The sequence below is a fragment of the Micromonospora parva genome (assembly GCF_000718515.1).
GTDB lineage: Bacteria > Actinomycetota > Actinomycetes > Mycobacteriales > Micromonosporaceae > Micromonospora > Micromonospora parva.
The window spans coordinates 57,672-284,873 of sequence record NZ_JNZS01000001.1 but is presented as its reverse complement, the minus strand read 5'-3'; the positions used below and the strand labels follow the sequence as shown (position 1 = coordinate 284,873).

217 protein-coding genes, 2 pseudogenes and 1 riboswitch (2 of these 220 running past the window's edge) are annotated in these 227,202 nt (G+C 72.3%); of the genes and pseudogenes, 110 read left to right on the top strand and 109 right to left on the bottom strand.

What is annotated here, in order from left to right; all coding sequences use genetic code 11:
• Window positions 1–428 carry the 3' portion of a helix-turn-helix domain-containing protein gene (locus IF22_RS0101320; protein WP_030327672.1) on the top strand. The gene continues 16 nt to the left of window position 1, outside the view, so only the last 428 of its 444 coding nucleotides appear in the window; its start codon lies beyond the left edge, outside the window; its stop codon occupies window positions 426–428.
• A gap of 172 nt (window positions 429–600) precedes the next feature.
• Here the strand turns inward: IF22_RS0101320 and IF22_RS0101315 are convergent, their stop codons facing one another.
• The 3 genes from IF22_RS0101315 to IF22_RS0101305 all read right to left on the bottom strand — a co-directional run bounded on the left by IF22_RS0101315 (window position 601) and on the right by IF22_RS0101305 (window position 4,393).
• Window positions 601–1,794, bottom strand: coding sequence for a GNAT family N-acetyltransferase (locus IF22_RS0101315; RefSeq protein WP_030327671.1), 1,194 nt, complete (start codon window positions 1,792–1,794; stop codon window positions 601–603).
• A 169-nt stretch (window positions 1,795–1,963) separates the two neighbouring features.
• Window positions 1,964–2,962 (bottom strand): cytochrome d ubiquinol oxidase subunit II, encoded by a 999-nt coding sequence (gene cydB / locus IF22_RS0101310; RefSeq protein WP_030327670.1) that lies wholly within the window; start codon window positions 2,960–2,962, stop codon window positions 1,964–1,966.
• Window positions 2,963–2,977: 15 nt separating this feature from the next.
• Complete coding sequence (locus IF22_RS0101305) at window positions 2,978–4,393, bottom strand: cytochrome ubiquinol oxidase subunit I (RefSeq protein WP_030327669.1); 1,416 nt, start codon at window positions 4,391–4,393, stop codon at window positions 2,978–2,980.
• A gap of 174 nt (window positions 4,394–4,567) precedes the next feature.
• Between IF22_RS0101305 and IF22_RS0101300 the strand changes: the two genes are divergently transcribed.
• From IF22_RS0101300 to IF22_RS0101285, 4 genes and pseudogenes are all read left to right on the top strand, one after another.
• Window positions 4,568–5,329, top strand: a complete 762-nt coding sequence (locus IF22_RS0101300) for a lysophospholipid acyltransferase family protein (RefSeq protein WP_030327668.1) — start codon at window positions 4,568–4,570, stop codon at window positions 5,327–5,329.
• Between the two features lie 297 nt (window positions 5,330–5,626).
• Complete coding sequence (locus tag IF22_RS0101295) at window positions 5,627–6,394, top strand: glycerophosphodiester phosphodiesterase family protein (RefSeq protein ID WP_030327667.1); 768 nt, start codon at window positions 5,627–5,629, stop codon at window positions 6,392–6,394.
• 17 nt (window positions 6,395–6,411) lie between these two features.
• Window positions 6,412–7,801, top strand: a pseudogene (locus IF22_RS32760) (MFS transporter).
• 56 nt (window positions 7,802–7,857) lie between these two features.
• A complete protein-coding gene (locus IF22_RS0101285; protein ID WP_036410478.1) occupies window positions 7,858–8,574 on the top strand; it encodes a thymidine kinase in 717 nt (238 codons plus the stop codon).
• A gap of 24 nt (window positions 8,575–8,598) precedes the next feature.
• Here IF22_RS0101285 and IF22_RS0101280 read toward each other — a convergent pair whose 3' ends face one another.
• Both IF22_RS0101280 and IF22_RS0101275 read right to left on the bottom strand, forming a co-directional pair.
• On the bottom strand, window positions 8,599–9,792 hold the full coding sequence (locus IF22_RS0101280; RefSeq protein WP_167337260.1) for a low temperature requirement protein A: 1,194 nt from the start codon (window positions 9,790–9,792) through the stop codon (window positions 8,599–8,601).
• Window positions 9,779–10,237 carry an Rv0361 family membrane protein gene (locus tag IF22_RS0101275; protein ID WP_030327664.1) on the bottom strand — a complete coding sequence of 153 codons (459 nt, stop codon included), beginning with the start codon at window positions 10,235–10,237 and terminating at the stop codon, window positions 9,779–9,781. The genes IF22_RS0101280 and IF22_RS0101275 overlap by 14 nt, the downstream gene beginning before the upstream one ends.
• Before the next feature lie 137 nt (window positions 10,238–10,374).
• Between IF22_RS0101275 and IF22_RS0101270 the strand changes: the two genes are divergently transcribed.
• The 4 genes from IF22_RS0101270 (at window position 10,375) to IF22_RS0101255 (ending at window position 14,617) form a co-directional block, all read left to right on the top strand.
• Window positions 10,375–12,078 carry an acyl-CoA dehydrogenase family protein gene (locus tag IF22_RS0101270; RefSeq protein ID WP_030327663.1) on the top strand — a complete coding sequence of 568 codons (1,704 nt, stop codon included), beginning with the start codon at window positions 10,375–10,377 and terminating at the stop codon, window positions 12,076–12,078.
• A 500-nt stretch (window positions 12,079–12,578) separates the two neighbouring features.
• A complete protein-coding gene (locus IF22_RS0101265; protein WP_167337259.1) occupies window positions 12,579–13,274 on the top strand; it encodes an outer membrane protein assembly factor BamB family protein in 696 nt (231 codons plus the stop codon).
• 57 nt (window positions 13,275–13,331) lie between these two features.
• Window positions 13,332–13,703 carry a VOC family protein gene (locus IF22_RS0101260; protein ID WP_036410475.1) on the top strand — a complete coding sequence of 124 codons (372 nt, stop codon included), beginning with the start codon at window positions 13,332–13,334 and terminating at the stop codon, window positions 13,701–13,703.
• Between the two features lie 65 nt (window positions 13,704–13,768).
• The gene (locus IF22_RS0101255) at window positions 13,769–14,617 is read left to right on the top strand and encodes a helix-turn-helix domain-containing protein (RefSeq protein WP_030327660.1); all 849 of its coding nucleotides are present in this window, start codon (window positions 13,769–13,771) and stop codon (window positions 14,615–14,617) included.
• Here IF22_RS0101255 and IF22_RS33540 read toward each other — a convergent pair.
• The 9 genes from IF22_RS33540 to IF22_RS0101210 all read right to left on the bottom strand — a co-directional run bounded on the left by IF22_RS33540 (window position 14,589) and on the right by IF22_RS0101210 (window position 21,123).
• Entirely contained in the window at window positions 14,589–15,014 is a 426-nt protein-coding gene (locus tag IF22_RS33540; RefSeq protein WP_051708086.1) for a VOC family protein, read from the bottom strand. The genes IF22_RS0101255 and IF22_RS33540 overlap by 29 nt on opposite strands.
• Window positions 15,015–15,104: 90 nt before the next feature.
• Window positions 15,105–16,103 (bottom strand): tyrosine-type recombinase/integrase, encoded by a 999-nt coding sequence (locus tag IF22_RS0101245; protein ID WP_030327659.1) that lies wholly within the window; start codon window positions 16,101–16,103, stop codon window positions 15,105–15,107.
• Between the two features lie 71 nt (window positions 16,104–16,174).
• On the bottom strand, window positions 16,175–16,600 hold the full coding sequence (locus IF22_RS0101240) for an Hsp20/alpha crystallin family protein (RefSeq protein ID WP_030327658.1): 426 nt from the start codon (window positions 16,598–16,600) through the stop codon (window positions 16,175–16,177).
• Between the two features lie 102 nt (window positions 16,601–16,702).
• Window positions 16,703–17,197 carry a GNAT family N-acetyltransferase gene (locus tag IF22_RS0101235; protein WP_245233477.1) on the bottom strand — a complete coding sequence of 165 codons (495 nt, stop codon included), beginning with the start codon at window positions 17,195–17,197 and terminating at the stop codon, window positions 16,703–16,705.
• 29 nt (window positions 17,198–17,226) lie between these two features.
• Entirely contained in the window at window positions 17,227–18,909 is a 1,683-nt protein-coding gene (locus IF22_RS0101230; protein WP_081883639.1) for an ABC-F family ATP-binding cassette domain-containing protein, read from the bottom strand.
• Between the two features lie 246 nt (window positions 18,910–19,155).
• Entirely contained in the window at window positions 19,156–19,569 is a 414-nt protein-coding gene (locus IF22_RS0101225; protein WP_030327655.1) for a DUF6069 family protein, read from the bottom strand.
• Window positions 19,570–19,645: 76 nt separating this feature from the next.
• Complete coding sequence (locus IF22_RS0101220; protein ID WP_030327654.1) at window positions 19,646–20,122, bottom strand: MarR family winged helix-turn-helix transcriptional regulator; 477 nt, start codon at window positions 20,120–20,122, stop codon at window positions 19,646–19,648.
• A gap of 52 nt (window positions 20,123–20,174) precedes the next feature.
• Window positions 20,175–20,552 (bottom strand): DUF2087 domain-containing protein, encoded by a 378-nt coding sequence (locus IF22_RS0101215; protein WP_030327653.1) that lies wholly within the window; start codon window positions 20,550–20,552, stop codon window positions 20,175–20,177.
• A gap of 55 nt (window positions 20,553–20,607) precedes the next feature.
• Window positions 20,608–21,123, bottom strand: coding sequence for a MarR family winged helix-turn-helix transcriptional regulator (locus IF22_RS0101210; protein WP_030327652.1), 516 nt, complete (start codon window positions 21,121–21,123; stop codon window positions 20,608–20,610).
• A 69-nt stretch (window positions 21,124–21,192) separates the two neighbouring features.
• Between IF22_RS0101210 and IF22_RS0101205 the strand changes: the two genes are divergently transcribed.
• A complete protein-coding gene (locus IF22_RS0101205; protein ID WP_030327651.1) occupies window positions 21,193–22,425 on the top strand; it encodes an MFS transporter in 1,233 nt (410 codons plus the stop codon).
• A gap of 5 nt (window positions 22,426–22,430) precedes the next feature.
• Here IF22_RS0101205 and IF22_RS0101200 read toward each other — a convergent pair whose 3' ends face one another.
• A complete protein-coding gene (locus tag IF22_RS0101200) occupies window positions 22,431–22,622 on the bottom strand; it encodes a DUF397 domain-containing protein (RefSeq protein WP_030327650.1) in 192 nt (63 codons plus the stop codon).
• The gene (locus IF22_RS0101195; protein ID WP_030327649.1) at window positions 22,613–23,383 is read right to left on the bottom strand and encodes a DUF5753 domain-containing protein; all 771 of its coding nucleotides are present in this window, start codon (window positions 23,381–23,383) and stop codon (window positions 22,613–22,615) included. Before IF22_RS0101195 ends, IF22_RS0101200 begins: the two co-directional genes overlap by 10 nt.
• A gap of 206 nt (window positions 23,384–23,589) precedes the next feature.
• On the opposite strand from IF22_RS0101195, the gene IF22_RS0101190 reads away from it, so the two are divergent.
• Together IF22_RS0101190 and IF22_RS0101185 are read left to right on the top strand one after the other, a co-directional pair.
• Window positions 23,590–23,874 carry a hypothetical protein gene (locus IF22_RS0101190; protein WP_030327648.1) on the top strand — a complete coding sequence of 95 codons (285 nt, stop codon included), beginning with the start codon at window positions 23,590–23,592 and terminating at the stop codon, window positions 23,872–23,874.
• Window positions 23,874–24,119, top strand: a complete 246-nt coding sequence (locus IF22_RS0101185) for a hypothetical protein (protein WP_030327647.1) — start codon at window positions 23,874–23,876, stop codon at window positions 24,117–24,119. The genes IF22_RS0101190 and IF22_RS0101185 overlap by 1 nt, the downstream gene beginning before the upstream one ends.
• Here IF22_RS0101185 and IF22_RS0101180 read toward each other — a convergent pair.
• The 4 genes from IF22_RS0101180 to IF22_RS0101165 form a co-directional block, all read right to left on the bottom strand.
• Window positions 24,116–24,688 (bottom strand): GNAT family N-acetyltransferase, encoded by a 573-nt coding sequence (locus tag IF22_RS0101180; protein WP_030327646.1) that lies wholly within the window; start codon window positions 24,686–24,688, stop codon window positions 24,116–24,118. The two genes, IF22_RS0101185 and IF22_RS0101180, sit on opposite strands and share 4 nt — an antisense overlap.
• Before the next feature lie 99 nt (window positions 24,689–24,787).
• Window positions 24,788–25,474 carry a Type 1 glutamine amidotransferase-like domain-containing protein gene (locus IF22_RS0101175; RefSeq protein WP_030327645.1) on the bottom strand — a complete coding sequence of 229 codons (687 nt, stop codon included), beginning with the start codon at window positions 25,472–25,474 and terminating at the stop codon, window positions 24,788–24,790.
• A gap of 204 nt (window positions 25,475–25,678) precedes the next feature.
• Window positions 25,679–26,185: a mycothiol transferase gene (locus IF22_RS0101170; protein ID WP_030327644.1), complete on the bottom strand. Its 507-nt coding sequence runs from the start codon at window positions 26,183–26,185 to the stop codon at window positions 25,679–25,681.
• The gene (locus IF22_RS0101165) at window positions 26,182–27,213 is read right to left on the bottom strand and encodes an aldo/keto reductase (RefSeq protein WP_030327643.1); all 1,032 of its coding nucleotides are present in this window, start codon (window positions 27,211–27,213) and stop codon (window positions 26,182–26,184) included. Before IF22_RS0101165 ends, IF22_RS0101170 begins: the two co-directional genes overlap by 4 nt.
• A gap of 122 nt (window positions 27,214–27,335) precedes the next feature.
• Between IF22_RS0101165 and IF22_RS0101160 the strand changes: the two genes are divergently transcribed.
• Window positions 27,336–28,892: an ArnT family glycosyltransferase gene (locus IF22_RS0101160; RefSeq protein WP_030327642.1), complete on the top strand. Its 1,557-nt coding sequence runs from the start codon at window positions 27,336–27,338 to the stop codon at window positions 28,890–28,892.
• Between the two features lie 43 nt (window positions 28,893–28,935).
• On the opposite strand, the gene IF22_RS0101155 is transcribed toward IF22_RS0101160, so the two are convergent.
• Entirely contained in the window at window positions 28,936–29,418 is a 483-nt protein-coding gene (locus tag IF22_RS0101155; RefSeq protein WP_030327641.1) for an RrF2 family transcriptional regulator, read from the bottom strand.
• Between the two features lie 135 nt (window positions 29,419–29,553).
• Between IF22_RS0101155 and IF22_RS0101150 the strand changes: the two genes are divergently transcribed.
• Window positions 29,554–30,294, top strand: coding sequence for an SDR family oxidoreductase (locus IF22_RS0101150; protein WP_030327640.1), 741 nt, complete (start codon window positions 29,554–29,556; stop codon window positions 30,292–30,294).
• 38 nt (window positions 30,295–30,332) lie between these two features.
• Here IF22_RS0101150 and IF22_RS0101145 read toward each other — a convergent pair whose 3' ends face one another.
• Together IF22_RS0101145 and IF22_RS0101140 are read right to left on the bottom strand one after the other, a co-directional pair.
• A complete protein-coding gene (locus tag IF22_RS0101145; RefSeq protein WP_030327639.1) occupies window positions 30,333–30,905 on the bottom strand; it encodes a GNAT family N-acetyltransferase in 573 nt (190 codons plus the stop codon).
• Window positions 30,905–32,158: an MFS transporter gene (locus tag IF22_RS0101140; RefSeq protein WP_036410471.1), complete on the bottom strand. Its 1,254-nt coding sequence runs from the start codon at window positions 32,156–32,158 to the stop codon at window positions 30,905–30,907. Before IF22_RS0101140 ends, IF22_RS0101145 begins: the two co-directional genes overlap by 1 nt.
• Window positions 32,159–32,286: 128 nt before the next feature.
• Here IF22_RS0101140 and IF22_RS0101135 point away from each other — a divergent pair, with 128 nt between their 5' ends.
• The 3 genes from IF22_RS0101135 (at window position 32,287) to IF22_RS0101125 (ending at window position 34,473) form a co-directional block, all read left to right on the top strand.
• Window positions 32,287–33,216 carry a LysR family transcriptional regulator gene (locus IF22_RS0101135; RefSeq protein WP_030327637.1) on the top strand — a complete coding sequence of 310 codons (930 nt, stop codon included), beginning with the start codon at window positions 32,287–32,289 and terminating at the stop codon, window positions 33,214–33,216.
• A gap of 33 nt (window positions 33,217–33,249) precedes the next feature.
• Complete coding sequence (locus IF22_RS0101130) at window positions 33,250–33,711, top strand: hypothetical protein (protein ID WP_030327636.1); 462 nt, start codon at window positions 33,250–33,252, stop codon at window positions 33,709–33,711.
• 111 nt (window positions 33,712–33,822) lie between these two features.
• A complete protein-coding gene (locus IF22_RS0101125) occupies window positions 33,823–34,473 on the top strand; it encodes a DUF6518 family protein (protein WP_156057209.1) in 651 nt (216 codons plus the stop codon).
• Here IF22_RS0101125 and IF22_RS0101120 read toward each other — a convergent pair whose 3' ends face one another.
• Window positions 34,474–34,998 carry an NUDIX domain-containing protein gene (locus IF22_RS0101120; protein WP_209444451.1) on the bottom strand — a complete coding sequence of 175 codons (525 nt, stop codon included), beginning with the start codon at window positions 34,996–34,998 and terminating at the stop codon, window positions 34,474–34,476.
• A gap of 223 nt (window positions 34,999–35,221) precedes the next feature.
• Window positions 35,222–36,271, bottom strand: coding sequence for an aldo/keto reductase (locus IF22_RS0101115; RefSeq protein ID WP_030327633.1), 1,050 nt, complete (start codon window positions 36,269–36,271; stop codon window positions 35,222–35,224).
• Window positions 36,272–36,380: 109 nt separating this feature from the next.
• Here IF22_RS0101115 and IF22_RS0101110 point away from each other — a divergent pair, with 109 nt between their 5' ends.
• Both IF22_RS0101110 and IF22_RS0101105 read left to right on the top strand, forming a co-directional pair.
• The gene (locus IF22_RS0101110) at window positions 36,381–36,884 is read left to right on the top strand and encodes a MerR family transcriptional regulator (RefSeq protein ID WP_081883637.1); all 504 of its coding nucleotides are present in this window, start codon (window positions 36,381–36,383) and stop codon (window positions 36,882–36,884) included.
• Between the two features lie 100 nt (window positions 36,885–36,984).
• Complete coding sequence (locus IF22_RS0101105) at window positions 36,985–37,809, top strand: arginase family protein (RefSeq protein WP_209444450.1); 825 nt, start codon at window positions 36,985–36,987, stop codon at window positions 37,807–37,809.
• A 38-nt stretch (window positions 37,810–37,847) separates the two neighbouring features.
• Here the strand turns inward: IF22_RS0101105 and IF22_RS0101100 are convergent, their stop codons facing one another.
• Entirely contained in the window at window positions 37,848–39,782 is a 1,935-nt protein-coding gene (locus tag IF22_RS0101100; protein ID WP_051708083.1) for a S9 family peptidase, read from the bottom strand.
• Window positions 39,783–40,005: 223 nt separating this feature from the next.
• On the opposite strand from IF22_RS0101100, the gene IF22_RS0101095 reads away from it, so the two are divergent.
• Complete coding sequence (locus IF22_RS0101095) at window positions 40,006–40,746, top strand: nucleotidyltransferase domain-containing protein (RefSeq protein ID WP_036410549.1); 741 nt, start codon at window positions 40,006–40,008, stop codon at window positions 40,744–40,746.
• A 56-nt stretch (window positions 40,747–40,802) separates the two neighbouring features.
• Complete coding sequence (locus IF22_RS0101090; protein ID WP_156057229.1) at window positions 40,803–41,546, top strand: aminoglycoside phosphotransferase family protein; 744 nt, start codon at window positions 40,803–40,805, stop codon at window positions 41,544–41,546.
• 98 nt (window positions 41,547–41,644) lie between these two features.
• On the opposite strand, the gene IF22_RS0101085 is transcribed toward IF22_RS0101090, so the two are convergent.
• Both IF22_RS0101085 and IF22_RS0101080 read right to left on the bottom strand, forming a co-directional pair.
• Entirely contained in the window at window positions 41,645–43,027 is a 1,383-nt protein-coding gene (locus tag IF22_RS0101085; protein WP_209444456.1) for an FAD-dependent monooxygenase, read from the bottom strand.
• Window positions 43,028–43,384: 357 nt separating this feature from the next.
• A complete protein-coding gene (locus tag IF22_RS0101080; RefSeq protein WP_030327625.1) occupies window positions 43,385–44,104 on the bottom strand; it encodes a TetR/AcrR family transcriptional regulator in 720 nt (239 codons plus the stop codon).
• Between the two features lie 86 nt (window positions 44,105–44,190).
• Here IF22_RS0101080 and IF22_RS0101075 point away from each other — a divergent pair, with 86 nt between their 5' ends.
• Together IF22_RS0101075 and IF22_RS0101070 are read left to right on the top strand one after the other, a co-directional pair.
• On the top strand, window positions 44,191–45,054 hold the full coding sequence (locus IF22_RS0101075) for an NmrA family NAD(P)-binding protein (protein WP_030327624.1): 864 nt from the start codon (window positions 44,191–44,193) through the stop codon (window positions 45,052–45,054).
• 57 nt (window positions 45,055–45,111) lie between these two features.
• Window positions 45,112–45,591, top strand: a complete 480-nt coding sequence (locus tag IF22_RS0101070) for a hypothetical protein (RefSeq protein WP_030327623.1) — start codon at window positions 45,112–45,114, stop codon at window positions 45,589–45,591.
• A gap of 4 nt (window positions 45,592–45,595) precedes the next feature.
• On the opposite strand, the gene IF22_RS0101065 is transcribed toward IF22_RS0101070, so the two are convergent.
• Complete coding sequence (locus tag IF22_RS0101065; protein ID WP_030327622.1) at window positions 45,596–46,579, bottom strand: AraC-like ligand-binding domain-containing protein; 984 nt, start codon at window positions 46,577–46,579, stop codon at window positions 45,596–45,598.
• Window positions 46,580–46,681: 102 nt separating this feature from the next.
• Here IF22_RS0101065 and IF22_RS0101060 point away from each other — a divergent pair, with 102 nt between their 5' ends.
• The gene (locus IF22_RS0101060) at window positions 46,682–47,257 is read left to right on the top strand and encodes a maleylpyruvate isomerase N-terminal domain-containing protein (protein ID WP_030327621.1); all 576 of its coding nucleotides are present in this window, start codon (window positions 46,682–46,684) and stop codon (window positions 47,255–47,257) included.
• Between the two features lie 3 nt (window positions 47,258–47,260).
• On the opposite strand, the gene IF22_RS0101055 is transcribed toward IF22_RS0101060, so the two are convergent.
• Together IF22_RS0101055 and IF22_RS0101050 are read right to left on the bottom strand one after the other, a co-directional pair.
• A complete protein-coding gene (locus IF22_RS0101055) occupies window positions 47,261–47,803 on the bottom strand; it encodes a GNAT family N-acetyltransferase (RefSeq protein ID WP_030327619.1) in 543 nt (180 codons plus the stop codon).
• Window positions 47,804–47,835: 32 nt separating this feature from the next.
• On the bottom strand, window positions 47,836–48,318 hold the full coding sequence (locus tag IF22_RS0101050; protein WP_030327618.1) for a DnaJ family domain-containing protein: 483 nt from the start codon (window positions 48,316–48,318) through the stop codon (window positions 47,836–47,838).
• 230 nt (window positions 48,319–48,548) lie between these two features.
• Between IF22_RS0101050 and IF22_RS0101045 the strand changes: the two genes are divergently transcribed.
• Both IF22_RS0101045 and IF22_RS0101040 read left to right on the top strand, forming a co-directional pair.
• Entirely contained in the window at window positions 48,549–49,199 is a 651-nt protein-coding gene (locus IF22_RS0101045; RefSeq protein WP_030327617.1) for a LysE family translocator, read from the top strand.
• A gap of 141 nt (window positions 49,200–49,340) precedes the next feature.
• Window positions 49,341–49,904 carry a dihydrofolate reductase family protein gene (locus tag IF22_RS0101040; RefSeq protein WP_030327615.1) on the top strand — a complete coding sequence of 188 codons (564 nt, stop codon included), beginning with the start codon at window positions 49,341–49,343 and terminating at the stop codon, window positions 49,902–49,904.
• Window positions 49,905–49,942: 38 nt separating this feature from the next.
• Here IF22_RS0101040 and IF22_RS0101035 read toward each other — a convergent pair whose 3' ends face one another.
• The 4 genes from IF22_RS0101035 to IF22_RS0101020 all read right to left on the bottom strand — a co-directional run bounded on the left by IF22_RS0101035 (window position 49,943) and on the right by IF22_RS0101020 (window position 53,952).
• Window positions 49,943–50,950 carry an RNA polymerase subunit sigma-70 gene (locus IF22_RS0101035; RefSeq protein ID WP_030327614.1) on the bottom strand — a complete coding sequence of 336 codons (1,008 nt, stop codon included), beginning with the start codon at window positions 50,948–50,950 and terminating at the stop codon, window positions 49,943–49,945.
• A 104-nt stretch (window positions 50,951–51,054) separates the two neighbouring features.
• Window positions 51,055–51,909 (bottom strand): SDR family NAD(P)-dependent oxidoreductase, encoded by an 855-nt coding sequence (locus IF22_RS36105; RefSeq protein WP_051708081.1) that lies wholly within the window; start codon window positions 51,907–51,909, stop codon window positions 51,055–51,057.
• Window positions 51,906–53,246 (bottom strand): flavin-containing monooxygenase, encoded by a 1,341-nt coding sequence (locus IF22_RS0101025; protein WP_030327612.1) that lies wholly within the window; start codon window positions 53,244–53,246, stop codon window positions 51,906–51,908. The genes IF22_RS36105 and IF22_RS0101025 overlap by 4 nt, the downstream gene beginning before the upstream one ends.
• A 58-nt stretch (window positions 53,247–53,304) precedes the next feature.
• Window positions 53,305–53,952, bottom strand: coding sequence for a TetR/AcrR family transcriptional regulator (locus IF22_RS0101020; RefSeq protein ID WP_030327611.1), 648 nt, complete (start codon window positions 53,950–53,952; stop codon window positions 53,305–53,307).
• 56 nt (window positions 53,953–54,008) lie between these two features.
• On the opposite strand from IF22_RS0101020, the gene IF22_RS0101015 reads away from it, so the two are divergent.
• The 3 genes from IF22_RS0101015 to IF22_RS0101005 all read left to right on the top strand — a co-directional run bounded on the left by IF22_RS0101015 (window position 54,009) and on the right by IF22_RS0101005 (window position 57,124).
• Window positions 54,009–55,370: an MFS transporter gene (locus IF22_RS0101015; protein ID WP_030327610.1), complete on the top strand. Its 1,362-nt coding sequence runs from the start codon at window positions 54,009–54,011 to the stop codon at window positions 55,368–55,370.
• A 26-nt stretch (window positions 55,371–55,396) separates the two neighbouring features.
• Entirely contained in the window at window positions 55,397–56,551 is a 1,155-nt protein-coding gene (locus tag IF22_RS0101010) for a coiled-coil domain-containing protein (RefSeq protein ID WP_030327609.1), read from the top strand.
• Between the two features lie 231 nt (window positions 56,552–56,782).
• Window positions 56,783–57,124 (top strand): RNA polymerase-binding protein RbpA, encoded by a 342-nt coding sequence (locus IF22_RS0101005; protein WP_030327608.1) that lies wholly within the window; start codon window positions 56,783–56,785, stop codon window positions 57,122–57,124.
• Between the two features lie 70 nt (window positions 57,125–57,194).
• Here the strand turns inward: IF22_RS0101005 and IF22_RS0101000 are convergent, their stop codons facing one another.
• The 9 genes from IF22_RS0101000 to kdd form a co-directional block, all read right to left on the bottom strand.
• Complete coding sequence (locus IF22_RS0101000) at window positions 57,195–57,713, bottom strand: FxsA family protein (RefSeq protein ID WP_030327607.1); 519 nt, start codon at window positions 57,711–57,713, stop codon at window positions 57,195–57,197.
• 68 nt (window positions 57,714–57,781) lie between these two features.
• A complete protein-coding gene (locus tag IF22_RS0100995; protein ID WP_081883635.1) occupies window positions 57,782–58,591 on the bottom strand; it encodes a polyprenol monophosphomannose synthase in 810 nt (269 codons plus the stop codon).
• A 34-nt stretch (window positions 58,592–58,625) separates the two neighbouring features.
• Window positions 58,626–60,362 carry an apolipoprotein N-acyltransferase gene (gene lnt / locus IF22_RS32750; protein WP_051708104.1) on the bottom strand — a complete coding sequence of 579 codons (1,737 nt, stop codon included), beginning with the start codon at window positions 60,360–60,362 and terminating at the stop codon, window positions 58,626–58,628.
• 573 nt (window positions 60,363–60,935) lie between these two features.
• Window positions 60,936–62,318, bottom strand: coding sequence for a glutamate mutase L (locus IF22_RS0100985; RefSeq protein WP_051708080.1), 1,383 nt, complete (start codon window positions 62,316–62,318; stop codon window positions 60,936–60,938).
• Complete coding sequence (gene kal, locus IF22_RS0100980; protein ID WP_030327602.1) at window positions 62,315–62,719, bottom strand: 3-aminobutyryl-CoA ammonia lyase; 405 nt, start codon at window positions 62,717–62,719, stop codon at window positions 62,315–62,317. The genes IF22_RS0100985 and kal overlap by 4 nt, the downstream gene beginning before the upstream one ends.
• Window positions 62,716–63,465 (bottom strand): lysine 5,6-aminomutase subunit beta, encoded by a 750-nt coding sequence (gene kamE, locus IF22_RS0100975; RefSeq protein ID WP_030327600.1) that lies wholly within the window; start codon window positions 63,463–63,465, stop codon window positions 62,716–62,718. Before kamE ends, kal begins: the two co-directional genes overlap by 4 nt.
• A gap of 71 nt (window positions 63,466–63,536) precedes the next feature.
• Window positions 63,537–65,096: a lysine 5,6-aminomutase subunit alpha gene (kamD, locus tag IF22_RS0100970; RefSeq protein WP_030327599.1), complete on the bottom strand. Its 1,560-nt coding sequence runs from the start codon at window positions 65,094–65,096 to the stop codon at window positions 63,537–63,539.
• Between the two features lie 22 nt (window positions 65,097–65,118).
• Entirely contained in the window at window positions 65,119–66,684 is a 1,566-nt protein-coding gene (locus tag IF22_RS0100965) for an amidohydrolase (protein ID WP_030327598.1), read from the bottom strand.
• Window positions 66,685–66,688: 4 nt separating this feature from the next.
• The gene (gene kdd, locus IF22_RS0100960) at window positions 66,689–67,750 is read right to left on the bottom strand and encodes an L-erythro-3,5-diaminohexanoate dehydrogenase (protein ID WP_036410461.1); all 1,062 of its coding nucleotides are present in this window, start codon (window positions 67,748–67,750) and stop codon (window positions 66,689–66,691) included.
• Between the two features lie 142 nt (window positions 67,751–67,892).
• Here kdd and IF22_RS0100955 point away from each other — a divergent pair, with 142 nt between their 5' ends.
• Window positions 67,893–69,284 carry a KamA family radical SAM protein gene (locus tag IF22_RS0100955; protein WP_051708079.1) on the top strand — a complete coding sequence of 464 codons (1,392 nt, stop codon included), beginning with the start codon at window positions 67,893–67,895 and terminating at the stop codon, window positions 69,282–69,284.
• Window positions 69,285–69,337: 53 nt separating this feature from the next.
• Here IF22_RS0100955 and IF22_RS0100950 read toward each other — a convergent pair whose 3' ends face one another.
• Complete coding sequence (locus IF22_RS0100950) at window positions 69,338–70,402, bottom strand: hypothetical protein (RefSeq protein WP_030327595.1); 1,065 nt, start codon at window positions 70,400–70,402, stop codon at window positions 69,338–69,340.
• On the bottom strand, window positions 70,402–70,965 hold the full coding sequence (locus IF22_RS0100945) for an RNA polymerase sigma factor (protein WP_036410537.1): 564 nt from the start codon (window positions 70,963–70,965) through the stop codon (window positions 70,402–70,404). Before IF22_RS0100945 ends, IF22_RS0100950 begins: the two co-directional genes overlap by 1 nt.
• A 109-nt stretch (window positions 70,966–71,074) precedes the next feature.
• Between IF22_RS0100945 and IF22_RS0100940 the strand changes: the two genes are divergently transcribed.
• On the top strand, window positions 71,075–72,199 hold the full coding sequence (locus IF22_RS0100940) for a low temperature requirement protein A (RefSeq protein ID WP_081883634.1): 1,125 nt from the start codon (window positions 71,075–71,077) through the stop codon (window positions 72,197–72,199).
• Between the two features lie 19 nt (window positions 72,200–72,218).
• Here the strand turns inward: IF22_RS0100940 and IF22_RS0100935 are convergent, their stop codons facing one another.
• Window positions 72,219–72,917, bottom strand: a complete 699-nt coding sequence (locus IF22_RS0100935) for a polysaccharide deacetylase family protein (protein ID WP_245233476.1) — start codon at window positions 72,915–72,917, stop codon at window positions 72,219–72,221.
• A 355-nt stretch (window positions 72,918–73,272) separates the two neighbouring features.
• A complete protein-coding gene (locus IF22_RS0100930; RefSeq protein ID WP_030327589.1) occupies window positions 73,273–73,467 on the bottom strand; it encodes a CsbD family protein in 195 nt (64 codons plus the stop codon).
• 157 nt (window positions 73,468–73,624) lie between these two features.
• Here IF22_RS0100930 and IF22_RS0100925 point away from each other — a divergent pair, with 157 nt between their 5' ends.
• The gene (locus IF22_RS0100925) at window positions 73,625–74,236 is read left to right on the top strand and encodes a histidine phosphatase family protein (RefSeq protein WP_030327588.1); all 612 of its coding nucleotides are present in this window, start codon (window positions 73,625–73,627) and stop codon (window positions 74,234–74,236) included.
• Here the strand turns inward: IF22_RS0100925 and IF22_RS0100920 are convergent.
• From IF22_RS0100920 to IF22_RS0100910, 3 genes are all read right to left on the bottom strand, one after another.
• A complete protein-coding gene (locus tag IF22_RS0100920) occupies window positions 74,166–74,672 on the bottom strand; it encodes an Lrp/AsnC family transcriptional regulator (protein WP_030327586.1) in 507 nt (168 codons plus the stop codon). The two genes, IF22_RS0100925 and IF22_RS0100920, sit on opposite strands and share 71 nt — an antisense overlap.
• Window positions 74,673–74,779: 107 nt before the next feature.
• Complete coding sequence (locus IF22_RS0100915; protein ID WP_030327585.1) at window positions 74,780–75,922, bottom strand: acyl-CoA dehydrogenase family protein; 1,143 nt, start codon at window positions 75,920–75,922, stop codon at window positions 74,780–74,782.
• Complete coding sequence (locus IF22_RS0100910; protein ID WP_030327584.1) at window positions 75,919–77,028, bottom strand: M24 family metallopeptidase; 1,110 nt, start codon at window positions 77,026–77,028, stop codon at window positions 75,919–75,921. Before IF22_RS0100910 ends, IF22_RS0100915 begins: the two co-directional genes overlap by 4 nt.
• A 200-nt stretch (window positions 77,029–77,228) precedes the next feature.
• Here IF22_RS0100910 and IF22_RS0100905 point away from each other — a divergent pair, with 200 nt between their 5' ends.
• Window positions 77,229–78,599, top strand: coding sequence for a glycosyl hydrolase family 18 protein (locus tag IF22_RS0100905; protein ID WP_030327583.1), 1,371 nt, complete (start codon window positions 77,229–77,231; stop codon window positions 78,597–78,599).
• A gap of 50 nt (window positions 78,600–78,649) precedes the next feature.
• Here IF22_RS0100905 and IF22_RS0100900 read toward each other — a convergent pair whose 3' ends face one another.
• Window positions 78,650–79,537 (bottom strand): winged helix-turn-helix transcriptional regulator, encoded by an 888-nt coding sequence (locus IF22_RS0100900; protein ID WP_030327582.1) that lies wholly within the window; start codon window positions 79,535–79,537, stop codon window positions 78,650–78,652.
• 175 nt (window positions 79,538–79,712) lie between these two features.
• Between IF22_RS0100900 and IF22_RS0100895 the strand changes: the two genes are divergently transcribed.
• The 3 genes from IF22_RS0100895 to IF22_RS0100885 all read left to right on the top strand — a co-directional run bounded on the left by IF22_RS0100895 (window position 79,713) and on the right by IF22_RS0100885 (window position 82,290).
• Window positions 79,713–79,940, top strand: coding sequence for a hypothetical protein (locus IF22_RS0100895; RefSeq protein ID WP_030327581.1), 228 nt, complete (start codon window positions 79,713–79,715; stop codon window positions 79,938–79,940).
• 58 nt (window positions 79,941–79,998) lie between these two features.
• Window positions 79,999–80,955 (top strand): 5'-3' exonuclease, encoded by a 957-nt coding sequence (locus tag IF22_RS0100890; RefSeq protein ID WP_051708077.1) that lies wholly within the window; start codon window positions 79,999–80,001, stop codon window positions 80,953–80,955.
• Between the two features lie 177 nt (window positions 80,956–81,132).
• Window positions 81,133–82,290, top strand: coding sequence for a low temperature requirement protein A (locus tag IF22_RS0100885; RefSeq protein WP_030327579.1), 1,158 nt, complete (start codon window positions 81,133–81,135; stop codon window positions 82,288–82,290).
• Window positions 82,291–82,324: 34 nt separating this feature from the next.
• Here the strand turns inward: IF22_RS0100885 and IF22_RS0100880 are convergent, their stop codons facing one another.
• The gene (locus IF22_RS0100880; protein ID WP_030327577.1) at window positions 82,325–83,152 is read right to left on the bottom strand and encodes a hypothetical protein; all 828 of its coding nucleotides are present in this window, start codon (window positions 83,150–83,152) and stop codon (window positions 82,325–82,327) included.
• Between the two features lie 255 nt (window positions 83,153–83,407).
• On the opposite strand from IF22_RS0100880, the gene IF22_RS0100875 reads away from it, so the two are divergent.
• Window positions 83,408–83,614: a hypothetical protein gene (locus IF22_RS0100875; protein ID WP_030327576.1), complete on the top strand. Its 207-nt coding sequence runs from the start codon at window positions 83,408–83,410 to the stop codon at window positions 83,612–83,614.
• Between the two features lie 80 nt (window positions 83,615–83,694).
• Here the strand turns inward: IF22_RS0100875 and IF22_RS0100870 are convergent, their stop codons facing one another.
• The gene (locus IF22_RS0100870) at window positions 83,695–84,057 is read right to left on the bottom strand and encodes a winged helix-turn-helix transcriptional regulator (protein WP_030327575.1); all 363 of its coding nucleotides are present in this window, start codon (window positions 84,055–84,057) and stop codon (window positions 83,695–83,697) included.
• Between the two features lie 95 nt (window positions 84,058–84,152).
• Between IF22_RS0100870 and IF22_RS0100865 the strand changes: the two genes are divergently transcribed.
• The gene (locus tag IF22_RS0100865) at window positions 84,153–85,034 is read left to right on the top strand and encodes an NAD(P)-dependent oxidoreductase (RefSeq protein ID WP_030327574.1); all 882 of its coding nucleotides are present in this window, start codon (window positions 84,153–84,155) and stop codon (window positions 85,032–85,034) included.
• Window positions 85,035–85,195: 161 nt separating this feature from the next.
• The gene (locus IF22_RS0100860; protein WP_030327573.1) at window positions 85,196–86,155 is read left to right on the top strand and encodes a TIGR03557 family F420-dependent LLM class oxidoreductase; all 960 of its coding nucleotides are present in this window, start codon (window positions 85,196–85,198) and stop codon (window positions 86,153–86,155) included.
• A 126-nt stretch (window positions 86,156–86,281) separates the two neighbouring features.
• On the opposite strand, the gene IF22_RS0100855 is transcribed toward IF22_RS0100860, so the two are convergent.
• The 5 genes from IF22_RS0100855 to IF22_RS0100835 form a co-directional block, all read right to left on the bottom strand.
• Window positions 86,282–87,784, bottom strand: coding sequence for a right-handed parallel beta-helix repeat-containing protein (locus IF22_RS0100855; RefSeq protein WP_030327572.1), 1,503 nt, complete (start codon window positions 87,782–87,784; stop codon window positions 86,282–86,284).
• A gap of 172 nt (window positions 87,785–87,956) precedes the next feature.
• Entirely contained in the window at window positions 87,957–90,053 is a 2,097-nt protein-coding gene (locus IF22_RS0100850; RefSeq protein WP_167337258.1) for an APC family permease, read from the bottom strand.
• Window positions 90,054–90,140: 87 nt separating this feature from the next.
• Window positions 90,141–90,542: a hypothetical protein gene (locus IF22_RS0100845; protein WP_030327569.1), complete on the bottom strand. Its 402-nt coding sequence runs from the start codon at window positions 90,540–90,542 to the stop codon at window positions 90,141–90,143.
• Window positions 90,543–90,915: 373 nt separating this feature from the next.
• On the bottom strand, window positions 90,916–91,686 hold the full coding sequence (locus IF22_RS0100840) for a DUF5995 family protein (RefSeq protein ID WP_030327568.1): 771 nt from the start codon (window positions 91,684–91,686) through the stop codon (window positions 90,916–90,918).
• A gap of 140 nt (window positions 91,687–91,826) precedes the next feature.
• Window positions 91,827–94,724, bottom strand: a complete 2,898-nt coding sequence (locus tag IF22_RS0100835; protein ID WP_030327567.1) for a helix-turn-helix transcriptional regulator — start codon at window positions 94,722–94,724, stop codon at window positions 91,827–91,829.
• 194 nt (window positions 94,725–94,918) lie between these two features.
• Between IF22_RS0100835 and IF22_RS32745 the strand changes: the two genes are divergently transcribed.
• The 3 genes from IF22_RS32745 to IF22_RS0100820 all read left to right on the top strand — a co-directional run bounded on the left by IF22_RS32745 (window position 94,919) and on the right by IF22_RS0100820 (window position 101,329).
• The gene (locus IF22_RS32745; RefSeq protein ID WP_051708076.1) at window positions 94,919–97,156 is read left to right on the top strand and encodes an adenylate/guanylate cyclase domain-containing protein; all 2,238 of its coding nucleotides are present in this window, start codon (window positions 94,919–94,921) and stop codon (window positions 97,154–97,156) included.
• A 105-nt stretch (window positions 97,157–97,261) separates the two neighbouring features.
• Window positions 97,262–100,546: an ATP-binding protein gene (locus tag IF22_RS0100825; protein WP_030327565.1), complete on the top strand. Its 3,285-nt coding sequence runs from the start codon at window positions 97,262–97,264 to the stop codon at window positions 100,544–100,546.
• 90 nt (window positions 100,547–100,636) lie between these two features.
• Complete coding sequence (locus tag IF22_RS0100820; protein WP_030327564.1) at window positions 100,637–101,329, top strand: hemerythrin domain-containing protein; 693 nt, start codon at window positions 100,637–100,639, stop codon at window positions 101,327–101,329.
• 61 nt (window positions 101,330–101,390) lie between these two features.
• Here IF22_RS0100820 and IF22_RS0100815 read toward each other — a convergent pair whose 3' ends face one another.
• From IF22_RS0100815 to IF22_RS0100800, 4 genes are all read right to left on the bottom strand, one after another.
• The gene (locus tag IF22_RS0100815) at window positions 101,391–101,957 is read right to left on the bottom strand and encodes a dienelactone hydrolase family protein (protein ID WP_030327562.1); all 567 of its coding nucleotides are present in this window, start codon (window positions 101,955–101,957) and stop codon (window positions 101,391–101,393) included.
• Window positions 101,958–102,012: 55 nt separating this feature from the next.
• A complete protein-coding gene (locus IF22_RS0100810; protein ID WP_030327561.1) occupies window positions 102,013–103,119 on the bottom strand; it encodes a nucleotide disphospho-sugar-binding domain-containing protein in 1,107 nt (368 codons plus the stop codon).
• Between the two features lie 10 nt (window positions 103,120–103,129).
• Window positions 103,130–104,452, bottom strand: coding sequence for a phenylacetate--CoA ligase PaaK (gene paaK / locus IF22_RS0100805; RefSeq protein ID WP_030327560.1), 1,323 nt, complete (start codon window positions 104,450–104,452; stop codon window positions 103,130–103,132).
• A 78-nt stretch (window positions 104,453–104,530) separates the two neighbouring features.
• A complete protein-coding gene (locus IF22_RS0100800; RefSeq protein ID WP_030327558.1) occupies window positions 104,531–104,980 on the bottom strand; it encodes a MarR family winged helix-turn-helix transcriptional regulator in 450 nt (149 codons plus the stop codon).
• 135 nt (window positions 104,981–105,115) lie between these two features.
• On the opposite strand from IF22_RS0100800, the gene IF22_RS0100795 reads away from it, so the two are divergent.
• The 7 genes from IF22_RS0100795 to IF22_RS0100765 all read left to right on the top strand — a co-directional run bounded on the left by IF22_RS0100795 (window position 105,116) and on the right by IF22_RS0100765 (window position 111,605).
• Entirely contained in the window at window positions 105,116–106,336 is a 1,221-nt protein-coding gene (locus tag IF22_RS0100795; RefSeq protein WP_245233475.1) for an MFS transporter, read from the top strand.
• A 142-nt stretch (window positions 106,337–106,478) separates the two neighbouring features.
• The gene (locus IF22_RS0100790; RefSeq protein ID WP_030327556.1) at window positions 106,479–107,237 is read left to right on the top strand and encodes a class I SAM-dependent methyltransferase; all 759 of its coding nucleotides are present in this window, start codon (window positions 106,479–106,481) and stop codon (window positions 107,235–107,237) included.
• 76 nt (window positions 107,238–107,313) lie between these two features.
• On the top strand, window positions 107,314–107,787 hold the full coding sequence (locus IF22_RS0100785; RefSeq protein WP_030327554.1) for a fluoride efflux transporter FluC: 474 nt from the start codon (window positions 107,314–107,316) through the stop codon (window positions 107,785–107,787).
• Window positions 107,784–108,146 (top strand): fluoride efflux transporter CrcB, encoded by a 363-nt coding sequence (crcB, locus tag IF22_RS0100780; RefSeq protein WP_030327553.1) that lies wholly within the window; start codon window positions 107,784–107,786, stop codon window positions 108,144–108,146. Before IF22_RS0100785 ends, crcB begins: the two co-directional genes overlap by 4 nt.
• A gap of 104 nt (window positions 108,147–108,250) precedes the next feature.
• The gene (locus IF22_RS0100775; protein WP_030327552.1) at window positions 108,251–108,775 is read left to right on the top strand and encodes a PadR family transcriptional regulator; all 525 of its coding nucleotides are present in this window, start codon (window positions 108,251–108,253) and stop codon (window positions 108,773–108,775) included.
• Window positions 108,772–109,452 (top strand): ABC transporter ATP-binding protein, encoded by a 681-nt coding sequence (locus tag IF22_RS0100770; protein WP_030327550.1) that lies wholly within the window; start codon window positions 108,772–108,774, stop codon window positions 109,450–109,452. Before IF22_RS0100775 ends, IF22_RS0100770 begins: the two co-directional genes overlap by 4 nt.
• The gene (locus tag IF22_RS0100765; RefSeq protein ID WP_030327549.1) at window positions 109,449–111,605 is read left to right on the top strand and encodes an FtsX-like permease family protein; all 2,157 of its coding nucleotides are present in this window, start codon (window positions 109,449–109,451) and stop codon (window positions 111,603–111,605) included. Before IF22_RS0100770 ends, IF22_RS0100765 begins: the two co-directional genes overlap by 4 nt.
• A 3-nt stretch (window positions 111,606–111,608) precedes the next feature.
• Here IF22_RS0100765 and cobA read toward each other — a convergent pair whose 3' ends face one another.
• The 12 genes from cobA to cobN all read right to left on the bottom strand — a co-directional run bounded on the left by cobA (window position 111,609) and on the right by cobN (window position 127,819).
• Window positions 111,609–113,279 (bottom strand): uroporphyrinogen-III C-methyltransferase, encoded by a 1,671-nt coding sequence (gene cobA, locus IF22_RS0100760; RefSeq protein WP_030327547.1) that lies wholly within the window; start codon window positions 113,277–113,279, stop codon window positions 111,609–111,611.
• Window positions 113,276–113,872 (bottom strand): precorrin-8X methylmutase, encoded by a 597-nt coding sequence (locus tag IF22_RS0100755; protein ID WP_030327546.1) that lies wholly within the window; start codon window positions 113,870–113,872, stop codon window positions 113,276–113,278. Before IF22_RS0100755 ends, cobA begins: the two co-directional genes overlap by 4 nt.
• Window positions 113,869–114,060 carry a DUF362 domain-containing protein gene (locus tag IF22_RS0100750; protein ID WP_036410455.1) on the bottom strand — a complete coding sequence of 64 codons (192 nt, stop codon included), beginning with the start codon at window positions 114,058–114,060 and terminating at the stop codon, window positions 113,869–113,871. The genes IF22_RS0100755 and IF22_RS0100750 overlap by 4 nt, the downstream gene beginning before the upstream one ends.
• Window positions 114,048–115,775, bottom strand: coding sequence for a precorrin-3B C(17)-methyltransferase (gene cobJ, locus IF22_RS0100745; RefSeq protein ID WP_030327543.1), 1,728 nt, complete (start codon window positions 115,773–115,775; stop codon window positions 114,048–114,050). Before cobJ ends, IF22_RS0100750 begins: the two co-directional genes overlap by 13 nt.
• Window positions 115,772–117,031, bottom strand: a complete 1,260-nt coding sequence (locus tag IF22_RS32740; protein WP_051708102.1) for a bifunctional cobalt-precorrin-7 (C(5))-methyltransferase/cobalt-precorrin-6B (C(15))-methyltransferase — start codon at window positions 117,029–117,031, stop codon at window positions 115,772–115,774. The genes cobJ and IF22_RS32740 overlap by 4 nt, the downstream gene beginning before the upstream one ends.
• A gap of 32 nt (window positions 117,032–117,063) precedes the next feature.
• A complete protein-coding gene (locus IF22_RS0100735) occupies window positions 117,064–118,215 on the bottom strand; it encodes a cobalt-precorrin-5B (C(1))-methyltransferase (protein WP_030327542.1) in 1,152 nt (383 codons plus the stop codon).
• A complete protein-coding gene (cobM, locus tag IF22_RS0100730) occupies window positions 118,212–119,045 on the bottom strand; it encodes a precorrin-4 C(11)-methyltransferase (RefSeq protein ID WP_030327540.1) in 834 nt (277 codons plus the stop codon). Before cobM ends, IF22_RS0100735 begins: the two co-directional genes overlap by 4 nt.
• Entirely contained in the window at window positions 119,042–119,815 is a 774-nt protein-coding gene (gene cobI / locus IF22_RS0100725) for a precorrin-2 C(20)-methyltransferase (protein ID WP_030327539.1), read from the bottom strand. Before cobI ends, cobM begins: the two co-directional genes overlap by 4 nt.
• On the bottom strand, window positions 119,812–121,167 hold the full coding sequence (locus IF22_RS0100720; protein WP_030327537.1) for a cobyrinic acid a,c-diamide synthase CobB: 1,356 nt from the start codon (window positions 121,165–121,167) through the stop codon (window positions 119,812–119,814). Before IF22_RS0100720 ends, cobI begins: the two co-directional genes overlap by 4 nt.
• Window positions 121,161–121,772: a cob(I)yrinic acid a,c-diamide adenosyltransferase gene (gene cobO, locus IF22_RS0100715; RefSeq protein WP_030327536.1), complete on the bottom strand. Its 612-nt coding sequence runs from the start codon at window positions 121,770–121,772 to the stop codon at window positions 121,161–121,163. The genes IF22_RS0100720 and cobO overlap by 7 nt, the downstream gene beginning before the upstream one ends.
• Window positions 121,773–121,847: 75 nt before the next feature.
• Entirely contained in the window at window positions 121,848–124,154 is a 2,307-nt protein-coding gene (locus IF22_RS0100710) for a VWA domain-containing protein (RefSeq protein WP_051708075.1), read from the bottom strand.
• Window positions 124,151–127,819, bottom strand: a complete 3,669-nt coding sequence (gene cobN / locus IF22_RS0100705; protein ID WP_030327533.1) for a cobaltochelatase subunit CobN — start codon at window positions 127,817–127,819, stop codon at window positions 124,151–124,153. The genes IF22_RS0100710 and cobN overlap by 4 nt, the downstream gene beginning before the upstream one ends.
• Before the next feature lie 290 nt (window positions 127,820–128,109).
• Window positions 128,110–128,286: riboswitch (cobalamin riboswitch) on the bottom strand.
• Window positions 128,287–128,696: 410 nt separating this feature from the next.
• Between cobN and IF22_RS0100700 the strand changes: the two genes are divergently transcribed.
• A complete protein-coding gene (locus IF22_RS0100700) occupies window positions 128,697–129,320 on the top strand; it encodes an MBL fold metallo-hydrolase (protein ID WP_245233474.1) in 624 nt (207 codons plus the stop codon).
• Between the two features lie 2 nt (window positions 129,321–129,322).
• On the opposite strand, the gene IF22_RS0100695 is transcribed toward IF22_RS0100700, so the two are convergent.
• Window positions 129,323–129,658 (bottom strand): hypothetical protein, encoded by a 336-nt coding sequence (locus IF22_RS0100695; protein WP_030327530.1) that lies wholly within the window; start codon window positions 129,656–129,658, stop codon window positions 129,323–129,325.
• Between the two features lie 136 nt (window positions 129,659–129,794).
• Here IF22_RS0100695 and IF22_RS0100690 point away from each other — a divergent pair, with 136 nt between their 5' ends.
• The 5 genes from IF22_RS0100690 to ileS all read left to right on the top strand — a co-directional run bounded on the left by IF22_RS0100690 (window position 129,795) and on the right by ileS (window position 135,850).
• Window positions 129,795–130,367 carry an RNA polymerase sigma factor gene (locus IF22_RS0100690; protein ID WP_030327529.1) on the top strand — a complete coding sequence of 191 codons (573 nt, stop codon included), beginning with the start codon at window positions 129,795–129,797 and terminating at the stop codon, window positions 130,365–130,367.
• Window positions 130,360–131,079, top strand: coding sequence for a hypothetical protein (locus IF22_RS0100685; RefSeq protein WP_030327528.1), 720 nt, complete (start codon window positions 130,360–130,362; stop codon window positions 131,077–131,079). Before IF22_RS0100690 ends, IF22_RS0100685 begins: the two co-directional genes overlap by 8 nt.
• A gap of 129 nt (window positions 131,080–131,208) precedes the next feature.
• The gene (locus tag IF22_RS0100680) at window positions 131,209–131,730 is read left to right on the top strand and encodes a hypothetical protein (protein ID WP_245233473.1); all 522 of its coding nucleotides are present in this window, start codon (window positions 131,209–131,211) and stop codon (window positions 131,728–131,730) included.
• A gap of 29 nt (window positions 131,731–131,759) precedes the next feature.
• The gene (locus IF22_RS0100675) at window positions 131,760–132,425 is read left to right on the top strand and encodes a hypothetical protein (RefSeq protein ID WP_030327526.1); all 666 of its coding nucleotides are present in this window, start codon (window positions 131,760–131,762) and stop codon (window positions 132,423–132,425) included.
• Between the two features lie 278 nt (window positions 132,426–132,703).
• The gene (gene ileS / locus IF22_RS0100670) at window positions 132,704–135,850 is read left to right on the top strand and encodes an isoleucine--tRNA ligase (protein ID WP_030327525.1); all 3,147 of its coding nucleotides are present in this window, start codon (window positions 132,704–132,706) and stop codon (window positions 135,848–135,850) included.
• Window positions 135,851–135,869: 19 nt separating this feature from the next.
• Here the strand turns inward: ileS and IF22_RS0100665 are convergent, their stop codons facing one another.
• Together IF22_RS0100665 and IF22_RS0100660 are read right to left on the bottom strand one after the other, a co-directional pair.
• Window positions 135,870–136,766: an aldo/keto reductase gene (locus IF22_RS0100665; protein ID WP_030327523.1), complete on the bottom strand. Its 897-nt coding sequence runs from the start codon at window positions 136,764–136,766 to the stop codon at window positions 135,870–135,872.
• Between the two features lie 73 nt (window positions 136,767–136,839).
• Window positions 136,840–138,102: an MFS transporter gene (locus IF22_RS0100660; protein ID WP_081883632.1), complete on the bottom strand. Its 1,263-nt coding sequence runs from the start codon at window positions 138,100–138,102 to the stop codon at window positions 136,840–136,842.
• 160 nt (window positions 138,103–138,262) lie between these two features.
• Between IF22_RS0100660 and IF22_RS0100655 the strand changes: the two genes are divergently transcribed.
• Window positions 138,263–139,252 (top strand): LacI family DNA-binding transcriptional regulator, encoded by a 990-nt coding sequence (locus IF22_RS0100655; protein WP_030327521.1) that lies wholly within the window; start codon window positions 138,263–138,265, stop codon window positions 139,250–139,252.
• Between the two features lie 78 nt (window positions 139,253–139,330).
• The gene (locus IF22_RS0100650; RefSeq protein WP_036410452.1) at window positions 139,331–140,059 is read left to right on the top strand and encodes an alpha/beta hydrolase; all 729 of its coding nucleotides are present in this window, start codon (window positions 139,331–139,333) and stop codon (window positions 140,057–140,059) included.
• A gap of 45 nt (window positions 140,060–140,104) precedes the next feature.
• Here the strand turns inward: IF22_RS0100650 and IF22_RS0100645 are convergent, their stop codons facing one another.
• Together IF22_RS0100645 and IF22_RS0100640 are read right to left on the bottom strand one after the other, a co-directional pair.
• Window positions 140,105–141,229 carry an FUSC family protein gene (locus tag IF22_RS0100645; protein WP_030327518.1) on the bottom strand — a complete coding sequence of 375 codons (1,125 nt, stop codon included), beginning with the start codon at window positions 141,227–141,229 and terminating at the stop codon, window positions 140,105–140,107.
• A 726-nt stretch (window positions 141,230–141,955) separates the two neighbouring features.
• Complete coding sequence (locus tag IF22_RS0100640) at window positions 141,956–142,585, bottom strand: TetR/AcrR family transcriptional regulator (RefSeq protein WP_030327517.1); 630 nt, start codon at window positions 142,583–142,585, stop codon at window positions 141,956–141,958.
• 67 nt (window positions 142,586–142,652) lie between these two features.
• On the opposite strand from IF22_RS0100640, the gene IF22_RS0100635 reads away from it, so the two are divergent.
• The 17 genes from IF22_RS0100635 to IF22_RS0100555 all read left to right on the top strand — a co-directional run bounded on the left by IF22_RS0100635 (window position 142,653) and on the right by IF22_RS0100555 (window position 158,371).
• A complete protein-coding gene (locus IF22_RS0100635; RefSeq protein WP_030327516.1) occupies window positions 142,653–143,816 on the top strand; it encodes an FAD-dependent oxidoreductase in 1,164 nt (387 codons plus the stop codon).
• 215 nt (window positions 143,817–144,031) lie between these two features.
• Window positions 144,032–144,814 (top strand): LppM family (lipo)protein, encoded by a 783-nt coding sequence (locus IF22_RS0100630; RefSeq protein ID WP_030327515.1) that lies wholly within the window; start codon window positions 144,032–144,034, stop codon window positions 144,812–144,814.
• Window positions 144,815–144,962: 148 nt separating this feature from the next.
• The gene (locus IF22_RS0100625; RefSeq protein WP_030327513.1) at window positions 144,963–145,298 is read left to right on the top strand and encodes a hypothetical protein; all 336 of its coding nucleotides are present in this window, start codon (window positions 144,963–144,965) and stop codon (window positions 145,296–145,298) included.
• Between the two features lie 13 nt (window positions 145,299–145,311).
• A complete protein-coding gene (locus IF22_RS0100620; RefSeq protein WP_030327512.1) occupies window positions 145,312–145,920 on the top strand; it encodes a hypothetical protein in 609 nt (202 codons plus the stop codon).
• Window positions 145,917–146,615, top strand: a complete 699-nt coding sequence (locus IF22_RS0100615; RefSeq protein WP_030327511.1) for a carboxypeptidase-like regulatory domain-containing protein — start codon at window positions 145,917–145,919, stop codon at window positions 146,613–146,615. The genes IF22_RS0100620 and IF22_RS0100615 overlap by 4 nt, the downstream gene beginning before the upstream one ends.
• 23 nt (window positions 146,616–146,638) lie before the next feature.
• Window positions 146,639–147,889, top strand: a complete 1,251-nt coding sequence (locus tag IF22_RS0100610; RefSeq protein WP_030327510.1) for a phage tail sheath family protein — start codon at window positions 146,639–146,641, stop codon at window positions 147,887–147,889.
• Window position 147,890: 1 nt separating this feature from the next.
• Complete coding sequence (locus tag IF22_RS0100605) at window positions 147,891–148,373, top strand: phage tail protein (protein WP_030327509.1); 483 nt, start codon at window positions 147,891–147,893, stop codon at window positions 148,371–148,373.
• Complete coding sequence (locus IF22_RS0100600; RefSeq protein WP_030327507.1) at window positions 148,348–149,793, top strand: hypothetical protein; 1,446 nt, start codon at window positions 148,348–148,350, stop codon at window positions 149,791–149,793. Before IF22_RS0100605 ends, IF22_RS0100600 begins: the two co-directional genes overlap by 26 nt.
• Window positions 149,793–150,662: a CIS tube protein gene (locus tag IF22_RS0100595; protein ID WP_030327506.1), complete on the top strand. Its 870-nt coding sequence runs from the start codon at window positions 149,793–149,795 to the stop codon at window positions 150,660–150,662. Before IF22_RS0100600 ends, IF22_RS0100595 begins: the two co-directional genes overlap by 1 nt.
• Window positions 150,659–152,251 carry a contractile injection system protein, VgrG/Pvc8 family gene (locus IF22_RS0100590; protein ID WP_030327505.1) on the top strand — a complete coding sequence of 531 codons (1,593 nt, stop codon included), beginning with the start codon at window positions 150,659–150,661 and terminating at the stop codon, window positions 152,249–152,251. The genes IF22_RS0100595 and IF22_RS0100590 overlap by 4 nt, the downstream gene beginning before the upstream one ends.
• A complete protein-coding gene (locus tag IF22_RS0100585) occupies window positions 152,248–152,589 on the top strand; it encodes a hypothetical protein (protein WP_245233472.1) in 342 nt (113 codons plus the stop codon). Before IF22_RS0100590 ends, IF22_RS0100585 begins: the two co-directional genes overlap by 4 nt.
• A complete protein-coding gene (locus IF22_RS0100580; protein WP_030327502.1) occupies window positions 152,586–153,020 on the top strand; it encodes a GPW/gp25 family protein in 435 nt (144 codons plus the stop codon). The genes IF22_RS0100585 and IF22_RS0100580 overlap by 4 nt, the downstream gene beginning before the upstream one ends.
• Window positions 153,017–155,704: a putative baseplate assembly protein gene (locus IF22_RS0100575; RefSeq protein ID WP_030327501.1), complete on the top strand. Its 2,688-nt coding sequence runs from the start codon at window positions 153,017–153,019 to the stop codon at window positions 155,702–155,704. The genes IF22_RS0100580 and IF22_RS0100575 overlap by 4 nt, the downstream gene beginning before the upstream one ends.
• Window positions 155,685–156,200, top strand: coding sequence for a phage tail protein (locus IF22_RS0100570; RefSeq protein ID WP_030327500.1), 516 nt, complete (start codon window positions 155,685–155,687; stop codon window positions 156,198–156,200). Before IF22_RS0100575 ends, IF22_RS0100570 begins: the two co-directional genes overlap by 20 nt.
• Window positions 156,197–157,126 (top strand): hypothetical protein, encoded by a 930-nt coding sequence (locus IF22_RS0100565; RefSeq protein WP_030327499.1) that lies wholly within the window; start codon window positions 156,197–156,199, stop codon window positions 157,124–157,126. Before IF22_RS0100570 ends, IF22_RS0100565 begins: the two co-directional genes overlap by 4 nt.
• A complete protein-coding gene (locus IF22_RS0100560; RefSeq protein ID WP_030327498.1) occupies window positions 157,123–157,584 on the top strand; it encodes a hypothetical protein in 462 nt (153 codons plus the stop codon). Before IF22_RS0100565 ends, IF22_RS0100560 begins: the two co-directional genes overlap by 4 nt.
• Before the next feature lie 25 nt (window positions 157,585–157,609).
• Window positions 157,610–158,371, top strand: coding sequence for a hypothetical protein (locus tag IF22_RS0100555; RefSeq protein WP_030327496.1), 762 nt, complete (start codon window positions 157,610–157,612; stop codon window positions 158,369–158,371).
• On the opposite strand, the gene IF22_RS0100550 is transcribed toward IF22_RS0100555, so the two are convergent.
• From IF22_RS0100550 to IF22_RS0100525, 6 genes are read right to left on the bottom strand one after another with little or no spacing between them, the layout of a single operon-like run.
• Window positions 158,363–159,211, bottom strand: coding sequence for a DUF6807 domain-containing protein (locus IF22_RS0100550; protein ID WP_030327495.1), 849 nt, complete (start codon window positions 159,209–159,211; stop codon window positions 158,363–158,365). The genes IF22_RS0100555 and IF22_RS0100550 overlap by 9 nt on opposite strands.
• The gene (locus tag IF22_RS0100545) at window positions 159,208–159,912 is read right to left on the bottom strand and encodes a hypothetical protein (protein WP_209444448.1); all 705 of its coding nucleotides are present in this window, start codon (window positions 159,910–159,912) and stop codon (window positions 159,208–159,210) included. The genes IF22_RS0100550 and IF22_RS0100545 overlap by 4 nt, the downstream gene beginning before the upstream one ends.
• Window positions 159,896–160,783 (bottom strand): carbohydrate ABC transporter permease, encoded by an 888-nt coding sequence (locus IF22_RS0100540; protein WP_030327492.1) that lies wholly within the window; start codon window positions 160,781–160,783, stop codon window positions 159,896–159,898. The genes IF22_RS0100545 and IF22_RS0100540 overlap by 17 nt, the downstream gene beginning before the upstream one ends.
• The gene (locus IF22_RS0100535) at window positions 160,783–161,766 is read right to left on the bottom strand and encodes a carbohydrate ABC transporter permease (protein WP_030327490.1); all 984 of its coding nucleotides are present in this window, start codon (window positions 161,764–161,766) and stop codon (window positions 160,783–160,785) included. Before IF22_RS0100535 ends, IF22_RS0100540 begins: the two co-directional genes overlap by 1 nt.
• A 30-nt stretch (window positions 161,767–161,796) precedes the next feature.
• On the bottom strand, window positions 161,797–163,143 hold the full coding sequence (locus IF22_RS0100530) for an ABC transporter substrate-binding protein (protein ID WP_030327489.1): 1,347 nt from the start codon (window positions 163,141–163,143) through the stop codon (window positions 161,797–161,799).
• Between the two features lie 19 nt (window positions 163,144–163,162).
• Window positions 163,163–164,293 carry a LacI family DNA-binding transcriptional regulator gene (locus IF22_RS0100525; RefSeq protein WP_036410513.1) on the bottom strand — a complete coding sequence of 377 codons (1,131 nt, stop codon included), beginning with the start codon at window positions 164,291–164,293 and terminating at the stop codon, window positions 163,163–163,165.
• Window positions 164,294–164,528: 235 nt separating this feature from the next.
• Here IF22_RS0100525 and IF22_RS0100520 point away from each other — a divergent pair, with 235 nt between their 5' ends.
• The 8 genes from IF22_RS0100520 (at window position 164,529) to IF22_RS0100485 (ending at window position 175,140) form a co-directional block, all read left to right on the top strand.
• Window positions 164,529–165,857: a Gfo/Idh/MocA family protein gene (locus IF22_RS0100520; RefSeq protein WP_030327485.1), complete on the top strand. Its 1,329-nt coding sequence runs from the start codon at window positions 164,529–164,531 to the stop codon at window positions 165,855–165,857.
• A 25-nt stretch (window positions 165,858–165,882) separates the two neighbouring features.
• Window positions 165,883–167,316 (top strand): glucuronate isomerase, encoded by a 1,434-nt coding sequence (gene uxaC / locus IF22_RS0100515; RefSeq protein WP_030327484.1) that lies wholly within the window; start codon window positions 165,883–165,885, stop codon window positions 167,314–167,316.
• The gene (locus tag IF22_RS0100510; protein ID WP_030327483.1) at window positions 167,313–168,617 is read left to right on the top strand and encodes an enolase C-terminal domain-like protein; all 1,305 of its coding nucleotides are present in this window, start codon (window positions 167,313–167,315) and stop codon (window positions 168,615–168,617) included. The genes uxaC and IF22_RS0100510 overlap by 4 nt, the downstream gene beginning before the upstream one ends.
• Window positions 168,608–170,101, top strand: coding sequence for a mannitol dehydrogenase family protein (locus IF22_RS0100505; RefSeq protein ID WP_030327481.1), 1,494 nt, complete (start codon window positions 168,608–168,610; stop codon window positions 170,099–170,101). Before IF22_RS0100510 ends, IF22_RS0100505 begins: the two co-directional genes overlap by 10 nt.
• The gene (locus IF22_RS0100500) at window positions 170,091–171,302 is read left to right on the top strand and encodes a Gfo/Idh/MocA family protein (protein ID WP_245233471.1); all 1,212 of its coding nucleotides are present in this window, start codon (window positions 170,091–170,093) and stop codon (window positions 171,300–171,302) included. Before IF22_RS0100505 ends, IF22_RS0100500 begins: the two co-directional genes overlap by 11 nt.
• Window positions 171,303–171,331: 29 nt before the next feature.
• A complete protein-coding gene (locus IF22_RS0100495; protein ID WP_030327479.1) occupies window positions 171,332–172,687 on the top strand; it encodes a pectate lyase family protein in 1,356 nt (451 codons plus the stop codon).
• 83 nt (window positions 172,688–172,770) lie between these two features.
• On the top strand, window positions 172,771–173,496 hold the full coding sequence (locus IF22_RS0100490; RefSeq protein WP_030327477.1) for an HD domain-containing protein: 726 nt from the start codon (window positions 172,771–172,773) through the stop codon (window positions 173,494–173,496).
• 150 nt (window positions 173,497–173,646) lie between these two features.
• Window positions 173,647–175,140, top strand: coding sequence for an FAD-binding oxidoreductase (locus IF22_RS0100485; protein WP_030327476.1), 1,494 nt, complete (start codon window positions 173,647–173,649; stop codon window positions 175,138–175,140).
• 505 nt (window positions 175,141–175,645) lie between these two features.
• Here IF22_RS0100485 and IF22_RS0100480 read toward each other — a convergent pair.
• The gene (locus tag IF22_RS0100480; protein WP_051708073.1) at window positions 175,646–176,011 is read right to left on the bottom strand and encodes a barstar family protein; all 366 of its coding nucleotides are present in this window, start codon (window positions 176,009–176,011) and stop codon (window positions 175,646–175,648) included.
• Between the two features lie 82 nt (window positions 176,012–176,093).
• On the bottom strand, window positions 176,094–176,543 hold the full coding sequence (locus tag IF22_RS0100475) for a ribonuclease domain-containing protein (RefSeq protein ID WP_156057207.1): 450 nt from the start codon (window positions 176,541–176,543) through the stop codon (window positions 176,094–176,096).
• Window positions 176,544–176,825: 282 nt separating this feature from the next.
• On the opposite strand from IF22_RS0100475, the gene IF22_RS0100470 reads away from it, so the two are divergent.
• Complete coding sequence (locus IF22_RS0100470) at window positions 176,826–177,674, top strand: hypothetical protein (protein ID WP_051708072.1); 849 nt, start codon at window positions 176,826–176,828, stop codon at window positions 177,672–177,674.
• Window positions 177,675–177,696: 22 nt separating this feature from the next.
• On the opposite strand, the gene IF22_RS0100465 is transcribed toward IF22_RS0100470, so the two are convergent.
• Window positions 177,697–177,939 (bottom strand): winged helix-turn-helix domain-containing protein, encoded by a 243-nt coding sequence (locus IF22_RS0100465; protein WP_030327471.1) that lies wholly within the window; start codon window positions 177,937–177,939, stop codon window positions 177,697–177,699.
• Window positions 177,940–178,254: 315 nt separating this feature from the next.
• Here IF22_RS0100465 and IF22_RS0100460 point away from each other — a divergent pair, with 315 nt between their 5' ends.
• Window positions 178,255–178,548 carry a DivIVA domain-containing protein gene (locus IF22_RS0100460; RefSeq protein WP_245233470.1) on the top strand — a complete coding sequence of 98 codons (294 nt, stop codon included), beginning with the start codon at window positions 178,255–178,257 and terminating at the stop codon, window positions 178,546–178,548.
• Window positions 178,545–178,712 (top strand): hypothetical protein, encoded by a 168-nt coding sequence (locus tag IF22_RS32735; protein WP_245233469.1) that lies wholly within the window; start codon window positions 178,545–178,547, stop codon window positions 178,710–178,712. Before IF22_RS0100460 ends, IF22_RS32735 begins: the two co-directional genes overlap by 4 nt.
• A 98-nt stretch (window positions 178,713–178,810) precedes the next feature.
• Here the strand turns inward: IF22_RS32735 and IF22_RS0100450 are convergent, their stop codons facing one another.
• The 4 genes from IF22_RS0100450 to IF22_RS0100435 form a co-directional block, all read right to left on the bottom strand.
• Window positions 178,811–179,335 (bottom strand): carboxymuconolactone decarboxylase family protein, encoded by a 525-nt coding sequence (locus IF22_RS0100450; RefSeq protein WP_081883647.1) that lies wholly within the window; start codon window positions 179,333–179,335, stop codon window positions 178,811–178,813.
• A gap of 192 nt (window positions 179,336–179,527) precedes the next feature.
• Entirely contained in the window at window positions 179,528–180,400 is an 873-nt protein-coding gene (locus IF22_RS0100445; RefSeq protein ID WP_156057203.1) for a hypothetical protein, read from the bottom strand.
• Window positions 180,401–180,413: 13 nt separating this feature from the next.
• Window positions 180,414–182,108 carry a hypothetical protein gene (locus tag IF22_RS0100440; protein WP_030327464.1) on the bottom strand — a complete coding sequence of 565 codons (1,695 nt, stop codon included), beginning with the start codon at window positions 182,106–182,108 and terminating at the stop codon, window positions 180,414–180,416.
• 572 nt (window positions 182,109–182,680) lie between these two features.
• Complete coding sequence (locus IF22_RS0100435; protein ID WP_051708071.1) at window positions 182,681–183,469, bottom strand: nucleotidyl cyclase domain-containing protein; 789 nt, start codon at window positions 183,467–183,469, stop codon at window positions 182,681–182,683.
• A gap of 168 nt (window positions 183,470–183,637) precedes the next feature.
• On the opposite strand from IF22_RS0100435, the gene IF22_RS0100430 reads away from it, so the two are divergent.
• Window positions 183,638–184,162, top strand: a complete 525-nt coding sequence (locus tag IF22_RS0100430) for a Pycsar system effector family protein (RefSeq protein WP_156057201.1) — start codon at window positions 183,638–183,640, stop codon at window positions 184,160–184,162.
• Window positions 184,163–184,376: 214 nt separating this feature from the next.
• Window positions 184,377–185,018: a Crp/Fnr family transcriptional regulator gene (locus IF22_RS0100425; RefSeq protein ID WP_245233468.1), complete on the top strand. Its 642-nt coding sequence runs from the start codon at window positions 184,377–184,379 to the stop codon at window positions 185,016–185,018.
• A 147-nt stretch (window positions 185,019–185,165) separates the two neighbouring features.
• Here IF22_RS0100425 and IF22_RS0100420 read toward each other — a convergent pair whose 3' ends face one another.
• The 6 genes and pseudogenes from IF22_RS0100420 to IF22_RS0100395 form a co-directional block, all read right to left on the bottom strand.
• Window positions 185,166–185,504, bottom strand: coding sequence for a hypothetical protein (locus tag IF22_RS0100420; protein ID WP_030327458.1), 339 nt, complete (start codon window positions 185,502–185,504; stop codon window positions 185,166–185,168).
• A gap of 52 nt (window positions 185,505–185,556) precedes the next feature.
• Window positions 185,557–186,990, bottom strand: coding sequence for a hypothetical protein (locus IF22_RS0100415; protein WP_030327457.1), 1,434 nt, complete (start codon window positions 186,988–186,990; stop codon window positions 185,557–185,559).
• A gap of 114 nt (window positions 186,991–187,104) precedes the next feature.
• Window positions 187,105–187,737, bottom strand: a complete 633-nt coding sequence (locus tag IF22_RS0100410; protein ID WP_051708069.1) for a restriction endonuclease — start codon at window positions 187,735–187,737, stop codon at window positions 187,105–187,107.
• Between the two features lie 257 nt (window positions 187,738–187,994).
• Window positions 187,995–188,936: an endonuclease domain-containing protein gene (locus tag IF22_RS0100405; protein ID WP_051708068.1), complete on the bottom strand. Its 942-nt coding sequence runs from the start codon at window positions 188,934–188,936 to the stop codon at window positions 187,995–187,997.
• 189 nt (window positions 188,937–189,125) lie between these two features.
• Window positions 189,126–190,751 (bottom strand): ABC transporter permease, encoded by a 1,626-nt coding sequence (locus IF22_RS0100400; RefSeq protein ID WP_030327453.1) that lies wholly within the window; start codon window positions 190,749–190,751, stop codon window positions 189,126–189,128.
• Window positions 190,752–190,873: 122 nt separating this feature from the next.
• Window positions 190,874–191,797, bottom strand: a pseudogene (locus IF22_RS0100395) (ABC transporter ATP-binding protein); the annotation flags it as partial.
• Window positions 191,798–191,909: 112 nt separating this feature from the next.
• Between IF22_RS0100395 and IF22_RS0100390 the strand changes: the two are divergent.
• The gene (locus IF22_RS0100390) at window positions 191,910–192,737 is read left to right on the top strand and encodes a TetR family transcriptional regulator (protein ID WP_030327450.1); all 828 of its coding nucleotides are present in this window, start codon (window positions 191,910–191,912) and stop codon (window positions 192,735–192,737) included.
• Between the two features lie 58 nt (window positions 192,738–192,795).
• Here the strand turns inward: IF22_RS0100390 and IF22_RS0100385 are convergent, their stop codons facing one another.
• The gene (locus IF22_RS0100385) at window positions 192,796–194,574 is read right to left on the bottom strand and encodes an ABC transporter ATP-binding protein (RefSeq protein WP_209444454.1); all 1,779 of its coding nucleotides are present in this window, start codon (window positions 194,572–194,574) and stop codon (window positions 192,796–192,798) included.
• Between the two features lie 97 nt (window positions 194,575–194,671).
• Here IF22_RS0100385 and IF22_RS0100380 point away from each other — a divergent pair, with 97 nt between their 5' ends.
• Together IF22_RS0100380 and IF22_RS0100375 are read left to right on the top strand one after the other, a co-directional pair.
• Window positions 194,672–195,103 carry a MarR family winged helix-turn-helix transcriptional regulator gene (locus tag IF22_RS0100380; protein WP_030327447.1) on the top strand — a complete coding sequence of 144 codons (432 nt, stop codon included), beginning with the start codon at window positions 194,672–194,674 and terminating at the stop codon, window positions 195,101–195,103.
• A gap of 144 nt (window positions 195,104–195,247) precedes the next feature.
• The gene (locus IF22_RS0100375) at window positions 195,248–197,032 is read left to right on the top strand and encodes an N-acetylglutaminylglutamine amidotransferase (RefSeq protein WP_030327445.1); all 1,785 of its coding nucleotides are present in this window, start codon (window positions 195,248–195,250) and stop codon (window positions 197,030–197,032) included.
• Between the two features lie 27 nt (window positions 197,033–197,059).
• On the opposite strand, the gene IF22_RS0100370 is transcribed toward IF22_RS0100375, so the two are convergent.
• From IF22_RS0100370 to IF22_RS0100360, 3 genes are all read right to left on the bottom strand, one after another.
• Window positions 197,060–198,193 carry a carboxylate-amine ligase gene (locus tag IF22_RS0100370; protein ID WP_030327444.1) on the bottom strand — a complete coding sequence of 378 codons (1,134 nt, stop codon included), beginning with the start codon at window positions 198,191–198,193 and terminating at the stop codon, window positions 197,060–197,062.
• Window positions 198,194–198,266: 73 nt separating this feature from the next.
• Window positions 198,267–199,475 carry an RNA polymerase sigma factor gene (locus tag IF22_RS0100365; RefSeq protein ID WP_030327442.1) on the bottom strand — a complete coding sequence of 403 codons (1,209 nt, stop codon included), beginning with the start codon at window positions 199,473–199,475 and terminating at the stop codon, window positions 198,267–198,269.
• A 2-nt stretch (window positions 199,476–199,477) separates the two neighbouring features.
• Window positions 199,478–199,837 (bottom strand): YciI family protein, encoded by a 360-nt coding sequence (locus IF22_RS0100360; protein WP_030327441.1) that lies wholly within the window; start codon window positions 199,835–199,837, stop codon window positions 199,478–199,480.
• Window positions 199,838–200,114: 277 nt separating this feature from the next.
• Here IF22_RS0100360 and IF22_RS32730 point away from each other — a divergent pair, with 277 nt between their 5' ends.
• Entirely contained in the window at window positions 200,115–200,693 is a 579-nt protein-coding gene (locus IF22_RS32730) for an FAD-dependent oxidoreductase (RefSeq protein WP_245233467.1), read from the top strand.
• A gap of 115 nt (window positions 200,694–200,808) precedes the next feature.
• Here the strand turns inward: IF22_RS32730 and IF22_RS0100350 are convergent, their stop codons facing one another.
• Window positions 200,809–203,442: a discoidin domain-containing protein gene (locus IF22_RS0100350; protein ID WP_030327439.1), complete on the bottom strand. Its 2,634-nt coding sequence runs from the start codon at window positions 203,440–203,442 to the stop codon at window positions 200,809–200,811.
• Window positions 203,443–203,671: 229 nt separating this feature from the next.
• A complete protein-coding gene (locus IF22_RS0100345; RefSeq protein ID WP_030327438.1) occupies window positions 203,672–204,871 on the bottom strand; it encodes an ROK family transcriptional regulator in 1,200 nt (399 codons plus the stop codon).
• A gap of 236 nt (window positions 204,872–205,107) precedes the next feature.
• On the opposite strand from IF22_RS0100345, the gene IF22_RS0100340 reads away from it, so the two are divergent.
• The 5 genes from IF22_RS0100340 to IF22_RS0100320 all read left to right on the top strand — a co-directional run bounded on the left by IF22_RS0100340 (window position 205,108) and on the right by IF22_RS0100320 (window position 210,486).
• Window positions 205,108–206,406: an ABC transporter substrate-binding protein gene (locus tag IF22_RS0100340; protein ID WP_030327436.1), complete on the top strand. Its 1,299-nt coding sequence runs from the start codon at window positions 205,108–205,110 to the stop codon at window positions 206,404–206,406.
• A gap of 70 nt (window positions 206,407–206,476) precedes the next feature.
• Entirely contained in the window at window positions 206,477–207,469 is a 993-nt protein-coding gene (locus IF22_RS0100335) for a carbohydrate ABC transporter permease (RefSeq protein WP_030327434.1), read from the top strand.
• A complete protein-coding gene (locus IF22_RS0100330) occupies window positions 207,462–208,301 on the top strand; it encodes a carbohydrate ABC transporter permease (RefSeq protein ID WP_030327433.1) in 840 nt (279 codons plus the stop codon). Before IF22_RS0100335 ends, IF22_RS0100330 begins: the two co-directional genes overlap by 8 nt.
• A gap of 29 nt (window positions 208,302–208,330) precedes the next feature.
• On the top strand, window positions 208,331–209,707 hold the full coding sequence (locus tag IF22_RS0100325; RefSeq protein ID WP_030327432.1) for a GH1 family beta-glucosidase: 1,377 nt from the start codon (window positions 208,331–208,333) through the stop codon (window positions 209,705–209,707).
• A 110-nt stretch (window positions 209,708–209,817) separates the two neighbouring features.
• Window positions 209,818–210,486 (top strand): TMEM175 family protein, encoded by a 669-nt coding sequence (locus tag IF22_RS0100320; RefSeq protein ID WP_051708066.1) that lies wholly within the window; start codon window positions 209,818–209,820, stop codon window positions 210,484–210,486.
• Between the two features lie 52 nt (window positions 210,487–210,538).
• Here the strand turns inward: IF22_RS0100320 and IF22_RS0100315 are convergent, their stop codons facing one another.
• The gene (locus IF22_RS0100315) at window positions 210,539–211,126 is read right to left on the bottom strand and encodes a nucleotidyltransferase family protein (RefSeq protein WP_245233466.1); all 588 of its coding nucleotides are present in this window, start codon (window positions 211,124–211,126) and stop codon (window positions 210,539–210,541) included.
• Between the two features lie 126 nt (window positions 211,127–211,252).
• Between IF22_RS0100315 and IF22_RS0100310 the strand changes: the two genes are divergently transcribed.
• The 7 genes from IF22_RS0100310 to IF22_RS0100280 all read left to right on the top strand — a co-directional run bounded on the left by IF22_RS0100310 (window position 211,253) and on the right by IF22_RS0100280 (window position 217,381).
• Complete coding sequence (locus IF22_RS0100310) at window positions 211,253–211,747, top strand: 2Fe-2S iron-sulfur cluster-binding protein (protein WP_209444453.1); 495 nt, start codon at window positions 211,253–211,255, stop codon at window positions 211,745–211,747.
• Window positions 211,744–212,727, top strand: coding sequence for an FAD binding domain-containing protein (locus IF22_RS0100305; RefSeq protein ID WP_030327426.1), 984 nt, complete (start codon window positions 211,744–211,746; stop codon window positions 212,725–212,727). Before IF22_RS0100310 ends, IF22_RS0100305 begins: the two co-directional genes overlap by 4 nt.
• Window positions 212,724–214,808: a xanthine dehydrogenase family protein molybdopterin-binding subunit gene (locus IF22_RS0100300; protein WP_030327425.1), complete on the top strand. Its 2,085-nt coding sequence runs from the start codon at window positions 212,724–212,726 to the stop codon at window positions 214,806–214,808. The genes IF22_RS0100305 and IF22_RS0100300 overlap by 4 nt, the downstream gene beginning before the upstream one ends.
• 28 nt (window positions 214,809–214,836) lie before the next feature.
• On the top strand, window positions 214,837–215,202 hold the full coding sequence (locus IF22_RS0100295) for an ArsR/SmtB family transcription factor (protein ID WP_030327423.1): 366 nt from the start codon (window positions 214,837–214,839) through the stop codon (window positions 215,200–215,202).
• Window positions 215,202–215,843, top strand: coding sequence for an SRPBCC family protein (locus tag IF22_RS0100290; protein ID WP_030327422.1), 642 nt, complete (start codon window positions 215,202–215,204; stop codon window positions 215,841–215,843). Before IF22_RS0100295 ends, IF22_RS0100290 begins: the two co-directional genes overlap by 1 nt.
• Window positions 215,844–215,892: 49 nt before the next feature.
• On the top strand, window positions 215,893–216,402 hold the full coding sequence (locus IF22_RS0100285) for an NUDIX domain-containing protein (protein WP_030327421.1): 510 nt from the start codon (window positions 215,893–215,895) through the stop codon (window positions 216,400–216,402).
• Between the two features lie 169 nt (window positions 216,403–216,571).
• Window positions 216,572–217,381, top strand: a complete 810-nt coding sequence (locus IF22_RS0100280) for an SAM-dependent methyltransferase (RefSeq protein WP_030327419.1) — start codon at window positions 216,572–216,574, stop codon at window positions 217,379–217,381.
• 84 nt (window positions 217,382–217,465) lie between these two features.
• On the opposite strand, the gene IF22_RS0100275 is transcribed toward IF22_RS0100280, so the two are convergent.
• Together IF22_RS0100275 and IF22_RS0100270 are read right to left on the bottom strand one after the other, a co-directional pair.
• Window positions 217,466–218,923 (bottom strand): ATP-binding protein, encoded by a 1,458-nt coding sequence (locus IF22_RS0100275; protein WP_030327417.1) that lies wholly within the window; start codon window positions 218,921–218,923, stop codon window positions 217,466–217,468.
• Between the two features lie 110 nt (window positions 218,924–219,033).
• A complete protein-coding gene (locus IF22_RS0100270; RefSeq protein ID WP_030327416.1) occupies window positions 219,034–220,692 on the bottom strand; it encodes an NAD(P)/FAD-dependent oxidoreductase in 1,659 nt (552 codons plus the stop codon).
• A gap of 151 nt (window positions 220,693–220,843) precedes the next feature.
• Here IF22_RS0100270 and IF22_RS0100265 point away from each other — a divergent pair, with 151 nt between their 5' ends.
• From IF22_RS0100265 to IF22_RS0100255, 3 genes are all read left to right on the top strand, one after another.
• Window positions 220,844–223,081: a hypothetical protein gene (locus IF22_RS0100265; protein WP_030327415.1), complete on the top strand. Its 2,238-nt coding sequence runs from the start codon at window positions 220,844–220,846 to the stop codon at window positions 223,079–223,081.
• Between the two features lie 25 nt (window positions 223,082–223,106).
• A complete protein-coding gene (gene smpB, locus IF22_RS0100260; protein WP_030327414.1) occupies window positions 223,107–223,598 on the top strand; it encodes an SsrA-binding protein SmpB in 492 nt (163 codons plus the stop codon).
• Between the two features lie 169 nt (window positions 223,599–223,767).
• Window positions 223,768–224,160: an SCO5389 family protein gene (locus IF22_RS0100255; protein ID WP_030327413.1), complete on the top strand. Its 393-nt coding sequence runs from the start codon at window positions 223,768–223,770 to the stop codon at window positions 224,158–224,160.
• Between the two features lie 47 nt (window positions 224,161–224,207).
• Here the strand turns inward: IF22_RS0100255 and IF22_RS0100250 are convergent, their stop codons facing one another.
• Window positions 224,208–225,074, bottom strand: a complete 867-nt coding sequence (locus IF22_RS0100250; RefSeq protein ID WP_030327411.1) for an aldo/keto reductase family oxidoreductase — start codon at window positions 225,072–225,074, stop codon at window positions 224,208–224,210.
• A 137-nt stretch (window positions 225,075–225,211) separates the two neighbouring features.
• Between IF22_RS0100250 and IF22_RS0100245 the strand changes: the two genes are divergently transcribed.
• From IF22_RS0100245 to modB, 4 genes are all read left to right on the top strand, one after another.
• Complete coding sequence (locus tag IF22_RS0100245) at window positions 225,212–225,655, top strand: winged helix-turn-helix transcriptional regulator (RefSeq protein WP_030327410.1); 444 nt, start codon at window positions 225,212–225,214, stop codon at window positions 225,653–225,655.
• Window positions 225,656–225,788: 133 nt separating this feature from the next.
• Window positions 225,789–226,211: a TOBE domain-containing protein gene (locus IF22_RS0100240; RefSeq protein ID WP_030327408.1), complete on the top strand. Its 423-nt coding sequence runs from the start codon at window positions 225,789–225,791 to the stop codon at window positions 226,209–226,211.
• Window positions 226,208–226,987 (top strand): molybdate ABC transporter substrate-binding protein, encoded by a 780-nt coding sequence (modA, locus tag IF22_RS0100235; protein WP_030327407.1) that lies wholly within the window; start codon window positions 226,208–226,210, stop codon window positions 226,985–226,987. The genes IF22_RS0100240 and modA overlap by 4 nt, the downstream gene beginning before the upstream one ends.
• Before the next feature lie 17 nt (window positions 226,988–227,004).
• A protein-coding gene (modB, locus tag IF22_RS0100230; protein ID WP_030327406.1) for a molybdate ABC transporter permease subunit crosses the window boundary here: on the top strand, window positions 227,005–227,202 show its start. Its footprint extends 636 nt past the window's final position; only the first 198 of its 834 coding nucleotides appear in the window; the start codon lies at window positions 227,005–227,007; its stop codon lies beyond the right edge, outside the window.

Sequence of the window (227,202 nt, the reverse complement as noted above, 5' to 3'; positions counted from 1 at the left end):
CCCTCAACGGCCAGGTCATCGGCCAGGCCCACTACGCCACCCGCGCCCTGCTCGAACGGACCGTCGCTCCCCTCGGCGTCGAGTTCAACCAGCTGCTCGTTCTCAACGTCCTCGCCAACGGCCCGGTCGAGCAGGCCCAGCTCACCCAACGGATCACCAGCACCCTCAAGGTCGACGAGCGGGAGGTGCGGCGGGTGCTCACCACCCTCGTCGACGCGGACCTCGCCCAGAGCGACCCGGACAACGCGACCCGGCTACGGCTCACCGACGCCGGTCGCGCCGTGCAGGCCCGCATCGCCGACGCCGTCGCGGGCATCAGCGCCCGCCTGTACGCGGACATCGCACCCGCCGACGCCAGCGCCGCCGCCCAGGTGCTCACAGTGGTCACCCAGCGCGCGAACGCCGAACTGGCAGCGATCCCGACCTGACCGGGAACGAGTCCACCACCGTCGACCAGTGGGTAGCGCAGCGACCAGGGGGGCGTGCCCGTTCCGGTGACCGGCCCCCGCGCGGGGGCCGGCGCGTCAGCGTGAAACGCCGGCCAGCGACCCACGCGTCAGCGTGACGCCGGCCAGCGACCCGCCTGCCGGGCCCGGTCGGTCAGAAGTAGTCGAGCAGCTGCGCCGGGCCGCCCACCCCCAGCAGGTCCAGGGCGGCCGGGTCGGCGTCAGCGGCGCTGTGCAGCAGCCCGGCCTGCGCCACCGACCGGGCGTGCGCCGCCCCGGCGTACAACAGCGCGAAACCGCGCACGTCCAAGCGCAGGTCCGCCTCGGCGTCGACGCGGGTCAGCTCGGCGGCGCCGTCGGCGACAGCCAATCGCCAGGTGCCGGTGTTCCACTCGGCGAGCGGGTCGATGAGGTGGAAGTCGACAACGCCCCGGGCGTGAACGGGCCACCCCCGCGCGCCCACCGCGCGGGCCACCTCCACCGGTCGGTGCATCCACAGATCCCGCTCGTGCTCGCGGGCCGACTCCAGCGGCAGCTGAACGCTGACCGCGTCCCCGTCGAGCGGGCACAGCCGCACCGTCGGCGCGACGCTGGCCCAACTGCCGAGGACCCCGACGAGTTCCCGGGCCGCCTCGGCGGTGGTGGCCAGCGCCTCGTCGACGGTGAGCACCGAGTCGGCTCCGTAGCCCCGGCCCCGCTGCCAGGTGGCGTAACCGACCAGCTCGCCGTCGGCCTCGACGAGGGTCAGCCCGTCGCCGGGCAGGCCCCCGTCGGCGGCGAAGAAGTCGTACAGCGTCCCCCGGCGCGTGAGCATGCCGTTGCGGTGCCGGGCGACCTGCTCGTAGAGGTCGGCGACGGCGGCCAGGTCGGCGGGTGTGCCGGCCCGCACGCTCAGGTGCGCGGCGGGCCGGTGCCGGGGCAGCGCGGCGGTGGCCAGGTTGAGCGTGCGCAGCACCCCGGCTGCCTCCCACCCGCAGGCCCGGTACGGGGCGGCCACGGTCGGGTACAGGGCGCTGACCGCAGCTCCCCGCTCGCGGGCGCCGCGCAGCAGAGTGGTGAGCAGCGCTCGGGCCACACCCCGGCCCCGGGCCTCGGGCGCGACCGCCACCCCGGCCACGTCGGCCGCCGGCACCGCCCGGCCCGACCACCACTGGTCGTGGTGCAGGTCGACGGCCTTACCGACGAGCCGACCGGCGTCGTCGAACGCGCCGTAGCGGGTCAGGCCGGGCACGTCGACGCTCGTGCTGGCGGGGCGCTGCGGGTCGGAGCCGAACGCGAACCGACCCAACTCCCAGGCGGCGTCGAGGTCATCGGTGGTGAGTTCACGTACGTGCACAGTCGCGGGCATCGGGACAACCTAACCGGACGGCTCCGCAGCCACCGCTGATTTACCACCGCCATGATCACCCTGGCCCGCGATCTTGCACTTCCTGTCCCGGCGAAGGGGCTATGTCCCGCATATTGTCCACCGAAAGTGCAAGATCGGCGCGGGCCCGTGCGCGGGCCCGCCGGACCGGTCAGTGCTGCGGGATGTTGGCCACGCCGATGCGCTTGCGGAACACCCAGTACGTCCAGCCCTGGTAGGCCAGCACCACCGGGGTGAAGATCACCGCCACCCAGGTCATGATCTTCAGGGTGTACGGGGTGGACGCGGCGTTGGTGGCCGTCAGCGTGCCGGCCGCGTCCAGGGTGGAGGGCAGCACGTTCGGGAACAACGCCGCGAACAGGGTCGCCACAGCCAGGCCGATCGCCACGGCGGTGCCGGTGAACGCCCAACCCTCACGGCGTACCTTGGCGGCGGCCAGGCCACCGAGCAGGGCGAGGGCCGCGCCGACGGCGAGCACGACGGCGGCCGCGCTGGAGCGGATGGTCAACGTCCAGGTGAGGAAGCCGACCGCGAGCACGGCGGCGCCGACGCCCAGGCGCACCGCCAGGGCACCCGCGCGCTCGCGGATGTCGCCGGTGGTCTTCAGGGCGAGGAACACCGCGCCGTGGGTGAGGAACAACGCGAGGGTGGTCGCGCCGCCCAGCAGGGCGTACGGGTTGAGCAGGTCCAGCAGGCCGCCGACGTACTCGTGGTCGGCGTCCAGTGGCACACCGCGCAGGATGTTGGCGAAGGCGACGCCCCACAGGATCGCCGGCAACAGTGACCCGACGACGATCGCGGTGTCCCAGCGGCGCTTCCAGGACGCCTCGGGGCGCTTGTGCCGGTACTCGAAGGCGACGCCCCGGGCGATCAGGGCCAGCAGGATCAGCAGCAGCGGCAGGTAGAAGCCGGAGAAGAGGGTGGCGTACCACTCGGGGAACGCGGCGAACATGGCGCCACCGGCGGTGATCAGCCAGACCTCGTTGCCGTCCCAGACCGGGCCGATGGTGTTGATCAGGACGCGGCGTTCCCGGTCGTCGCGGCCGAGCACGGGCAGCAGCATGCCGACGCCGAAGTCGAAGCCCTCCAGGATGAAGTACCCGGTGAAGAGGACGGCGATGAGGAGAAACCAGATGGTGGTGAGGTCCACGGCGGGCTCCGGTGATCAGTAGGCGAAGGCGAGCGGGCGCTCGGCGTCGTCGTGGGTGTCGTCGATGGGGTGCTCTTCGCTGACGTCGGGCACACCCGCCTTGGCGTAGCGCAGCAGCAGCTTGACCTCGATCACCGCGAGGGTGGCGTAGATCAGCGTGAACGCGGTGAACGAGGTGAGCACCTCGGTCAGCGAGACGCTGCGGGAGACGCCGTTGCGGGTGAGCATCTCGCCGAAGACGATCCACGGCTGGCGGCCCATCTCGGTGAAGATCCAGCCGAAGGAGTTGGCCAGCAACGGCAGCACCGGCATGGCCAGCCCGGCGCGCAGCAGCCACTTGCTGCTCGGGGTGCGGCCCTTGCGCTGGCTCCAGAGGACCAGCAGGGCGATCGCGCCGGCCGCCATCCCGAAGGCGATCATGAAGCGGAAGCTCCAGTAGGTGACCGGGATGATCGGGGTGTAGCTGCCCGCGCCGTACTGCGTGGCGTACTGGGCCTGCAGGTCGTTGATGCCGTGCACGGTGCCGTTGGGGTCGCCGGTGCCCAGGTACGACAGCAGGTACGGGATCTTGAGGGCGAACACCTCACGGCTGCCGTCGAGGCTGCCGATGGTGAGCACGGAGAACGAGGCGGGGCTCTCGGTGGTGTAGAGGCCCTCGGCGGCGGCCATCTTCATCGGCTGCACATCCGTCATGATCTTGCCCTGGATGTCGCCGGTGAACAGCACGGCGGCGGAGGCGACCAGGACCACCCAGGAGCCGAACTTGGTGGCGAAGCGGTACGCGCCGGTGTCGGCCGAGTCGCGGTTGCGGATCACGTGGTAAAGGCCGACCGCGACGACCAGCGACCCGGCGACCAGGAACGAGCCGGCCAGGGTGTGCGGGAAGGTGATCAGGGCGACCTTGTTGGTCAGCACGGCCACGAAGTCGGTCAGCTCGGCGCGCCCGCTGTCGGGGTTGATCCGGTAGCCGACCGGGTTCTGCATGAACGAGTTCGCCGCGAGGATGAAGTACGCCGACAGGTTGGTGCCGATCGCGGCGGCCCAGATGCTGGCCAGGTGGGCCCGCTTGGGCAGCCGGTCCCACCCGAAGATCCACAGGCCGATGAAGGTGGATTCGAGGAAGAACGCGACGAGCGCCTCGATGGCCAGCGGTGCGCCGAAGATGTCGCCGACGAAGCGGGAGTAGTCGCTCCAGTTCATGCCGAACTGGAACTCCTGCACGATGCCGGTGACCACGCCCATGGCAAAGTTGATCAGGAACAGCTTGCCGTAGAACTTGGTGAGCTTGAGGTAGCGCTCGTTGCCGGTGCGGTGCCACATCGTCTGCAGGATGGCCACCAGCACGGACAGGCCGATGGTCAGTGGCACGAAGAGAAAGTGGTAGACGGTGGTGACACCGAACTGCCAGCGGGCAACGTCCAACGCGTCCACCTGAAAACCCCCAGCCATCCGTACTACGAGACGTAGTAAATACTACTGCTCGTCGTAGAGAAAAGAGCAGGGCCAGGCGGCCCGAAACGGCCCGGGACCAATGACCCTGATCACCCGGGCAACCCGCCGACCCGCCCTCGCGGCCCGGCCACCACGTGCGACGATGTCGCGCTGATGAACACCTCCACCTGGCAGCCGCCGCTGACCTGGCGCGCCGCCCTGCTGCTGGCCCGGGGCCTGGTCGGCCTGCTCGCCCGCCTCGAGGTCACCGGCGACGTCCCGGCGCACCTGCGTCGCGGCCCGCTGGTGCTGGCCGCCAACCACATCAGCCCGTTCGACCCGTTGGTCATGGCCGCCGCCTGCCAGACCCGCGGCATCGCCCCGCGGATCATGGCGACCGCCGGACTGTTCCGCGTCCCGCTCTTCGGCGCCGCCATGCGCCACGCCGGGCATATCCGGGTCGACCGGGGCACCAGCGCCGTGCACCGGGCCCTCGACGACGCCGCCACGGCCGTGGCCCGCGGCTCGGTGATCCTCATCTACCCCGAAGGGCGCATCGGCCTGGACCCGGGCCTGTGGCCCGAACGCGGCAAGACCGGCGCCGCCCGACTCGCCCTGGCCTGCGGCGCCCCCGTCATCCCGGTCGCCCAATGGGGCTCGCACGAGGTGCTGCCCTACCAGGCGCCCCGGGGGATGCTGCGGGGCATCGCCCGCGCCCTGCGCCGTCGACCGGTGATCAGGGTGCACTTCGGCACCCCCGTCGACCTGGGCGAGACAACGGCAACCAACCCCGGCGCGGCCCGCCGGGCCACCGACCGGATCATCGACGCGCTCACCGACACCCTCGCCCCGCTGCGCCCCGACGAGCCGGACCTTCCCCGCCACGTGGACCCGGGCCGCCCCGTCGACCCCAGTCGCGCCCACCGCCGCCGCTGACCCGGTCGGCCTCCTACCGCGATCTTGCTCGGCCTGCTGCCGCGATCTTGCACTTACTGTCCCCGCATAAGGGGCATTCAACGTGTTTCGGCAGCAGGAACTACAAGATCGCCTACCACCTGCGTCGGCGCGGTGCCTGCCGACACTGCGGTCACGGCCCCCGACCCGGCCCGGAACCGCGGAACCCGGTCGACCAACGCCAGGTGCGCGACGAGCCCGTCAGCGCACCGGGATCACGGGCGTGATCTTCGCCGGCAGGCCACCCACGCGCCACCGGCGGCGGGCATACTGCGTCGCGTGTTGACCCGATTCGGCTACCTCGACGCACCCGCGCCGCTGGCGTTCGCCCACCGTGGCGGCGCCGCCGAGGGCGACGAGAACACCACCGAGGCGTTCGCCCGGGCCATCGGGCTGGGTTACCGGTACGTGGAGACCGACGTGCACGCCACCGCCGACGGCGTGGCGGTGATCTTCCACGACCCGACGCTGCGGCGGGTCACCGGTGAGCCGGGGCGCATCGCCGAGATGAGCTGGGCGGATCTCGCCTCGGTACGCGTCGGCGGCGCCGCCGTCGTACCCCGGCTCGACGAGGTGTTGGCCGCCTGGCCGCAGGTCCGCTTCAACATCGACGTGAAGGCCGACGGCGGCGTCGAGCCGACGGTGGCGACGGTGTCCCGGGCCGGCGCCGGGGACCGGGTGCTGCTCGCCTCGTTCAGCGACGCCCGGTTGACCCGGCTGCGGGCGCTCACCCAGGGGCGGGTCGCCACCAGCCTGGGCATGCGCGGCGTCGCCCGGCTGCGGCTGGCCTCCCTGCACGGGCGGCCGTTGCGGCTGCCGCCGTCGGTGGTCGCCGCGCAGGTGCCGCCGCGCTACGGGCGGGTGCCGGTGGTGGACCGCCGGTTCCTCGACTACTGCCACCGCATCGGCCTGCAGGTGCACGTCTGGACGATCGACGAACCAGCCCAGATGCACGAGTTACTGGATCGTGGCGTGGATGGCATCATGACCGATCACGTCGGCGTGCTGCGCGACGTCTACCGCAGCCGCGGCCACTGGGCCGCCTGAGCGTCGAAGGACCACCGATGGCCGAGACCGTGACCCCCACGGTGGACGACACTCCGCCCCCGGCGAGCACTCGCCGGGAGCGGCGCGGCTGGTACATCTACGACTGGGCCAACTCCGCGTTCCAGACCACCGTCATCACGGTGTTCCTGGGCCCGTTCATCACCACCGTCGCCGAGCTGGCCGCCGGCTGCGAGTTGGGCGCGGACACCTGCGACGGGTACGTGTACCCGCTGGGCATCCGGGTGGCGGCCGGGTCCTACTACCCGTACCTGATCTCGCTGTCGGTCTTTCTCACCGTGTTCGTGCTGCCGGTGATCGGGGCGATCGCCGACCGGTCGGCGCACAAGAAGCGGCTGCTCGGCGGCGCCGCGTTCACCGGCGCCGGCGCCACCGTCGCGATGATCTTCGTGACCGGCGACCGTTACCTGCTTGGTGGGGCGCTCTTCCTGGTCGCGAACATCTCCTTCGGCGCGGCCCTGGTGGTCTACAACTCGTTCCTGCCGCAGCTCGGCGGCCCGGACGAACGCGACGGCATCTCCAGCCGCGGTTGGGCGCTGGGTTACCTGGGCGGCGGTCTGCTGCTGGCGTTCAACCTGGTGGCGGTCACCCTGTTCAGCGAGGACGACAACCCGCAGCGCACCCTGGACCTGGCCCGCTGGTCGATCGTCTCCGCCGGGGTGTGGTGGGCGGTGTTCACCCTCGTGCCGCTGCGCTGGCTGCGGGAACGCCCCGGCGCGGCGGCGGCGCTGACCCGGCAGGGCAACGTGCTCACCGACGGGTTCCGGCAGCTGGGCCGCACCCTGCGGGAGATCAAGGCGTACCCGTTGACGCTGTTCTTCCTACTGGCGTTTCTGGTCTACAGGCATCCAGACTGTCATCACCCTGGCCAGCCAGTACGGCACCGAGGAGCTGCGCCTGGAGCAGAGCACCCTGATCATCACCATCCTGCTGGTGCAGTTCCTCGCCTTCGGCGGCGCGTTGAGCCTCGGCGCGTTGGCCCGGCGCATCGGCGCCTGGAAGACGGTGCTGCTCAGCCTGATCCTCTGGATCGGTGTGATCATCGGCGCGTTCCGGCTGCCGGCCGAGGCGCCGGTGCCGTTCATGATCCTCGGCGCGGCCATCGGCCTGGTGCTCGGCGGCAGCCAGGCGCTGAGCCGGTCGCTGTTCAGCCAGCTCATCCCGGCCGGTAAGGAAGGCGAGTACTACGGCTTCTACGAGATCAGCGACAAGGGCACCAGTTGGCTCGGCCCGCTCGCCTTCGGGCTGGTGTTCCAGCTCACCGCCTCGTACCGGGTGGGCCTGGTCTCACTGCTGATCTTCTTCGTGGTCGGTTTCCTGCTCCTGGCCGCCGTGCCGATCCGCCGTGCCATCGTGGCCGTGGGCAACACCCCGCCCCGGGTGCTCTGAGCACGCGTCCCGGACCAGGCAGATCAGGGGCGGTCGATCGGCTAGGCTGCCCGACCGTGACTGACGACGCCGCCACCGTCCCGACCTGCCTGGCCCACCCGTTCCCCGGGCAGCCGCACGCCCCGGCCGGGTGTGCGGCCGCGCGTGGGCTCGACGGGCGTCCGGTGCACGCGGCGGCGTTGAAGTTCTTCTGGGGGCCGATGGACTGCGGCAAGTCCACGATGGCGTTGCAGATGAACTACAACCACGCCCGGCAGGGCCGGCGCGGGCTGGTCACCACCCGCATCGACCGTTCGCTGGGACCGCAGGTCACCACCCGTATCGGCCTGGCCCACGAGGCCATCGAGGTCACCGACGACTTGGACCTGCGGGCCCTGGTGCGCGGCCGGTGGGCCGACGGGGTACGCGTCGACTACCTGATCTGCGACGAGGCGTGCTTCTACACCGTCGAGCACGTCGAGCAGATGGCCGAGCTGGTGGACAGCTACGACGTCGACGTCTTCGCGTTCGGCCTGGCCACCGACTTCCGGTCGTGCCTGTTCCCCGCCGCGCAACGTCTGTTCGAGCTGGCCGACGAGGTGGCCCGCATCCAGGTCGAGGTGCTCTGCTGGTGCGGCCGCGAAGGGCTGCTCAACGCCCGGGTCGTCGACGGGCAGGTCGTCCGCGAGGGCGCCCAGGTCGTCATCGGCGACACCGTCGACACCGCCGAGGTGCGCTACCAGGTGCTCTGCCGCCGCCACTACCGCAGCGGGGACCTCGGTCCCCGAGACTGAACCACCGGCCGGCTCAGAACGCGGTCACCGCGCGAGCGTCAGGGAACGGCGCCGGTCGGTCAGGATCACCGCCACCGTCACCACCAACGCCGCCGCGGCGCACCCCGCGACCGGCGCACCCAGCGCCACACCCACCGGCATCAACGCCAACAGCACCACCACCGCCGTGACCCGGCTGATCGGCAGGGCCCGCCACAGCAGCGCCTTGTAGGCGGCGTGCCCGGCCAGGAACAGGGCCGGTCCGCCGAGGGTGAGCAGCACGTCGACCGTGGCAGCCGGGGCGCCGGGTTCCCGCAGCAACCGCTCGTCGGCCGCCGACGCCACGACGACACCGGCGACGATCACCGGGTGCAGAAAGTTGAAGGCGACCCGGCTCAACGCGCCGGTGCGCTCTCCGGCGTGGGCGATGACCTCCGTGGCGGCCGGCGCCGAGCGGGCGAAGTACACCCACCACAGCGCCACCGAACCGCCGAACGCCAACAGGAACGCCCCGGACGTCACCAGGTTGACGTGTGACGTGAGGGTGCTGCCGGTGACCAGGATCGACTCCCCCAGCGCGATCAGGACGAACGCCGCACACCGTTCGGCCAGGTGCCCACCCTCCACCATCCACCGCTCGGGTCGGCTGCGTCCCCGCTTCGGCAGCGGATAACCGAGCGAGAGGCCGACCACCTCGATCACGATCACCGCCGCCCACACCGCGTCCCGGGCGGCCCCGCCGACCAGGCCGCCGAGGACCACGAGCACCGACGTCCCGGTGATCCACGGCAGCGACTGCTGAAATCCGGCCACCAGCCACGGACTGCCCTGCACCGCCCACAACGCGAACAGTGTGCGGCCCACCTGCATGATCACGTAGACCAGCGCGAAGAGTGGACCGGTCCAGCCGAACGCGTCCGGGATCGCCGCCGACAACAGCAGGCTGCCCAGCGCCATTCCGATCAGCATCGTCCGCACCGGCCCCTGGTCCGGTTGCAACCAGTTGGTCAGCCAGGTGGTGTAGACCCAGACGAACCACACCAGCGCCAGCAACAGGCCGGTACGGGCGGCGCCCCGCCAGTCCAGGTGCGCGAGCAGGTAGTGCGACAGCTGGGTGATGGTGAAGATGAAGACGAGGTCGAAGAAGAGTTCCGTGGAGGTGGTCGGCTGCACCCCCTCCCGTGGTCGCAGCAGTTGCGGGCGTACCGGGGTGGCGACCGGGGGCTCAGAACGGGTCACCGCACACCCGCCAGCCGCCGTCCTCGCGGACCACCGGCAGGCGACGTTCCTCGCTGAGCCCACCGTCGCGGGTCACCTTCACGGTCACCGTGCCCTGCGGTCGCCCGCTGCGGGTGGCGACCGACACGTCGGTGATCTCGTAGTCGGTGACCATCGGTGGAGTCCGCACCCAACTGGTGAAACCGATCGCGCTCCACCGGCTGCGGGCGTCCGCGCAGAGCCGCTCGTACGCCCGGTCGCTGTCGCCCAGGGTCACCTCGTTGAGGAAGCCGTCGGCGGTCTCCCGGATCGGGCCGGCGGCCTGCCGGACGGTCTGCAGGTTCCAGGCGCCCAGCCCGGCCACCCCCACACAGCACAACGCCACGCCGAACCCGGCGAACGCCAACCCGGTGCGCATCGGGCGGTGACGCCGGGCCGGTCGACTCCACTGTTGGCCGGCACCCACGACTACCGACCGTAGAGAACACGGTCGCACCGGGGTACGACAAGTCGAAAAATCGGGTCCGGGGCTCGCCCTGTTCGCGGCGGCCCCGCATCGTCTACCGTCGGCGCACACCCCCGAGCAGTGCCAGGAGCCGATCGATGAGCCGCTTCGTGCAGCCGGTACCACCCCCCGTCGACCCGTACGCCGGCGATGGCCTGCTGCGCTCCTGGCTGGAGCGTCACCTCGGCCCGGGCGGGCACGCCGCCGCGAAGGGCCGCCTCGCGGACCTGGCCGCCGACGTCACCGGGCCGCTGCGCGCGGCGCACGCCGACGCCGAGGCGCACCCGCCGACGCTGGTCCGCTACGACCCGTGGGGCGCCCGCGTCGACCGCATCGACACCTCCGCCGGCTGGCAGGAGCAGCGCGCCGCCGCCGCCCGCCACGCCGTGGTCGCGCTGCCGTACCTGCCGGACGCCCGGGGCACCTGGGGTGCCGCCGCGCGGGTCGTGCAACACGCCCTGCTGCACCTGTACGGGCCGGAGTCGGCGACGTTCTCGTGCCCGGTGGCGATGGCCGACGGGGCGGCGGCGCTGCTCAGCATGCCCGACGTCGACGCCACGGTCCGTGCCGCGTGGCTGCCCCGGTTGATCTCGACGGACCCGGCGACGGCGATCACCAGCGGGCAGTGGATGACCGAGTCGCAGGGCGGCTCCGACCTGGGCCGCTCCAGCACGCTCGGTCGACCGGCGGCGGACGGTTCGTGGCGGCTGACCGGGGAAAAGTGGTTCTGCTCCGCTGCCGACGCGGCGATGGCGGTGGCGCTGGCCCGACCGGAGGGCGCCGGGCGGGGCAGCCGGGTGCTCGCCCCGTTCCTCGTTCCCCGGTACGCGGTCGACTCCCCGTTGGCCGACGGCGCGGCACCGGGCGCACCCGCACCGGGCGTCACGGTGCACCGGCTCAAGGACAAGCTCGGCACCCGGGCGCTGCCCACCGCCGAGATCGGTCTGCGCGACGCGTACGCCCTCCCGCTGGGTGACCCGGCGGTGCCCGGTCTGGTCCGGGCGATGACCCTGGTCGTGGTGACCCGGGTGCACAACGCGGCGGCGGCGGCCGGCGGGATGCGACGTGGCCTCGACTACGCCCGCGCGTACGCCGAGGTGCGGCACGTCGCCGGCGGCCCGCTGGTGTCCTCGCCGCTGCACCGGGCCACGCTGGGCACCCTCGCGGTCGACGCCGCGGGCGCGTTCGCCCTGGCCGGGCACGCCTTCGCCCTGCTGGGGCGGGTGGAGGTCGGCGCAGACCCGGAGGCCGCGGCGGAGCTGCGCATCGTGGCCCCGTTGGCGAAGCTGGCCACCGGCCGGCTCGCCGTCAGCTCCGCCAGCGAGTACGTGGAGAGCTTCGGCGGGGCCGGCTACGTGGAGGACACCGGCGTGCCCCGGCTGCTGCGCGACGCCCAGGTGCTGCCGATCTGGGAGGGCACCACCAACGTGCTGGCCCTGGACGTGCTGCGCGCGCTGACCCGGGAGGACGCCGGGGTGCCGCTGCTGAGCCGGCTCGCCGCCGCCGTCGACCTGGCGCGGCCGTTGTCGCCGGTGCTGGCCGACACGCTGGCCACCGCCGCCGCGCAGCTGACGGAAACCATCAGCGCGGTGACCGTCGACCCGGGTGCGTCGGCGGTGCTCGCGGGCGCCCGTGGTCTGGCGTTGCGCCTGGCGTACGCGCTGACCACCGCGTTGCTCGTCGAGCACGCCGCGTGGGGGGACGAGCAGGCGGAGCTGGCAGCCCGGTTGTGGGCGCGCCGCTGGCTGCGCCACGAGGAGATCGCCGAGGACGCCCACCACCACCTGGACCTGCTCTGCTGATCGGCCGGCGCGAGCGGACGGGTGGGCCCGCATGTCGGTGCTGATCGAGCTGGGCGACGACCGGGGCGCGCCGCTGGACGAGCGCCGGCCGCCGCCGCAGGTGTCGCGCCGGTGGCGGGTGGCGGCGCTGGTGGCGATCTGTGCCCTGCTGGGCGGTGCCGCCCCGGTCGGGCGCCTGTCGCCGCAGGTCGGGCCGGTGGTGCCCGCCGGGACGACAGTGCTGGGCGCGGGACCGCTGCTGCTGGTCGTCGGCCCCGACCAGAGCCCGCCGACGCTGAGCGCCTACGACTCGGCCGCGCCGGGCGGCCCGCCGCGGTGGCGGGTCACCGTGCCACCCGCCGCCGGGTGGTCCGCCGAGGTCGTCGGTGACCTGCTGCTGCTGGTGGAACGGGATCAGACGCGCGGGGCGCGGGTGACCACCGCGCGGTCGATGCGTACCGGACAGCCTGTGTGGCGGCGACCCGAGGCGGGTGTACGCGGCCGGGGACGCGGCGGTCGCGGTGAGCGAGGTACGCAGCGCCTCCGATCCGGGGCGGCGGGTCGAGGGCACGGTGCACGGCGTCGACCCGACCACCGGTGCGACCCGGTGGTCGGTTCCGCTGCCCTCCACGGCGGTGCTGCGGGCGCTGCCCGGGCGGGTGCTGCTGGTGCAGGACAACGGGTTGGTCCGGTTTCTCGACGCCCGCGACGGTGTCGAGCGCGGGCGGGGCCAGCTTCCGCCGGCCGACTACGGCCCGGACAACCCCCAGGTCGTCGGCGCGCACCTGGTGCTGCGCCACCCGGTCGCCGGCGCGGTGGCGCTGACCGGGTACGACCTACCGGGGCTGGCGTCGCGCTGGCGGGTGCCGGTGTCGTCGGGTGAGTTGACCCTGCGGCCCTGCCAGGGCCTGATCTGCGGGCAGGACGAGCAGGGCCGCTGGGCGATCGACGCGGGCACCGGGGCGCGGGTGTGGTCGTGGCCGGACGGCGCGCGCTGGCGCACGGTGGCGGGCCCCCGGGTGCCGGCGGAGCCGCTGGTGGTGCTGGGGTTGGCGGCGGACGGCAGGCGTGCGCTGGTGGCGACCGTGGGACGCGACGGTCATCGGGTGTCGGTGGTGCTTCCGGAGGGTCTGACCGACTGTCGACGGGTGGGCGCCGGGCTGATCTGCCGTGACAGCACCGCCCGGGTGACGTTCTGGCCGCTCGAGGCCCTCTGATGGGCGGCGGGTGTCGCAGGCCCGGAGTTTGTCGGACCCCGTCGGCATACTGCCGGCGTGACAGTTTCTGCCGACCTCGCGATGGTCAACCTCGACAGTTCCGATCCTGCCGGCCATGCCGCGTTCTACCACCAGGCGCTGGGCTGGGAGGTCACCCACAGCCAACCGGAGTACGCGATGATTAGCTCCGGTGGCGTCTCCATCGGCTTCGGTCTGGTCGAGGGTTACCGACCGCCCTCCTGGCCGGATCCGACCGGCGACAAGCGCTACCACCTGGATCTCTACGTCGACGACCTGGCGGCGGCGGAGGAGAAGTTCGTGGCGGCGGGCGCGTCCAAGCCGGATTTCCAGCCCGGCGGCGACAAGTGGGTCGTGCTCCTCGACCCGATCGGTCAGCCGTTCTGCATCTGCCCCCGCCCGCAGGGCTGACGCCGCACAGCCTGCTCAGCCGCACCAACGTCTCCTGACTCATGCGTGTCTGACACGATCGTCTGGTGGAACGAAACACCGCTCTGCGTGACTTCCTTCGCTCACGACGGGCGCAGGTAAGCCCGGCGCAAGCCGGTTTGATCGACGGCTCGGGACGCCGGGTGCCCGGGCTGCGGCGCGAAGAGGTGGCGGCCCTGGCCGGCGTGAGCGTCGACTACTACATGCGCCTGGAACAGGGCCGTAACGTCTCGCCGTCCGATTCAGTTCTCGATTCTCTGGCCACGGCGTTGCGCCTTTCGCCGGCGCAACGGGCACAGCTGTATCTGCTGGTTCGGGGCCGTTCGAAACACGAGGCAGACCGTGTTCCGGGCAATCATCCGAATATCACCGGGCTTCTGCGCGCCGTCGCTGTTCCGGCGATTGTGGTGGGGCGTGGTAGCGAGGTGATCGGCGCGAACGCACTGCATCGAGAACTGACGACGGACTTCGACACGTTCCCCCTTGAGCGCCGCTACTACGCGTACTGGCTGTTCGCCGATGCGGGTGCTCGTGAGGTGATGGTGACGTGGGAGCACTCCGCCCGCGAGACCGTCGGTGTCCTCCGGGCCGCCGTCACCCGGTTCCCGGAGGACCGCCGTCTCCACCGCCTGGTCGAGAATCTGAACGCGGGGAGTCCCGAGTTCCGCGAGCTATGGGACGAGCACGACGTCGCGACCCCGGCGCCCGGTGTCAAGGTGTACCGTCATCCGCTGATCGGTTTGCTGGCACTGCGGCAGGTGGCCGCGCAACTGGCCGACGACGTCTGGCTCTACCTTTACTGGGCCGATCCGGGTACCGACGCCGAGGCGGCCCTGCAGCGGCTGCGAGACGTGGTCGCCGATGCGCTCAGCCGGCCATCGGCACCGCATCGGTGATCTCGATGATGGTGCCGATGTTGTCCCGGATGAAGGCGAAACGCTGACCGCTCTTCTCGACCGTCATGGGGCCGGCGAACAGGGCCACACCGCGCCGGTCGAGTTCGGCGATGGCCGCGTCCAGGTCGGGAACCCGGAGGCAGATGTGGTGCAGACGCTCGACGTCGTGGCTGGCCGGTAGGCTTTCGGCGGCCGGGGCCGGGTTCACGGCGGCGCCAGCCGAGATGATCTCGATCTTGGTGTTGTCGGTGCCGATGAAGGTGAACACCGATTCGCCGACTTCGAATTGCTGGATCACCAAGAAGTCGAGGTGGTCGCGATACCACGCGATGGTCTGGTCGAGGTGCGCTGCAGAGGTAGTGATGCCGACGTGGTCGAACTGAAATCCGAAGGTCATGTCACAAGTACAGCAACGTGCGATGCTGCCGAAAAGCGGCCGGTTTCACCCTAGGTCTGCCGGTCCTAGGGCCGACGCGGCGGGCGCTGCTCAGCCGCGGCGGCGCGACCGGGCGGCCCACACCGCGTAGGCCGGGTCGCGGTCGAGGTTGTGCCGGTCCCGGTCGTAGCGGCGGGTGGTGCGCGGGTCGGCGTGCCCCATGGCGTCCTGCACGTCCTCCAACGGCACGCCCTCGGAGCGGGCGGTGGTGGCGAACGCGTGTCGCAGCGAGTGTGGCGACAGCTTCGCCCAGGCCGGGATGCCGGCGGCGCGGGCGAGCCGACGGACCATCCGGAACACCGAGTGCCGGTCCAGCCGGGCACCGCTGGCGGTGACCAGCAGTGGACCGGTCAGCTGCGCCACCGGCACGCCGGTGGCGGCGGCCCGCTGGGCCAGGTAGGCGTCCAGGGCGTGCCCGGCGCTGGGGGTGAGGGCGCGGCGGCGTTGTTTGCCGCCCTTGCCGACGAAGCGCACGCTGCGGTGGCCGCGTTCGGTGCCGAGGTCGGTCAGGTCCAGTGAGATCAGCTCCCCGACCCGCAGACCCAGATCGGCCAGCAGCGCGAGCGCTGCCCGGTTGCGGACGGCGGTCCCGCCGGTGTCGGCGTCGGCGGCGTTGAGGAGGGCGTCCACCTCCTCGGGGGTGAGCCCGACGGTGGCGGAGTGGTCCCGGTCGACGCGGGGGCGGTCGGCGCCGGCGACCGGGTTGGCCGGTACCGCACCGAGTTTGGCGAGGAAGTCGTACCAACTGGACAGCGCCGAGAGCCGGCGTGCGACGGTCGCCGGGGTCAGTGGGCGGCCGCTGCGGGCGCCGACGCTGTTCTCCAGGGCGCGGGCGTATTCGTTGACGTGCAGGAACGTGGCCCGCAGCGGGTCGAGGTCACGCTCGGCGCACCAACGCAGCCAGCCGGTGACGTCACGTCGGTAGGCGTCGCGGGTGTGTTCGGACAGCCGCCGGTTACGCAGCCACGCCTCGGTGACCTCGATCGGTCCGCTCGGCAGCGCCGGTGGTGCGGACGGACGGGCGAGTACCGGAGCGTCGGAGAACACCATGTGAAAAAGACTCTCAGCCTCGGGTGGGATCGGCGCGCAGGCGCGCCGGTCCCACCCGTCACCGTGGCGGATCAGGCGTTGATCTCCCGGCGGGCGTTGCCGTTGGCCTGGATGGTCACCCGGCGGGGCTTGGCGCGCTCGGCGACCGGGATGCGCAGTGTCAGCACCCCGTTCTCGTAGCCGGCCTCCAGCTTGTCGGTGTCCAGTGTGTCGCCGAGGAACAGTTGCCGGGTGAAGGTGCCCATCGGCCGTTCGGCGGCGACCAGTTCGACGCCGTCACCGGCGGGTCGGCGACGCTCGGCGCGGACGGTGAGCACGTTGCGTTCGACGGTGCAGTCGATGCTGTCCGGGTCGACGCCGGGCAGGTCGAACGCCGCGTAGAAGTGGTCGCCGTCGCGGTAGGCGTCAAGGTGCATCATCGCGGGGCGGGCCGCCGTACCGAAGAACTGCTCGGCGAGCCGGTCGATCTCGCGGAACGGGTCGGTACGCATCAACATGGTCATGCCTCCTCGGTTCTCCTGGCCGAAGGTGATGAGTTGAGTCGGGGTGACTCAACTTCCTCTTCTTATTTAGCGCGTCCGGATGCGAACGTCAACTGCTCAGGACAGCCGTTTTTCAAACCAGTGATCGGCGTAGGGCCCCTGCGAGTACGCCGGGATCTCCGCGTAGCCGTGCCGGGCGTACAGGGCGCGGGCCTCGACCAGATCGTGGCGGGTGTCGAGCCGAATCCGGTCCGCCCCGGCCGCGCGGGCCCGTTCCTCGACGGCGGCCAGCAGCGCGGCACCTCCACCGGCACCGCGATGGTCGGGCCGGACGAACACCCGGGTCAGCTCTGCCCAGCCCCGCTGCCAGCGCAGCCCGGCGCAACCGGCCAGCTGGTCGCCGTGGCGGGCGAGCAGGAGCAGTCCGCTCGGCGCGGTCAGGTCGTCGCTGGGCATTTCGGCCAGGGCCGCGTCAACCTCGCCGGGCAGGGCCGGGCGACGGTGGTAGCGAATCACCATCTCGGTCATGTACTCGCGCAGCAGCAGCACCGCGTCGGGGTGGTCGGGCCGAACGGCGGTGGTTGCCCAGGTGGGCCGGGCGGCAATGGTCACCTGTTGATCATCACCGCCCGGTCAACGGCTTATCCGGTCGCCCTGGTTCGCGCATCTTGTGTCGAAGACTCGCCGATCCGCAGGCGCGGCCAGTCGGCCAGGTCCCGCAGCAACTGCCGGTCGTGGGTGGCGATCACGACGGCGGCGCTGGTGGTGCGGATCGCGGCGGTCAGCTCCTCGGCCAGAGTGGACGACAGGTGGTTGGTCGGTTCGTCGAGCAGGATCAGCGTGGGCCGCCCGGCCAGCGTCAACGCCAGGTCGAGGCGGCGCTGCTGCCCCTGCGACATCCGCCCCACCGGTGTACGCGTCGCGGCGGAGTCCAGCAGCCCGAACCAGCCGAGCGCCACGGCCTCGGCGGCGGGCAGCAGCCCGTCGGACACCAGCCGGCCGACCTGGCGGGCGTACACCTCGTCGGCGGTGAGTTCCGGGGCCTGCCCGGCGGTCTCCTGGGTGAGCCGGGCGATGCGGGCCTCCCGCGCCGCCCAGGTGTGACCGTCGGTGGGTTCGAGCGCTCCGGCCAGGACCGCGAGCAGTGTGGACTTACCGGCGCCGTTGGGTCCGGTGACGAGCAGCCGGTCGCCGCCGTCGATGGTGAGATCGACCGGACCAGCGAGCCGCCCGCCGACGGCGACGCCCTGCGCGCGTACCTGCGGCGCGCCCGGTCGTACGCCACGGTCCGGCAGCCGCAGCGTCGGCGGTGGTGTCGGTACGTCGATCCGGTGTGCCCGCAGCGCGTCCTGCTGCCGGTTGAGGGCCTGCACGACGCCCGGCGCGCGGGACTGGCGCTGGTGCTTGCCGGTCCCCTTGTCCGGCCGCCAGCCGGTGGAGAGCCGGTCGCGGGCCCTCGACACCGCGTCCTGGAGCCGTCGATGCTCGGCCTGCTGCTCCTCGTACTCCTGCTCCCAGTGCTCCCGCTCGCGACGCCGCGCGTCCTGCCAGGCGTCGTAGCCGCCGGCGTAGAGGCGCGCCGTGCCGTCGTGGGTGGGGTCGAGGTCGAGGAACCGGTCCGCGACGTCGCGCAGCAGCGCGCGGTCGTGGCTGACGATCGCGAGACCGCCGTCGTGCTCGCGGAGCCGGCGGGTCAGGAAGTCCAGGCCGTCGGCGTCGAGGTGGTTGGTCGGCTCGTCGAGCAGCAGCACGTCGTGCCGCGCGCCGAGCAGGCACGCCAGCCGTACCCGGTAGCGCTGCCCGACCGACAGCGTCGACAACTGACGATCGCGGTCGGTGCAGGCGTGCAGGGCCTCCAGTGCCACGTCGACGCGGCGTTCGGCGTCCCACGCGTCGAGCCGGGTGGCGGCGTCGAGCGCGGCGGCGTAGCGGTCCCCGGCGCTCGGATCGCCCTCGGCCAGGGCTGCTGTCGCCTCGTCCAGCGCGTCGAGGGCCGCGAGCGACGCGGCCAGCGCCTCGGACGTCAGGGTGCCGACGGTCTCGCCGTCGCGGGCGGACAGCTCCTGGCGGGCCAGGCCGATCGTGCCGGCCCGCTGGACGGTGCCGTCGTCCGGCGTGATCAGCCCGGCGAGGACGTGCAGCAGTGTCGTCTTGCCGCGACCGTTCTCGCCCACGACCGCCACCCGTGACCGGGCCGAGACGGTGACCGAGACGTCGTTCAGCACGCGCCGGCACCCACGGGTCACTGTGACGTTCGCGGCGCGTAGGTGCGCGCTGCCGCCGGCCTCGACGGGCCGGTTCATGATGTCGGGGTTGAGGTTCACCTGTGCTCCGCAGCTCGCGATGGAGCCGGGCAGCAGCTGACGGCCGCCCGGCGGGACCCGGGACGGCGAGCGCGAATTCAGCAGAGGGAATCGCGCCGCCGTCAGCGGGCGGAGCGGACCTTCTGCGACCAGATACCTCGTGCCATGGCGGCGATGCTAGCAACGGGGACGCACCGGCTTCCACGGGTTTCGCCCACCCCGTGGCGAGCGCGACACGAGGTGGGCGTGGGGAATGCCAGCGGGTGGTTACCGGCGGGGACGGGGCAGCAGCGCGATCAGCGCGACCGCCACGGCCACGTGCGTGGCGCCCAGGGCGAGCTTGGCGCCGCTGGTGGCCTCGACGCCGAACAGCGGCACGAAGGACAGCACCGTCACCACGACGGCCAGCGAGATCCAGACCGGACGGGCGACCCGGGCGGCGAACCGTTCCAGCAGAGCCAGCGCCGCCCAGCCGAGCAGGGCGGCGCCCAGGGCGATCATGACGATGGCGCCGGCCCCGATGTTTGTGGCCGGCTGGCCCGGGCTCTCGATGGTGTAGTCGACTCCGGCCAGCGCGCCGATCGCCCAGATGGCAAGGGGTGCCACGACGGCGGCGACGACGCCGAGGGCGCGGCGGCGCAGTGGTGAGGGGGCGGGGGTCGTGACGGTGGCAGCACTCATGACGGCTCCTCGTTCAGGGGAAGCGAACAAGTGCGACCGTAACAGATAGTCTCGTTCGGAACTATCTTTCTCAGAACTAACAGCCGGAGCGGGCCCCCGGCGCGTACGGGGAGGTGCTGGCCAACGGTCCGCCCACCAACGCCAGGAGCGCACCGACGAACACCTCCCGCTCCTGCTCCGGCAAGGTCGCGAGCAGGTCGTCCTGGATGCGCCGGACCACCTGCTGCGCTTGCCGCAGGACCTGCTCCCCCGCCGGGGTCACCACGACCAGCCGGGCCCGCCGGTCCGTTGGCACCGGACGGCGCTCGGCCAGCCCGGCCCGCTCCAACTGGTCGAGCGTCACGACCATCGTGGTCTTGTCCACCCCGCACCGCTCGCCGATCTCCCGCTGGGTCAGGTCGCCGGTGCGGGCCTGCGCCAGCACGTAGTGCGCCCGCGGCGAGATGCCCAGCTCGGCCAGCCCCGCGGCGTGCTCGGTCTGCAACGCGTGACTCGCCCAGGAGAGCAGGAACAACAGGTCCGGTGGGCCGTCGGCGGGCGTGCAGGAGGTCATGCGCCGAGGCTAGCAAGATCCTCCGAGACGGGACGGTTCGCGCGGCGGACGATCAGAGCCGCTGGTGGATGCCGTGCTCGCGGGTGAGCAGCTGTTCGTCGATCAGGTAGCGGCGCAGTGTCACGTGATCGGACCCGCCCGCGGCGCACCACGGCTTGAGCGCGTCGTCGGCGGCGGGTTCAGCGTCATCGGGTGACCGGTTGTCGCGTACCACCGCCCGTAGCGACGCCTCGTCGACAGCGAGCGCGCCGTCGGCACCGGCGACCAGGCCCGCGTCGGTGAGCCGGCGAACCCCGGTGAGCACCACCCGCGCCGGCAGGTCGACCCGCTGTGCGACAGCGGTCGCGCTGGTCGCACCCAGCACGATCGCCGCGAAGATCCGTCGCCGTGCGTCGTCGGCCAGGGCGCCAGCCAGGGCATGCGCAGTCATGCCGGTCACCCTCGCGTCAGCGGTACGCGGGCCGCCAGGCGATTTTCCGGCCCGCTCAGTCGGTCTCCGGCGCGCTCGGCGGCTGCTCGGCGACCAGGAGCACCCGACGCAGCAGGTCGGAGAGGTGTCGGCGCTCGGTCGCGGTGAGCGCGCCGAGCAGGCGGTGCTCCTCCGCGCCCTGGACCTGCATCGCCCCCTGCCACGCCGCCCGGCCTGCCTCGGTGAGCTCCACGTCGACCCGCCGTCGGTCCACGGTGGACGGCATTCGGCGCACGAAGCCCCGCCGCAACAGAGTGTCCACCCGCGCGGTGATCGAGGCGGGGGCCATCGCGAGGTCCGCGGCGAGATCCGAGGGCGCTGCCCGTCCACCACGACCGGCCAGGGCGTGCAGGGTGTCGTACTCGTGGGCCGGCAGGTCGAGGTCGACCAGGACCCGCTCCTTGACCGCCCGCAGGTGCCGGGTCAGGCGGATCATCCTGGTCACCGCCCCCTCGACGTCCGCGTCGAGGTCGGGCACCACGGGCAGCCAGCGCTCGATGTGCTGGTCGACGGTGTCCGGGGTGGTGGTCACCGCGCCAGCTTACCTCAGCGACAAAATATTCGTTGCCGAAATATTCGGCGTCGAACTATGCTCCGGGTCATGGCTCACCCCCTGCGCAACCACTCCTTCCGGCTGCTGTTCCTGGGTCGCAGCATCTCCGCCATCGGCGACGCGGTGGTGCCCGCCGCGCTGGCGCTGGCCGTGCTGCGCGCCACCGGCTCCACCGGCGCGCTGGCCGTCGTCCTCGCCGCCGCCGTTGTCCCCCGGCTGCTCCTGCTGCCCTTCGGTGGTGTCGTGGCCGACCGGTTCGACGCCCGCCGGGTCGCCCTGCTGGCCGACCTGGTCCGCTGCGCGGCCCAGATCGCGGTCGGCGTTGAGCTGCTGGGCGGCGACCCGTCGCTGAGCACCGTCGTGGTGGCGTCGGCGCTGGGCGGCGTCGCCTCGGCCTTCGCCATTCCGACAGCGTCTCCGCTGGTCGCCGGCACCGTCGAACCGGCCGAACGGCAACGGGCCAACGCCCTGATGGGGATCACCGCCAACACCAGTCGCCTCGCCGGGCCGGCGCTGGCCGGCGCGCTGATCTGGGTCGCCGGGCCCGGATGGGCGTTCATCCTCGACGGTGCGTCGTTCGCGCTCAGCGCCGCGCTGCTCGCGCTGGTGCGGGTCCGCCACGTGCCGGTGCCCCGCCGTTCCGTCCTCGGCGACCTGCGGCACGGCTTCGGCGAGGTACGCGCCCGCGACTGGTTCTGGACCAGCCTGCTCGGGCACGGCGTGTGGAACGGCGCTGCCGCCGTGCTGATGACCCTCGGCCCGGCCGTCGCCATCGACCGACTCGGCGGCGAGGCGACCTGGGTGCTGCTGTTGCAGGCCGGCGCGATCGGCATGCTCACCGGGTCGCTGCTGGCCGGGCGGGTACGGCTGCACCGGCCGGTGCTGCTGGCCAACCTCGGCCTGGCCTGCTACGCCGCGCCACTGTTCCTGCTCGCCGTCGCCGCGCCCGCCCCCGTGGTGATCGCCGCCTACGCGGTGGCGCTGACCGCCCTCGGTTACCTCAACCCGGTGTGGGAGACCGTCGTGCAGCACCACTTCCCGCCGGACGTGCTGGCCCGGGTCACCTCGTACGACTGGCTGGTGTCGCTGGGCGCCATGCCGCTGGGCTACGCGCTGGCGCCGGTGGCCGCCGACGCGTTCGGCGCACCCGTCCCGCTGGCCGTCGCCGGCCTGCTGGTCCTCGCCTCCTGCGCGGGCACCGCGCTCGTCCCCGGCGTACGCCGCCTCACCTGGCCGGCGACCCCGCAACCGCAACCGGCCGAGCCCGCCGGTCTGCGCTAGCGAGGTCAGCCGGCGTGACGGGCCAGCGCGACGAAGCGCCGCCACGACTCGGGGCGGAACGCCAGCGTCGCGCCGTCGCGATCCTTCGTGTCCCGAACGAGCACCACACCCGGCAGGTTGTCGGCCACCTCGACACAGTTGCCGCCGTTGCCGCCGCTCCTCGTGCTCTTCCGCCACCGCGCGCCGGTCATGTCCATGCTGCTGCCGCTTCCCTGAGGAGTGCCAGGGAACGCCCGCGCGGCAGTGCTTCGCCGCGGATCCGCTCCCACCGTCGCTCCAGATTAACAAGGTCCGATGGCTGGTCCAGGATCTGCGCCTGGGCCGCGCTGTCGACGTGGGCGACCCGGGAACCGTCCGGCATGTCCGCGATGGTGAACGGTCCGTCGAGCCCGGGATAGCTGGGCGCGTCCGCCGGGACGATGTGCAACTGCACGGTGCCCGCCTCGGCGTGCCCGAGCAGGCACGCGAGTTGCGCGGCCATCAGGGCGCGGTCGTCGCCCACACGCCGTCGCAGCACCCCCTCGTCCAATACGGCCACCAGCAGAGGCCCGCCCTCTCCCGGGGCGAGGATCGCCTGCCGGGCGATGCGCGCCTCGGTGAACTCGTCGACCGCCTCCGCCGCCAGCATCCCGCCGGCCAGGGTCGCCCGCGCGTACGCCTCGGTCTGCAACAGCCCGGGCACCCACGCCAACTCGAACGACCGCAGCGTCACCGCCTCACGTTCCAGGTCGACCCACGGCCGGAACCACACCGGCTCACGACGCCGGCCGGCGTCCGGCCACAGTGTGTCGATCTCCTTGGCCAACAGCCCCGCGACGGTTGCCCGGTGCCTGCTCTGTGGAATGTGCCCCGGGTTCGCCCACCGGGCGACGGTCTTCGGGTGCACACCGATGCGATCGGCGAGGCTTTCCGCGGTGTGACCCGCGGCGGCGAGCGCTGCGACAAAGGCGTGGTTCATGCCGTCCTCTCCTGGTGCAAAGCGGCTGCGATGAAGACATAACGTAACGCTGTGTGCTTGTCCAGCGACTACCGGCAAAGTGCGTTGAAGACGGCGCGACCGGCAGGACCCCGAACCCGGCGGACGCGTTCGTAGCGGGGCCGCTTCCGGTGGGCGAGCACTCCCGGAAGCGGCCCCTTCCCAGACGCCGAGCAGAGGAAAGACCGGTGCCGGAGAGGAAAGAGTTCAAAGCCGGGGACGTCGTCCTCCTGACCGTCGCCGCGAGCGTGCAGTTCCGCGAACCGATCGTCGTCCGCGTCATCCGCGAGATACCCGACCGGCACACGTACGACGGTTGGCTCTGGCTCGACGCGTACCAACTGGACCCGAAGGGCGAGGCGGTGGCCCGGCGTGAACTGTTCGTGCTGCGCGCGGGCGTACGGCGGCAAACACCCGGCGACGCGCGGCGGCCCACCCCCGCGCGGCGCCGGACCGCTGCGCGGGCCGTCTGATGCCCCAGCGCCGCAAGCACCTGCCGTCGCGGCCGTCGTGGCGCTGCCCGACCTGCGGCATCCTGTGGCCGTGCTCGGCCGCGAAGCTGGGCCTGCTCGCCGAGTACCGCGAGGACCGACCGGGTTTGCGGACGTACCTGACGACGGTCCAGGAGGAGGCGACGGCCGATCTGACCACGCTCCACCCGGGCGTCGCGCTGCCCGACCTGACCCCGCGTTTCGTCGGCTGGGCCGAGGCCCGTTAAGCCAGTCGTGCGTGCAGGTGCATGTCGTGCCAGCCGTCGGCGTGGCGCACCGACCCTCGGGCCACGCCCTCGACGGTGAACCCGGCCCGGGTGGCTACCCGGCACGACGCCGCGTTGGCGGTGGAATGCTCCAACCCGAGCCGGTGAAACCCGCCCCGGGTGAAGGCCCATCGGGTCATGGCGAGCAGCGCCTCGGTGGCGAGCCCTCGACCGCGCGCGGCGGGCATCAGCCAGTACGACACCTGCGCCGACGCCTCGGTCAGCAGCACGTCGCGCAACCCCACCTGACCGACGGGCTGGTCGTCGGCGTCGACGAGCGCCCAACTGGCGGCGCTCTCGTCGCGCCAACGGCCGGCCCACTGCGCTGTCCACGACCGTGCCTCGTCGTCGCTGTCGAGACGACGCACGTGCCATCGCTGGATCACCGGACAGTCGAAGGCAGCCCGCACGGCCGGGGCGTCGTCGTCACGCCACGGCCGCAACGCCACCCCGGGGCGTACCGGAAGGTGGGGTTGCTCCTGGGTGGCGAGGCTGCCGGCGGGCAGCGCGGGTACGACGAGCAGCGGCATCCGCCCATTATCGAGCCGGCGGCCGCACGCTCCCGGCCGGGCCACCGACGAGCGCGGCGACCACGTCGAGGGGCCGGCTCGGCTGAAGGGACAACCCGGTCAGGGGTTGATCAGTTTCCAGTCGCCTTCGGAGATGACGTCGACATTGCCATCGACCACCGTGATGGCGGTGTTGTCGTCGATGGCGTAGGTCGGGACCGGGATTCCGGACGCCCACTTCTGGATGGAGGACAGCTCGGTGTCCTCCATCTCCGGATGATTGAGGTGGGGGTACAGGGTGAAGTCCACCAGCCCCAGCGCCCGGTCGGCGTCCTGCGCCCTGTCGCTGCCGTCAGGGACGAACGCGAGGTCGAACTCGGCGTCGCAGTTGTACGGGGTGACCGCGATGCTCCCGGCACTGACCCCCACATAGACCGTGTCAGTCAGCGACGGCAGCAGGTCCGCCAGGCCCGACTGGCGCAGCCAGTAGGTCAGGTACAGCACGTCGCCGCCCCAGACGAGGAGAGCGTCGGCCTCCCGGACCGCCGGGACCCAGTTCTCTTCTCGAATGGTCGGCAGCGCGGTGAGCTCCAGCAACCCCAGGGATTTCCAACCGAGCTGGCACAGCGGAATGTCGGCCCGACCGTGAATCGCCTTCCACGCCCTCTCAGCCCCGCCGGGGAATGGATAGACAGCGGTGGGAATGAACAGGGCCGTGGACTCGGCGATCGGCTTGCCCAACAGGTCGACGAGCGCGTCGGAGATGCTCGGGTTGCTGATGCCTCCCGACGTGAGAAGGAACTTCAACACATCCGCTCTCCTAAATCCATCGGATGACCGCGATCATGTTGCCCATGAGGGCCAGCGCCCCGGCTCGCCAACCCGGGCGACATCGCTGGATCATCCACCGGCGACCGTCCAACGTCAACGGCCTCCGCCCACCGCGCAGTTCGACTGGATCACCGCCGACTCAATTGAGCGAGGGAAACCGCGAACAGCGGCATCAGCCCATCACTCTCCGGTCGGGCCGCCGGCGAGTTCGGCGACCACATCGAGGTGGCCGAGGTGACGGGCGTACTCCTGCACCAGGTGGAACAGCACCCGCTCCAGCGACGCCGGGTCCGCGCCGTCCCACCGCGGGCCCGGCGCACCGATCTCGGCCAGGTCGTGTGCCGTCACCACGGCCGTGGTGTGCGCGCCCTGCGCCCGCAGCGCCGCCACCAGATCCGCGCGGGACTCGTCGGGGGCGACGTACCAACGGTCGTCGCGGCGGTCGCCCCACGGCTCGGCGACATCCCGACCCTGGAAGCCCCACTCGATCCAGCGCCGCTCCACGTGGCGCAGGTGGGTGAGCAGCTCCAGCGGGGTCCACCCGGACGGCAGCCGGCTGCGCCGCAGCTCCGGCTCAGCCAGCGCCGACACCCTGGCCACCATGGACTCGCGGAAGTAGTCCAGGTAGCGCAGGAAGACCTCGGCGCGGCTGCCGGCCGGGGCGGTGGGCTCGGGAAACGACGTCACGATCCGGCCGGCAGGTCGCGGGCGCGCTGGCGCACGCCTGCGGCGCCGTACGGGTAGTCGCCCACCGGTGGGGCGCTCACCTCGTCCAGCAGCCGCATCTGCTCGGCGTCGAGGACCAGGTCGGCGGCGGTCAGGTTGTCGTCGAGCTGCTCGGTGGTACGCGCACCGAGGATCACCGAGGTGACCGCCGGTCGGGCAGCCAGCCAGGCCAGCGACACCGCCGACATGGACACCCCCAGGTCCCCGGCGATCTGACGGACCGCGTCGAGCACCCGCCAGGTGCGCTCCTCGGCGTTGCGACCCGCGTACGCCTCGACGCCGCGCTGCGGGTTCTCGCCGAGCCGCGTCGCGCCGGTGGGCGTGTTGTCGCGCTGGTACTTGCCGGTCAGCCAACCGCCACCCAGCGGTGACCACGGCAGGATGCCGATGCCCTCGTTCTCGCAGACCGGCACCAACTCGAACTCGATCTCCCGGGCCAGCAGGTTGTACTGCGGTTGCAGGGTCACGATCGGGGTGAGGTTGAGGTGCTGGGTGAGCAGGGCGGCCTTCTGCAGCTGCCAGCCGGTGAAGTTGCTGACCCCCGCATAGCGGATCTTGCCAGCGCGCACCGCGTCGTCGAAGAACCGCAGCGTCTCCGGCAGCGGGGTCAGCGGGTCCCAGGCGTGCGCCTGGTACAGGTCGACGGCGTCGACGCCGAGGCGCCGCAGGCTCGCGTCCAGGGCGCGGGTGAGGTGCACCCGGGACAGGCCGGCGTCGTTCGTCCCCGGGCCCATCGGGAACCGCCCCTTGGTGGCGATCACCAGGCGGTCGCGCACGTCGGGTCGGCTGCGCAGCCAACGCCCGATGATGTCCTCCGAGACACCGGTGGAGTAGACGTCGGCGGTGTCGATGAAGGTGCCGCCGGCCTCGACGAACCGGTCCAGTTGGGCGAAGCTGCCGGCCTCGTCGGTCTCCGCGCCGAAGGTCATCGTGCCCAGGCACAGTGTCGACACCACGGTGCCGGTGCTGCCCAGAGTGCGGTAGCGCATATCGTCCTTTCGGTCCGAGTGACAAAGCCGATCTTCGCACCCGGCTGGGCCACCTGCACATGGAGGCCGCCGGGCCCCGGCACGGGCACCCACGCGGGCACCTCGCCGGTCATCATGAGCGGGTGAGTGAGCCCGCGACTGACATCGACCGGCCTCACCGGTCGGCCCAGTCACCACCACCGCCGGGGCGTCAGCCGGAGCCCGGCACGCGCACCCGCGGCCCGTGGCTGGTGGCCGCCGCCACCAGCGCGACGCTGCTGCTGCTCGCCGGCCGCTACGGCTATCACCGTGACGAGCTGTACTTCCTGCTCGCCGGTCGACACCTCGACTGGGGCTACGTCGATCAGGGTCCGCTGGTCCCGGCGCTGGCCCGGCTGCTCGACACGATCGCGCCGGGCAACCTGGTGGTGCTGCGGACCCCGTCCGCGCTGCTGGCCGGCGGTGCGGTGCTGCTGGTCGCCGCGATCGCCCGGGAGCTGGGCGCCGGTCGGGGCGCGCAGCTCGTCGCGGCGGTGCTCGCCGCGCTGTCCGGCATCGTGCTCGCCAGTGGTCACCTGCTCAGCACCACCACCGTCGACCTGCTGGTCTGGTTGCTCGCGGCGTGGTGTGCGGTGCGGTTGCTGCGTACCGGTGACAGCCGTTGGGCGCTGGGCATCGGGCTGGCGCTCGGTGTGGGCATGCTCAGCAAGCTGCTGCCGGCGCTGCTGGCGGTGGGCCTGATCGTCGGGGTGCTCATCGCCGGGCCGCGTCGGCTGCTGCGCGACAGGTGGGTGCTCGCCGCCGCCGGGGTCACCGTGCTGTTGGCCGCGCCGAACCTGATCTGGCAGGCGTCGCACGGCTTTCCGCAGCTCGGCGTGGCAGCGTCCATCTCCGGCGGTGACAGCTCCTACAGTGGTCGGCTCGACGCGTTCACCCTCCAGTTCGTCATCATCAGCCCGTACGCCGTACCGATCTGGATCGCCGGCCTGGTCGCGCTGCTGCGCCGGCCGGCGTGGCGGGCCTACCGGGCGGTGGGCTGGGCGTGGTTGGTGGTGGTGGGCATCGTGCTGGTCGCCGGCGGCAAGGGCTACTACGACGCGCCGCTGTTGCTGGTTCTGACCGCCGCCGGTGCGGTGGTCACGGTCGCCTGGGCGTCGCGCGGGTCGCTCTGGTGGCGTCGAGGGCTCCTCGCGCTGGGTGTGGTGCCGTTCCTGCTGCCCAACGTCGTGCTGCTGCTGCCGGTGCTGCCGGCCGACCGGTTGCCCGGTTTCGTGGTCGACGTCAACTACGACGCCGGTGAGACGATCGGCTGGCCCGCGTTCGCCGACTCCCTGGCCGCCGTCCACAACGGACTGCCGCCCGAGGAGCGTTCGCGGGCGGTCATCCTCACCGCCAACTACGGGGAGGCCGGTGCGGTGGCCCGGTACGGTCCGGACCGGGCCCTCCCCCGCGCGTACTCCGGGCACAACAGCATGGTCGACTTCGGGCGGCCGCCCGCCGACGCGGACGTGGTCATCGCCGTCGGCTGGGAGCGCCCCGACCAGCTGAGCACCTGGTTCGAGCAGTGCATCCTCGCCGGGCGGGTGGATCAGCGGGTCGAGGTGGACAACGACGAGAACGGCGGCCCGATCCACGTGTGCCGGGGGCTGCGGCGTCCGTGGGCGCAGATCTGGGACACCGAGGTACGCCACACCGGCTGAGCGCGGTCGGCCCGGGTCGGCCGGAGCCGCTGGTCAGCAGGGTTCAGCCGGTGCCGCTGGTCAGCCAGGCCTGGATGCCGACCAGGGCCTCCGGGCCGGAGGTGGCGTCGACGTCGCGGGCGAGGTCGGCGATGGTGACCGCGGCGAGCGCCTGCCGCCACGCGTCCTCGGCCGCCCACATCGCCCGGGCGACGGGGCACGGCGTGGTGCAGGCGTCGGCGGGGGTCGCGAAGGGGCCGCGCTGGCGGATCTCGGTGCAGACGAAGCTCGGGCCGGGACCGTCGACGGCCCGGACCACGTCGAGCACTGTGACGCTCTCCGGTGCGCGGGTCAGCACGTAGCCACCCGACTTGCCCTGCACGGAGTGGATCAGGCCGGCGCGGGCCAGCGCCTGGAGCTGCTTGGCGAGGTAGCTGCTGGAGACGTCGTGCAGTTCCGCCAGCTTGGCCGCCGGAACGGGCGTGTGGCTGGCGGTGAGCACCACGCAGCAGTGCAGCGCCCACTCGACCCCGCCGGACATCTTCATGACCTCACCCTAGCCACCCCGTTACTCGGACCTACTGTGTCCGAGTATAGTTCCCGGACAGAAGAAGTCCGAGTATCGGCGAGGTTTTCCGCAGCCGGACACCGGACCACACACGTCACTGGAAGGTGCATGGGCATGAAGATCGCCGTACTGGGCGGGACCGGTCTCATCGGGTCCCAGGTCGTCAAGATTCTGCAGGCCGCAGGGCACGAGGCGGTGCCGCTGTCGCCGTCCACCGGGGTGGACCTGCTCACCGGGCAGGGCCTGTCCGACGGGCTCGCCGGCGCCGAGGTCGTCGTCAACCTGACGAACTCACCGACCTTCGACGAGGCCTCACCCGCCTTCTTCCGCACGACCATGGACAACCTGCTGGCCGCCGCCGCCCGCGCGGGCGTGGGGCACGCGGTGATCCTCTCCATCGTCGGCGTCGACCAGGTGCCCGACCTGGACTACTACCGCGCCAAGACCCTCCAGGAGGACATCCTCACGGCCGGTCCGATTCCGTACTCCATCGTCCGCGCCACGCAGTTCTTCGAGTTCGTCGACGCGATCCTGTCCTGGACGGCCGACGACACCACCGTCCGCCTACCCAGCACCCCGGTGCAGCCGATGGCCGCCGCCGACGTGGCCCAGGCCGTCGCCGAGGTCAGCATGGGCGCGCCGTTGCAGGGCATCCGCAACGTCGCCGGGCCCGACGTCTTCGCCCTCGACGAGCTGGGGCGGATCACCCTCGCCGCCCGCGACGACCAGCGCACCGTGACCACCGACGACAGCGCCGGCATGTTCGCCGCCGCGCCCGGCGACGTCCTGATCGCCAAGGGCGACGCCGTCATCGCGCCCACCGCCTACCGGGAGTGGCTCGCGCGCCGGGCCTGAGGTTGTCAGCCCGATCCGCACGTCGCCGTGGCAGCCGGTCACGACGGCGACGTGCGGGTCCCGGCGCGCCACTCGTGCGCCAGGATCGCGAAGACGAGCTGGTCGGCCCACTCCCCCTTGAACAGGTAACTCTCGACGTGGCGGGCCTCCTGGCGCATGCCGAGTCGCGTCATCATCCGGGCCGACGCGGCGTTGCGGCCGTGGCACCTGCCGTAGACCCGGTGCAGCCCGAACTCGTCGAACCCCCAGGCCAGCACCGCGGCGGCGGCCTCCGTCGCCAACCCGCGACCGCCGTGATCGGGGTGAAAGACGAACCCGATCTCGGCGGTACGGTCCACCTGGCTGCGCCACACCAACTCCACGATCCCGATCACCCCGGCGTCGGTGACCGCGGCCACCGTCAGGCAGTCACCCTCCGCGCGCCAGGCGTCCTCACCCGCCATGGCCAACACCGACGCCCGGGACTCTTCACGGGTACGCGGCTCCGCCCCGAGCATCCACCGCACCACGTCGGGCCGGCGCTGATACGCGTACACGTCGTCGAGGTCGTCGATCGTGACCGGGCGCAGCGTGAGGCGGGTGGTGCGGATCGGGTACGTCGGCTGGAACATCACGCGATCGTAGAGATCCGCTCGGCGTGCTCGGGTGCCGGTCGATCGGTGTCCGGGCGTCGGGGCAGCAGCAGCGGGCTCGCGAGGATCACCAGCCCGGCGACCGTGATCGCCGTGCGCGCGCTGGTGGCCTCGGCGAGTAGCCCACCGAGCGCGCTGAGGGTGGCGATGGCCGCACTGCTGCCGATCGACCAGGCAGAGAGGGTGCGGACAACGCGCTCCTTCGGAGTCTGTTGAAGGCGGTAGGTGGCGAGCACCGGGTTGTACAGACTCATGCAGATGATGATCGCGAACTCGACGGCGATCACCGTGGCGAGACCGGCCACGCCCGGCTGCACGACGGCGAGGCCGATCAGCCAGATCGCGCGCAGCGCTCCCACGGTGCGGATGATCCGGTGTTGGCCGTAGCGCGCCACCACCCGACGGGCCAGGCGTGACCCGATGAGTCCGCCCACACAGGGCACGGCGAACGCGAGACCGTACTGCCAGGGCGGAAAGCCCAACTCGCCGAGCAGCAGCACGGCCAGCAACGGCTCCGTGGCCATGATCAGTCCACTGACGAGCAACTGGTTGAGGTAGAGCGCCCGCAGGCCGCTGTGGGTGAGCAGATGCCGCCAGCCGTCGAGCAGCTCGCCGGCCCGGACCCGGGCCGCTCCGGTGCGCCGAGGGTGATCCTCGTGGCCGCGAATGGCGGTGATGCCCAGCGCCGAGAGCAGGTAGCTGAGCGCGTCGGCCACGATGGTGACCACCGGCCCGAACAGGCCGACCGCCGCGCCGCCCAGCGGTGGTCCGAGCGCGATCGCGCTCCACGTCGTCGACTCGAACCGCGCGTTCGCCACCAGCAGGTCGTCCGGCCGCACCAGGGCCTTGAGGAACGCGCCGCTGGCCGCGTTGAAGGCGATCTTGGCGGTGGCGACCACGGCCGAGACGACCAGCAACTGCCCGAAGCTGAGCCGGCCCAACGCGTACGCGACGGGGATGGTCAGCAGCACCGCGAACCGGGCCAGGTCCATGGCGATCATCACCGGCCGCTTGCGGTGGAACTCCACCCACGGCCCCAGCGGCAACGCGATCAGCGCGCCCACCGCCGGCCCCAGCGCGGCCAACACCGACACCTGAGCCGGGCTGGCCTGCAACACGAGCACGGCGATCAACGGCAACGCCCCGAACCCCAGCCCCGACCCGTAGGCGCTGACCGCGTACGACGCCCACAACCACCCGAACCGCCGACCCAGGGATCGCCTCGCGGACAAGCCCGCACCTCCCGCTCCCGACAACTCGTCGTTGACCGCCGCGATCAAAGCAAGGCCACTGACCGTGGATCAAACAACCGGACGAGCGGCGCGGCACAACCAGAGGTTGTGTCAGTAGGGTTCGTCGGGTGAACCTCGACGCCGTCCGCACCTTCGTCGCCGCCGTGGACACCGGCCAGTTCCAGGACGCCGCCGCCGCGCTGTCGATCACCCAGCAGGCCGTCTCCAAGCGCGTCGCCGCACTGGAGAAGGACCTCGGCGTACGGCTGTTCACCCGCACGCCTCGCGGCATCGCCCTCACCGTCGACGGTCAGACCTTCCTGCCGCACGCCCGTGAACTGCTGCGGGCCGAGGCACGCGCCGACGCCTCCGTACGCCCCGGCCGGCGGGCACTGCGCGTCGACGTGCACAGCCGGCGGACCGCACCGGCGGTGCTGCTTCAGGATTTCCACCGCGCGCATCCGCGCATCGAGCTGGACGTGGTCACCCTCGACGCCGACGTGCACGCCGCGATGGCCGCCGTCGAGGCGGGGACTGTCGACGCCACCTTCCACGCCGTCACCGTCGCCGCGCGCCACCTGCCCGCAGCGATCAGTGCCACCCGCGTGATCGACGAGCACCACGACCTGCTCGTGGGGCCACGCCACGCGCTCGCCAACGCCCGTACCGTCACGCCCGTGCAACTCGCCGAGCACCGCATCTGGATGCCCGGCATGGCCCCCGGCACCGAATGGTCCGCCTACTACGACGAGCTCGCCGCCGCGTTCGGCCTCACCATCGACCTGGTCGGGCCGGTCTTCGGCAACGAGGCGCTGCTGGCCGAGATCGCCGACTCCGCGCAACTGGCGACGCTCGCCGGCGAACGCACCCGGTACCTGTGGCCGGACAGCTACGACCTGCGCCGGATACCGGTACGCGACCCGGCGCCGGTCTACCCCATGTCACTCATCTGGCGCGACGACAACCCGCACCCCGCGCTGCGCGCACTGCGTGAGCACCTCGACTCCCGCCGGGTCCCGGCCCCCGACGCCGAGGTCTGGCTACCTCCCTGGGGTTGAGACGACGCCGGGACAACTGGGTACGGTGGCCCCGTGCTCTCGGCCGTGAAGGGTTTGTCCCGCTACCACACCGAGGAGTCGCTGCGCGCGTACCTGCTCCAGCGCTCGCACCGCACCGAGAGCGGCTGCCTCATCGTCCACGGCTACGGGCCGCGACGCGGGGTGCACCAGAAGGTCGCCGGCCGCGCGTGGGCGCACATCGCCGCGTACGCGGTGCTCGTCGGTGACTACGACCCCGCCCTCGACGTCGACCAGGCCTGTGGGGCCGCCGACTGCATCGAACCAACCCACCTACGTCAGGTCAGCCGCTCGGAAACCTGCCGAACCCGGTCACAGTCAGCGCAGTGCCGCAACGGCCACGACCGTGAGCTCGATGACGCGACGGGTCGCTACCGGCGGGTCTGTCGGGCCTGCAACCGGGAGGCGCAGCGTCGGTGGCGTGAACGCGAGGCCGCCGAGGTGGCGCAGGCGCGCGCCTCGTACGGCCGCACGTAGCGCGCCCGACGCACAGAGCTGAACGAAGCCGGCCGTACGGCGGATGCGACCCGGCCGCAAACCCATCCTTAGGCAGATGTCCCGAGCGGCTCGGTGTGACAGTTTTGCCCCGTGACGACAGTTGATCGTGAAGTACAGCGCCGCCACCGGGTCCTGACGGTGGTGGCCGGTGGGGTTCTTCTCGGCGTGGTGGACCTGTTGCTACAGCTCAGTCTGCCGTACCCCTGGGCGAACCTGGCCAATTCCAGCGCCGTCTGGGCGGTCGGCGCGTTCGCCATCGGATGGTGGCTCCGCGCCGACTGGCGGCGGTCCGCGTTCGCCGGGATCGTGCTGCTGGTCATCGCCGTGGAGGCGTACTACGTCGCGGCGGTCGTCCTGTTGCACGACAGCGCGCAGAACCTGTGGTCGCCGACGACGTTGATGTGGCTGTTCTTCGGAGTCCTCGCCGGCGCACTCTTCGGGGTGGCGGGTCGGCTGAGCCGCTACGGGCAACCGTGGGTTCGAGCGATCGCCGTGGCCATGCCCGGTGCGGTCCTGCTCGCCGAGGCGGCCATGTTGTTCCACCGCAGCGCGCAACCCGGCCACGACTCGCACTACCGCACCGACAGCCTGCAGACCGCGGTGATCGAAGTGGTGCTCGGCGCCGCACTGATCCTGGTGGTCGCTCGGACCAACCGGGTACGTCTGCAGGCGCTCGCCGCGGCAACGGCACTCGCGGTGCTCGGCTTCGCCGCGTACACCATTGCCGGCTTCGGCAGCTGATCAGTGCCGCATCAGCCCCGTTCTGCCAATGGGCTCCCCGTGCCCCGTTGGCGGTGTGTGGCGATGCAGGTCAAGCCCGATGTCGACGACCACGGAACGCTCCAGGGTGGCGACCTGTTCCAGCGGCACCCATTGCGCCAGGTCGGTCGTGCCGCCCGTCTCGGATCGCAGCTCACCGCCCGCGATCCGAGCCCGGTAGAAGACAGCCAGCGTGTGCAGGTCGACAATCCCGCCGTCGTAGCTCTCGACGGTCCGGGTCCGCGAGTTCACACCGAGCAGCAGTTCGACCTGCGCCTCGTACCCCGTCTCCTCGGCCACCTCCCGCACGACGGCGTCGAACGGATCCTCGGCGTGCTCGACCCCTCCACCAGGTAGCGTCCAGTGCCGCCGCGCCCGGTCTGGTGAGACCCAGCGGGCGAGCAGCAGACGATCGTCTCGCAAACACACCGCGTACGCGGCGACCCTGAGCCGTTGTGCGATCACAGTGACAGGATCTCGCAGTTCGCGGGCCAGGCGCTGCCCCAACGACACCATCCTGATGCATTACGCACAAGAACTGTCATTATGATGCACGTACGGTATGCCCGCTTTGTGGCGGTGATTTATTGGATTACTGTTACCGGTAAGCCGTTAATTGCCGTAACGGGGTGGACGACGTCGCGTGTGGAGGGGCCCCGAAGGCGCGAGGGAGACGGGCACCTTCCCGTCTCCCTCGGTTCGAAGTCCTGGCCCAGCCCTATCTGCTCGATCAGGCTGCGGCGCGGTCGGCGAGTGGGCGGCGACGCAGCGCGGTGTCGGTCAGCGAACGCGGGGGCATGGGAGCGTTCGGGTTGTACAGGTTGGTCCCGGGCGGCACGATCTCGTCGATTCGGTCGAGGGCCGCGTCGTCCAGGGTCAGCGCGGCGCCCTTGAGGAGATCCTCCAGCTGCGGCATGGTCCGCGGTCCGATGATCGCCGAGGTGACGGCCGGGTGGGCCACTGTGAACGCAATGGCGAGCTGCGGGAGGGTGCAGCCGATGTTCTCCGCGAGGTCGACGAGCTGCTCGACGACGTCGAGCTTGGCGGCGTTTTCCGCGAGCGTGGGATCGAATCGTTCCGGCCGGATTGTGGGACGCCCGGTGGACAGGTCGATGGGCTGGTTCTTGCGGTACTTGCCGGTGAGGAACCCGAAGGCCAGCGGGCTCCAGACAAGCACGCCCATTCCGTAGCGCCGGCAGACGGGTAGGACCGAGGCCTCGATCCCACGGGCCAGGATCGAGTACGGCGGCTGCTCGGTGCGGAAGCGTCCGAGGCCACGACGCTCGGAGACGTGATGCGCCTCGACGATCTCCTCGGATGGGAACGTCGAGCAGCCGAAAGCACGGATCTTCCCCTGGCGCACGAGGTCGCTGAGCACCGAGAGCGTCTCCTCGACGTCGGTCGAGTCGTCGGGGCGGTGGACCTGGTAGAGGTCGATCCAGTCGGTGTTCAGGCGCCTGAGGCTGTCCTCAACCGCCCTGAGGATCCAACGCCGCGAGTTGCCACTGCGATTGCGGCCCTCGCCCATCTGGAAGTGCACCTTGGTGGCCAGGACAACGTCATCACGGCGCCCCCGCAGCGCCTTGCCGACGATCTCCTCGGACTCTCCCTGCCCGTACATGTCAGCGGTATCGACAAAGTTGATCCCCTGATCCACTGCGGCATGGATCATACGAACGCAATCGTCATGGTCGGAGTTGCAGCCATCCTGGAACATCATGGTCCCGAGGCAGTAGGCACTGACGTGAATGCCAGTTCCACCGAGGGTGCGATAGCGCATGGTGATGCTCCCTTGATTCAGCCGTGATCGCGGAGCGACAGAAGTGTCGACCGCACGGGAACCCTAGGATCTAGAGTTGACTCTAGGTCAAGCCGCTAGCCTGAACGGCATGGCTGAGGTCACCACAAATCTGAGCATCGGGCAGGTCGCCGAACGCACCGGCTTGAGCGTCCACGCGCTGCGCTTTTACGAGCACGAGGGCCTCTTCGTCAACCCTGTGCAACGTGGACCTGGCGGGCGTCGCGTCTACAGCCAGGATGACGTGGACTGGCTCACCGTCTGCATCATCTTGCGCGCCTCCGGCATGCCCCTGCCCGCGCTACGCCGATACGCCGACCTCGTCCGGCAGGGAGCCGGCAACGAGGAAGAACGACTCACGCTCATGCGCGAGCACCAAGCCCACGTCACCACCCAGATCGGCAAACTCGCCGAGTGCCTGGACCTGATCAGGTTCAAGGTCGGGGTGTACGAGGACCTCCTCGGCCCGGACAGCGGTGGCGACCGCCAATGCCACGCGGCATCTCCTTCGGCGAACGACGAAGACGCCAACAACATCGGGCTCATCAATGGCCCGCGAGGACCAGTGACGCCGGACCCGGCGCTGAGCCCGTAGTGGTCGTGCCATGGATAAGCTCCAGCGCTTACGGTCAGGTCGTCACTGTCAGCTCTTGCGAAAGCGAGAACCCGTGTCAGCGTCCCACCCCCCGTCGCCGGTGATCACGCATTTCGCGGCCCGCGCCGGCGACCACAACGACCGGGCCATGCAGGCGTCGGGAATGATCGCGGCCGAACTCGCCGCCCGGCTGGGTTCAGCACCGGTTGTCATCGGGTCACCCGAACCCGCGCTGTGTACCAACTGGGAAGAAGAGTTGGCCGCGGCTCGGCCGGCACTGCGCGCCATGGCAGAGCATTTCGACACGTTGTTGCGCGACGGCGCCTTTCCGGTCACGGCGCTGAGCCGCTGCGCGGTCGCTCTGGCGACGCTTCCCGTCGTCGCCAGGTATCGCCCGGACGCGGTGGTCGTCTGGTTCGACGCACACGCGGACCTCAACACTCCCCAGAGCAGCACGACCGGCTACCTCGGCGGCCTCGCCTTCAGCGGCCCGCTCGGTATGTGGGACTCCGGCCTGGGACAGGGGCTGAAGCCAGAGAACGCGATCCTTTGCGGGGCACGTGACATCGACCCGGGCGAGCAGCCCCTGATCGATGATGGCGTGATCACGCTGGTCGGGCCAGGACCGGACCTGGCGAAGAGGCTGCGGGCCGCGATCGCCGGCCGTCCGGTCTATGTGCACCTCGACTGCGACGTCCTCGAACCCGGCATCGTGCCCACCGACTACCTCGTTCCCGGCGGCCTCACACTCAGCGAACTCAGATCCGCCGCGCTCGCCATCGGCGAATCCGACCTCGTCGGCTTGGAGATCGGCGAGTTCGAGGCCGGGGAAGACGCCGATGGCCTCCCAGTTCACCCCGGTCCGCTCCTGGACGCTCTTCAGCCGCTACTCGACACGGCGGTGGACCTGCGTGCTGTTCCGTAAGGGGTTCGTCCGGGAGCCCTGTCCGGAGCAACCCGGGGTCACGAAGGCAGCCTGTCGACGGGGGCGCGCACGGCCGGCGGCTGGAGCCAGCGATCAAACCAGGCGCGCGTGCGGCGCAGGAGGTCGAGTTGGTGGTGGCGTTCCCGGATCGCGTGGCCCTCTCTCGGGTACGTCACGAACTCGTGCTCGACATCGAAGTGGCGCAACGCCCGGTGCAGATACACGGCCTGCCCGAGGGGGACGTTGGTGTCCTCGGCGCCGTGCACGATGAGCACCGGAGTGCGGATCTGACTGGCGAAGGAGATCGGGCTGACCGCGTCGTGCGGGTGTGGTCCGATGCCGGACCAGCCGGTGCTGCCACCCAGCGCCGCCTCGAACTGGCCGTTGTCGCCGGTCGCGGCGAGCATGCCCCAGTCGACGATGCCGGCGCCGACGAGCGCGGCGCGGAAACGGTCGGTCTGGCCGATGGCCCAGGCGGACATGAAGCCGCCGTGGCTCCAGCCGGCGATGCCCAGCCGGTCGGGGTCGGCGACGCCCTCGGCGATCAGTAGGTCGATGCCGGTCAGGATGTCGGTCCACTCCTGCTGACCGACCCGGCCGGCGACGCTGGCGGCGAACTCGTGACCATGGCCCTGGCCGCCGCGCGGGTTGGGCAGGAACACCGCGTAGCCGGCGGCTGCCAGCCACTGCGCGCTGGGGAACCAGAACAGCTGGCAACGATCGGCGTAGCGATCGTACGGGCCGCCGTGCACGATCGTGACCAGCGGGAACGGGCCTTCGGACGCGTTTCTTCCGACCGGGAGGACGAGCAGGCCGTCCAGGTCGAGGCCGTCGACGGCGCGGTAGGCCAGCGGCTGTTGGGTGCCGAAGGTGATGCCGTCGAGTTCCGGACGGGTGTGGGTGATGCGTCGCAGCGGCCCCGTTGGCGCTCCGATGTGCACGTTCGGCGGTTCGTAGCGGGCGCCGGTGCGTACCGCGATCGTGTCGCCGGTGGGGGTGGCGGTGAGGTTGTCGAGACGTCCGGGGTGATGCGACAGGGTGGTGAGGTCGGTGTGATCGAGCCTGGCCACTGTGGTGTTCAGGCCGTCGGCGAACACCGCCAGCGGGGCGGTGTCGGTCTGGCAGAGTTCGGTGGGGCACATCGAGAGGCCAGCGGTGCGGTTGCGGAGGACGCGGCTCTCCACTGCCAGGTCGAACACGGCGGTGCCGGCTTGCAGAAGCGGTGGGGTGAGCGCGACGTAACCGAGGTGCCAACCGTCATCACCCGGCCACCATGCCAGCGACCGTGCGTCGACCGCGACCGGTCCGAGGTTCTCCGCCGTTTCGCTGGTGGGGTCGAACAGGTGCAGCTGGTTGGTGCGTGGCCCGTGGTCGTTGTCGGCGCTGGCCCAGGTCAGCACGGCGAGTGGGCCGCCGTCGGGACGTTGCCGCACCTCCACGACGTGCCGGTCAGCGAACACCTGCGGGCTGACCACCTGGCCGGTACGCAGGTCGAGCAGGCGCAACCGGGTACGCGGCTCGCGCTCGCCGACCACGATGGCGTCGTCGCGGTCCCGGGCCCGGCGCGCGTCCCGCTCGGTGGGTTCGTCCTCGGCGAGCAGCGCGACCAGGTCGGGATCGCTGAGCGGCAGGTGGTCGATGACGCCGCCGCTCCAGCTGGTGCACGTGGTCACCGTGCCGTCGGCGAGGGTGAGGCGGTGCAGTTGCGGGGTCCCACGCTCGGTGCGGTCGGACAGGAAGAACAGCGTCTGGGAGTCCGCCGACCAGCGTGGCCGGGACTCGGTTGCGGTGTCGGCGGTCGCCCGGCGCGACGCGACACCATCGGTGTCGACGAGCCAGAGCTCGGTGTCGAGGTGGTCACCGGCCCGGCTGATGGGAGCGAGAACGTAGCCGAGCAGTCGCCCGTTCGGGGCGAGTGCCGGGGTCTGCGGCTCACGACCATCGACGACGAGGTCGGCGGTCAGCCCTGTCATTCGATCAGTCTGCCAGCACCGGCGTGGCACCACGAACCGGTGCGCCGCTGACACGTCCGCGCCGGACTCTTCCACGGCGACGTCGAGGCACCGGGATAGCATTCTCACGTCCCGCTGGTGACGGGTGCGAGGAGGAAGCCGGTGGCTTGGTGCCGATACAGCGTCGGGCCGTCAGCTCATCTCCGGCCGCCGGGCCACCTCGATGGTGGAGCAGCGTGATCACGTGTTCTCCGTGGAGGAACGCGACCTGATCCGGGAGCGGTTGTTGCGCCTCGCCGCGCAAGATCCCGCCGTGGTCGCCGCGGCTATCACCGGCTCGCATGCCAGCGGCGATGAGGATCGCTGGTCGGATGTCGACCTGGCCTTCGCGGTCAGCGACCCGCTCGACGCCGTCATGCGTCGGTGGACGCAACTCATGTACCGGGACTTCGCCGCTGTCCATCACTGGGACCTCCCTTCCGGGTCGATGCTCTACCGGGTGTTCCTGCTTCCCCACTGCCTGGAGGTCGACCTCGCCTTCGGCCCGGAAGCCGACTTCGGGCCGCGCGGCCCGGGTTGGCGTCTCATCTTCGGGCAAGCCACACCGTCCCAGGCGGTCATGGCGAGCGGCTACGACACGATCGCCGGCCTGGCGTGGCACCACGCCCTGCACGCGCGGATCAGCATCGAGCGAGGCAGATACTGGCAGGCGGAGCATTGGATCAGCGCGATGCGCACCCAGACGATGTCACTTGCCTGCCAGCGCCTGGGTCATGCCACCAGCTACGCCAAGGGCGCCCACCTCCTGCCCACCACCATCACCGGACCTCTCGAAACGACCCTGGTCCGTTCCCTGGACGAGGCCGAGTTACGTCGCGCGCTGTCGGCCGCCGTAGCCGTCCTGAGCACAGAACTCACTCGCACGGACGCGGCCCTGGCCGACCGACTGCGCCCGATTCTCGTCGAACTCGCCGCCAGCTCATGACGATCAACGCGATTGCGGTGATCGGGGCGTAGCAGGAGCATCGTCTCGTGGAGGAGATGATGCCCGGCGGCAACATGGGCGGCGCGATACGCGTCGGCGACACCGTTCGGCGTGCTGCCGCCGAATGGAACCCGACCGTGCAGCGCCTGCTGGGGCACCTTCGTGACCGCGGCCTCACCTGGGTGCCGCACCCGTTGGGCACCGACGAGTACGGGCGAGACACCGTCTCGTACCTGCCGGGTGTCGTGCCTCAGTACCCGCTGCCGGCCTGGGTCTGGAGTCGGGAGGTCCTCATCGACGCCGGCGCCCACCTCGCCCACCTTCACCAGGCCAGTCTGGGCTTCGATGTCTCCGGTGCCGTCTGGCAGTCCGCGGTACGGCAGCCGGCCGAGGTCATCTGTCACAACGACTTCGCGCCGTACAACATGGTCTTCGCCGATGGCCGACTGAGCGGTGTCATCGACTGGGACACGGCCTCGCCAGGCCCCCGGTTGTGGGACGTGGCGTACCTCGCCTACCGGCTGGTGCCGTTGGCGGACCCGAGCAACGGCGACGCCATTGACAGTGCCCTGGGCGAGCGGGCCCGACGCCTGCGGCTGCTCGCCGCCGCCTACGGCTCGCAGCTGGCGCCCGCGGACGTCCTCTCCGTCGCCGTTGCACGACTGCACGATCTCGCCGCCTTCACCGAGGCCCGCGCCGACCAGGGTCAGGAGACGGTTCGCAGTCACGTCGAGCTCTACCGCCGCGACGCGGCGTGGATCACGAGGCACGCCGATGAGCTGTGCCAGGAATCCGGCTGAACCACCGGTCGGTGTGACGCCGATTCCGGTGGGTGTCGTGGCGACGTCCTGGCAGACCGGGACGTCGCCACGGCTCGGCACCTGTTGGTGCGGCGGGATCAGTGGACGGGCCGGCCGAACCAGCGGGTGAGGTGGTGGTCCAGATCCCGCTGGTCGTCGCCGATCCAGGCGACGTGGCCGTCGGGGCGGAGCAGGACGCCGGGAGCGTCCAGTGCCGCGGTGGAATCCGCGAGGTGGTCGACCCGGTCGGACCAGCCGCCGACGGTCAGGCGTTCGGTGCGGTCCAGCAGCAGGCCACGGCCGCGGTGCAGCAGGCCGTAGAGGTGCCCGTGCTTCACGTCGATGTCGGGCAGCCGGCGACCGAGCAGGTCGGGGCCGTCGCCGAAGTCGTAGCGGATGCCGATGGCGGTGATCTTTTGGAGCAGGTGCAGGTTCACCTCGTCGAAGTCCATCAGCTCGATGAGCAGCCGGCGCACAGCCTGTGCGCCCGGTTCGGTGGACAGCAACTGCGCTTGGGCCCGGGTGTTGTCCAGCACGTCCTCGGCGACCGGACGCCGTTCGGCCTGGTAGGTGTCGAGCAGGGCCTCCGGCGCCCAGCCGCGGACCTGTGCGGCCAATTTCCAGCCGAGGTTGACGGCGTCCTGAACGCCGAGGTTGAGGCCCTGCCCGCCGATGGGGGGATGGATGTGCGCCGCGTCGCCGGCCAGCAGCACCCGTCCGACCCGATAACTGTCGGCCAACCGCATGGCGTCGCCGAAGCGGGACAGCCAGCGCGGGGAGTGAACGCCGAAGTCGGTCCCGGCTACGGCGCGCAACTGGCGCTTGAAATCGTCGAGGGTGGGCGGTTCGGCGCGGTCACTGACGCCGGCGGCGGGGACCAGGACGCTGTAGACGCCGACGCCTGCTGGCCGGAGCCAGAACCGTTGATGGGTCTCGCGGATCTCGGCCACCCTGACGGCGATCTCCTCCGGCGGGACCCCTACTGCCATCTCGCCCATCAGGCTCTCGGTCCGTGCCGGCTCGCCGGGAAAGCCGACGCCGAGCAGTTTGCGAACTGTGCTGCGCCCGCCGTCGCAGCCGACGAGGAATCGCGAGCGCAGCCGTTCCCCGTCGGCCAGCTCAACTGTCACCCAGTCGCCGTCCTGCTCGACAGCGGCGACCGCCCGACCGCGCCGGACCTGCGCGCCCAGTTCGACGGCGTGCACTTCGAGCAGACGTTCGATGACCGGCTGCGGAATGCCCAGCAGGTAGGCGTACCGGGGATCCAGGCCCGTGGGCGCGGGCTTGGGGATGGCGGCGAAGTAGGCGCTGGCCGGACGCCGCCGCCCGTGCGGGAGGATGCGTTCCAGCAGCCCGCGCATCGCCATCAGCTCCAGGCTGCGGATGTGCAGGCCGACGATGCGGACGGCCGATGGCGGCTCGGTCTCCTTCTCCACCACGAGTACCCGGACGTCGTGCAGCCGCAGCTCGGCGGCGAGCATCGCACCTGTCGGTCCGCACCCTGCGATGATCACGTCGTACGTGCGGGGGGCGTTGTCGGTGCTGCGGGTCGGAGATGACGGGCGGCCGCCGACGACGGAGTCGGGCTCGACGGGGGCGGTCGACGGGTTTTCGGCGGTGAAATGCGCAGGGTGCACAGGTGTCGCCTCTCGGGAGTGCCGTGTTGGCGGGGCGCTCCCGGCGACACCTATGTCAGTCGCCCGACCGTGACGGCAAGGGGGAGCACCCACATCGCTTGAACGTTCATGGGTCTCACCTCCTCGGGTGATGTCGCGGTCAGCGGCACGCTATCTCCCCCGGCCAGGTCGCGTCGAGCTCTTTTCCGCCGCCGGGGGTGATCACGACGTCGGGTGGGTCAGCGATCGGTGGAGCCACTCGGCCATCAGTGCGCGTTCGGCGTCGGTGAGCCCCGGCAGGTGGGGCAGCACCGTCGCGAAGGTCACCGCGACCGTGTTCGTGGTCGTGTCGGGTGTCGCCGGGGTTGTCGACAGGATGCTGGTGAGCACGGCGTCGAGCATGGCCTCGCTCAGGCCGGGGTCGCGCTGCTCGGGGGGCGTTCCGAGTAGCGCGAGGATGGTTCCGTGGCCCGCTGAGTGGATCATCATGAGTGCGCGTTGTTCGTCGACCCGCAGCAGACCGGCTGCGGCGAGTCGCCGGACGCGACGACGGAGCACGTCGAGGCCCGCGACGGTCGCCGGTGAGGGTGCGCCGCTCCCCCGGGCGGCCATCAGGGCGTACAGCTCGGGGTTTGTCAGGCCGAACTCCACGTGCGTGCGCCACCCGGTGCGCAGCTCCGCGACCGGGTCACCCGTCGCGGCGTGCGTGGCGACCGATTTGCCGCTGACGTAGCTGGCCATGACGTGCTCGGCGACGGCGTCGATGAGGCCGTCCTTGTCACCGAACAGGCGGTAGATGGTCGGCGCCTGCACACCTGCGGCCTGGGCGACGGCGCGCGTCGTCACCGCGTTAGCGCCCTTCTCGCGCAGCAGTTCGGTTGCTGCCGCGACGATGCCCGCGCGGACGTCGTCGCGGGATGCCATGTCCTGCGTCGTCACCATGAATCAATGCTAACAGCGACTTGTTAACCACGGATTATCGCTGCTAACGTATCGGTCGTAACGCCGATATCAAGGGAGTGTGCAACATGTTCGTCGTCACCGGTGCCACTGGTCAGCTCGGGTCCCAGATCGTCGACCGGCTGCTCGACCGGTTACCAGCCGAGGCGGTGGGCGTGAGCGTGCGCGACGTCGACCGGGCCGTGGGCCTCGCCGAGCGGGGCGTGCGGGTGCGCGCCGGCGACTTCACCGACCCGGCCACGCTGGAGCACGCCTTCGAGGGCGCCGACAAGGTGCTCGTCGTTTCCGCCGCCATCCGTGGGGCCGCCGCGGTCGCCGCGAACCGCGCCGCCATCGACGCCGCCCACGCCGCGGGAGCCAAACGAATCCTCTACACCAGCCACCAGGCCGCCTCCCGGGTCTCGCTGTTCGCCCCCCAGCCCACCCACGCCGCGACCGAGGAGCACCTGGCCGGGCTGGGGGTTCCCTTCACCGCCCTGCGCAACGGGTTCTACGCGAGCACGCTCAGCCTCTGCATCGGGGCGGCGTTGGAGACCGGTCAACTCGTGGCGCCGGCGGACGGCCCGGTGTCCTGGACCGCGCACGCCGACCTGGCCGAAGCCGCGGCCATCGCCCTGGCCGAGGAGGGCCTGCTCGACGGCATCACGCCGGCGCTGACCGCTGCGCAGGCGCTCGACCTCGAGGCGGTGGCCGCTATCCTGAGCGACATCACAGGCCGCACCGTCACCCGGGTGGTCGTCACCGACGACCAGTGGCGCTCGGCCGCCATCGCAGGTGGCATGCCCCCGGCGGCCGCCGACTTCACCCTCGGCATGTACCGCGCGGCGCGTCGCGGCGAGTTCGCCGTCACCGATCCGACGCTGGAGACCCTCATCGGTCGCCGTCCGACATCCGCTCGCGCAGCACTGGAGGCCATCGTCGCCCAGCGTTGACGGGCCGGGTCGGCGGAGGTTGACCCTCGACGTGGTTGAGGCTCGACCATCGGCGACATGACCGAGCAACCGACCGCCGATCCGACCATGACCCGCATCATCGAGGCCGTGCACCTCGGCCATGGTGGCGCGCCCGCCGAGGCCCGTGCGCTGCTCACGGCGCTGTGGGACGACATCGGCCCGACCGGGGACGCCCTGCACCGCTGCACCCTGGCGCATCACCTCGCCGACCTGCAGGACAGCACCGAGGCGGAGCTGAGCTGGGACGAACGTGCCCTGGCCGCGGTGTCCGAGCTGACCGACGAACGCGCCCAGCGATACCTGTCCGCACTGCAGGTTCAGGCGTTCCTGCCGTCGCTGCACCTCAACCTGGCCGACTGTCACCGGCGGCTGGGTAACGTCGCTGCGGCTCGGGAGCACCTCGCCCGAGCCCGGGAAAACCTGAGACTCCTACCGGACGACCCGTACGGCGAGAGCATCCGCGTCGCCGTCCGTGACTTCGTCGAGGACGATCCGACCGACCACCGGCGACGGTGACCGGTCACCGACCCTGGTGCGCGACGGTCGTCCGGTAGGCCTGCGGTGAACGTCCGTAGCGGGCCAGGAAGAGGCGACTGAAGTGGGCCTTGTCCCGGAAACCCCAACGGGCGGCGATGGCGTGGATCGGTTGCCGCACCAGCGGGTTGGCGAGGTCACGCCGGCACTGCTCCAGGCGTTTGGCGCGGATGAGTTCGGCGACTGTCGTCGAGTCACCTTCGAACAGGCGGTGCAGCGATCGCAGCGAGATGTGGTGGACGGCGGCGACGCTGCGGGGGCTGAGCTCGTCGTTGTCCAGGTGGCGGTCGATGAAATCGACGACGCGGGCCCGCAACGTGGTTTGCCGGGCCTCCGGCGACAGGGTGTCCTCGATGTCGAGGTACTGGGCGAACGCGGCGGCGAGCAGGTCCAGCGCCACGCTGCCCAGCACCTCGGCCTGGGCCGGCTGGTACTGCTCCGGGTGTGCGGCGATGCTGCGCAGGTGCTGGACCAACAGCCCGCCGACGCCGACGTGCGACGGCAGCGGCGTGGCCAGCAGCCGGCGGAGCCGGTCCGGCGCCACTGGTAGTGACGGGTGCGGTATCTGCACGGTGATCGTGTGGGCGAGGCCGGAGCCGTCAGCGCTGTGCCGGGCGACGTGCGGCCGCGCGGTGTCCAGGAGCGTGAAGTGGTTTCCGGCTTCCAATGGGGACTCGGTGCGGTCCTGGATCAGCGTGCTGCGGCCGGTGAGTGGGAGCGCGAGCTGGTACACGTCCCCCTCGGTTCTGCGGACCAGTTTCGCGGGCCGGACCGAGTCCAGCGACGGGTACCGCAGCGAGGCCATCCGAACGCGGCCCAGATCGATGGCCTGGGCGTAGGCAACGAAGTTGTCCAGGTGACCGCTGCTGATATGCGCAGGCGCCATCTCCTGAGCGATCAGTGCGTACCAGAACTCGAACCGGTCCGCCGGCGGTAACACCGTCGTGTCCACCACCAGGTTGGGCAACACTCTGCTCGCCTCCCCCGCATGCGAGGATGGATTCTTGCATGCTTCGATCCGTGGTGCCCATGACGGGATTCCCACACGCGGTGCGTCCCAGGGGGTTGCTGAGTGTCAGTGGTGACCGGTGCCGACCTGCACGAGGCGGCCGAGGAGATGACCCGGGTGCTGGAGCCACACCGCGAACGCGACTGGTCGGTGCCGGCCGGCTCGCTGAGCTGGAGCTGCTGGACCACCGCGGCGCACGTCGCGCACGACCTCATCGGGTACGCGGGCCAGGTCGCCGGCCGCCCGGATGACGGCTATCTGCCGTACGACCTGCGGGTCTCCCCCGACGCGAGCCCGACGCAGGTGCTCACCGTGGTGCGAGCCTGCGCCGGTCTGCTCGCCACCGCCGTCGACGCCGCGGGCCGGGACACGCGGGCCTGGCATTGGGGCCCGTGCGACCCGGCCGGTTTCGCCGCCATGGGCGTGGCCGAGACCGTGCTGCACACCCACGACATCACCCTCGGCCTCGGTGTGCCGTGGCAGCCACCGCAGCGACTGAGCGCGCTGGTGCTGCGGCGACTCTTCCCGGACGCCCCGGCCGGTGCGGCACCCGAGGTGCTGCTGTGGATGACCGGCCGGGGTGAGTTGCCCGGCCGGACCCGGCGCACCTCCTGGGTCTGGCGGGCCAGGGTGGACTGACGGCTAGGCGTGCAGGGCGTGCCGGTGACCGTCGAGCGGGAAGGGCGGCCGGGCCGGCAGCACCTCCTGGAACACGAAGCCGCACTTCTGCGCCACCCGGCAGGACGCCACGTTGTCCACCTGGTGCAGCAGGTCGAGACGCGTCACCTCGGGGAACCGGTCGAACGCCCAGCGGCTCAGCGCGGTCACCGCGCGGGGCGCGACCCCACGACCGCGTGCCCACGACGCCGTCCAGTAGCCCACCTCCGGCGCCGGGCGCTGCGGGGTGACCCCCTTGAGCACCACGTTGCCGACCAGCCGCGCGCCGTCGGCCTGCTCTTCGACGACGGCGAAGGTGTACCGGCGGCCGTCGGCCCGGTCCCGCTGGGTGCCCTTGAGCCACCGCCGGGCCTCGGCGGCGTTGGTCACCGGATGACTGGTCCAGTGCCGCAGGACCGGGTCCCGGTACGCGTCCACCAGGTCATCGAGGTCGTCGGCGCACCACTGACGCAGGGTGACATCCGGTGTCGAGGGTGGGCCGGGTGCCGGTGATGATCCGATGAGCATCGGCACATTCTGCCGTGTCCGTGGCCGTGGGGTCAGCCCCGACGGCGGCGCCACCGCTGCCACCAGCCCCGGCGCCACGGTCTCACGGCGGTCACCGCTTCGGTGACGGTGACGGTGACCTCGGGGCGGGCCCGTTCGGCGCGCCAACGGCGGATGACGTCCTCGGTGTTGACCGGGCGCACCGCGATCCGGGGCCCGTCGTCGGGGAAGCGCAGCCACGCCACGATCTGCACGTTCAGCTGCCCGACGAAGTCCCGGACGGACTGCTCGGTGGGCAGGTCACGGACCTCGTTGGGGACCTGCTCGATACGGCGGCGCAGTTGCAGCGACGTGGGCAGCAGCAGGTCACTGGGGAGTGCCTCGCGCTCCAGGAAGCTCTTGATCCACCAGGCCTCGTCGTACGGCGCCCCCCGACCGGGGATCGGCTTGCCCGTGCCGGGCAGGTCGTCGAACTCGCCGCGCTGAATGGCATCCTGGATCTTCGCCTCGACTGACGCTTCCCACGCCTCGGTCACCCTGCGGCACCTCCCCTGGCCACCGTAACGCGCCGCTTCCGGTTGGCGGCACGCGTGTGCCACTGATCAGCGCGCCCGTGACGGTGGGCATTCCCGCCGTGGCCGCGGGGCGCCGGCAGGCGCGAGTGGATCACCCCGGATCGCAGGCCACGGCTCGCCAGGTGGCTCTGGGCCGGGATGTTCGTCCCGATTACGGTCAGTGTGGGGGTCTACCGAACGGGGGAATCGTCGTGGTCGGTGCGGGCGCACTGCTGGGTATCGCGCTGGTGGCGTTGGGGCTGGTGCTCACCCCCGGCCCGAACATGGTCTACCTGGTGTCCCGCTCGGTGGCGCAGGGCCGCAGGGCCGGGCTGGTCTCGCTGCTCGGGGTGGCCGCCGGATTCGGCGTCTACCTGGCGGCGGCGGTCGCCGGACTGGCCACCGTCTTCGTCCTGGTGCCGACGCTGTACGCGGTGGTGAAGCTCGCCGGCGCCGGCTACCTGCTCTGGCTGGCCTGGCGGACGCTGCGTCCGGGCGGCGGTTCACCGTTCGCCCCCGCACCGCTGCCACCGGACCCGCCCCGGCGGCTGTTCACCATGGGCCTGGTCACCAACCTGCTCAACCCGAAGATCGCCATCCTGTACGTGTCGCTGCTGCCCCAGTTCATCGACCCGGCCCGGGGGCACCTCGCCACGCAGAGCCTGCTGCTCGGTCTGACCCAGATCGCCGTGGCGTTGAGCGTGAACGCGCTGATCGTGCTCAGCGCCGGCGCCCTCGCGGGGTTCTTCGCCCGCCGGCCGGTGTGGCTACGGGTGCAGCGCTGGGTGACCGGCACGGCCCTGGCCGCGCTGGCGATCCGCATCGCCGCGGACCGCTCGCGCGCGGCCGTGGCCACGCCCTGACCCGGCCGCCCACCGCCCCGGTCGGGTGGCCGTCCGGCAGAGCGGGCCACGGGTGCGCCGCTCGCCAGTGCGACGCACCGATGAGGTTTCCGCGTCGCGCTCGTCGGTACGGGTGAGATCGACTGACGAGAGGCTGACACGATGCGGAAACTGATCTTCGGCATGAACGCGACACTGGACGGTTACGTCGCCGCGCCGGGCGACGACATCAGTTGGAGCGGGCCGACCGACGAGCTGTTCCAGTGGTGGCTCGACCGCGAACGGGCGATCGCGCTGTTCCTGTACGGGCGCAAGCTGTGGGAGATGATGAGTTCCTACTGGCCGACCGGCGACCAGCAGCCGGGTGCCACCCCGGCGCAGGTCGAGTTCGCGCGGAACTGGCGGGACACGCCGAAGGTGGTGTTCTCCTCGACGATCGACAAGGTCGACTGGAACACCCGGCTGGTCACCGGCGACGCGGTCGCCGAGATCACCCGGCTCAAGGCCGAGGACGGCGGGCCGATGAGGGTTGGTGGCGTGACGCTCGCTGGCGCGGTGATGCGGGCCGGGTTGGTCGACGAATTCGAGGTTGTGACCCACCCGGTGCTGCTGGGCGGCGGCAAGCCGCTCTTCAGCGCACTCGACAGCTGGGTGAACCTGAACCTGGTGGAGACGCGGACGTTCCCGGGCGGTGTGGCGCTGGCCCGGTACGAGACGAGGCGATAGCAACGGTCACCTGCCCCGGCCCGTGCGTGGATCTGTGATCACAGTGTCGGTGCCAGGTCCAGCCACGGCTTGTCGGTGGCGTCGAAGCCGGTGAGTTCGGCGATCTTCCCGTCGACGATGTGCAGGACGGCGATGGCGAACAGCCGGTACTGCGAGTCGCCGGGGGCGCGGAGGTAGAGCGCGGCGGCTGGCATGCGGTTGACCGTCGTGGTGATACCGCGCCAGTCGTCGTGCCCGCGCTGGAAGAGCCCACCGGAGATCCAGCCGTCCACCGCGTCCCCGGCCGTCGTGGTCACGGTGCCCGGGTCGGGCAGCATCGCGAAGCGCAGGTCGTCGCGCAGCAGGGACATCAGCCCGTCGAGGTCGTTGCGCTCATGCGCGCGGATGTACGACCTCACCGCGCCGCGCTCGTCGCTCGACAGCTCGTGGGTGGCGGGGCTGCGCCAGTCGAGGCGGCGGTCGGGCAGCTGCTCGCGCATCGTCACGCGGGCCCGCTGCAGTGCGCTGGTCACCGACGCGACGGTCAGCTCCAGGGCGTCGGCGGCCGTCGACGCCGGCCAGCCGAGCACGTCGCGCAGGATGAACACCGCCCGCTGGCGCGGTGGTAGGTGCTGCACGGCGACGATGAACGCCAGCTCGATCGTCTCCCGCGCCACCACCGATTCCTGCGGGTCCTCGGGGAGCATCTGGTCGGGGTACGGCTGCAGGTACATCACCTCGGAGTCGGCGTCCGGCAGCGCGGACGGTGCGGGTGCCCGGTTGGTGGGCTTCTTCAGGAAGTCGAGGCAGGCGTTCGTCGCGATCCGGTACAGCCAGGTCCGTACTGCCGCGTGGCCCCGGAAGGACTCCCGCTTGTGCCAGGCGCGCAGGAACGTCTCCTGCGTCATGTCCTGGGCGTCCTCGTAGTTCGCGAGCATCCGGTAGCAGTGCACGTGCAGCTCACGCCGGTGGCGTTCGGTCAGGAGCGCGAACCGCGCGGGATCTCCCGCGCGGACCGCCGCGAGAAGATCGGTCTCGTCGGCGTCCAACCGGGTGGCGTCGGTCATGTCAGCATCCTTCCAGCGGTGCGAGTGGCCAACAGAGCTGACGACCTGGTGGATCATTTCTGATCGCGCCGGCACTGTCACGCGCGAACCGCTGCCCGCCTCGGCTACCTGTCGCCGGTTTCCGGCGACCTCCGGGCGGCCCCGCGGTGCCGGTCGACCATCCCGGCGGCCAGCGGCGCGGCGTCCAGGTCACCGGCGGCGAGCCGGGCGGCGAGGGTACGACGCACCAGCCGGTCGGCCAGCGCGGGCGCGTGCCGGCCGACGGCCATCTCCAGCCGACCACGGGCGGTGGTCGCCACATCCCGGGGCGCCCGCCGGGCGGTGGCGGTCCGCAGGATCGCCGCGACCACCCCTTCGACGGGCTCGGGGCGGGACACCCCCCGCAGGGACAGCCCGGCCTCGGCGGTGCTGTCGTGAATCGGTGAGGCGACCATGCTCGGGTAGACGACGCTCACCCCGACGTGGGTGCCCACCTCGTGGCGCAGCGCGTCGGCGTAGGCGACCAGTGCCCGTTTGCTCACCCCGTACGCGGCGGCGAGCGGCAGCGGCAGCACCGCCATCCGGCTGGCCACGAAGATCACCCGTCCGCGGGTGGTGAGCAGTGCGGGCAGCGCGGCGGCGGTGGTGCGCCAGGCGGCCAGCAGGTTGACCTCCAGTTGCCGGCGGACCACCTCGTCGGGAGGCAACTCGGCCGGCGCGGGACCACCGACCCCGGCGTTGTTGATCAGCAGGTCAAGCCCGCCGAGCCGGTCGACGGCGGCCCGCACCGCCGCCGGTACGGCGTCCGGGTCGGTCAGGTCGCAGCCGAGCACCGGCACGTCGTCGTCGGGGCGGGCGTGCAGGTCGAGCCCCACCACCCGGGCGTCGGCCGCGCTCAGCGCCGCGCCGAGGTGGCGGCCGAACGTCCCGCTCGCCCCGGTGACCAGCACCCGCCGGCCGGCCAGCGATCGGCCGCTCACCGGGGTGCCCGCACCGAGGACGGCGCGCCGGAGCGGGCGCGGCGGGCCCCGGCGGTCAGCTCCCGGGCCAGCTCGGCCAGGTAGACGTCGAAGTCCACCCGCATCGCCGGGCGGCGCTGACCCCACCGGGCGGTAGCGGCCCGTAGTTCGGCCCGGCACACGGCGCGCTGCCGGTCCGGGTCCGGCAGCGCGTACCGGCCGGCGAGGTGCGCCGCGATCAGCTTGGCCTGCGCCTCGACCAGCGGGAACGCGGAACCGGTGGACTGCATCAACCCGACGAAGCTCAGTCCGGGGGCGTCGGGGTGGAACACGTGCCGGTACAACGGCAGGGTGTCGGCGCCGCCGGCGAGCAGCGCCGGGTCGAGGAACGGCACGTCCACCCGGTAGCCGGTGCACCAGATGATCAGGTCGACGGTGTCGCTGCGGCCGTCGGTGAACTCCACCCGGTCGCCGTCGAGGGCGGCGACGCCGGGGCGGGCCTCGACGTCGCCGTGGGTCAGCCGCGACAGCAACCCGTCGGAGAGCGTCGGGTGGTCCTGGAGGAAGCCGTGCGTCGGCGCGGGCAGCCCGTAGCGGGCCGGGTTGCCGACGGTGGCGCTCAGCATCGTCTGGCTGACGCGTTGACGCAGCCGCCACGGCAGTCGGCGGGCCAACGCCCCGTTGAGGGTGTCCGAGGGGCGACCCAGCAGGTACTTCGGCACCACCCAGACGCCCCGGCGCAACGACAGCAGGGTGCGGGCCGCCGCGTACGACGCGTCCACGGCGATGTCCATCGCGGAGTTCCCGCCGCCGACGACCAGGACCCGCCTGCCGGCCAGCTGCTCCGGGCCCCGGTAGTCGTGGCTGTGCATCTGCTCGGCGGTGCAGGCGCCGGGGTAGCCGGGATCCGGCAGCCGGGGCACCCGGTTGTGCCCGTTGGCGACGACAACGGCGTCGACGGTGACCTCGACCGGGCCGGTCGGGCCGGTGGCGGCCACCGTCCAGGTGCCGGTGGGGTTGCGGGTGACCCGCTCGACGGTGTGCCGAAGCCGGATGGTGTCGGCCAGCCCGAAGCGGGCGGCGTAGTCGGCGAGGTATCCGGCGACGCGCCGGTGGTCGGGGTAGTCCGGCCAGTCGGTGGGCATCGGGTGGTCGGCGAACTGGGTACGACCGCGGCTGGTGTTGAGGTGCAGCGTGCGGTACGCGGGTGAGTCGGGTGCCCCGTACACCCAGAGGCCGCCGACCTGCTCGGCGGCCTCGAAGCCGACCGTCGGCACGTCGGCGTCCCGTAGTGCCTTGACCGCGGCGAGCCCGGCGGCACCGGCGCCGATCACCGCCACCCGCTGTGCTGCGCCCATCGCCCCGCCCCCACTAAATCCAACGTCCGATGGATAATCGTCGGGCGACGGCGACCCGTCAAGGGGCCGGCGGCCCGTACAGCCCGTCGAGCATCCGGTGCACGAACGTCCGGAACTCGCGCCGTTCCCGGGCGCCGGGCGCGCCAGCGGCCAACGCCACCACGTGCCCGTGGGTGGCCCACACCAGGCTCCGCACGGTGATGTGGGGAGTCGGCTCATCCAGGGCGCCCGCCGCCGCGGCGGCGGTGAGCAGCTGCCCGACCAGCCGGTACAACGGCTCGGAGTAACGCTTGTCGAGCTCGCCGTGCCGCTGTGGCTCCAACCAGCGCCGCAGCCACAGCGCGGTCGTCTCGGGGCGGTCCTCCAGGAAGTCGACGAAGACGTCGACTAGTTCGTGCAGGGCCCGCCGCGCCGCGTCCGGACCGGCGTCGACAGCCGCGCGGGCCTGCTCGGCGGCCGCGGTCAGCACCTCCTGCTCGGCGGCGAACACCCGGGCGAAGCACGCGTCGTAGAGGGCCGCCTTCGTGCCCGTGTGGTGCGCGACGGTGGCGACGTCGACCCCGGCGGCGGCGGCGACCTCCCGCAACCCGACGGCGTCGAAACCCCGCTCGGCGAAGAGCGCCGTCGCCGCGGTGAGCACCACCTCGCGGGTCGGCCGGGTCTCGTCGCGGCGGGGCCGACCCGGGCGGCGGCGGGGCATGGTCATGACGCCATTCTGCCCCTAGAATCCAGCAACCGTTGGATTGCGGAGAGGATGCGGCGATGACCGGGCTGGACCGGCGGCCGGCGGCCGCCACCGACGCGACACTGCCCCGCGGCCCACTGGCGGGCTTCGCCGCCGGCTCCCTCGGCATGGGTGTCTGGGTGACGGTGCCCGGCCTGCTGCTGCTGTACTTCCTCACCGACGTGCTGGCCGTCGGCCCGTGGCTGGCCGGCCTGACGCTGCTGCTGCCGAAGATCGCCGACGTGCTGCTGCACCCGTGGGTGGGGCACCGCGCCGACGTGGAACAGACCCGCCGCGGCGACCGGCGTCGCCTGCTGCTGCTCGGCTGCGCCCTGCCGATCGCGTTCGCCGCGCTCTTCGCCGTGCCCGGCGGCCTGACCGGAGCACCGGCCGCCGCGTGGGTGGCGGTGTTCTTCATCGCCGGCAACCTGCTCTTCGCCGCCTACCAGGTCCCCTACCTGGCCACCCCCGCCGACCTGCGGATCGGCTACCACGAACGCACCCGGCTGATGGCCTTCCGGATGGTCGTGCTGACCCTGGGCATCCTGGTCTCCGGGCTGCTGGCCCCCCTGCTCACCGGCGGCGACGCCGCGACCCGGGGCGGCTACCAACGCATGGGCGTGATCCTCGCGGTGGGGATGCTGGTGGCCATGCTGGTCGGTGTCGCCGGCATCGCCCGCCTGCGCGGCTCCGCGGCGGATCGGACCCCGGCCGGGCACGGCGGGTGGCGGGCGCTGCGCGTCGCGCTGCGCGATGCGCAGTTCCGGTGGCTGGTCGCCGCGTACCTGGCGATGTCCACCACCACCCACCTGGTGCTCGCCGGCGTGCCCTACTACGCCGAGTACGAGCTGCGCGCGCCCGGCCTGACCACGGTGCTGGTGGCCGCGTTCGTGGCGCCGGCGCTGCTGGTCACCCCGCTCTGGCTGGTGGTGGCGCGACGCGTCGGCAAGCAGCGGGCGCTGCTCGGCGCGCAGGGCGCGTTCGCCGTCGGCTCGCTGGTGCTGGCGGTGGGCCGACCGGCCGGCCTGCCGGTGCTGATCGCCGCGGTGGCGGTGCTCGGGGTGGCGTTCGCCGGCATGCAACTGTTGCCGTTCTCGATGCTGCCCGACGTGATCCGCGCCGCCAGCTCCGACACCGGCGGCACCGGGGCCGGCACCTACACCGGGGTGTGGACGGCAACCGAGGCCACCGGCGCGGCGCTGGGCCCGTACGCGTACGCGTTGTGCCTGGCCGTGGGTGGTTTCGTGGCCTCGACGGCCGGTGAGTCGCCGGTGCAGCCGGACGCCGCGCTCGCGGCGGTCCGCTACGGCTTCGGGTTGCTGCCGGCGGTGGCGATGCTCGCGGCGCTGCTGCTGCAACGCCGCTACACCCTGGACGCGACGGCCCGGACGACGACCTGAGCGGCCGGCACTAGACTTCGCCCTCGATGGACGCCCAGCCCGCCACCACCGAGACCCGTCCCTGCGCCCACTGTGGAGCGCCGGTGCCGCAGCGTGTCGGCGCGGGTCGACCGTTTCGCTACTGCCGCGACAACGACGGCGCCTGCCAGCGCGCCTCCCGCAACAGCCGGATGCGGCACCGCAACGCCCCCGGCCTGCCGGGGCAGGTGGCCCGCACCTGGGAGGCGGTGGACCGGCTCGACCAGATCGTCGAGACGTTGACCGAGTCGCTGCACGCCGAGTTGTCCCCGGTGGGTGTGCAGCGGCAGCTCGCCCAGGCCCGCGCGGAGGCCGCCACCGAGATCGCGGCGGCGCAGGCCGAACGTGACGAGGCCCGCGACGACGCCGAGGCCGCGGCGGCCGACGCGACGCGCGCCCGCGAGCAGGCCCGCGACGCCCGCGCCGACGCCGACGCCGCCCGTCAGCGCGCCGAGCTGGCGCACCGGCAGGCCACCGCCGCCGACGAGCGGGCACAACACGCCGAGGACGCCCGGGACCAGGCGCGCCACGCGGCCAGCGCCGCCGAGGCGCTGCGTGTGCAGGCCGAACGCGACCGCGACCAGGCCCGCGCGGAGGTGCGGGACCTGCGCGCGCAACGCGACGCCGAGCGGCAGCGGGTCGCCGATCTCGTCGTGGAACGCGACGCGGTGCGCGCCGAGGCTGAGCGGGCCACCCGGGCCGCCGCCGACGCGACCGAGCGGGCCGGGCGGTGGCAGGCCGAGGTGCAGGACGTCCGGCGTCAGATCGAGCAGTCCCGCGCCGACGCGGCGCGTACCCGGGCGGAGGCCGCCGACGCGGCCCGGGCGCGTGAGCAGGCCGACCGGGCCCGCGACCGCGCCGAGGTCGCCGCCCGGCAGGCCGACGAGGCCCGGCAGGAGGCCGCGGAGCTGGCCGCGCGGCTGCGCGCGGAGCTGACCGCCGTGGCCGCCCACCGCGACACGCTCACCGCCGAGCTGAGCGTGGCCCGGCAGGCCGCGGCGACCGCCGAGGGGCACCGCACCGCCCTGACGGTACGGCTCGACGCCGCCGAGGCCGACCGGGATCTGGCCCAGCGGCGGGTGGCGCAGCTCGGCGACCAGGTCAGTGACCTGGCGTTGGCGTTGGCCCGGCTCGGTGCCGGCACTCCCGGCGACACGACTTGAGCATCGTGGCGCAACCTTCGGTAAGCTTGCGCGGTTAACCTCCCCGGTGGCCGCGCACACGCACCGTTGTCGCGACTCGCCTGGGGATCGCCTCACCGGGTGACCGTCCCGGCCGGCTACCCTTGGTCCCGGCCCACCCGTGGACGCCTCACGCCCTCGGGCGGGAATGGCGCGGCGGGGACGCACCGTTACACCCAGAAGACCAGCACCACGAACGAGGGGAAGTCGATCATGGGCGAGCGTATGCTGCGCGGAAGCCGCCTTGGCGCGGTGAGCTATGAATCCGACCGCAACACGGAGCTCGCGCCGCGTCAGACCCGCGAGTACCTCTGCGCCAAGGGCCACCAGTTCGAGGTGCCGTTCGCCGTCGACGCCGAGGTCCCGACGACCTGGGAATGCAAGTTCGACGGCAGCGTCGCCCGACTCGTCGACGGCAGCGAGCCGGAGCAGAAGAAGGCCAAGCCGCCGCGTACCCACTGGGACATGCTTCTGGAGCGGCGCTCGATCGCCGAGCTGGAGGACATCCTGGAGGAGCGCCTGCAGGAGGTTCGGACCCGCCGCGGCCGCGCCTGAGCCGCACGACACACAACGGCGACGCCCCCGGGGAAACCCCCGGGGGCGTCGCCGTGTCTGATGGGCGGTGTCAGTGCCGACCGGGCTCGACGATCTCACCCTCGATGGCCCGACCGCCGTCGACCACCACCGGCTGTTCCGGTTGCGGGGTCGGTTGCGGCGCACCCTGGCGCACCCGCACCGTGCGCGGCCCGAACAGGTCACCGGCGACCATCGACGACACCCGCCGCTCGGTGGCGCGGCGCACCCCGGCGCGGGCCAGCCGACGCACCGGCGGCACCAGCAGCAACACCCCGACCAGCCCGCTGACCAGGCCGGGCACCGCCAGCAACAACGCGCCCGCCAACCCCACCAGGCCGTCGGTCACCTGCCCGCCGGGGGGCTGCCCGGCCGCCGCTGCGGAACGGAACCCCCGCCAGGCGCGCATCCCCTCGCGGCGCAGCAGCACCAGACCCAGCAGGGACGCGGCGAACACCAGCAACACCGCCGCGCCGAACCCCAGCGCCCGTCCCACGCCGACGAACACCGCCAGCTCCAGCACCACCGCCAGCAACAGGGCCAACGGTACGAACCTCAGTCCTCGGCGCATCTCACCTCATCGCCATTCCTGCGGACACCACGGACGTGGTCCGCTCATCCAGCATGACACGACCGCGCTCACGGCCACCGGGCCTGACCGGTGGCGGTGCCGTGCAGGCCGCGGCGTACCGACTGGCGTCGGTCCCGCACCCCCCAGGCGGTGATCCGCCACAGCGCCTCCGCCACGATCTTCGGGCTCATCTTGCTGTCGCCGCGTTCCCGCTCGGCGAACGTGATCGGCACCTCCACGATCCGCACCCCGGCCCGGTGCGCCAGCCGCGACAGCTCCACCTGGAACGAGTAGCCCTGCGAGGTCACCGACTCCAGGTCGATCGCGTCCAACGCGCTGGTCCGGTACACCCGGTAGCCACCGGTGGCGTCCGAGACGGGCATGCCCAGCGCCAGCCGCGCGTACAGGTTGCCGCAGCGCGACAGCAGCAGCCGCCGCAGCGGCCAGTTGAGCACCCGCGCGCCACTGGTCCACCGGGAGCCGATCACCACGTCCGCGTCGCGGGCGGCGTCCAGCAACGCCGGCAGGTCCTCCGGGGCGTGCGAGCCGTCGGCGTCCATCTCCACGACCGCCTGGTAGCCGCGCTCGCGCGCCCACCCGAACCCGGCCAGGTACGCCGCGCCGAGGCCCTGCTTGCCCTGGCGGTGCAGCACCTGCACGTGCGCGTCACCGTCGGCGAGGGCGTCGGCGATCGCGCCGGTGCCGTCGGGGCTGTTGTCGTCGGCGATGAGGACCTGCACCGCCGGGGCGGCGCGCCGGACCCGGCCCACGATCGCGGCGATGTTGTCGGCCTCGTTGTAGGTGGGGATCACCACCAGCACCCGGCCCACCCCGGGCACCTCGTCCGGGCGTCGGATCGTATCGGTCGCCTGGATCACGGTTCCTCCGCTCCCGCCGGCGTACCGGCTGTTGCTATCCGGGCATGACCCGCCGTCGGCGCAGCACCGCCGCGCCGACCAGGGCCGCCGCGGCCAGCGCGGCGAGCGTCACCTCCGGCCACCAACCGAGGCGGGTGGCGAGGGTGCGTCCGTCGTCGAGGCGCACCTGCCGCACCACGACCTCCCGGGTGTTGAACCCGGTGGCATCGCTTACCCGCCCGTCGGGTGCGACGAACCCGGACACACCGACAGTGGAGGCCATCAACGCCGGCCGGCCGTGCTCCACCGCCCGCAACCGCACCATGGCCAACTGCTGGCGGGCCTCCGCCACGTTGAACGTGGCGTTGTTGGTCTGCACCACCAGCAGTTGCGCGCCGCCGGTGACGGTGTCCCGGACCACCTCGTCGTAGGCGACCTCGAAGCAGATCACGTCACCGAGCACGGCGGGGCCGGCGCGTACCACGCCCGGGGTGCTTCCGGGCACGAAGTCGTTGCGGATCAGGTCGACCTGCTTGCTGACCATCCGGGCCACGTCCCGCAGCGGCACGTACTCGGCGAACGGCACCGGGTGGCGTTTGGTGTACAGCTGCTCCATGTCGGCGCCGGTGCCGGGGCGCCACAGGATGCCGGCGTTGCGGACCTGCCCGACGTCGGGGCCCAGTAGCACCGCGCCGACCAGGATCGGCGCGCCGATGGTGTCGGCGGCCTGGGAGATCCGGGCACCGGCGGTGGGGTTGCGCAGCGGGTCGATGTCGCTGGAGTTCTCCGGCCACACCACCACGTCGGGGCGCGGCTGCTGCCCGGCGGCGACCCGCCCGGCCAGCTCGATGGTGGCGTCGACGTGGTTGTTGAGCACCGCCTGCCGTTGGGCGTTGAAGTCCAGGCCCAGCCGCGGCACGTTGCCCTGCACGATCGCCACGGTGACGGTGGCGCCGGACCCGGCGGAGGCGACCGGCACGAGCAGGGCACCGGCGGTCAGCGCGACGGCCACGACCGCGGGGACGACGACCGGCGTCCACCGCCGCGCCGAACCGCCGCCGGACGGCGCGGCGGTGGTGGGGTTGGTGTCGGCGGGGCCGTCGAGCTGATCGCTGTCGGTGTCCGCGGTGTCCGCGGTGTCGGCCGTGTGGGTGCTCGGGCCGGTGCCGTTGGGGGTGGTGCGGCGCAGGGTGCTGACGGTGCGCCAGCCGGCGGTGACCAGCAGGCCGCCGACGAGGGCGACGGCGAAGGTGACCACCGGCGCGCCGCCGAGCGCGGCCAGGCGCAGCAGCGGCGACTCGTCCTGGCTGAACGCGAGCCGCCCCCAGGGGAACCCGCCGAACGGGGTGCGGTCGCGCAGCGCCTCCTGGCCCACCCAGAGCAGCCCGGTCAGCGCCGGCCACGCCCAGCGGCCCCGGTCGGCCAGCGGCGACACCCAGGCGGTAGCGGCGCCCAGCAGCGCCAGGTAGCCGGCCTGCAGCAACGACAGCAGCACCCACGGCAGGTAACCGGTGTGCAGGTTCGTCCAGGCCAGCAGCGGGGCGAACAACGCCACACCGGTCAGGAAGCCCAGGCCGGTGCCGGCGCGCATCCGCCGCCGGTGTACGGCGGCGGCCAGCAACGCCACCCCGACGGGCGCGAGCGGCCACACCCCGTACGGGGGGAACGCCACCAGCAGGGCCAGCCCGGCGGCCACGGCCAGGGGCACAGCGACCCGTAGCGGCAGCGGCCGACCCGCGACGACCGGCGCGCCGGTCACCCGGGGGGTGCGGGTTTCATCCTGGTCCAGCATCGTCACCGCAGCTTCACCTCGATCACCCGGCGAAGGCTACCCGCCTGATGGTCCCGCCGGCCGGGACCCCCGCTCGCCGATCTTGCGCTTTCCGTGCCGACACAAGGGGCATTCCCGCCCACGTCGACGACCGAAACCGCAAGATCGCCGCAAGTGGGAGTGGCGTGGCGTGAGGGTGGGGGGATGAAATCGGGGCGCGGCTGACGCCGCGCCCCGATGCTCCCAGGCCCTTCCCGGCCGGTGTGGCGAGGATGGGGCACGACGACCTTCGGACCGACCGGACGTGGACTGGCTGCCCCCGCCGGGCCGTTGTCTACTGGCCGTGCACCTCACCCTGCCCGTACACCGGTAACCGCGGCCGGTTCGCGCCGCCCCGCCGACCCCCGCCCGCTGGACCTGGCCGCCGCGACGATGACGCTGAAACATGTCGCTCGGCCAGCGGACGAAGGGACGAAGCGAACAACAGCCGCTTCCCGTGGTAGGACTCAAAGACGGTACGTGCCGACCCCCGTCGGTTGTCAACCCGCACCCGGCCTGTCGTGTGTTGCGACACGGCGTGTCGGTCGGCGAGTCTCACTGCGTACGCAGATGGTGACGCAGCAGCGCCCTCGCGGCCGCCGGGTGTTCCTCGGCGAGCAGCCCTCCGGCGGCCAGCACGTAGTCCGCGTCGACGACCGCCGCGGCGGCGCGCGGCAGCGCCCACCCGCCGGCGTGATCGGCCAGGACCGCCGACAGCACCTGCCCGGACATGTCCGCCGGGGCGTGCCGCAACACCCCACCGGAGCCCACCAGCAGCCGCACGTCGCGCAGGTCCCGCCCGGCCCGCTCACCGGTGGCCGCGCCCCGGGCGTGCCGGCGCAGCGCCACCGTCGCGGCGAGGGTGGCGATGCGCCGGTCCACGGCCCGCTCGACGTCGTCGACGGCCAGTAACGCCGGGTCGCCCGCCCGACGCGCCGCGGCGGCCGCCAGGTCGTCGGACTCGTCCCCGGCGAGCAGCCGCTCCTCGACGGCGGCGCGCACCACCCCGGGGGCGCTCCACCGCATCCCCAGATCGCCCTCCACGGTGCGGGCCCGCCACAGACTGCCGGCGACCTCCCGGCCCGGCCCGGTGGCCCGCTCGTCGGGCGTGAGCACCGAGTACACGTCGGTGGTGGCCCCACCCACGTCGACGACGGCGAGATCACCACCGAGGGTGTCGGCGAGCACCTCCACACCGGTGAGCACCGTGTCGGGGGTGGCCGCCCGCACCAGCCGCGCGAACCGGGTGCCCCTGGACAGTCGTTTACCACCGATGACGTGACGCAGGAACACCGCGCGGATCGCCGAGCGCGCCGAATCCGGGGCGAGCACCCCGATGCGCGGCAGGACGTTGTCGGCGGCGGTGACCGGCACCCCGGCGTCGCCCAGCAACCCGGTCAGCTGCTCGCGCACGTCGGCGTTGCCCGCGTACACCACGGGCCGGCGCCACCGGGCCCGGGCCAGCCGGGTCGCGTTGTGGGTGATCGTGTCGGCGTCACCGCCGTCGGTGCCGCCGACGAGCAGCACCACATCGGGTCGGGCCGCCCGCAACGCCGTCAGGTCGGCCGCGCCGAGCCGACCCGCCGCGACGTGCACCACGTGCGCGCCCGCGGACAACCCGACCCGCCGCCCGGCCTGCGCGGTGACCAACGGCTCATAGCCGATCACGGCCAGCCGCAACCCACCCCCGGCCGACGAACACACGTACCACGGCACGTCACCCACCCGCAGCCCGGCGGTGGCCGCCGCCACCGCGGCGTCCAGGCCGTGCAGCACGTCGGTGCCGACAGTGGTCGGCGCCGACGCCGCACCGGCGAGGACACCGGCGGCCAGGTCCACCACTGCCACCTTCGTGTACGTGGAACCGACGTCGGCGCAGACCGCCAGTGTCGCGGGCTCTCCCGGTCCGCGACCGCGGGGCTCGCGACCCTGGCTCATTCCTCGCGACCGACTGCGGCGGGGACGACCACGGTGCCGGTCGCGGTGACCGCCACGATCGGCGGGTCGAGGACCTCCGCGGCGGACGCGGAACGGTCCGGGCGACCCCGGCACACCACCGCGCAGCTCAACTCCAGGGTGCGGCTGCGGGTGCCCACCCGCGACACCTGCGCGGTCACCTGCACCACGTCCCCGGCGTGGATGGGCGCGTGGAAGCGCACGTCGGCGTACCCGGCGAACAGCCCCTCGTCACCGTCGGTGCGGATGCACACCTCGGTGGCGACGTCACCGAACAACCCGAGCGCGTACGCCCCGTCGACCAGGTTCCCGCCGTAGTGGGCGTGCGAGTACGGCACATACCGCCGGTGCGTCACCGTCAACCCGAGCCGTGCGTCGGTCATGCCATCGCCTTCCGTTGCGTGATCAGAGCGTGCACCAGGTAGCTGGCCACCTCGCCGGGCGTGGTGCCCCGACCGAAGATCCGGTCCACGCCCAACTCGTCGGTCATCGTCTCGTCGAAGCGGGGACCACCGACGATCAGCAGCGGCCGCCGCCCCGCCGGCATCGCCTCCCGGAACGCCGCCGACATCTCCCGGGTGTTGTGCAGGTGCGCGTCGCGTTGGGTGACCACCTGCGACACCAACACCGCGTCGGCCTTCTCCGCCCGGGCGGTCTCCACCAACTCCGGCACGCTGACCTGCGCACCCATGTTGGTGACCTTCAACTCCCGGTAGTACTCCAGGCCCTTCTCCCCCGCGATGCCCTTGACGTTGAGGATCGCGTCGATGCCCACCGTGTGCGCGTCGGTGCCGATGCACGCCCCGACCACCGACAGCTTGCGCCGCAACCGCTGCTTGATCACCGTGTTGACGTCCTTCGCCGACAGCAACGCGAAATCACGCTCCACCACCTGCACGGCGTCGAGGTCGACCAGGTGGTTCACCCGCCCGTAGACGACGAAGAAGGTGAACCCGTCACCCATCGGTTTGGCGTGCACCACCATCGCCGGGTCGATGCCCATCTTGTTGGCCAACTGCACCGCCGCGCCCTCGGCCCGCTTGTCATGCGCCACCGGCAAGGTGAACGACACCTGCACCATCCCGTCACCGGTGGTGTCCCCGTACGGGCGCACGATCTGCTTGCTCACGCCGCCGCCGCTTCGCGCCGGCGGCGTGAGCGCGGGACTGCTGTGCTGGCCGGTTCGCTCGCTACGCTCGCTCACGCCGCCGCCTCCAGGATGTCGGTGGCCGGGTTGCAGTAGTCGGCCTCGTGCGCGGCGACCCCGTCGAGGCCCTTGCCCCGGTCCGCGGGCCGCTTCATGATCCCGAAGGTGCCCTCGGCGATCGCCGTCAGCAACGTCTGCTCCCCGATGCGTTCCAACAGGTCCAGCGCCTCACCGAGGACCTGGTTGGCGCGGCGGCGGATGAACCCGCCCGGCGCCGGCACGAAGTCCTCGTGCAGCCCACCGGCCGCGCCCAGCACGTAGCGCACGTTCTGCAGGGCGATGTCCCGATCCGACAACCACGGTGTCACCACCGCCTCGGTCATCATCCCCACCAGCAGGATCCCCTGACCGGTCAGCGCACCGGCCAGGTTGAAGAACCCGTCGAGCAGGTTGCCCCGGAACACGTCACCGGTCATGTGTTTCGTCGGCGGCATCCACTTCAGCGGCGCGTCCGGGAACAACTCCCGGGCCAGCAGGGCGTGCGCCAACTCCAGCCGGAACGACTCCGGCACCTCCGGGTTGATCTCGAACGCGTGGCCCAGACCCAACTGCCAGTCCGCCAACCCCGCCTCGTGCGCGAAGAACTCGTTGAGCAGCTGCGACACCGTCACCGTGTGCGCCTCGTCGACGGCGTCGGCGGTGGTCAGGTAGTTGTCCTCACCGGTGTTGATGATGATCCCGGCGCGGGCGTGCACCTGCCGGGAGAACCGCTGGTCGACGAACGTACGCACCGGGTTGATGTCGCGGAACAGGATCCCGTACATCGAATCGTTCAACATCATGTCGAGGCGTTCCAACCCGGCCAGGGTCGCCATCTCCGGCATGCACAACCCCGACGCGTAGTTGGTCAACCGCACGTAGCGTCCCAACTCCTTCGACGACTCGTCCAACGCCGCGCGCATCAACCGGAAGTTCTCCTGCGTGGCGTACGTGCCGGCGAAACCCTCCCGGGTCGCGCCCTCGGGCACGTAGTCCAGCAGCGACTGCCCCGTCGAACGGATCACCGCGATCACGTCCGCGCCGGCCCGCGCCGCCGCCTGCGCCTGCGGAATGTCCTCGTAGATGTCCCCGGTCGCCACGATCAGGTAGATCCACGGCCGCTGCTTCGGGTCCCCGTGCCGCTTGATGAGCCGGTCCCGTTCGGCGCGCCGCCGGTCGATGCGCCGGATGCCCGCCCCGACCGCCCTGCGCGCCGCCGACCGGGCCGCCGTCGCGGCCCGCCCGGTCGGCTGGGTGAACCGCACCGACCCGGCCGCGGCCTTCTGCGCCAGCAACGTCACATCGGTGCCGCCCTCACGGGCCAGGGCGTCGAACACCGGCACCGCCACCCCGTGACCCAACCCGACGTCCGCGGCGACCGCGTCGACGAGCCGGTTCACCCACGGAATGCCGTCCGGGTCGGCGCCGCTCACCCCGGCCAACCGCAGCACCGCCCGCTCCACCGACACGGTGGTGTGGCTGCGAGCCAGGTCCACCACCGGCTGCCCGGCCCGACGCGCCAACTCCCGCGCCCGCGCCACCAACACCGGATCAAGATCAAGCTTGCCGGTCACGCCACACCGCTCATCTGCTCGCTCACGACGACCCTTCCTCGTAGATGACCTCACCGCGCAGCACCAGACGCCGACACACCGGCAGCGGCGTCGGGTCGTCCGGACCCCACTGCTCCGGGTCCTCGGCCAGCAACACCGGCAGACCCCGCTGCACCCCCGCCGGTGTCGACCACACCGCGAACGTCGCCGGCGCACCCAACGCCAGAACCCCCTCGACGTCCAGGTGCACCGCCCGCCACCCACCCCGGGTGTGCGCCGCGAACGCCGAGCGCACCCCCATCCGCTGCGCCGGGTTGTGGTGCGCCGCCGCCGCCCGCACCGACCCCCACGGGTCCAGCGGCGTCACCGGCGAATCCGACCCGAACGCCAACGCCACCCCCACCGAGTGCATCGCACCCATCGGGTTCGACTCCAACGACCGGTCCAACCCCAACCGCGCCTCGTACATCCGACCCGCGCCACCCCACAACCGGTCGAACGCCGGCTGCATGCTCGCCACCACCCCGTACTCCACGAACCGCGCGATCAACCGCTTGTTCATGATCTCCGCGTGCTCGATGCGGTGCCGGGCCGCCCGCAATCGCTCCACCCCCACCGTCCGCGCCGCCGCCGCGAACCCGTCCAGGACCGTGCCGATCGCCGCGTCACCGATGGCGTGGAACCCGCCCTGCAGGCCGTGCGCCGCACAGTCCAGCAGGTGATCGCGGACCTGCTCGGCCGTCAGGTACCCGTGCCCGCACCCGTCACCGTCGCCGTACGGCTGCGACACGTGCGCCGTCCGCGACCCCAACGCCCCGTCGGCGAACAGGTCCCCACCGGCGCCCACCGCACCCAACTCCCGGGCCCGCGCCGCGCCACCCAGCTCACCCCAGTACCCGTACACCTCCGGCAACCCCGCCCCGGAGATGCCCAGCAGACCGGTGAAGTCCTCCTCGTCGGAGATCTCCGGACCACCGCACTCGTGCACCGCCGCGATGCCCAACGACGCCGCGTGCGCCAACGCCACCCGCTGCGCCGCGACCCGCTGCGCCCGACTCACCGACCCCTGCGCGGCCGCCCGCACCACATGGTGCGCGTCGCGCCGCAACCACCCCGACGCGTCGTACCCGGCCTCGGTCGCCGCCTGCGGACACGCCGCCAGCATCGCCGAGGACACCAACGCCGAATGGATCGACGCCTGCGACAGGTACACCCGCCGGCCACCGGCCGCCCGGTCCAACGCCGCCGCGTCCGGCAACGTCGGATCCGACCAACCCGACTCGTCCCAGCCGTGCCCCAGCACCACCGCGTCCGCCGGCAGACCCGCCGCGAACCCGGCCACCGCGTCGAGCAGCTGCCCGGCCGAGCGCACCCGCGACAACTCCAGCCCGGACAACGCCAACCCGGTGTCGGTGGCGTGCACGTGCGCGTCCACGAACGCCGGCGTCACCAGCGCCCCACCCAGGTCCACCACCCGGTCGGCCGACGGCGCGTCACCATCGGTGCCCAACCAGGCGATCCGCCCACCGGACACCAGCAGCGCGGTCGCACTCGGGTCGGCGGGGCAGTGCAGCACGCCGCCGCGATACAACGTCGAGGGGTTCGTCATGACCTCAGTCTGCCGCGACCCGCGCCGCGAACAGCTGACGCACCCCCGGCTCGGCCCGCAACAACCCCAACGCCAGCTCCGCGTGCCCCGGCACGTACCCGTTGCCGACCAGCATCGTCACGTCCGCCGCCAACCCCTCCGCACCCAACGCCGCAGCGGAGAAGCTCGTCGCCATCGAGAAGAAAATCACCGTGCCGCCGTCCGCGGTGGCCAACACCGCCCCGTGCTCACACCCCGGCACGTCCACGCAGACCACCGTCACGTCCGCCGGGGCACCCAGCGCGGTGGTCACCGCCGTGGACAACCCCACCGGGTCGCGGGCGTCTGCCAACGCCACCACCGACGCCAGACCGGCGGCCGTCAGCGCGTCGCGCTCCGCCGCCACCGGCACCACCCCGACGGTACGGGCGGCGCCCGCGCGCCGTGCCGCAGCCAGCGACAGCGACCCGCTCTTGCCCGCTCCACCGATCACCGCGACCCGCACCGGCGACGGGTCACCGGCGCGCCGCCGGTCCTCGACGTAGCGCGACACCACCCGGGCGGTCAGCGCGGGCGCCCCGCACACGTCCAGCACGGCCAGGGACAACTGCGGGTCCTCGTCCTCGGGCAGCACCGCGGCGATGGACCGCGCGAACAGGATCGCCCACCCGTCGCACGGCACCTGCTCGCTGCGCCCGTCCCAACGGGCCAACCCGTCGGTGATCACCAACGGCGTCAACGTCAACGACACCAGGGTGGCGACCCGCTGGCCCGCCCTGAGCCCCAACGGGGAGCGCCGACCGGCCTCCTCGACAGTGCCGATCAACATCCCACCCGACCCGGTCACCGGGTTCTGCATCTTCCCCCGGGTCGAAATGATCTCCAGTACCTCGGCGCGGACCGCGTCACCGTCACCGCCGTGCTTCTCCGACAACTGCCGGAAGCTCGCCGCGTCCAGGTTGAGCCGCTGCACCCGGATCCGTACCTCGTTCGGCGCGATCACCGCCGACGTGTCCAGCCGCCAAGCCGCCTGCGGCAGCACCCCCGCCGGTTGCACGACGCGGTGCAGTCCCACCGGTGACGTCACGCCGACCTCCCCCTGTCCAGCCGCCCGAAGCCCCGGTCAAGGCTCGCGTAACGGGAAAACTTACGGCAGACTAGTTTCTGTACCGAATATTTTCCAGTAGCCTTCGGGCTTCGATGATCAGCCGCACCACCGAGGAGGGGCCGTGACCCACACCATCCCGCACCCCCGTCACGCCCCGGTCGCCGCACCGACCGCCGGGCAGCCCTACGAATACCACCGCCGCCCCCTGGTCGAACCGGACTGGACCCGCTTCCCCGGCTGGCGCCACATCACCCGCGACCAGTGGGAATCCGCCCAGTGGCAGCGCGTCAACTGCGTCAAGAACATCAAGCAGCTCCGCACCGTCTTCGGCGACCTGATCGACGAGACCTTCTACGCCGACCTCGAGGCCGACCAGAAGGCCCTGGCCACCATGTCCATGCTGGTGCCACCCCAGATGATCAACACGATGGTGCCGTTCGCGACCCCCACCACCGAGGCACTGCTCGCCGACCCCATCCGCCGCTACATGATCCCGGTCGCCTCCGACCGCCGCACCGACTGGCCCTCACACCCCTACGCCAGCCGCGACAGCCTCCACGAACACGACATGTGGGTCGCCGAAGGGCTCACCCACCGCTACCCCACCAAGGTCCTCGCCGAGCTGCTCTCCACCTGCCCCCAGTACTGCGGGCACTGCACCCGGATGGACCTCGTCGGCAACTCCACCCCCGCCGTCGACAAACTCAAGCTCACCCTCAAGCCCGTCGACCGCTACGACGCCCACATCGCCTACCTCAAGGCTCACCCCGGCGTCCGCGACGTGGTCGTCTCCGGCGGCGACGTGGCCAACGTCCCCTGGCGCAACCTCGAGTCGTACCTCATGCGCCTGCTGGAACTGGAGACGGTCCGCGACATCCGGCTCGCCACCAAAGCCCTCATGGGCCTCCCCCAGCACTGGCTGCAACCCGACGTCGTCGAAGGCCTGGAGCGCGTCGCCCGCACCGCCGCCCGCCGCGGCGTCAACCTCGCCATCCACACCCACGTCAACCACGCCCAGTCGCTCACCCCACTGGTCGCCAAGGCCGCCCAGACCGCCCTCGACGTCGGCGTCCGCGACGTCCGCAACCAGGGCGTCCTCATGCGCGGCGTCAACGCCACCACCCCGGAACTGCTCGACCTCTGCTTCGCCCTGCAAGGCGAAGCCGGGATCCTGCCGTACTACTTCTACATGTGCGACATGATCCCCAACGCCGAACACTGGCGGGTCCCGGTCTGGCACGCCCAGCAGCTCCAGCACGACATCATGGGCTACCTCCCCGGCTACGCGACCCCCCGGATCGTCTGCGACGTCCCGTTCGTCGGCAAGCGCTGGGTGCACATGCTCACCGACTACGACCGCGAGCGCGGCATCTCCTACTGGACCAAGAACTACCGCACCTCCATCGAGTCCGCCGACCTGGAGGCGCTCAACAAGCGCTACGCCTACTACGACCCGATCGACACCCTCCCCGAGGGCGGCCAGCAGTGGTGGAACGACCACCGCGACGACTGACCCACCAACGGCGACACCCCCGAGCAGACTGCCCGGGGGTGTCGCCGTTCCCGTCACCGGCAGCCCAGGGCCTCGACGTACCCTGTCGGCGACGTCCCCGCCGCGACCTCGTCGGCGTACCTCCAGAACACCTCCGGCCAGTCACCGGCCTGATCCATGTCCCGCAGCACCCGCCAGCCGTGACTCCCCCGCAGCGCCTCAGCGGCCTGCCGTGCCGCCTCCTCATCCCCGCCCGCTGTCGCCCGCCGCCACTGCTCAATCCACCCGCAACCCACCCGGGACGTCACCCCCACGCTGAACTGGTACGAGTCGCTGACCCCGATCTCCTCCAGCGCGGCCATATCGAACCCCGGCGGCAACGGCACGTCGGCGAGCACCTTCGCCGCCCGCTCCCGCACCGGCACGACCATCTCCGCCGGAAGCACCGCCAACCACGTCCGCGCATCCACCCGAACGATGGCCGCGAGAACCCGGTCCAGGTCCTTCCGCGACCAGTTCTCGGAGGACTTGATCTCCACGACCAGGTCGTCGCGGGGACGCAACAGCACCGTGAAATCACCGCTGAGGCTCTGAAACACATCAGCCGGCCAATCGTCCACCCGCACCGACCTTCCCGGCCCCGTCTCGCGCTGATTGGCATACCGGTCCGCGTACACGGACGCCGGATACCAGTTCATCTCCAGTTCCCGCGCACCCCGGCGAAACCTGACAGTGCCATAGTCCTGGGAGAACTCGGACAGCGCCGCCACCGTCCAACCGGTCTGGTCGACCAGTAACCGCGGGCTCCTCTCCGCCGCCTCCACCGCCGACGGCGGAAAAACGGCCCCGGCTCGCGCACCCGCGCTGACGAGCGGCGAGACCGCGTCGTCCTCGCCCTGCCCCCGCAACACCATGGACGCCGGCACGATGCTCACGAGCACGGCCGCCGCCGTCATGACGCCCGCGAAGCGACGCACCCACAACCGCCGCGGCGCCGACCCGACGGTACGCCGAACCAACGACTCGGACACGATGTCCTCCAGAAGGGTCTGCTTCACCCCACCGAGGTCCCCCAACATCCCGAGCCCACCCGGGTCGGCATCCCGAACCAGCTGGTCGGCACGCTCCTCCGTGCTCATCAGTCCTCCTTGCGGGTGGATGCGGTCAGTACGTCGAGTACATGTCCGGGCGGCCCCGGATCGTCGCCGACCAACGCCCGCAACCTCACCCGCGCCCGCGACAACCGGGTCCGGACCGCCGCGGCGGACACGCCCAGCACCGCGGCCACCTCATGCGGCTGCAGCCCCTCCCACACCGTCAGCATCAGCACCTCCCGGTCCATCTCGGCCAGACCCGACAGGGCCGCCCGAACGGCAAGCCGCTCCGGCACCTCACTGCCCGGATCGGTCACCGACGCGGCAATCTGCTGGCGTAACCGCTCACCGAGGCGCTGCCGGCGAACACCCCCACGGTGATGATTCGCCAGCACCCGCCGCGCGACCCCGTACAGCCACAGCCGGGCCGCACCGGCAACCGGAATGTCCTGCCGGCGACGCCACGCCACCAGGAAGGTCTCCGCGACCACGTCCGCCGCGTCCTCCGGATGCGCGACCCGCCGCAACGCGTACGCCAACAGCGACTCGAAATCCTCGGCGTACGCCCGCCGGAATCGGTCCTCGTCCTGCTCTGTCCCGGGGCTCACACCCACTCCATGTCCGGTGCGCCCCCAACCGTGACAGTCCACAGGCACTCCCCAGGAGAATCACCAACCCGCGAATGCCGTGCACCGCCTGCGGCTAGCGTCCACCACCATGGGACACCCGAGGACAGCGCCCGAAACGGGCACGGCCGACGGGGTCACGCTCGACGAAGTCTTTTTCGACGTCGTGTTCGTGCTCACCGTCACCCAACTTGCCAGCGCCCTCGAAACCCACAGCAACTGGGCTGGATTCGGAAGCAGCGCCCTGATCTTCGGCCTGCTCTGGTACCTCTACACCGGCTACGCCTGGCTCAACAACCACCTGCCACCCCGACGGAACGCCACCAGGCTGATGCTCTTCACCGGCATGGCCGGCTTCCTGCTCACCGCCGTCGCACTACCCGACGCCCTCACCCACACCGGCGCTCTCTTCGCCGTCGGCTACCTCGTCGTCGTCGCCGTCCACCTCATCCTGTTCCTTCACTCCGACGCCCGCAGCGGCGCACTCCGACTCGCTCCCTACAACATCGCCGCCGCGCTCCTCGTCCTGGCCGCCGCCGCGTTCACCGGCCCCGCCGTGCCCGCACTCTGGGCCGCCGCCGTCTTCACCCAGTCCGTCCTGCCCTACCTGCTCCCCCGCCTCTCCTGGACCGGCGCTCCCGCAGCCTTCCACCTGCGACCGGCGCACTTCGTCGAGCGACACGGCCTGCTCGTCATCGTCGCCCTCGGCGAATCCGTCGTCGCCATCGGCATGGGCGTACCGACCGAAGATCTCACCGCCGGAAAGGCCGCCGCGATCGTGCTCGCCCTCGCCCTACCCGTCGCCCTGTGGTGGACGTACTTCACCGACACGCGACCCGCCGAAGCTGCCCTCGCCGCCGCCGCACCGGCCACTCGCACCCGGCTGGCAGCCCGCGCCTACGTCCTCCCCCACTTCCTGTTGCTGATCGGGGTCATCGCCACCGTCAGTGGCCTGCACGCCGCCGTCGCCCATCCCGATGAGCCAGCTACCCCCGGTGCCGCCCTCGCCCTCAGTGGTGGCGTCGCGCTCTACCTGATCGGCATCACCGCCACCCGCCGCGCCCTGCGACTCCCCCTCCCCCTCAGCCGACCCACCACCGCGCTAGCGGCGCTGGCAACCACCGCCGTCGGCCCTGCCCTGGCCGCCCCCGCCCAACTCGTCGCCGTCACCGGCGTCGTGGTGCTCATGCTCGTGACCGACACCCTGCGCGCCTAAATCGACGTCAGCGCACCGGTCAGGCCTCACCCAGTACCTCGGACAACGGCGCCGGCACCAGCCCTCGCTTGCGCAACCCGGCCAGGATGTGCGGCAACGCCTCGTCGGTCATCGCCGCGTTCGCCTCGGTCACATGCATGATCACCACGGATCCGGGGCGGACGTGGTCCAGCACCGCGCGCACCAACGGCTTCCACGCGGTCGCGAACGGATCACCGCTGACCACGTCCCCGTCGACAACCGTCACACCCAACGGCGCCAACGCCTCCAACGCCGCCGCGTCGTGGCAGAGCCCCGGAAAGCGGAAGTAGCGGGTCTGCCGACCCCCGTACGGCTTGATCACCTCGAAGGTCTTCGCCACGTCCCGGGCCAGTTCGTCGACCGGCAGTGCGGGCAGGTCGTAGCAGTCAGTGGTGAACGCCGCGTGCCCGTAGGTGTGGTTGGCCAGTTCGAAGCGCGGGTTGTCGGCGATCCGCCGGGTCACGTCCGGATAGCGCCGCACCCACTTTCCGGTGAGGAAGAACGTCGCCGGCACCTGCTCCCGTTCCAGCAGGTCGAGGATGTGCAGGTTGGCGTACGACTTCACCCGACCGGCCCGCAGACTGGCAAGCATGGCGTCGGTCATGTCCGCGTCGAAGGTCAACGCGACCTTGTTACCGGTCCGCGGCCCGTTGTTCACCACCGGCGCCCTGGTGCCGGTCGGCGTCGCGCCCGGCACCGAGGCAACCGCCGACGGCGACGGGACACCGGCCGACGGAACAGCCGGGTCGGCACCTGCGGACGGCCCCACCGAAGAGGCAGCGACCGACGGCGCGGATGGGTTCGACGACGCGGACGAGCCGACGAAGACCGGCTGGCCCGAGGGAGGCACCCGGGACGCTTCACACCCGGCACCGCCAAGAATGGCCGCCACGACCAGTACGCCAGTTAACGGGCGAAGCCCAGATCGGATCACGCCGCAGATCATCGCAAACGCGAAAGCCGTTCACTGCCCCTGCGGTGTCGTCGTGAATGCCCACAGCACGACGGGTCCCCGGGCGCATCGCCGCCCGGGGACCCGCGAACCGCTCAGGTCACTTCGTGAACGAGTCCTTCACGTTGCGACCCGCGTCCTTGACGTTCTGACCGGCCTGCTTGGCGCGCGCGTCGCTCTGCTGGCTGGCGCCCTCGCCACGCATCCGCTCGTTGTCGGTCATATCGCCGACGCGCTCCCTCGCGGCGCCGGCTATCTGCTCAACCTTGTTCTTTGCCTTCTCGGTGAAGCTCATCGCGCCTCCTCGGTCTGGCGGTTGTCCTGGCTCGTGTGCCCGGTCTCCGGGTGCTGAAACCGGTGGTGCCGGTTGGCACACCCTGTAAGGCGTCCTAGGAAGATAGGTTGTGGTGGGGTCGACTGTCGGGGCAGTCCCACGATGGTTAACTGGCCGCATGGGAGAGCTCCTGCTGATCCGGCACGGCGAGACCACCTGGAGCGCCAGCCACCGGCACACCTCGTACACCGACCTGGAGCTGACCCCCGACGGCGAGCGACAGGCCCGCACGCTGGCCGCGTTCCTGGCCGCCCGGCGCTTCGTCACCGTGCTGGCCAGCCCCCGCTCCCGGGCGCTGCGCACCGCGCAGCTGGCCGGGCTCACCGTCGACAGCGTCGACGAGGACCTCAGCGAGTGGAACTACGGCGAGTACGAGGGCCGCACCACCGTCGACATCCACGACGACGATCCGCACTGGAACATCTGGACCGACGGCTGCCCCGGCGGGGAGTCCCCCGCGCAGGTGGGCGAACGCCTCGACCGGGTGCTGGCCCGTGTCACCCCGCTGCTCGACCGGGGCACCGTCGCGTTGGTCGGGCACGCGCACAGCCTGCGGGTGCTCGGTGCCCGCTGGATCGGCATGCCCCCGTCCGCCGGTGGGCGGCTACGCCTGGACACCGCCACGGTCAGCGCGCTCGGCCACGAACACGGCCGGCAGGTCATCCTGCGGTGGAACCAGCCGGCTCCTCCGGCGCCCGGGACCGCGACCGACTCGGTGCCGCAGCGGTGATCTTCGGCGGCCGGTTCTCGTACGGCGTGGACAACACCACGGTCGTGCGGGTGGTGACGTTCGCCGAGGTGCGGATCTCCTGCAGCACCCGCTCCAGGTCGGTGGGGCTGGCCACCCGCACCAGCAGCAGGTAGAAGTCCTCCCCCGCCACCGAGTAGCACGAATCGATCTCCGGCAGGTGGGCCAGCCGCTCCGGGGCGTCGTCCGGCTGCGACGGATCGAACGGCCGGATCGCCACGAACGCGGTCAGCGGCAGATCCAACGCCTCGAACGACACCCGGGCGGCGTACCCCTTGATCACTCCGCGCTGCTCCAGCCGGCGGACCCGCTGGTGCACCGCGGACACCGACAGCCCCACCCGCTCGGCCAGGTCGGTGTACGACAGACGGCCGTCGGCGGTCAGCGCGGCGACGATAGCGCGGTCGATCTCCTCCACGGCGTGCAACCTACCGGGAAAATCGCCGCACGGCGACGCGGTACCCGGGTGGCGGACCGCGACAGGCCGTGACGCACCCACCGCGACCGCGCCACCGGGCGCCGCCGTCAGCCCTTCGCGAGGGCCCGGGAGATCACCATCCGCTGGATCTGGTTGGTGCCCTCCACGATCTGCAACACCTTCGCCTCGCGCATGTACCGCTCCACCGGGTGGTCGGCCACGTACCCCGCGCCGCCGAGCACCTGCACCGCGTCGGTGGTCACCCGCATCGCCATGTCGGTGGCGAAGAGCTTCGCCTTGGCCGCCTCGATCGCGTACGGGCGGCCGGCGTCGCGCAGCCGGGCCGCCGCCAGGGTCAGCGCGCGGGCGGCGGAGATCTGGGTGGCGGCGTCGGCGAGGAGGAACCCCAGCCCCTGGAAGTCGATGATGGAGCGCCCGAACTGCTGCCGCTCCCGGGCGTAGGAGACCGCGTAGTCCAGGGCGGCCTGGGCCAGTCCGACCGCGCACGCCGCGATGCCCAGCCGACCGGAGTCCAGCGCGGACATCGCGATGGTGAAGCCCATCCCCTCGGCGCCGATCAGCCGGTCCGCCGGCACCCGGGCCTCGTCGAAGGCGATCTGCGCCACCGGAGAGGCGCGCAGCCCCATCGTCCGCTCCGCCGCCTGCGGGGTGATGCCCGCCGTGCCCGCGTCGACGACCAGGCAGGAGATCCCCTTCGGGCCGGGCCCGCCGGTGCGGCAGAAGACGTTGTAGAAGTCGGCCGTCCGGGCGTGGGTGATCCACGCTTTGGTGCCGGAGACCAGGTACACGTCCCCGTCGCGCTCGGCCCGGGTGCTCAGCGCCGCCGCGTCCGAGCCACCCTGCGGCTCGGAGAGGCAGTACGCGCCCAGCAACTCGCCACCGAGCATGTCCGGCAGCAGCTTGCGCTGCTCGTCGCTGCCGAACGCCGCCACCGGATAGCAGGACAGGGTGTGCACGCTGACCGCCTCGGCGACCGCGAGCCAACGGCTGGCCAGGATCTCCAACACCTGCAGGTACACCTCGTACGGCTGCGCCGCGCCGCCGTACTCCTCCGGGTACGGCAGGCCGAGCAGCCCGGCGCGGCCCAGCGTCCGCAGCACCTCGCGGGGGAACTCGGCGCGTTCCTCGAAGGCCGCGGCCTTCGGCGCGAGCTCGCGGTCGGCGAGCTCGGTGGCGAGACCCAGCAGGTCGTGGGCCTCGTCGGTGGGCAGGATCCGGTCGACAGTCATAGCGCGATGAGCTCCGTGGGGGTGGTGTTGAGCCGTTGCACGCCGTCCGTTGTGCAGACGACGATGTCCTCGATACGGGCGCCGTGCCGGCCCGCCAGATAGATGCCCGGTTCGATGGAGAACGCCATCCCGGCCTCCAAGGGCCGGTCGTTGCCGTCCACCAGGTACGGCTCCTCGTGCCCGTCGAGCCCGATGCCGTGGCCGGTGCGGTGCAGGAAGGCGGGCCCGTAGCCGGCGGCGGCGATCGGCTCCCGGGCCGCCGCGTCGGCCGCCGCGCCGGTGATTCCGGGTCGCACCGCCTCGACAGCGGCGCGCTGGGCGTCGCGCAGCACCGCGTAGTAGTCCAGGAAGTCGGCCGGCGCCGGCCCACCCACCAGATAGGTGCGGGTGCAGTCCGAGCGGTAGCCCGACGGCATCGTGCCGCCGATGTCGACCACCACCGGCTCGCCGGCGCCGATCGGCCGGTCGGAGGTGCCGTGGTGCGGGCTGGCCCCGTTCGGCCCGGCCGCCACGATGACGAAGTCGACGCTGACGTGCCCGGCGGCGCGGATCGCCGCGGCGATGTCGGTGCCGACCTCGGCCTCGGTGCGCCCGGGGCGCAGCCACTCGCCCATCCGCAGGTGCACCTCGTCGATCGCCGCGCCGGCCTCGGCGAGCGCCGCGATCTCCGCCGGGGACTTGCGGATCCGCAGCTCACGCAGCACCTCCCCGGCGAGGCGTTGCGCGGCGTCGGGCAGCGCCGCGCGCAGGCCGAGGACCTGCTCGGCCCACATCCGGTCGGCGAGCCCGACCGCCGCGACCGGGCCGTCGAGGGCGGCCACGACCAGGGGGTACGGGTCGCTGCCGTCGACGTGGTCGACGATGCGCACCCCGGTGTTCGGGGCCGCCTCCGCCGCGGGGCGTTCCAGCCTCGGCACGATCAGGGTCGGCTCGCCCTCGGCGGGCAGTACCAGGCAGGTCAGCCGCTCCCCCGCGTGGGCGTCGTACCCGGTCAGGTACCGCAGGTCGGAACCGGGGGTGAGCAGCAGGGCGTCCAGACCGGCGGCGGCCGTGGCGCGCTGCGCGGCGATCAGCCGATCGGGCGGATACAGCTCGTCGATTCCCACCCCGTCAGCTTAACGGTCGTTTGGGCAAACCCCATATCGACATCAGCAGGCCAGAAATCCACCGATGTTGATTGACTCGGACAGTTAACACTCTTTAAGATTTGGCTGCCTCGAGGCCCACCCGTACCTGCGTCCCGCACTCCCCGCCCGCGTCACCCCGCGCGGGCGGGTGTCGTCCCCCGCCCACGGGAAGGCCCCCGATGTCCTCACCACTACGCCGCGCCCTCGCCGCCGGCCTCCTCGCGCTGGCCACGGCCGGTGCCACCCTCACCGTCACCTCCACCGCCGCGCAGGCCGTGGTGCTGCCGAACAACTTCAAGAGCGTCGGCTACATGCCCTCCTGGGCCGGCAACGTCAACACCATCCAGTACAACAAGCTCACCCACATCAACTACGCGTTCGTGCTGCCCAACAACGACGGCAGCCTGCGCGCGGTGGAAAACCCGAGCAAACTCTCCTCGCTGGTCTCCCAGGCACACGCCAACAACGTCAAGGTGTCGATCGCGGTCGGCGGCTGGAACGACGGCAACGACTCGGCCTTCGAGGCCCTCGCGGCCAACTCCGGCAGCCGGACCACCTTCGTCAACAACCTGGTCAACTTCGTCAACCAGTACAACCTCGACGGCGTCGACATGGACTGGGAATACCCCGACCCGGGCGCCTCGGCGAACAACTACACGGCGCTCATGACGCAGCTCGGCACCGCCATGCACAGTCGCGGCAAGCTGCTCACCGCCGCCGTGGTCTCCGAGGGTTACTCCGTCGACGGCGTGCAGCCGGCCGTGTTCAACCAGGTCGACTGGCTCAACATCATGGCGTACGACGGCGGCAGCCCGCACTCGAACTACGACTGGTCGATCAACAGCGTCAACCTGTGGAAGGCCCGCGGCCTGCCGGCCAGCAAGGCCGTCCTCGGCATCCCGTTCTACAGCCGTCCCGGCTACTACACCTACTCGGCGCTGGTCGCGCTGGACCCGGCGAACGCCAACCGGGACTGCACCACCGCCGGCGGGGCCCAGCAGTGCTACAACGGCGTCCCGACGGTCAAGCGCAAGACGCAGTGGGCCCTCGCAAACGCCGGCGGCGTGATGAACTGGGAGCTGTCGCAGGACACCACCGGCTCGACCTCACTGGTCAGCGCCATGTACGACACGATCATGGGCGGCACCACCCCGCCGCCGACCGGTCGTACCGGCCGGATCACCGGGATCGGCGGCAAGTGCGTCGACGTGGCCTCGGCCAGCACCGCCAACGGCGCCGCCATCCAGCTCTGGACCTGCAACGGCACCAACGCGCAGACCTGGACCGTGGCCAGCGACAGCACGCTGCGCGCCCTCGGCAAGTGCGCCGACATCGCCAGCGGCTCCACCGCCAACGGCGCGAAGGTCCAACTCTGGGACTGCAACGGCAGCGGCGCGCAGGTCTGGCAGGCGCAGTCCAACGGGACGCTGCGCAACCCGCAGTCGAACAAGTGCCTCGACGCCACCGACAACAGCTCCGCCGACGGCACCCGGCTGCAGATCTGGGACTGCTTCGCCGGCGCCAACCAACGCTGGACGCTCCCGGCCTGACGCCACGCCCGCAGGCTGTTGCCCCGGGGCTCCCGATCGACGCCACCGCGTCAGTCGGGGGCCCCGGCGAGCTCACGGACCACTGTCAGCATCTCCTGCACCGAGCCGGCCGGGTCGGTGACCGGGAACTGCACCGCCCGCACCACCGCCGTCGGGTCGACCAGCAACGTCAGTCGCTTGAACCGGTTCACCCCGCCCGCCCGGAACACCGGCAGCAGCAGCCCCGCCGCCAGCCGACCATCCTCATCGGACAGCATGGGAAACGGCAGCTCGGCGTACGCGGCGAAGGCGGCGAGCTGGTCGGGCCGCTGGGTGCTGACGCCGTACACCCGGACACCGGCGGCCTGGAAGTCCGGGTGACGCCTGGCGTAGGTGGTCGACTCCAGCGTGCACCCCCGGGCACCGGGAATCTCCGCCCAGCCGAGCGGGTAGCCGTGCGTCCCCGGCGCGTACGCCCCCGGGAACAGGTAGAGGACGCTCCACGCGTCCGTCGCGGCCAGCGCGACCGGCTGCCCGTCGGCGGCGGGCAGGACGATCTCGGGCAGCCGCCGGCCGACCAGATCATGTGCCCGGCGCGCCTCGGCCGAGCCGGCGTCGGCGGTAGCGGTCAGATCACCGTCACCCATGAGATACCTCGTCCCCCAGTCCTGCATGGCGATCAGCACCGGCAACAGGCCCTCGCCCCGCGCCGTGAGCAGATAGTCGTAGCGGGGCGGGTGGTCCGAATACGGTCTGCGTTCCAGCACACCGTGCTCGACCAGCGCGGCGAGGCGTTCGGTCAGCGCCCGCCGGCTGACGCCCAACTCCCGTTGGAGCCCGTCGAAGCGGGTCGTGCCACCGGCGACGTCGCGAACGATGAGGAAGGTCCACCAGTCCCCCAGCACGCCCAGCGCCTGCGCGATGCCGCAGTCCGCATCGGCAAGATCCTCCCGCCGCACCGTCCACCTCCATTGGTTCCGCCTCGACTATAGCCCGTTCCGGATTGGAACGGACTGCTCGGCGACGGCCGGGTGACGGCACGCCCCCGCGCGTCGGTTTCCCTCATCGAACGCCACCGCGACCCCTAGCCTGGAAGCGGGGAGCCGCCCGGACTCCCCGACCGGGAGGACCGACATGGCAGCGAACCAGGCGAGCCAGGCCGCGACACGCCGCCGCCGCCAACTCTGGGCCGGCGTCCTCGCCCTCGTCGGCCTGGTCCTGCTGATCATCGGCCTCACCGTCGCCGACGGCGTCGCCGCCTGGGTCGAGGTGGTGGTCGCGATCCTGCTGCTGGTGACCAGCTACATCGTGCAGCACCTGGCCCGCCGCGAGACCGTCTACCAGCCCGACGAGCGCCGCTGACCCCACCGACGGCCGGGCGTACCCCCGATCGTCAGAGGGTTGTGCCAGGCTGTCCGGCGTGGCACACCGACCCCCGATCCTGCTGATCGACGCAGCCAGCCTCTACTTCCGGGCCTACTTCGGCATTCCGGAGTCCGCCGCCAAGGCCGAGGACGGCACCCCGGTCAACGCGGTACGCGGCTTCCTCGACATGCTCGCCACCCTGATCCGGGTGCGCGGCGCCGACCGGATGGTCTGCGCCCTGGACCACGACTGGCGCCCGGCGTGGCGCGTCGACCTGCTGCCGTCGTACAAGGCGCACCGGGTCGCCCCGCAGGGCGGCGAGATCGTTCCGGACACCCTCTCCCCGCAGGTCCCGATGATCCTGGAGGTCCTCGCCGCGGTGGGCATCACCGCGGTCGGCGCCACCGGCTACGAGGCCGACGACGTGCTCGGCACCCTCTCGGTGACCCAACCCGGCCCGGTCGAGGTGGTCTCCGGAGACCGGGACCTGTTCCAGCTCGTCGACGACGCCCGAGAGGTCCGGCTGCTCTACGTCGGGCGCGGCGTGGCCAAACTCGACGACTGCGACGACGCCGCGGTGCGGGCCCGCTACGGCGTACCGGCCGACCGGTACGCCGACTTCGCCGCGCTGCGCGGCGACCCGAGCGACGGGCTGCCCGGAGTGGCCGGCGTCGGCGAGAAGACCGCCGCCCGACTGATCGAGCGCTACGGCAGCATCGCCGGCATCCTGGCCGCGCTCGACGACTCCGACTCGTCCTTCGCGCCCGGCCTGCGCGCCAAGCTGATCGCGGCACGCGACTACCTGGGCGTCGCGCCGACAGTGGTCCGGGTCGCACTGGACGTGCCACTGCCGCAGCTGCCCACCGCACTGCCGACCGCGCCGGCCGACCCGGACCGGCTGCTCGAGCTCGCCCAACGATGGAACCTGGCCGGCTCGGCCCGCCGCCTGGTCGACGCCCTCGCCGCCCCCCGCGGCGGCGAGAAGCCGTCGACATCCCCGCAGGCGGGCTAGCCGCCCGACACAACCCGGTCGGGGGACGGGCGGGCGAACGCGCGCCAGTGCCCTCGCCCGCCCGTTACCGTCCGTTGAGGCGGACCCACAGGTCCATCGAGTCGAGCGGTTCCGCAGGAGAATCCCGTGCACCTCCCCGCGCCGGAACCCGGGTCACCGCGGGCCAGCGGTCCACCGGTGCGCGACCCGGAGGGCCCGCGCCGGGTCACCCTCCTCGAACTCTTCTTCGACCTGGTGTACGTGGTCGCGCTCGCGCTCATCTCGCGGGGACTGGTCGACCAGCTCGACTGGCACCGCGCCGCCGAGGCGCTGATCATGTTGGCCGCCGTGTGGTGGACCTGGGCGATCACCACGCTCGTCACCGACATGTACAACCCCGAACGCACCGAGATCAAGCTACTGATCAGCGCCGTGATGTTCGGCGCGCTGCTGATGACCACGGCGATCCCGGAGGCGTTCAACAATCGAGGGATCGTCTTCGCCGGCACGTACGTGGCGATCCACCTGGGGCGTGGACTGTTCCTGATGCCAGCGGTACGCCGCGAACCACAGACCCAACGGCGGGCGGCCCGCATCTTCCTGTGGTTCGTGGTGTCGGCGATCCCGTGGCTCATCGGCGCATTCGTCAGCGAGGACGCCCGGATCGCCTGCTGGGCCACCGCGCTCGCCATCGACTACCTCGGCTTCCGGCTCGCGTACCCGGTGCCGGGGCTGGGAGTGGTCCCGGAGCAGCAACGCAACGTCACCGCGGAACATCTCTCCGAGCGCTACCAGCAGTTCTTCATCATCGCGCTCGGCGACGCCATCCTGACCATCGGCACCATGTCCAGCATGGAGCACACCGAGGCCGAGAACATCGGCGCGTTTGCTGTGGCGTTCCTGACCACGCTGCTGCTCTGGCGGATCTACGTGCACAAGTCCGGCGAACTGCTGCCGACCGCCATCCAGACGGCCCGCTCCCCCAGCAAGTTCCTGTTCAGCGCGCCGTACACCCATCTGTTGATGATCGCCGGGGTGGTCACCACGGCATCCGGCTTCCACCTGGTGCTGCACGACCCGACCGGGCGGACGCCGCCGGCCTGGCTCGCGGTGATCCTCGGCGGCCCGGCGCTCTTCCTGGCCGGCCGGGCCTGTTTCGAGTACGAGGTGTTCAGCCGGGTGTCCTGGTCCCGGCCCGGTGGGGTGCTGGCGCTGCTGACCATCGCACCCGCCCTGCTGTACCTGCCGCCGGCCTGCGCGTCCCTCGGCGGGCTGCTGGTGCTGGCCGGCGTGGCCTACGCGGACTTCCGGCGCAGTCACGGCAAGCCACCGGAGGCCCCGTCACCGCCGCACTGAAGCCGGCCGGGCCGCGGGCATCGCCGGCAACGGCTCAGACCAGCGCCCCGGCGTACCCCCGGACCTGCAACCGTTGCCGGGCGGTGCCCGCCAGGCGCACCTGCAGGCCCAGCGGCGCGGCGGCGCGGCGGACGTCGTCCAGGTGCAGCGACCCGTGCCGGTCCACCGTGAGCACCGGCGGTTCTTCGAGGTCACCCTCCGGCGCGTGGAACGAGAGCAGGGTGACCGAGGTGGTGAGGTAACCCGGGTACGCGGCGCGGGCGGCGGCCTCGTCCCGGTGCACGAGCACCACCAGATCGTCGAGGTGGGCGAAGTCGGCGGCCAGGGCGCCCGCCTTCCAGTGCGCCGGTTCCTCAGCCGCGCCGGTCAGGTGCCGCGACCGGTTCGCCGAGGTGATGTAGAGGTGATCCGTGCCGGTCTCGGCGAGCGCCCGCTCGAAGAGGGCGTTGGACGGGCAGGTCAGCCCCGGTGCGATCACCTGGGTGGTCCGCATCCCCTGGTCGACCTGGGTGAGGTGGTCGGGGAGCCGGTCGGCGGCCGGCCCGCGGAAGCCGAACGGTCCGGCCCCGTAGAGGGCGTCCATCAGCGCGCGCACCCGACCGACCGGCAGCCGGGGCGAGATCCGCGTCCAGTCGAACATCCCCGGGATCCGGCCGATCGCTGTGGTGATGCTGCCGACCTGGTGGGCCGGTCGACCCTTGGCCAGGTTGACCCGGCGCACGGTGGCCGCGTCCGGGCGGGCGACGATGACGTAGAAGTTGGCGAACGCCGCCGCGACGATCGCGCCGCCGGCGAGCGCGCGGGCCGCGACCGCGACGTCCTCGGGGCGGTCGATGTACAGGGGCGGTGTCGGGGCGTCCATGGGTCCTCCTCGGCGGGGCCGTGAGGCAGTTCTACGTCCACTCAGCCCGATCACGGCGAGGTCGGTCGTCGATCCGATAGCCGACAGGCGCTACCCGGTGCGGGCGGCGGATGCCCGGGCGGTACGCATCGGCGGACGGCATCGGCCGGACGGAGGATCCGCCGCAGGCGGCCTTAGCACGCAACAGTTAGCGGCGCGACCCGATTGGGTACAACCGCTGCACCTCAGATCCACCACATACCTCAGGAGGCAGCGATGCGCGGCACCTCGATTCTCGGAGTCATCGTCGTGATCTGGTTGGTGATCGGCGCCATCGCCGCTGGCCAGCGCGGCTACTACAGCGGTGACGACACCAACTGCGCCGAGGCCGGCACCATCCTGGTCACGATCGTGGCCGGGCCGCTGAACTACATCGGCGCCAACCCGAAGGTCGACTGCAAGCTGCCCGAGCCTTCCAAGTAGGCAACAGACGTAGACCGGCCCGTGCCCCCCGGCGGTGGGGCGCGGGCCGGTGCAGTTTTCGGCGAGGTCGCTCCGGAGCACTAGCCCGCCTCCTCCCCCGACCGTCGAACGGTCGACCGATCGCGTCCCCAGGCGGCCAGCGGCTCGAGGGCGTCGTTGAGGCGCGTGCCGTCCTCGGTCAACGAGTACTCGACGCGGGGCGGCACCTCGTCGTAGGAGACACGGCGTACGATGCCGTCCGCCTCCATCTCCCGTAGGTGAGAGGCCAGCACCTTCTCCGTGATCCCCGGAAGCAGTCGACGCAGCTCGCCGAAGCGACGCAGGGGGTGCTCGTGGAGCGCCCAGAGGATCAGCACCTTCCACTTGCCGCCGATCACCTCCATCGCGGTGTCGATACCGCAGGCGTGTCCGTCCGCGGTGCCCGGCCGGTTCACCGTCGCCATACCCACCCCTCCGACGTGCTCGCTCACCCCCGGGTAACCACGCACCTCGACGTGCGTACTTGATCACCTGGGGGCCGGTGACCAGCCTAATCGGCATGGAACCGAACACTGTGGAGAAGCCCTCCGTCACGATGCTGGGACTCGGCGCGATGGGTACCGCGCTTGCCCGAGCCTGGCTTGTCGCCGGCTACCCGCTCACCGTCTGGAACCGCACCCCGGCGCGCGCCGCAGCGCTCGTGCCCGAAGGGGCAAGGGTCGCGGGCAGCGCCGCACAGGCGGTCGCGGCGAGCACCCTGGTCGTCGTCTGCCTGTTGGACGACAGCTCGGTCGACCAGGTGCTGGCCGGCGTGGACCTGATCGGCCGGGATCTGGTCAACCTGACCACCAGCACCCCTGCCCAGGCCCGCGCCCGCGCGGCGTGGGCCCGCCGACGCGGCGCGCGGTACCTGGACGGTGGAATTATGGCTGTCCCACCGATGGTCGGCGTCCCGGAGGCCGGCGGCTACGTCTTCTACAGCGGCTCACGAGCGCTGTTCGAACGGCACCGGGAGACGCTGGGCGTTCCGGTCGGCACCACCTACGTCGGTGAGGACGCGGGCTTCGCGGCCCTGCACGACGTGGCTCTTCTCAGCGCCATGTACGGGATGTTCGCCGGGGCCGCGCACGCATTCGCCCTGATCCGCCGGGAGGACATCGACCCGTCGGCGCTCGCCGCACTGCTCGCCGACTGGCTCGTCGCGATGGTCCCGGCGGTTCACCAGACCGCCGACCAGCTGCGCAGCGGGGACTACACCAAGGGGGTCGTCTCCCCTCTCGCCATGCAGGTGGCGGGCACGCCGACCTTTCTGAGCACCGCCGAGCAGCAGGGCGTCAGCCCCGAACTGCTCAGCCCTTACTTCGACCTGATGCGCCGCCGCCTGGCGGAGGGCGGTGGCGAGGAGGACCTGACGGGCGTCATCGATCTGCTGGTGCGGTGACGGTGTCCGGTGGCTGGAGGCGGTCCTTGGCACCTGCCGTCGTCCACCGCACACCGCCTACGGCATCCTAGGAGGCTGGTTTGCGGCCTGTGGCGTTTGTCCGCGCCGGGGCCGGGAACCGCCGATGCCTCAGTCAGCGAAACGGGATCGGGAGTGCGGGCATGCAGATCGGCTACAAGTTGGCCTCGGAGGGGTACGGCCCGCAGGAGATCATCCGACAGGCCGTCCTGGCCGAGCGGGCCGGCTTCGACTTCGTCGAGATGAGCGACCACTTCCACCCCTGGCTGGACGCACAGGGGCACTCGTCCTTCACCTGGAGCGTGCTCGGCGCCATCGCGGCCAGAACCAGCACCCTGCGTCTGGCCACCGGTGTCACCTGCCCGACCGTCCGCTACCACCCGGCGATCATCGCCCAGGCCGCGGCGACCATGGCACTGATCTCCGACGGCCGGTTCACCCTCGGCGTGGGTGCAGGCGAGCGGCTCAACGAGCATGTGGTCGGGCAGGGCTTCCCCAGCGTGCGGGGCCGACACGAGCGACTACGCGAGGCGCTGGAGATCATCCGGCTGCTCTGGCAGGGCGGCTACCAGTCGTACGAGGGACGGCACCTGCACCTGGAGGACGCCCGGGTCTTCGACCTGCCGGACACCCTGCCCGTGATCGCGGTGGCGGCCAGCGGTGAGGCGTCGGCGCGGCTCGCCGCCGAGTTGGGCGACGGACTGTTCGCCACCGACGCGGACGCGTCGATCGTCGAGCACTACCGACGCGCGCAGGGTGCCGGCCCGCGCTACGCCGAGGTGCCAGTGGCCTGGGCCACCGACGAGCAGCAGGCGGTGCAGGCGGTGTTGCAGACGAGCCGGTGGATGGTGACCGGCTGGAAGGTGATGAGCGAGCTGCCGAACCCGGTCAACTTCGACGCGGCGAGCGCGTACGTCGAGGAGAAGCACATCCGGCAGCTCTTCGCCGTCGGCCCGGACCCGGAACCGCACGTCGCCAAGGTCCGGTCGTACGTCGAGGCCGGCTTCGACCACATCGTGCTGCAGAACGCCGGCCCCGACCCGGACGGCTTCCTCGACTTCTTCGCCGGCGATCTCGCCGGCCGGCTACGTGCGATGGGGTGACGCCCGCGGGCGGCGGGGGTGATGTCGGCGGGCGGCGTTTGACCGGGGCGGGCACGGGCGAGCCGCCCCGACCGATCACCGGGGCGGCTCGTCCGCGTTCTCGGGATGAGGTGCGCGAGTCGACGTTCAGCGGAAGCAGTGCGCGATCGGCACCTGGCTGCCCTCGCAGTTGGTCGGCTCGTTCTCGACGACCACGCTCTCATCGTCGATCTTGACCTGGGCGTGCATGCCGAAGACACCACCGGGCTTCAGCGTCGACGCATTGTGGGTGACCTTGCTGGTGTAGATCGCCACCGAGCCCGCGCTGGCGTAGATGCCGCCACCCTGGGACGCCGCGCCGACCGCCTCGTTGCGGACCACGTCGCTGCCCCGCACCAGCAGGTTCGCCTTCTCGGCGTAGATGCCGGCACCCAGGCCGTGGGTGGTGTTGCCCTCGACCACGCTGTCGTCGAGCGGCGTCAGGCCCTTCACCGTCGAGATGCCGCCGCCGTTGACAGTGGACGTGTTGCCCCGGATGGTCATCGTGCGCATCACCAGCACCGCGTCGGAGTTGGCGGCGCCGCCGCCGACCTGGGCGGTGTTGTTGAGCAGCTCGGTGTCGGAGACCTTCGTGCGGGCCGAGAAGCTGGCCAGCCCGCCCCCCTGGGCGGCGCTGTTCTGGGTGAAGGAGACGCTCTCCACGTCGGCGGCACCCCGGTAGTTGCCGAGCCCGCCGCCGTAGCCGTTGGCGCTGTTGCGGTGGAACTCGGAACGCTTCAGCGTCAGGACACCACCGTTGAGCAGGCCCCCGCCCTTGCCCGCGGCGCCCGATGCGCTGTTGCCGACGAACGTGGAGTCGGTGACCACCATGTTGCCGTCGTTGAAGATGCCGCCACCGCCGCCCTCGGGCGACAGCGAGGTGCTCTGCGAGACGGTGACCCGTTCCACCACGGCGGTGGCGCCGTGCACCACGTGCACACTGCCACCCTCGATGGCCGAGCGGCCGTTGTGCAGTTCCATGTCCCGCAGGGTCAGCTCGCCGCCGTCGCGGACGGTGAAGAAGCGGAACGGGGCGGCCTGGGCGTCGCGGGCGATCGTGGCGCCGGCGCCGTCGATCGTGATGGCCTGGTAGATCACCGGCAGTCCGGCGGTGTCGTCGGCCGGGTTGTGCGGCGGCGCCTCGGCGTCACCGGGGGTCTCCGCCGCGTCGGCCGCCTCCCGGGCGTCGCGGATTCCGCCGTCGTACTGGTCGGTCTCGTGGAACGCCTCGGTGAGGGTGTAGCGGCACTTGGGCGCGAGCCGGAGTTCGCCGCCGCCCTCGGCGTTGGCGGTCACCAGCGCCGCGACCAGCTTCGCGGCGTCGCAGGGCACCGACACGACCCCCCGCTTGCCGGTGCCCGGGGTGCTCGGACGGTCCTGTTCCGGGCCGTCCTGGTCCTGCTGCGTCGCCCGCCGGTCGCCGTCGCGGCGGTCGTCGTCAGCCGCCGGGGTCAGTCGGGCCAGACCTGGGAGGGTGAGGGCGCGGTCGGCGGCGGCAGCCGCTCCGGCCACGCCCACGACCAGGCTCCCCGCCAGTAAACCGCCGGCTAAGAACCATCGGGACCGCCGTCTGGGTCGACTCGCGCGGTCTCCCTCTCGGTACGTGGACATCAACGGTGCCTACCTTCCTGCCTACCTGACGTGACCGCGCCGATCCGGGCGCGGAGGGCTCGACATGCTCGCCGACCACCAAACGTCACGATAGGTCCGCAATACGGACAGGAAGGTGTGAACGTGAATAGTTCCCTCTTTCATCTTCAATACCGGCAAACCGGCATCGACGTCACCCGCCGACGTGGATGCCGGGCCGGCGCAGCGGGTCCCGTTCGGTGCGTCGGATGATCTCCCGCACCACCGGCGGGGTGTCCCCCCGACCCAGGATGAGGTAGCGCGCCAGGTGCGCGATCGGGCTCCCCTCCGACCACTCGAAGTGCGCGTGCGGCCGGACCCCGGTGGCGTCCCGCAGGGCCAGCAGGATCGCGGCGATCGCGTTGGGCGCGGCCGGACTGTTGGCCCGCAACACCCGGAAGCCGCCCACCTCGATCCCGTGGACGCGCAGCACCTGGCTGAAGTCCGACGGATCCACCACATCGATCTCCAGGAACAGCACGTCCGCGGCGCCGGGCACCGGGTTCATCCCGCGTTGCGCCCGCTCCTTGATCGTGTACTCCTTCACCGAACCCTTCTGCCGCTTGTTCGCGATCAGGTGCAGCTGCCCGTCGTGCGCCAGCGACTCGGTGATGAACCGACGGGCCGGTTCGTCGAACTCGATGCGCTCGGCCCGCAGCTCGGTGGTCCGGGTGACCCGGGAGACCAATGAGACCGCGATGATGCCGAGAATGAACAGCGCGGAGATCGTGATCCCGTCCGGCTGTTCGATGACGTTCTCCAGCAGCGCGTACAGCAGCACCAGGGTCAGCACGGTGAAGCCGATGGCCGAGGCGCGCCGGTGGCGACGGGCCGCGGAGATCGTCACCGCCACCGCGCCGGAGACCATCATCGCCAGGATCCCGGTGGCGTACGCGCCGGCCTGGGCGTTGACGTCGGCGCGGAAGGCGATCGTGATGGCGACGCTGACGACGGTGTAGACGATCACCACGGGACGCACCGCCCGCGCCCACTCCGGCGCCATCCCGTACGACGGCAGGTAGCGCGGCACGATGTTGATCAAGCCGGCCATGGCCGACGCGCCGGCGAACCAGAGGATGAGCACACTGCTCACGTCGTAGACACTGCCGAACACCTCACCCAGGTAGGTGTGCGCCAGGAAGGCCAGCGCCCGCCCGTTCGCGGCGCCGCCCGGCGCGAACTCCTGCTTCGGGATGAGCGCCGTGGTCACGAAGGTCGTCGAGATCAGGTACACCGACATGATCAACGCGGCGGTGGTGAGCAGTCGGCGCGTGTTGCGGATCCGGGCGGCGAGCCGGGCCTGCTGGTCCGGACCATCCGCCGCGACCAGGGGCATCATGCTGACCCCGGTCTCGAAACCGGAGAGCCCCAGCACCAGCAGCGGGAACGCCAGCACCGCGGTGAGCAGCACGTGGCCCGGTCCCCCGCCGGTCGTGGTGATCGCGGCCGTCCAGTCCGACACGATGCCCGGGTCGGCGGCGATCCGGGCCACCGCGACCACGACGATCACCGCGTTGAGCACCAGGAAGACCGCGACCAGCGGGATGGCCACCACCACCGCCTCGCGGAATCCGAGCAGGAACACCCCGCCGAGGATCAGCAGCAGCACCACGGTGACCACGACCGGCACCAGGGACCCGTGCACCGTGTCCGGCAGGTACGGGTTCTCCAACAGGTGCACTGTGGCGTCGGCCGAGGAGAGGGTGATCGTGATGATCCAGGAGGTGGCCACGAAGCCGAGCAGCACCAGGACGAAGATCTTGCCCCGCCAGAACGGCAACAACCGCTCCAGCATCGCCACCGAACCCTGACCGTGCGGGCTCTCCTGGGCCACCCGCCGGTACATCGGCAGCATGCCGAAGAGAGTGAGCGCGACGATCAACAGGGTCGCCAACGGGGAGAGCGCACCGGCCGCCACCGCCGCGATGCCCGGCAGGTACGACAACGTGGAGAAGTAGTCCACGCCGGTCAGGCACATCACCTGCCACCAGGCGTGCCGACGGCTCTGCCCCTCGATCGCCTCGGGGCCGGGCGGCTGCACCTGGTGCTGGAAGAGCCACCGGCGCAACGGGCTGGTCGGCGACAGTGAGCGGGCCGGGGTGGCCACGCGTTCGGGCACCACGACACCCTGCCGGCCGCCCCGGTGCGGGCGGGCCGGATCGCGGGCCGCCCGCAGTGCCGGGTCCGGCCCGGTCGGCGTATGCCGGCGTCCGTTCCAGCGTCGTGGTTTAGCCCGGTGCTCGTCACCCATCGCCAGTCCCACCCTCACAGGTCCTGATCCGACGGTAGGCGCTGCCCCGGCGCCCGGTCGGCGGAACCGGCCACCTGTTCGGCCTGCTCAGGACAGGTCCGCGACGGCGAGCAGCCGGGCCAGCGCGGGTGGGTCGGTGACGGTCACCGTGGCCGCCGGGTGCCGCAGCCGCCCGCCGGGCAGCAACGCCGGCACCGGTACGCCGAAGCGCAGACAGATCCCGCCAGCCGTACTGCTGCCGAAAGTCGCACCGCCGTCGGCCAGCGACAGGTGCGGGCCGATCGCCCGCCACCAGCGGTACGGCCCGCTCAGCTCGACGGCGACGACGTTGTCCCGGGCGGTCCGCAGCCGCCACGGCCCGTACCGGATCATCAGATCCCGTTCGCTGACGGCGACCCAGGCCGTCGCCGGACGGACCCCCAGCAGGGCCAGCATCGGCCGGAACGCCGCATCGAAGCGGAACGGAAATCGCGTCGCGACGCCGGTCATCGGGCGCCGGGCCGCGCGGTGGGTCGCGACACCGGGCCGCCCGGCCGCAGCGGGCCGGGCCGCGCGGGCCGGGGGCGGGCGGCGGGCCGACGCCGGGCCAGGACAATCATGGCGCGGGCGTACCCGATCCGAGCCCGCCGACACCCCCGGATCCGCACGCCGTCGACGCGCTCCCACCCGGCGGTCCCCCACCGCCGGCCGACACCCCCCGGGCCGGCCGACGGTGGCAGACGGTCGGCACCCCCCGGGCCGACCGGCTGTCCCCGCTCGTGACCGCCCGACGTCGGGTGGCCACGCGGGGTGGAACTGGTGGGACGCGCTCCCGCGCTCCGCCGCCCCCCACGGGGCGGAGCGCGGGAGCCCCCCGTCCCGGCTACTGCAGGAACGCCCCGAGGGGCGAGAGCAGCAACCGGCCGAGCGCCGCGGCGTTGTCGTCCAACCGCGTGCGCTCACACTCGCGGGCCTGCGGGTCGTGCCGGCACCGCCAGATCTTCTGCGCGTTGCGCCAGGCGACATCGCGCGTGTACTCGACCAGTTCCCCCTGGTACCAGTCGTCGATGTCACCGTTGAGCATGTCGATGAGCAGCTGCCACCGCTCCAGGTAGCCACGGCGCAGGCCAGGGATCTTGTCCGCGAAGATGTTGTTGATCTCGAGGTAGTCGTGGTGCTGGTCGCTGCCGTCGACCGGCTCCGACTCCAGGTGGTCGAACGTGGTCACCAGGGCGAACGGCAGGTCGAAGTTGATGTGCGCGTTCACCCCGGCCGCCGCCGAGGGCAGCGGGCGGGCGTCCGGCCCCCGCATCCGCTCGAACAGGCACGACCACGCCTTCGGGGTGCCGGGGCTGGAGTCGGTCCACAGCCGCATCGCGTCGAAGTAGCGGGCGGCGAACTCGACGTCGAGCCGGGAGAGGAAGACCGGGTCGATGAAGCGGTCGTCGTACAGCCCGTCCAACACGCTGCTGGTGATCGTCAGGTAGAGCTTGTTGAAGTCGGCCAGCGGGCAACTGGCCTCCAACGGTGGCAGCCGGACCAGCATGTCCTGCAGCTTGGTCAAATGATCGACCACGGCCGGCACGTCCGCGGGGTGGTCGGCGAGCAGGTCGACGATGTCCCGGTGCACGGGCCCCCAGACCGGTTCGATCATTTCTCCTCCATTGTGGTCGGCGGCATCCCCCGTGCCGTCGTCGACGCGGCTCAGCCTCTCAGCCGACACCGGCCCGCCGGATCAGTAGAACGACGTATCCCGGCGCGCACACGCGCGCCGGGATACGTCGTAGTGGTAAGTCAGCCCCGTTGGTTGCGCAGCTGGATCGCGCTGGCCTGCACCCGGGTCCGGACCTGGAGCTTGTCGAAGATGTGCGACACGTGCACACCGATGGTCCGCTCGCTGATGAACAGCCGCTGCCCGATCTCCTTGTTGGTCAACCCCTCCGCGACCAGGGCGAGCACCTCCCGCTCCCGTGCGGTGAGCGCCGTCAGCTCGTCGTCGGACGCCTCCGCCGGTGCGCTGCGCGTACCGGCGCCGGTGTCGCGCTCGTCCAGCGACACCCGGGCCCGCCCGGCCAACTCGCGGATCTCCGAGGTCAACGGCACCGCACCCAACCCCTGCGCCACCCGGTACGCCTCCCGTAGGAGCTTGCCGGCGGTGGCCAGCCGGCTGCGGCGGGCCAGCAGCGCCTCGGCCTGCCGCAGCCGCGAGTAGGCCGCCGGATAGGGGTGGTTGCGCCGATCCCACTCGGCGGCCGACACCGCCCACAGCTCCGGGTCGCTGCCGTCGAGGCGGCTCACCTCGGCGGCGCACAACGCCAGGAAGCCCTCCACCACCGAGCGCACCGGCCGGGCGGCGCCGGCGCTCTTGCGGGCCATCCGGTCGGCCACGTCGCGCAGCCGGCGCACCGCCGTCGGGTCCACCTCCACGGTGCGGCTGGCGTGCGCCTCCGCCTCGGCGCGCAGGCCGTGCCAGACCAACGCGGAGAGGATCATCACGTCGTCGGAACGGCTCTCGGTGAGGCCGCGCTGCACGGCCTGCCGCGCCACGTCGTGCCGACCCTCCCACATGGCCAGCCCGGAGCGCAGGGTGAGCAGCGGAATGACGTGCCGCGCCCCGCCGCCGGCGAGCAGGGTCGCCACCGCGTCGAGGTCCCGACCGGCGGCCTCGATGTCGCCGTAGCCCACCGAGAGCCGGCACCGGGCCAGCAGCAGCTCCACCGCGTCCGCACCGGACGGTCGGTGTCGCAGCGCTACGGCCACCACCTTCTCCGCCTCGGCCCACTGGCCCACCCGGAACAGCCCGTTGATGGCGATGGCCAGCAGCCGGGTGCCCCAGGTGCGGCCCAGCCCCAGCTCGGCCACCCGTTCGGCACCCCGACGGGCCACCACCACACCCTCTTCGAGGATGTTCAGCGGCCCGGTCAACAGCTCCGCCAGGTGCAGGTACGCGCAGGCCACATCCTCCGGCTGACCGGCGCGCTCGGCGGTGTCGAGGGCGTCACGCATGACCGCCAGGCCGGCGTCCGGGTCTTCCAGGAAGGCGTCGCTGAAGCCCAGCGCCGAACTGGCCAGCACCACCTCGGTCGTCGAGCCCGCCACGTTCTCGGCCAACGCCAGCGCCTCGCGGGCCCGCTCGCCGGCGTCGGCGTACCGGCCGAGGTGCAGCAGCAGCTCGGCCAGCCGGGCGGCGGCGGTGGCCCGGTCCCGGGGGGAGCAGTCTTCGGCCTTCAGCGCCCGCTGGTACTCCTCCTCGGCCAACGCGGAGCGACCGGCGGCGGCCAGGTAACGGGCACGGCGGATGTGCAGCGCGCAGCTCGGCTCGCCACCGCGCAGCGCGACCAGCTCCTCCAGCAGGGCCAACGCGCGGGCGTGCTCCCCACAGTGGTGGGCCGCCTCGGCGGCGTTCTCCAGCAACTCGACCCGGTCCACCGTCGACGGGCCCGGCTCGGCGGCCAACTGCAACGCCGCGGACCAGTGCCGGTGCGCCTCGGCGTAACCGTGCAGCCGTTCGGCCTCCTGCGCGGCGGCCACCGCCGCCGGCAGGGCGCGTGCCGGTTCGCCGGCCAGTCGCCAGTGGTGCGCCAGCCGGGCCTGGTGCAGCTCGCCCGGCGCCGTGGTCAGCGCCTCGGCGTAGCGGCGGTGCAGCCCGGAGCGCTCGGCTGGCAGCAGCTCGTGGGCCAACACCTCGGCGACGAGGCGGTGCCGCAGCCGGTAGCCGTCGTCGGCGCCGACCAGCAGCCGGTGCGCGACAGCGGCGCGAGCCGCGGCGATCAGCTCGTCCTCCGGCATCCGCAGCACCTCGGCCAGCAGCCAGTGCTGCACCGGCTCGACACCGGCGGCCACCGCGTGCACCACGGCGTGCGCGTGCTGGGGCAACGCGTCGACGCGGTCGAGGAAGATCTCCCGCAGTGTCTCGGACAGGCCGTCGCGGCCGTCGCGCAGGTCGCGGGCCAGTTCCTCGATGACGAACGGGTTGCCGCCGCTGCGCTGCCACACCTGCTCGGCCGCGTCGGCGCTCAGCGTCCGGCCGACCACCGCAGCGGCGAGCGTCTCGGTGTCGGCCCGACCCAGCGGCGCCAGGTCGAGCACCCGCACCGTGCGCAGCCGACGCAATTCGGTGAGCACCCGACGCAGCGGGTGCGCGCCCTGCAACGACTCGGCCCGGACCGCGGCCAACACCGACAGCTGAAGATCACCCAGGCCGGCGAGCAGGTAGAGCAGAAGCTGACGGGTGCTGCGGTCGACCCACTGCAGGTCGTCCAGGATCAGCACCAACGGCCGACCCTCGGCGATCAGGTGCAGGCCGCGGGAGACCCGCTCCAGCAACGCGCCCGCGCCGTCCGGGCCGGCGGTCTCGTCGGCGAACATCTGCAGCAGCCCCCGCACCGCCGAGGAGGTGCGGGCGGGCGAGGCGGACACTTCGGTGTCGAACCGGCGCAGCGCCTGCAACAGCGGGTGCAGCGGTGAGGCGTCGCCGATGTCCAGGCAGCTGCCGGTGAGCACCACGGCACCCCGCTCCCGCAGGCGGTCGCCGATCTCATCCAACAGCCGGGTCTTTCCCACACCGCTCTCGCCGGTCAGGAAGACCGCCGCGGTCTGCCCGTGCGCGCCGTCACCGAGCAACGCGGACCGAACCGTCTGCACCAGCTCGGCCCGGCCCACGAGCGGTGCGGTGTCCACATCGCTGGCCATGCCACGCAGCCTAATCACAGGGCCCCGCACCGTTCTACGGCTGCCTGCCGCTTGTGGTACTCCTCGCGTCGACTTTGCGACTAAAGGTTGCAGGTGGCCGACATACGTCGTTCTGCAGATCCCCCGTCGGCCCAGGAGTGCCAATCTCCGGAGGTGATCAGGCAACCGCGGGGAGAAAGGCCGGTGCGACACCCATGACCACCAGCATCATCGTCGACACGCAACGGACCGTCACCCCGCTCTGGCCGGTACCGCAGGAGAGGCGCGTCGTCACCGTCCTCTTCGCGGACATCGTCGGCTCCACGGCCCTGGTGGGCCGCCTCGACCCGGAGGACGTCCGGGCGTTGCAGCAGGCCTACTTCGACACCGTCGCCGGTGTGCTGCACCGCTGGCAGGGGGTGGTGGAGAAGTACATCGGCGACGCCGTGATGGCCCTCTTCGGCGCGCGGCACTCCGACGGCTTCGACGCCTACCGGGCGGTGCGCGCCGGCCTGGAGATCCAGGCCGCGCTGGACCGCCGGCCCATGGTCGGCGACATCAGGCTGCGCGTCCGCGTCGGGGTGGCCACCGGCGAGGTCGTGGTCGACCTCGGCGACGTCGTCACCGGCGGGCACGGCGTGGCCAGCGGCGCGGTGATCACCGCCGCCGCCCGCCTGCAGGAGTACGCCGCACCCGGCGGCGTCGCGCTCTGCGCGGCCACCGCCCGCGCCACCGCCGGCCTGATCACCCAGCGTCAGCTGACGCCGGTGCCGGTGGCCGGTCGGGTGCCGCCGGTGCCGCTGTGGCACGCCGTCGGCCCGGTCCGCCCCGGCGCCGACCGGCACGACGGTCCGCTGATCGGCCGACGCCGCGAACTGGCCACCATCCGCGACCAGTTGGGCGGGGCCATCCGGGACCGGGCGCCACGCTGGATCTCCCTGGTCGGCCCCACCGGCAGTGGCCGCAGCCGGCTGCTGCACGAGCTGACCCGCGGCCTGACCACGGTGGACGGTACGCCCGTCCGCTGGTGCGTGGCGGCCTGCCAGCCGTACCCCGATCAGGTGTTGGCGCCGGTCGCGCACCTGCTCCGAAACCTCGCCGGGATCCGGCACAGCGACGGCCCGGCGGCGGTCCACGACCGGCTGGTCACCGCCCTGACGCCGCTGTTCCCGCCGACCAGGGTGGCCACCGCCGTCCCGGCGCTGCAGCGCCTGCTGACCACCCCGGACGGCTCGGCCGCCGCCCTCGCCGGCGCGGCGATCTGCCGGGAGGTCCTGCTGCGCCTGGCCGCCGACCGGCCGCTGATCGTGGCCGTCGACGACCTGGACCGGGCCGCGCCGGCGGTGAGCCGGTTCCTGCACGCGTTGTTCCGCGCGGCGACCGAGCGCGCGCTGCCGCTGGCAGTGCTCACCGTGCACCAGCCGCAGTGGGCCGACACCCGGCCCGGTCCGGCCCGACGGGTGACGATCGGCCCGCTGGCCACTGTGCAGTCCGGCCGGCTGCTGCGCCACCTGCTCAGCCGGGCCGGGCAGCCGGTGGCCCTGGTCGACCGGCTGCTGCCGCTGGTGGGAGGCCGCCCCGGGCACGCGACGGCGTACGTGACGTCGCTGGTGGACGGCGCCGACCCGGCGGCACTTGCGCTGCCCGAGGCGGTCCGCCGGGCCGTCGGCGCGGAAGTGGACCACCTCGACGGTGAGCGGCGGGCGGTGCTGATGGCCGCCGGCACCCTCGGTGGCCTCATCCACGGCGCGGCAGTGGACCGGGCACTCGGCTGGACGCCCGGCCGGTCCGCACCCGCGCTGCGCGGTCTGGTCGCCGCCGGGCTGCTGCGTCCGCACCGCGTCGACGGGTACGCGTTCGCCGCGCCCGCGCTGCGCCAGGTCGCCGCCGAGCGGTTGCCCCGCGCCCTGCGCGCCGTCTTCGCCAGCCGAACCGCCGACACGCCGCGCCTCGACACCGTCCACGCGCACACCGCCGACCCTGCCGAGGCGGTCGGCACCGGCGTCGTCGACGCCGCGACCGCGCAGGTCGTGCGTCTCGACGCGGTCCGCTCCCGGGCCGGCCTCGACACCACACTGGCCCCGGTGTCGCGACCGGGTGCCAACGGCCCGGTGCGGCACCGACCCGTTCGCACCCCGACGATGGCCACCGCGCCGGCCGCGCCGAATCGGCAGACCCACCGTTCGCCGGGTTCCGGTCGGCTGCGGGTCGTCGGGTCGGCCGGTGACGGGCCGCCGACCCCGGCCGCCTCGACGGCCGCGTCCCGACGCAACGCGGCCGGGCACTGGCCCCCGGAGGTCGCCCGATCCCGGGCGGCGATCAGCGCCAGGCCCGCCGTACCGGGCTCCGCCCGACGGGGTGCGCTCGTCGGCGTCGGGGAGACACCCCCGTTACGCGGCACGCCCGGTACGCCGTCGCCGCGCTGGTCGGACGCTCTGGCCGCCTGCGCCTGAGGTGGCATCGAGAGCGAGGCGCCCCCACCTGGGGTGAGCTGGCTTGCCACCGTCCGACGGGAGCGGGCGAGCCGGTCACCCGGCGTGACTAGGATTGGTCCCGTCATGCTGCTACGGGTGCTCGGGCCGCTTGAGGTCGAGGTCGACACAGGCGGGCCGGTCGACCTCGGCGGCCCCCGGCAACGCGCCGTGCTCGCGCTGCTGCTCGCGGCCCGGGGCGAGGTCGTCTCCGTCGGTCAGCTGATCGAGGATCTGTGGCGGGGTGACGCGCCACCACGGGCGATCGCCTCCCTGCAGGCGTACATCTCGCACCTGCGCCGCCTGGTGGAACCGGCCCGCGAACGCCGGGCGCCGGCCCGGGTCCTGGTCACCGCGGCACCGGGTTACGCGCTGCGGCTGCCCGCCGACGCCGTCGACGCCGGCCGGTTCGAGACCCTGCTCGCCGAGGCGCGCGCCGTCGGCCCCACCGACCCGAGCCGGGCACGTCACCTGCTGCGCGACGGCCTCGACCTGTGGCGCGGTCGGGCGTACGCCGAGTTCGCCGGGGAGCCGTGGGCGCAGCCGGAGGTGTTGCGGCTGGAGGAGCTGCGCCTCGGCGCCCGGGAGTTGCTGCTCGACGTGACGGTGCGCTGCGGCGACGCGGCCGAGGCGGTGCCGGAGGCGGAGTTGCTGACCCGGCAGGCGCCGCTGCGGGAGGAGAGCTGGCGGTTGCTGGCGCTGGCGTTGTGGCATACCGGCCGGCAGGGCGACGCGCTCGCCGCGCTGCGGCGGGCGCGGGCGACCCTGGCCGACCAGCTCGGTCTGGACCCGGGCCCGGCGTTGGTCGAGGTGGAGTCCGCGATCCTCGGCCAGCGCCTCGACCTGCTGCCACCGGCGACGCCGGCACCGGTACGCGCCGGGCGACAGGTGTCGCAGGAGGTCTTCGTCGGCCGGGAGGTCGAGGGGGAAGCGCTGCGGCAGGCCGCCGCCGACACGGTGGCGAGCGGGCCGCGGGTCGCAGTGCTCAGCGGTGAGGCCGGGGCCGGCAAGACCAGCCTGCTCACCCGGTTCCGGCAGGAGCTCATCGACCACGGCTGGCTGGTCACCGTCGGCCGTTGCCCCGAGGTCGACGGCGCCCCGCCGGCCTGGGCCTGGGTCGAGGCGCTGCGGCAACTCGCCGAGCAGGCACCCCCGGGCGACCTCGCACCCGCGCTCGCCCCGCTGCTCGGCGGCGGCGACGGTGAGCCCGGTGGCGACGTCACCGCCGGCCGGTTCCGGCTGCACCGCGCGGTGGGCACCTGGTTGGACGCCGCCGCGACCCGCAGACCGGTCGCCGTGATCCTCGACGACCTGCACGCCGCCGACGCGGAGACCCTGCTGCTGTTGCAGAGCGTCACCGAGATGACCACCGGCGCCGTCCTGTTCGTCGCGGCGCTGCGGCCCGCGGACAACGCCGACCGCCTCGCCGAGACGATGGCCGTGCTGGCCCGCCGGTCACCCCACCGCATCCCGCTGGGCGGCCTGAGCACGTCCGAGGTCGAACGGCTGCTCGGCGCGCTGGCCCGGACCACCGTCGACCCGGACACGGTCGCCGCGTTGGCCGAGCGGACCGGCGGCAACCCGTTCTACGTCCGGGAGTCGGCGCGGCTGCTCGCCGCCGAGGGCACGCTCGTCGCCACCTCCGACGTGCCCGAGGGCGTACGCGACGTGCTGCGCCGACGGCTCTCCCGGCTGCCGGCGACGGCCGTGTCGGTGCTGCGCCTCACCGCCGCCGTCGGGCGGGAGGCTGACGTGCCGACGCTCGTCGACGCCGCCGGCACCGACGAGGCCACTGTGCTGCGGGCGCTGGAGGCCGGGCTGGCCGCCGGACTGCTCACCGAACCGGCGCCCGGGCGGGTGCGGTTCGTGCACGGCCTCGTCTGCGACACCATCTACACCGACCTGCCGCAGCTGCGCCGCACCCGCCTGCACGCCCGGATCGCCGCCGCCACCCGCCGGTTGCGGCCCGACGACTACCCGGCCCTCGCCCACCAGTACGCCCGCGCCGCGTCGGCCGACACCGCGCCGCTCGCCGTCGACTACGCCATCCGGGCCGCCGAACTGGCCGAGCGGCGGTACGCGTACGACGCCGCGATCGAGCTGCTCAGCAACGCCGTCGAGGCCGCCGCCACGGTCGCCGGGGACCGCGACGCGCTGCGGGTCGACCTGCTCGGCCGGCTGTTGCGCGCCTATGCGCGCGCCGGTGCGGTGGCCGCCGCCCGGCAGACCCGCGCCCGGGCGTTCGACGTCGCCGCGCAGTCCGGCCGCGACGATCTGCTGGTCGCGGCGTTCACCGCGTGGACCGTGCCCACCCCGTGGCTGACCCACGAGTACGGCGTGGTGGACCACCGCGTCGTCGAGGTGCTCACCCGGCTGCTGCGCGCCGACGACCTGGACCCGGTTGCCCGTTGCCGACTGCTGGAGGCGCTCGCCACGGAGTTGGACGGCGAATCCGACCCGCGCGGCGTGGCGGCCGGGCGGGAGGCGTTGGCCCTCGGGCGGCGCCTCGACGACCCCGAGCTGCGGGCCCTCGGGCTGGCCGCGCGGATGCGCACCATGAGCTACGAGCGGGAAGCGCCGGCCCGTCGGGAGCTGGCCGTGGAGCTGCGCGACCTCGCCGACGAGCATGGGCTGGTGACCTACCGCTCGGTCGCCGAGCAGGTGCTGGGCCACTGCGCCGCCGCCCTCAACGAGCCGGACGAGCTGCGCCTCAGCGTCGCCCGGCAGGGGTGGCTGGCCGAGACGTACCAGCTGAACGAGGCGCAGACCATCAACCTGTGCTCGTTGGGCACCCTCGCGCACGTCGCCGGTGACTTCGTCGCCGCGCAACGGCACTACGACGAGGTCGCCGCGCAGATGCGGCGGCAGGGTTCGCTGCACGCCGAGTCCTTCCACTACTTCTCCACCGGGACCCTGCTGATCAGCCAGGGACGGTTCGGTGAGCACCTGGCGGCGACCCGGCGGATCCGGGAGTCGCTGGGTCCGATCGTGGACGACCTGCTGGCGCTGGCGTTGATCGGGAGCGGACGCCTGGCCGAGGCGCGGGCCATGCCGATCGGGCGGCACACGTACCGCCCGGACTACTTCGAGTCGGCGTTGCTCACCGTCCGCGGGATGGTCATCGTGGCGCTGGGTCGACGGGACCTGGCCCAGCCGGTGATCGACGCGCTGCTCCCGGTCAGCGACCAACTGGCCGGTTTCTCCACCACCGCGGCCGTGGTGCGGCCGGTCGCGTTGACGCTCGGGGAGCTGTGCCGGCTGCTGGGCCGCACCGAGGAGGCGACCCGGCACTTCACGCTCGCCGCGCGGGTGGCCCGCCGGTGGGAGTCGCCGCACTGGCTGGCCGAGGCGACGGCGGCGTTGGCCGGCTGACCGGCACGGTTGGTGGATTCCAAGCCGGTTACAAGTGACACCGAGCATGATCAACAGATCTGTGCCAGTTGATCCCTCGGAAAGGTCACCGTGAACCAGAACCACCGCGAAGCCATGGCCGACGTGCGCGACATGTACATGGCGCACTCCGCGCTCCGTCGCGAATTCAGCCTGCTGCCGCAGCTCGTCCGGGACGTCACACCGGGCGACACCAGGCGCGCGGAGGTCGTCGGCGCCCACGCCGAGATGCTCTGCCACATCCTGCACCTGCACCACGAGGGCGAGGACCTGCTGCTGTGGCCGCTGCTGCTGGAGCGCGGCGGCGCGCAGGCGACGGCGATCGTCCCCACCATGGAGGCGCAGCACCACGCCATCGAGGACGCCCACGCGGCGGTGGTGGCCCTCCTCCCCCAGTGGCGTCGTACCGGACGCGACGGCGAGCAGCTCGCCGACGCCCTGGAACAGCTCCGCAGCGCGCTGATCGAGCACATGGCTCTGGAGGAGAAGGAGATCCTGCCCCTGGCGGAACGGCACGTCACCGCCAGGGAGTGGATGCGGCTCGGCGAGCACGGGATGAGCAAGTCCTCGAAGAAGCAGCTGCCGTTGGCCTTCGGCCTGGCCATGTACGAGGGCGACCCGGCAGTGGTCAAGGCGGTGCTCGCGCACGCCCCGCTGCCGGCCCGGTTGCTCATGCCAATCATCGCGCCCCGGCTGTTCGCCAACCACGCCCGGCGGGTGCACGGCACCGCCACTCCCCCACGCATCGGCGCCACCGCCAACTGAGCGGGGTCGGCGGCTCAGCCGACCGGCCAGGGCGACGAGGTCACGCCCCCGGGCCTGGTGATCAGCAAGCGGCCAGGAAGGCCAGCACGCGCGGCCAGGCCGCCGCGCTGGCGTCCGGCGAATACTCAGCCACCTCCGGATCGGTGAACAGGTGGCCCACCCCGGGATAGCGGAACACCGTCAGGTCGGCGCCGGCGCCGGTCATGGCCCGCTGCCACTCGTCGACCTCGTCCGGGACGTCGTACGGGTCGGGGTCGGCGAGGTGCAGCTGCACCGGCAACCCGGGTCGGACCGCGTCCGGGGCCCCACCGGTGCCGTGCAGCAGGAGCAGACCGGCGGCGTCGGGGCGCTCGGCCAGCAGCGCCCCGGCCACCCCGGCGCCCATCGAGAAGCCGGCGAGCACGGTCTGCGGTGGCAGGTCACGCAGCGCGGCCCGGGCCCGGTCCAGCACCACCTCCTGGCCGATCTTGTCGAGCAGCGCGAAGCCCTCCTCGACGGTGTCGGCGGCCGGGACGCCGTACAGGTCGGGGGTGCTGACCTGGTGCCCGGCGGCGCGCAACCGGTCGGCGGCGGCGCGCACGGCGGGGCGCAGCCCGTACACGGAGTGAAACAGCACGACGTGTCGCATCCGGTCATCCTGCCGCAGCCGGGCGACAGTCCGGGGTGGCCACGCCCAGCGGGCGTCAGACCAGTGCCGTCAGCCGCGCGACCAGGTCGGTCGGTGCCGGCATCCCGGCGATCTCGCGGCTGACCTGTGCGGCGGCGGTACGCAGGCGCTCGTCGGTGAGCAGCTGGGTCAGGGCCCGCGCGGTGATGTCGCGGGGACGCAGCGCCAGACCGGCGCCCCGGCGGGCCACCAGCTCGGCGTTGTGCCGCCGGTCCCCGGGACCCGTGGTGGCCAGTTGGGGCAGGCCGGCGGCGAGGGCACCGAGGACGCTGCCCGCCCCACCGTGGTGCACCAGCGCCGTGCTCGCCGGCAACGCCTCGTCGAGGGGGATCCAGTCGACCACCCGGACGTTGCCGGGCACCGAGCGGGCCGACCGTTCGTCGGGACGGACCAGCACGATCTCCGCGTCCACCTCGGCGGCGGCGGCCACCACGGCGGGCATCGGCCCCCGGTCGCCGGGGCCGGTCAGGGTGCTGCGGGTGACCAGGATCCGCTGGCGGTCACCCGGCTCGCGCAGCCAGTCCGGCAGCTGGCCACCGCCCACGTAGGACGAGTAGCGCATCGGCCAGCCGCCCTGCGTGGCAACGCTGGGCGGGGCCACGGCCAGGGCGGCGGCCGGCGCGGGCAGCTCGGTGAGGCCGTGGCGGCGCAGCGCACCGCCGAGTCGGGCGACGGTGGCGCGGACCAGATCCCGGCCGTCGAAGAGGGCGTTCTCCTGGCGTACGGCCGGCACGTCGAGGCGCGCGGCGGCGACCGCACCGGCGACCGCGAACGGCTCGTACACCACCAGATGCGGCCGCCAGTCGGTGGCCAGCGCGACCACCGGGTCGGTGAGCTGGTCGTTGAGCGCGCCGAACAGCAGGCCGGCGCCCCGGGTGCCGGCGGTGCCGGCCAGCTCCGCGCGGGCGATCAGCGGATGGCGGGGGAAGACCCGCAGCGCGATCCGCCCGAAGTCGAAGCCCGGCGCGATGTCGTGCACCGACAGACCGGCCTCGGCGGCGGCCAGGCCCCCACCGCCGGTGGCCACCAGCACGTCGTGGCCGGCGTCGCGCAGCGCGACCGCGAGCGGCACCAGTGGGAAGACGTGCCCGACGAGCGGGGCGGAGACCACCAGCACACGCATGCGCGGGATCCTATGTCGGGTTCGACGTCGAGGTGGGCCGCTGGTCGACGATGCGGCGCATCTTGCCCATCGACCGTTCCACAGTGTCCGGGGCGAGCACCTCGACCGCCACGCTCACGCCGATGGTGTTCTTCACCAGCTGCACCAGCGTGCCGCCGGCCCGGTCGGCGGCATCCACGGCGACGCCGGCGCGCCGCTCCACCCGCACCGTGAGGGTGTCCAGCCGGCCGTGCCGGTCGAGGACGCACTGGAAGTGCGGCGACAACTGCGGAATCCGCAGGATCAGCTCCTCGATCTGGGTGGGGAAGATGTTCACCCCGCGCAGGATCATCATGTCGTCGGTCCGGCCGGTGATCTTCTCGATCCGGCGCATCGGCCGGGCGGTGCCGGGCAGCAGCCGGGTCAGGTCGCGGGTGCGGTAGCGCACGACCGGCATCGCCTCCTTGCTCAGCGAGGTCAACACCAGCTCACCGCGCTCGCCGTCGGGCAGCACGGCCCCGGTGACCGGGTCGATGATCTCCGGGTAGAAGTGGTCCTCCCAGAGGTGCAGCCCGTCCTTGGTCTCGACGCACTCGGTCGCCACACCGGGACCCATCACCTCGGAGAGCCCGTAGATGTCGACGGCGTGGATGTCCAGCTGCTGCTCGATCTCCCGGCGCATGTCCTCGGTCCACGGCTCGGCCCCGAAGATGCCCACCCGCAGCGAGGTGGACCGCGGGTCGATGCCCTGGCGGCGCATCTCGTCCACGATGGCCAGCAGGTAGCTGGGCGTGACCATGATGACCTCGGGTTCGAAGTCGCGGATCAGCATGACCTGACGCTCGGTCATGCCACCGGAGACCGGGATGACGGTGCAGCCCAACTCTTCAGCCCCGTAGTGCGCGCCCAGACCGCCGGTGAAGAGCCCGTAGCCGTACGCGACGTGCACCCGGTCACCCGGCCGGCCGCCGGAGGCGCGGATCGAGCGGGCCATCAGGCGCGCCCAGATGCGCAGGTCGTCGCGGGTGTAGCCGACCACCGTCGGGCGGCCGGTGGTGCCGGAGGAGGCGTGCAGGCGGGCCACCCGCTCCCGGGGTACGGCGAACATGCCGAATGGGTAGTTCTCCCGCAGCTCGGCCTTGCCGGTGAACGGGAAGCGGGCCAGGTCGTCGAGATCCCGGCAGTCGTCGGGGTGCACCCCGACCGCGTCGAACGCCCGCCGGTAGTGCGGCACGTTGTCGTACGCGTGCCGCAGCGACCAGCGCAGTCGGTCGCGTTGCAGGGCGCGCAGCTCGTCGATGCCGGCGCGCTCGATCGGCTCCAGCTCCTCCGGACGAGGGGTGCGGTCCTGCATCGGCTGCCTCCTTGGCGCGACGGTCCCGGTGGGGCTGCGGGTACCGTACGCCCGCCGTCGCGCCGGCCGGCGGGGCGGTCAGCGGGCGGCGGGCAGCCGGTGCAGGGCGTCGACCAGTGGTGCCAGCTCGGGGGTGGCCTCCGCTTGGGCGAGCGCCTCGGTGAGCACCCGGTCGTGGGTCGGTCGGGTCTGGGCGAGCAGCTCGGAGCCGGCCGGGGTCAGCTCGGTGTAGATGCCGCGCCGGTCGTCGGCGCAGAGGATCCGGGTGAGCAGCCCCCGCTGTTCGAGGCGGGTGACCAGCCGGGTGGTGGCGCTGCCGGAGAGCGCGGCGGCGCGGGCGAGCTGGCTCATCCGCATGTGCCAGCCGTCCTGGCGGGACAGCGCGTCGAGCACCGTGTATTCGACGACGGAGAGGTCGTGGCCGGCCTGTAGGGCGCGTTCCAGGGACGTCTCGATCAGCCCGTGCAGGGCGGCGAGGGTGCGCCAACCCTGGGCGCGGATCTCGACCGCGTCGTCCGCGATGCCCATGGCTGCCTCCTCGGTGTGATCTGAACGGATGCCAGGCTACCACGCTTGCGCCGATATAAAGCGCGTGCAAGTATCTCGTTGCTGGCGCGTGTAGTTGCACACGCCTCACATCTGCCCCCTCTCGACGGGAAGACCATGTCCGTACGCCACAAGTCCCTGCCGCCCGGCCTGATCGCGCTGGCCATCGGCGCCTTCGGCATCGGGCTCACCGAGTTCGTCATCATGGGGCTGTTGCCCGAGGTGGCCGCCGACTTCGCGGTCACCGAACCGGTGGCCGGCTGGTTGATCTCCGGCTACGCGCTCAGCGTGGCCGTCGGCGGGGTCGCCCTCACCGCGGCGGTCACCCGACTGCCGCGCAAACCGGTCCTGCTCGGCCTGATGGTGCTCTTCATCATCGGCAACCTGCTCTCCGCGATCGCCGGCGACTACGCCGTGATGATGGCCGGCCGGATCGTCGCCGCGCTCTGCCACGGCGCGTTCTTCGGCATCGGCGCGGTGGTCGCCGCCGGCCTGGTCGCACCCGCGCGCCGGGCGGGTGCCATCGCCATGATGTTCGCCGGCCTGACCATCGCCAACGTGCTCGGCGTGCCCTTCGGCACCTTCCTCGGGCAGCACTTCGGCTGGCGGTCGACGTTCTGGGCGATCACCGCCATCGGCGTGGTCGCCCTGGTCGGGCTGGCAGCGCTCATCCCGGCGGGCGACACCGCCGACGCCGACCGGCCGGCCGGCGGGCTGCGCGGCGAGTTGCGCGCCTTCACCCACGCCCAGGTCTGGCTCTCCCTGGTGATCACCGTCCTGGGTTTCGGTGGGATGTTCGGCGCGTTCACCTACATCGCCTACACGCTCACCGAGGTCAGCGGCTTCGCCTCCAGCACGGTGCCGTGGCTGCTGGTGCTCTTCGGAGCCGGGCTCTTCGCGGGCAACCTGCTCGGCGGCCGGGCGGCGGACCGGTCCCTGTCGCGCACCCTGGTCACCGTCCTGGCGGTGCTCACCGTGGTGCTCGTCGGCTTCGCGCTGACCGCCACCAACCCGGTGCTGACCATCGTCGCGCTGGTGCTGATGGGCGGGTTCGGCTTCGCCACCGTGCCGCCGCTGCAAATGCGGATCATGCGGTACGCCCAGCAGGCACCAACTCTGGCCTCCGGGGCGAACATCGCCGCGTTCAACCTCGGCAACGCGCTGGGCGCCTGGATCGGCGGTGTGACCATCGCCGCCGGGCTCGGCTACACCTCGCCGATCTGGGCCGGTGCCGCGCTCACTCTGGCCGGCCTGGGCGTCCTGCTCGGAGCGCTGCGGTTGGCCCGTCGCGACGAGCCGACCCGGGCCGACGAGAGCCTGGTGGACGCCGCGGTCTGACGGCGCGGGACGAGGACGCCGGGCCGGGCGGAAGCGCCGGCCCGGCGTCGCTCTGATCATCGCCCCGCCATCTTCTCGCAGTTGCAAAAGATGTGCAACAAGGTCTGGACAACGCACTCGTCGCGTAACTAGCCTGATCGCCATGACTCCTTACATCGAGGATCCCTGGGCCTGGCAGGAAAGCTGGGACCGCCAGCAGGAGGCCTACCTCCCGGACCGGGAACACCGGTTCGCCGCGATGCTCGACACCGTCGACGCGGTCATCGACGGCCGGGCACCGCGCGTGCTCGACCTGGCCGGCGGCACCGGCACCATCTCGCTGCGGACCCTCGACCGCTTCCCCACCGCGCAGACGACCCTCGTCGACCTCGACCCGGCGCTGCTCGCCATCGCCAGCGCCTCGCTGGCCGACCGGGCCACCATCATCACGGCCGACCTCGGCACCCCCGAATGGCACTCCGCGCTCCCCCACCGCGAGTACGACGCCGTCCTCACCGCCACCGCCCTGCACTGGCTGCCGGCCGACCGGATCGGGCAGCTCTACGCCGAGGTGCGCGACGTGCTGCGCCCGGGCGGCGTCTTCGTCAACGCCGACCACATGCCGGACGACACCCTGCCGGAGCTGACCAAGCGGCTGATGGACCGGGCCCGTGACCGGCGCAACGCCCGGTACGCCGCCGGCTCGATGCTGTCCTGGTCGGACTGGTGGGAGCGGGCCGGCGCCGATCCGGCGCTCGCCCCGCTGGTCGCCCGGCGTCACGCGATCTACCCGACCGGGCACAGCCCCGAGTGGAACCCACCGGTCTCCTGGCACCTCGCCGCGCTCACCGCCGCCGGTTTCCGCGAGGTCGGCACGCTCTGGCGCGGCGGCCCGGACGCCGCGGTGGCGGCAGTGCGCTGACACCACCCTCCGCCGGCAGCGCGGCAAGCCGACGGCAGTGCTGACGCCGCTGACGCCGGCACTACGCTGAGGAGCCGTGCCAGAGCCGTTCGAGCCGCGTACCGACCCCGACGTCGATCTGCGCGTCCCCGCCGACCGCCGCGAGCTGACCGCGCGCCCCGCGACGATTCTCGCGGTGATCGCGGCCGGCGGCGTGCTCGGCGCGCTGGCCCGGGCCGGTCTGCAACACGCCGTTCCGCACCCGCCGACCGGCTTCCCGTGGGCCACGTTCACCATCAACACGTCCGGTTGCCTGCTGATCGGCGTGCTGATGGCGGTGCTCGGGCACCTCGACGGTGGGCACCCGCTGGCGCGCCCGTTCCTCGGGGTCGGGGTGCTCGGCGGGTTCACCACCTTCTCCACGTACGCGGTCGACGTCCAGCAGGCGATCGTCGCGGGCGCACCGGGCACCGCGCTGGCGTATCTCGCCGCGACGGTGCTCGGGGCGCTCGTCGCGGTCGGGCTGGGCGATGCGGTCACCGCCGGGCTGCTGCGCCGGGCGGCCCGATGACCGTCCTGCTCATCGCCCTGGGCGCGGCCATCGGCGCGCCGCTGCGCTACCTCGCCGACCGGGCCGTGCAGTCCCGACACGCCTCGGTGTTCCCCTGGGGCACATTGCTGGTCAACGTGGCAGGGTCGCTGCTGCTCGGCGCCTTGGCCGGATGGCCGGCCGGCCCGGCGGTCAGCGCGTTGCTCAGCACCGGCTTCTGCGGCGCGCTGACCACCTACTCCACCTTCAGCTACGAGACACTGCGGCTGACCAGGGGCGGGCACCGGCTGCTCGCCCTGGCCAACGTGCTGGGCAGCGTGGCCGCCGGACTCGCCGCGGCCACCGCCGGGTACGCGGTGGCCCGCGCCCTGACCGGCTGACCCCGCCAGCCCGATTGCCTCGCCATCAACGCCTCGACCAGGCGTCGACCCGCAACACACCGAGGGTATATACGCGAGGTATACCCTCGGTGTAGTCTTCCGGCATGAGCGTGCCACTGACTCTTCTCGGCCTCCTCGAACGGGAGCCCAGCCACGGTTACGACCTGAAGCGCGACTACGACGCCTTCTTCGGCCGAGGCAAGCCGTTGCCGTTCGGCCAGGTCTACTCCACCCTCAGCCGACTGGCCCGCGACGGCAAGGTGGTGATCAGCGACGTCGCCCCCGGCTCCGGCCCGGACCGCAAGCGCTACATCATCACCGACGTCGGGGCGACCGAGGTCGAGCAGTGGCTGACCCAGCCGGTCGACCCGGAGCCGCACCTACAGACGGTGCTCTTCGCCAAGGTCGTGCTCGCGCTGATGCTCGACCGACCGGCCGCCGAATACCTCGACACCCAGCGCAGCGCGCACCTGCACCGGATGCGGGAGCTGACCGAGATCAAGCGCGCCGGCAGCCTGGTCGACGCGCTGCTCGCCGACCACGGCCTCTACCACCTGGAGGCGGACCTCCGGTGGATCGAGATGACCGGCGCCCGACTGGACGCCCTGCGGAAGGAGGTGCGGCGGTGAGCGTCGTGATCGAAGCGCGTGACGTCGAATTCTCCTTCGGTCAGACCCCCGCCCTGCGCGGCGCCAGCCTCGCCGTGGACGCGGGCGAGATCGTCGCCGTCATGGGCCCCAGCGGCTCGGGCAAGTCCACCCTGCTGCACTGCCTGGCCGGCATCCTGGTGCCCGACTCCGGCGAGATCCTCTTCGACGGGGCCAAGGTCCACGCCATGGCCGAGACCGAGCGCAGCAGCCTGCGCCGGGACCGGTTCGGGTTCGTGTTCCAGTTCGGCCAGCTCGTCCCCGAGCTGACGGCGGCCGAGAACGTCGCCCTTCCGATGCTGCTCAGCGGCGTACGCCGGACCGAGGCGCTGCGCAGGGCGTACACCTGGTTCGAGCGCCTCGGCCTCGACGGCATGCAACAGCGCCGATCGGGTGAGTTGTCCGGTGGGCAGGCGCAGCGCGTAGCCCTGGCCCGGGGCCTGGTCGCCGAGCCGCAGGTGCTCTTCGCCGACGAGCCGACCGGCGCGCTCGACTCGCTCACCGGTGAGCAGGTGATGGACCTGCTGGTCGGCGCCGCCCGCGAGCAGGGCACCACTGTCATCCTGGTCACCCACGAGGCGAGGATCGCCGCGTACGCCGACCGCGAGGTCATGGTCCGCGACGGGCGCGTGAACGCGCCGGACCGGATCGCCTCATGATCCGCTTCGGGCTCCGCCTCGCCGTGGCCGGCGGCCGTGAGGCGCTCACCCGCCTGATCGTCATCGCCGCCGCCGTCGCGGTCGGCAGCGGTCTGCTGCTGACCACACTCGCCGGGGTCAACGCCGTCGACGCCCAGCTCACCCGGTACGCCTCGGTGTATCCCAGCGCCTCGACCGGCGGCGACGCCGACCCGCTGTGGTGGTCGACCCGAAACGACTACTTCCACGGCGAGCAGATCATCCGGATCGACGTGGCCGCCACCGGCTCGAACGCGCCCACCCCGGCCGGCATCCCGACCACTCCCGGTCCCGGCGAGTTCTACGCCTCACCCGCGCTGCGGGAACTGCTGGCCGCGCACCCGGCCGACCAGTTGAGCGACCGTTACCCGGGCCGTGACGTCGGCACCGTCGCCCCCGCCGGGCTGACCTCACCGAACACCCTGCTCGCCATCGTCGGCGGCACCCCGGACAGCGTCGGCAAGCTGCCCGACGCCAGGCAGGTCAGCGACGTCGGTGACAAACCAGCGCTTCCCGAGACCGCGGTGAACCTCATCCTGGGCGTGATCGCCGGCGGGCTGCTGTTCCCGGTACTGATCTTCATCGGCACCGCCACCCGGCTCAGCGCCGCCCGCCGGGAGCAGCGTTTCGCCGCGATGCGCCTGGTCGGGGCGACGCCCCGGCAGATCTCGACGGTCGCCGCGGTGGAGGCGGCCGCCGCCGCCGTCGCCGGCACCGCCGTCGGCTTCGGCCTGTTCTACGCCTTCCGCGACCCGCTCGCGGGCATCCCGTTCACCGGCATGCCGTTCTTCCCCAGTGACATGTCACTGGGCGTGCTGGACGTCCTGCTGGTGGCGCTCGGCGTCCCGGCCGGCGCGGCGCTGGCCGCCCAGGTCTCGCTGCGCCGGGTACGGATCTCGCCGCTGGGCGTCACCCGCCGGGTCACCCCCCGTGCGCCGCGCGCGTACCGGCTGATCCCGATCCTGCTCGGCGTCGCCGTGCTGTTCTTCGCCATCAGCTTCCGGCCCGCCACGTCCGACGGCCAGGCGGCGGTGTTCCTGCCCGGGCTGCTGCTCATCATGCTCGGCCTGATCTTCGCCGGCCCCTGGCTGACGATGGTCGGTGCCCGGGTGATGGCCCGGTACGCCAGCCGCCCCGCCACCCTCATCGCCGCGCGGCGTCTCGCCGACAACCCGAAGGCAGGCTTCCGGGCGATCAGCGGCATCATGCTCGCGCTCTTCGTGACGAGCGTGGCCGTCGGCGTGATCACCACGATCATCGACAACCGCGGTCCGGCCCCGATCGGCTCGACCGATGCGGGCACGGTGACCACCGTCTTCGACGAGAAGGTGCCGTCGGTGCCCGACCCGCTCTTCGCCGAGCTGCGGGCGATCAGCGGCGTACGGTCCGCGACCGCCGTCCGGGAAGACCCGGACATCATGAACGGCGGCGAGGGCGGGTTGATCGCGTGCACCGACCTCCCGAGCGCGTACGGCCGGTGCGCCGACGGCGCGAGCGTCATCGAGGTGCCGATCGGTCTCAGCCGCTGGCGGGAGTCGGCCTCGCCCGCGACGGTCTGGCCCGCCGCGTCGTTCACCCTCGACGAGCTCCAGCGGCTACCGGTCGGGGCGATGGTCGTCGGCACCGACGGTTCCGCCGCCGCCGTCGAGCGCGTCCGCACCGTGCTGGAGGTCGCCTTCCCGAGCTTCTGGGTGGGGCCGAACGTGCCCGGCGACTTCGAGTCGGACTTCGCCGACACGCTGCGCGGCTGGGAACAACTGGCCAACGTCATCATCATCGCCAGCCTCGCGCTCGGCGGGTGCAGCCTCGCGGTCAGCGTTATCGGCGGCCTCACCGAACGCCGACGCCCGTTCAGCCTGCTGCGGCTCAGCGGAGCGCCGGTACGGGTGCTGCGTCGGGTGGTCGCGTTGGAGAGCGCCGTACCGATGCTCGCCGTCGCCGCGGTCGCCATCGGCATGGGTCTGCTCGCCGCCCACCTGTTCCTGCGGGCGCAGATGGGTTACACGCTCGTCGCGCCGCAGCCGGGCTTCTACGTGATCGTCGTCGTCGGGTTGGCGGCCTGCCTCGCCGTCATCGCCTCCACCCTGCCGCTGCTGGAACGGATCACCGGTCCGGAGACCGCCCGCAGCGAGTGACCGTCAGACCGTGGGCCCGGTGGTCGACAGCGCGACCACCGGGCCGACGACGAAGACGGCGGGCGGACGGATGCCCTCCCGGGCGGCCGACGCACCGATCTCGTCCAGCCGGGCGGACACCGACCGCTGCTCGGGCAGCCCGGCGTCCTGCACCGCGAGCACCGGCGTCTGCGGGGCGCGACCGTGCTCGATCAGCGCCGACGCGATCTTGGCGATGGTGTCGACTGCCATCAGCAACACGACGGTGCCCCGGGCGCGGGCCAGCGCCGCCCAGTCGACCAGCGAGTCGGGGTGCCCGGGCGGCAGGTGTCCGGACACGACGGTGACGTCGTGCGCCACGCCCCGGTGGGTGACCGGCACGCCAGCCAGGGCCGGTGCGGCGAGCGCGCTGCTCACCCCGGGAACCACAGTCACCGGCACACCGGCGGCCGTGCAGGCCTGCACCTCCTCGTGGCCGCGCCCGAAGACGTACGGGTCACCACCCTTGAGCCGGACCACCCGGCGGCCAGCCCGGGCGTGCGACACCAGGGCCTCGTTGATCGCCTCCTGGGCCATCGACGGGCCGCGCGGCACCTTGGCGGCGTCGACCACCAGCACGTCGGGGCGCAGCCCGGCGAGCAGCCCCTGCGGGGCCAACCGGTCGACCACCACCACGTCCGCGGCGTCGAGCAGCGCCTTGCCGCGTACCGTGATCAGGTCGTCGGGGCCGGGCCCGCCGCCGACCACCGCCACCGACCCGTGGTCGTGGTGGTGGTCGTACCCATGATGGTCGTGCCCGTGGTGATGGTGGTGGCCGACCGGGTCGTCGGGGTGGTCGTGCGGGCGTTGCGGGCGACCCACCTTGTCGGCGAAGCCGGGCATCAGCACCCGGTACGCGCAGGTGTCGCAGTTCATCCGGATGTCGCCGCCCAGCGCCTCGGCGTAGCGTTCCCGCACCAGGTCGGCGAGCGCGTCGCAGTCGCCGATCACGTCGGCGACCCGCACGTCCAGGTCGGGGTGGGCGGCGGCGAACTCCGCCGACTGGGCGACGATCCGGTCCGGTAGCACCCCGGCGAACAGGAAGTACGGCGCGACGACGATCCGCCGCGCGCCGAGACGGCGCAGCCGCTCCAGCACGGCCGGCACCGACGGCTGGGCGAGGGAGATGAACCCGGGCTCGACGCCGGCGTAGCCGCGTCCCTCCCAGAGCAGCCGGGCGACCTTGGCGACCTCGGCGTTGGCGTCCGGGTCGGTGGACCCCCGCCCGATCAACGCGACCCACGTGCCGGCCCGGTCGGCACCCGTCAGCTCGGTGCCGGCCCGGTCGGCACCCGCCAGCGCGGCGTCGATGCGTTCTTCGAGGGCGGTGTGCAGCAGCGGGTGGGGGCCGAGCGGACGGCCGTAGCGGTAGCTGAGCCCCGGGTGACGCTGCTGTTCCCGGGCCATCGCGGCGGGGATGTCGCCCTTGCCGTGGCCGGCGCCGGTGAGCACCAGCGGCAGCGCCACGAGCGCCCGGTGCCCGCGCGCGACCAGCGCGCCGACCGCGTCGGTCAGCGGTGGGCGGGACAGCTCGATGAAGCCGCCCTCGACGTCGCCGAGGTCACCGCGACGACGGACCCGCTCGACGAGAGCGGCGAACTGGTCGACCCCGGCCGCGCTGCGCGTACCGTGCCCGACGATGACCAATCCGGTCATGACTTCTCCTCGACGTAGAGCAGGGCGTTGAGGGCGGCGGCGGCGACCGCCGAGCCGCCCTTCTCGCCCACGTTGGACACGGCGGGCAGGCCGCTGGCCCGCAGCCCCGCCTTCGATTCGGCGGCGCCCACGAAGCCGACCGGCAGGCCGACGACCAGCGCCGGTGCGGCGTGCAGTGTGAGCAGTTCGACGAGCGCGGTGGGCGCGCAGCCGACCACCCAGACCGCGCCGGGCCCGACCCGGTCCAGGGCGATCCGCACGGCCGCCGCCGATCGGGTGATGCCGGCCGAGCGGCCCAGGTCGGCCGCGGCCGGCTCGGCGACCGGGCAGACCAGTTCCAGGCCGGTGCGGGTGATGCCGGCGGCGACCATCGCCACGTCCGTCACCACGGGTACGCCCGCGCGCAGCGCGGCCAGCCCGGACCGCAGGGCGGTCTCGTCGCAGACGAGGTCGTCGACGTAGGCGAGGTCGGCGCTGGCGTGCACCACCCGTTCGGTCACCGCGCGGCTCAGCGGCGGCAGGTGCGACAGGTCGACGCGCTCGCGCAGGATGCGGTACGACTCGACCTCGATGGGGTGCACCACCCGGCTCATCGGGCTCCTTCCGACGGCTCGACGACGCGGATCGCGTCGACGGGGCAGATCTCCAGGCACTCCAGGCAGCCGGTGCACCGGTCGGCGCGGACGGTGAGGCCACCGGCGATTGGTGTGATGGCGTGCGTGGGGCAGGTGCGCAGGCAGGCGCCGCAGCCCTGGCAGGCGTCGATGCTCACGAGCGCCACCGGTACCCCCGGGGGGTGACCATCCGGCCGGCGACCAGCCGTGTGTCGCTGTTGCCGACGACCACCACGCTGTACATGTCGACGATCGCCGGGTCGAGCGTGGCCACCGTGGCGAGGTGGACCTGTTCGCCGGGGCGGCTGGCGTTGCGCACCACCCCCACCGGGGTGTCCGGTGGCCGGTGCCCGGCGAGGATGCCGAGCGCCTTGCCGAGCTGCCAGTCGCGGGCCCGGCTGCGCGGGTTGTAGAAGATGGTCACGAAGTCACCCTCGGCGACGGCGGTCACCCGTCGTTCGATGACGTCCCACGGGGTGTGCAGGTCGGACAGGCTCAGGTAGGCGTGGTCGTGCCCGAGCGGCGCGCCGAGCAGCGCCCCGGCCGCGAGGGCGGCGGTGACGCCGGGCACCCCCACTACGTCGATGCGCTCGTCGGCGTACTCCAGGGCGGGGCTGGCCATCGCGTACACCCCGGCGTCGCCGGAGCCGATCAGCGCGACCGCCCGGCCGGCGGCGGCCTCGGCGACGGCGGCGCGGGCCCGCGCCTCCTCCGCGCCCAGCCCGCTGGCGAGCACCCGGGTGCCGGGGCGCAGCACGTCGCGGACCTGGTCGAGATACTGGTCGAGGCCGACCACCACGGCGGCGCGACGCAGTTCGGTGACCGCGCGGGGGGTGCGCAGGTCGGCGGCGCCGGGCCCGAGGCCGACGACGGCGAGCCGGCCGCGTGGCGCGTGCCGGGCCACCGCCACGGTGGCCATCGCCGTCGCGGTCTTGCTCACCAGCAGCGTCGCGTCGCCGGCCCGGCCATCCGAGCCGAGCAGGGCCGCGGCCTCCGCCACGCTCGGCGTGCCGACCGCGGCCCGGACCACCTCGCTGGGGTGCGGCACGTCGACCGCCGCGAGGCGCGTCGCCGGCCAGGTCACCAGGGGTACGCCGAGCGTGTCGGCGGTGCTGCGGATGCCCGCCTCGTCGGCTTTGATGTCGGCGCTGGCCAGGCAGCGCAGGCTCGCCGGGTCGAGGCCGGCCTCGGCCAGCACCCGGTGCAGCAGCTCCGCCACCTCGGCGGCCGGTACGCCCCGACTCGCGCCCACCCCGGCGACCAGCGACGGCGGGCGCAGCACGGCGGTCCGCCCGTCGGTCGGCACCACCCGGTCGGTGACCAGCAGCCGGTACCCGTCGTCCGGTGTGTCCTCATCGCTGGCGCGCACGTTCGGGGGCAGGGCGGGCAGCGGCCAGTCGGCGTCGGCGACCAGTCGGACCGGTTCACGGTCCAGGATGGCCCGGGACACCGCGGCCACCGCGCCGTGGACCGGCCAGCCGAGGGTGTCCAGCCCGGGCAACCCGACCGCGTCGGTGGCGGTGGTGATCACCGCTCGGGCGTCCAGCAGGGCGGCGACCTGCTCGGCGAGGGCGTTGCCGCCACCGGCGTGCCCGCCCAGCAGTGCCACCGCGTGCCGGGCCGCCTCGTCGACGACCACCACCGCCGGGTCGGTGCGCTTGTCGTCGAGCAGCGGCGCGACGATCCGTACGACCGCCCCGGTGGCCAGGAACGCGACGACCGCGTCACAACCGGCCCAGGCGGCGCGCAGCGCCTCGGCCACGGTGTCCCGCTCGACCAGCCGGGCGTGCGGCCACGCGTCGGCCAGGGTGTCGGCGTGCCGGCGGCCGGCGGCGGTGGCCGCCACCAGGCCGATCCGGGCGGGCGGGTTCTGGTCGGTCACTGGCGCTCCCCGGTGAGGACGACCACCGGGTTGGTGGCCGCGAGACGGATCGACCCGCCGGGCAGGTCGGCGAGGCGGGCGGCGGAGAGCTGGCTGCCCTCGACCGCGTAGCCGGCGGCGCGCAGCAGACCGACTGCCGGCGCGACGCGGTCCAACGCGGCCAGGGTGAGCACGATCCGTGCGGGTCGGCGGGCCAGCACGGCGGTCAGGACGTCGACGCCGCCGCCACCGACGAAGACCGCATCCGGTTCGGGTAGCCCGTCCAGCGCCGCCGGGGCGCGCCCCACGACGATCCGGACGTCGACGGCGTGCGTGGCCGCGTTGTCCCGGATCGCCGCGGCGGACGTCGGATCCTGCTCGACGGCGAGCACTGCCGCGCCGAGCAGCGCGCACTCGATGCCGACCGAGCCGCTGCCCGCGCCGACGTCCCAGACGAGGCGGCCCAGTCGGGGGCGCAGCCGGGCGACGACGAGGGCCCGCACCTCCGACTTGGTGATCATGGAGTCGCGGTGGGCGTACCGGCTTTCCGGCAGCGCCCACCCGCCGGCCGGCGCGGCGGCCGGCTGGTTGTCGGAGCGCATCCCAGCAGACGCGACCCGATCCGGGTCGGCGAGGCTGAGTAGGACGTGCGGGTCGGCCCAGGTCTCGGCGGTGGCCTGCTCGGGGGTCACCGCGCGGATCCGTTCGGCGGCGGTGCCCAGGTGCTCGGCGACCAGCAGGCGACGGGACCAGCCGATCAGGCCGGCACCCAGCTCGGTCGCCCCGGCGCCGGGCGCGGTGAGCACCGCGACCAGTGGCAGCGCCCGGCAGGCGTTCACTGCGGTTCGGGGGTCACGCCCGTGCGCGGTGACCACTGCCGCGCCGTCCCAGGGCAGCCCGGCGCGGGCGAACGCGGCGGCCACACTGGACACCGCCGGTACCACCCGCAGCGGCAGCCCGGCCGCGCGCAGCCGCCGGACGATGCCGAACAGGCCGGGGTCGCCGCTGGCCAGCACCACGGCCGGCACCCCGGCGTCGACGGCCTCGGCGAGGCGGCGCAGGGCGGGGGCGAGCGGCCCGAGGGTGGCGGTGTCCGCGTCGGCCGGTACGGGCACGGCAGCCAGGTGCCGGGCGGCCCCGACCACCAGCCCGGCAGCGGCCAGCACCGGCGCGAGAGCGGGGTGCGGCGGTGCGCCGGCCGCGTCCAGGCCGACCACGGTCACCGGGCCCACCTGGGTCGTCGGGATCACCGGCTTCGCCCGGGTCGTCGGTGGCATCGGTTCCGCCCGGGTCACCGGCTCAGCCCGCGTCATCCGGGCCACCGGCCGGACGAGGCGACGACGTGCGCTCCGGCGAAGTCGACCATCGCCACGTCCACTGTGACCGTCGGCCCGGCGAAGCGCCGCAACACCGCCTGGACCCGCTGGCAGAGCAGGTCACCGGCCGGGGCGAGCAGCCCGGCGGCCTCCCACAGCTCGTACGCGTGCCGCCCGGTGTTCGCCTCGGTCACGGCGGCCACGAGCGACGGATCGCCGCCGGCCTCGGCGGTCACCGCGCCGAGCAGCGACAGGTCCACCTTGGATCGGGTGTAGTGGGTCATCAGGATGCCCGCCGCGAGTTTGGCGAGCTTGCCGGCCATGCCGACGAAGACCACACCGGTCATCGCGTCCTCGACGGCGGCGGTGACCGCCGCGCCGGTGAAGTCGCCCACCTCGACGAAGCACACCTCGGGCAGGTCCGGCAGCAGCGCGCGGGCGGCCCGCTCGGTACGCCCACCGGTGCAGAGCACCACTGCGCGCTCGCCCTGGGCGGCCATCACGTGCACTGCCTGCACCACGCTGGCCCGCCACGACGCGGTGGAGAAGGGACGAACGATCCCGGTGGTGCCGAGAATCGAGATCCCGCCGAGGATGCCGAGGCGGCGGTTGGTGGTCTTGCGGGCCATGATCTCGCCGCGAGGCACGCTGATCACCACCCGGACGCCGACCTCGCTGAGGTCGACCACCTCGGCCACCGCCTCGCCGATCATCCGGCGGGGGGTGTCGTTGATCGCCGGGCCGCCGACCGCGAGCCCGAGGCCGGGCTTGGTCACCGTACCGACGCCGGCGCCGCCGGCCAGCCGCAGGCCGGGTACGTCGGTCCAGTTCACTGTGGCGGTCAGCTCGGCGCCGTGGGTGACGTCCGGGTCGTCGCCGGCGTCCTTGACCACCACCGCCTCGGCGCGCACCGGTGGGGTGCCGCTCACTTCGCAGCGTTCGACAGGAAAGCGCACCCGGCGCCCGGCGGGCAGCCCGATCTCCACCTCCTGTTGGGTCTCGCCGGTGACCAGCGCGGTGACCGCCGCCTTGGCCGCCGCCGTCGCGCACGCCCCGGTGGTCCAGCCGGTGCGCAGCGCGGTGGGCCGGACCTTCGCGGTACGCGGCAGGTCCGGCTCGCGCAGCGGCGGCTCGGCGTACGTCATGGTGTGGCTGTCCCCCCGGCGCGGGCGCTGGCCTGACGGCGCAGCTCGGCGCGGGCGGCCGGCTCGGCCCGGCGGAAGGTGTGGAAGTGCCCGGGGTGATAGAGGTGCGAGCGGGTGCCCTCGGCGGCGAGCGCCGGCCCGACCAGGAACAGGGTGTGCTTCCACAGCTTGTGCTGCTTGACGGTCGCCTCCAGGGTGCCGACAGTGCAGCGGACCACCAGCTCGTCGGGCCAGGTCGCCTGGTACGCCACGACGGCCGGGGTGTCCGGCGGGTAGCCGCCGGCCAGCAGCTCGGCCTGCACCTGCCCGGAGCGGGCGGCGGAGAGGAACAGGGCCATGGTGGTGCCGTGCCGGGCGAAGTCGCGGACCCGCTCGCCGGACGGCATCGGGGTCTTGCCGCCTTCGAGGCGGGTGAGGATCACCGACTGGGCCACCTCGGGCACTGTCAGTTCCCGTCCGACGATCGCCGCGACGGCGGTGAACGAGGACACCCCGGGCACGATCTCGACGGCCAGGCCGAGCGCCCGGCACAGGTCCAGCTGCTCCTGCACGGCGCCCCACAGCGCCGGGTCTCCGGAGTGGATCCGGGCCACCGTCATCCCCTGTTCGGCGGCGCGCCGGTAGAGCGGCAGCACACCCTCGATGGGCAACTGCGACGAGTCGACGATCTCCGCGTCGGGGCGGGCGTGCGCCAGCACGTCGGCGTGCACCAGGCTGGCCGCCCAGATCACGATGTCCGCCTCGGCGATCACCCGGGCGGCCCGCAGGGTCAGCAGGTCCGCCGCACCGGGGCCGGCACCGACGAACCACACCTTCGCGTCGCTGGTCACAGCTTTCCTCCTCGGTGCTCACGGCGGGCCGGAACCAGCAGCGTCGACAGGTACGGCAGGTCGTCCCCGGTGTCGTCGACCGGCCCGACGCGTTCACCGGGCAGCCCCAGGCTGCGGCCGAGCACCGCGTCGGCGAGGCGGCCCTGCCGGCGCAGTTCGGCGAGCAGCTCCGGGTGCCGCCGCCAGCCCTTGTAGGCGACCACGGTGCCCGGTCCGGCGAGGGCGTCGGCGAAGAGCGCCAGGCCCGCGGTGGCCGGCAGCAGGGTGAGCGGTTCGCGTCCCTCGCAGAGCGGGGTGCCGCTGCGCGCGGCCAGCTCCTGCATGGCGGTGACACCGGGCACTGTCGCCACCCGCACCGCCGGGCGCAGCGCGCGGACGCTCTGGGCCAGGTACCCGAAGGTGGAGTAGACGTTGGGGTCGCCGATGGTGGCGAACACCAGCGACCGTGCGCCCGCGTCGATCGCCTCGACGACCACCCGGGCCGCCTCGTCCCACGCCTGCGCCCGGCGCGCGGTCACCCCACCCCGGTCGTCCAGCGCGAACGGCAGCCGACGCAACCGGTCCGCGGCGACGTGCTGCCGCACTGTCGCCTCGGCCCGCCCGGCCTGCGCGCCCGGCGGCGTCGGAGCGGCGGTCGCGCCGGGTTCGGCCCGGTCCGCCATCACGGGTACGAAGACCAGGTCGGCCTCGCCCAGCAGCCGCACCGCCTTGACGGTGAGCAGCTCCGGGTCGCCGGGGCCGACACCGACCCCGGTGAGCGTGGCGGTCATCGGGCCGCCTCGACCAGTCGGCGGGCCGCGCCGGGGTGACCGGCCCAGTGGGTGTGCAGGTAGGACGCGTGCACCCGGCCGGAGACGAAACCGTGCTCGGCGTCGTTCCACCGCCACGCCGGTGCGTCGCCGTGCCCCGGGTCGGTGGTGGTGCGGTGGAACTCGTGGCCGCGTACCTGCGCACCGGCGCGGGCCACCGGGGAGTCGGTGCTCGCCACTGCCTCCCGGTAGCCGAGGGTGAGCCGGTCGGTCATCCGGGCGGTCAGGTCCAGCCGACCGCACATCGGTACGCCGTCCAGGGACCGCCCGAGGTAGAGCAGCCCGGCGCACTCGGCCACGATCGGCCCGTCGAAGTCGGCCAGCTCGGCGCGCAGCGCGGTGTTGTCGGCAAGCGCCTGGGCGTACGCCTCGGGGAAGCCGCCGCCGATCACCACCGCGCGGGTGCCGGTGGGCAGCGCCGGGTCGCGCAACGGGTCGACGGTGACGACGTCCGCGCCCGCCGCGGCGAGCAGTTCGGCGGTCTCCGCGTACGAGAAGGTGAAGGCCGGACCACCGGCGAGCGCGACGCGTGGTCGCTCGACGCCGGCCGGCCCGCCGACGGCGGCGACCGGGTCCCACGCCGGGGCGGTCAGCGGCGGGGCGGTGCGGGCCAGGGCGAGCACGGCGTCGACGTCCACTGTGGCCTCGACCAGCTCGGCAAGGGCGGTGACGATGGCGAGCGACTCGGGGGCCCGCTCGGCGACCGGCACCAACCCGAGGTGCCGGGCCGGCGCGGCCACCTCGGCGGCGCGGGTGACCGCCCCGAGCACCGGTACGCCCACCTCGGCGAGGGCGTCGCGCAGCAGTGTCTCGTGCCGGGGTGAGCCGACCCGGTTGAGGATCACCCCGCCGATCCGAACCGCCGGGTCGAACGCGGCCATGCCGAGGGTGAGCGCGGCGGCCGAACGGCCCTGCGCGGTGGTGTCCAGCACCAGCAGCACCGGTGCCTCGATCAGCCGGGCGACGTGCGCGGTGGAGGCGAAGTCACGCCGGCCCACCGCGCCGTCGTGCAGGCCCATGACGCCCTCGACCACGGCGACGTCGGCGGGCGTGGGGACGCTCGCGCCGTGTCGCAGCAGGGGGGTGATCAGGTCGGGCCCGACCAGGAACGGGTCGAGGTTGCGGCCGGCTCGTCCGGCGGCGAGGGCGTGGTAGCCGGGGTCGATGTAGTCGGGGCCGACCTTGTGCGGGCTGACGGCGAGTCCCCGTCGGCGGAGCGCGGCGAGCAGCCCGGTGGCGACCGTCGTCTTGCCGTGGCCACTGGCCGGGGCGGCGACCACCACCCGGGGCAGCGCCCACTGCCCGCTCACCATTCGATGCCCTTCTGGCCCTTCTGGCCGGCGTCCATCGGGTGCTTGACCTTGGTCAGCTCGGCGACCAGGTCGGCGGCGGCCACCAGGCGCGGGTCGGCGTCCCGACCGGTGATCACGACGTGCTGGAAGCCGGGCCGGTCGGCCAGCGTGGCGACCACCTCGTCGACGTCCACCCAGCCCCACGTCATCGGATAGGTGAACTCGTCCAGCACGTACAGCCCGTACCGTTCGGCGGCCAGGTCACGCTGGATCTGCCGCCAGCCCTCCAGGGCGTCGGCGGCGTGGTCGGCGTCGCCGCCGCGCTGGATCCAGGACCAGCCCTCGCCCATCTTGTGCCAGGCCACCGGCGCGCCCTGGCCGGTGCGCTCGTGCACCTCGCCGAGGGTCCGGAAGGCGCTCTCCTCCCCCACCCGCCACTTGGCGCTCTTGACGAACTGGAACACCCCGACCGGCAGGCCGGCCGTCCAGGCCCGCAACGCCAGCCCGAAGGCCGCCGTCGACTTCCCCTTCATCTGCCCGGTGTGGACCATCAACAGCGGCCGGTGCCGCCGCTGCCGGGTCGTCAACCCGTCAGCGGGCACCACGCTCGGTTGTCCCTGCGGCATCAGGCCGTCCCCCGTTCCGCGATCGCCGCTTCCGCGATCTTGCAGCTTCTGTTGGTCATATGCGCGCTTGGTCCCTTATGCCGCGACAGCAAGTGCAAGATCGCGGGGGCCGGGGTGGGGGTGGGTCAGGGACTCCAAAGGGGTTCTGGGGGCACTGAGCTGGGTGGCCAGGCGGGCGGCCAGGTGGAGGCGGACCGGGCCGGACTCGCAGTCGACGACCACGCAGGCAGCGTTGGTGGCGGCCAGGACCTGCGCCGCCGCTGCCGCCCGGTCCAGTGGGCGGGTGCCGGCGGTGGCCCGACCATCGGTGACGATGAGGACCAGCGGGCGGCGCTTCGGATCGCGCAGGCGCTCCACCCGCAGCAGGTCGACGGCGGCGAGCAACCCCTCGGCCAGCGGTGTCCGCCCACCGGTGGGCAACTCGGCCAGCCGGGTCGAGGCGGCCAACACCGACGAGGTCGCCGGCAGCAGGGTCCGGGCACCGGCACCCCGGAACGCGATCACCGCGACCTTGTCCCTGCGCTGGTACGCGTCGGTGAGCAGGGCGAGCACCGCGTCCTTCACAGTGGTCATCCGCTGCCGGGCCCCCATCGATCCGCTCGCGTCCACCACGAAGAGCACCAGGTTGCCCTCACGCCCTTCGCGAACCGCCTCCCGCAGGTCGTCGCGGCGCAGTCGCAGCGGACCGGTGAGCCGGCCCCGGGCCGCCTGGTGCGGCGCGGCGGCGCGGATCGTGGCCGGCAGGTGCAGCGCGCCGACCCGGCCCGCCGGCACCCGCGCGCCGGTGGTGCGGCCCCGCCCGGTCCGGGCCCGCGACCGCCGGCCCGGCACCCCGTCACCCAGGCTGGGCGCGGTCAGCGTCCGCGCCCGCAGCCCACCCCGGGGCACGGCCACCGGCTGCGACTCCCCGCCCCGGGTCGGGTCCTCGGCACCGGCCGACGCTCCCCGGCCACCGGGCGTCCCCGCGTTCCGACCGTCGCCGTTCGGGTGCTGCGGCCAGCGGTCGTCGCCCCGGTCACCCGGCTGACGCTGCGGCCAGCCGTCGGTACCGTCCGGGCCGTCGGTGCGCCCGTCCGGGCCCGCGCCGTCACGTGCCGTCGAGTACCCGGCCGACCCGGGTTCGCCCTGCTCGACCCCGTCATCGCCGGCGTCGCCGCCTTGGGCTCCGCCGCCAGCCGGGCTACTTCCGTTCGGGCCGCCGTCACCGGCCGGGCCACCACCGTTGGGGCCACCACCGTTGGGGCCACCGCCGTTGGGGCCACCGTCGTCGGGGCCGTCGGGGCCGTCGTCGTCCGGGTCGTCGGGGTGGGCGTCCTGGGCGCGCTGCAACGCCTCGTCGAGGCGCTTCTCGTCCAGGCCGGGGGTGTCGAACGGGTCGCGGCGGCGGCGGTGCGGCAGGGCCAGCCGGGCGGCCACCCGGACGTCGTCCATGGTGACCCGGTCCCGGCCGTGCCAGGCGGCGTGGGCGAGGGCGGTGCGGGCGGTCACGATGTCGGCGCGCATCCCGTCCACGTCGAACGCCGCGCACACCTCGGCGATCTGCCGCAACGCGGCGTCCGGCAGTCGTACCCCGGGAAGTCGGCGGCGGGCGGCGGCCACCTGGGCGGCGACCTGGGCGTCCGCGTCCGCCCACCCGGCGGCGAAGTCGACCGGGTCGGCGTCGGCGGCCAGCCGGCGACGGACCACCTCGACCCGGATCTCCGGGTCCCGGCTGGCGTTCACCTCCACGGTGAGCCCGAACCGGTCGAGCAACTGCGGGCGCAGCTCGCCCTCCTCCGGGTTCATCGTGCCGACCAGCAGGAACCGGGCCGCGTGGCTGACCGAGACGCCCTCCCGCTCCACGTGGCTGCGGCCCATCGCCGCCGCGTCGAGCAGCAGGTCGACCAGGTGGTCGTGCAGCAGATTGACCTCGTCGACGTAGAGCACGCCCCGGTGCGCGGCGGCGAGCAGACCCGGCTCGAACGCGCGGACCCCCTCGCCGATCGCCTTCTCCAGGTCCAGCGCGCCGACCACCCGGTCCTCGGCGGCACCCACCGGCAGCTCGACCAGGCGGGCCGGGCGGGTCTCGGCGGCGGCGTCGGCCGGATGCGGGCCGTCCGGGCACGCCGGGTCGGGCCCGGCCGGGTCACAACCGAACCGGCAACCGGCCACCTGGCGCACCGGGGGCAGCAGCGCGGCGAGGGCCCGCACGGCGGTGGACTTCGCGGTGCCCTTCTCGCCCCGGACCAGGACCCCGCCGATCGCCGGGGAGACCGCGTTGAGCAGCAGGGCCAACCGCATGTCGGCCATACCGAGCACCGCGCTGAAGGGATAAGTCGCCACGGCGCCTCCTTTCGTTCGCGACTGCGGGGCTCGCAAAACCGGCTCACTCCTCGCGCTCACGCCCGGTCCTCCAGGTCGCCCTCGCTGGCCAGGTACGTGTCGCGCAGCCGGTCGAGGGTGCTCGGCTCCGGTGCGGCCCACAGCCCCCGGTCAGCGGCCTCCAACAGCCGCTCGGTGATGCCGCGCAGCGCCCACGGGTTGGACCGCTCCAGGAACTCCCGGGTGGTGTCGTCGAAGAGGTACGCGGCGGCCAGGTGTTCGTACATCCAGTCGTCGACGACACCGGCGGTGGCGTCGTAGCCGAACAGGTAGTCCACTGTGGCCGCCAGCTCGAACGCGCCCTTGTAGCCGTGCCGGCGCATAGCGGCGATCCACTTCGGGTTGACCACCCGGGCCCGGAACACCCGCCGGGTCTCCTCGCCCAACGTGCGGGTGCGCACGTCGTGCGGCATCGCCGAGTCCCCCACGTACGCCGCCGGTGACGTGCCGGTGAGGTGGCGGACCATCGCCACCATCCCGCCGTGGTACTGGAAGTAGTCGTCGGAGTCGACGATGTCGTGCTCGCGGGTGTCCTGGTTCTTCACCGCCACCGCGATCCGGGCGAACGAGCGTTCCATGTCGGCGCGCGCCTCCCGCCCGTCCAGGCCCCGGCCGTACGCGTAGCCGCCCCACACCGCGTACACCTCGGCCAGGTCGGCGTCGCTGCGCCACGTCCGGGCGTCGATCAGGGGCAGCAGCCCCGCCCCGTACGCGCCGGGCTTGGAGCCGAAGATCCGGGCGGTGGCCCGCCGCTCGTCGCCGTGCTCGGCGAGGTCGGCGGCGACGTGCGCGCGCAGGTAGTTCTCCTCGTCCGGCTCGTCCAGGGCGGCGACCCGCCGGACGGCGTCGTCGAGCAGCGCCACGACGTGCGGGAACGCGTCGCGGAAGAAACCGGAGATGCGCACCGTGACGTCGACGCGCGGCCGGCCCAGCTCGGCGGTCGGCACCACCTCGATGCCGGTGACCCGCCGGGACCTGTCGTCCCAGACCGGCCGGCAGCCCAGCAACGCGAGCACCTCGGCGATGTCGTCACCCTGGGTCCGCATGGCGCTGGTGCCCCACACTGTCAACCCCACCGATCGGGGGTACCCGCCGGTGTCGGCGAGGTGCCGGGCCAGCAGCGAGTCGGCGAGGGCCACCCCGACGTCCCAGGCGTTGCGGCTGGGGATGGCCTTCGGGTCGACGGAGTAGAAGTTGCGGCCGGTGGGCAGCACGTTGACCAGGCCCCGGGTGGGTGAGCCGGACGGGCCGGGCGGCACGAACCTCCCGTCGAGCGCGCCGAGGGTGTGGGTCAGCTCGTCGGTGGTCCGGTCCAGGCGGGGCACCAGCTCGGTGGCGGCGAAGCGCAGCACCGCGGCGGCGTCCGGGATCGGTTGCCCAGTCACCTCCGCCACCACGGCGTCGACGGCGTCCACTGCCCAGCCCTGGGTCTCCATGCCGACGACCAGCCGCCGCGCGAGCGCTTCGATGAGGTCGATCGCGTCGGCGGCGGTGCCGGCCGGCCCGTCCACCACGTCGGTGAGCGCCGTGGGCAGCGCCAGTCGCTGTCCCGGCGTCGCGAGCAGTTCCTGCTCGTCGAGCCCGAACGCGACGGCGAGGGCCTGCCGCAGGCCGGGCAGTGCGCGGGCGCCGCCCCAGATCTGCGGGGCGCGCAGCACCGCCAGGACCAGGTTGACCCGTGCCTCGCCGGTGGGCGCGTCGGCGAGGATGTGCAGCCCGTCGCGGATCTGCACGTCCTTGACCTCGCAGAGGTACCCGTCGAGGTGCAGCACGAAGTCGTCGAAGTCGTCCGGGTCGGGCATCGCCTCGGCGTGCAGGTCGTGGTGCAGCTCGGCGGCGCGCACCAGGTCCCAGATCTGGGCCCGCACGGTGGGCACCTTGGCCGGGTCGAGGGCCTGCACGGTGGCGTACTCGTCGAGCAGTTGCTCCAGTTTGGCCAGGTCGCCGTAGGTCTCGGCGCGGGCCATCGGCGGGACCAGGTGGTCGACGACCACGGCGTGCGCCCGCCGCTTGGCCTGGGTGCCCTCACCGGGGTCGTTGACGATGAACGGGTACACCAGCGGCAGGTCGCCGAGGACCGCGTCGGGCGCGCAGTCGGCGGCCAGGCCGAGGCCCTTGCCGGGCAGCCACTCCAGGGTGCCGTGCTTGCCCAGGTGCACCACGGCGTCCGCGCCGAAGCCGCCGTCCGCGACCGGCGCGGTCAACCAGCGGTACGCGGCCAGGTAGTGGTGACTCGACGGCAGGTCCGGGTCGTGGTAGATCGCGATCGGGTTCTCCCCGAAGCCGCGCGGCGGCTGGATCAGCAGCACCACGTTGCCGAAGCGCAGCCCGGCGAGCACGATGTCGCCGCCGTCGGTGTACAGCTCGCCGGGCGGCTCACCCCAGTGTTCCCTGATCCGCTCCCGCAGCTCGGCCGGGACCTGGTCGAACCAACGCCGGTAGGTCTGCCCCGGTATCCGGGCCTCGGCGCCGGCCAACTGCTCGGGGGTGAGCCACTCCACGTCGTGGCCACCGGCGGCGATCAGCGCGTGGATCAGCGCGTCGCCGTCGGTGGGCACCGGGCCGTCGCCCAGGTGGTAGCCGGCGTCCGCGAGCGCGGCGAACAACCGCACCGCCGACGCCGGGGTGTCCAGGCCGACCGCGTTGCCGACCCGGGAGTGCTTCGTCGGGTACGAGCTGAGCACCACGGCGACGCGCTTGTCGGCGGCCGGCACGTACCGCAGCCGGGCGTGGCGCACCGCGATCCCGGCGACCCGGGCGGCCCGCTCGGGATCGGCGGCGTAGACCGAGAGCCCGTCGGCGTCGATCTGCTTGAACGAGAACGGCACGGTGACGATCCGGCCGTCGAACTCGGGGATGGCCACCTGCATGGCGGCGTCCAACGGGGACAGCCCGGCGTCGCTGTCGGCCCACTGCGCCCGGGTGCTGGTGAGACAGAGCGCCTGGATGATCGGCACGTCCAGGGCGGCCAGGACGCCGACGTCCCAGGCGTCCTCATCGCCGCCGCCGGAGGCGTCGGCAGCGACCGCACCGCCGGCCGCGAGCACGGTGACCAGCAGCGCGTCACAGCGGGCGAAGAGCCCGAGCGGGCCGGCGTCGGCGGTCAGCCCGCGCAGGGAGCCGCAGAAGATCGGCAGCGGGTTGCCGCCGGCCGCCCGGACCGCCTCGACCAGCACGTCGATGAAGCCGGTGTTGCCGGCCAACGCGTGTGCCCGGTAGAAGACGATCCCCACTGTGGGCCGATACGGGTCGGCCAGGTGCGCGCCGTGCACCCCGTACGCCGGGGTGCGCGCGGGCGAGGCGAACCCCTCGCCGGTGAGCAGCACCGTGTCGGAGAGGAACCGCGCCAACTGCCCCAGGTTGTCCGGGCCGCCCTCGACCAGGTACGCCAGCGCCTGGGTCGCGACACCGGACGGCACTGTGGAGGTGGCCATCAGCTCCGCGTCGGGTGTCGCCTCGCCGCCGAGCACCACCGTCGGCACGCCGGTGGCGAGCACCGCGGCGAGGCCGTCCGGCCACGCCTGCCGACCGCCGAGCAGGCGTACGACGACGAGGGCGACCCCGTCGAGCAGGGCGGGCACCTCGTCGACGGTGACCCGCGCGGGGTTGGCCAACCGGTAGTCGGCGCCGCTGGCGCGGGCGGCCAGCAGGTCGGTGTCGGCGGTGGAGAGCAGCAGGATGCGCACGGCAGGCTCCGGAAAGTGACGTCGACGCGCTCGCCGATGCGAGCTGGCGACGTGGGATGGGCGCGGGGTTCAGCAGGCACCGCGACCCGGGCGGCTCACCGGCGCGGGGCCGACGGCGACGGGTGGCGCGGTGGGGAACTCAGCGGTGAACGGCGCGGGAGCGTGCGGATGCCGGCGCGTCAGTGCGGCCGGGGCGGGGCGCGGCGGGGCGTCCGCCGCTCGGTTCGCGACGGTGATCGTCGGTCACAGAGACGCCATGCGTCATCGGGTCCTCCTCGGGTGTCCACGCCCTGGGGTACGTCCCGACGGCCGAAGTATCCTGGCTTCCGGATCGACGCTCTCCCCCGGCCTTCCAACCGCAGACACACGGCCGTGACTCACGAGGGGGGATCGCTCCCCGGTGACAGTGGCGGGACCGCGTCGGATTCGCACCGACTTCCTTCACTGCCGTCAGGCTGCGAATGCTGCCACACCCCTGCGCCGCCGGTCAACGCCGGTCCAGCCCCACCAGGCGGACACCACCGATCGAGCCTCGCCGATCGGCGTGAATGCGGCTCCGCGCCTCGCGACGCCCCAGATCGATGCGCGACGCCCTTTGCTCTGCTGCCCTATGTGCACCAGGCACGGGGCGTCGCCGGTGCGTACAGGGCAGCAGAGCAAAGGACCGCCGAACCCATCCTGGCCTGCGCCGATCGTCCGGCAGGACGGTGCCCGACGGCGTGCTGACCTAGGATCGGCACCGCCACAGCGGCGAACCGCGATCAATGTCGGAGATCGATCACCATGGCCGTCCCACAGTTCCACCACCTGGGCCGGCCGTGTCTGGGTCTGTCCAGGCGACCCCGACCCCGAGGCGGTCCAGGCCGGCGTCGCCGTCGTGGCCGACGAGCGCGGCAGTGTGATGATCGACGCCGGGCAGAGCCCCACGCACGCCCGCGCGATCCAGGCCGCGCTCGCCGCAGCCGGGCTGCCACGGCCCCGCTGGCTGGTCTACACCCACCACCACTGGGACCACGTCTGGGGCGCTTGCGCCTGGCCCGGCGTGGAGATCGTCGGACACGAGACGGCGGTGCCGCTGCTACGCGCTGAGGCTGCCCGGCCCTGGAGTCACCACTATCTGGACGAGCGGGTACGCGCCGACCCCCGCCTCGGCCCGAGCTTCCGGGCGCGAGCCCGTGCGATGGATTCCTGGGCGGACTTCACCATCCTGCCGCCAACCCGGACCTTCACCGATGTCGACGAGTTGTCGGTGGGCGTCGGGTTACGGCACGTCGGCGGCGGCCACGCCCCAGATTCGACGGTCGTGCTGGTGCCGGACTCGGGCGTCATGCTGCTCGGCGACTGCTTCTACCCGCCGCCGGCACACCTGCGCCGACCCGACGACGGCCCCGACCTGGACCTGGTCCGCCGACTGCTCTGGGACGACTACCTGTGGTACGTCTCCAGCCACGCCGAGCCGATGACGGCTGAGCAGGCCCGGTCAGCCGTCGAGGCCGCCTGACCTCAGCGGGCGTGGCGTTCCGGGTGGGCCCGACTCCAGGTCCGCATCCGCTCCGGGTAGCCGGTGCGCGCCGCCTCGTACAACGGCACCGCGTGCTTGCGGGCGATGGCCCCGGCCGCGCGGGGCGTTCCGGTACGACGACGGATCCACTCGCCGTCGTGGGCGATCGCCACGACCGTGGTGTCCGTGGCGGTCGTCTCCGGCTCCAGGTAGAACTCCACCCCGCGCCGGCTGGCGACGAACGCCTCCAGCGCCGCGAGGTCGTCGCGGGTCGCCTCCCGGTCCAGCTTCGTCGGGGTCGTCTCGGCACCCCGTGACCGGCGACTGAACCAGCTCATGCCCCGCCCCTCTCCTCGACGCCCCTCCAGTGCAGCACCGATTCCTGGCAATAGGCTGCACGCCCGGTGGGAGAGAGCTGATCCGGGTCGGAAATCCCTGTGGAACCCGCGGCGGGTGGGCGGTGTCATGTGGGTGATGCGAACGGAGGCTGCCCTGGACGACGAGGCGCTCGTCACCCGTGCTCGGACAGGTGACCTGGAGGCGTACGACCTCCTGGTCACCCGGCACACCGCGTCCGCGTACCGGACGGCGGTGCTGCTCGGTGCCGGCTCGGACTCCGAGGACGTCATCCAGGAGGCGTTCGTGAAGGCGTACCGGAAGCTGTCCCGTTACCGGGGCGAGGCGTCCTTCCGGTCGTGGCTGCTGGCGATCGTCGCCAACGAGACCCGCAACCTGCACCGCTCCCGGGGCCGGCGCGACGGGCTCGTGCTGCGGGCGGCGGCAGCGGACCCCACGTCCGAGGTCGCCGAGGACGACGCTGTCGGCGCGGTCCTCGCCGGGGAGCGCCGGGCGTCGCTGGTGCGGGCCCTACGGCAACTGCCGGTACGCGACCGCGAGGTGATCGTCTGCCGGTTCTTCCTCGATCTCAGCGAGGAGGAGACGGTGGCGACGCTGGGCTGGCCCCGGGGCACTGTGAAGTCGCGCACCTCCAGGGCGCTGGCGAAGCTTCGCACCCTGCTCGACCGGGAGGAGGTCCGACATGGGTGACCTCGAACGGGAACTGCGGGACCTGTCCACCTGGCTGGACACACCCGATCCGCCCGACGTGAGCGCCCGCGTCCGCGTCCGACTCAGCACGCCCGCGCCCCGGCGGCGCCGGTGGCGTTCGCTCGCCGCGGTGGCGCTCGTCACAGTGCTGGTGGCGGTGTTGCCGCCGACCCGGGCCGCCATCGCCGACGTTGTCACCGGGCTGCTGCGCTTCGCCGGTGTCAGCATCGCCACCGCGCCCGCACCGACACCGCCCGGTGCCACCGCGTCGCCGTTACCCGGGCAGCGGGTCGTCGCCCTGGACGAGGCGCAGCGGGCGGTACGGTTTCCGATCCGCCTGCCGGCGAAGCTGGGCCCACCCGAGCGGGTGCTGGTCGCCGATCCGGACGCCACCGGCAGGTACCGGGTGGCGACGCTGCTCTACGACGGGGGCGCGCTGCGCGTCGACGCGTTCGACGGTCACCTCGACCTGGCCTTCCACAAGGAGGTCACGCCGCCGGGCGCGAACTGGGTCCAGGTCAACGGCGACTTCGCCGTGTGGGTCGACGGCCCACACGTGCTGTCCTACGTGGACCGGGCGGGTGGGATCCGCCGGGAGACCGCCCGGCTGGCCGCCTCGACCCTGATCTGGCAGGACAACGAGGTGAGCTACCGGCTGGAGGGCCACCTCACCAGGGCCGAGGCGATCGAGATCGCCCGCTCGCTGCGCTGAGGGAACCGGGCCGGCCCGGGCGGTGTCCTGAAGACACGACGATTCGCCGTCGCCCGGTCTGTTCCAGCCCGAGGTGGCGGCCGGTGTACCGGAGGAGCACGGATGGGTTCACGGGGCAGGTTGACGCTGGTGTCATCGGTGGTCCTGTTGGCGGGGTGCACGGCCACGACCAGCGGCGGGTCGGCCGCACCGGCTGCCACGACCGCCGCCACGGCGAGCGCCACCACGGCCACCACCGCCGCCACCACGGCGAGCGCCGCGACGGGCTGCGGCTCGCGGGTCGAGACCGGGCCGCTGCCGGACTGGGCGGACGCCGGATTCAGCGGGGACGCGCGGGTTCCGCACGTCTTCGGCGCGAAGGGGGACATCGTGGCGGTGCTGTTCGCCCATCCGCTGCGGCAGGTCCGCGACGACGGGTCGAACAACAAGATCCTCTGGGTGGCCCGCGCCGTCACGACCTCGCCCGACCCGGTCGCACCGGCAACCCTGGTGATCACCGCGAGGTTGGACGGCACCGACACGCAGGTGATCCGGGAGGTCCCCGGCGGTCCCGGTCCGTCGATCATCGACCTGCCGCGGGCCGGTTGCTGGCGCCTCGACCTGAGCTGGTCCGGGCACACCGACACGATGGACCTGACCTACGCGCGGTGAGCGGCACCCGGGCCGCCTAGGCTGCTGGCGTGCGGGACGACGAGCGGGTGGCGGCGGCCCGCAACAACGCCGAGTGGTGCGACATCGTCTGCGGCAGCCACGGGCTGCCCGGCCGTACCGACGCCGACGCCTGGTCGGTCCCGCGCCGGTCGCCACAGTGGTACCCGGACGCGGTCACCCTGCGACCGGGCGTCGACGCCGAGGCCCTGCTGGCGCGGTTGGACGCGGGGCCCGGCGCGACGGTGAAGGACAGCTTCGCCGATCTCGACCTGTCCGGGTACGGCTTCCGGGTGCTCTTCGACGCGCAGTGGATCCAGCGGCAACCGGCCGCCCCGCCGGCCGACGCGCCCCTCGACCGGGTCAGCACCCCCGACGACCTGGCGTCCTGGGCGGAGGTACACGGCGGTGGGGCCCTGTTCCGCCCCGCGCTCCTGGCCGACCCGCGGGTGCTGGTGCTCGCCCGCCACGACGATCGGGGCGAGCTCACCGGTGGAGCGGTGCTCAGCGGGGACGGCCCGTACGGCGTCTCCAACCTGTTCACCCGCACCGGCACCGCCCACGACGTCTGGCGCGCGGTGTGCGCCACAGTGCCCGACGCGCCGCTGGTCGGCTACGAAACCACCCAGGACCTGTCACCGGCGCTTCGCGCGGGCTTCACCACCACCGGCCCGCTGCGCGTCTGGTCGCACGGCTAGCACTCCGGCCACGAGCCCCGCGCACGGACAGCTATGCTGGCGGCATCGGCACCGATCCGGCCATCACCGGGGAGCCTCCGGAAGAACGGGCAGCCTGGCCGCCTCAGTAGAACCGGACGCAGCGGCACGTCACGTCGCAGAATTGAGCGGCGCCCGCACCATCGGGGCGCAAGCGGGGTGGTACCGCGGAGTCCTGGCCATACGCCCGGCGCTTCGTCCCCGCGTGGGCAGTGAGCTGATGCCCGCGTGAGCGGATGTGGAGTGTAGGGAGAGCGTCGGTGCCGGACGGTCCGTCGAAGTCGCCATTCGTGCCACTACCCACCAAGATCGACTTCGCGGTGCTGGACCGCGCGGTCATCGAGTGGTGGCAGGCCAACTCGGTGTTCACCCGGAGTCTGGAGCAGACGGCCGACGGCACCCCGTGGGTGTTCTACGAGGGACCGCCGACCGCCAACGGCACGCCGGGCACCCACCACATCGAGGCGCGGGTCTTCAAGGACCTCTTTCCCCGGTACCGGACGATGCGCGGCTTCTCGGTGCCGCGCCGCGCCGGCTGGGACTGTCACGGCCTACCGGTCGAGCTGGCGGTCGAGAAGGAACTGGGGCTCGGCGGCAAGCCCGACATCGAGAAGATGGGCATCGCGGAGTTCAACGCCCGCTGCCGCACCTCGGTGCTTCGTCACGTCGACGAGTTCGTCCAGCTCAGTGAGCGGATGGGTTACTGGATCGACCTGGAGCACCCGTACCAGACGATGTCACCGGAGTACGTGGACAGCGTCTGGTGGTCACTGAAGCAGATCCACGACGGTGGGCGCCTGGTGGAGGATTTCCGGGTCGCCCCGTACTGCACCCGCGACGGCACGACGCTCTCCGACCACGAGGTGGCGCAGGGGTACGAGACAGTCGTCGACCCTTCCGTGTACGTGCGGTTCCCGGTGCGCGGGGAGGTGGCCGGGCACAACGGCGTCGACCTGCTGATCTGGACCACCACCCCGTGGACCCTGGTGTCCAACACCGCCGTCGCCGTCCATCCCGGCGTGACGTACGCGGTGGCCCGCACCGGGCAGGGCACCTTCGTCGTCGCCGAACCGCTGGCCCAGCGGGTCCTCGGCGACGATGCGGAGATCCTGGCGACCGTCGCGGGGTCGGCCCTGGAGGGGTTGCGGTACGAGCGGCCGTTCGACCTGGTGGACATCCCGGACGCGCACCGGGTGGTCCTCGCGGAGTACGTCACGACCGAGGACGGCACCGGCCTGGTGCACCAGGCGCCGGCCTTCGGCGCCGACGACCTCGCCGTCTGCCGCGCGTACGGGTTGCCGCTGGTCAACCCGGTCGCGCCGAACGGGCGGTTCACCGACGACATCGAGCTGGTCGGCGGGGTGTTCTTCAAGGATGCCGACGCGTTGCTCATCGACCGGCTCCGCACCTCGGGTCGGCTGTTCCGGCACGAGCCGTTCGAGCACCCCTACCCGCACTGCTGGCGGTGCCACACCCCGCTGATGTACTACGCGCAGCCGTCCTGGTACATCCGGACCACCGAGGTACGCGACGAGCTGACCCGGGAGAACGAGAAGACCAACTGGTTCCCGGAGCACATCAAACACGGCCGGTACGGCGACTGGCTGAAGAACAACATCGACTGGGCGGTGTCCCGCTCCCGGTACTGGGGCACCCCGCTGCCGCTGTGGCGCTGCCCCGACAACCACGTGACAGCTGTCGGTTCCCGTGCGGAGCTCGGCGAGCTGGCCGGCGCCGACCTGTCCGAGTTGGACCCGCACCGCCCGTACGTCGACGAGATCACCATCGCGTGCCCGGACTGCGGCCGGACCGCCACCCGCGTCCCCGAGGTGATCGACGCCTGGTACGACTCCGGCGCGATGCCGTTCGCGTCGTTGGGCTACCCGCACGTGCCCGGCAGCAAGGAGCTCTTCGAACGCAGCTACCCGGCCCAGTACATCTGTGAGGCGATCGACCAGACGCGGGGCTGGTTCTACACGCTGATGGCGGTGGGCACGCTGGTCTTCGACCGGTCCCCGTACGAGAACGTCGTCTGCCTCGGGCACATCCTGGCCGAGGACGGCCGCAAGATGAGCAAACACCTGGGCAACATCCTGCTGCCGATCCCGTTGATGGACACCCACGGTGCGGACGCGGTGCGCTGGTTCATGGCCTGCTCCGGCTCACCGTGGTCGCCGCGCCGGGTCGGGCCCGGCCCGCTCGACGAGATCGTCCGCAAGGTGTTGATGACCTACTGGAACACCGCGGCCTTCTTCTCCCTCTACGCGGCGAACTCGACGTGGGCGCCGCACCTGGCGCAGCCGGTCGCCCAGCGGCCGGTGCTGGACCGGTGGATCGTCGGCGAGGTCCACGCCCTCGCGGCCGCCGTGGACGAACGACTGCAGAACTACGACACGGCGCGCGCCGGCCGACTGCTCGCCGACTTCATCGACGACCTGTCCAACTGGTACGTGCGGCGGTCGCGACAGCGCTTCTGGGAGGGCGACCCCGACGCGCTCACCACCCTGTACGAGTGCCTCGACATCCTCACCCGGCTCCTCGCGCCGTTCATTCCGTTCGTCACGGAGGAGGTGTGGCAGCAGGTCGTCCGGCGGGGGTCGGCGTCAGCCCCGGAGTCGGTGCACCTGGCGACCTGGCCCACCCCCGACCCCACACTGATCAGCACGGAGTTGTCGGCCCAGGTGGCCACGGCACGGGCGTTGGCGGAGGCGGGCCGCTCCGCGCGTAAGGCGAGCGGTCTGCGGATCCGGCAGCCGTTGAGCCGGGCGCTGGTGGGGCTGCCGGCCGGCACGGTTCTCCCGCAGGCGTTGCTGGACGACATCGGCGACGAGTTGAACGTCAAGGTCCTCGAACCGCTCGATCCGCAGAGCGGTGTCATCGACGTGCAGGTCAAGGCGAACTTCCGGACCCTGGGACGCCGGTTCGGCAACCGCACCCAGCACGTCGCGAAGGCCATCGCCGGGGTGCCACCCCGGGAGTTGGTCGACGGCGTCCGGGCGAACGGGACGTACCCGCTGTCGGTCGACGGCGCACCGGTCGAGGTGGGCCCGGACGACATCCTGATCACGGAGGTGCCGCGCACCGGTTGGGTGGTGGAGACCCAGCGCGGCGCGACCATCGCGCTGGACACCGAGATCACCCCCGAACTGGCGGCCGAGGGCGTCGCCCGCGACGTCGTCCGCATCGTCCAGCAGGCCCGCCGCGACGCCGACTTCGCGGTGTCCGACCGGGTCACCGTGTCGATCGCCGCGCCCCCGGAGGTGGCGGCGGCGATCTCCACGCATCAGGTGCTCATCGCGCACGAGACCCTCGCGCTCAGGCTGACAGTGGTGGACGCGTTGTCGGAGGGTTTCTCCGGCACCGTGGGCAACGGCTACGAGATCGTCGTCCACGTCGTGCGGGCCTGAGCGGTGGCCGGGTGGCCGGTCAACCGAGCCGGGTCAGGTCCTCCGGGGTCAGGTGCAGGGCACCGGCCGCCACGTTCTGCGCCAGGTGCTCCGGGTTCGCGGTGCCGGGGATGGCCAGCACGTGGGGGCCCTGGTGCAGGGTCCAGGCGAGGCGTACCTGCTGCGGGGTGACGCCGTGGACGCGGGCGACCGCCTCGACGGCCTCGCCCTGCGCGGCGCTCGCGCCCGCCTCCCGCCCGGTGCCGGCGAGCGCGAAGAACGGCACGTAGGCGATACCCCGCTCACCGCAGAGCCGGACGAACGGGTCCTGCTCCCGGTAGGCGTCCACACCGTAGTTGTTCTGCACACAGACCACCGGCGCGATGCCCGCCACCTCGTCCAGCTGCTCCGGCCGGACGTTGGAGAGCCCGAGGTGCCGGATCAGCCCGGCGGCCCGCAGCTCGGCGAGCGCGCCGAACCGGTCGGCCAGCGGCACCGGGCCCGGCCCCCGGCCGAGGCGCAGGTTCACCACGTCCAGCTGGTCGCGGCCGAGGCGGCGAAGGTTCTCCTCGACCTGATCGCGCAACTGCGCCGGGGTGAACGCCTCGGTGAAGCCCGCCTCCGGGTCGTACCCGAAACCGACCTTGGTGGCGATCACCAGCTCGTCCGGGTACGGGGCGAGCGCCGCGCGGATCAGCTCGGTGGCGTAGCGGGCCGGGCCGGTGCCGACCCGCAGGGTGCCGCCGGGTGAGACGTAGAAGGCGGCCGTGTCGATGTGGTTGACGCCCAACTCCACGGCCCGGCGCAGCAGGGCGACGGCCCGGTCCGGGTCGGGGTTCGCGGTGATCCGCATGGAGCCGAAGCCCATCCGGCGTACGGTGCGGTCGCCCAGGGTCCAGCTGCCCGCCGCGGCGGCGGTGATCTTGTCGGTTGGCATCGGGCGACGATAACCAGCTCGGGTGCGCGGCGCAGTCGGCCACGCACCCGATACCGCCAGGCGGCGCGGTGGGTTAGTTTTTATCTACCGACGGAGCCGTTCCAGCCGGGTGCGGCGGGCGCAGCACCGGCACCAGCAGCAGGGTCGGCAGCAGCAGCAGAGGCACCACCAGCAGCGCGCGCAGGGTGCCGACCTGGTCGCCGACCAGCCCCAGCAACGGCGGGCCGCCGAGGAACGCGGTGTAGCCGATCACCGCGACCACGCTCACCCGCACCGCCGCGTGCGACTCGTCGTCGGCCGCCGCGCTCATCCCGACCGGGAAGCCCAGCGACGCACCGAGACCCCACAGCGCGACGCCGACGACGGCCACCGGCCCGGAACCCGCCAGCACGGCCAGGCCCGCGCCGAGCACGGCGAGGCCGATGGTGCCGCTGATCACCGGTACCCGACCCCAGCGGTCCAGGGCGATGGTGCCGGCGGTACGCCCGATGGTCATGCCCACCACGAAGACCGCGAAGACGGCCGCGCCGGCGGCCTCGCTCAGGTCCCGTCCGTCGATGAACGCCACCGCCAACCAGTCGTTGGCGGCACCCTCGGTGAACGCGGCCACCAGCACGAACAGCCCGATCAGCAGGGTGCGCGGCTCCCGCCAGGCGGCGAGTTGCGCCCGGCGGCGGGCCGCCGGGGTGGCGTCCGCCGGGTCGCCGGTGTGGTCGCTGCCCACCGGCAGGTACGTCCGGGCGGCGAGCGCGGTGCCGGCCAGCACGACCACCGCCACCGCGACGAGGTGCGCGCCGACTGACACGTCGAAGCGGGCCGCCCCGGCACCGAGCGCCGCGCCGGCAACCGAACCGAGGCTCCACCCGGCGTGGAAACGGGGCATGATCGTCCGGCCGAGCCGCCGCTCCACCGCCGCGCCCTCGATGTTCATCGCCACGTCGCAGGCGCCGGAGCCGTAACCGAGGGCAACCAACCCCAGTGCGACGAGGGCGAACGATCCGGTCATCGTGGCGCCCAGCCCCGCCACGCTCAGGCCGACGGCGACCATGACGGTGGCCATCGTCACGGTGCGGGCCGCGCCGAAGCGCTGGGCGAGCAGGCCGGAGGTGGGCATGGCGAGCAGCGCGCCGACGCTCATCGCCAGCAGCAGCAGCCCGAGTCGGCCGGCGGAGAGGTCCAACGCCTCACGGACGGCCGGAACGCGGGAGAACCAGCTGCCCACGGCCAGTCCGTTGAGGGTGAAGGTGACAGCGACACCGTTGCGGGCGAGCCGCACCGTCCGCAGGTTCGGCGAGGCGGTGTCCGGGGCCAGGGGTCGACTGGTGGGGGCGCTCACGAGGGTGGGTCCTCTTTCTCGGGGTGATCTCCTGGCACGATCGCACACCTGAGAGCGCTACCACCACAACCCGGGACCGCCCCTTACCGCAGCTGGTGGGGCCGGGGCATGATGGGCGCAGGCGCTGGTCCGACCGGACGGGCCGCCGCGGGAGGCGACGATGACGACAGCGGCACAGCGACCGGCCACTCTTGAGGACGTGGCCCGGGTCGCCGGGGTGTCCCGGTCCACGGCCTCGCGGGTGATCGCCGGCACGGGGTTCGCGTCACCGGCCGCCCGGGAACAGGTCACCGCGGCCGTCGACCAGCTCGGTTACGTGCCCAACCCGGCCGCCCGGGCGTTGGTCCGCGGCGGCGGCGTCCGCCTGGTGGTGGCCGTTCTGGGGACCAGCGCCGCGGTGCTGGACGACCCGTACGTGCACCAGGTGGTCGGCTCGGCCGCCCGGGTGTGCACGCCCGCTGGTGTCGGGGTGGCGCTGCACTGGCTGCCGTTCGGCGACCCCCGCACCCTCGACCAGATCGGCCGGGATCGCAGCGTGTGCGGGGTGATCCTGGTCAACACCACCGAGGACCTGCTGGCGGCGGTTCCCCAGTCGCTACGCGGTCGGGTGGTCTCGATCGGCATCGGCTCGGCCACCGTGCCGTCGTTCGACGTCGACAACGCCGCCGGCTCCGAAGCGGTGCTGCGCCACCTGTACGCCGCGGGTCGCCGCCGTATCGCCATGGTGACCGGCCCCCGATGGCTGCCCTGCGCGCAACGCCCGGTGCAGACGTACCGCCGGTTGATGGCCGAGGCGGGCCTGCCGGAGCGGATCCTGCCCGGGGACTTCCGGGCGGCGCGCGGCCGGACGGCGGCCGGCGAGGCGCTGCACCGCTGGCCGGACATCGACGCGGTCTACGCGATCAGCGACGACACCGCGCTCGGCGTGATCGCGGGCCTGCGGGACGCCGGTGTGCGGGTGCCGGGCGACGTCGCGGTGGCCGGCTTCGACGACATTCCGTTGGCCGGGATGACCGCCCCGGCGCTGACTACGGCGAGTCACCCGGTGGGGCGGATCGCCGTCGCCGCGGCCACCGCTGTGCTGGACGGACGCCCGGCGGCCCCGGTGACCCTCTTCCCGTCGGCCCTGGTGGCGCGGGCCAGCGCCTGAGTCGACGCCCGGCGGTTAACCCCGCACGGGCCGGGTAACCGGGGCGGACCTTACGTCCACCCCGAGGAGCGCCGACCCGTGTCCGACTCCGCGCCGTCGCACTGGGACCCGGCGCCGAGCCCGCGCGACGGCCGGTTGACCGCCCGCCACCACCCACCGGCGGCGCCGGGGCGCACCGGGCTGGTGCCGATGACCGGCCGCGACGGGGACCGGCTGGCAGTGGGGTACGTCCCGGAGCCGGCGGGCGACGGTTCGGCGTACCGGTTGGTGCTGCTCCTGCACGGTGCCGGCGGCTCGGCGCGACAGGGCCTGGACCTGCTGTTGCCGGTCGCGGACGCGCAGCACCTGCTGCTGGTCGCCCCGGACTCGTCGGCGGCCAGTTGGGACCTGATCGCCGGCGGTTTCGGGGCGGACGTGCGGCGCATCGACGCGCTGTTGGCGACCGTCTTCGACGGCTACCCGATCGCCGACGTGACAGTCGGCGGCTTCTCCGACGGCGCCTCGTACGCGCTGTCGTTGGGCCTGGCGAACGGGGATCTGATCGACGCGGTGGTGGCGTTCTCCCCCGGTTTCGCCGCGCCGCCGGTCACGCACGGCCGGCCACGGGTCTTCATCTCGCACGGCGTCGACGACCGGGTGCTGCCCATCGACGTGTGCAGCCGCCGCCTCGTCCCCCACCTGCGCGACCTCGGTTACGACGTGACCTACGAGGAGTTCCCCGGCGGCCACGACATCCCCGTGCCGGTCCGCGACTCGGCCATCAGTTGGCTCACCGGCCATCCCCCACGGGTCGTGGCCCGGCCCTGACCGGGGGCGGGCGTCACGTGGCCCGGCCCTGACCGGGGGCGGGCGTCAGACCGGGGGAAGGCCGAGGGCGTCGTCGACGCGGGCGAGGACGGCGGCGTCGTCGCGCGGGTTGACGCCGCGCAGCAGGTCGATGGCCGTGGCCCGGACCTGACCGATGATCATCGCCAGGGGAAGGGTCTGGGTGGAGCCGAAGAGCTGCCCTGCGGTGTGCACCGCGGCCAACGCCGACTCGTCGGCCCGGGTGGCGTGCCGGTCGACGGTCTCTTCCTGCCCGTCCAGGTCGGCGGCGAGGGCGGCACCGGCCTGCCGGACCGCTTCGGCCAGGGACCGCAGGGCGGCGCCCAGCTCGGCCGGGGCCGCCGTCTGCATCCGGCTGAGGGTCACCCCCGCACGGGCCAGCACCCGGACGTTGCGGACCGCGTAGTCGATCTGCCGGATGGACTCGTCCACCGAGCGCAGCCGACCGAGGTGCTGACGTCGGCGGACGTTGAGCCGCAGCGCCTCACCGGCGGCCAGCACTCCGTCGCGGAGCCCGTCCACCCGGGCGTCCATCCCCCGCGCCTGCCGCAGCGCGGCGACCGCCGCCGGCTCGTCGCGGTCGTCCAGCGCGTCGGCGATCCCGTCCAGCAACCCGGCCAGCTCGTCGAAGGTCCGCCGCACCTCGGCGACCAGCGGGGCGAGCGGGTGCCGGGCGTCGACCAGCAGGCTGGCCGCGAGCGCGACGACGCCGCCGACCAGCGCGTCGACGAAACGGAACGGCACCAACGACCCGTCCGGCGGCGCGACCACCACCAGGTAGAGCGCGGAGACCGCCGCCTGCACCAGGGTCACGCCGGTAGCACCGAAGGCCACCGCGAACAGGACGGTGAGCAGGATGACGGTGAACACCGTCCAGGTGCTACCCGGGCCGAGCGCCTGCACCACCAGGTCGGCGACGAGCACCCCGACGGCGACCCCGAGGACGACCTCGACCGCGCGGTGGATGCGCTGCCCCCGGGCCTGACCGAGAACGATCAGCGCGGCGGCCGGCGCGAAGAAGGGCTGCGGGTGCCCGAGCAACCGGGTGGCCAGCAGCCAGGCCACTGTCGCCGCGACCGTCGCCTCCAGCACCGGCCGCCAGCCACGCCGCAGCCGCCCAGCAGCCGTCCGCAGCCCGCTGATCCGCACCATCGCCCAACCTCTCCACCCGCGCCAGTCGGTCTGCCGCGCCCCGCCCCCGCCCCGCCAACCAGGTCACCACACCACCGACCAGGTCACCGCACCGCCAGCCCATCTGAGTGCGCCACGACACCGCCGGCCCACCCGCATACGTCGTTCGCAGCCCCTTTGGAGCTGATGCCGTCAACGAATCAGGCGCCCTCCCGTGCACGGTTCACGCTGGCGGCCCTGACGTGTCGAGTCCGAGGCCGTAGACGAATCAACCGCGATGTCGCGAACGGATCAAACTCGCGGCAGTAGTCGGATCGAGCCGGATATCGCAAACGGGCCCGACTCGATGTCGAAACCGGCCTGGCCCGATGCCGCAACCCGGTCTACCTCGGTGGTGCAAGCTGAGCCGGCCCGATGTCGGAGGCCGACCTGGTCCGAGTCGCAAGACGATCCGGATCGATATCGCGAGCGGATCTGGCTCGATGTCGTCAACGATTCAGCTCCAAAGGGCCCACCCACGGCACCACGTCGACGGCCCACGGTATTCCGAGATGACCGTCTCCCATCACCCGTCGGGCCTGCTCACCGGGACTGCCGCCGCGCCCCGCCCGGTGCCAGCGCGCCCACGTTCTCGACGGACCCGCCAGGCCCGCCACCGGCAGGTCCGCCCACCAGGCAGTCCCACCCACCGGGCAGGCCCTCCCACCAGGCCCGCTTCGGGGCTCGACTGCCGGCAGGCCGGTCGGGTCAGGTCCCGGTGAGGGCGCGCAGCAGTGTCCGGACGGCGGCGCTCAGGTCGGCGCGGCTGGCCGCGCTACCCGGCGGCGGGGCGGTGAGCGCGCCCGCGCCGGCCAGCCGGTCGAAGAGCAGCCCGTCCACGAACGCCACGAACTGGTCGCCCTGCCGGTCGGGGTCGGTCGCCCCGGCCCGGGTCAGCAGGTCCCGGGCCTGCACCCGCAGGCCGGTGCCGTGCTGCAGGATGCTGCGCAGCTCAGGCCGGTGCACCGCCTCCAGCAGGCAGGCGTAGCGGGCCAGGCTTCGGCTGCGCCCGGTGCTCAACCAGCGGTCGAGCACCTCGGCGACTCCGGCGGCGAGCGCGTCGAGGTCGCCACTGTCGAGCCGGGGAGCCGGTGTCGGGGGCGGCGGGTCGGTCGGCAGGTCGTACGCGGCCAGGTCGGCCCGGTCCCGTTCGGCGAGCCGTCCCACCACGGCCTCGATCAGCGCCTGGCGGGTCCGCAGGTACGCGGAGGTGGTGCCCGGCGGCACGCCGGCGCGTCCGTCGACCGCCCGGTGGGTGAGGGCTCGCATGCCGCCGTCGGCGATCAGTTCGATGGCGGCGTCGGTCAGCGTCGCGACCCGGTTCGCCCGCGCCGTCATGGCGGTCCCCCTCTCCCGTGTTCCGCAGGTAGTATCCTCCTTCTACAGGTGTAGAAGGAGGATCGGCATGAGCGACGCGCACGCGGTGGTGGTGGGTGGCGGCATCGGCGGGTTGAGCGCGGCGCTCGCCCTGCACCGGCAGGGATGGCGGGTTACCGTGCTGGAGCGCGCCCCCGAGCTGCGCGAGGTCGGCGCCGGCCTGAGCCTGATGGCCAACGCGGTGCGCGCGCTGGACGCCCTCGGCCTCGGCCCGACAGTGCGCCGAGGTGGGCACGGCGAGGCACCCGGCGGCATCCGCAACCGGCACGGCCGGTGGCTGTCCCGGGTGGACGCCACGGAGATGGTCCGGCAGCTGGGCACCACCGCGCTCGGCGTGCACCGGGCCACGCTGCACCGCACCCTGCGCGAGGCGCTGCCCGCCTCGTCCCTGCACACCTCGGCCACCGTGGAGCACGTCGGGTCCAACCCGGACCGGGCGTCGGTGCGTTACCGGACCCCGAACGGCCCGCGCACCCTCACCGCCGATCTGGTGGTCGGCGCCGACGGCCTGCGCAGCCGGGTCCGCGCCCAGCTCTGGCCGCAACACCCCGGCCCGGTGTATGCCGGATCGACGGCGTGGCGGGCGGCCATCGCGTTTGCGGACCCGGTCCCGGCCGCCATCACCTGGGGGCCGGGGGCCGAGTTCGGCATGGTGCCGATCGGCGACGGTCAGCTCTACTGGTACGCCGCACTGAACGCCCCGCCGGGCGGCCACGCCCCCGACGAACTCGCGGCCGTGCGGGAGCGCTTCGGCGACTGGCACGACCCCATTCCGGCGCTGCTCGCGGCCACCCCGCCCGGCGTCGTGCTGCGCAACGACATCCACCACCTGGCCGCGCCGCTGCCGTCGTACGTGCGGGGGCGGGTGGCGCTGCTCGGCGACGCCGCCCACGCGATGACACCCAACCTCGGCCAGGGGGCCGGACAGGCCATCGAGGACGCGGTGGTGCTCGGCGCGGTCTGCGCCAACGGCCCCGAGGGGCTGCCGGCCGCCCTGGGCGCGTACGACGAGCAGCGCCGACCGCGCAGTCAGGCCGTCGCCCGAGCCTCCGTCACCGCCGGCCGGTTCGGACAGCAACTATGCCATCCGATCGCCGTCGCGGTGCGCGACACCGCGTTGCGGCTCACCCCGGGGCGGGTCGCGCTGCGCAGCATGGCCCGGTACGCGGACTGGCGACCGCCGGCTGGCTGAGCCGGCCGCAGGATCCACCGGCCAGACGCCCGCGACAATTCCCATCCGATCAGCGCACAGCCGACGATGGACCGTCGTCGCCCCAAAACTCCAGAATAGTCATTCGGGTCGTCGTCCGGGCTAATCAAAGACGACAGCGCGTCGGTACAATCGGCGACTTCGTTGTGACCGATCGCTGACTGCTGATGATGAAAGCGATCACACACACTGAGCCCATGAACAGGAGAGTCAACCGCGGCAGAGCACTCCGCGTCGCGGTGTGCCTCCTCCTTCTCGCCGCGCTGAGCGGCTGCATGCAACTCAACATGGGGTTGACGGTCAACGCCGACGACACTGTCGACGGCCAGCTCCTGCTGACGGCCCAGAAATCCCTGCTGAGCGGGCGCAACAAGAACCTCCCGGTCGCCTTCGCGGAGTTGCGGCAGAACATCCCCGCCCTGCCCGCCGGCGAGGAGACCCTTTACCAGGACGACACTTTTTACGGATCCCAGATCAGTTACCGCAAGGCGCCGCTCGCCGGTTTCGACACCGAGAGCGTGAAACTGGTCAGGGACGGCGATCTGTACCGCTTCACGCTGCCGCTCGACCCGAAGAAATATGGCGGAAAGGTCGCGGAGCAGAATCCGCAGAACCAACAGGCGTTCCTCAAGCTCATGTCGTTCGAGATCTCGGTGACATTTCCCGGCCGGGTGATCGACAGCAATGGCACCGTCAACGGCCGGTCGGTCAGTTGGAAGGTCGACCCCAACCAGGAGAAGCCGACCGAACTGCGGGCCGTGGCCGAGGCCCCGCCCCGCCCGTCCACGTCACCGGCCGCCGCCGGCGGTGACGACGACGGCGGATTCCCCTGGCTGCTGGTCGTCGGCGGTGTCCTCCTCCTGCTGGTGATCACCGCGGTGGGCGTACTCCTGGTGCGCCGCCGCCTACCCGCGACGCCGGCCGCGCCCGGTCCGACCCCGCCGCCGGGCCCGCCCGCCGGCGCCCCGGGGCCCGGCTGATCCATCTGGTGGCCGGCCCCGGACGGCCACGCCCGGCCCCGGCCGCCCCCGAACCGACGGCGACCGGCCCCGGTGCTCCCGCTGCGGGCGCACCGAACCTCACCACCACCACATCCCGGTCGCACCATCGCAGAAAAGGGGGATCGTCATGAACGATCTCTTCACCTGGGCAGCTCTGGGGACGATCGCCGGCGCGAGCGCCGCCACCCTGCTGGCCACCAACGTCATCGGCGGGCTGATCGGCCCGAGCGGCGACAAGCTCCGCAAGTGGATCGCCATCGCCATCGCGCTGCTGCTGTCCTACGTGACGGCGGCGTTCGCCGACGACGCCGGCGGCGAGAAGTGGGTCATCGCGTTCTTCAACGCGCTGGTCATCTTCTCCGCCGCGCTCGGCGTCAACCAGTTTCCACCCGGCAACCGGCAGGCGACGCCGACGCAGGTCGCCAGCGGTCGCGAGCCCCGAGTCTTCCGTTCCTGGGTCTGAGAGGGGTGTCGTCATGGTCTTCGGAATCCTCAGCGCCGTCATCCAGGTCGGCTTCGGGGCCCTGCTCGGCTTCCTCGCCGGTGGCCCGATCGGGCTGCTGATCGGCGCCGTCGTGGGCCTGGTGGTCGGCGCGGTCTTCGGCTGGTCGGTGGCCTCCGCCGGGGTGTACGCCTCGGACGCCCGCGGCATCTTCCTCTTCGTCGTCGACCACACCTGGAGTCTGCTCAACACTGTCGTCGGCGCCATCTACCTGACCGTGCACCTGATCTTCGGGCACTCCCTGGACCGGCCCACGTCGCTGAACAGTGGACGGGTCAGCGTGGTGGAGGGGGTCTCACCCCGCTACGCCACCACCATCGGCACGGTCTGCGCCGGCTCCAGCTCCGGCATCCAGCGGCACGAGGACGTGCACATCTTCCAGGGCCGCCTGCTCGGGCCGCTCTACATCCCCCTGGTGCTGGCCAACTACGTCCTGTTCACCATCGCGCCGGTGTGGCTGCTCTACCACGATCACACCAACGCACCGATCAACCGCTTCACCCGGTACTTCGAGATCGGCGTCTACCCGCACGTCTGGAACGAGGCCATCGCGTACCGGATCCAGGGGACGCCACCGCGATGAGCACCCACGGGCGCGGGCCGATCGAGACCGCCACCGCCGAGCTGGTCGCCTGGGTGACCAGCGCGGCGGGGGAACCCGTCCCGGTCGGCCCGCCCCGCGCGTGCGACGACGCCGACGGGCTCACCCTCTGGCCCCTCGACCTGCGCCCGGCCCGGCAGACCCGCTCCAGCGGCGCGGTCCGCGAACCGTACCGGTTCACGGTCCGCCACCTGCTCTGCGTGACCGGGCCCGCCGGGTTGCCCCGGCTGGATCGGGTGCTCACCGCCGCGACCAGCGACGGCAGGTACCCGGTGGTGCTGGAGGCCGGCGACGCGCCACTGTGGACGGCGTTCGGTGCGGCGCCCCGACCGGCGCTGCTGATCGACGTGGCGGCGCAGGTGGACCACACGACCCCGGCCGCGCCGCCGGTGCGGCAACCGCTGCGGTTGCGGCAACTCGACGTGCGCAGCCTCCGTGGGCGGGTCGTCGGCCCGGAGCACCAACCACTGGCCGCGATGCGGGTCGAGCTGCCCGGCACCGGGTCCGTCACCCGCACCGACCCGCAGGGCCGGTTCCTGATCGCCGGTGTGCCGCACGACCCCGAGCACCCGGGCCCGGTCCGGTTGCGGCTGACCGGACGCGGGCTCGTCCTCACCGCCGACGTCGACGCGGCCGAGGACGACATCGTCATCGTCTGCGCGCCACCGACCCACTGACACCCACCCGCTAAGGAGCGCCGATGCCCAGTTACTTCTCCCCCGGCATCTATGTCGAGGAGGTCCCCAGCGGCGCCCGACCGATCGGGCCGGTGAGCACCAGCATCGCCGCCTTCGTCGGCGTCGCCCCGGACCACTCCGCCCACCTGGGCAGGGCGGTGCCGGTCAACAACTGGACGGAGTTCCTGCGGCTCTTCGCCGGCGGCGAGCGGGTGGAGAGCACTCCCCTGGCCCGGGCGGTCTTCGGGTTCCTGGACAACGGGGGCGCCCGCTGCTGGGTCGTCAACGTCGGCGAGGGCGGCGCGATCACCGGCACCGGGCAGCGGCGCGGCGGCCTGCAACTGTTGGAAGCCGTCGACGAGATCTCCATCATCGCCGCACCCGGCTTCCACGACGTGGTGTCCCACGAGGCGCTGCTCAGCATGGCCGAACGCACCCGCACCATGGTCGCGATCTGCGACCCGGCGCCGGACATCGACGACATCTCCGCGTTGACCCGGGTCGCCACGCCCTCCGCCGGCAAACCCGCCAAGCCCGCCGACGGTGCGGCCGCCGGCCCTGGCGGCGGCTCCGCCCAGCCGGGTGGCTCCGGCGGCCACGAGGGGGCCGCGTACCGGCCGCGACAGTCCGAGTTCGGCGCGTTCTACTACCCCTGGTTGCGGGTCCGCGACCCGATCAGCGGCGAGTTGGAACTCACCCCGCCGAGCGGGCACCTGGCCGGCATCTGGGCCCGCACCGACGCCCTGCGCGGTGTGCACAAGGCCCCCGCCAACGAACCCGTACGCGGCGCCGTCGACCTGGGCTACCTGGTCACCCGACCCGAGCACGACGTGCTCAACCCCAAGGGCGTCAACGTGATCCGCTACTTCGCCGGTGAGGGCATCCGCGTCTGGGGCGCCCGTACGCTCGCCGCCGAGGCCAGCGAGTGGCGCTACCTCAACGTCCGGCGGCTCAGCATCGCCATCGAGCAGGCCATCGCCAACGGCACCCGGTGGATGGTGTTCGAGCCCAACGACTTCACCCTCTGGCGCTCGATCCGCCGCGACATCGGGGCGTTCCTCACCCGGGTGTGGCGTGACGGCGCGCTGCTCGGGCGCAGCCCCGAGGAGGCGTTCTTCGTCAAGTGCGACGAGGAGACCAACCCGCCGGACGTCCGTGACGCCGGCATGGTGATCGCCCACATCGGCATCGCTGTCGTCAAGCCCGCCGAATTCGTGGTGTTCAAGCTGAGCCAGTGGGCCGGCGGCACCGAGACCGAGACGATCGGAGGCTGACATGCCCACCACCGCGACCCCGCAACCCGGCGCGCCGGTCGACCCGTACCGGGCGTACAACTTCCGCCTGCTCATCAACGGTGTCACCAACGGTCACTTCACCGAGATGACCGGGTTGGAGGTGAACATTCCCGGGCAGCCGTACCGGGAGCACGGCCTGGGTCGGATGCGGATGGTGCCCGGTCAGGCCGAGTACGAGCCGGTGACGCTGCACTTCGGCCTCACCGCCTCCCGCGAGCTGTGGGACTGGGTGAACGCCACCGCCCAGGGCACCCTCAACCGGCGCAACGTCTCAGTGGTGCTGCTCGACTCGGTGGGCACCGCCGAGGTGCTGCGCTGGAACCTGATCGACGCGTGGCCGACCCGGTGGCGCGGCGCGCACCTCAACACCCTCAGCCACGAGATCGCCATCGCCTCGCTGACCCTGCGGTACGAGGGCCTGGAGCTGGAGACCGGCGGTGCCACCGCGCCGACGCCCGCGTAGCTGGCTGGCCGGCCGACTGCGTTCGGCGGCAGGGGCGGTGCAGCGCCTCGCCGGGCGGGTCGAGCCGGACGGGCACCTGCCGTCGCCGTCGCCGCTGTCGCAGCCGCCGGTGGCGACGCCGCGTCGTTTCGGGGAGCCGCCGCGGCACTGGCTGGACCTGGTCGCCGCCCACGCGCCCGGCCTGCTGCACGACCTGGACCTCGACCCGTCCCGGGCCGAGGCCGGGGATGGGCGGCCGGGCGGATCGACGGGCCGGGTCGACACCGCCTCCCCGGACCCCGGCGCGTTCAGCCGGTTTTCCGGGTCCGGCCGGGCCGGCGGGCACGACGGCGAGGTCGACGCGGACGCACCCGTCAGCGCGGGCGGCGGGACGGGCCGGCGGGGTCGCGGTCCGCGCGGGGACACCGGGCCGACCAGGTCGCCTGCCGGGCACCGGAGCGGCCGGCCGGTCCGCTGGTCACCGCGCGGTGACTACCCCGACGGTACGAGGGCCGGTGACCAGCCCGACGGTACGGGGGCCGGTGCCGCCGGCCGGTCCGGTGGCGGGGCTTCGCCGTCCCGTTCGGACACGACATCGCCGCCCACCGGCGCGACCTGGCCCGACGTGTGGGCCGAATCGGCCGGGCCGATGGGACCGGGCGCGGCGGTGCCCCCGGTACGACCGGCGGACCAGGGCACCAGCACCGCCGTCGACGCCACGGCCCTCGACGCGAGCGGACTGCCCGGGTCGGCGCCGCAGCCGGTCCGCTCCATGGTTTTCCGAGCGCAGAGTCCATCCGGCAGCCGGCCCCGCCGGCCGGAGCCCGAACCTACCCGCACCACCGCACGCCCGTCCCGGGGCGCACCCTGGCCCGGCATGGTCGACCACGGTCCCGGGCGTTCCGCCGACTCGCCCGCCGCATCTCCCACCGCCACCCGGAGCACCGGTGGCCACGACGGGTCCCCCGGCGACTCGGACGGTCCGCCCCGGCCCGGAACGGACCAGCGCGGCCGGCGTGCCGGCGCACCGAGCGCGGACCGGTCGGCGCGCGTGGACTCGGCGACGTGGTCCGGGCGTCCGGCCTGGCCGGACCTGGGCGGGGCCGACGCATCCGGGACCGGCCGCACCGCGACGCATGGCTGGGACGCGCCCACCGCCGGGCGCGGGGACGTGACGCGCGTCGGCGACGGTGACCGCTGGCTGGACCTGCCCGGCGAACGGACGCGGTCCGGGCGACCGGCCGCCCTGCCCGACCCCGGGTGGGACACCGTCGGCGGCGGACGGGCGACGGGCTTTGCGACGCCGACGCCGGTCGGGTCGGCGCGGGGCGACGACCCGTGGCCGGCGCTGCCCGACGACAGCGCACTGTGGTCGGTCGCCGGGCCGGCGCTGGACACCGCCCAGCTGACCCGACTGGACCGGGAACAGGCGGGTGACTGATGGAACGCGTCGCCTTCCTCATCGACTCCTCGGCTGTCCGGGTGGATTGCCTGCTCAACCCGGAGACCGTGCAGGTGACCCGGCTCGCCGGGGTCCGCCAGCGGGGTGCCGGCGGCGGGCAACTCACCGGGTCCGGCCTGGCCGACGACCCGCTGGTCTTCACCGGCGGCGGTCGCACCGAGCTGGTGCTCGACCTGCTCTTCGACGTCGACTTCGTGGAGGCGCAACTGCGTCCGGCCGACGTGCGGGTGCTCACCCGTCCGCTGTGGATGCTGGCGGAGAACTCCACCGCCGAACACGGTTGGCTGCGGCCGCCGCTGGTCCGGTTGGTCTGGGGCAAGACCTGGAACGTGCCCGGTGTGATCATCGCGGTGGCGGAACGCTTCGACGCGTTCACCGGCACCGGGTCACCGCGACGGTCCTGGCTGCGGCTGAAGCTGGTCCGCGCCGCCGAGACGGCCGACCAGGCCGAGGCCGGCTTCGCCGAGGAGCTGGCCGCCGCGAGCACCCCTACCGCCGCGCCGGGCAGCGCGGTGATCGCCGCCGGTGACGGTGCGGCCGAGCCGGGTCGCTCCGGCGTACGGTTCGACCTGCTGGCCAATGACGCGCTCGGCTCGCCGCTGCGCTGGCGGCTGCTGGCCGAACACAACCGGATCACCGACCCCCTCGCGGTGCCGGCCGGCACCACCCTCGCCGTCCCACCCGTCGCCGGCACCGGCACGACAGTCGGCGGTGCGATGACCGGGGTGGCCCGGACGGTGGCCGGTGCGGTGGGCGCGGGAGCGTCGTACCTGGACGCCGCCCTCGCCGACGCGCCGTGGAACGCGGTGACCGGCCCGCCCGCGAGCACCACCGGGGGTGTGCCGTGACCAGCGTCGCGCCCCGGGCGTTGACCGTCCGGCTCGACGGCGTCGAGCTGGTCGGCGCCGCTCGTCAGCGGATCCGGTCACTGCGGGTGGCGGCCCGCCTCGACCAGCCCACCCAGGCCGAGCTGGTGCTCGCCACCACCGCCGGGGTCGGCGCGTTCGACCCGGCGGTACGCCCCGGCACGGCGCTCGACGTACGGCTCGCCGACCACACGGACGCCCTGTTCACCGGTGAGGTCACCGGCGTGGAGGTGGAGTACGCGGCCGACGGGGCGGCGGTGCTGCGGTTGCGGGCGTACGACCCGCTGCACCGGTTGCGCAAACGGCAGGGGTTGCGGGTGTTCACCTCGGTGACCGCCGTCGAGCTGGCCCGGGAGCTGTGCGACGCGGTGGGGCTGACGGTGACCGCCGAGGATGACGGCCCCCGGTTGGAGCGGCTGCTCCAGCACCGGCACAGCGATCTGGAGTTGCTGCGCGAGGTGGCCGGCCGGGCCGGCCTGCACCTGGCCGCCGACGGTGACGGGGTCCGGCTGGTCACCCTCGCCGGTTACGGGGAACCGGTCGTGTTGACGCTCGGCGCGGGGGTGCACACCCTGCGACTGTCCACCAACACCGATCAGGCCAGTGGTGCCAGCGCCGCGCTGGGTTGGCATCCGCAGCGGGCCGAGGTGATCAGCCAGCAGGTCGACGAGGCCCGTTGCGGCAGGCCCGCCGACGACCGCCCGGATCCGGCCGACGTGGGTGCCGGCGGGGTTCGCACCGCAGTGGACCAGCCCGGCCGCAGCGACGACGAGTTGGCGGCGTTGGCCCAGGCCCGCCTGGACACCCGGGCGGCGACGCTGGTCACCGCCGAGGGGGTGGCCGAGGGCGATCCGGCGCTGCGTCCGGGCCGCCGCGTCGACCTGGGTGGGGTGCCGGACCCGGTCGCCGGGGCGTACGTGCTGACCGAGGTGGTGCACACGGTGGACGGCAACGGGCACCTGACCCGGTTCTCCACGGTGCCGCCGGCCATCCCGGCGGGCCCGACCGGCGGCGCGGTGGTCACCCTCGGCACGGTCACCGAGGTCGCCGACCCGGACGGGTTGGGCCGGGTCCGGTTGACCCTGCCGGCGTACGGGGACCTGGACGCCGGCTGGCTCGCCGTGCTCTGTCCCGGTGCCGGGCCGGGCAAGGGCCTCGTGGCGCTTCCCGACCCGGACGACACCGTGCTGGTGGTGCTGCCCGGCGGGGAGCCGGCCTCGGGCATCGTGCTCGGTTCGCTGTTCGGCGCGGTCGAGCCGTACGACGCGGGCATCGACGACGGAAAGGCCCGCCGTTGGACGATGCGCACCGCCGGCGGGCAGTCGATAGTCGTCGACGACGTGCGGCGCAGCCTGCGGCTGGCCACCGAGGGCGGCAGCTTCCTGGAGTTGACCCCCGACCTGGCCACCCTGCACGCGGCGTCCGACCTGGTGATCTCCGCACCCGGTCGGGCCATGGTGGTGCGCGCCCGCAGCGTGGACTTCCTGCACGCCGAGTCGACCGAGGACCCGAGCACCGCGGCGGAGCAGGCCCGAACGCTTGCCCACGCCCATCAGCAAGGAGGCGGATGATGCGGTGGATCCACCGGGACTCCGTGATCACCTGCGATCACGACGGCCGGGTCGAGAACCGACCCTCGCGGCAGTGGGTGACAGTCACCGGCGTGCCCGTGCTCGTCGACGACGACCCGGAGGGACGAAAGATCGTCGCCTGCCCGAACTACGGCCCGACCATCAAGCCGTGCACGCAGACGTTGACGGTCCGGGTCGGCTACAGCGTCTGGGTGCGCGTGGACGGGCACCGGGTGGTGCTGTCGCACCTGGAGGGTTTCACCAACGGCACACCGCCGGGGCTGGTCACGCACACCGTGCGCGACCCGGCTCAGGGGTTCCTGGGGGCGGACCGATGAGGGCGTTCCGCTTCGTCGGCGCCGGCTTCGACGCCGGCCGTACCGGCGGGTTGGCGCTGACCGCGGCCGGCGGCCTGGCGATGACCGACGGCGACGAGAGCGTACGGCAGGCGTTGTTCCTGCTCCTGTCGACCACACCGGGTGAGCGGCTGATGCGACCCGGGTACGGCTCCCGGCTGCACCGACTGGTCTTCGCGCCCAACGACGACACCACCGCCGGTCTGGCCATCCACTATGTCCGGCAGGCCATCGCCCGGTGGGAGCCCCGGGTCGAGGTGATCGACACCGACGCCGGGCCGGACCCGGACGACGCGTGGCGGTTGGTGATCCGGTTGGACTACCGGGTGCGGGCCAGCCTGACACCGGGGCAACTGGTCTTCTCCGTCGACCTGCTTCCGGCCGACGAACCCACCCAGGGAGGAGCGTCATGACGCTGCCCGTGCCGCACCTGGACGATCGCGGCTTCCTCGACCTGGTCACCGAGGCCCGGGAACGGATCCGGCAGTCCTGCCCGGCGTGGACCGACCTGTCGGCGCACGACCCCGGGATGGCGCTGGTGGAGACATTCGCGCACCTCACCGAGGTGATGATCTACCGGTTGAACCAGTTGCCGGAGAAGGCGTACGTCTCGTTCCTGAACCTGCTCGGGGTCACCCGGCACGCGCCGACCGCCGCCTGGGCGGACGTCCGGTTCACCCGCACCGGCACCGACCGCGCGGCGGTGCGGATCCCGGCCGGTCTGCGGGTCGCGGCGGCCCGCGGCGCGGACCCCCGGCCGGTCGTGTTCGTCACCACCGAGCCGACGGTGCTGCCGGCCGACGAGACGTCGGTGACGGTCCGGATGCACCACTGCGAACCGGTCGAGGCGGAACTGCTCGGTGTGGGCACCGGTCAGCCGGGGCAGGTGCTGCGCGCGGCGCACGCGCCGCTGACGCACACCGCCGAGGCGCTGGACCTGCTGCTCGGGGTGGAGGTGCCGGCCGGCACGGTCGAACTGGGCGCGGCGGCCCGCGAGCACGACGGTCGCACGTTCGAGATCTGGCAGCCGGTGGAGAGCTTCGCCGGGCTCGGCCCGCACGCCAAGGCGTACCTGGTCGACCGCTGTTCGGGCACCGTCACCTTCGCCCCGGCCCTCGACCTGCGACCCGCCGCCGGGGCTACCACAGTGGCCGAGCCCGCGCCGACGTCGGTCACCGTCGCGGTCGTGCCGCCGGCCGGGCGGCAGGTCCGGCTCTGGTACCGCGCCGGTGGCGGGCCCACCGGCAACGTGGCGGCGGGCACGCTGAGCACCCTGCGCGACCCACTGCCCGGGGTACGCGTCGACAACCCCGCCCCGGCAGCCGGCGGCCGGGAGATGGAGGCGCTGGAATCGGTGCTGCTGCGCGGCCCGTACGAGTTCTTCGCCCAGCAGCGGGCGGTCACCGCCCGCGACTTCGAGGTCCTCGCGACCAGCTCCGGGGCGGTGGCGCGGGCACGGGCGTTCACCCGTGCGGCGGTGTACAGCTTCGCCCGGCCGGGCGAGGTCGAGGTGGTGCTGGTGCCGTACGTGCCGGAGGCGGCCCGTCCGGGCGGTCGACTGCCGGTGGCGGTGCTGCGGGAGCACGAGGTGCCCGAGGCGCGCCACCGGGTCGAGGCGGACCTGGAGGAACGCCGGATGGTCGGCATCCGCTCCCGGGCCACCTGGGCGCGGTTCAAGGCGGTGTCGGTACGCGCCCGGGTGGTGGTCCGCCGTGAGGAGGACGTGGACGCGGTCCGTCGCCGCATCCACGACCGGTTGCACCAGACGTTGAGCCCGCTGCCGACCGCGCTCAACCCGACCGGCTGGCCGTTCGGTGAGCCGTTGCGGGCGTCCAACGTGTACCGGCTGCTGGAGCACGCCGAGCCGGGGGTCCGCTACGTCGAGTCGGTGCGGTTCGTTGTCGACGAGGCGCCCGACGCCGACGTGCGGGCCCTCGCCGTCGACCAGTACCAGCCGCGCACCTGGTACGCCGGGCGCGGGGCGGTGCTGTTCCGCTCCAGCAACGGCGGCGCGGGGTGGGAACCGGCCGGTCGTTTCGACGACGAGACGGTGCTGCGGGTGGCGCCCGCGCCCGCGCCGGTGCGGCCGGGCATCGTCGCCCGCCCCGGTTCGGTGGCAGTGGTGACGCTGCGGGCCTCGGGCGGCTCCCGGGTGCACCTGAGCGCCGACCTGGGCGAGACGTGGTCGCTGCTCACCGACCTGGACTCGCGGATCTCCGACGTCTCGTGGCTGGACCGCGACGGCGCGGGCGCGCTGCTGGTGGCGACCGACACCGGCCTGTACGAGGTGTCGCTGCTGCCCGGCGCGGTGCCGTTGCAGATCCTGGTCGACCCGTCCGACGCCGACCGGGGCTTCTACGCGGTCCGCACGTTCGTCTCCGAGCGGGGCGCGCCGGGTGTGGCGGTGGCCGCCCAGGCCGGCTTCGGGGTGTACCTGTCGACCAGCGGCGGCCGACCCGGCAGCTTCACCCACGTCGGACTGGCCAACGTGGACAACCGGGTGCTCGCCGTGCAGTACGACGGCCCGGCCACCCTGCTGTGGAGCGGCGCCGGCGAGCCGGACCCGAAGAAACCCGGCCAGGGTTGCCACCGCACCCGGCTGTTCGAGTCCGACGTGAAGTGGCAGTCGATGCAGGCCGGGTGGATCGGCGGCACCTGCCGGGACCTCGCGTTCGCCGGCCAGCAGGCGGTGGCGGCCACCCAGAGCGGCGGGGTGCTGCGGTTGGACACCCTAGCCGCCCAACCGCAGTGGCAGGCGGTGTCGGTCAACTCCGGGTTGCCGTTGCGGGACCGGACCCGGTTCGTGCCGGTCGACGCCATCGCGATCAGCGGCCCGACATCCGGCAGCACGGGCGCGCCGGGCGCGCCGGGCGTGGCGGGTGCGGCGGGTGCGGCGGCCGGCGGCACCGGCGCGGCGGAGCGGCTGATCCTGGCCGGCGGGGAACGCGGCGTGCACCGCAGCGCCGACGCCGTCACCTGGACGCCCAGCGCCAACCAGGCCACCGCCGACGTGGTGACCGTCCCGGATACCTGGCTGCTCTGCTCCGGCGAGCACGACATCGAGGTGGTGCGCCAGGATGCGACGCTCGGCGATTGAACGGTTGCTGCCCGCCGCCTACCAGCGGGCCTGCGTGCCGGGCAGCGTGCTCTGGGCGCTGCTGGACGTGATGGAGGGGTTGCACGCCCCGGACGAGGCGATCCTCGCCGAGGTGGACGCGCTGTTCGACCCGTACCGGGCGCCGGACGGGCTGGTCGTGCGGTTGACCCGCTGGGTGGCGATGGACCACGTGGTCGCCTCGCCCCGCCCGGACGCCCCGCTGCCGCTGCCGGTGGGGCGGCTGCGGGACCTGGTGGCCAACGCCGCCCTGCTGGCCCGCTGGCGCGGCACCCCGTACGGGCTGCGCCGGGCCCTGGAGCTGGCCACCGGGACGTCGGGCTTCGTCATCGAGGAGCCCGCCGAGCGGCCCTTTCACGTCGTGGTGCGGGTGCCGGTGGCCGCCGCCGGCCAGCTCGCCGTGATCACCCGCATCGTCGAGACGGAGAAACCCGCCTCGGCCACCGTCGAGATCGTCCTGGAAGAGGAGTCGTCATGACCACCGAGTGGGCGGTCGTCGCCGCCGCCGAACAGTTCACAGTCGACCCGCGCAACTGCGGCGAGCTGACCTTCACCGTCTTCAACCCGGGCACCGCGCCGGACACGGTGGTGTTCGACGTGGCGCCCGGTGACGGCTCCCAGCGGTCGTGGTTCTCCGTCGCCGAGCCGCAGCGGGTGGTACCCGGCCAGGGCTCGGTGTCGTTCCTGGTCAAGCTCGCCGTGCCGGCCGGCACCGCGCCCCGGCGCTACGACATGACCGGGTTCGCGTACTCGGCGAACACCGCGCCGGAGGAGAGTTCCCGCTCCAGCGGCCGGGTCACGTACGAGGTGCGGGCGGTCGCGCCGCCACGGCGTACCCCATGGTTGTGGATCGCCGCCGCGGCGGCGCTGGTGCTGGTGGTGGTCGCCGTGGGGGTGGTGTTGCTGACCCGCGACGGCGAGCCGCCCCCCGGCGAGCCGCGAGTGGTCACCGTCGAGGCGGAGAGCCTGGTCCCGGGCGCGGTGGTGGACTCCCCGGCGAAGAGCGGGGCGAAGGTGGAGGCGCAACCCAACTGCTGCGGGGTGACCTGGTCCGGTGACACGCAGTTGTTCTTCCAGGGGTTGGCCATCGGCGACCGGGTCACCGTGACGGTGCAGATCCCGGCCGACGGCACCTGGCGGTTCGCCGCGGTACGCACCACCTCCCTCGACTACGCCAACACCGTGTTCACGATCGACGGCACCCAGGTCGGCGGCACGTTCCTCGGCTTCACGCCGACGGTGCGCAGGACGGAGCTGCTGGACGTCGGGACGGTGCGGCTCAGCAAAGGCCCGCACCAGGTCACGCTGCTGGTGGTGGGCAAGACGCAGGGCACGAACCGCTACTTCGCGGGGGTCGACGAGATCCGGTTCACCGAAATCGTGGCGCGGGCCGTGGCGCGATGAGCGGTCGGCAGAAGGCGCTGCTGGGGTTGCTCGCCGTCCTGCTGGTGGCGCTGTTCGTGGTCGCGGTCGGGGCGGGTCGCGGCGACCGGGGTGATCCGGCGGCCCGGCACGGGTTGGTCGACCGGTTGGCCGCGCTGGGCGGCGAGCGTGCGGCGGTGGACCCGGCGGCGGTCGGCGCCGACTGCTTCGAGGAGCCCGGTCGGCTGGTCTTCTCCGGCACCTGCGTGCTGCGGGTCGCCGACCCGGGCGGGCTACGCACGCTGGTGTTGCGCAGCGCGGCGCCGTTCACTGTCGTCGCCCCGGCACCCGGGGACGCCGACCTCACCATCCGCGACGAGGTGGAACCGGCGGCGGACGGCACCGGCGCGGTGGCGAAGATCGCCGTCGACCAAGCCACCGAGGTGGGCCTGGTCTGCCCCGGCCTGGGCGGCTGCACTGTCGTCGTGGCCACATCCTGACCCGGGCTGAGAGGAAGGTGTCGCCGTGGGTGACCTGCGCAAGCCGTTCCTGCTGATGGCCATGCTCGCCATCGTCCTGGCGATCGGGGTGGAGGTGGGGGCGGGGCTGCTGCTCGGCGGTGCCGACGCCGGTGCGGCCCTCGCGGACAGCGCCGGGGCGCTGGACGTGGAGATCGACGACGTGTCCGGGGTCAGCGAGCCGTCCGGGCGGGGTACCGGTTACCTCGCGCTGATCGATGCGGTGGCGGTCTGGAGCACCGGGCTGTTCTGCCTGGGCCTGCTGCTGCCCGAACGGGTCCAGGGTCGGGTGCAGGGCGTCGCCAGCCTGATCTTCTCGATCATCCTGATCATCGTCGGGCTGGTCGCGCTGGTGATCGCGTTCGTGGAGCTGTCCATCATGGTGTCGCTCTTCCTGGCCGTCCCCTTCGGCACCCTGGCGTACCTGGCGTTGTGGGGGTTCTTCCCGGTCGGCGAGGCGGCGGTGCTGCTCGGGCTGGTGCTGCTGCTGAAGCTGGTGTGGGCCGGGATGCTGGTGCTGGCCCAGCCGCGCTTCCTGCAGAACAAGGGCCTCGTCCTGCTGATCCTCACCACAGTGCTGTGCACTGTCGTGTTGGAGTTCCTGCACAGCCTGGTGCCGGTGATCCTGGTCAGCATCGTCGACGACGTGGCGGCGTTGGTCTTCGCCATCGTCGCGATCATCTGGGGGCTGGTGCTGCTGATCGGCTCCATCCCCGCGATCGTCAAGGCCGTCCGGGTCACCGCCGCCCTCCCCACCCGATCAATGTGAGCGGACCAGGGCCGCCACACCGTCGCGGTCGAGGGTTCCGTCGGTCACCCACACCTGGTACCGGCCGTGCCGGCTCCCGCCGGCCGGCACCACCGCCGGGCGGTCGAACGCGAACGCCACGCAGACCCCCGGATACATCGCGGTCCGCACGAACCACCTGTCGCCGTGGCCGAGGCCCGCGAAGACCAGTGTGTACGCCCCGTCGCCCGGCCCGGACCCGGTCAGCGCCAGCCACGGCGCCGCACTGCCGTTGACCGCCTGCTCCCCGGCCGCGTCGGCGGTGAACACCGCTGGTTCACCGCCGGCGACGGCCCGCCAGAAGAACCCGCCGTAGCCGGCCCCGCCGGGGCGGCCGTTGGTGGCCGGGCTGCCCAGGCGCACCGCCCGGTCGTCCGGGGCGACGAGGACGGACTCCACATCGAGCCGCCAGGCGTGCGGCGCGACCACCGACGCGGTGAGCCACCTCCGTTCGGTCAGCAGCACCGCGCCGGCCCGGTCGCGCCACTGGAGGTCGTGCGCGTACCGGCCCGGGGAGCGCTCCACCTCGCCGGTGTGCGCGATGACGCCGTGGTCGTCCCGCCAGGTGTAGCCGACGTCGCGGACGTAGGTGCGCCCGCCCCAGAGGTTGCTGCCGTTGACGTCCTGCACCGCGAGGGACGCGCCGAGGTGCCACACGTGGTCGTCGGGGAGCGCGTCGGTGACCACCGTTCCGCCGAGGGTACGCACCGGGTGCAGGTACGGTCGGGGCCCGTGCCGGGGGTTCAGCGCCGGGTCGAGCACGTACTCGGCCACCTCGGTGGCTCCGACGGTCAGCCGCACCGACTCCCCCACCCCGGTCATCGCAGTCCCCCACGCCCGACGCCGGCGACCGGCACCGGCTCGGCGGGGCTCGGCTGACCGACGGCCGGGACCGGTCGGCGGGCGGCGACGGCGTGCAGGGCGGCCACCGTGTAGCCGGCGAGGATCGGCACCGCGACCGGGGTGACCAGGACGGCGAGCAGCCCGGCCAGCGCGACGACCCCGGTGAGCGCGGCCCAGCGGGTGGGCGCGTCGAGGCAGGCGCGGGCGGCGCGGCGGGCCGAGGCCCGCCACCGCCCGCCCCCGTTGCCGCCCACCTCGACGACGACCAGCCCGGCGTACCCGGCCAGGCCGGCCGCGATCAGCGCGGTCACCAGCAGCGCCGCCGCGCCGCCCGGCACCCGGCCGGTGGCCAGTGCCGCCAGGTCGGCGGCGAGCAGCGCGGCGCCGCCGAGCCCGAGCAGGCTGACCGGCACACCGGGCAGTACCGCGCGGCCGAACCGGCGCACCGTCGTACGCGCCGACGGCCAACTGCCGGTCCGCGTCCAGTCGTGCACCGCCACGCTGGCCGTGCCCGCCGCCGATGCGGCGGTGAGCACTGGTGCCGCCGCGAGGGTGAGCAGGATGCCCAGCAGCGCGAGGTCGGCGGCGTCGCGGGCGACGTCGCGCCAGTCCCGCCGCCCGGTGGTGTCGTCGGGTTCGGCGGGTTCGGCCCGCGATGTCGGCTCAGCCCTTGATGCCACTGGTGTTGATCCCCTCGACGAGCATCCGTTGGAACGCGACGAAGAACAGGAAGACCGGCAGCAGCGACAGCACCGACATGGCGAACATCGGACCGACAGCGCTCTGGCTTGTCGAGTCGATGAACAGGGTCAACGCGACCGGGACCGTGTAGTCCTCCAGTTGGGACAGGAAGACCAACTGGCGGAAGAAGTCGTTCCAGGTCCAGATGAACGAGAAGATCGCCGTGGTGACCAACGCGGGGCGGCTCAGCGGCAGGATGATGTGCCGGAAGATGCCGAACGGCCCGGCACCGTCGATGCGGGCCGCCTCGTCCAGTTCCCGGGGCACGCCACGCATGAACTGCACCATGAGGAAGACGAAGAACGCCTCGGTGGCCAGGAACTGCGGGATGAGCAGCGGCAGGTACGGCCAGTCGCCGCCGACCAGCCCGAGGGCGCGGAACAGGATGTACTGCGGCACGATCAGCACGTGCTGGGGCAGCAGCAGCGTGCCGATCATGACGGCGAACCACATGCCGCGCAGCCGGAACCGCAGCCGGGCGAAGGCGTACGCGGCCAGCAGGCAGGACAGCCCGTTGCCGACGACGGTGAGCAGGCTGACCATCGCGCTGTTGAGGAAGAACCGGCCGAAGCTGACGTCGAAGTTGGACCAGCCGGCGGTGTAGTTGCCCGGGCTGAACCGCTCGGGCAGCAGCCCGACGTTGTTGACGATCTCCTCCTGGGACTTCAACGAGGTGCCCACCATCCAGATCAGCGGGTAGAGCACCACGGCGACGATCGCCAGCAGGATCAGCAGTCGCAGCACGGGGCGTCCGCCGGCTCGTCGGCGGGCGTTCGGCGCTGCTGCGGTCGTCGGGGTCACCGCCACCATCACCGGTCCTCCCCGTCGGAGTAGTGCACCCAGAACCGTCCGGTGCTGAAGAAGACCGCGGTGATGACCGCGATGGCGATCAGGAAGACCCAGGCCATCGCCGAGGCGTAGCCCATGTTGAGGTCGGTGAAGCCGGTGATGTACAGGTTCAGCGTGTACATCAGGGTGGAGTCGACCGGGCCGCCGGTGCCGTTGCTGAGCACGAACGCGGCGGTGAAGCCCTGGAAGCCGTTGATGGTCTCCAGCACCAGGTTGAAGAAGATGACCGGGGAGAGCATCGGCAGGGTGACGTCGCGGAACTGGCGGAGCCGGCCGGCCCCGTCGACCGAGGCGGCCTCGTACAGCTCGGTGGGCACCTGCTTGAGCCCGGCCAGGAAGATCACCATCGGTGCGCCGAACTGCCAGATGGCCAGCACCATCAGCGTTTCGAGGGCCCAGTCGGGGTCGTTGACCCACGGCTTGCCCGTGATGCCGAAGAGGCTCAACAGCGAGTTGAACGCGCCGTCGCGGTTGAACATGTTGACCCAGACGATGGCCAGCGCCACGCTGCCGCCGAGCAGGGACGGCAGGTAGAACAACCCCCGGAACAGCCCGACGCCGCGCCAGGCGCGGTTGAGCAGCAGCGCCACGCCGAGCGCCGCGGCCAGCTTCAGCGGTACGGCGATCAGCGCGAAGGTCAGCGTCACCCGCACCGCGTGCCAGTACGACGGGTCGGCGGTGAACATCCGCTCGTAGTTGGCCAGCCCCACCCACTCCACCTCGGAGAAGGGGGTGAGGATGTCGTAGTTGGTGAAGCTCAGGTAGAGCGACAGCAGCATGGGGATCGCCGTGACACCCATCAGACCGATGAGCCACGGCGACAGGAAGACGTACCCCGCCAGACCTTCGCTGTGCCGGAAGCGCCCGGGCCCACGCCTCTGCGGGTGGGCCCGGGCGGATCCGGGGCCGCGTCGGGTCGGGTCGGGCGCCGTGGTCAACGCCACGAACGGCTCCTCTCCTCGCCTCGGGGGCGGTCAGGCGATGGCGGACTTGCACGCCTCGACGAACTGGGCGGCGGCTTCGGCGGGGGTGGCCCGGCCGTACTGCGCGTTCTCGGCGGCCTTGATCAACTCAGACTTCACCTTGCTGTGGCCCTTGATCGGCACCTGCGGGGACTCGCCGAACTTCTGGGTCAGCTCCGCCTCGACGGCGATGGACTGCTTCATGGCCGGATCGGTGGTGTCGTCGCTGACCACCCGGCGCAGGTCCAGGTTCGACGGCAGGCCACGGTCGGTGCCGAGCAGCTTGACCGCCGCCACGTCGTTGTTCAGGAAGTTGATCACATCGATCGCGACGTCCTTGTTCTTGCTGCCCTTGAACACCGACCAGTACATCGACGCCCGGGCCCACTGGGCGCTGGGGTCACCGGGGTAGGCGATCACGCCCAGCTCGTCCTTGGTGTTCTTCTTCAAATCCGGCATCTGGTTGGCCCAGACCCAGGAGGTCGCCGCCTTGCCGGTGACCACCAACTGCTTGGTGACGTCGCTGGCGTTGCCCTCGTGGATGACGTCGGCGGTCGGGGTGGCCTTGCGGTCCCGGGCGCCCTTCCACAGGTCGAACCACTTGGTCACGTCCTCGGCGGTGAAGCCCAGCTCTTTGCCCTTGTAGAGGTCCTTGCCCTGCTGGCGCAGCCAGACCCAGAACGCCTTGTAGTCCGCGCTCGGGTCCTGGGTGCCGGGCACCTTTGTCTTGGCGGTGACCTGCTCGGCCCAGGCGATGTGCTGCTCCCAGCTCATCCCGGTGGTCGGCTCGGGCAGGTTGTGCTTGGTCAGCAGCGTCTTGTTGTAGACCAGTCCCTGGGTGTTCTCCCCGGCGGCCAGGCCGGCGAGCTTGCCGTCGACCACGCCGTACTGCCAGAGGCTCTTGGGGAACTTGGAGGTGTCCAGCTTGCCGGACTCCTGGTACGGGGTCAGGTCGAGCGTGGTGTTGCGGGCCGCGTACTCGGCGAGGTAGTTGTCGTCGATCTGGAACAGGTCCGGTGGGTTGCCACCGGCGGTGAGCGTGGCCAGCTTGTCGAAGTAGCCCTGGTTGGCCTGCCAGGTCTTCTCGAAGGTCACGTTGGGGTGCTTCTGGGTGTAGAGGGCCAGCGCGTCCTCGGTCAGCTTGGCCCGGGCGTCGCCGCCCCACCAGAAGATGGACAGTTTGACCGGCGCGTTCGGGTCGGCGGCGCCGCCGTCGTCTCCGCAGGCGGCGGCGCCGAACATCAGCGGTGCGGCGACCGTCACGGCGAGCAGGCCACGCAGGAGTCGCCGCCGGGGCAGCGGGGTACGGTGGGCGCGCCCGACGGGCGTGCCAGTGGTGGGGGGCGTTGCGGGGTGCATGTGCGCTCACTCCTCGGCATTAGGAGGCGACGGCGTCACCGGTGGCCGTGGTCGGGGTGCCCGGGCCCGCAGGGCAATGCGGGTCCGGGCCACGCGGCGCGGCCAGGGGACGTGCCGGCCGGGCGTACGGGCCCGGGCCGGTCGAGTCGCGGATGACCAGGTCGGTCTGGAGCATTACCTGTGCGGTGGTACGACGGACGCCGAGCGCCGTGCCGGCACCGGACCCCCGCGCACCGCGCGGTGATTCGATGTCCTGTTGCAGCAGCATGTCGACGGCCGTCCGGCCGGCGGCCCCGGTGGGTGTGGCCACCGTCGTCAGCTTGGGTCGGGTGAGCCGGCTCAGGGTGATGTCGTCGACCCCGACGACGCTCACCTCCTGCGGCACCCGGACCCCGAGCGCGTCCAGCCCTTCGATCAGGCCGATCGCCATCAGGTCGTTGTAGGCGAGCACCGCCGACACGCCGCTGCGTCGCACCTGCTCGGCGATGGCCGAGCCGCCGACCTCGGTGGGCGCGTTGGGGCCGAGCACGGTCAGCTCGGCGCCACCGGCTCGGGCGGCCGCGCTGGCGGCACGGCGCATCTCCCGGTTGGTCCATGAGCTGCGCGGGCCACCGAGCAGCGCGATGCTGCGGTGCCCCAGGCCGACCAGGTGCTCGATCGCCGATCGGGCACCCTGACCGACGTCCATCAGCACGCAGGGCAGGCCGGTCACCTGGCGGTTCACCACGACCAGTGGCACCTCGCGGCTGAGCTGCTCGATCAGGCTGTTGCTCATCCGTGGGCTGCACAGCAGCACCCCGTCGACCTGCTTGGCCAGCGCGTGGACCAGCTCTTCCTCGGCGGTCGGGTCCTCGTTGGTGTCGGCCACGAAGACGTGGTAGTCGCGGTGCCGGGCCTGGCTCTCCGCCGCCTTGATCAGCGGTGGGAAGAACGGGTTCGCGATGTCCGCGATGATCAGCCCGATGTTGTGCGTCCGCCCGGTGATCAGGGCCCGGGCGGCGCGGTTCGGCCGATAGCCCAGATCCTCCGCGCAGGCCAGCACCCGCACCCGGGTCTCCGGGTTGACCAGGTGCGGCGCGGAGAAGGTGCGGGACACGGTGGAGATGTGCACACCGGACGCCCGGGCGACGTCCCGGATGGTGACTGGCACGGCGGCCCCTTCGTCCGATGTGGTGGCGGTCACGGGTGTGGCCCATTAATGCAAACGGTTGCGCCAGTGTCAACGGTCAATGATTACGGCTTTGTTGCACCCACGCTCCCCTTGGTGAGCTGCCGCCGCACAAAACCTGACATATAACGCCGATCCCGTCGCCGTCGTTGACGCCAACGGATCGATCGTGATTACTTCATTGCAAACCTTTGCAGCACCACGGGAGGCGCACCGCATGTCACCGAGAGCCGCCGGACGGGTCCGGTACGCCGTGGTGGGCACCGGCGCGCGGGCGGAGATGTTCGTCCGGGCGCTGGTGCTCGACCACGCCGACACCACCGAGCTGGTCGCCTTCGCCGACACCAACCAGGCCCGGATGGACGCGCACAACCGCTGGCTGACCGAGCTGGGCCACCGCCCGGTGCCCACGTACCCGGCCGCCGACTTCGCGGCGATGCTGGACAAGGAGCGCGTCGACGTCGTTCTGGTCACCAGCGTGGACGTCACCCACGACGAGTACGTGGTGGCCGCGCTGCGCGCCGGCCGGGACGTCGTCACCGAGAAGCCGATGACAGTGGACGCGGCACGCTGCCGGCGCATCCTGGACACGGTGAGCGAGACCGGCGGCCGGGTGACCGTCGCGTTCAACTACCGCTACAACCCGCTGCACGAACAGGTCCGCCGGCTGCTCGCCGAGGGCGCGGTCGGCGAGATCGGCTCGGTGCACTTCGAGTGGCTGCTGGACGTCCGCCACGGTGCCGACTACTTCCGCCGCTGGCACCGCGACAAGGCCACCTCCGGTGGGCTGATGGTGCACAAGGCCAGCCACCACTTCGACCTGGTCAACTGGTGGCTGGCCGCCACCCCCGTCGAGGTGTACGCGGCCGGCCGGCTCTTCTTCTACGGCGAGGAGGGCCGCCGGCACGGCTACGCCCGCGACTACGACCGGGCGCACGGCTCCCCCGCCGCCGCCGACGACCCGTTCGCGCTGCGCCTGGACGCGCACCCCCGGCTGCGCGAGCTGTACCTCGACGCCGAGGCCGAGGACGGCTACCAGCGCGACCGCAACGTCTTCGCGCCCGGGGTGAGCATCGAGGACGACATGGCGGTGCTGGCCCGCTACTCCACCGGCGCCACCATGACCTACCACCTCACCGCGTACGCGCCCTGGGAGGGCTACCGGGTGATGGTCAACGGCAGCCGGGGCCGGCTGGAGCTGGACGTGGCCGAGAACGACTTCGTCGACCGGGGCACCGCCGGCGCGGTCAAGGGCGCGGCCCTGCACGGTGCCGAGGCGCCGCCCGAGGGCGGGGGTGCGACGCTGACGGTGCGCCCGTTCTGGGCCCCGCCCCGGCAGATCCCGGTGGAGGGCCGCAGTCGGCACGGGCACGGTGGCGCGGACGCCCGGATGACCGGGGTGCTCCTCGGCGGTCAACCCGACCCGCTGGGCCGCGCCGCGACCGCCGACGACGGCGCGTTGGCCCTGCTGACCGGGCTGGCCGCGAACCGGTCCTTCGAGACCGGTCAACCCGTCCGGGTCGCCGACCTGCTCACCCCCCGCTGACACCGCAGACGAGGAGCCGCACCCCGTGCCCACGTTCGACCACACCGATCTGCTCCTGCCGCCCGAGCCGGGCCAACGGGCGCTGGCCCGGGAGCTGTACGCCCTGGCGGCGGAACAACCCATCATCTCGCCGCACGGGCACGTCGACCCGGCCCTGCTGGCCGAGGACCGCCCCTTCCCGGACCCGGCGCGACTGCTCATCGTGCCCGACCACTACCTGACCCGGATGCTGCTCAGTCAGGGCGTACCCCCGGCGGAGCTGGGGGTGCCCACCCGCGACGGCAGCCCGGTGGAGGCCGACGGCCGGGTCATCTGGCGACGCTTCGCCGCGCACTGGCACCTGTTCCGGGGCACCCCGTCGCGACTCTGGCTGGAGCAGACCTTCCGCACCGTGTTCGGGGTGCACACCGTGTTCGGCCCGGCCACCGCCGACGCCGTCTACGACGAGATCGCGGCCCGGCTCGCCGAGCCGGACTTCCGGCCCCGGGCGCTGTTCGAGCGGTTCGGCATCGAGGTCCTGGCCACCACCGAGTCGCCGCTGGACGACCTCGCCGCGCACGCCAAGCTCGCCGCCGACGGGTGGGGCGGGCCGGGCGGCCGGGTGGTCACCACGTTCCGCCCCGACGACGTGGTGGACATGGAGTTCGAGGGCTGGTCGACGAACGTGGACCGGCTCGGCGACCGGGCCGGCGAGGACACCGGCACGTACGCCGGCTACCTGGCCGCGCTGCGGGCCCGGCGCGCCGCGTTCATCGCCGCCGGCGCGACCTCCTCGGACCACGGCCACCCCACCGCGCGCACCCTGGACCTCACCCCGGCCGAGGCCGAGCGGCTCTACGACCGGGGTCGGCGCGGCAAGGCCGATGCCGCCGACGCGGAGGCGTTCCGGGCGCACATGCTCGTGGAGTTCGCCCGGATGTCACTCGACGACGGCCTGGTCATGCAGCTGCACCCCGGCGCGGTGCGCAACCACAACCGGTGGTTGCACGCCCGGTACGGGCGTGACGTCGGCGGCGACATCCCGCAGGCCACCGAGTACGTGCACGCGCTCGCCCCGCTGCTGCAGCGCTACGGCAACGACCCTCGGCTGCGGGTGGTCCTCTACACCCTCGACGAGGACACCTTCACCCGCGAGCTGGCGCCCCTCGCGGGCGGGTACGCCGCGCTGCTGCTCGGCGCGCCCTGGTGGTTCCTGGACTCCCCCGAGGTGCTGCGCCGGTTCCGGGAGACGGTCACCGAGACCGCCGGGTTCTACAACACCGCCGGCTTCGTCGACGACACCCGGGCGTTCTGCTCCATCCCGGTCCGCCACGACGTGGCCCGTCGGGTCGACGCCGGCTTCCTGGCCCGCCTCGTCGCCGAGCACCGGCTGCCGATGGACGAGGCCGCCGAGACCATCGTCGACCTGGCGTACCGGCTGCCCAGGCGGGTCTTCAACTTTGGAGGCGTTGACCAGTGACCACCACCATCACCTCCGTCGAGGTGCACGACGTGCGGTTCCCGACCGCCGCCCGGGGCGACGGCTCCGACGCGATCAACCGGGGTGACTACTCGGCGACGTACGTCGAGCTGGGCACCGACGCCGGCCCGACCGGTGCCGGGTTCACCTTCACCAACGGCCGGGGCAACGAGATCACCTGCGCGGCGGTGCGGGCCCTGGCCCACCACGTGCGGGGGCGCACCATCGAGGAGATCACCGCCGAGCCGGTGGCGTTCTGGCGCTCGCTCAGCGCCGACGTGCAGCTGCGCTGGCTGGGCCCGGAGAAGGGCGTCATCCACATGGCGACCGGTGCGCTGGTCAACGCGGTGTGGGACCTGCGGGCCACGCTGGCCGGCAAGCCGATGTGGCGTTTCCTCGCCGAGCTGCCCACCGACGAGCTCGTGGCCAGCGTCGACTTCAAGCACATCAGCGACGCGCTCACCCCCGACGACGCGGCCGCCATCCTGGACAAGGGACGCGACGGGCTGACCGACCGGTTGGCCACCCTTGAGCAGAGTGGGTTCCCTTCGTACACCACCTCGGTCGGGTGGCTCGGCTACCCCGACCACAAGGTGCGGGCGCTGACCCGGCAGGCGTACGCCGACGGCTGGCGGGCGATGAAGATGAAGGTCGGCGGCCCGCTCGCCGACGACCTGCGGCGGGCCCGGATCATCCGCGAGGAGATCGGCCCGGACGCGCTGTTGATGATGGACGCCAACCAGGTCTGGGACGTCGACGAGGCGATCACCGCGATGGCGGCGCTGGCCGAGGTCGACCCGTACTGGATCGAGGAGCCCACCCACGCCGACGACATCCTCGGGCACGCCCGGATCGCCCGCGCGGTGCACGAGCTGACCGGCGGGCGCTGCCGGGTCGCCACCGGTGAGGTGGCCGCCAACCGGGTGATCTTCAAGCAGTTGCTCCAGGCCGAGGCGATCGGCGTGATGCAGGTCGACGCCTGCCGGGTCGGTGGCGTCAACGAGGTCCTGGCCGAGCTGCTGCTGGCGGCGAAGTTCGGCGTTCCGGTCTGCCCGCACGCCGGCGGGGTGGGCCTCTGCGAGTACGTCCAGCACCTGGCGATCTTCGACTACCTGCGGGTGGGCACGGGGCTGGACGGCCGGATGATCGAGTACGTCGACCACCTGCACGAACACTTCGTCGACCCGGTGCGGACCCGCGACGGGCGCTACCTGCTGCCCGAGCGGCCCGGTTACAGCGCCACCATGAAGCCCACGTCGATCGCCGAGTTCCGCTTCCCGGACGGTCCGGCATGGCGGTGACCGTCGGCGCCTCCCGGCTCGGCCTGGGTGCGCTGCGCCGACTGCCCGCCGAGGCCCGACCCCTGATCCGGCCGGGCACCGTGCCGACCGGCGTCGTGCACCTGGGGCTCGGCGCGTTCCACCGGGCGCACCAGGCCGTCTTCACCGAGGCGGCGGTCGGCGCGGCCGGCGGCGACTGGGGCATCGTGGCCGTCGCCCCCCGCAGCACCGCGCTGGTCGAGGCGCTCGCCGCGCAGGACAACCTGTTCAGCGTCAGCACCCTCTCCGCCGCCGGCAGCACCACCCAGGTGGTGGGCGCGCTGAGCGGCGTGCGGCACGCGCCCAGCGACCCGGACGCGGTGGTGGCGCTGATCGCCGACCCGGCGGTACGCGTGGTGACCCTGACCGTCACCGAGAAGGCGTACCAGCTCGATCCGGTGACCGGCCAGCTGTCCCCGGACTCGGCGCTCGCCGCGGACCTGGCCGGCGGCGGCCCCCCGCGCACGGTTCCGGGTCTGCTGCTGCGCGGGCTGGCCGCCCGGGCGGCCGCGGACGCCGGGCCGGTGGCAGTGGTGAGCTGCGACAATCTGCCGGCCAACGGTCGACGGCTGCGCGGCATGCTCGACCAGGCGGTCGGCCGGGCGGCCGGGGTGCCGGCCGGGCTGGTCGAGTGGGTGGCCGGCAACGTCACCTGCCCGGGCACCATGGTGGACCGGATCGTGCCGGCCAGCACCCCGGGCACGATCGAGGCGGCCCGCCGGGCGCTCGGCGTGACCGACCTGGCCGCGGTGGCCGCCGAACCGTACGCGCAGTGGGTGATCGAGGACGACTTCCCGGGTGGGCGGCCCGGTTGGGAGTTCGCCGGGGCGGTGCTCACCGACGACGCCGGCCCGTGGGAGCGGCTGAAGCTGCGCACCCTCAACGGTGTGCACTCGGCCATCGCGTACCTCGGGGCGTTGGCCGGCCGGGAGACGATCGCCGACGCGCTGGAGATCCCGCACCTGCGCGACGTGCTGCGCCGGCTGATCGCCGAGGACGTGGCGGCCAGCTTCACCCCGCCGGACGGGGTCCGGGTGGTCGACTACGGCGAGCAGGCCCTGGCCCGGTTCGGCAACCCGGCGATCCACCACCGCACCCTGCAGGTGGCGATCGACGGCTCGCAGAAGCTGCCGCAGCGCGTCCTGCACACCATCGCGGACCTGCGCGCGACCGGGCGGTCCGCGCGCTGGGGCGCGCTGGTCGTGGCGTCCTGGTTGCGCTTCGCGCAGGGGTACGCCGACGACGGCCGGCCGCTGCCGTTGCAGGACCCCCTGGCCGGGCCGATCCGGGCCGCGCTGGACGACGGGGTGCAGACCCCGGCCGGCGCTGTCGACGCGGTCTTCGCGTTGCGCGAGGTCATCCCGGCGGAGGTGGCCGAGGACGACGACGTGCGCGCCGACGTGATCGCCTGGCTGACCGCGTTGCAACGGCACGGCGTCGAGGCCACCCTGGCCGGTGCCCGGTGACCGGGTCGACACCGGCCGGTCGGCGGTGAGCGGGGCGACGCCGCCCCGGGTGGCGGTGATCGGGGCGAACGGGCACGGTCGGTGGCACCGGCGGGTGATCGCGCCCCTGCACGACGCCGGTCGGCTGCGGTTGGTCGCCCTGGTCGACGTACGACCGGTGGAGGACGACCCGGCCGCCCCGGTGCCGCCCGGGGTGGCGGTGTTCACCGACCACCGGGCGATGCTCGCCGCCACCCGGCCGGAGGTGGTGGTGATCTGCACGCCGCCGCACACCCACCTGACGATCGCCCGCGACGCCCTGGCCACCGGTGCGGACCTGCTGCTGGAGAAGCCTCCGGTGCTGTCGCTGGCCGAGCACGAGGAGTTGGCCTGGGCGCTCGCCGCCGCCGGCCGGGTGGCCCAGGTCGGCTTCCAGGCGCTCGGCTCGGCGGCGCTCACCGCGTTGACCGACGCACTGGCCGCCGGCCGGTTGGGCACTGTCACCGGCATCTCCACCATCGCCGCCTGGCAACGGCCGGACGCCTACTACGCCCGCTCCCCCTGGGCCGGTCGTCGGAGTCTGGACGGCCGGCCGGTGCTGGACGGCGCGCTCGCCAACCCGCTCGCGCACGCGGTGATGCAGTGCCTGGCCATCGCCGAGGCGCTCGCCGGGGCGACGCCCTGGCCGGTCGCGATCGAGGTGGAACGCTACCGGGTCCGGCCGATCGAGGTGGAGGACACCGCCGTGCTGCGGGTCCGGTTCCGTGCCGGGCCACCGGTGCTGGTGGCGGTGACCCTGGCCGCGGAGGAGTTCGTGGCGGGCGAGGTGGTGGTGACCGGGACGACCGGGCGGGCGGTGCTGGAGTACCCGACCGACCGGTTGCGCCTGCCCGGGGACGTGGTGACCCGCCGGGTGCCGGGGCGGTTGGGGCTGCTGGAGAACCTGCTCGCCCATCGGGTCGATCCGGTGGGCGTGCCACTGATCGCGCCGCTGGCCCGTACCGCGCCGTTCACCGCGCTGCTGGACGCGCTGCGGCCGGCGCCGGAGCCCCGGCTGCTCGACGGCGATCTCGTGACCACCCACGGCGAGGGCGGGCAGCGGGTGCGTCACCTGCGGGGCGTCGTCGACGTGTTGCGCCAGTCGGCTGAGCGGGGGGCGCTGCCGAGCGAGTTGGCGGTGCCGTGGGCGTCCGCCGCGTACCGCGCCGAGCTGGCGGGATAGATCTCCACCACAACGAACGGAGAGAGCCGATGCGCAGAATCCTCGGCGGCGCCACCGTGATCGCCGTCCTCCTCGGTGCCGCCCCGGCCGCCGCCGTGGCGAGCCCGGACGTTCCGTCCGCCGACCGGCTCTCCTGGACGGCCCGGCACCTCGGCCGGCAGGCGCTGCCCGCGCGGGACGGCTGGGCGGCCGACGGACCGGGCACCACCGGCGGCTCGGCGGCCACCCCCGAGCGGAGCCGGGTGGTCCACAACCGGGCCGAACTCGTCGCCGCGTTGGGTGGCGACAACGCCAGCAACGCCACCGACGCCACCCCGAAGCTGATCTACGTCGACGGCACCATCGACGGCTTCGAAGGGCCGGACGGCACCGCCCTGGACTGCGCCGACCTGGCCGACCCGGGGTACCGGTTGGACGCCTACCTGGCCGCGTACGACCCGGCGGTGTGGGGTCGGGTGGCGCCGAGTGGGCCGCTGGAGGAGGCGCGGGTGCGTTCGGTGGCCAACCAGACCCGGCAGACCCAGATCAACGTCGGCCCGAACACCACCATCGTCGGGCTGCGCGGCGCACGGCTGACCGGGCTCACCCTCATGATCGACCGGGCGTCGAACGTGATCGTCCGTCACCTCACCCTCGTCGACGCCCGGGACTGCTTCCCGGCATGGTCACCGACCGACGGCGAGGCCGGCAACTGGAACAGCCAGTACGACCAGATCTCGGTACGCCGCAGCGAGAACGTCTGGGTCGACCACAACACCTTCACCGACGGCGACAACCCGGACAGCGCCCAGCCGGTGTACTTCGGTCGGCCCTACCAGGTGCATGACGGGTCGCTGGACGTCACTCACACCGCCAGCCTGGTCACCGCCTCCTGGAACCGCTTCTCCGGCCGGGACAAGCTGCTGTTGATCGGATCGTCCAACACCGTGGGCCCGGACGTGGGCCGGCTGCGGGTCACCCTGCACCACAACCTCTTCGACGGTGTCGTGCAACGGCTGCCCCGGGTCCGTTTCGGGCAGGTCGACGTCTACAACAACCACTACCGGCTCGGTGGGGACGACTTTCAGTACGCGCTCGGCGTGGGTGTCCAGTCGGCGATCTACGCGCAGAACAACTTCTTCACACTGGACGCGCCGGTCGACCCGGCCGACCTGCTCTACGACTGGGGTGGCACCGCGGTGACCGAGCGGGGTTCCTGGGTGCGCCAGGGCGGTGGCGTGGCGCGACCGGTCGACCTGCTGGCGGCGTACAACGCGACCCATGACCCCGACCTGGCCGCGGACGCGGGCTGGACGCCCACCCTGCGCCGCGACCCCGTCCTGCCCGCACCGCTGATCCCCGTCCTGGTGGGCCCGCTCGCCGGCGCCGACCGGCTGCCCATCTGAGCGGCTCGGCGCGCGGGCGACTCGCGGTCGGGTCGGCGACTTAGGGGCTCATCGATGCGGAGAAGATCGGCTATAAGTGACGCATGGAATTCCCGCCGCACCTGGGCAGCATGCCGATGCACGCGATCACCGAGATCCACGGCGAACCTGGCCTGCTGGAACGTTTCCGGTTGGAGGTCCAGCAGTTCGACGACGCTGCCCGGACGCGGCTGACCGCCGCGCTCGACCTCGCCGCCGACCTGCACCGCGACGATCGACGCGTCCGCGAGCCGTACCTCAACCACCTGCTGCGGGTGGCGATCCGGTTGATGCACCACTACCAGGTGCGGGACGTGGACGTGATCGTCGCCGGCCTGCTGCACGACGCTGTCGAGGACCATCCGGCGGAGCTGGCCGACGGTGACCCGGGGGCCGACCCGACCGGGGCCGCGCTGGCCGCGCTCGCCGCGCGGTTCGGGCCACGGGTGGCCACCCTGGTCGCCGCGGTCACCAATCCGGTGTACGACCCCGAGCGGGACCGCAACGCGCAGTACCGGGAGCACCTGGCGGTCAGCCTGGAGCGCGAGCCCTGGGCCCGGGTGATCAAGGTATCGGACTTCACCGACAACGGGGTTGGCGTGATCCACACGGTGGGGCCGAAGGTGATCTCGTCGGCCCGGAAGTACCGTCCGCTGGTGCCGCTCTTCCGGGACCTGATCGGCCGACCCGACACCCCGTTGTCGCTGGCGGTGAAGCGGCACATCTTCGGCCAGCTCGACCTGGCCGAGGAGCGGTTCAGCGCCATCCTGGACCAGCCCGCGCCGAACTGACCCGTCCCCTGATCACCCGACCGGGTTCCGTGACAAGTTCTCAGGTCTACCGGGAAGCCTCGGGCATTACGGTTGGTTTGCGCCAGATGAGCGGTATATCCCCTCGTGGTTCATCTTTCGGGCGCGCCACCAATCGAGAGGATTTGGATCATGCGCGACCTTTCCCGTCGGGATCTGCTCAGAGCCACAGCCGTCGGCGCCGGAGCGGTCGCTATCCCGAGCGTGATCGCTGGCAGCTCGGCGAACGCGGCCGATGGTCCCGGGTGGCCCGCGGACACGAAGTACCCACCGGCGCAGCTGACCGGCCGTGTCGTCCGACCGCAGAGCCCCGACTACGCGCAGGCCAGCCTCGGCTGGGACGAGCTGTTCGTGCACTATCCGCTGGTCATCGTCTTCGCCCAGGAGACCCAGGACGTGGTCAACGCGCTCACCTGGGCGCGGCAGCACGACGTCGCGCTGCGGGTACGCAGTGGCCGGCACAACCTGGAAGGCTGGTCGAACGTCGACAACGGCATCGTGATCGACGTCAGTGAGCTGAAGGACGTCCACATCGACACCGCCAGCCGCACGGCGAAGCTCGGCGCGGGGCTCAACCAGTCGGAGGCGGTGACCGCCCTCGGGGAGCACGACCTCGCCGCGACGACCGGCACGGAGGGGACCGTGGGCCTCTCCGGGGCCACCCTCGGCGGCGGCTTCGGCTTCCTCACCCGCTACCTCGGGATGGCCTGCGACAACCTGATCGGCGCGGAGATCGTCGTGGCGGCGGGCGCCGACGGGGCGAAGGTGCTCGAGGTGGACCCGTGGAATTACCCGGACCTGCTCTGGGCGCTGCGCGGCGCGGGCAACGGCAACTTCGGGATCGTCACCTCGCTGACCTACCAGGTCGCTCCGCTGACCAGCGTCGCCTACCTGCAGGTGACCTGGCCCGGTCTCGGAGACCTGCACGAGGTCTTCGACGCCTGGCAACGCCTCGCACCGTTCACCGACCCCCGGCTCGGCAGCCAGGTCGAGGTCCACCCGGATGAGATCCTGCTGTTCGCGGTGCTCGCGGAGGGTTCCGAGGCAGAGGCCAGGAAGCTGCTGGCGCCGATCCTGTCGATCGGCAACCCCACTGTCACCGTGCAGACCGGCGGCTGGGGCGACGTCTACGCCGGCTTCCAGATCCCCAACGAGGACGAGCCGGCGAAGTGGAAGTTCTTCTCCCAGTTCACCCGGGAACCGTTCCCGGAGAAGGCGGTCAGCATCGTCCAGGCGTTCATGGAGAAGGCGCCCTCGCCCGACAGCAACTTCTTCACCCAGGCCTTCGGCCGCGGGGCGCAGCGGCAGGAGCCGTTCGGCGGCGCGGCCTTCCCGCACCGCGACGCGCTCTTCTACTCCGAGCCCGGCGTCGGCTGGGGCACCCGAGGCGAGCCCGACAGCGACGACGCCGTCACCCCGATCGCGCAGACCTGGATCGCCGAGTTCAGCCAGGCGCTGCGCCCCTATGTGGACGGCGCCTACGTCAACGTGCCGAACATCGGCATGGCCGAGTGGGAGAAGGCCTACTGGGGGCGCAACTTCCCCCGACTGCGCAAGATCAAGGCGAAGTACGACCCGCACAACGTCTTCCAGTACGAGCAGAGCATCCCGCCCGCGACGCACTGACCGGCCTCATCGCGCCCCGCTCGGCTCACCTCACCTCATGCGCGTCCTTTGCTCTGCACCCATGGGCGCACCCACTACGGACGGTGACTGTCGCCTCCGTGGGTGCAGAGCAAAGGACAAAGGAGAGGTGTCCGGGGGCGACGCCCAACTTCCGGCCGAGGTCGGCGCGGAACAGCTCGAACCGGCGTACCGCCTCGTTGATGTTCCGTTCGGCCAGGTGCACGGCGGTCAACGCCACCTGAACCGCTTCGCCGTACCGGCCCTGCGTGGTGAGCCGCTCGGCGAGCGCCCCCAGCGCTTAGCCCAGGTTTGCCCTCCAGCACGGGCGGCGGCGCGGGGCGGTGTCGCTGACGCGCGACATACCTCAGAGTCATATTTATACCTCTGGGTCATATCGCTCAGCCGACCATGCGCCTCCAGACGCCGTCACCCACGGTGAGACGCCGTCGACTCTGCGAATGACAGCCGGCCCACCGCGAGGCGGGAGAGTCGGCGGGAGGTGCGATCAGAAGGGCGAGACCTCGCCGAGGACGACGCGCAGCGGGTGGGGCGCGGTGGTGGCGAGGTCGCCGAGCACGGTGAGCAGCAGGGCGTACTGCTCGGCCGGCTCGTCGACGAGCAACTGACCGGCGTCGCTGACTACCAGGGTAAGCGGTCCGGCGTCCAGCCGATCCCGGAGCGCGTCGGCGAGGGCGTCCCAGGTGTGTCCGAGGTGGGTCGGCAGGGCCAGCGCGTCGGCCAGCGCGGCGAAGAGCGCGGGCCGGGTCCGGGTGGCCGCACCGCGCAGCACCACGGCGTCCGGCACCTCCTGCGCGCCGGCACGGGACACCGTCAACCAGTCCGGCCATCGCCTGTCGTCATGGTCGGCCATCACGTGCCTCCTGGTCCTGGCGGGCACCGAAACCGCGTGGTCGGCCGGCCGCGAAGACACGACCGGCCGACGCCCGGGCCGGTCAGAGCCGGTAGAAGTCGGTGTAGTGGTTGGGCGAGAACCAGGTGACCCCGGTGCTGCGGTTCACCACGATCCGGTACGCGTCCCGGGCGGCGCCCTGGGTTCGCGGGTAGACGTCGTACTCGTAGTAGGTGGCGTTGGTGGGCAGTTGACCCTCGTAGTTGTAGAACTGGCCACCGGCGAAGTTGGACTTCCCCCCGCTCCAGGAGTACCAGCCACGGCTGGTCGGGAACCCCTTGGCGGACCAGCCCGAGCGGGCGGTGCGGGCGTCCGCGCAGCGGCTCATGGTGCAGGAGCTGTAGACCGCCGCCGACGCCGGGTCGGTCAACCGGGGGGTGACCACGGACGGGCCGACCAGCGCGGCGGCGACCATGGCGAGGAGCAGGGCGACGCTGGTGGTACGCCGGCGGATCGCGCCGAGCGTGGCCAGCGGGGACACGAGGGTGGACACAGGCTGCCTCCAGACCATCCAATCCATCGATACGCGTGATTGTCGGACCAGGACCAGTCTCACCGTTGCCGGTCGACGGCGACAGCCCTTGCCGCCCCAACGTCGCCACAATGCTCGGTGAACCCCGGACGACCCTCTCCCCTCCGGAGGCCCGGCCCCGTCGTACCCCCGGGCCCGAATGGGTGTGACCGCTTCGCCGCGGCGTCACGTCGGCGTGGCGGCGACCAGATCGGTTACCCGTTGTTAGCGTGGGATGCGAATCCGTGACCAGGGAGGGGTGGTATGTCCGACGCCCCCGACGGCAGGCCGAGACCGGCGGAGCCGCGGCGGCACTGGGCAATCCGCGGCCTCACCGCCACCCGCGACACGAGCGTCCGCAGTTGGCGGTGGTGGGCGCGAAACTGGGATCGACTGGTGGCGGCCCTCCAGGACGAGGAGCCGGTCGGGTTGGCCGCGCCCGCGACGCCGTCCGGCCCGCTCGTCGAGCAGCGCACCGCGCCCCGGCAGATCGTGGTGCCCGCCCAGGGTTACGTGTACTCCTTCCACATCCGCGCGACGTTCGCCTGGTCGTCGACGGTCAGCCTGCGCGCCGAAGTGCTGACCTGGTACGCCGACTACTTCATGCCGCAGGCGATCCAGCGCCTGACCCGGCTCGCCGCCGACGCCGCCCGGGAGCTGGCCCCCCACCGCGCGGCGGAGCTGGAGATGCACCTGCAACAGACGCTCGCCGCGCAGGGCCCCTGGCGCTACCAGCGGGGCGACCTTGAGGTCAGCTGCGCGCCGGACGTCGCCGTCCGGCTCGACGAGCACATCAGGCGAGCCGTTCAGCCACAGATCGACCGGCTGGTCACCCTCGAATGCCGCCTCGAAGAGCACCTGCGGCAGGCGCGGTACGCCGAAGAGCTCAGCCGCCAGTGGGTGGCGATCCTGGACGACCACCTGGCGGTGGCCGGCGGCGACCCGGACCTGGCCACCGCGCGCCAGCACATGCTCAGCAGACAGCGCGACGCCGTCCGGTGGATCGACGAACTGCTGGCCCAGCGCCGCCGCCCGCACCAGGGCCAGTTCGCGACGCCGACCGTCGCACCCCGACCGGGTGGCCTCGACACCGGTGGTGACCTGCCGGGTTGAGGCAGCCCGGCGAGCAGGCTCGTTACCTCGGCTCCCGCATCCAGGTCTTCGGGTCGGTCACGAAGATGCCCTTGCCCTGATGCCTCCGGATCACCCGCAACGCTTCCAGACGGACGTAGACCATTTGGATTGTTGATGAACTGACGTCGAAGCGATCAGACATGTCAGCGATCGAGGGCAGCTTGTCCCCCGGCTTGACCTTCCCGCTGCGCAGGTCCCCGATGATCTCGTCCGAGATCCGGATGTAGTCCGGTGTCTGTGGCATGGCACTCCTTGCGTGGCACGCCAATTTGATCACGACACGCACCGGCGAGACAACTATGCGTTGCGACCGACAACTTAGGCATATATGGTTATGCAAGAGCTGCTCCTCGCGTGGCAACGAGTTCGGCTCATCCCCTGGTCGGGGCGGGTGCGTGTGCCCGTCCCGACCCACCGGACTGCTCTGCTGTCGTACCGCCGAATGGGGCTGCGGCGGCGGAGCGGGCGGGTCGCCCGCGGCCCTCGAGCGGACGGCCCGCCCTTCCCGACCCACCGCACGGACCTTCCGCGCTCCCGCCTGCCCTCAGAGAGGACTGCCGTGGCTCAGGTGTATCGAGGTGGCCAGCCCTACCCCGCCGACTACCCAGGCCGGTTGACGCCGCACGAGGTGCGGACCCGCGAGTTCGCCACGTGTCGGCGCGGCGTCGACCCCGATGAGGTACGCGAGTTCCAGGCCCGGCTGGCCGACGAGCTGGCCATGCTCAACGAGACGGTACGGCTGCTCAGCCAGGAGAACGACCGGATCAAGCGGGCGCTGCGCGACTGGCAGACCATGCACGCGCGGGAGTGCCCGCCGGCCCAGGAGCAGGGCCGCAACTCCGGCCACTGGTGACCACGCACCCCTGCCCCGGCGACCTGCTCATCATCGACGGCCGAGCATCGGTGCAGTTCGCCGGGGATCGCGCGCTGACCTTCCGCGTCGTCTCGGTCTGCGACCAGTCGACGTACGAGGGTTGGGTCTGGTTGACCGGCTACGTCCTCAACCCGCCGAGGTAACGCGACAGCCAGACGCGAAGTCTTCGTCCAACTCGCCGGCCTCCGCCGCGCTCCGGTACCCGCTGCGTCAACTCCGGGCAGGGAGCGTCTCGCTGGGCCTACCCGCCGAAGCTCAGCGCCTGCCGCAGATCCGCGTCCAGGCTCTCCTGGTACTGCGGATCGGGCTCGACCCCGGCAGCACTGAGGACGGTGCTGAAGAAGCATCTGGCGCCAACGGTGAGGATCACGCGGAAGATGTCCGTGTCATCGAGACCGTGAGCGCGCAGGTCCTCAACGTCGGCCTCAGTGACGGAGTTCGCATCGGCCGCGACCTTGCCGGCGAAGTTGACGACGGCGACCTCCTGCGCGGAGAGGCCGGCGCTGCCGTGATCCGACGCGATGGCGGCGACAGTCGCCGCGTCGAAGAACTTGTCGCGCAGGACCTTTCCATGTGCCAGACCGCAGTAGGAGGATTTCAGGGCCCGGGCCGCGGCAAGGGTCACCAACTCATAGCGGCGCAACTCCATCCCGTCCTTCACCGCACCGTTGAGCTGCTGCCATGCCAGATACGCCGCCGGATTGTGGGCGAACAACCTGGTGTAGTTGGGCAGGTAGCCCATCGCCTTCGTGTCGGTGTCGAACATCCGCTCGGTGTCCGGGGACCGCTCTGCCTGCCGTAGGAAACTCATCCGGCTCCTCCCTGTTCGGACCCGGACGGTACGCCGTTGGGGCTGCGGACGCTGTCGGGAAAACGGCCCTGCGCGGAGGGTCGAACGCTGCCCGCGCTGAGCGCGGTCTCCAACGTCGGCTTCGGGGCATTCCCGTCCGACCTTCTATCACGGCCTACCCGCTGGCGGTGCTGCGTGCCGACCGTTTCCGTTCATCTCGGAAGCCTCAGGAGTCGCGGTCGCCTCGTCCCGGAGGATGTCGTCGAGAAGCTTGATGATCTCTGCGGCCTCGTGCTCTTCCAAGGGCTGCCCGACTCGGCCGCTACGGCGCAGGGCTTCCTCCAGTAGGGCCGCCAGACGCTCGACGTTTGACCGTTCCTCCTTGAGGACGAATTGGTCGAGGACGTTGGCAAGCTCCTGGTCGGTGAGGCGGAGGGCGGCGGGCGCCAGTGGGCTCAGGCGTAGGCGATCGATCAGAGCGACCCAGCGTTGAGTCAGCTGGTCGGTCAGTTGGATCCGCCGAATCCGCAGCTCGTGTTCGCTCTCTTCCCGGAGCCGCTGCAGGTGGACGTGCCGGAGTTCTGCCTTCACGTCCTCGTCGAGCTTCACCCGCACCTCTGGCTTGCAGTGCAATACGACACCCTGACGCTCGTAACGCCGACGACCGCGAGAAAGCTCACGGTTGAGCTGAATCTCCAGGGCGCCTGCCTGGTGAGGATGGAAATGTCGAGCGAGGTCCGCCGCCTTGTGTTCGACGTCGCGACGGGCGAGGTCCGCGAACTGCAGCGACCACGCGCCGAGCTGATCCTCCCTCAAACCTTCCGAGTACCAGGTAAGAGCCACGTGTATTTCGAACGAGAAAACATGACCCCGAGCTGGCACGATGACCGGCCTGGGGTGGCGGCGGCGTTGGGTGAGGTCGGGTGCCGGCGGTCGGTCCCAATAGCTGAACGCCGCTCGAAAATGGGTCAGCAGGCGGCGAACGGGGCCGGCGCCCTGGGGAGGTTCAGATTTGGGAGGAATCTGGTTATCGGCGGTCACAGTGGCTCCTGGATCAGGCGAGGGAAGTGGATGTCGTTGGGGCCTTGGAGAGCCAGTAGTTCAGCCGGGAGCGGATCGCGGGTTCAGCGGCAAGCCTCATCGCGAGCGCTCGGACCGGCTCCCTGAGTCGTGCGTCGCTGGCGCCACTGCGTAACCAAGCCGCGAGGCGCCGCCACGCGGCGACGGAGCATCCGGGATCGAGGAGTACGACTCGCCACAGCGTGGCCACCCGATCGACCATGGATGGCTGGGCCTCCAGGAGAGCCACGAGCTGATCAACTCGCTCGGTGAGTGGCTCCTCCAGCCAGTTCAGGAAGGCGAGGGTGGCACCAGCGCGGAGAGTCACGCCGTCGCTTTCGAGCCACCAGGAAAGGACGTTGATCGTCCATGCGCTGCCATACTTTCGAGACAGATTATCGATCGCGTCCGTGACGGTCCAGATGGACGACGCGTTGGCATTTGCTGCCACGGCAGTGAGGGCGCGTGCGGTCTGGAAGGGGTGCCGTGGCGTGTAGCCCATCCCCCACACCATCGCTGCGGTGTCTCGTTCGAACGCCGACCTGGAGTGGGCGAGCCATTCGAGCTTCTTACCCACGTCTGCCCTGACCTGAGAGCTCACCGTCAAGCCAACCGGCACCGCACCGTCGAGGTTTGCGGCGGAAGCCATGGCGGCTGCGGCTGCCTTCCGCCTCCCGCGCCTTCGATCCCTCGCCCATCGCCGAATCACCTCCTCGTAGACCTGCTCAAAGTCATGAGTGGCAAAGATCGCGGCGGCGACGGCGGCGCAGTTGCTGAACCCTGGGGCGGGATGGGCGGCGAGTTCGTCGATCCATTCGATGAGGGCCGGACGGGTGTTGTCGAAATCGTTCCAGGCAACGTCGAGGATCGCCCTCACCATCTCGGGCTTTATATGGGCCACTCTCGCCTTCGTATGCGGAGACTCTCCCTCCATGGCTCTGTCGTGCCAGTCAGCTCCGAGTTCCTGACCCAGCAGGGCCGGCATGTCGTTGAGCAGGGCGGGTCGGCCGATGGCCGGCTCATTGAAGAGTCGATCGAGTTTTCCGAGCAGCAGACCAGCACCCTCTGAAACCCGCGCCATGGATTGTCCAGCGAACACAGCGTAGGCGATCCGCAGCGCTCGTCTATGTTGTGCGGGTCTGTTCTGAAAAACCGGTTCTTTGTCGTCGGGCAGCAAGAGGATCTGCCGCGCCTTATCGCGGTACCGCTTGTTCTCAGATGGCAGCAGCGCAACGAAACCATGAGCGTCTGCCGGGAGTTCACGCGCGATCGTTTCCGCGTGCAGGACGCACTCACCCGGTCTCGTCAGCAGATCAATTAACCTGCTCACCTCTGGTGTGATCATCTGGACCGTGTACGCTCTCCCGCAACTGCGATCACAATCGATGCAGTTGCCAACGCATTTCTCTCTGAGGTAATACAAGAGATGCTGACGGAAGACCTCTACGCGCGAGACTGATGAGTGGTGGAACACCTCCGCCCGATGGAGGGACGCCTCGGACTCCTCCGTGTCACGAATTATGACCCCGCTACATTCGTTCTCGTGAAACGCCGCCTCGATAGATCGGACGGCGCTCCGGACCTGCCGACCGCCAACCTTGATGATGTAACCAACACCCTTCTCCAGAAAATCGGGCTGCTCACGGATCAATCGGACGTCGTCCAATCCGGGAGGCATCACGATCTCCATGACCTCGTCGGATCCAATATGCTCTGCGAGAGCGACGCAGGCGACCGTCGAACGACCGCTGCCCACTGGTCCAGCAAGTCCCACTACTGGGTAACGACGCAACCGATCCTGCAACTCACCGAAGTGGGCTGGGCGCACGAAGGTGTGACGCCTCGCGGTCAGGTCGCTGATTCGGTCGGCGAAGAACCTCGGCTTCGAGTTGCCCTGCCCTAGATTCAGATTTCCGATGACCGTCGCCCGATCGCCGAACGCACTGGGACCAGCGTTGCTCAAGTCCTCGATCCGGAACCCACTGCCCCTGCGTGACGTGAAGGAGCGAAGGGTGGGATTGGCGCGAATGAAATCGTCGGGCGAGTCGCGATCATCATTCCGCTCGTCGGATACATCTGTCGGGCCTTCCGAATCGCGATGGCCTCTGTCATCCGAGTTCGCCTCGCGCTGCGTACCCTGCTCTGGAACAGCTCGCGACTCCGCTGAATCTGGGCTCTGCGGCGCAGCCGGCGCAGCCGAATCGGCGGCTGGCTCGACCGCCGGCGCACCCGCCTGCACCGCCCCTGTTGCGGACTCCGGGCTCACTGTCGCCCCTGCCGATGAGCTTGTGCATCCCCCGTGCCCCACGCTCGGCCATGGTCACCGAAGACGCTCGGACCGTGGTTGACTACCGAGCCGAAGGCGAATCGGCTGCCACTCGTCGGCTCGGCCCCGGCTCGCTCGGTTTCGCCCAGGTCAGGCCGAGGGGCTGGTGTCGAGGCGTCGACAGATGCGATTGGCGCCGCGTTGACGTTCTCATCGGGAATGAAGATCCAGGCCTCATCGCCGAACGACTTGACGCGAACGCTGACCCGACCGTAACGCTCCTTCCGTATCCCGCTGTACGACTGGCTCACCACGTCCTGATAGATCGTTGAAGACACAATCATCGCTACCGCCGCCTCGGGGAACGAGGCTAACGCCTCCTTCAGCGCGGGCGCCTCCACCAGGCGAGCCGCAGTCACCACTGCTGATCCGGCGTAACCGTTCTCGGTCCTCGTCACAAGTCCCTGATGGAACGCGACCCGCATCCGCACCTGCGCATGCGCGCCGGCATCGCGATTGTGGTCGCGGAGGATCCGGTCGATGGCGGGTACGAGGTCGGCAACAAGCCGAGGCTCGGGCGTCCCGAGGGGAAAGAGCGCGAGTTCCCCATCCCCGGATGATTGGATCTCCCAGCCGTCCCGGTCCAGGCCGCACTGCTCGGCCGCCCTTCGCATGAGCGGGCGGAAGTTCATCTGGGCGTTGATCTGGCCGGCGTCGTCGTGCCGGCTGTAACTCTCCATGTCGACGAACATGATCAATCTGCGGTCTGGCTGCAGCGTTGCCATTTTGCCTCCGCACGCTCGGCGCTCCTGGTCATGTCACTTATAGCGATGGCCAGCCGTGGGAAACCCGTCGAAGTACGGGTTGTCAGGAAGTAGCTGAGCATGTGTCGGATACGCGAGATCCCATATTCCTACGGACGTCGACGGCACCCCGTTGCCTTCACTGGATGCATGACCACCTCATCGCGCCATGTGAAACACCGCCGGTCCGCCATGGAGGTAGATCGGGCACTCGCCGCGACCCGACTACACCAGGATGCCATCCGACACGCCGATGCCAAGATCTCTCGGCTGTTCGCCTTCCACGGCTCGGTGGTGGCGCTCATTGTCAGCAAGGCGCCCGCGGTCTTCCACCTCATGGATTCCCCCGTCCTGTCCATCGTCGTCTCCGGGGTTGGCTCGCTCTTCGTGATCACTCTCCTGATCGCGGCGCGACACCTCGCCATCGGCTTCCGACCACAGACGTCCGGCCCCCGCTCGCCCAACAGGTTCGGGTTCCCAGCGCAGCCGACCGCCCGCATCGAGCCGCCACGCCTCGACGCGGGTCGGGAGGCCATCGAAGCATGGTCTCTGGCAACAGTTCTCGCGAACATCGCACTCCGGAAGCACCGGCGGGTGCAGGCGGCTGTGCCATGGAGCGTGGTGGCGAGTTGCGCCGCCGCAGTTTGGCTGGCCATTGCCCTGATGAGCGATTGAAAGAGGCAGTGCGGGCCTTCTCCCAGGATCCGCAATCAGAAATACTTGCATCCGTTGACTGCCCGTGCCTCATCCGACATGAGCAGGGTTGCCCGCCGACGAACGGGGTGCTGAGGTGCGACGCGACTACGAGCAGCCGCCGACTAGCCTTCGCTGGCCTCCTGGCACGCTGCTCGCGTGTCTCAGCCCGAAGACAAGAGCCAGCCTCCTCACGTTGGGAACAACCGTCTCGGTTAAAGCCGGGGACCACATCTTGCGGGAGGGAACCACCGGTAACCACTTGGTACTGCTCAGGGAAGCCGTAACAAAGGTAACCGTCAACACGGCAGATGGCCGTCAAACGCTCTTGGCGATCCGGGTCTCCGGTGACCTGGTCGGCGAAATCTCCGCGCTCAATGACACCCCACGGACGGCGACGGTCACGACGTGCGGTGCGGGATTGGTCACCGTCATCTACAAGCGAGAGTGGTATCCATTTCTACACGACCAGCCGGAGGCGGCGCTTGCCCTGGCGAGGACCACCGCGGCGCGCTTCCGGTGGGCGAACCGCCGCCGAATCGACTTCACCGCCTACCCGGCAAAGATCCGCCTGGCACGCGTTCTGGCCGAGCTCTCGACGGCGCACGGTGAGCCCATCAGCGACGGACGCACCGTCGGTGTGGCGCTGACTCAGCCGGAGTTGGCGTCACTCTGCGGTGCTGCGGAGCCTACGGTCGAGAAGGCCCTCCGCGAACTGCGGCACGCGGGAGTCATCCGGACCGGTTACCGGCAGATCGTCGTTCACGATCTGGCGCAGCTGCAACGTGTCGGCCACCTGGGAGACAGCGGTCCACACCGGTCTGCAGGTGCCAACTGACCCCCGTGCGGCTCACCGACACCGGCCAACCCGAGCTGCCGAGCGGTCGATCATCCGGTCCAGCCGAACCGCCACCTCACCCTGCCGACTGGGGCGCGCCTCCCTCGTGCTCGCCGGTTGAGGCCGCCAGGGCAACGTTCACATCCGCTACAGGCTGTTGACGGCCTGGGAGACGCGCAGCACGGCGTCGGCGACGGCGGTCGCCGTTCCGGCACCTGCGAGCAGGGCCGGTAGCAGGCCGCGGATGCCCTCCACGTTGGGGCGGGGCTCGGCGGCGTACGCCGCAGCCGTGCTCGCCAACTGGGTCAGCCGTTCGGCCTCACGAACCTCCGTCCGGTGCTTCGCGATCTCGTCGACCAGGGCAGCGACGAGCCCGGAAAGGTCCGAGCCTCGACTGAAATCGTTGCTCCGGTTGTGCACCTGCGCGTGGTCACCGAAGACGTTCGCCTCACCGTTGATGTCGCCGCTGAAGTTGAACTGACTCACTGACTCGTCCTTCCGGATCGCCCGCTGACCGGGTCTGCGGGACACCAACCGATCAGTCCGTCTGGTCGTCGCGATCGACATTCGTCACGCGTCCGTGGCTTCCGAAGATGTTGCCCCGGCCGGACACCTCTCCGATGTTGGTGATGTTGTTGATGATCCGCTGCTTTCCGGCGGCTATCTCGGACGTGTCGATGCCCTTGTCCGTCAGGAACGCGACCAGACAGTCGATCACTCCGCGCTGCATCCGCAACAGACAGTCGCGCACATCGGCGACTTCGAAATAGCTCTCGATGCTCGTGCTGGCCGCGAGTTCCCTGGCGCTGAACGGCGCCCCGTAGTCGTAGCGTCGCCCCTCCTGGAGCGCCTCGTAGTGCTGCTGCGTCCGCTCCTCGTGCGCCTCGGCCAGGTCGATGCCCCGGTCCGAGCGCAGGAACAGCTGGGCAAGGTAGGTGCGCCACGCCGCGAGGGCGAGGGCCGAGGTGGTCGAGCGCCCGTGAAGCGGGCTCAGATCCTCCCCGAACAGGCCGTAGAAGCCGGTGGCGGGCGCGGAGTCGCGACGGACGGGCGGCAGCACGAAGGCGGCGAACTCGCAGGACAGAATGCCCTGGTCGAGGGTGTAGCGGGCGAAGAGGGTGACGACGATCTGGCCACCGACGAGGCTCTTCGCCAGACACACGTACGTCCTGGCCTGCTCCCCCGGCGCGTCGCTGCCCAGATCAACCCAGGAGGTCTCCAGTCGGGACGGCGGGCGTACCTCGTCGGGGTGGAACAAGCCTTCACAATCCGGCAGCACGTCCCCCCGCACGTAGATCCGCTTGGTGACCTCGATGTCGCTGAGCCCGAGCCGTGACCGGGCGAGCCGGATCAGATCGTCGTGCAGGTCGCGGATGGAGAAGGTCGCGGGTGGTCGCGTGCCGTCTTGATTCTTTTCTCGACCGCGGGTGACGTCGATGGGTGGCAGGGCCCAGCGGCCGATCTCGGTGCCGCTGCCGACGAACGGGTTGTCCGCGGCAACCTCGAAGACGATCATGTTGGCGTCCTGCAGGGCGGCGAGCTCGTCCTCCAGCTCGGACTCGACCTCTGGCGCCTGGGCGGCCAGCGCCTCCTCCTCCGCCATGGCGCCGATCGCCGCCGCGCGGGTCTCCTGGAGGCTGAGGAAGGTGGTGCGCCAGCCGACCCCGCACGCCACCGCGATGAGCGGCAGCGTGAGCAGCGCCGTCACCGGCCCGTCACGCCAGAGGAGCAGGATGCCCAGCCCGACCAGACCGAGTAGCGCGTAACGCGTCATCGCGACCGCGTCGTACAGCCTCCGCCAATGGGCGTCGGCGGCCTGGGCGTGGCGCACCAGCGCGACCGCGTCCACCCCGAAAGAGGGACACCATGCCTTCGGGTTGTCGAGGCTGTACAGCAGCAACACCTGTGCCGCCAGCGGCGGACGCAGATGCATGGCGCAGCACATCTGCCGGCTGGCCAGGTCCTTCGGCACCGAGGGCAGCGTCGACCCTCCGCCGCTACGGCCGCGCAGTGGGTCGGCAACGTCTTTCGCACTGACACTTCTGGGAATGGACGGTGCCATGTCGAGACAGTAATTCCCGCCCTGTCAATTCGCTGTCCTCGATCTTTCAGTACCGGACCGCAGCGGGGGAATCCCCGTCCAGGCCCACATCTGCAACGCGTGCCGGTCGACGGGGTCGATGTTGAGCTGTCGGGCCATCTGGATGCCGTCGCCGGCGGTGAAGAAACTGTTCGTCACGAGTAGGCAGATCTCGCCACCGTGGATCACCCGGCAGGTGCCGGCGAACCGCTGGATCGCGGCGCTGCCCACCCGGTTGGTGACGCTCTGCCGCTTGCACTGCACCACGACGCGTCGGCCGTCGGGGGCTGCCGCGGTGACGTCGGCTCCCCGGTCAGCGGAGCCGCCGCACACCCGCACGTCGCGGAACCCGGAGGCGATCAGGAGCCGGGCGAACCACTGCTCGAATTCGGGGCCGCTCATCGTGTCGGTCACCGCTATCAGCCGGTCCCGTTGGGCCTGGTCGGCCCGCTCGCGGGCCCGCTGCTTCGACACCATGACAACCACCGCGACCGCCGTCGCGACGACGACGCTCACCAGCAGCGCGGTCCAGTATGGATGGCGGCGCACGACGTCGACGACCGCGCGCAGGAGCACGAAGGCGACGACGGCACCCAGCGCCAGCAGCCAGCCGTTGGCCGAGCCGCCGCCACCGGCCACGCGGCGGACCGTCGACCTGCGCCGAACACTGCCGGCGCGCCGCCGTCGGTAGTGCGCCCGAACTCGCGCGCCGCCCTTCCTGGTGTGTGACCTGACGTACGGCACGAGGCACCTCTCCGGTCGAGGAAGCCCCAGTGTGGCGGCCGCGTGCGACACAACCGCTGTCGCTGCACCACTGACGGCGTCGGCGCGCTCGATGGTGGGGTGAGCGCCAGCAGGCTCGGCCCGCCAGGACACCCCGCCCGCAGAGGACCCCGTCAGGTCCGGCGGGTCGTCAGGATGGCGAGGGTTTCCCGGCGCACCTCGTCGACCTCGTGCACGAGGCGGCGGTGGGCGAAGCGGACCACCAGGATCCCGATGGCCGCCAGGAGGGCGTCGCGGCGCAGGTCGAGCTCCTGCTGGCGTGGGTTGCCGTGGGTGGTCGCCCCGTCGAGTTCGATGTTGACCCGTTCCCGCTCGGCGAACATGTCGAGGTACACGGTGCGCCGCCCGACACGGACCGGCACCTGCCGGTGAAACGCCGGCATTCCGGGACCGGTGAAGACGTGCTCGTGCCCCCAGATTTCCAACGGGCTGCGGCAGCCGTCGGCAAGCCTCGTCAGCAGATGCCGGAACGCCGCCCGATCGATCAGCTTGGGCACCCGCTCCAGTGCTGCCGACAACCGCTCGGGTGTGGTCAGCCGGTCGTTGACCGCTCGGATCACCGGCGTCCGCCGGTCGGCGGGCGGCAACGTCGGCCAGGAGTCGACGAGCGACTGTTCGAGGCGGGTGACCCTCAGCCCTCGCCGGACCACCACCTCCGGCGGCTCGATGGTCAGGCTCCGGCGTCGGTGGACGATCACTCCAGGCCGACCGCGCAGACCGCTGCTCGCTGGTGCGCTCAGGTGCACGAGGTCACCGACCGCCTGCGGGTGCAGCCCCCACACGGCGAGCGCACTGAGATAACTGGGCGCGCCGTTTCCGCCAGCCCAGGCGAGAGCAGCCCGCAGACTCAGGGCACTGTCGAGTCGACTCAGGACCGGGGCACCGGGTCGCCCACCGACGAGGTGCGCCGCCACGAACACCTCGGGCAGCACCCGTACCAGTTCGCCGTTGCGACAAGCCTGCCGAACCGTCCACGACGGCACCACCTGCCCGGCCGCCCCGAACGTCACCAGACCCGCGCCACGTTCGACGAGTTCCCGAAGCACCAGGTTCACGCACAGAACCGTGAAGCCCCACCCAGCCCTCCGCAAACACACCAGCAGGCCCTCTGTGGACAGCCGCCACCCTGTGCAGAACGCCCCACCACGGCCCCGGTGGGCTACGTCAGGTGATCGGTGGCAGTTGAGGAGGGCTGGCGTCGGCGTGTCGAGTCGCTCAGCTGCCAACGATCACGAAACGCCGGCTCAGGACGGGACGTCGCGGTGGCGGAAGGCCACCACGCCGACGGCGAGCAGGGCCGCGGCCACCGCCGCCAGCACCACCAGGGGAAGCGCCGCCGGGTGGACGGCGGGCACGGCCGGCACATGGGTGTACGGCGAGACGTTGAGCGCGGCCTGCGGCAGCTCCAGCACCGCGCCGAGCTGCCCGAGGAGCAGGAAGACCAGCAGCGCCATCCAGGACAGCACCACCGACCAGCGGGGCAGCAGCCCGAAGAGCGCGGTCACCACCCCGGCGACCACGAGCAGGGCGGGCAGGCGCAGCAGCGCGGCGCCGCCCAGCTCGACGGCCTGCCCGAGCGGGTCGCCGATGACGATGCCGTAGCCGAGGCCGGTGGTCACGCCGGCGAGCAGCAGCAGGGCCACCGCGCCGAGCGTCGCGGCGAGCACCTGGGTGCCGAGCCAGCGGGTGCGGCTGACCGCCGTCGCGAGGGCGGCCTCCAACACCCCGTCGGCCTCGTCGCCGCGGACCCGGAGCAGGGCCTGCACGACGTACGCGCCGATGGTCAGCGCGAAGAGGCCGAGCATCGCGGTCAGGTACGCCTTGATCAGGTCGTCCCCGCCGCCCATCGCGTTTATCGCTTCGGCGGCGGCCGGGTTCGCGTCGATCATGTCGTTGAACTCGTCGGCGGCGACACCCATGGGCAGGCCGAGCGCGGCCACCCCGACGGCCCAGCCGAGTAGTGTGCCGCGTTGCGTCCGCCAGGCCAGCCCGGTGGGGCTGAGCAGCAGTGGCGCGCCGGTCGCCGGGCCGCGTCGGGGGGCGATCAGCCCGGCGCCCTGGTCGCGTCGCTCGGCGAGGGCGTACGCCAGCGCCACCCCGGCGAGCAGCAGCGCGACGGGCAGGGCGAGCACCCACCAGCGTTCGCCGTCGAAGGCGCGGACCTGGTTGCCCCAGCCGAGCGGGGAGATCCACGACGGCCAGGCGCTGCGGACCCGGGTGCCGTCGGCGCTCTGCTCGCCGAGCACGTCGCCGGCGGCGCGCAGCACGAAGGAGAGCCCGACGGTGGCGGCGGCGAGCGCGTTGGCGCCGCGCGCGGTGACGGAGAGTTGGGCGGTGACGGCCGCGATCGCGGTGAAGGCGACCCCGACGCCGCCGATCGCTGCCGCTGCCGCGACGGAACCGGCGAGCGGCAGACCGGCACCGACCAGCGCGACCGCGAGCAGCGCGGCGGCCAGTGCGTTAGCGGCGACGATGACGAGCAGCGCGGCGGTCAGCGGCGCGTACCGGCCGACCACGTTGGCGCCGAGCAGTTCGGCGCGGCCGGTCTCCTCGTTCTGGCGGGTGTGCCGGGTCACCGCGAAGGTGCTCAGCAGCGCGACGATCAGGGCCAGCGTCACGTACGTCTCGGCGACCACCACCGCACCGAGGTCGGTGCCGTGGATGGGGCCGTTGAAGGCGCGGGCAACCAGGCTGGACGCCGACGTGGTGGCGTAGCCCAGCCGGGCGTCCTGGTCCGGGTAGATGCCGGCGACGCTGCCGGCGAGGGCGTAGCCGAGCAGGGGCGTGCCGAGGATCCAGATGGCCAGGCGGATCCGGTCGCGACGCAGGACGAGCCGGGCCAGCCGGGTCGTGCCGGTGAGGGCGCTCACCGGGCACCCGCCTGCGGTACGTCGGCCTGCGTGTCGGCGTGCGAGCCCTCGCCGGCCGGAGCAGCACCCGCGGCAGGACCGTGGGCCGGCCCAGCACCCGTGCCAGGAGCACCAGCCGACCCGGCACGGTCGGCGGGACCATCGGCCGACGCCGCAGCCGCGGCGGGGGCATCGCCGTAGTGGCGCAGGAAGAGCTGTTCCAGGGTGGGTGGCGTGCTGGTCAGCGCGTGGACGCCGAAGCCGATGAGGTGCCCGAGCAGTTCGTCGAGGTGGGCGGGCTCCACTTCCAGGTGGGTGCGGCCGTCGACCTCGTGCACGTCGTGCACGCCGGGGAGCACGTCCAGGCCGGTGACCGGGCGGGCGGTCTCGACGGTCACCGCCGTGCGGGTGAGGTGGCGCAGCTCGGTGAGGGTGCCGGATTCGACGGTGCGGCCCTCGCGGATGATGCTGACCCGGTTGCAGAGCGCCTCGACCTCGGCGAGCACGTGACTGGAGAGCAGCACGGTGGCGCCGGCCTGCTTGACCCGCCGGACCTCGTCCTGGAACACCGCCTCCATCAGGGGGTCGAGACCGGAGGTCGGTTCGTCGAGCACGTACAGCTCCACCGGGGAGGAGAAGGCGGCGACGATGGCGACCTTCTGCCGGTTGCCCTTGGAGTAGGTGCGGCAGCGGCGGGTCGGGTCCAGGTCGAAGCGGTGCAGCAACTCGTCGCGGCGGCGCCGGTCGAGGCCACCGCGCAGCTGACCGAGCAGGTCGATGGCTTCCCCGCCGGTGAGGTTGGGCCAGAGGTTGACGTCTCCCGGCACGTACGCCAGCCGGCGGTGCAGGCGGACCGCGTCGCGCCACGGGTCGGCGCCGAGCACCTGGGCGTCGCCGGAGTCGCGGCGGAGCAGCCCGAGCAGGATGCGGATGGTGGTGGACTTTCCCGAGCCGTTGGGGCCGAGGAAGCCGTGCACCTCCCCCCGCTCGACGTGCAGGTCCAGCCCGTCGAGCGCCCGGATGGCGCCGAACGTCTTGACCAGGTTGCCGATGGAGATGACGGGCATGGCCCCTCCTGCTGTTGGCTGCTTCGTCGACCACCCTCACTGTACTGACCGTTGGTCAGTGGAATCAACGGTGATCGTGCCCACCGGTCAGGACGTCGCTAGGCTGGCCGGCATGACCGCCGATCCCGCGGACGACACCCGCACCCGGATCCTGCGCGCCGCGCTCGACCTGTTCGCCGAACACGGCTACCAGCGCACCTCGCTGCGTCAGATCGGCGAGCGGCTGCGGCTGACTAAGACCGCGATCCTGTACCACTTCCCGGCCAAGGAGCATCTGCTCGCCGCCCTGATCGAGCCGCTGCTGGCCGACCTGGAGAGGCTGCTCGACGCCGCCCAGGGACAGCCGACCGACCAGGCCCGGTGGACGGTGCTGGAGGGCTGGGTGGACGTCATGCTCGCCCACCGCCGGCCACTCGGCATGCTCTTCCACGACATCGCGCTGGTCGGCCGGGGCGACACGTACCACCGGCTGATGGTGATCGCGATGCGGGCCAACGACCTCATCGCGGGGCCGGACGCCGGGCGTCGGGAGCGGGTCCGGGCGGTGCAGGCGGTGGCAGCCTGCAGCGATCCGATCGTCTTCTTCACCGACGTGTCTGACGAGGTGCTGCGCGCCGACATGCTCGACGGCGTACGCCGCCTGCTGACCACAGCGGCCGCGGACGCCGCTTATCCGCCGGACGCCGACGCGGCGGGCGTGGCCGTGCGCCCTGCGGACCCGGCGGCCGCGGCTCTGGCCCCCGCGAGCCGGCCGGACGCGGCGCCGGGCGGCGGGACGGCTGCCCGTCGGCGGCGGCCGGGACGACCTCCGGCGCTGGGTCGGGAGCAGGTCGAGGCGGCCCGGCGGATGCACGAGGCGGGCACCCATTCGGTGGACGCCATCGCCACCGCGCTGGGTGTCTCGCGGGCCACCGTCTACCGGCACCTGACCGCGCCATAACGAGACAGTTCTAAGAACGTTTTGAGATTGTTGTGAGCCGGGGCCTGGCCGGCAGGTGTCAGGCCGCCAGGGTGGCGTAGCGGCCGTTGCGGTCCAGCAGGCTGTCGTGGGTGCCGGCCTCGACGATCCGGCCGTGGTCGAGCACCGCGATCTGGTCGGCGTCGCGGATCGTGGAGAGCCGGTGCGCGATGGTGATCGTGGTGCGGCCCTGGGCGAGCACGTCGAACGCCCGCTGCACGGCGCGTTCGGTCTCGGTGTCCAGCGCGCTGGTGGCCTCGTCGAGGACCAGGATGCGCGGGTCACGCAGCAGCGTACGGGCGATGGCCAGGCGCTGCTTCTCGCCGCCGGAGAACCGGTGCCCGCGCGAGCCGACCATGGTGTCGTACCCGTCGGGCAACCCGGCGATCAGGTCGTGGATCTGGGCGGCGCGGGCGGCGTCCTCGATTTCGGCGTCGGTGGCGTCCGGCCGGGCGTAGCGCAGGTTCTCCCGCACTGTGGTGTGCAGCAGGTACGTCTCCTGGCTGACCACGCCGACGATCGCGGCCAGATCGGCCAGGCGCAGGTCGCGTAGGTCGATGCCGTCGACGGTGATCCGGCCGGCGGTCGGGTCGTGCAGCCGGCTGACCAGCCCGGCGAGGGTGCTCTTGCCGGAGCCGGTCTCGCCGACCAGGGCGAGGCTGGTGCCGGCGGGCACGTCCAGGGTGATCCCGGCGAGGGCGGCGGTGTCGCTGCCCGGGTAGCCGAAGGTGACGTCTTCCAGGCGCAGGTGACCGCGCACCCGGGCGGGGTCGAGGCGGACCGGGTCGGCGGGGTCGGCCACGTCGACCGGCAGGTCCAGGTATTCGAAGATCCGGGCGAACAGCGCCAGCGACGCGGTGAGCGAGACGCCTACGTTGAGCAGGCCCATCAGCGGGCGGAACAGGCCGCCCTGCAGGGCCGTGAAGGCGACCAGGGTGCCGATGCTCAGCGTCCCGGCGGTGCCGGGCAGTCCGGCGGCGAGGTAGATGACCGCCGGTACGGCGGCGAAGATGATGCTCATCGAGGCCATCCGCCAGCGGCCGGCCAGCTCACTGCGCAGCTCCAGGTCGACCAGTCGCTCCGAGGAGGCGGTGAACCGGTCGATCAGCGCGGGGCCGGTGCCGAGGGTCTTGGCGAGCTGTACGCCGCTGATCGACAGGCCCTCCTCGACGGTGACGTTGAGGTCGGCGAGTTCGCGTTGCCGCTGGGCGGTGATCTCGCGACGCATCCGGGCGACCCGACGGGTCAGCCAGATGGCCGGCGGCAGCACCACGAGCGAGACCAGGGAGAGCTGCCAGGAGAGCGCGACCATGGCGACGGCGGTGGCGACCACCGTGGTGAGGTTGGCCGCGACGGCGGTGGAGGTGGAGGTGACCACCGACTGCATGCCGCCGATGTCGTTGGTGATGCGGGACTGCACCTCGCCGGTGCGGGTGCGGGTGAAGAAGCCCAGCGACTGGCGCTGAAGGTGGCTGAAGACGTCGGTGCGCAGCCGGTGCATGACCCGCTGGCCGACCTGGGTGGAGATCCAGGTCTGTACGACGCCGAGCGCGGAGGTCACCGCCGCGACGGCGACCATGCCGAGGACCAGCCAGACCAGCAGTGTCACGTCGCCCTGCGGCAGGGCCCGGTCGATCACGGCACGCAGCAGGAACGGGCTGGCCATCGCGATGATCGAGGAGGCCACGATGATCGCGGTGACGGCGGCCAGGGCGGGCCGGTGGGGGGTGAACAGGCGACCGATGCGGCGCAGGGAGACCTGACTGGCCTGCGTCTTCTCTTCGGCGCTGACGGTGCGGTGGCCGCGGTCGCGGCCCATCGGGGTGGGTTCCAAGGGGGTGCTGCCTTTCGTCGGCGATATTGCTGAGGTTACCTCATCATGAGGTAGCAACCACATCTCCTGCTACCGTATTCCGGTGACCGAGCACACCGCCGACAGCGCCGACGACGAGAGCCTGGCGGAGACGTTCTGGGCGGTGGCGTCCCGGCTGCGCCGGCAGGCCCGGGACTCGCTGGCACCCTGGGACATCACCCCCAGCCAGTCCCGGGCGCTGCGCGTGCTGACCCGGCACGGCGAGGTGCGACCCGGCACCCTCGCCGAGCATCTGCGCATCGCGCCGCGCTCGGCGACCGAGGTCGTCGACGACCTGCAGACCCGCGGCCTGGTCGAGCGTCGGCCCGACCCGGCCGACCGGCGGGCGACCCTGGTCGCGCTCACCGAGGAGGGCGACCGGGTCAGCACCGCCATCCGGGCCGCCCGCCGGGCCGAGGCGGACCGCTTCTTCGGCCACCTCGACGACACCGACCGAGACGAGCTGGCCCGCATCCTGCGCACTCTGCTCGACTGAGCCGCCCGCGCGGGATCACCTGCGGGTTTGTCGGCCCGATGCGCGGGTAGCCAGCGGCCCGTTCCCACCGGGCCCCGCCACCACCAGTCGGGGAGACCTGACAGGAGGGGCCATGTCTGCCCTGGACCAGCACCGCAACGCCTGATGTGCGGGATCAGCGGGGAGGCACGGTTCGACGGCCGCTCTCCCGACGCGGCGGCGGTCAGCCGGATGTCCGAGGCGATGCGCTCACGCGGCCCGGACGACGAGGGCCTGTTCGCCGCCGGCTGGGTGACCCTCGGGCACCGCCGGCTGACCATCATCGACCTGTCCGACGCCGGTGGGCAGCCGATGGTCCGCGACGATCTGGGCCTGGCGCTGGTCTTCAACGGCTGCATCTACAACTACCCGCAGCTGCGCGAGGAGTTGCAGAACGCCGGGTACGCCTTTCACTCCACCAGCGACACCGAGGTGATCCTGGTGGCGTACGCACACTGGGGTGAACGTTTCGTCGACCACCTGGTCGGCATGTTCGCGATCGGGCTGGTCGACCGGGCCCGGCGGCGGCTGATCCTGGCCCGCGACCGGCTCGGCATCAAGCCGCTCTACCTCGCCGAGACACCGGGGCGGCTCCGGTTCGCCTCCACCCTGCCCGCGCTGCTGGCCGCCGGCGACGTGGACACCGCAATCGACCCGGTGGCGCTGCACCACTACCTCTCCTGGCACTCCATCGTGCCCGCCCCACGCACCGTGCTGCGCGGCGTACGCAAGCTGCCGCCGGCCACGGTGCGGGTGATCGAGGCGGACGGACGCAGCCGCGAGGAGGTCTACTGGCGGCCCGACTACGTGCGCGAACCCGCCGACGCGGGGATGGACGCCGCCGACTGGCGGACCGCGATCGGCGACGCGCTGCGCGCGGCGGTACGCCGACGACTGGTCGCCGACGTGCCGGTGGGGGTCCTGCTCTCCGGCGGACTGGACTCCAGCCTCATCGTGGCGCTGCTCGCCGAGGCCGGCCAGCGACACCTGCGCACGTTCAGCATCGGCTTCGACAGCCACGGCGGCGAGTCCGGCGACGAGTTCCACTACTCGGACCTGGTGGCCCGCGCGTTCGACACCGACCACCACCGGATCCGACTCGCCGACGGCGACCTGGTGCCCGCCGTCCGACGGGCCGTGCTGGCGATGACCGAGCCGATGGGCAGCCACGACGTGGTCGCCTTCCACCTGCTCTCCGAACAGGTCGCGCAACACGTGAAGGTGGCCCAGTCGGGGCAGGGGGCCGACGAGGTGTTCGCCGGCTACGGCTACCACCAGCCACTGGTCGACGCGCCCCGGCACGGGGCCGCCGAGACGTTCGCCGCCGCGTTCTTCGACCGCGACCACGACGAGCTGCGCCGCATCGTCGGCCCGGCGTACGCGCTGGAGCAGGACGCCAGCCGGGACCTGCTCACCGGCCACCTCGGCGCGCCCGGGGCGCAGACCGCGCTGGACGCCGTGCTGCGCCTGGACACCCACCTGATGCTCCCCGACGACCCGGTCAAGCGGGTGGACAGCATGAGCATGGCGTGGGGCCTGGAGGTGCGTACGCCCTTCCTCGACCAGGATCTGGTCACCCTGGCCGCGCACTGCCCACCGGAGCACAAGGTCGCCCAGGGCGGCAAGGGCGTGCTCAAGGAGGTGGCCCGGGAGGTGCTGCCCGCCGAGGTGATCGACCGGCCCAAGGGCTACTTTCCGGTGCCGGCGCTGCGCAACGTGGACGGCCCGGTGCGCGAGATGGTCGCCGAGGCGTTGCAGGCGCCGGTCGCCCGCGAGCGGGCACTGTTCCGCCCGGAGTACGTGGCGCACCTGCTCGCCGAGCCGGACCGGGCGCAGGCGGCGGCCGGGAGCAACAAACTGTGGCAGCTCGGTCTGCTGGAGCTGTGGCTGCAGACGCACGACATCAGCTGAACGTCGTCCGCCGCCATCGGCGGGCGGTCAGCTGGCGGCGGTGCGGGTGATCAGGTCGTCGAGGACCAGGCGCAGGTCCCCGTCGCGCTCCAGCACCTGCCGCTGCCGGGTCGCGCCGGTGCCGTCCCGGCGGAGCCGGGCGAGTTGCGCCACCACGTACCCCAGGTCGCCGTGGCGCAGCAGGGCCGGGGCGATCACCGCCATCAGCTCGTCGACGAGCGCCCAGGCCGGGCGGGTACCGCCGGCCCGCAGGTCGATCAGCTCGCCGTCGAGGCCGTCGTGGGCGGCCCGCCAGTGCGCCGCGGCGACCAGGCAGTCCCGGACGTTCGGGGCGTCGACCCCGGCGCGGACGTCGTCGGCGAGGGTGGCCACCAGGGACCGGACCAGCGCGGCGACCAGCACCGCGTCGTCCACCTCGGTGCAGACGTCGCCGACCCGCACCTCCACCGTGGGGTACGCCGACGACGGCCGGGCGTACCAGTAGACCATCGCCGCGTCGAGCATGATGCCGGCGGCGATCAGCTCGTCGACGGTGCGGTCGTAGTCGGCGGCGGAGTCGAAGTACGGCGTCGGGCCGATGCTGGGCCACCGCTCCAACTGCATGGAGCGCCAACTGGCGTGCCCGGTGTCGTACCCGTCGTGCAGCGGGGAGTTGGTGGTGATCGCCTGCACCACCGGCAGCCACACCCGCAGGTGGTTGCAGACCTGCACGGCCAGTTCCCGGTCGGGCAGCCCGACGTGCACGTGGCAGCCGCACACCGCCGGGTCGTGCGCCACCGGCCCGTACCGGCGGGACATCGCGTGGTAGCGCGGTTCGTCGGGCACGGTCCGGTGCGGTTCGGCCACCGGGGTGGCGCCGACCGCCACCAGTCGGGCCCCGGCGGCCGTGGCGGCCTCGGCGGCGGAGCGGCGCAGCACCACCAGGTGCGCGCGCAGCTCGGTGAGGTCGGCGCAGACCGGGGTGACCATCTCCACCATGCTGTGCCGGAACTCCTGGCGGCTCTGGTCGCGGGCGGTGCCGCTCAGCGCGGCGAGCACCCGGTCGGCGACCGGCAGGTTCCGGCCGCTGTCCGGGTCGAGCAGCAGGTACTCCTCCTCCACGCCGAGCGTGAGGATGGACAGGTCGGGCACGGTGTCGACGGCGGTCGGACGGTAGGCCATGACCCCTCCCCATACCCTGCTGCGGCCGGCCGGTGCGTCGGGGTTCCCGACCACCTCTGCGGCAAACGCCCCGTCAGGACGTCGCCAGGGCCGTCGCGCGGGCGGTGAGAAAGGCCCGTTCCGCCGCGTTGTCCCTCAGGGCGACGGCTGTCCGGTACGCCTCGACGGCCTCCCCGCCCCGGCCGAGGCGAGCCAGCAGGTCGGCGCGGACCACGTGGTAGACGTGGAAGCCGAGAAGATCGAGGCGGTCCACCTCGGCCAGCGCCACCGCCGCACCGGCCACCTCGGCGAGCGCGACGGCCCGGTTCAGCGCCACCACCGGGCTGGGGGCGATCGCCGTCAGCTGGTCGTACAGCGCAAGGATCTGCGCCCAGTCGGTGTCGGCGGCGCGCCCCGCGGCGCTGTGCACGGCGGCGATCGCGGCCTGGATCTGGTACGGCCCGGGGCGGTCGCGGCGCAGGCAGCGGCGGACCAGCGCCTGCCCCTCGGCGATCAGCCCGGCGTCCCACCGGCCGCGGTCCTGGCGGGGCAGCGGCACCAGGTCGCCGGTGGCGGTGGTCCGCGCGCCACGGCGGGACTCGGTGAGCAGCATCAGGGCGAGCAGGCCGATCGCCTCCGGCTCGTCGGGCATCAGCGCGACCAGCAACCGGGCCAGCCGGATCGCCTCGGCGCACAGCTCGCCGCGGACCAGGTCCGGGCCGGCGCTGGCCGTGTACCCCTCGTTGAAGATCAGGTAGAGCACCGCGAGGACGCCGTGCAGCCGGTCGGGCAGGTCGGCGTCGTGGGGCACCCGGTACGGGATCCCCGCGTTGCGGATCTTCGACTTGGCGCGGACCAGCCGCTGCGCCATGGTCGGCTCCGGCACGAGGAAGGCGCGGGCGATCTCGGCGGTGCTCAGGCCGCCGAGCAGTCGCAGGGTGAGCGCGACCCGAGCGTTCGGGGCGAGCGCCGGATGGCAGCAGGTGAAGATCAGCCGGAGCTGATCGTCGCGCACAGGTCCCTCCTCGACGGGTGGGTCGGCGGCGAACAGCAGGGCCGCCTCGGCGTGCCGGTGCGCCCGGGAAGCCTCCCGACGCCGCCGGTCGATGGCCCGGTTGCGGGCGGTGGTGATGATCCAACCGGCCGGGCTGGGTGGTGGGCCGCTCCGCGGCCACCGCCGCACCGCGATGACGAAGGCCTCCTGGACGGCCTCCTCGGCGAGGTCGATGTCGCCGAGGAGGCGGACCAGGACGGCGACCGCGCGGCCGTACTCCGCGCGGAACACCGCCTCCACGTCGGACACGGTCAGTCGCCGGCCCCGCCCTGGAAGGGGCGCACCTCGACCGGCAGGGTGGTCGCCAGCGCGTAGCGGCGACCCCAGTCCAGCGCGGCGTCCAGGTCCGGCACGTCGATGATGGTGATGCCGCCCAGGTGCTCCTTGCCCTCCACGAACGGTCCGTCGGTGACCAGCACCTCGCCGCCCTCGCGGGCGCGCAGCACGGTGGCGGTCTCCGGGCCGTGCAGGCCCTGCCCGAACACCCACGACCCGGTGGACGCCAACTCGTCGCGGAAACCGGCGAGCTGGCGCATCACCCCGGCCAGGAACTCCGGGTCCGGCGGCAGCTCGCCCTGGGGCTGGTGAAGGCTGAGCAGGTACAGCGTCATCGTTCCTCCTCGCGGGGCGGCCGGCCGCTCGCCGACCTCTCATCCTCCATACGATCGGCCGCCGTTCCAATCGACAGGTCGGCAGAAGATTCTCGGCGCCCGACCCGAACCCGGCGGTGATGCGCCCTTTGCTCTGCACCTGCGGAGGCGACGGGGGCGCAGGCCAGGTGTCGCATCGGTGGGTGCAGAGCAAAGGACGAAGGACAGGGGTCGCGTCCGCCGGTGCCGGGACCGGAGCCGACAGTCATAGCGACGACGGTTGTGGGTAGACCCCGGCGTGGCTGACGCCTTGCGGGTGGTAGTGGTCGGCGCCGGTTTCTCCGGGCTCGCCGCCGCGCTGGCACTCACCCGTGCCGGCGCCCAGGTGCGATTGCTGGAGGCCCGCGACCGGGTCGGCGGTCGGGTGTTGACCCGCTGGCTGCCCGACGTCACCCAACTCGACCTGGGCGCGCAGTGGATCGGCCCGACGCAGGATCGGATGTACGCGCTGGTCGCCGAGCACGGGCTGACCACGTTCGCGTCGGCGGCGTTCGGCGCGCCCACTGTGCTCTGGGCCGGCGAGCGTCGAGCCGAGCCGCCGGCGCAGGCTGCCCGGGTTCTCGGCCTGCTCGACGAGTACGCCGCCCGGCTGGACCCGGCCGCGCCCTGGCAGGCGCCGGAGGCCGGGCAGTGGGACCGGACGGTCCTGGGCGGCTGGCTGCGTGCCACCGCCGGGGACGACGACACCGCCGACTACCTGGGGCGGGTGCTCGCCGGCGGGCTGCTGGCCACCGGCGCGGACGAGGTGTCGTTGTTGCACCTGGAGGGCGCGGTGCGCGCCGGTGAGCGGGCGGCCGCCGAGGTGCTGGCCGGCTGAGCGGCGGACGCGACCGTGGCCGGCCCGGTCTCGGCGGGACCGGGCCGGCCTCGGCCCACGGTGCGACCCGGCCGACCCGTCCGTCAGACGTTCGGGTCGGCGCGGGACGCCCGGGTCAGGGGTAGGTGGTCAGGTACACCGTCTGGTTGGCCGCGTTCGCGGTGCCACCGGCGTTGTTGATCACCCGGTTGATGGTGCCGACGCCACCGAGCGAGACGGTGACCATGTTCGTGAAGCGCACGTTCGGGTTGGTGGGCACCTCGAAGGACCGTTCCTCGACCACCGCGGGGTTGACGTTGAAGTAGCTGTAGCTGCCCAGCCCGAACGCCTGGTGACTGGTCACCGAGTCGGCGACCTTGTACGCGGCGTAGCCCCGGGTCGACCCGTTCATCCAGGCCGCCTGGTTCGGAACGTCGTAGGGCAGCTCGTTCTGGTAGAAGTACGTCCGGCCACCGTTGCCGTTCCAGATGGTCTGGTACTTCTGGTAGTGCTCGACGAAGAGGCCGTACATGGTGACGTTGTCGCCGTTGACGGTGAGCCCGGTGTCGGCGGTGTTCAGCGTCCACCCGGTCGGTACGCCGCTGGCGGCGTGGTCGGCCCGCCACAGCCACATGTGGTCGCCGATCACGTTGTCGCTGTTGACGGTCAGGGTGTTGGTGGCCTTGCCGACGTGCGGCCCGCCGATGCGGAAGAACACGTCGTGCAGCGAGGTCGGGTTGGTGGCGTGGCTCGCGGACGAACCGGCCGGCCCGACCTCCATCAGCACCGGGGAGTTCGTCGTGCCGGCCTCGAACATGATGCCGGCGACCTTCACGCCGTCCACATCGGCCACCCGCATGCCCACCGCGCCGTTGTCGGCCTGGATGGTGGCCAGACCGAGGCCGAGGATCACCGTGTCGGCCCGGTTGACCTGGATCGGCTCGGTGACGTGGTGCACGCCCGGGGTGAAGAGCAGGTGCCGCCCCTGGGCGAGGGCCGCGTTGATGGTGGCGGCGCTGGTGCCCGGCTGGACCACGTAGAACTGCGACAGCGAGATGGACGAGCCGGCCGGGGTCTTGTTGTACCAGCTGGTGCCGGTGGAGTTGGTACGCAGCGCGGGCACGAAGACCCGGTACTCACCGCTGCCGTCGACGTACAGGAACGGCTTCTCCCGGACCTGGGGGGTCTGCGGGATGACGGTGTGCGACGGGTTGGGGAAGCTCGGCGCCGGGGCGCCGACGACGCCCTGGAAGACCATGTTCCACACCGAGCCGGTCCAGCCGTTGCCGAACTCGCTGTTGCGCGAGTACCACTGCTGCTGCGAGCCGGAGACGACCAGGCCGTCGATGCGGGTGTCGGCCAGCAGGCCGCCGCTGGACCAGCCGTCGCCGCCGTTCCAGAGCTGGATCTGGTTCTGCGCGCCACGTAGGTGCATCCGCCGGTACGGCGCGGCCTGCGACACCGCCCACCGCTCGACGGTCTGCCCGGCGGGCAGGGTGACCGACAGGTTCTCGGCGGCCCGCCAGAAGTTCTGGGTGGCGTTGCCGCCCATCCAGAACGCCTCGGTGCGGACATGGCCGTTGAGGTTGACGTCGTCGGGGCTCATGCCGAGGCCGGCGACCTGGGTGAAGAAGCCGAGGTTGACGTCGGCGGTGTAGGTGCCGGGCTTGAACAGCACGGCGTAGCGCTGCGGGCCGAACTGGTTGGTCTCCTGCTGGGTGAAGAGGGTGTTCAGTCGACTCTGGATGGTCGACGTCGGCGTGCTCGGGTCGAAGACGAACGTGTTCGGGCCGAGGTTGGGGTTGTACGGGTCGGTCGTGCCGACCGGCGGCTCGCTGGTGCCCCCGCCGGTGGTGTTCACCGCCAGCTCCCACAGCGAGTAGCCGTAGGCGGTGCCCCGGGCGGTGCCGTACATCCGCAGGTAGCGGCCGCTGCCGGCGACGGTGAGGGACTGCGTCCCGCCGGTGGCCGTGGTGGTGGAGTAGATGGTGGTCCAGGTGGTCCCGTCGGTCGAGGTCTGGAGCTGGAAGGCCCGGGCGTACGCGGCCTCCCAGGTGAGCACCACCCGGCAGATGGTGCGGGTGCTGCCGAGGTCGACGCGCAGCCACTGCGGGTCGCTGGCGGCGCTGGCCCAGCGGGTGCCCGGGTTGCCGTCGACCGCCGCGGACGCGGCGAGGCCGGCGTCCTGGGTGGACGAGGCGGTGGCCGGGCTGCCCTGTGCGACGTTGGTGCTGCCGCAGGTGGGGGTGCTGCCGCCGCTCTCGCCGTACACCTGGAACTCCCAGAGCGAGTAGCCGTAGCCGGTGCCCCGGGCGGTGCCGTTCATCCGCACGTAGCGGCCGGCGCCGGTGACGGTGAGGTTCTGGGTGCCGCCGGTGCCGGTGGTGGTGGAGTAGATCGTCGTCCAGGTGGCCCCGTCGTCGGAGGTCTGGAGTTGGAAGGCCCGGCCGTAGGCGCCCTCCCAGAGCAGGTTGACCTGGCTGATGGTGGCCCGCGCGCCCAGATCGACCTGGAGCCACTGCGGGTCGCTGAACGCGCTGGCCCAGCGGGTGGCGGTGTTGCCGTCGACGGCGGCGGAGGCCGGGGTGCCGGCGTTCTCGGTGGACGAGGCGGTGGCGGGCCGGCCCTGGGACAGCAGGGTGGGCGCGGCCTGCGCGGGGGCGCTGACCACGGCCGGGGTGAGCGCCGCGACCAGGGCCACGGTGAGCCCGACGAGCAGGTGTCGGACGACCCGGGGACGCGGGCGTACGGATGTAGCACGAGATGTCATGACATCGCCTGTCGCTAGGGGGTTACGGGTTGCCACGCGGAGGGGATCGGGCGCGCCCGTAGCGCCGTGGATGGTGTCGCCGCCGACGCGACACCGAGGGAGGAGAGCGCTCTCGTAGGAGTGTTGCGGCGAGATTGCGACGGCGTCAAGACATCGATCTATAACTTCGTTATTTATCCCGAGAATTCTTTTTGGGTAATTTGCTGGTCGCCCGCGCGGTCGCCCCCGCTCAGCGGCGGACGCCACCCTCGGTGAGGAAGCGGGCGATCGGGAGGGTGGCCGCACCCAGCGCCACCGCGTCCACCCCGAGCCGGCACAGCTCGATCGACGCCTGCTCGTACGGCTGACGCAGCGCCTGCCGGCCGGCGGCCTCCCGGACGGCCGGCAGCAGGTCACCGAGGGCCATCGCCGCCCAGCCGCCGAGCACCACCCGCTCCGGATTGAACAGGTTAATCAGGTTGGCCACGCCCGCGCCCAGGTAACCGGCGGTGTCATCGAGGACCCGTCGGGCGGTGGCCGAGGTCTGCGCGGCGGCGACCAGCGCGGCGAGCTGGGACTCCTCGTCCTCGCCCGGAACGGCGCGACCCCGACGCGCCTCCCGGTAGCGGTCGATGATCGCCTCCGCACCGACGTACGCCTCCAGGCAGCCGCGCGCGCCGCACCGGCAGGCCCGGCCGCCGTACACCAGGGTGGTGTGCCCCCACTCCCCCGCGCTGCTGGACGCCCCCCGGTAGGTGACGCCGTTGGTCACCACCGACGCTCCCACCCCGGAGCCGACAAGCGCGAAGACGGCGTGCCGGGCGCCCCGACCGGCACCGAACCACATCTCGGCCTGACCGAGGGTCTTCGCGCCGTTGTCGATGTGCAGCGGCACGTCGGTGCCGGCGCCGATCAGGCGCTCCAGCGGCACCCGGTCCCAGCCGAGGGCCTGGGCGTGCACCACGGCCTCGACGCCCTGCTCGACGACGCCGGAGACGCCGATCCCGACGCCGAGCACGTCGCCGGGGGTAACCCCGGCCTGGCCGGTCAGCGCGTCGATGCCGGCCAGCACGTGCCCGGCCACCAGGTCGGGCTCGGTGCGGGCCGGGTCGAGCGGGTACTCGACGCTGGCCAGCAGGGTCATCGCGAAGTCGAACAGCTCCATCCGGACCCGCGTCTCGCCGACGTCCACGCCGACCACGAAGGCGAAGCGGGGCTCGATCCGCAGCAGCATGCTGGGCCGGCCGCCGTCGGACTCGGCGGCCCCGGCCTCGGCGACGAGCCCTTCGTCGATCATGTCGGCCACCACGTTGCTGACCGCGGGCTGGCTCAGCCCGGTGCTGCGCACCAGGTCCTGCCGGGTGAGCGGGCCGTCCAGGAAGAGCTTGGTCAGCAGGGCGGACCGGTTGCGCAGCCGCACGCTGCGGTTGGTGGCACGCGCCAGCTCCACTCGTCACCTCGTTCCCGTCGGCCGTTCGAGGCGACTGTAACCGCCTCGTGCTTGACGACCCACCGGCCAGCAACTTTAATGACGACATAAATTAAGCCGTGATGTAACTCCCGGGAAACGCCGACGGACCCCGACGGCGCACCCCCGAAACCCTGCCCGCAGCCGGCCCCCGCCGCCCGACCCCTATCGGCGACGAAGGCCAGCGGACCCCCACCACGCACCGGAAGGGCTGACCCGTGTCGAGACGACACCTCGGGATATTCACCGCCGCCGTACTGGCCGCCGCCTCGCTGACCGCCTGCGGTGGCTCCGGCGACGACTCCGCCGCATCGCCCAAGACGCTCACCTACTGGGCCAGCAACCAGGGCGCCAGCCTGGAGGCCGACAAGACCATCCTCCAGCCCGAGCTGGACAAGTTCGAGAAGCAGACCGGCATCAAGGTCACCGTCGAGGTGGTCCCCTGGTCGGACCTGCTCAACCGGCTGCTCGCGGCCGCCGCCTCCGGCAAGGGCCCGGACGTGGTCAACATCGGCAACACCTGGTCGGCGTCGTTGCAGGCCACCGGCGCGCTCGTCGAGTTCGACGACGCCACCCTGCAGGCCGTCGGCGGCAAGGACCGGATCGTGCCCGCCGCGCTCGCCGCCGCCGGCGCCCCCGGCAAGCCGCCGGCCGCCGTGCCGCTCTACAGCATGGCCTACAGCCTGTACTACAACAAGAAGTCGTTCGCCGACGCCGGCATCACCGCGCCGCCGACCACCTGGGAGCAGCTCGCCGAGTACGGCAGGAAGCTCAGCACCGGCGGCAAGTGGGGCCTGGCCATCGAAGGGGCCAACCCGTCGGAGAACGCGCACCACGCCTTCACCTTCAGCCAGCAGTACGGCGGCGAGTGGTTCGACTCGGCCGGCAAGCCGACCTTCGACACCCCGCAGAACGTCTCGGCGATCAAGCGGTACATCGACTTCATGGCCGCTGACAAGATCACCAACCCGAGCAACGCCGAGTACGCGCAGAACCAGTCGGTCTCCGACTTCGCCAACGGCAAGGCCGCCATGCTGCTCTGGCAGTCCGCCGGGTCGAACCTGAAGACGCAGAACATGCCCGCCGACGCGTACGGGGTGGCCCCGGTGCCGTTCCTGGCCAACCCTCCGGCCGGCGGCAAGAAGGTCAACAGCATGGTCGCCGGGATCAACATGGCGGTCTTCAAGCACACCAAGAACAAGGACGGCGCGCTGAGCTTCGTGAAGTTCATGACCAGCGACGAGGAGCAGACGATCCTCAACAAGACGTACGGCTCGCTGCCGGCGGTGAAGACCGCCGCCTCCGACCCGGCGTTCAGCGCCACCGAGCAGAAGACCATCCAGGAGACGCTGGTCACCACCGCGGCCCCGCTGCCGCAGGTGCCCGACGAGAGCACCTTCGAGACCCTGGTCGGCACCGCGATGAAGGAGCTGTTCGCCGACGCGGCCAGCGGCAAGCCGGTCACCGAGGAGTCGGTGAAGGCGAAGCTGACCGACGCGCAGCAGAAGATGCGCTGACCCAGGCGGCACCGGTGGCCGTGGTCGGGCGCTGAGCCCGACCACGGCCACCGCCTCCGAGAGGACCCCGATGGCAACCAGCACCACCGCGCCGGACGCCGACCGGCGCGAACCCCGGGCCGGGTCGCCGGCCCGGGGGCCGGTCCGCCGGCCCCGCGGCCCGCGCCGCTCACTCCTGCCGTATCTGCTGCTCGCACCGGCCGTCGTGCTGGAACTCGCCATCCACGTGATCCCGATGGTGGTCGGGGTCTGGATGAGCCTGCTGGAGCTGACCCAGTTCCACATCCGCGACTGGTCCACCGCGCCCTTCATCGGGCTGGAGAACTACCGAGCGACGCTCGACCTGAACAGCGCCGCCGGTAAGGAACTGCTGCACTCGTTCTGGGTCACCCTGGCCTACAGCCTGCTCTCGGTCGGGTTCGCCTGGCTGCTCGGCATCTCCGCGGCGGTCGTCCTGCAACGGCCGTTCCGGGGCCGGGCGATCCTGCGGGCGCTGTTCCTCACCCCGTACGCGCTGCCGGTCTACGCCGCAGTGATCACCTGGAGCTTCCTGCTGCAACGCGACACCGGCCTGGTCAACCACGTGCTCGTCGACCAGCTCGGGCTGCTCAACGAGCGGCCGTTCTGGCTGATCGGCGACAACAGCTTCTGGTCGCTGCTCGTGGTGTCGGTGTGGCGCAACTGGCCGTTCGCGTTCCTGTGCCTGATGGCCGGGCTGCAGAACGTGCCCGGCGAGCTGTACGAGGCCGCCGCGATCGACGGCGCGGGCTTCTGGCGGCGGCTGCGCTCGGTCACCCTGCCGATGCTGCGGCCGGTCAACCTGGTGCTGCTGCTGGTGCTGTTCCTGTGGACGTTCAACGACTTCAACACCCCGTTCGTGCTCTTCGGCGGCTCCGCGCCGGAGCAGGCCGACCTCATCTCCATCCACATCTACCGCAGCTCCTTCAAGACCTGGGACTTCGGCTCCGGGTCGGCGATGTCGGTGGCGCTGCTGCTGTTCCTGCTGGTCGTCTCGGCCGCGTACCTGCTGATCACCAACCGTCGGAGGGACGACCATGCGTGAGACCGCCGGTGAGCGCTGGGGCCGGCGCATCGTGCTGACCCTGCTCGCCCTCTTCGTCGTCATCCCGCTGTACGTGATGGTCACCTCGGCGGCGAAGCCGTTGCAGGACGTGCAGAACGGCTTCACCTGGTGGCCCAGCCGGCCCACCCTGCAACCGTTCATCGACATGTGGAGCACCGTGCCGCTGGCCCGGTACCTGGTGAACAGCCTGGTGGTGTCGAGCATCGCGGCGGTCTGCTCGGTGGCGGTGGCCATCTTCGCCGCGTTCGCGGTCAGCCGGTACCGCTTCCGGGGCCGGGGGGTGTTCTCGGTGGCGGTGCTGTCCACCCAGATGTTCCCCGGCATCCTGTTCCTGCTGCCGCTGTTCCTCATCTACGTCAACCTGGGCAACGCCACCGGCATCGAGCTGTACGCCAGCCGTACCGGCCTGGTCATCACGTACCTGACCTTCTCGCTGCCGTTCTCGATCTGGATGCTGGTCGGCTACTTCGACTCGATCCCCCGGGGTCTGGACGAGGCGGCGCAGGTCGACGGCGCCGGCCCGCTGCGCACCCTGTTCCAGGTCATCCTGCCGGCCGCCGTGCCCGGCGTCGTCGCGGTCACCGTGTACGCGTTCATGACCGCGTGGGGTGAGGTGCTCTTCGCCTCGGTGATGACCGACGAGGGCAGCCGCACCCTGGCCGTCGGCCTGCAGGGCTACTCCACCCAGTTCAACGTCTACTGGAATCAGATCATGGCCGCCTCGCTGGTGGTCAGCATCCCGGTCGTCGTCGGGTTCCTGGCCCTGCAGCGGTACTTCGTCGCCGGCCTCACCGCCGGCGCGGTCAAGTGAACCACCCAACCCCAGAGGAGAACCGACCCGTGCCCGACCTGTCCAAGCTGCCACCCGACTTCCTCTGGGGTGTCGCCACGGCGGCGTACCAGATCGAGGGGGCCGTCGACGTCGACGGCCGGGCACCGTCCATCTGGGACACCTTCTCGGCGACTCCCGGCAACGTCGACAACGGCGACACCGGTGCGGTGGCGTGCGACCACTACCACCGGTGGCCGGAGGACCTGGCGCTGCTGCGCCGCCTCGGCGTGGACGCGTACCGTTTCTCGGTGGCCTGGCCCCGGGTCATGCCCGACGGTGTCGGGCGGGTCAACGCCGCCGGGCTGGACTTCTACGACCGGCTCGTCGACACGCTGCTCGCCGACGGGGTTCGGCCGTTCGTCACCCTCTACCACTGGGACCTGCCGCAGGTGATGCAGGACCGGGGCGGTTGGCCCGAGCGCGCCACCGCCGAGGCGTTCGCCGACTACGCGGCGGTGGTGGCCGGCCGCCTCGGTGACCGGGTCGCCGACTGGTGCACCGTCAACGAGCCGCTCTGCGTGTGCTGGATCGGGCACCTGGAGGGCAACATGGCCCCCGGCGAGCGGGACCTGACCCGCGCGGTGCACGCCTCGCACCACGTGCTGCTCGGGCACGGCCTGGCCACCCAGGCGATCCGGGCCAACGCGGCCCGGCCGGCGTCGGTGGGCCTGGTGCTCAACCTCAGCCCGATCGAGGCGGCGACCGACCGGCCCGAGGACGTCGCGGCGGCCCGCCGGGCCGATGGGCACGTCAACAGGTGGTGGCTGGACCCGATCCACGGGCGGGGCTACCCCGCCGACATGATCACCACCTACGGCGTCGAGCCGCCGGTACGCGGCGACGACCTGGCGACGATCGCCACGCCGACGGACTTTCTCGGGGTCAACTACTACTTCCGGCAGCTGGTGGTCGACGACCCGACCGGCCCGGCCCCGCACGCCCGGCAGGTGCCGGTGCCCGGCTCGGTGGAGACCGCGATGGGCTGGGAGATGTACCCGGCGGGGCTGGAGCGGCTGCTCGTCGACGTGCACGAGGAGTACCGGCCGGGCCGGATCATCGTCACCGAGAGTGGCTCGGCGTGGCCGGACGAGGTCACCGCGGACGGCACGGTGGAGGACAAGGAACGCACCGACCACCTGGAGCAGCACCTGGCCGCCTGTGCGTCGGCGGTCGCCCGGGGTGTTCCGCTGGACGGCTACTTCGTCTGGTCGCTGCTGGACAACTTCGAGTGGGCGTACGGCTACGACAAGCGCTTCGGGCTGGTGCACGTCGACTACGCCACCCAGCGCCGGACGGTGAAGGCGAGCGGTCTGCGCTACGCCGAGCTGATCCGTGCCCACCAGCGGCTCGCCCGGACGACCGGCAGCGCGGCACCGGTGGCCTGACCGTCGGCGGTACGGGAACGGCCGCTCGGGTGTCGATCCCGGGCGGCCGTTGCCGTACCGATCGGCCGAAACCGCCGCGAGCCGCGTTGCCCAGTGGCTAGCCTGCGGCAATGTCCGCAGCACCCGACGAGGTCGAGCAGCCCGGTCCCCGGGGGCGGGTCTCCCCGACCGACCGGATGACGGCGTTCAGCGACGGTGTCTTCGCCATCGTCATCACGCTGCTGGTCATCGAGTTGCGGGTGCCGGAATACCACGAGGGCGAGCTGCTCACCGGGCTGCTCGACGAGGGCGCCTCCTACCTGGCCTTCGTGGTGTCGTTCGTCTACATCGGGGTGCTCTGGCTCAACCACCACGCGCTGCTGCGGCTGATCCGTGGCACCACCCTCGCGCTGAGCTGGATCAACCTCGCCGTGCTCTTCGGCGCGGTGATCATTCCCTTCCCCACCGCGGTGCTGGCGTCGGCGTTCACCCACGGCGACACCGACGACCAACGCGCTGCCGTCGCCCTGTACGCCCTGGCCGCGGCCCTGATGTCGGCCCCCTGGCTGGTCTTCTTCGGCTACCTGCACCGGCACCCGGCGCTGCTGGACCGTCGGGTCACCCCCGGGTACGTGCGGACGCAGCGGCTGCGGCCGATCACCGGCCTGATCCTGTACGGGCTCAGCGGTCTGCTCGGCTGGTTCGTCAGTCCGGTGCTGGGCCTGATCGGCGTCATCGCCATGATCGCCTATCACGCGGTCACCAGCGAGGGGCTGCCCCGCTGGCTCACCCGTCGCTGACCGGCCGAAGCGGTCCCCGGTGTCAGGCCGGCCCCCGGTGCCGGCCGCCGCGTCAGTCGGCGCAGGTCGGCCGCCGCGTCAGTCGGCGCAGGTCGGCCGGGGTGTCCACGTCGACCGGGGAGCCGACGTCGTCGCAGGGCACCTCGACCACCAGGTCCGGTCGGTCGCGCAGCAGGTCGCGGGCGCCCCGGTCGCCGACGGCGTACCCGCTCAGCAGCGGCCAGGCCCGCCGGGCCAGCAGGATCGGGTGCCCGGGGCGGCCGGCGTAGGTGGCGACCGCGACGACCGCGCCGTCGGCGTACGCCGCGCGCACCCGGCGCACCGCGACCGGGCTGAGCAGCGGCTGGTCGACGAGGACCACGACGGTGGCCGGCACGTCGGCCGGCAGCGAGGCAAGGCCCCGCAGCAGTGACGAGCCCAGCCCGTCGGCCCAGCGGTCGTGCCGGACCGGCACCGCGCCGGGCAGGTCGGGCACCCCGTCGGCGCCCGCGCCGAGCACCACGTGCACGGGTGCGCAGCCGCCGTCGGCGAGCAGTCGGACCGCGCGCCGCACCAGCGTTTCGCCGCCCAGTTCGACGAGCGCCTTCGGCCCGCCGTAGCGCCGGCCGGCGCCGGCGGCCAGCAGCAGTCCCGCAGTCACCGCCGTCACCTCCCGTACGAACGGCTTTGCGTTATTCGCCCTGAGATATACCGACAAAGCTAGTCTGGGCCGGTGCAGGGCGGACCGGAGAACACGACGACGATCGACGAGCGGCACTCGTCCCGGGTGACGGTCGAGGTCAACGGCGTGTCCCGCGAGGTCACCCTGGACAACCGCACCACACTGCTCGACACGCTGCGCGAGCACCTCGACCTGACCGGGGCGAAGAAGGGCTGCGACCACGGCCAGTGCGGCTCCTGCACCGTGCTGCTGGACGGCCGCCGGGTGAAGAGCTGCCTGATCTTCGCGGTCACCGTGGACGGCCGGTCGGTGGTGACCGTCGAAGGGCTGGCCGGGCCGGACGAGCTGTCCCCGTTGCAGGCCGCCTTCATCGCGCACGACGCGTTCCAGTGCGGCTACTGCACCCCCGGGCAGCTCTGCTCCGCCCGCGGCATGCTCGACGAGGTCTCCCGAGGTTGGCCCAGCGCCGTCACCGGCGACCTGAGCACGCCCGCCGCGTTGACCGACGCGGAGATCCGCGAGCGGATGGCCGGCAACCTGTGCCGCTGCGCGGCGTACCCGCACATCGTCGCGGCCGTGCGTGAGGCGGCGTCGTCGTGAGGGCCTTCCGTTACCACCGGCCCGCCGACGTGGCCGAGGCGGTCGCCGTGCTGGCGGCCGAACCGCAGGCCGCCTACCTGGGCGGCGGCACCAACCTGGTGGACCTGATGAAGCTCGGGGTGCAACGCCCCGACGTCCTGGTGGACGTGACCCGGCTGCCGCTGGACACCGTCGAGGAGCTGCCCGACGGCGGGCTGCGGATCGGCGCGACCGTCCGCAACAGCGACCTGGCGGCCCACCCGGTGGTGCGCCGCGACTACCCGGTGCTGGCCCGTGCCCTGCTCGCCGCCGCCTCCGGGCAGCTGCGCAACATGGCCACCACCGGCGGCAACCTGTTGCAGCGCACCCGCTGCGTCTACTTCCAGGACACCGGCAAGGCGTGCAACAAGCGGGAGCCGGGCAGCGGTTGCGCCGCCCTGCACGGGCAGAACCGCGACCTGGCGGTGCTGGACTGGTCCGAGCAGTGCGTGGCCACCCACCCGTCGGACCTGGCCGTCGCGCTGGCCGCCCTCGACACGGTGGTGGAGGTGCACGGGTCCGACGGCGCCCGCGACATTCCGATCGCCGACCTCTACCGCTCCCCCGGCACCCACCCGGAGCGGGAGACCACCCTCGCCCGAGGCGCGCTGATCACCGCCGTCCGGGTCCCGCCGCTGCCGGCCGCGCGCCGCTCGACGTACCTCAAGGTGCGCGACCGGGCCTCGTTCGCCTTCGCCGCCGGGTCGGTGGCCGCGGTGCTGGACCTCGACGGAGACGTGGTCCGCGACGTGCGTCTGGCGTACGGGGCAGTCGCACACCGGCCGTGGCGCGCGTACCGGGCCGAGGAGGAGCTGCGCGGCCGCCCGTTCAGCCCGGAGCTGGCGGCACGCGCGGCGGACGCGGAGCTGGCCGAGGCGCGCCCGCTGCGGCACAACGGCTTCAAGCTGCCGCTGACCCGGGCCATCACCGTGCGGGCGCTCACCGAGTTGGCGTCGTCGTGAGCACCGTCGGCCAGGCGTACCCCCGGCTGGAGGGCCGCGAGAAGGTCACCGGGACGGCCCGGTACGCGGTGGAGTACCCGGTGGACGGGGTCACCTACGGCTGGGCGGTGCCGTCGACGGTGGTGCGGGGCCGGATCACCCGGGTCGACACCACCCCGGCGTTGGCGTCGCCCGGCGTGCTGGCCGTGCTGCACCACGGCAACGCGCCCCGGATCGCGCCCGGCCAGCAGCCGGAGCTGTGGCTGTTGCAGGAACCGCTGGTGCACTACCGGGGGGAGTACGTCGCGGTGGTGGTGGCCACCAGCCTGGAGGCGGCCCGCGAGGGTGCCCGGCTGGTCCGCATCGACTACGACGCCGGCCCGCACAGCACTGTCCTCACCGACGACCACCCGGGCCTGTACAAGCCGGACCACGTCAATCCCAGTTATCCGACGGACACCGCCGAGGGTGACTTCGACGCCGGGTACGCGGCCGCCCCGGTGCGGGTGGACGCCACGTACCGGACTCCGGCGTACCACAACAACCCGATGGAGCCGCACGCCACAACGGCGCAGTGGCGCGACGGGCGGCTGCTGGTGCACGACTCCAACCAGGGCGCGTCGTCGGTCCAGGCCACCCTCGCCGAGCTGTTCGAGCTGCCCCCGGAGTCGGTCCGGGTCGTCGCGCAGCACGTCGGCGGCGGCTTCGGCAGCAAGGGGTACGCCAAGGCCGCCGTGGTGCTCGCCGCCCTCGCCGCCCGACACGTGGACCGCCCGGTGAAGCTGGCGCTGACCCGCCAGCAACTGTTCGGGCCGATCGGTTACCGCACCCCCACCATCCAGCGGGTCCGCCTCGCCGCCGACACCGACGGTCGGCTCACCGCCATCTGCCACGACGCGATCAGCCAGACCTCGACCATCCACGAGTTCGCCGAGCAGACCGCCGTCTACACCCGCAGCATGTACGCCGCGCCGCACCGCCGCACCACGCACCGGCTGGCCCGCCTCGACGTGCCCACGCCGTTCTGGATGCGCGCCCCGGGCGAGTGCCCCGGCGCGTACGCCCTGGAGTCGGCGATGGACGAGCTGGCCGTCGCCGTCGGCATCGACCCGGTGGAGCTGCGCATCCGCAACGACACCGACATCGACCCCGACCAGGGGCAGCCCTTCACCAGCCGCAACCTGGTGGCCTGCCTGCGCGACGGGGCACAACGCTTCGGTTGGGCCGGCCGTGATCCGTCTCCCCGGGCCCGGCGCGACGGGCGTTGGTTGATCGGCACGGGGGTGGCCGGGTCGAGCTACCCGGCCCGGGCCCGGCCATCCTCGGCGACGGCCACCGCCCGGCCCGACGGGAGCTTTTTGGTGCGGGTCAACGCCACCGACATCGGCACCGGCGCGCGGACGGCGATCTGGCAGGTGGCCGCCGACGCGCTCGGGGTGCCGCCGGAGCGGGTGGAGATCCGCATCGGCGACAGCGCCCTGCCGACCGCCCCGGTGGCCGGAGGGTCGATGGGGACCTCCAGTTGGAGCTGGGCGGTGATCCGGGCCGCTGAGGCGCTGCGCGAGAAGCTGCGCGACGGCGGGCCGCCGACCGACGAGGTGACCGCCGAGGCGGACACCGCCGAGGAGGTGGGCGGTCAGCCGACGCGACCCCGGTACGCGTACGGGGCGCAGTTCGTCGAGGTGCGGGTCGACGCGGACACCGGCGAGGTGCGGCTGAACCGGATGCTCGGCGTGTTCGCGGCAGGGCGGGTGGTGAACCCGACGACGGCGCGCAGCCAGCTCATCGGCGGCATGACGATGGGGCTGTCGATGGCGCTGCACGAGGAGGGCCTGCTCGACGAGCGGTACGGCGACTGGGTCAACCACGACCTGGCCACCTACCACATCACCGGTTGCGCGGATGTGGAGTCCATCGAGGCGTACTGGCTGGACGAGCGGGACGACGAGCTGAACCCGGCCGGGGTGAAGGGCATCGGCGAGATCGGCATCGTCGGTGCGGCGGCGGCGGTGGCCAACGCGGTGCACCACGCGACCGGCGTCCGGATCCGGGAGCTGCCGATCCGGCTCGACAAGCTCGTCGGAGTATCGGGCTTGGCTTAAATAAGCCGTCAGTGATACAACTGTCGTCGTGCACGCCTTCGACGTGCTGGGCGATCCCGTCCGGCGCCGCATCCTGGAGCTGCTCGCCGACGGCGAGCAGCCCGCCGGCGCGGTCAGCGCGGTCATCCGCGAGGAGTTCGGCATCTCCCAGCCCGCCGTGTCCCAGCACCTCAAGGTGTTACGCGACAACGGCTTCGCCACGGTGCGGGCGCAGGGCACCCGGCGGCTCTACGCGGTCGACCCGCGCCCACTGCGCGAGGTCGACGGTTGGCTGGAGCACTTCCGCCGGTTCTGGACCCCACCCCTGGCGGCACTCGCCACCGAGCTGGCCCGAGGCCGACGCGAGCGTCGCCTTCGTGGGCCCGCCGACCCATCCGACGAGAGGAACACCTGATGTTCGACGCCACCGAGCAGATCAACGCCGTCCAACGCACCGTCGGCAGCCGCACCCTGGAAGCCGGCGAGGCGCGGGTCACCACCATCAGTCAGACCTACCAGGCGACGGCCGAGGACCTGTGGGACGCCTGCACCAGCGCCGAGCGCATCCCGCGCTGGTTCCTGCCGATCTCCGGCGACCTGCGACTGGGCGGCACCTACCAGCTTGAGGGCAACGCGAACGGCACCGTCGAAAGCTGCGAGCCGCCGCACCGCTTCACCGCCACCTGGGAGATGGGCGGCGAGGTGAGCTGGATCGAGGTACGGATCACCCCGGTTGACGGGGATCGGGCCCGGCTCGACCTGGACCACATCGCGCACGTCGACCAGGACCGGTGGGCCCAGTTCGGGCCCGGCGCGGTCGGTGTCGGCTGGGACCTGGGGCTGCTCGGCCTCGCCTCGCACCTGGCTGGCGACGGCAGCGGAATCACCCCGGAGCAGGGCGCCGAGTGGACCGCCTCCACCCAGGGGCGACGGGCCATGGAACTGAGCAGCCAACTGTGGTGCGAGGCGAGCATCGCCGCCGGCACCGACGCCGACGAGGCGAAGGCCGCCGCCGAGCGCACCACCGCCTTCTACACCGGCACCCCGGCCGCCTGAGCCCGGCGGCGCGGCGGTTGGGGCGGGGATCGGAGTAACGTGCTGCGGCATGACCGGCACGCCGTACTCGCACTGCTCCTACTGCGGCGCCGCCTACCCGGCCGCCGCCGGATGGCCACGGGTCTGCGCGGTCTGCGGCGAGACCGTCTGGCGCAACCCACTGCCGGTGGCGGTCGCGGTGTTGCCGGTCCGCACGGCCGGGGGCCTGGGTGTGGTGGTGGTCCGCCGGGACATCGAGCCGGCCCGAGGCCTGCTCGCGCTGCCCGGCGGCTTCATCGAGTACGGCGAGGAGTGGTCCGACGCACTCGTCCGGGAGCTGCGGGAGGAGACCGGCCTGATCGCGGCGGCCGAGGACGCCCGCCTGTTCGCGGTGCACGGCGCGCCGGCGGGAGGCACCATGATGATCTTCGGAGTGCTGCCCGAACGGGCCGCCGAGGACCTGCCCCCGTCGGCACCGACCGACGAGGCCACCGAGTGGCTGGTGCTCACCGACCCCGTCGAGCTGGCGTTCTCCACCCACACTCGCGTCCTAGCCGAGTTCCTGACACCCACCTCCTGACGGCACCGACGGCACCGACCGCAGCGGGTGGCCTGACGACTCTGACCATGCCTTTGCCGCCATCAGGCAGCAGGGGACAAGGGTTTGGTCGATCCGCCAGGACCATGCGGGTGCCGCCGCGCCGCTAGGCTACGGCCTCGACGTCGTATGGCTGGTAAGGGGAGACGACATGTCGCAGGACCAAGCTGAGCAGCCGGTGGGAGGTTCGGCCGCCAAACTGGACACGACAGTGCCGCACTCGGCACGGGTGTGGAACTACTGGCTCGGCGGTAAGGACAACTTCGCCCCGGATCGCGAGGTCGGCCAACAGGTACAGTCGGTCTTCCCGGAAATCGTCGAGGCCGCACGGTATTCGCGCGCGTTTCTCGGACGAGCGGTGACCTATCTCGCCGCAGAGGCGGGGATCCGCCAGTTCCTCGACATCGGTACCGGCCTACCCACAGCCGATAACACCCACGAGGTCGCCCAACGGATCACGCCACAGGCGCGCGTCGTCTACGTTGACAACGACCCGATGGTTCTCGCGCACGCCCGGGTGTTGCTGACCAGCAGCCAGGAGGGCGCCACCCAGTATGTCGACGCCGATCTGCACGACGTGGACACGATCGTCCACGATGCCCGCGAGACACTGGACTTCGGTGAGCCGATCGCGCTGATGATGCTGGGCGTTATGGGTCACGTCGAGAAGCCGGCCGAGGCGCGGGCCATCGTCAACGCTTTGGTCTCGTCCCTACCGTCGGGGAGCTTTCTGGCGATGTCCGACGGTACGGCTACCAGCGAGCGGGCCATCGAGTCGCATCGGCAGTACAACGAAAGCGGTGCTCTGCCGTACCACCTGCGCGAGGTCGCGGACTTCACGGCGTTCTTCGACGGTCTCGACCTCGTCCGGCCTGGTGTCGTGCCGCTGGGGCACTGGCGGACCGACAGCAGGACCGCGTCCGCGGTGGATGGCTACTGCGGGGTCGCCCGCGCGCGCTGACGCGGGGACTGCCCGGCCGTCGACCCCGGTCAGGTAACCGCTGGCCTACAGGTTGAACAGCTCGCGGTAGAGGCCACCGGCGGTCTAGGTAGTCGGCGCGTCGCGGTGCTCGTCCGGCGGCCCCTCGGCGATCGGCAGCAGGACCCGGAAGGTGGTTCGTCCCGGCTCGGTCTCCACCCGGATGTCGCCGTGGTGCTTGTGCACCACGATCCGGTACGAGATGTCCAGCCCCAGACCGGTGCCCGCCCCCACCGGCTTCGTGGTGAAGAACGGCTCGAAGATGCGCGGACGCACCTCCGGCGGGATGCCCGGCCCGGTGTCGGTGATCTCCACCGCCAGCAGCTCACCGACCCGTCCGGTGCGGACGGTCAGCACCCCCTTCTCCCCCATCGCGCCCAACGCGTTGTCGATCAAATTGGTCCACACCTGGTTGAGCTCGGCCGCGTACGCCGGAACCGGTGGGAGGCTGCGGTCGTACTCGCGGACCAGCTTGACCTCGGCGGGGATCTTGCCCTTGAACATCACCAGCGTGGCGTCGAGCAGGTCGTGCACGTCCACCACCCGGTGCGGCGCGCGATCCAGCTGCGAGTACTGCTTGGCGGCGCCCACCAGCCCGGAGATCCGGGTTACCGCGTCGCCGATCTCGCGCATCAGCAGCTCGGTGTCGACCGTGTACGTGAGCCAGCGCACCGCCGCCTCCAGGTCCGCGGCCCCGACCGCGGCCTTCACCTGCGCCAGCCAGGCCGCGTCGAGCCCTCCGCCGACCAGGATCGGCGCCAGGTCCCAGGCTCCGTCGACCCCGTGCTCCTCCAACCAGTCGGTGAGGGCGTCCTCGGCGTCGGCGGTGGCCATCGGGGTCAATTTCGGCGCGGTGGCCACCCGGGCGACCGCCTCCTCCTGCAACGCGACCAGGCCGTGCAGGGCGCTCCCGTCGAGTCGCCCATCGGCGATCATGGCGAGCTTGTGCCGCATCCCGGCGACCCGGTCCCGCAGCACCGACGTGGCCCGCACCGCCGCCGCGGCCGGGTTGTTCAGCTCGTGGGTCAGCCCCGCCGACAGCGAGCCGAGGGCCAGCAGCCGCTCCCGCTCGCCGACGATGGCCTGACTGTCCCGCATCCCGAAGAACAGCCCCTCCAGCAGGTGCATGGGCATCGGGAACCAGGACCGCAGGGCCTCCGCGAAGTCCTCCGCCGGCAGCACGAAGAAGTCCGCGTCGGTCACCGCCCGCAGACTGTTGCGGTAGATCTGGTCGACCTGGTCACCCAGGTACGCCTGGACGGCCCCGCCGTACACCCCGCGCTGTTCGGTCCGGCTGACCTCGACGTCGTCGCCGCGCACCTGACGACTCAACGCCACCGCGCCGCGCAGCAGCACGAAGAAGCAGGTGGCGGGTTCACCCTCGCCGTACACGAGGGTGCCGCCGGCGCGCTGCTCCACCCGGCCGCGCTCGGCCAGCCAGGCGAGCTGCCCGTCGTCGAGCGACTCGAACAGGAACAGGGTGCGCAACTGGGCCGGTGTCAGCCCGTCAGAGTCGGTGCTCACTGGATCTCCTTGGTTCGCGGCTGCGGGGCTCGCAACACCGGCTCACTCCTCGCGCTCACCGGGACTCCTTCGCTCGCGACGGGGCTCGCACGACCAACCACTCCTCGCGCTCATTGGGCTTCCAGGTAGCGGTGCACGAGCGACACCGCCATCGCGCCCTCGCCGACGGCCGAGGCGACCCGCTTGACCGACTCGGCCCGCACGTCGCCGGCGGCGAACACCCCCGGCACGCTGGTCTCCAGGTGGTACGGGTCGCGCGACAGCGACCAGCCGGGCGGTCGCCGGCCCCCGGCGAGCAGATCCGGGCCGGTCACGATGAACCCGCGCCCGTCGCGGACCAGCACCCCGTCCAGCCAGTCGGTGCGCGGCTCCGCGCCGATGAAGATGAACAGCCAGGAGGTGTCGACCGAGCGGGCCTCCCCGGTGCGGGTGTCGCAGAGGGTGAGCCGTTGCAGGTGGTCCTCCCCCGCCGCGCCGACCACGGCGGTGTGCGGATGCACAGTGATCTTGTCGATCCGTTCCAGCTGGTCGATCAGGTATCGCGACATCGAGGCGGTCAGGTCCGCACCCCGGATGAGCAGGTGCACCCTGGCCGCGTACCGGGAGAAGTGGACCGCCGCCTGACCGGCGGAGTTGGCCCCGCCGACGATGTAGACGTCCTGCTCGACGCAGCTCGGCGCCTCGGTGGCAGCGGCGCCGTAGAACACCCCCCGCCCGGTGAAGTCGGCCAGCCCCGGGGCGTCGAGCACCCGGTACGACACGCCGGTGGCCAACACCACTGTGTGCGCGGCGATCTCGGTGCCGTCGCCGAAGCGCAGCAGCCGGGCACCGCCGGCCTCGCTGAGACCGACCACCTCCCGGGCGCTGAGCAGCTCGGCACCGAACTTGACCGCCTGGCGCCGGGCCCGGTCGGTCAACTGCGCGCCGGACACGCCGTCCGGGAAACCCAGGTAGTTCTCGATCCGACTGCTCTGCCCGGCCTGACCGCCGGTCGCCCGTCGCTCCACGAGCACGGTACGCAGCCCCTCCGAGGCGCCGTACACCGCGGAGCCGAGCCCGGCGGGGCCACCGCCGATCACCACCAGGTCGTAGAAGTCACACGCCGGCACCACCGTCAACCCGGCCAGGGCGGCCAGCTCGGCCTCACTCGGGGCGACCAGCGCCTTGCCCTCGGGCGTCACCACCAGCGGCACGTCCGCCTCGGTGGCCCCGGCCGCGTCGAGCAACCGGACACCCTCCGGGTCGTCGGACAACAGCCACCGGTACGGCACCAGGTTGCGGGCCAGGAAGTCGCGGACCTTGAACGACGGCGCGGACCAGCGGTGCCCGACGACCCGGATCTCGGCGCTGGCCGCGTCCGGGGTGGCCGCCCACGCCTCCAACAGCCCGTCGACCACCGGGTACAGCTTCTCCTCCGGCGGGTGCCAGGGCTTGAGCAGGTAGTGGTCCAGGTCGACCACGTTGATGGCCTCGATCGCGGCGTCGGTGTCCGCGTACGCGGTGAGCAGCACCCGCCGGGCGGCCGGGAAGATGTCCATGGCCGCCTCGAGGAACTCGACGCCGGTCATCTCCGGCATCCGGTGGTCGGCCAGCAGCAGCGCCACCTGTTCGCCGCGCAGCTTGACCTCGCGCAGGGCGTCCAGCGCCTCCGGCCCCGAGGAGGCCCGCAGCACCCGGTAGCGGTCGCCGTAGCGGCGCCGGATGTCGCGGGCAACCGCCCGGGACACCACGGGGTCGTCGTCGACGGTCAGGATCACCGGGTTCGCCATGGCGCCATGAAATCACCTGCACCCTGTCGACCGCACCACCGCCGGGGTCGGACCCATGGTTGATCGCGTTGGCGATGGGTAAGCCGGGGAGCCGCGTGGGTGCCCGGAGATCGACGACCCGCCCGGTTGCCGCGCACACCTCGGGGGGCCCATGGCGCACGCGACACCGACCCGACCGACGACGTCGGGCGCGATCGTGGAGCTGCGGGTGCACGGGGTCTCCGGCGCGGGGGCGGACCAGGTGTTGAACCGGCCCCACGTGCACCAGGTCGCCGGGGACCGCAGCGGAGGGTTCTTCCGACCGCGTCCCGGCTATCCGGACTCCACCGGAACCGACGGGGTGACGCTGGAGGCGTACCGCTGGAGTGACCTGCCGTCCGGCACGGCGGTGCGGACGTTGTCGCTGGTCTTCCTGCTGCCGTTCATGCTCTGCAACGTGGCGCTGTGGATGCGCCCGGCGGACACCGTCTCGACGCGCGGCTTCATGGCGCTGTGCCGGGTGCTCGCGCTCACCCTCACCGCGCTCTACGTGCTCTCCATCGTCGGGGTGGCGTTGGACCTGATCGCCTGGCGCTGCATGGACACCCCGTCGTGCCTGGCCGGCCGGAGCTGGCTGTCCTGGCTCGGCGGACGCCCGCCCGGGCTGCGCCTGGGCGTGCTGGCGCTCGTGCCGGTCGCCGCCATCGGGATCGTCTGGTGGTTGGGCGCCCGCCCGAGCCACTCGTTCGACGCGTTCCGGACGCCGACGACGCCGGCGTCGAAGCACCGGTTGAGCGCCGTCGGCCAGTGGGACGGTGAGCCGCTGGTGGGTCGGCTGCGCTCGGTGCACGTCGCTGCGGCGTTCGCGACGCTGAGCGGCAGCCTGCTGGCCGCGCGGGCCAGTCAGCACTCCTCGTGGGTGATGGTGATCCTGCTGGCGGCCACCGGGGCGGTGCTGTTGGCCTGCCTGGTCCTGGTCACCGTGGTGGCGAGCATCGACCGCACCGACCCGTCGCCCCGGGTGGACGGCGTCTGCCGCGGGCTGCGCACGATCGCCTGCGGCCTGACGATGCTGGTGATCGTGCACATCGTCATCAGTCCGGCGCCCTGGCCGCAGGGCGGTTCGCTGCCCGGTTACGACGCGATCGTGGCCTGGCTGTTCGTCAGCCAGACCGTGCTGGTGGTCGTGCTCGGCACGTTGGTGATCTGGCGTCGGGGCGACGGGCAGCACCGGTCGCCGCTGCGCGCGTTGGGAGCGCCGGTCTTCATGACGATCTCGGCGGGGCTCGCCGTGGCGTTTTCCGCCGAGCTGGTCTACCGGGTGGCGGACCTGCTCGATCGCAACGGGACGACCGCCGACGGCCTGGAGACCAGCCCTCCGCTGGCGTACAAGTGGGCGATCTTCGGGTTTTTCCTGGCCGTGGTGACGGCTCTGCTGGTGGCCGGTCTGGTCACCAGGATGACCCGGCGTGAGCGGATGCGGGCCGCGCGGGCGATCGTGGCCGCCGACTTCCCGCACGCGCCGCCGCAGGCGGCGGACCGGCTGCGACGGGTCGAGCAGGCGGTCGCCCGGGCACGTTTCACCGAGAACCTGGAACCGCTCTCCGTGGTGTACGCCTGCCTGGCGGCGCTCGGCCTGGCCACCAGCGTGCTCGGCCTGCTCCAGCTCCGGCCGGGCAAGGTGGTGCAGCGCTACGTGGGAGTGCCGGAGGGCATGGTCAACTTCCTGATCGGGTCGGGTAGCTACGTCATCGCCGCGATCCTGCTCGGTCTCGTGGTGGGCGGCATCTTCGCGTACCGGACGGCGCAGTTTCGCCGGTACGTGGGCGTGCTGTGGGATCTGGGCACCTTCTGGCCCCGGGCGGCGCACCCGTTCGCGCCGCCCTGTTACGCCGAGCGGGCCGTGCCGGAGTTGGCGAAACGGATCACCTACCTGGTGGAGCAGGGGCACTGTGTGCTGCTGGCCGGGCACAGCCACGGCTCGGTGCTGCTCGCCGCCACGGTGCTGCAACTGCCCACCCGGATCACCGACCGGGTCGCCCTGCTGACCTACGGGTCGCCGCTGGGCCGGCTGTACTCCCGGCTGTTCCCGGCGTACGCCGACGAACCGGCACTGTGCGAGATCGGCGAACGGGTCGGCTGGCGCTGGATCAACCTGTGGCGCGACACCGACCCGATCGGCGGCTGGATCTTCGCCGCCCACCGTCCCGGAAAGGCCGAGACGCTGACCGGGCCGGCGGCGACGGTGGATCGGCGGTTGACCGACCCGCAGGACGTGGTGCCACCGCCCAGCGACAGTGTTCCCCCGCCGATCCTGGGGCACTGGCCGTGTGAGTCGCAGGAGGCGTTCGCCGAGGCGGTACGGGAGCTGACCCGGCGGTTGCGCCGCGAACACCGGACGACCGGCTGACCCGGCGACCGGATATCGTCGCGGGGTGAGCCCGTCCACACCGCCCGCACGCCGGTTGATCGCCTCCAACAAGAAGGCCCGGCACGAGTACACGGTGCTGCGCACGTACGAGGCGGGCATCGTGCTGGTCGGCACCGAGGTGAAGTCGCTGCGCGAGGGGCGGGCCTCGCTGGTGGACGCGTTCGCCCACGAGCGCGACGGCGAGATCGTGCTGTACGGCCTGCACATCGCCGAGTACGCCTACGGGACGTGGACCAACCATGCCCCGCGCCGCAACCGCAAGCTGTTGCTGCACCGGGCCGAGATCGACCGGATCCTGGACAAGGTCCGCGAGGGCGGGGTGACCATGGTCCCGCTGTCGATGTACTTCGAGAACGGTTTCGCCAAGGTCGAGTTGGCCCTGGCCAAGGGTAAGCGCTCCTACGACAAGCGGCAGACCCTCGCTGAGCGCGACGCCAACCGGGAGATCGCCCGCGAGCTGGGCCGGCACCTCAAGGGCCACCCCCGCCGTCCCTGATCTCGGATCGTCAGTCCCGGGCACTGCCCCTCTCACCGGTCGCGCGCGTCTTCCGCGCGGGTCGCGGCGCGGCGCGCCCGGACATCGTTGACGTCGCTCGACGAACGTGGTCTGCTCAGCTGACGCCGTTAATGAAAACGGTAATCGTTAGCTGATGCGGAGGAGAATCATGTCGCTCACCGTCCCACCCGCCCTGCTCGACGCCGCCGAACGCGGCCCCGTCGACGACGAGGCGTTCATCGCCTGCGTCCGCGACTCACTGCCCTACGCGTGGGCCACCGTCAGCCGGGTCGTCGCCGAGCTGGAGGCCGGCGACGACGACCTGGCCGACAACGTCGTCCCGCCACCCACCGACGCCGACCGGGGGCAGCTGCTGCGGGCGCTGGCCAGCGACGCGATCCGCGCCGGCCTGGAACGGCACTTCGGCGTACGCCTGGCGTTCCAGAACTGCCACCGCGTCGCCGCCTTCCGCCCGTCCGCCGTCGACGGGGAGCGCTACCGCCGCTTCGTGTCGACCCGTGGCCAACTGCTCAACCAGTCGCCGCAGCTGCGCAACTGCTGAGGGCGCCGGGTGGACCCGCCGGAGTCGCCGGCGGGTCCACCCGGGCGCTAACGGCCGATCGTGTCCAGCTCGGCGAGGTCGTCATTGGAGAGGGAGAGCGCCGCGCCCGCGATGTTCTCGCGCAGGTGCGCCGCGGACGAGGTGCCCGGGATCAGCAGGATGTTCGGCGACCGTCGCAGCAGCCAGGCCAGCGCCACCGACATCGGCGCCGCTTCCAGCCGGGCGGCCACCGTCGACAGCACCGACGACTGCAGGGGGCTGAAGCCGCCGAGAGGGAAGAACGGCACGTAGGCGACGCCCTGCCCGGCGAGCGCGTCGATCAGCTCGTCGTCGCGGCGGTGCGCGAGGTTGTACATGTTCTGCACGCACACGATCGGTGCGATCGCCTGCGCCTCGGCCACCTGCTCCGGCGTCGCGTTGCTCACCCCGAGGTGCCGGATCAGGCCCTGCCGTTGCAGGTCGGCGAGGGTCTCGAACGCCTCGGCGAGAGAGCCGGGCAGCGGGCCCGCGGCGTCGCCCAGCCGGAGGTTGACGAGGTCGAGCACGTCGAGACCGAGGGTCTCCAGGTTCTCGTGCACGGACCGGCGCAGGCTCTGCGGGTCACGGGCCGGTGGCCAGCCGCCCTGCGGGTCACGGTTTGCACCGACCTTGGTCACGATGTGCAGCGAATCGGGGTACGGGTGCAGCGCCTCCCGGATCAGCTGGTTGGTGACGGTCGGACCGTAGGCCGCCGAGGTGTCGATGTGGGTGATGCCGAGCTCGACTGCCGTACGCAGGACGGCGAGTGCGCCGTCGCGGTCGGCCGGCGGTCCCATCACTCCGGGGCCGGCCAGTTGCATGGCGCCGTAGCCGAACCGGGTGACCGTCAGGCCTCCCAACGTCCAGGTGCCGCCGGGAAGGGAGGTGGTGAGCATGTTCGTACCTCTGGCTCTCGTGTCGCGCCGAGCGGTGCCGACGCATCGTCTACCTGCTCCACCCTCGGGGTGTAGCTTCACTTTCGGAAGTAGGCACCTGAAGGTGCGTAACGCCCCGGCGGCTGAGGAGCGGCTCGATGACAACGACCACGGCGGCGCAGAAGAGGGCTCAGGCCAAGGTGGAATATGACGCCTTCCTGGCGCAGTGTCCGAGTCGAAAGCTGCTCGACCGCATCGCTGACAAGTGGGTCACCCTGGTGCTGGCGGCGCTGAACAGCGACGGCTCGCACCGCTTCGGCCTCGACTGCGCGGGCGAGCCCCGCCCGATGCGCTACTCGGAGCTGTCGCGCCTGCTGGCCGGGGTCAGTCAGAAGATGCTCACCCAGACACTGCGCTCCCTGGAACGCGACGGTCTGATCACCCGCACCGTGGTGCCGACAGTGCCCGTCACCGTCACCTACGAGCTGACCGACCTCGGCATCTCCCTGCACCACCTGATGCGTGGCGTGAAGGGTTGGGCCGAAGCGCACATGGACGACGTGCTCGCCAACCGCGCGACGTACGACAACCGCGACGCCTGAGCCGCGCGCCCCCCGAGGCAAACCCGGGCCGCGCGGGAGACACGCAGTCACGGCCGCAGAAGCCCCAAGAGGTACGCAGACACGGCTCGTTTCGGCCTTTCGCGCTCGCAGATGCGGCAGCTATGGTGAGCCGGTGACGATGTTCCGGATCGGTGAGGCGGCCGACCTGCTCGGCGTCAGCAGCGACACGATCCGCCGCTGGGTCGATGCCGGGCGGCTGACGGCCGGGCGCGACGAGCACGGCCACCGGGTGATCGACGGCGTCGACCTGGCGGCGTTCGCCCGCGCCCAGGCCGCCGACCCGGACGCGGGCGCCGAGTTCTCCTCGGCCCGCAACCGGCTGCGCGGCATCGTCGTCGACGTCCGCAAGGACACGGTGATGGCCCAGGTCGACATCCAGGCTGGCCCGTTCCGGGTCGTGTCGCTGATGAGCCGGGAGGCGGTCGACGAGCTCGACCTGCGGGTCGGGTCGGTGGCCGTCGCGGTGATCAAGTCGACAACGGTGGTGGTGGAGCGGGCCGCACCAGCGTCGAGCAGGGGAAGGCCGGGCGGATGAGCGCGCGGACGACGCGCACGGCGATGGCCGTGGTCATGGCGCTGGCGGCCGCCGGCTGCGGCGCGGGCGACGACAAGGCCTCCGGCGCGGACGGCCGGGGCACCGGGGCGGTGACGGTGTTCGCGGCCGCCTCGCTGACCGAGTCGTTCCGCCGGATCGGCAAGGAGTTCGAGGCCGCCAATCCCGGCAGCACCGTGACCCTCAACGTCGCGGGCAGCTCCGCGCTGGCCAACCAGATCAACCAGGGCGCGCCGGCGGACGTGTTCGCCTCCGCCGCCCCGGCGAACATGGCCACGGTCACCGAGGCGGGCAACGCCGACGGCACACCGACCGTCTTCGCCCGCAACCAGTTGGTCATCGCGGTGCCCCGGGACAACCCGAAAGGCGTGACCGGGCTGGCCGACCTGAGCCGGCCCGGCGTGAAGGTGGCGCTCTGCGCCAACCAGGTGCCCTGCGGCGCGGCGGCCCGCACCGTCCTGGACGCGGCCGGTGTCGCGCTGACACCTGTCACCCTGGAGCAGGACGTCAAGGGCGCGCTCGCCAAGGTGAAGCTCGGCGAGGTCGACGCCGCTCTGGTCTACCGCACCGACGTGCGTGCGGCGAGCGCCGACGTGACCGGTGTGGAGTTCCCCGAGTCGGCGCGGGCTGTCAACGACTACCCGATCGTCGCGCTGAAGGACGCGCCCAATCCGGCCGGCGCGCGGGCTTTCGTCGCGTACGTCCGCTCGGCGCCGGCGCAGACGGTCCTCGCCGAGGCCGGGTTCCAGGCCCCGTGAGGCAGGTCCGCGACGACATCGCAGGCGAGCGTGACGAGGCGGCACGCGAGCGCCGGGCCACGCCGCGACGGCGGGGGCGGGTGCCGGCGGCGCTGCTGATCCCCGCCGGGGTGGGGCTGCTCTTCCTCGTCCTGCCGCTGGTCGGGCTGGTGATCCGGGCGCCGTGGACCACACTGCCGCAGCGGCTCACCGAGCCGGGCGCGTTGACCGCGCTG

Bases quoted from the DNA above. Each gene is read 5' to 3' on its own strand.
- IF22_RS0100915 (WP_030327585.1), bottom strand. From the start codon at position 75,922: ATGACTGTCGACCGGATCCTGCCCACCGACGAGGCCCACGACCTGCTG.
- IF22_RS0101005 (WP_030327608.1), top strand. From the start codon at position 56,783: ATGGGCGAGCGTATGCTGCGCGGAAGCCGCCTTGGCGCGGTGAGCTAT.
- IF22_RS0100265 (WP_030327415.1), top strand. From the start codon at position 220,844: ATGGCGCACGCGACACCGACCCGACCGACGACGTCGGGCGCGATCGTG.
- IF22_RS0101080 (WP_030327625.1), bottom strand. From the start codon at position 44,104: ATGGTGACGACGCAGGACATGGCATCCCGCGACGACGTCCGCGCGGGC.
- IF22_RS0100585 (WP_245233472.1), top strand. From the start codon at position 152,248: ATGATGCGGTGGATCCACCGGGACTCCGTGATCACCTGCGATCACGAC.
- IF22_RS0100530 (WP_030327489.1), bottom strand. From the start codon at position 163,143: ATGCACCCCGCAACGCCCCCCACCACTGGCACGCCCGTCGGGCGCGCC.
- IF22_RS0100595 (WP_030327506.1), top strand. From the start codon at position 149,793: ATGGAACGCGTCGCCTTCCTCATCGACTCCTCGGCTGTCCGGGTGGAT.
- IF22_RS0100495 (WP_030327479.1), top strand. From the start codon at position 171,332: ATGCGCAGAATCCTCGGCGGCGCCACCGTGATCGCCGTCCTCCTCGGT.
- IF22_RS0100925 (WP_030327588.1), top strand. From the start codon at position 73,625: ATGGGAGAGCTCCTGCTGATCCGGCACGGCGAGACCACCTGGAGCGCC.
- IF22_RS0101155 (WP_030327641.1), bottom strand. From the start codon at position 29,418: ATGAAGATGTCCGGCGGGGTCGAGTGGGCGCTGCACTGCTGCGTGGTG.
- IF22_RS0100290 (WP_030327422.1), top strand. From the start codon at position 215,202: ATGTTCGACGCCACCGAGCAGATCAACGCCGTCCAACGCACCGTCGGC.
- IF22_RS0100665 (WP_030327523.1), bottom strand. From the start codon at position 136,766: ATGCCAACCGACAAGATCACCGCCGCCGCGGCGGGCAGCTGGACCCTG.
- IF22_RS0101245 (WP_030327659.1), bottom strand. From the start codon at position 16,103: ATGGTGTTCTCCGACGCTCCGGTACTCGCCCGTCCGTCCGCACCACCG.
- IF22_RS0100635 (WP_030327516.1), top strand. From the start codon at position 142,653: ATGAGCGACGCGCACGCGGTGGTGGTGGGTGGCGGCATCGGCGGGTTG.
- cobA (WP_030327547.1), bottom strand. From the start codon at position 113,279: ATGACCGGATTGGTCATCGTCGGGCACGGTACGCGCAGCGCGGCCGGG.
- IF22_RS0100645 (WP_030327518.1), bottom strand. From the start codon at position 141,229: ATGGTGCGGATCAGCGGGCTGCGGACGGCTGCTGGGCGGCTGCGGCGT.
- IF22_RS0101110 (WP_081883637.1), top strand. From the start codon at position 36,381: ATGGCTGAGGTCACCACAAATCTGAGCATCGGGCAGGTCGCCGAACGC.
- cobO (WP_030327536.1), bottom strand. From the start codon at position 121,772: ATGCCGCAGGGACAACCGAGCGTGGTGCCCGCTGACGGGTTGACGACC.
- IF22_RS0100350 (WP_030327439.1), bottom strand. From the start codon at position 203,442: ATGACATCTCGTGCTACATCCGTACGCCCGCGTCCCCGGGTCGTCCGA.
- IF22_RS0100800 (WP_030327558.1), bottom strand. From the start codon at position 104,980: ATGGGCATCGCGGACGACGCGGTCGAGATCCGCGCCCAGGGTTGGCGC.
- IF22_RS0101180 (WP_030327646.1), bottom strand. From the start codon at position 24,688: ATGCCGCTGCTCGTCGTACCCGCGCTGCCCGCCGGCAGCCTCGCCACC.
- IF22_RS0100985 (WP_051708080.1), bottom strand. From the start codon at position 62,318: ATGAGCCAGGGTCGCGAGCCCCGCGGTCGCGGACCGGGAGAGCCCGCG.
- IF22_RS0101185 (WP_030327647.1), top strand. From the start codon at position 23,874: ATGCCCCAGCGCCGCAAGCACCTGCCGTCGCGGCCGTCGTGGCGCTGC.
- IF22_RS0100860 (WP_030327573.1), top strand. From the start codon at position 85,196: ATGCAGATCGGCTACAAGTTGGCCTCGGAGGGGTACGGCCCGCAGGAG.
- IF22_RS0101200 (WP_030327650.1), bottom strand. From the start codon at position 22,622: ATGGACATGACCGGCGCGCGGTGGCGGAAGAGCACGAGGAGCGGCGGC.
- IF22_RS0100930 (WP_030327589.1), bottom strand. From the start codon at position 73,467: ATGAGCTTCACCGAGAAGGCAAAGAACAAGGTTGAGCAGATAGCCGGC.
- IF22_RS0100430 (WP_156057201.1), top strand. From the start codon at position 183,638: ATGACCACCTCATCGCGCCATGTGAAACACCGCCGGTCCGCCATGGAG.
- IF22_RS0100690 (WP_030327529.1), top strand. From the start codon at position 129,795: ATGCGAACGGAGGCTGCCCTGGACGACGAGGCGCTCGTCACCCGTGCT.
- IF22_RS0100550 (WP_030327495.1), bottom strand. From the start codon at position 159,211: ATGACCGGGGTGGGGGAGTCGGTGCGGCTGACCGTCGGAGCCACCGAG.
- IF22_RS0100250 (WP_030327411.1), bottom strand. From the start codon at position 225,074: ATGCTCACCACCTCCCTTCCCGGCGGCACCTGGACGTTGGGAGGCCTG.
- IF22_RS0100615 (WP_030327511.1), top strand. From the start codon at position 145,917: ATGAGCACCCACGGGCGCGGGCCGATCGAGACCGCCACCGCCGAGCTG.
- IF22_RS0100490 (WP_030327477.1), top strand. From the start codon at position 172,771: ATGGAATTCCCGCCGCACCTGGGCAGCATGCCGATGCACGCGATCACC.
- crcB (WP_030327553.1), top strand. From the start codon at position 107,784: ATGACCGTCCTGCTCATCGCCCTGGGCGCGGCCATCGGCGCGCCGCTG.
- IF22_RS0101075 (WP_030327624.1), top strand. From the start codon at position 44,191: ATGTTCGTCGTCACCGGTGCCACTGGTCAGCTCGGGTCCCAGATCGTC.
- IF22_RS0100370 (WP_030327444.1), bottom strand. From the start codon at position 198,193: ATGGCCTACCGTCCGACCGCCGTCGACACCGTGCCCGACCTGTCCATC.
- IF22_RS0100905 (WP_030327583.1), top strand. From the start codon at position 77,229: ATGTCCTCACCACTACGCCGCGCCCTCGCCGCCGGCCTCCTCGCGCTG.
- IF22_RS0100435 (WP_051708071.1), bottom strand. From the start codon at position 183,469: ATGGCAACGCTGCAGCCAGACCGCAGATTGATCATGTTCGTCGACATG.
- IF22_RS0101205 (WP_030327651.1), top strand. From the start codon at position 21,193: ATGGCTCACCCCCTGCGCAACCACTCCTTCCGGCTGCTGTTCCTGGGT.
- IF22_RS0100655 (WP_030327521.1), top strand. From the start codon at position 138,263: ATGACGACAGCGGCACAGCGACCGGCCACTCTTGAGGACGTGGCCCGG.
- IF22_RS0100735 (WP_030327542.1), bottom strand. From the start codon at position 118,215: ATGACGTACGCCGAGCCGCCGCTGCGCGAGCCGGACCTGCCGCGTACC.
- IF22_RS0101150 (WP_030327640.1), top strand. From the start codon at position 29,554: ATGAAGATCGCCGTACTGGGCGGGACCGGTCTCATCGGGTCCCAGGTC.
- IF22_RS0100270 (WP_030327416.1), bottom strand. From the start codon at position 220,692: ATGGCGAACCCGGTGATCCTGACCGTCGACGACGACCCCGTGGTGTCC.
- IF22_RS33540 (WP_051708086.1), bottom strand. From the start codon at position 15,014: ATGACCTTCGGATTTCAGTTCGACCACGTCGGCATCACTACCTCTGCA.
- IF22_RS0101315 (WP_030327671.1), bottom strand. From the start codon at position 1,794: ATGCCCGCGACTGTGCACGTACGTGAACTCACCACCGATGACCTCGAC.
- IF22_RS0100865 (WP_030327574.1), top strand. From the start codon at position 84,153: ATGGAACCGAACACTGTGGAGAAGCCCTCCGTCACGATGCTGGGACTC.
- IF22_RS0100840 (WP_030327568.1), bottom strand. From the start codon at position 91,686: ATGATCGAACCGGTCTGGGGGCCCGTGCACCGGGACATCGTCGACCTG.
- kal (WP_030327602.1), bottom strand. From the start codon at position 62,719: ATGACCGACGCACGGCTCGGGTTGACGGTGACGCACCGGCGGTATGTG.
- IF22_RS0100825 (WP_030327565.1), top strand. From the start codon at position 97,262: ATGCTGCTACGGGTGCTCGGGCCGCTTGAGGTCGAGGTCGACACAGGC.
- IF22_RS0101115 (WP_030327633.1), bottom strand. From the start codon at position 36,271: ATGCGCTATCGCACCCTCGGTGGAACTGGCATTCACGTCAGTGCCTAC.
- IF22_RS0100940 (WP_081883634.1), top strand. From the start codon at position 71,075: ATGGGACACCCGAGGACAGCGCCCGAAACGGGCACGGCCGACGGGGTC.
- IF22_RS0100385 (WP_209444454.1), bottom strand. From the start codon at position 194,574: ATGGGCCGCGACCGCGGCCACCGCACCGTCAGCGCCGAAGAGAAGACG.
- IF22_RS0100565 (WP_030327499.1), top strand. From the start codon at position 156,197: ATGACCACCGAGTGGGCGGTCGTCGCCGCCGCCGAACAGTTCACAGTC.
- IF22_RS0101000 (WP_030327607.1), bottom strand. From the start codon at position 57,713: ATGCGCCGAGGACTGAGGTTCGTACCGTTGGCCCTGTTGCTGGCGGTG.
- IF22_RS0100850 (WP_167337258.1), bottom strand. From the start codon at position 90,053: ATGGGTGACGAGCACCGGGCTAAACCACGACGCTGGAACGGACGCCGG.
- IF22_RS0100480 (WP_051708073.1), bottom strand. From the start codon at position 176,011: ATGGCCGACCATGACGACAGGCGATGGCCGGACTGGTTGACGGTGTCC.
- IF22_RS0100560 (WP_030327498.1), top strand. From the start codon at position 157,123: ATGAGCGGTCGGCAGAAGGCGCTGCTGGGGTTGCTCGCCGTCCTGCTG.
- IF22_RS0100285 (WP_030327421.1), top strand. From the start codon at position 215,893: ATGACCGGCACGCCGTACTCGCACTGCTCCTACTGCGGCGCCGCCTAC.
- IF22_RS0101020 (WP_030327611.1), bottom strand. From the start codon at position 53,952: ATGACCATGCCCCGCCGCCGCCCGGGTCGGCCCCGCCGCGACGAGACC.
- IF22_RS0101270 (WP_030327663.1), top strand. From the start codon at position 10,375: ATGAGCCGCTTCGTGCAGCCGGTACCACCCCCCGTCGACCCGTACGCC.
- IF22_RS0100765 (WP_030327549.1), top strand. From the start codon at position 109,449: ATGATCCGCTTCGGGCTCCGCCTCGCCGTGGCCGGCGGCCGTGAGGCG.
- cobI (WP_030327539.1), bottom strand. From the start codon at position 119,815: ATGACCGCCACGCTCACCGGGGTCGGTGTCGGCCCCGGCGACCCGGAG.
- IF22_RS0100880 (WP_030327577.1), bottom strand. From the start codon at position 83,152: ATGGACGCCCCGACACCGCCCCTGTACATCGACCGCCCCGAGGACGTC.
- IF22_RS0100895 (WP_030327581.1), top strand. From the start codon at position 79,713: ATGGCAGCGAACCAGGCGAGCCAGGCCGCGACACGCCGCCGCCGCCAA.
- IF22_RS32740 (WP_051708102.1), bottom strand. From the start codon at position 117,031: ATGCCACCGACGACCCGGGCGAAGCCGGTGATCCCGACGACCCAGGTG.
- IF22_RS0100605 (WP_030327509.1), top strand. From the start codon at position 147,891: ATGCCCACCACCGCGACCCCGCAACCCGGCGCGCCGGTCGACCCGTAC.
- IF22_RS0100875 (WP_030327576.1), top strand. From the start codon at position 83,408: ATGCGCGGCACCTCGATTCTCGGAGTCATCGTCGTGATCTGGTTGGTG.
- IF22_RS0100775 (WP_030327552.1), top strand. From the start codon at position 108,251: ATGAGCGTGCCACTGACTCTTCTCGGCCTCCTCGAACGGGAGCCCAGC.
- IF22_RS0100610 (WP_030327510.1), top strand. From the start codon at position 146,639: ATGCCCAGTTACTTCTCCCCCGGCATCTATGTCGAGGAGGTCCCCAGC.
- IF22_RS0100375 (WP_030327445.1), top strand. From the start codon at position 195,248: ATGTGCGGGATCAGCGGGGAGGCACGGTTCGACGGCCGCTCTCCCGAC.
- IF22_RS0100465 (WP_030327471.1), bottom strand. From the start codon at position 177,939: ATGCCACAGACACCGGACTACATCCGGATCTCGGACGAGATCATCGGG.
- IF22_RS0100570 (WP_030327500.1), top strand. From the start codon at position 155,685: ATGCGACGCTCGGCGATTGAACGGTTGCTGCCCGCCGCCTACCAGCGG.
- IF22_RS0100360 (WP_030327441.1), bottom strand. From the start codon at position 199,837: ATGACGCTGTACCTGCTCAGCCTTCACCAGCCCCAGGGCGAGCTGCCG.
- IF22_RS0100685 (WP_030327528.1), top strand. From the start codon at position 130,360: ATGGGTGACCTCGAACGGGAACTGCGGGACCTGTCCACCTGGCTGGAC.
- IF22_RS0100470 (WP_051708072.1), top strand. From the start codon at position 176,826: ATGTCCGACGCCCCCGACGGCAGGCCGAGACCGGCGGAGCCGCGGCGG.
- IF22_RS0100520 (WP_030327485.1), top strand. From the start codon at position 164,529: ATGTCACCGAGAGCCGCCGGACGGGTCCGGTACGCCGTGGTGGGCACC.
- IF22_RS0101085 (WP_209444456.1), bottom strand. From the start codon at position 43,027: ATGCTCGCCGCCGAGCTGCGGCTGCACGACGTCCGGGTACTCGTGGTG.
- IF22_RS0100255 (WP_030327413.1), top strand. From the start codon at position 223,768: ATGTCGCTCACCGTCCCACCCGCCCTGCTCGACGCCGCCGAACGCGGC.
- IF22_RS0100640 (WP_030327517.1), bottom strand. From the start codon at position 142,585: ATGACGGCGCGGGCGAACCGGGTCGCGACGCTGACCGACGCCGCCATC.
- IF22_RS0101025 (WP_030327612.1), bottom strand. From the start codon at position 53,246: ATGGGCGCAGCACAGCGGGTGGCGGTGATCGGCGCCGGTGCCGCCGGG.
- IF22_RS0100835 (WP_030327567.1), bottom strand. From the start codon at position 94,724: ATGGCCAGCGATGTGGACACCGCACCGCTCGTGGGCCGGGCCGAGCTG.
- IF22_RS0101010 (WP_030327609.1), top strand. From the start codon at position 55,397: ATGGACGCCCAGCCCGCCACCACCGAGACCCGTCCCTGCGCCCACTGT.
- IF22_RS0101040 (WP_030327615.1), top strand. From the start codon at position 49,341: ATGCGGAAACTGATCTTCGGCATGAACGCGACACTGGACGGTTACGTC.
- IF22_RS0100755 (WP_030327546.1), bottom strand. From the start codon at position 113,872: ATGAGCCGGGTGGTGCACCCCATCGAGGTCGAGTCGTACCGCATCCTG.
- IF22_RS0100450 (WP_081883647.1), bottom strand. From the start codon at position 179,335: ATGTTCGACACCGACACGAAGGCGATGGGCTACCTGCCCAACTACACC.
- IF22_RS0101070 (WP_030327623.1), top strand. From the start codon at position 45,112: ATGACCGAGCAACCGACCGCCGATCCGACCATGACCCGCATCATCGAG.
- paaK (WP_030327560.1), bottom strand. From the start codon at position 104,452: ATGCAGGACCGCACCCCTCGTCCGGAGGAGCTGGAGCCGATCGAGCGC.
- IF22_RS0100790 (WP_030327556.1), top strand. From the start codon at position 106,479: ATGACTCCTTACATCGAGGATCCCTGGGCCTGGCAGGAAAGCTGGGAC.
- IF22_RS0100870 (WP_030327575.1), bottom strand. From the start codon at position 84,057: ATGGCGACGGTGAACCGGCCGGGCACCGCGGACGGACACGCCTGCGGT.
- IF22_RS0100950 (WP_030327595.1), bottom strand. From the start codon at position 70,402: ATGAGCACGGAGGAGCGTGCCGACCAGCTGGTTCGGGATGCCGACCCG.
- IF22_RS32745 (WP_051708076.1), top strand. From the start codon at position 94,919: ATGACCACCAGCATCATCGTCGACACGCAACGGACCGTCACCCCGCTC.
- IF22_RS0100330 (WP_030327433.1), top strand. From the start codon at position 207,462: ATGCGTGAGACCGCCGGTGAGCGCTGGGGCCGGCGCATCGTGCTGACC.
- IF22_RS0100320 (WP_051708066.1), top strand. From the start codon at position 209,818: ATGTCCGCAGCACCCGACGAGGTCGAGCAGCCCGGTCCCCGGGGGCGG.
- IF22_RS0100540 (WP_030327492.1), bottom strand. From the start codon at position 160,783: ATGGTGGCGGTGACCCCGACGACCGCAGCAGCGCCGAACGCCCGCCGA.
- IF22_RS0100720 (WP_030327537.1), bottom strand. From the start codon at position 121,167: ATGGTGAGCGGGCAGTGGGCGCTGCCCCGGGTGGTGGTCGCCGCCCCG.
- IF22_RS0100620 (WP_030327512.1), top strand. From the start codon at position 145,312: ATGGTCTTCGGAATCCTCAGCGCCGTCATCCAGGTCGGCTTCGGGGCC.
- IF22_RS0101225 (WP_030327655.1), bottom strand. From the start codon at position 19,569: ATGAGTGCTGCCACCGTCACGACCCCCGCCCCCTCACCACTGCGCCGC.
- IF22_RS0101055 (WP_030327619.1), bottom strand. From the start codon at position 47,803: ATGCTCATCGGATCATCACCGGCACCCGGCCCACCCTCGACACCGGAT.
- IF22_RS0100855 (WP_030327572.1), bottom strand. From the start codon at position 87,784: ATGTCCACGTACCGAGAGGGAGACCGCGCGAGTCGACCCAGACGGCGG.
- IF22_RS0101165 (WP_030327643.1), bottom strand. From the start codon at position 27,213: ATGCGCTACCGCACTCTGGGCAGCACCGGCACCGTGGTGTCGACACTG.
- IF22_RS0101035 (WP_030327614.1), bottom strand. From the start codon at position 50,950: ATGACCGACGCCACCCGGTTGGACGCCGACGAGACCGATCTTCTCGCG.
- lnt (WP_051708104.1), bottom strand. From the start codon at position 60,362: ATGCTGGACCAGGATGAAACCCGCACCCCCCGGGTGACCGGCGCGCCG.
- IF22_RS0100485 (WP_030327476.1), top strand. From the start codon at position 173,647: ATGCGCGACCTTTCCCGTCGGGATCTGCTCAGAGCCACAGCCGTCGGC.
- IF22_RS0101215 (WP_030327653.1), bottom strand. From the start codon at position 20,552: ATGACTGCGCATGCCCTGGCTGGCGCCCTGGCCGACGACGCACGGCGA.
- IF22_RS0101100 (WP_051708083.1), bottom strand. From the start codon at position 39,782: ATGACAGGGCTGACCGCCGACCTCGTCGTCGATGGTCGTGAGCCGCAG.
- IF22_RS0101240 (WP_030327658.1), bottom strand. From the start codon at position 16,600: ATGTTGATGCGTACCGACCCGTTCCGCGAGATCGACCGGCTCGCCGAG.
- IF22_RS0100335 (WP_030327434.1), top strand. From the start codon at position 206,477: ATGGCAACCAGCACCACCGCGCCGGACGCCGACCGGCGCGAACCCCGG.
- IF22_RS0101300 (WP_030327668.1), top strand. From the start codon at position 4,568: ATGAACACCTCCACCTGGCAGCCGCCGCTGACCTGGCGCGCCGCCCTG.
- IF22_RS0101015 (WP_030327610.1), top strand. From the start codon at position 54,009: ATGACCGGGCTGGACCGGCGGCCGGCGGCCGCCACCGACGCGACACTG.
- IF22_RS0100280 (WP_030327419.1), top strand. From the start codon at position 216,572: ATGTCGCAGGACCAAGCTGAGCAGCCGGTGGGAGGTTCGGCCGCCAAA.
- IF22_RS0100630 (WP_030327515.1), top strand. From the start codon at position 144,032: ATGAACAGGAGAGTCAACCGCGGCAGAGCACTCCGCGTCGCGGTGTGC.
- IF22_RS0101090 (WP_156057229.1), top strand. From the start codon at position 40,803: ATGATGCCCGGCGGCAACATGGGCGGCGCGATACGCGTCGGCGACACC.
- IF22_RS0100845 (WP_030327569.1), bottom strand. From the start codon at position 90,542: ATGACCGGCGTCGCGACGCGATTTCCGTTCCGCTTCGATGCGGCGTTC.
- IF22_RS0100695 (WP_030327530.1), bottom strand. From the start codon at position 129,658: ATGAGCTGGTTCAGTCGCCGGTCACGGGGTGCCGAGACGACCCCGACG.
- IF22_RS0100625 (WP_030327513.1), top strand. From the start codon at position 144,963: ATGAACGATCTCTTCACCTGGGCAGCTCTGGGGACGATCGCCGGCGCG.
- IF22_RS0100580 (WP_030327502.1), top strand. From the start codon at position 152,586: ATGAGGGCGTTCCGCTTCGTCGGCGCCGGCTTCGACGCCGGCCGTACC.
- IF22_RS0101145 (WP_030327639.1), bottom strand. From the start codon at position 30,905: ATGTTCCAGCCGACGTACCCGATCCGCACCACCCGCCTCACGCTGCGC.
- IF22_RS0100505 (WP_030327481.1), top strand. From the start codon at position 168,608: ATGGCGGTGACCGTCGGCGCCTCCCGGCTCGGCCTGGGTGCGCTGCGC.
- IF22_RS0101195 (WP_030327649.1), bottom strand. From the start codon at position 23,383: ATGAACCACGCCTTTGTCGCAGCGCTCGCCGCCGCGGGTCACACCGCG.
- IF22_RS0100440 (WP_030327464.1), bottom strand. From the start codon at position 182,108: ATGGAGATCGTGATGCCTCCCGGATTGGACGACGTCCGATTGATCCGT.
- IF22_RS0100390 (WP_030327450.1), top strand. From the start codon at position 191,910: ATGACCGCCGATCCCGCGGACGACACCCGCACCCGGATCCTGCGCGCC.
- modA (WP_030327407.1), top strand. From the start codon at position 226,208: ATGAGCGCGCGGACGACGCGCACGGCGATGGCCGTGGTCATGGCGCTG.
- IF22_RS0100245 (WP_030327410.1), top strand. From the start codon at position 225,212: ATGACAACGACCACGGCGGCGCAGAAGAGGGCTCAGGCCAAGGTGGAA.
- IF22_RS0101220 (WP_030327654.1), bottom strand. From the start codon at position 20,122: ATGACCTCCTGCACGCCCGCCGACGGCCCACCGGACCTGTTGTTCCTG.
- IF22_RS0100810 (WP_030327561.1), bottom strand. From the start codon at position 103,119: ATGCGTGTGCTGGTGGTCTCCGCCCCGCTCGTCGGGCACGTCTTCCCA.
- IF22_RS0100575 (WP_030327501.1), top strand. From the start codon at position 153,017: ATGACGCTGCCCGTGCCGCACCTGGACGATCGCGGCTTCCTCGACCTG.
- IF22_RS0100795 (WP_245233475.1), top strand. From the start codon at position 105,116: ATGTCCGTACGCCACAAGTCCCTGCCGCCCGGCCTGATCGCGCTGGCC.
- IF22_RS0100965 (WP_030327598.1), bottom strand. From the start codon at position 66,684: ATGACGAACCCCTCGACGTTGTATCGCGGCGGCGTGCTGCACTGCCCC.
- IF22_RS0100815 (WP_030327562.1), bottom strand. From the start codon at position 101,957: ATGCGACACGTCGTGCTGTTTCACTCCGTGTACGGGCTGCGCCCCGCC.